The sequence below is a fragment of the Nonomuraea sp. AD125B genome (assembly GCF_041402765.1).
Classification (GTDB): Bacteria; Actinomycetota; Actinomycetes; order Streptosporangiales; family Streptosporangiaceae; genus Nonomuraea; species Nonomuraea bangladeshensis.
On record NZ_JBGLOU010000015.1, the window covers coordinates 53,819 to 261,806 of the forward strand.

217 protein-coding genes, 3 tRNA genes and 1 pseudogene (1 of these 221 only partly in view) are annotated in these 207,988 nt (G+C 70.9%); 130 read left to right on the forward strand and 91 right to left on the reverse strand.

Annotated features, from left to right (window positions below; genetic code table 11):
- A protein-coding gene (locus ACBR40_RS34220; protein ID WP_364459216.1) for an O-antigen ligase family protein crosses the window boundary here: on the forward strand, positions 1 to 1,250 show its 3' portion. Its footprint begins 118 nt before the window's first position; the window shows 1,250 of its 1,368 coding nt (coding positions 119-1,368); the start codon falls outside the window, past its left edge; the stop codon is at positions 1,248 to 1,250.
- Here ACBR40_RS34220 and ACBR40_RS34225 read toward each other — a convergent pair.
- The gene (locus ACBR40_RS34225; RefSeq protein ID WP_371251395.1) at positions 1,189 to 1,737 is read right to left on the reverse strand and encodes a dTDP-4-dehydrorhamnose 3,5-epimerase family protein; all 549 of its coding nucleotides are present in this window, start codon (positions 1,735 to 1,737) and stop codon (positions 1,189 to 1,191) included. The genes ACBR40_RS34220 and ACBR40_RS34225 overlap by 62 nt on opposite strands.
- A 177-nt stretch (positions 1,738 to 1,914) precedes the next feature.
- Between ACBR40_RS34225 and ACBR40_RS34230 the strand changes: the two genes are divergently transcribed.
- Genes ACBR40_RS34230 through ACBR40_RS34240 form a run of 3 tightly spaced genes read left to right on the forward strand, consistent with a single transcriptional unit; the run spans position 1,915 to position 6,091 of the window.
- Positions 1,915 to 2,673 (forward strand): WecB/TagA/CpsF family glycosyltransferase, encoded by a 759-nt coding sequence (locus ACBR40_RS34230; protein WP_371251396.1) that lies wholly within the window; start codon positions 1,915 to 1,917, stop codon positions 2,671 to 2,673.
- Positions 2,674 to 2,675: 2 nt separating this feature from the next.
- Positions 2,676 to 4,760, forward strand: a complete 2,085-nt coding sequence (locus tag ACBR40_RS34235; RefSeq protein WP_371251552.1) for a glycosyltransferase — start codon at positions 2,676 to 2,678, stop codon at positions 4,758 to 4,760.
- Positions 4,757 to 6,091 carry a hypothetical protein gene (locus ACBR40_RS34240; RefSeq protein ID WP_371251397.1) on the forward strand — a complete coding sequence of 445 codons (1,335 nt, stop codon included), beginning with the start codon at positions 4,757 to 4,759 and terminating at the stop codon, positions 6,089 to 6,091. Before ACBR40_RS34235 ends, ACBR40_RS34240 begins: the two co-directional genes overlap by 4 nt.
- Here ACBR40_RS34240 and ACBR40_RS34245 read toward each other — a convergent pair.
- Positions 6,088 to 6,924, reverse strand: coding sequence for a BTAD domain-containing putative transcriptional regulator (locus ACBR40_RS34245; RefSeq protein WP_371251398.1), 837 nt, complete (start codon positions 6,922 to 6,924; stop codon positions 6,088 to 6,090). The genes ACBR40_RS34240 and ACBR40_RS34245 overlap by 4 nt on opposite strands.
- Positions 6,925 to 7,309: 385 nt before the next feature.
- Between ACBR40_RS34245 and ACBR40_RS34250 the strand changes: the two genes are divergently transcribed.
- Genes ACBR40_RS34250 through ACBR40_RS34290 form a run of 9 tightly spaced genes read left to right on the forward strand, consistent with a single transcriptional unit; the run spans position 7,310 to position 17,544 of the window.
- Positions 7,310 to 9,277, forward strand: coding sequence for a hypothetical protein (locus tag ACBR40_RS34250; RefSeq protein WP_371251399.1), 1,968 nt, complete (start codon positions 7,310 to 7,312; stop codon positions 9,275 to 9,277).
- The gene (pelF, locus tag ACBR40_RS34255) at positions 9,274 to 10,683 is read left to right on the forward strand and encodes a GT4 family glycosyltransferase PelF (protein WP_371251401.1); all 1,410 of its coding nucleotides are present in this window, start codon (positions 9,274 to 9,276) and stop codon (positions 10,681 to 10,683) included. Before ACBR40_RS34250 ends, pelF begins: the two co-directional genes overlap by 4 nt.
- Complete coding sequence (locus ACBR40_RS34260; RefSeq protein ID WP_371251402.1) at positions 10,680 to 12,086, forward strand: hypothetical protein; 1,407 nt, start codon at positions 10,680 to 10,682, stop codon at positions 12,084 to 12,086. The genes pelF and ACBR40_RS34260 overlap by 4 nt, the downstream gene beginning before the upstream one ends.
- 22 nt (positions 12,087 to 12,108) lie before the next feature.
- Positions 12,109 to 12,837 (forward strand): sugar phosphate nucleotidyltransferase, encoded by a 729-nt coding sequence (locus ACBR40_RS34265; protein ID WP_344208184.1) that lies wholly within the window; start codon positions 12,109 to 12,111, stop codon positions 12,835 to 12,837.
- A complete protein-coding gene (locus tag ACBR40_RS34270; RefSeq protein WP_371251403.1) occupies positions 12,834 to 13,703 on the forward strand; it encodes an NAD-dependent epimerase/dehydratase family protein in 870 nt (289 codons plus the stop codon). Before ACBR40_RS34265 ends, ACBR40_RS34270 begins: the two co-directional genes overlap by 4 nt.
- Positions 13,700 to 14,602, forward strand: coding sequence for an endo alpha-1,4 polygalactosaminidase (locus ACBR40_RS34275; RefSeq protein ID WP_371251404.1), 903 nt, complete (start codon positions 13,700 to 13,702; stop codon positions 14,600 to 14,602). Before ACBR40_RS34270 ends, ACBR40_RS34275 begins: the two co-directional genes overlap by 4 nt.
- 1 nt (position 14,603) lies before the next feature.
- A complete protein-coding gene (locus ACBR40_RS34280; RefSeq protein ID WP_371251405.1) occupies positions 14,604 to 15,905 on the forward strand; it encodes a nucleotide sugar dehydrogenase in 1,302 nt (433 codons plus the stop codon).
- Positions 15,902 to 16,855, forward strand: coding sequence for an NAD-dependent epimerase/dehydratase family protein (locus ACBR40_RS34285; protein WP_371251406.1), 954 nt, complete (start codon positions 15,902 to 15,904; stop codon positions 16,853 to 16,855). Before ACBR40_RS34280 ends, ACBR40_RS34285 begins: the two co-directional genes overlap by 4 nt.
- Complete coding sequence (locus ACBR40_RS34290; RefSeq protein ID WP_364459258.1) at positions 16,852 to 17,544, forward strand: hypothetical protein; 693 nt, start codon at positions 16,852 to 16,854, stop codon at positions 17,542 to 17,544. Before ACBR40_RS34285 ends, ACBR40_RS34290 begins: the two co-directional genes overlap by 4 nt.
- A 25-nt stretch (positions 17,545 to 17,569) precedes the next feature.
- Here ACBR40_RS34290 and ACBR40_RS34295 read toward each other — a convergent pair whose 3' ends face one another.
- The 4 genes from ACBR40_RS34295 to ACBR40_RS34310 all read right to left on the reverse strand — a co-directional run bounded on the left by ACBR40_RS34295 (position 17,570) and on the right by ACBR40_RS34310 (position 22,361).
- A complete protein-coding gene (locus ACBR40_RS34295) occupies positions 17,570 to 18,616 on the reverse strand; it encodes a 2-oxoacid:ferredoxin oxidoreductase subunit beta (RefSeq protein WP_344208177.1) in 1,047 nt (348 codons plus the stop codon).
- On the reverse strand, positions 18,609 to 20,453 hold the full coding sequence (locus tag ACBR40_RS34300) for a 2-oxoacid:acceptor oxidoreductase subunit alpha (RefSeq protein WP_344208176.1): 1,845 nt from the start codon (positions 20,451 to 20,453) through the stop codon (positions 18,609 to 18,611). The genes ACBR40_RS34295 and ACBR40_RS34300 overlap by 8 nt, the downstream gene beginning before the upstream one ends.
- Before the next feature lie 126 nt (positions 20,454 to 20,579).
- Positions 20,580 to 20,672, reverse strand: coding sequence for a putative leader peptide (locus tag ACBR40_RS34305; RefSeq protein WP_350778063.1), 93 nt, complete (start codon positions 20,670 to 20,672; stop codon positions 20,580 to 20,582).
- Positions 20,673 to 20,705: 33 nt separating this feature from the next.
- Positions 20,706 to 22,361, reverse strand: a complete 1,656-nt coding sequence (locus tag ACBR40_RS34310; protein WP_371251407.1) for a polysaccharide deacetylase family protein — start codon at positions 22,359 to 22,361, stop codon at positions 20,706 to 20,708.
- Positions 22,362 to 22,525: 164 nt separating this feature from the next.
- Between ACBR40_RS34310 and ACBR40_RS34315 the strand changes: the two genes are divergently transcribed.
- Positions 22,526 to 22,873, forward strand: coding sequence for an NADH-quinone oxidoreductase subunit A (locus ACBR40_RS34315; protein ID WP_371251408.1), 348 nt, complete (start codon positions 22,526 to 22,528; stop codon positions 22,871 to 22,873).
- 26 nt (positions 22,874 to 22,899) lie between these two features.
- Here the strand turns inward: ACBR40_RS34315 and ACBR40_RS34320 are convergent, their stop codons facing one another.
- Positions 22,900 to 23,514, reverse strand: a complete 615-nt coding sequence (locus ACBR40_RS34320; protein ID WP_344208173.1) for an HAD family phosphatase — start codon at positions 23,512 to 23,514, stop codon at positions 22,900 to 22,902.
- Between the two features lie 327 nt (positions 23,515 to 23,841).
- Between ACBR40_RS34320 and ACBR40_RS34325 the strand changes: the two genes are divergently transcribed.
- The 4 genes from ACBR40_RS34325 (at position 23,842) to ACBR40_RS34340 (ending at position 27,057) form a co-directional block, all read left to right on the forward strand.
- Entirely contained in the window at positions 23,842 to 24,351 is a 510-nt protein-coding gene (locus ACBR40_RS34325) for an NADH-quinone oxidoreductase subunit B (RefSeq protein ID WP_218155740.1), read from the forward strand.
- On the forward strand, positions 24,348 to 24,890 hold the full coding sequence (locus tag ACBR40_RS34330) for an NADH-quinone oxidoreductase subunit C (RefSeq protein ID WP_344208172.1): 543 nt from the start codon (positions 24,348 to 24,350) through the stop codon (positions 24,888 to 24,890). The genes ACBR40_RS34325 and ACBR40_RS34330 overlap by 4 nt, the downstream gene beginning before the upstream one ends.
- Positions 24,891 to 24,910: 20 nt before the next feature.
- The gene (nuoH, locus tag ACBR40_RS34335; RefSeq protein WP_329586622.1) at positions 24,911 to 25,852 is read left to right on the forward strand and encodes an NADH-quinone oxidoreductase subunit NuoH; all 942 of its coding nucleotides are present in this window, start codon (positions 24,911 to 24,913) and stop codon (positions 25,850 to 25,852) included.
- 257 nt (positions 25,853 to 26,109) lie between these two features.
- On the forward strand, positions 26,110 to 27,057 hold the full coding sequence (locus tag ACBR40_RS34340) for a hypothetical protein (RefSeq protein WP_371251409.1): 948 nt from the start codon (positions 26,110 to 26,112) through the stop codon (positions 27,055 to 27,057).
- A 165-nt stretch (positions 27,058 to 27,222) separates the two neighbouring features.
- On the opposite strand, the gene ACBR40_RS34345 is transcribed toward ACBR40_RS34340, so the two are convergent.
- Positions 27,223 to 28,506 (reverse strand): protein kinase, encoded by a 1,284-nt coding sequence (locus tag ACBR40_RS34345; protein WP_371251410.1) that lies wholly within the window; start codon positions 28,504 to 28,506, stop codon positions 27,223 to 27,225.
- A gap of 208 nt (positions 28,507 to 28,714) precedes the next feature.
- Between ACBR40_RS34345 and ACBR40_RS34350 the strand changes: the two genes are divergently transcribed.
- From ACBR40_RS34350 to ACBR40_RS34385, 8 genes and pseudogenes are all read left to right on the forward strand, one after another.
- Entirely contained in the window at positions 28,715 to 29,986 is a 1,272-nt protein-coding gene (locus ACBR40_RS34350; RefSeq protein ID WP_371251411.1) for a 4Fe-4S binding protein, read from the forward strand.
- Entirely contained in the window at positions 29,983 to 30,636 is a 654-nt protein-coding gene (locus ACBR40_RS34355; RefSeq protein WP_371251412.1) for an NADH-quinone oxidoreductase subunit J, read from the forward strand. Before ACBR40_RS34350 ends, ACBR40_RS34355 begins: the two co-directional genes overlap by 4 nt.
- Positions 30,636 to 30,932 (forward strand): annotated as a pseudogene (gene nuoK / locus ACBR40_RS34360) (NADH-quinone oxidoreductase subunit NuoK); the annotation flags it as partial. The gene ACBR40_RS34355 and the pseudogene nuoK, both read left to right, overlap by 1 nt.
- A 185-nt stretch (positions 30,933 to 31,117) precedes the next feature.
- Positions 31,118 to 33,193, forward strand: coding sequence for an NADH-quinone oxidoreductase subunit L (locus ACBR40_RS34365; protein ID WP_371251413.1), 2,076 nt, complete (start codon positions 31,118 to 31,120; stop codon positions 33,191 to 33,193).
- 5 nt (positions 33,194 to 33,198) lie between these two features.
- Positions 33,199 to 34,713 carry a NuoM family protein gene (locus ACBR40_RS34370; RefSeq protein ID WP_371251553.1) on the forward strand — a complete coding sequence of 505 codons (1,515 nt, stop codon included), beginning with the start codon at positions 33,199 to 33,201 and terminating at the stop codon, positions 34,711 to 34,713.
- Complete coding sequence (locus ACBR40_RS34375; RefSeq protein WP_371251414.1) at positions 34,710 to 36,188, forward strand: NADH-quinone oxidoreductase subunit N; 1,479 nt, start codon at positions 34,710 to 34,712, stop codon at positions 36,186 to 36,188. The genes ACBR40_RS34370 and ACBR40_RS34375 overlap by 4 nt, the downstream gene beginning before the upstream one ends.
- 102 nt (positions 36,189 to 36,290) lie before the next feature.
- The gene (gene htpX, locus ACBR40_RS34380; protein WP_371251415.1) at positions 36,291 to 37,142 is read left to right on the forward strand and encodes a zinc metalloprotease HtpX; all 852 of its coding nucleotides are present in this window, start codon (positions 36,291 to 36,293) and stop codon (positions 37,140 to 37,142) included.
- Positions 37,139 to 38,635, forward strand: coding sequence for a hypothetical protein (locus tag ACBR40_RS34385; protein ID WP_371251416.1), 1,497 nt, complete (start codon positions 37,139 to 37,141; stop codon positions 38,633 to 38,635). Before htpX ends, ACBR40_RS34385 begins: the two co-directional genes overlap by 4 nt.
- Here ACBR40_RS34385 and ACBR40_RS34390 read toward each other — a convergent pair.
- Both ACBR40_RS34390 and ACBR40_RS34395 read right to left on the reverse strand, forming a co-directional pair.
- Positions 38,610 to 39,086 carry an NUDIX hydrolase gene (locus ACBR40_RS34390; RefSeq protein WP_371251417.1) on the reverse strand — a complete coding sequence of 159 codons (477 nt, stop codon included), beginning with the start codon at positions 39,084 to 39,086 and terminating at the stop codon, positions 38,610 to 38,612. The genes ACBR40_RS34385 and ACBR40_RS34390 overlap by 26 nt on opposite strands.
- A gap of 330 nt (positions 39,087 to 39,416) precedes the next feature.
- Positions 39,417 to 39,917: a YajQ family cyclic di-GMP-binding protein gene (locus tag ACBR40_RS34395; protein WP_371251554.1), complete on the reverse strand. Its 501-nt coding sequence runs from the start codon at positions 39,915 to 39,917 to the stop codon at positions 39,417 to 39,419.
- A gap of 278 nt (positions 39,918 to 40,195) precedes the next feature.
- On the opposite strand from ACBR40_RS34395, the gene ACBR40_RS34400 reads away from it, so the two are divergent.
- A tRNA-Tyr gene (locus ACBR40_RS34400) sits at positions 40,196 to 40,280 on the forward strand.
- Positions 40,281 to 40,516: 236 nt separating this feature from the next.
- Here ACBR40_RS34400 and ACBR40_RS34405 read toward each other — a convergent pair.
- From ACBR40_RS34405 to ACBR40_RS34455, 11 genes are all read right to left on the reverse strand, one after another.
- Entirely contained in the window at positions 40,517 to 41,896 is a 1,380-nt protein-coding gene (locus tag ACBR40_RS34405; protein ID WP_371251418.1) for a tyrosine-type recombinase/integrase, read from the reverse strand.
- Positions 41,893 to 42,084 carry a helix-turn-helix transcriptional regulator gene (locus tag ACBR40_RS34410; RefSeq protein ID WP_371251419.1) on the reverse strand — a complete coding sequence of 64 codons (192 nt, stop codon included), beginning with the start codon at positions 42,082 to 42,084 and terminating at the stop codon, positions 41,893 to 41,895. The genes ACBR40_RS34405 and ACBR40_RS34410 overlap by 4 nt, the downstream gene beginning before the upstream one ends.
- The gene (locus ACBR40_RS34415; protein ID WP_371251420.1) at positions 42,081 to 43,640 is read right to left on the reverse strand and encodes a replication initiator; all 1,560 of its coding nucleotides are present in this window, start codon (positions 43,638 to 43,640) and stop codon (positions 42,081 to 42,083) included. The genes ACBR40_RS34410 and ACBR40_RS34415 overlap by 4 nt, the downstream gene beginning before the upstream one ends.
- Positions 43,641 to 43,690: 50 nt before the next feature.
- Positions 43,691 to 43,894: a hypothetical protein gene (locus tag ACBR40_RS34420; protein WP_371251421.1), complete on the reverse strand. Its 204-nt coding sequence runs from the start codon at positions 43,892 to 43,894 to the stop codon at positions 43,691 to 43,693.
- The gene (locus ACBR40_RS34425; RefSeq protein ID WP_371251422.1) at positions 43,891 to 45,309 is read right to left on the reverse strand and encodes an FtsK/SpoIIIE domain-containing protein; all 1,419 of its coding nucleotides are present in this window, start codon (positions 45,307 to 45,309) and stop codon (positions 43,891 to 43,893) included. The genes ACBR40_RS34420 and ACBR40_RS34425 overlap by 4 nt, the downstream gene beginning before the upstream one ends.
- An 88-nt stretch (positions 45,310 to 45,397) precedes the next feature.
- Positions 45,398 to 45,730 carry a hypothetical protein gene (locus ACBR40_RS34430; RefSeq protein ID WP_371251424.1) on the reverse strand — a complete coding sequence of 111 codons (333 nt, stop codon included), beginning with the start codon at positions 45,728 to 45,730 and terminating at the stop codon, positions 45,398 to 45,400.
- Complete coding sequence (locus ACBR40_RS34435; RefSeq protein ID WP_371251425.1) at positions 45,727 to 45,993, reverse strand: hypothetical protein; 267 nt, start codon at positions 45,991 to 45,993, stop codon at positions 45,727 to 45,729. Before ACBR40_RS34435 ends, ACBR40_RS34430 begins: the two co-directional genes overlap by 4 nt.
- A complete protein-coding gene (locus ACBR40_RS34440; RefSeq protein WP_020546937.1) occupies positions 45,994 to 46,419 on the reverse strand; it encodes a hypothetical protein in 426 nt (141 codons plus the stop codon).
- A 122-nt stretch (positions 46,420 to 46,541) separates the two neighbouring features.
- A complete protein-coding gene (locus ACBR40_RS34445) occupies positions 46,542 to 47,258 on the reverse strand; it encodes a GntR family transcriptional regulator (protein ID WP_371251426.1) in 717 nt (238 codons plus the stop codon).
- 65 nt (positions 47,259 to 47,323) lie between these two features.
- Positions 47,324 to 47,803 (reverse strand): hypothetical protein, encoded by a 480-nt coding sequence (locus ACBR40_RS34450; protein WP_371251427.1) that lies wholly within the window; start codon positions 47,801 to 47,803, stop codon positions 47,324 to 47,326.
- 298 nt (positions 47,804 to 48,101) lie between these two features.
- Positions 48,102 to 48,527: a hypothetical protein gene (locus ACBR40_RS34455; RefSeq protein WP_371251428.1), complete on the reverse strand. Its 426-nt coding sequence runs from the start codon at positions 48,525 to 48,527 to the stop codon at positions 48,102 to 48,104.
- A 109-nt stretch (positions 48,528 to 48,636) separates the two neighbouring features.
- Between ACBR40_RS34455 and ACBR40_RS34460 the strand changes: the two genes are divergently transcribed.
- The gene (locus ACBR40_RS34460; RefSeq protein WP_371251429.1) at positions 48,637 to 49,854 is read left to right on the forward strand and encodes an XRE family transcriptional regulator; all 1,218 of its coding nucleotides are present in this window, start codon (positions 48,637 to 48,639) and stop codon (positions 49,852 to 49,854) included.
- Here ACBR40_RS34460 and ACBR40_RS34465 read toward each other — a convergent pair.
- The gene (locus tag ACBR40_RS34465; RefSeq protein WP_371251430.1) at positions 49,832 to 50,395 is read right to left on the reverse strand and encodes an NUDIX hydrolase; all 564 of its coding nucleotides are present in this window, start codon (positions 50,393 to 50,395) and stop codon (positions 49,832 to 49,834) included. The genes ACBR40_RS34460 and ACBR40_RS34465 overlap by 23 nt on opposite strands.
- A 223-nt stretch (positions 50,396 to 50,618) precedes the next feature.
- Here ACBR40_RS34465 and ACBR40_RS34470 point away from each other — a divergent pair, with 223 nt between their 5' ends.
- Entirely contained in the window at positions 50,619 to 51,218 is a 600-nt protein-coding gene (locus ACBR40_RS34470; protein ID WP_371251431.1) for a hypothetical protein, read from the forward strand.
- Complete coding sequence (locus ACBR40_RS34475) at positions 51,218 to 52,639, forward strand: hypothetical protein (protein WP_371251432.1); 1,422 nt, start codon at positions 51,218 to 51,220, stop codon at positions 52,637 to 52,639. The genes ACBR40_RS34470 and ACBR40_RS34475 overlap by 1 nt, the downstream gene beginning before the upstream one ends.
- A gap of 70 nt (positions 52,640 to 52,709) precedes the next feature.
- On the opposite strand, the gene mauJ is transcribed toward ACBR40_RS34475, so the two are convergent.
- On the reverse strand, positions 52,710 to 54,107 hold the full coding sequence (gene mauJ / locus ACBR40_RS34480) for a methylamine utilization protein MauJ (RefSeq protein ID WP_371251433.1): 1,398 nt from the start codon (positions 54,105 to 54,107) through the stop codon (positions 52,710 to 52,712).
- A 556-nt stretch (positions 54,108 to 54,663) separates the two neighbouring features.
- Here mauJ and ACBR40_RS34485 point away from each other — a divergent pair.
- A complete protein-coding gene (locus ACBR40_RS34485; protein ID WP_371251434.1) occupies positions 54,664 to 55,176 on the forward strand; it encodes a hypothetical protein in 513 nt (170 codons plus the stop codon).
- A gap of 452 nt (positions 55,177 to 55,628) precedes the next feature.
- On the opposite strand, the gene ACBR40_RS34490 is transcribed toward ACBR40_RS34485, so the two are convergent.
- A complete protein-coding gene (locus ACBR40_RS34490; RefSeq protein WP_344208131.1) occupies positions 55,629 to 55,781 on the reverse strand; it encodes a hypothetical protein in 153 nt (50 codons plus the stop codon).
- 547 nt (positions 55,782 to 56,328) lie between these two features.
- Positions 56,329 to 56,928, reverse strand: coding sequence for a hypothetical protein (locus tag ACBR40_RS34495; RefSeq protein WP_344208130.1), 600 nt, complete (start codon positions 56,926 to 56,928; stop codon positions 56,329 to 56,331).
- 177 nt (positions 56,929 to 57,105) lie between these two features.
- On the opposite strand from ACBR40_RS34495, the gene ACBR40_RS34500 reads away from it, so the two are divergent.
- Entirely contained in the window at positions 57,106 to 57,495 is a 390-nt protein-coding gene (locus ACBR40_RS34500; RefSeq protein WP_344208129.1) for a VOC family protein, read from the forward strand.
- Between the two features lie 1,078 nt (positions 57,496 to 58,573).
- On the opposite strand, the gene ACBR40_RS34505 is transcribed toward ACBR40_RS34500, so the two are convergent.
- Positions 58,574 to 59,176, reverse strand: coding sequence for an NPCBM/NEW2 domain-containing protein (locus ACBR40_RS34505; protein ID WP_371251555.1), 603 nt, complete (start codon positions 59,174 to 59,176; stop codon positions 58,574 to 58,576).
- 733 nt (positions 59,177 to 59,909) lie between these two features.
- Between ACBR40_RS34505 and ACBR40_RS34510 the strand changes: the two genes are divergently transcribed.
- Together ACBR40_RS34510 and ACBR40_RS34515 are read left to right on the forward strand one after the other, a co-directional pair.
- Complete coding sequence (locus tag ACBR40_RS34510) at positions 59,910 to 60,320, forward strand: hypothetical protein (protein WP_371251436.1); 411 nt, start codon at positions 59,910 to 59,912, stop codon at positions 60,318 to 60,320.
- 462 nt (positions 60,321 to 60,782) lie between these two features.
- The gene (locus tag ACBR40_RS34515) at positions 60,783 to 61,346 is read left to right on the forward strand and encodes a dihydrofolate reductase family protein (RefSeq protein WP_344208127.1); all 564 of its coding nucleotides are present in this window, start codon (positions 60,783 to 60,785) and stop codon (positions 61,344 to 61,346) included.
- Between the two features lie 377 nt (positions 61,347 to 61,723).
- On the opposite strand, the gene ACBR40_RS34520 is transcribed toward ACBR40_RS34515, so the two are convergent.
- From ACBR40_RS34520 to ACBR40_RS34540, 5 genes are all read right to left on the reverse strand, one after another.
- Entirely contained in the window at positions 61,724 to 62,782 is a 1,059-nt protein-coding gene (locus tag ACBR40_RS34520) for a hypothetical protein (RefSeq protein ID WP_371251437.1), read from the reverse strand.
- Between the two features lie 307 nt (positions 62,783 to 63,089).
- A complete protein-coding gene (locus ACBR40_RS34525) occupies positions 63,090 to 63,995 on the reverse strand; it encodes a S41 family peptidase (RefSeq protein ID WP_371251438.1) in 906 nt (301 codons plus the stop codon).
- Between the two features lie 66 nt (positions 63,996 to 64,061).
- Positions 64,062 to 64,454, reverse strand: coding sequence for a hypothetical protein (locus ACBR40_RS34530; protein ID WP_371251439.1), 393 nt, complete (start codon positions 64,452 to 64,454; stop codon positions 64,062 to 64,064).
- Between the two features lie 515 nt (positions 64,455 to 64,969).
- Positions 64,970 to 65,365: a hypothetical protein gene (locus tag ACBR40_RS34535; protein WP_371251440.1), complete on the reverse strand. Its 396-nt coding sequence runs from the start codon at positions 65,363 to 65,365 to the stop codon at positions 64,970 to 64,972.
- Entirely contained in the window at positions 65,362 to 66,132 is a 771-nt protein-coding gene (locus ACBR40_RS34540; protein WP_371251442.1) for a class I SAM-dependent methyltransferase, read from the reverse strand. The genes ACBR40_RS34535 and ACBR40_RS34540 overlap by 4 nt, the downstream gene beginning before the upstream one ends.
- 474 nt (positions 66,133 to 66,606) lie before the next feature.
- Here ACBR40_RS34540 and ACBR40_RS34545 point away from each other — a divergent pair, with 474 nt between their 5' ends.
- The 4 genes from ACBR40_RS34545 (at position 66,607) to ACBR40_RS34560 (ending at position 69,357) form a co-directional block, all read left to right on the forward strand.
- Positions 66,607 to 66,834 (forward strand): hypothetical protein, encoded by a 228-nt coding sequence (locus ACBR40_RS34545; RefSeq protein WP_371251443.1) that lies wholly within the window; start codon positions 66,607 to 66,609, stop codon positions 66,832 to 66,834.
- 207 nt (positions 66,835 to 67,041) lie between these two features.
- Positions 67,042 to 67,344: a hypothetical protein gene (locus ACBR40_RS34550; RefSeq protein WP_371251444.1), complete on the forward strand. Its 303-nt coding sequence runs from the start codon at positions 67,042 to 67,044 to the stop codon at positions 67,342 to 67,344.
- Between the two features lie 285 nt (positions 67,345 to 67,629).
- Positions 67,630 to 68,028, forward strand: a complete 399-nt coding sequence (locus ACBR40_RS34555) for a hypothetical protein (RefSeq protein WP_371251445.1) — start codon at positions 67,630 to 67,632, stop codon at positions 68,026 to 68,028.
- A 78-nt stretch (positions 68,029 to 68,106) separates the two neighbouring features.
- Positions 68,107 to 69,357, forward strand: a complete 1,251-nt coding sequence (locus ACBR40_RS34560) for a hypothetical protein (protein ID WP_344208119.1) — start codon at positions 68,107 to 68,109, stop codon at positions 69,355 to 69,357.
- A gap of 37 nt (positions 69,358 to 69,394) precedes the next feature.
- Here the strand turns inward: ACBR40_RS34560 and ACBR40_RS34565 are convergent, their stop codons facing one another.
- Entirely contained in the window at positions 69,395 to 69,907 is a 513-nt protein-coding gene (locus ACBR40_RS34565) for a DUF6461 domain-containing protein (protein ID WP_371251446.1), read from the reverse strand.
- A 96-nt stretch (positions 69,908 to 70,003) separates the two neighbouring features.
- Positions 70,004 to 70,237, reverse strand: a complete 234-nt coding sequence (locus ACBR40_RS34570) for a hypothetical protein (protein ID WP_371251447.1) — start codon at positions 70,235 to 70,237, stop codon at positions 70,004 to 70,006.
- Between the two features lie 409 nt (positions 70,238 to 70,646).
- On the opposite strand from ACBR40_RS34570, the gene ACBR40_RS34575 reads away from it, so the two are divergent.
- From ACBR40_RS34575 to ACBR40_RS34595, 5 genes are read left to right on the forward strand one after another with little or no spacing between them, the layout of a single operon-like run.
- Positions 70,647 to 72,200, forward strand: a complete 1,554-nt coding sequence (locus ACBR40_RS34575) for an ABC transporter substrate-binding protein (protein ID WP_344208116.1) — start codon at positions 70,647 to 70,649, stop codon at positions 72,198 to 72,200.
- Positions 72,201 to 72,204: 4 nt separating this feature from the next.
- Positions 72,205 to 73,194 (forward strand): ABC transporter permease, encoded by a 990-nt coding sequence (locus ACBR40_RS34580; protein ID WP_344208115.1) that lies wholly within the window; start codon positions 72,205 to 72,207, stop codon positions 73,192 to 73,194.
- Complete coding sequence (locus tag ACBR40_RS34585) at positions 73,191 to 75,095, forward strand: dipeptide/oligopeptide/nickel ABC transporter permease/ATP-binding protein (RefSeq protein ID WP_371251448.1); 1,905 nt, start codon at positions 73,191 to 73,193, stop codon at positions 75,093 to 75,095. Before ACBR40_RS34580 ends, ACBR40_RS34585 begins: the two co-directional genes overlap by 4 nt.
- A complete protein-coding gene (locus ACBR40_RS34590) occupies positions 75,095 to 75,934 on the forward strand; it encodes an ATP-binding cassette domain-containing protein (RefSeq protein ID WP_371251449.1) in 840 nt (279 codons plus the stop codon). The genes ACBR40_RS34585 and ACBR40_RS34590 overlap by 1 nt, the downstream gene beginning before the upstream one ends.
- A complete protein-coding gene (locus tag ACBR40_RS34595; protein ID WP_371251450.1) occupies positions 75,934 to 77,109 on the forward strand; it encodes a M20 family metallopeptidase in 1,176 nt (391 codons plus the stop codon). Before ACBR40_RS34590 ends, ACBR40_RS34595 begins: the two co-directional genes overlap by 1 nt.
- 28 nt (positions 77,110 to 77,137) lie before the next feature.
- Here the strand turns inward: ACBR40_RS34595 and ACBR40_RS34600 are convergent, their stop codons facing one another.
- Positions 77,138 to 78,613, reverse strand: coding sequence for a S10 family peptidase (locus ACBR40_RS34600; RefSeq protein WP_371251451.1), 1,476 nt, complete (start codon positions 78,611 to 78,613; stop codon positions 77,138 to 77,140).
- A gap of 113 nt (positions 78,614 to 78,726) precedes the next feature.
- Here ACBR40_RS34600 and ACBR40_RS34605 point away from each other — a divergent pair, with 113 nt between their 5' ends.
- Genes ACBR40_RS34605 through ACBR40_RS34615 form a run of 3 tightly spaced genes read left to right on the forward strand, consistent with a single transcriptional unit; the run spans position 78,727 to position 82,555 of the window.
- Positions 78,727 to 80,154 carry a hypothetical protein gene (locus ACBR40_RS34605; protein WP_371251452.1) on the forward strand — a complete coding sequence of 476 codons (1,428 nt, stop codon included), beginning with the start codon at positions 78,727 to 78,729 and terminating at the stop codon, positions 80,152 to 80,154.
- Positions 80,155 to 80,156: 2 nt separating this feature from the next.
- On the forward strand, positions 80,157 to 81,359 hold the full coding sequence (locus tag ACBR40_RS34610) for an amidohydrolase family protein (protein WP_371251453.1): 1,203 nt from the start codon (positions 80,157 to 80,159) through the stop codon (positions 81,357 to 81,359).
- A complete protein-coding gene (locus ACBR40_RS34615) occupies positions 81,356 to 82,555 on the forward strand; it encodes a M20 family metallopeptidase (RefSeq protein WP_371251454.1) in 1,200 nt (399 codons plus the stop codon). Before ACBR40_RS34610 ends, ACBR40_RS34615 begins: the two co-directional genes overlap by 4 nt.
- Positions 82,556 to 82,587: 32 nt before the next feature.
- Here ACBR40_RS34615 and hisC read toward each other — a convergent pair whose 3' ends face one another.
- On the reverse strand, positions 82,588 to 83,658 hold the full coding sequence (gene hisC, locus ACBR40_RS34620; protein WP_371251455.1) for a histidinol-phosphate transaminase: 1,071 nt from the start codon (positions 83,656 to 83,658) through the stop codon (positions 82,588 to 82,590).
- A gap of 114 nt (positions 83,659 to 83,772) precedes the next feature.
- Entirely contained in the window at positions 83,773 to 84,498 is a 726-nt protein-coding gene (locus ACBR40_RS34625) for a FadR/GntR family transcriptional regulator (RefSeq protein WP_371251456.1), read from the reverse strand.
- A 160-nt stretch (positions 84,499 to 84,658) separates the two neighbouring features.
- Here ACBR40_RS34625 and ACBR40_RS34630 point away from each other — a divergent pair, with 160 nt between their 5' ends.
- The 3 genes from ACBR40_RS34630 to ACBR40_RS34640 are packed head-to-tail and all read left to right on the forward strand — an operon-like array spanning position 84,659 to position 88,479.
- Positions 84,659 to 86,296, forward strand: a complete 1,638-nt coding sequence (locus tag ACBR40_RS34630) for a thiamine pyrophosphate-dependent enzyme (protein ID WP_371251457.1) — start codon at positions 84,659 to 84,661, stop codon at positions 86,294 to 86,296.
- A complete protein-coding gene (locus ACBR40_RS34635) occupies positions 86,293 to 87,717 on the forward strand; it encodes an aldehyde dehydrogenase family protein (RefSeq protein ID WP_371251458.1) in 1,425 nt (474 codons plus the stop codon). Before ACBR40_RS34630 ends, ACBR40_RS34635 begins: the two co-directional genes overlap by 4 nt.
- Positions 87,718 to 87,762: 45 nt before the next feature.
- The gene (locus ACBR40_RS34640; protein WP_344208103.1) at positions 87,763 to 88,479 is read left to right on the forward strand and encodes an FCD domain-containing protein; all 717 of its coding nucleotides are present in this window, start codon (positions 87,763 to 87,765) and stop codon (positions 88,477 to 88,479) included.
- On the opposite strand, the gene ACBR40_RS34645 is transcribed toward ACBR40_RS34640, so the two are convergent.
- Genes ACBR40_RS34645 through ACBR40_RS34655 form a run of 3 tightly spaced genes read right to left on the reverse strand, consistent with a single transcriptional unit; the run spans position 88,446 to position 91,180 of the window.
- Positions 88,446 to 88,970, reverse strand: a complete 525-nt coding sequence (locus tag ACBR40_RS34645; protein ID WP_371251459.1) for a hypothetical protein — start codon at positions 88,968 to 88,970, stop codon at positions 88,446 to 88,448. The genes ACBR40_RS34640 and ACBR40_RS34645 overlap by 34 nt on opposite strands.
- On the reverse strand, positions 88,963 to 90,204 hold the full coding sequence (locus ACBR40_RS34650) for a Rieske 2Fe-2S domain-containing protein (protein WP_371251460.1): 1,242 nt from the start codon (positions 90,202 to 90,204) through the stop codon (positions 88,963 to 88,965). Before ACBR40_RS34650 ends, ACBR40_RS34645 begins: the two co-directional genes overlap by 8 nt.
- A complete protein-coding gene (locus tag ACBR40_RS34655) occupies positions 90,197 to 91,180 on the reverse strand; it encodes a 2Fe-2S iron-sulfur cluster-binding protein (RefSeq protein WP_371251461.1) in 984 nt (327 codons plus the stop codon). Before ACBR40_RS34655 ends, ACBR40_RS34650 begins: the two co-directional genes overlap by 8 nt.
- A 128-nt stretch (positions 91,181 to 91,308) precedes the next feature.
- On the opposite strand from ACBR40_RS34655, the gene hpaH reads away from it, so the two are divergent.
- From hpaH to ACBR40_RS34695, 8 genes are all read left to right on the forward strand, one after another.
- Positions 91,309 to 92,094, forward strand: a complete 786-nt coding sequence (gene hpaH / locus ACBR40_RS34660) for a 2-oxo-hept-4-ene-1,7-dioate hydratase (protein ID WP_371251462.1) — start codon at positions 91,309 to 91,311, stop codon at positions 92,092 to 92,094.
- A complete protein-coding gene (locus tag ACBR40_RS34665) occupies positions 92,079 to 92,861 on the forward strand; it encodes an HpcH/HpaI aldolase/citrate lyase family protein (RefSeq protein WP_371251463.1) in 783 nt (260 codons plus the stop codon). Before hpaH ends, ACBR40_RS34665 begins: the two co-directional genes overlap by 16 nt.
- Positions 92,858 to 94,294 (forward strand): fumarylacetoacetate hydrolase family protein, encoded by a 1,437-nt coding sequence (locus ACBR40_RS34670; protein WP_371251464.1) that lies wholly within the window; start codon positions 92,858 to 92,860, stop codon positions 94,292 to 94,294. Before ACBR40_RS34665 ends, ACBR40_RS34670 begins: the two co-directional genes overlap by 4 nt.
- Positions 94,291 to 94,974, forward strand: coding sequence for a GntR family transcriptional regulator (locus ACBR40_RS34675; protein WP_371251465.1), 684 nt, complete (start codon positions 94,291 to 94,293; stop codon positions 94,972 to 94,974). The genes ACBR40_RS34670 and ACBR40_RS34675 overlap by 4 nt, the downstream gene beginning before the upstream one ends.
- Positions 94,971 to 96,461 carry a 5-carboxymethyl-2-hydroxymuconate semialdehyde dehydrogenase gene (gene hpaE / locus ACBR40_RS34680; protein WP_344208095.1) on the forward strand — a complete coding sequence of 497 codons (1,491 nt, stop codon included), beginning with the start codon at positions 94,971 to 94,973 and terminating at the stop codon, positions 96,459 to 96,461. The genes ACBR40_RS34675 and hpaE overlap by 4 nt, the downstream gene beginning before the upstream one ends.
- Positions 96,462 to 96,475: 14 nt before the next feature.
- Positions 96,476 to 97,549 (forward strand): 3,4-dihydroxyphenylacetate 2,3-dioxygenase, encoded by a 1,074-nt coding sequence (gene hpaD / locus ACBR40_RS34685; protein WP_371251466.1) that lies wholly within the window; start codon positions 96,476 to 96,478, stop codon positions 97,547 to 97,549.
- Between the two features lie 79 nt (positions 97,550 to 97,628).
- The gene (locus ACBR40_RS34690; protein ID WP_371251467.1) at positions 97,629 to 98,045 is read left to right on the forward strand and encodes a hypothetical protein; all 417 of its coding nucleotides are present in this window, start codon (positions 97,629 to 97,631) and stop codon (positions 98,043 to 98,045) included.
- A gap of 36 nt (positions 98,046 to 98,081) precedes the next feature.
- Positions 98,082 to 99,419: a hypothetical protein gene (locus ACBR40_RS34695; protein WP_371251468.1), complete on the forward strand. Its 1,338-nt coding sequence runs from the start codon at positions 98,082 to 98,084 to the stop codon at positions 99,417 to 99,419.
- Here ACBR40_RS34695 and ACBR40_RS34700 read toward each other — a convergent pair.
- Positions 99,403 to 100,350 carry a serine hydrolase domain-containing protein gene (locus tag ACBR40_RS34700; protein ID WP_371251469.1) on the reverse strand — a complete coding sequence of 316 codons (948 nt, stop codon included), beginning with the start codon at positions 100,348 to 100,350 and terminating at the stop codon, positions 99,403 to 99,405. The two genes, ACBR40_RS34695 and ACBR40_RS34700, sit on opposite strands and share 17 nt — an antisense overlap.
- Before the next feature lie 64 nt (positions 100,351 to 100,414).
- On the opposite strand from ACBR40_RS34700, the gene ACBR40_RS34705 reads away from it, so the two are divergent.
- The gene (locus ACBR40_RS34705) at positions 100,415 to 100,552 is read left to right on the forward strand and encodes a hypothetical protein (RefSeq protein WP_371251470.1); all 138 of its coding nucleotides are present in this window, start codon (positions 100,415 to 100,417) and stop codon (positions 100,550 to 100,552) included.
- Positions 100,553 to 100,788: 236 nt separating this feature from the next.
- The gene (locus ACBR40_RS34710; protein ID WP_371251471.1) at positions 100,789 to 100,995 is read left to right on the forward strand and encodes a hypothetical protein; all 207 of its coding nucleotides are present in this window, start codon (positions 100,789 to 100,791) and stop codon (positions 100,993 to 100,995) included.
- On the opposite strand, the gene rox is transcribed toward ACBR40_RS34710, so the two are convergent.
- The 3 genes from rox to ACBR40_RS34725 form a co-directional block, all read right to left on the reverse strand.
- Complete coding sequence (gene rox, locus ACBR40_RS34715) at positions 100,988 to 102,442, reverse strand: rifampin monooxygenase (protein WP_371251472.1); 1,455 nt, start codon at positions 102,440 to 102,442, stop codon at positions 100,988 to 100,990. The genes ACBR40_RS34710 and rox overlap by 8 nt on opposite strands.
- A gap of 166 nt (positions 102,443 to 102,608) precedes the next feature.
- On the reverse strand, positions 102,609 to 103,460 hold the full coding sequence (locus ACBR40_RS34720) for a helix-turn-helix domain-containing protein (protein WP_371251473.1): 852 nt from the start codon (positions 103,458 to 103,460) through the stop codon (positions 102,609 to 102,611).
- A 41-nt stretch (positions 103,461 to 103,501) separates the two neighbouring features.
- Positions 103,502 to 104,140 carry a nucleotidyltransferase domain-containing protein gene (locus ACBR40_RS34725; RefSeq protein WP_371251474.1) on the reverse strand — a complete coding sequence of 213 codons (639 nt, stop codon included), beginning with the start codon at positions 104,138 to 104,140 and terminating at the stop codon, positions 103,502 to 103,504.
- A 52-nt stretch (positions 104,141 to 104,192) separates the two neighbouring features.
- Here ACBR40_RS34725 and ACBR40_RS34730 point away from each other — a divergent pair, with 52 nt between their 5' ends.
- Entirely contained in the window at positions 104,193 to 104,735 is a 543-nt protein-coding gene (locus tag ACBR40_RS34730; RefSeq protein WP_371251475.1) for a 2'-5' RNA ligase family protein, read from the forward strand.
- A gap of 2 nt (positions 104,736 to 104,737) precedes the next feature.
- On the opposite strand, the gene ACBR40_RS34735 is transcribed toward ACBR40_RS34730, so the two are convergent.
- Entirely contained in the window at positions 104,738 to 105,787 is a 1,050-nt protein-coding gene (locus tag ACBR40_RS34735; protein WP_371251476.1) for an aldo/keto reductase, read from the reverse strand.
- 48 nt (positions 105,788 to 105,835) lie between these two features.
- On the opposite strand from ACBR40_RS34735, the gene ACBR40_RS34740 reads away from it, so the two are divergent.
- Together ACBR40_RS34740 and ACBR40_RS34745 are read left to right on the forward strand one after the other, a co-directional pair.
- Positions 105,836 to 106,255 (forward strand): MerR family transcriptional regulator, encoded by a 420-nt coding sequence (locus tag ACBR40_RS34740; RefSeq protein WP_344208083.1) that lies wholly within the window; start codon positions 105,836 to 105,838, stop codon positions 106,253 to 106,255.
- Between the two features lie 10 nt (positions 106,256 to 106,265).
- Complete coding sequence (locus tag ACBR40_RS34745) at positions 106,266 to 107,072, forward strand: GNAT family N-acetyltransferase (protein WP_371251477.1); 807 nt, start codon at positions 106,266 to 106,268, stop codon at positions 107,070 to 107,072.
- Between the two features lie 118 nt (positions 107,073 to 107,190).
- On the opposite strand, the gene ACBR40_RS34750 is transcribed toward ACBR40_RS34745, so the two are convergent.
- The 4 genes from ACBR40_RS34750 to ACBR40_RS34765 are packed head-to-tail and all read right to left on the reverse strand — an operon-like array spanning position 107,191 to position 109,501.
- Positions 107,191 to 107,781, reverse strand: a complete 591-nt coding sequence (locus ACBR40_RS34750) for a DUF4291 domain-containing protein (RefSeq protein ID WP_371251478.1) — start codon at positions 107,779 to 107,781, stop codon at positions 107,191 to 107,193.
- A gap of 43 nt (positions 107,782 to 107,824) precedes the next feature.
- The gene (locus ACBR40_RS34755) at positions 107,825 to 108,121 is read right to left on the reverse strand and encodes an SCO4225 family membrane protein (RefSeq protein WP_344208080.1); all 297 of its coding nucleotides are present in this window, start codon (positions 108,119 to 108,121) and stop codon (positions 107,825 to 107,827) included.
- 9 nt (positions 108,122 to 108,130) lie between these two features.
- Positions 108,131 to 108,529, reverse strand: a complete 399-nt coding sequence (locus ACBR40_RS34760; protein ID WP_344208079.1) for a PPOX class F420-dependent oxidoreductase — start codon at positions 108,527 to 108,529, stop codon at positions 108,131 to 108,133.
- An 18-nt stretch (positions 108,530 to 108,547) separates the two neighbouring features.
- The gene (locus ACBR40_RS34765) at positions 108,548 to 109,501 is read right to left on the reverse strand and encodes a helix-turn-helix domain-containing protein (protein ID WP_344208078.1); all 954 of its coding nucleotides are present in this window, start codon (positions 109,499 to 109,501) and stop codon (positions 108,548 to 108,550) included.
- A 101-nt stretch (positions 109,502 to 109,602) separates the two neighbouring features.
- On the opposite strand from ACBR40_RS34765, the gene ACBR40_RS34770 reads away from it, so the two are divergent.
- Positions 109,603 to 110,634 carry a trans-acting enoyl reductase family protein gene (locus tag ACBR40_RS34770; RefSeq protein ID WP_371251479.1) on the forward strand — a complete coding sequence of 344 codons (1,032 nt, stop codon included), beginning with the start codon at positions 109,603 to 109,605 and terminating at the stop codon, positions 110,632 to 110,634.
- Positions 110,635 to 110,638: 4 nt separating this feature from the next.
- On the opposite strand, the gene ACBR40_RS34775 is transcribed toward ACBR40_RS34770, so the two are convergent.
- From ACBR40_RS34775 to ACBR40_RS34795, 5 genes are all read right to left on the reverse strand, one after another.
- A complete protein-coding gene (locus tag ACBR40_RS34775) occupies positions 110,639 to 111,184 on the reverse strand; it encodes an ATP-binding protein (protein ID WP_371251480.1) in 546 nt (181 codons plus the stop codon).
- A gap of 209 nt (positions 111,185 to 111,393) precedes the next feature.
- Positions 111,394 to 111,669: a GlsB/YeaQ/YmgE family stress response membrane protein gene (locus tag ACBR40_RS34780; RefSeq protein WP_344208075.1), complete on the reverse strand. Its 276-nt coding sequence runs from the start codon at positions 111,667 to 111,669 to the stop codon at positions 111,394 to 111,396.
- A 110-nt stretch (positions 111,670 to 111,779) separates the two neighbouring features.
- Positions 111,780 to 111,974, reverse strand: coding sequence for a ferredoxin (locus ACBR40_RS34785; protein WP_344208074.1), 195 nt, complete (start codon positions 111,972 to 111,974; stop codon positions 111,780 to 111,782).
- Between the two features lie 32 nt (positions 111,975 to 112,006).
- Complete coding sequence (locus ACBR40_RS34790; RefSeq protein ID WP_344208073.1) at positions 112,007 to 113,218, reverse strand: cytochrome P450; 1,212 nt, start codon at positions 113,216 to 113,218, stop codon at positions 112,007 to 112,009.
- A gap of 31 nt (positions 113,219 to 113,249) precedes the next feature.
- Positions 113,250 to 114,416, reverse strand: coding sequence for an NAD(P)/FAD-dependent oxidoreductase (locus ACBR40_RS34795; protein WP_371251481.1), 1,167 nt, complete (start codon positions 114,414 to 114,416; stop codon positions 113,250 to 113,252).
- Positions 114,417 to 114,569: 153 nt separating this feature from the next.
- On the opposite strand from ACBR40_RS34795, the gene ACBR40_RS34800 reads away from it, so the two are divergent.
- From ACBR40_RS34800 to ACBR40_RS34810, 3 genes are all read left to right on the forward strand, one after another.
- Complete coding sequence (locus ACBR40_RS34800; RefSeq protein WP_371251482.1) at positions 114,570 to 115,157, forward strand: TetR/AcrR family transcriptional regulator; 588 nt, start codon at positions 114,570 to 114,572, stop codon at positions 115,155 to 115,157.
- A gap of 87 nt (positions 115,158 to 115,244) precedes the next feature.
- Complete coding sequence (locus ACBR40_RS34805) at positions 115,245 to 117,140, forward strand: trypsin-like peptidase domain-containing protein (protein ID WP_371251483.1); 1,896 nt, start codon at positions 115,245 to 115,247, stop codon at positions 117,138 to 117,140.
- Positions 117,141 to 117,255: 115 nt separating this feature from the next.
- Positions 117,256 to 117,933 (forward strand): flavin reductase family protein, encoded by a 678-nt coding sequence (locus ACBR40_RS34810; protein ID WP_371251484.1) that lies wholly within the window; start codon positions 117,256 to 117,258, stop codon positions 117,931 to 117,933.
- Positions 117,934 to 117,939: 6 nt separating this feature from the next.
- Here the strand turns inward: ACBR40_RS34810 and ACBR40_RS34815 are convergent, their stop codons facing one another.
- Positions 117,940 to 118,437 carry an NUDIX hydrolase gene (locus ACBR40_RS34815; protein WP_371251485.1) on the reverse strand — a complete coding sequence of 166 codons (498 nt, stop codon included), beginning with the start codon at positions 118,435 to 118,437 and terminating at the stop codon, positions 117,940 to 117,942.
- Between the two features lie 193 nt (positions 118,438 to 118,630).
- Between ACBR40_RS34815 and ACBR40_RS34820 the strand changes: the two genes are divergently transcribed.
- Complete coding sequence (locus ACBR40_RS34820; RefSeq protein WP_344208067.1) at positions 118,631 to 119,623, forward strand: hypothetical protein; 993 nt, start codon at positions 118,631 to 118,633, stop codon at positions 119,621 to 119,623.
- A gap of 3 nt (positions 119,624 to 119,626) precedes the next feature.
- Here the strand turns inward: ACBR40_RS34820 and ACBR40_RS34825 are convergent, their stop codons facing one another.
- Positions 119,627 to 120,379, reverse strand: coding sequence for an ABC transporter permease (locus ACBR40_RS34825; RefSeq protein WP_371251486.1), 753 nt, complete (start codon positions 120,377 to 120,379; stop codon positions 119,627 to 119,629).
- Complete coding sequence (locus tag ACBR40_RS34830; protein ID WP_344208065.1) at positions 120,360 to 121,301, reverse strand: ATP-binding cassette domain-containing protein; 942 nt, start codon at positions 121,299 to 121,301, stop codon at positions 120,360 to 120,362. Before ACBR40_RS34830 ends, ACBR40_RS34825 begins: the two co-directional genes overlap by 20 nt.
- A 315-nt stretch (positions 121,302 to 121,616) precedes the next feature.
- Between ACBR40_RS34830 and ACBR40_RS34835 the strand changes: the two genes are divergently transcribed.
- The 4 genes from ACBR40_RS34835 to ACBR40_RS34850 all read left to right on the forward strand — a co-directional run bounded on the left by ACBR40_RS34835 (position 121,617) and on the right by ACBR40_RS34850 (position 123,621).
- Positions 121,617 to 122,633, forward strand: coding sequence for a GH25 family lysozyme (locus ACBR40_RS34835; RefSeq protein WP_371251487.1), 1,017 nt, complete (start codon positions 121,617 to 121,619; stop codon positions 122,631 to 122,633).
- Positions 122,634 to 122,679: 46 nt separating this feature from the next.
- Positions 122,680 to 123,216, forward strand: coding sequence for an NlpC/P60 family protein (locus ACBR40_RS34840; protein ID WP_344208063.1), 537 nt, complete (start codon positions 122,680 to 122,682; stop codon positions 123,214 to 123,216).
- Positions 123,217 to 123,272: 56 nt separating this feature from the next.
- Positions 123,273 to 123,506 (forward strand): transposase, encoded by a 234-nt coding sequence (locus tag ACBR40_RS34845; RefSeq protein ID WP_344208062.1) that lies wholly within the window; start codon positions 123,273 to 123,275, stop codon positions 123,504 to 123,506.
- 39 nt (positions 123,507 to 123,545) lie between these two features.
- Positions 123,546 to 123,621 (forward strand) — tRNA-Thr (locus ACBR40_RS34850).
- 64 nt (positions 123,622 to 123,685) lie between these two features.
- Here ACBR40_RS34850 and ACBR40_RS34855 read toward each other — a convergent pair.
- Positions 123,686 to 124,426 carry a hypothetical protein gene (locus tag ACBR40_RS34855; RefSeq protein WP_371251488.1) on the reverse strand — a complete coding sequence of 247 codons (741 nt, stop codon included), beginning with the start codon at positions 124,424 to 124,426 and terminating at the stop codon, positions 123,686 to 123,688.
- Between the two features lie 191 nt (positions 124,427 to 124,617).
- On the opposite strand from ACBR40_RS34855, the gene ACBR40_RS34860 reads away from it, so the two are divergent.
- The 7 genes from ACBR40_RS34860 (at position 124,618) to ACBR40_RS34890 (ending at position 129,116) form a co-directional block, all read left to right on the forward strand.
- A tRNA-Met gene (locus tag ACBR40_RS34860) sits at positions 124,618 to 124,691 on the forward strand.
- Positions 124,692 to 124,762: 71 nt separating this feature from the next.
- Complete coding sequence (rpmG, locus tag ACBR40_RS34865; RefSeq protein ID WP_019632658.1) at positions 124,763 to 124,927, forward strand: 50S ribosomal protein L33; 165 nt, start codon at positions 124,763 to 124,765, stop codon at positions 124,925 to 124,927.
- Positions 124,928 to 125,139: 212 nt separating this feature from the next.
- A complete protein-coding gene (locus ACBR40_RS34870; protein ID WP_364459537.1) occupies positions 125,140 to 125,589 on the forward strand; it encodes a MaoC family dehydratase N-terminal domain-containing protein in 450 nt (149 codons plus the stop codon).
- Positions 125,589 to 126,017, forward strand: a complete 429-nt coding sequence (locus ACBR40_RS34875; RefSeq protein WP_364459540.1) for a MaoC family dehydratase — start codon at positions 125,589 to 125,591, stop codon at positions 126,015 to 126,017. Before ACBR40_RS34870 ends, ACBR40_RS34875 begins: the two co-directional genes overlap by 1 nt.
- A 100-nt stretch (positions 126,018 to 126,117) precedes the next feature.
- Positions 126,118 to 127,185, forward strand: a complete 1,068-nt coding sequence (locus ACBR40_RS34880) for a hypothetical protein (RefSeq protein ID WP_371251489.1) — start codon at positions 126,118 to 126,120, stop codon at positions 127,183 to 127,185.
- Positions 127,186 to 127,271: 86 nt separating this feature from the next.
- A complete protein-coding gene (locus ACBR40_RS34885; RefSeq protein ID WP_344208057.1) occupies positions 127,272 to 128,309 on the forward strand; it encodes a UDP-N-acetylmuramate dehydrogenase in 1,038 nt (345 codons plus the stop codon).
- A 240-nt stretch (positions 128,310 to 128,549) separates the two neighbouring features.
- Positions 128,550 to 129,116, forward strand: coding sequence for a TMEM165/GDT1 family protein (locus ACBR40_RS34890; protein WP_344208056.1), 567 nt, complete (start codon positions 128,550 to 128,552; stop codon positions 129,114 to 129,116).
- 133 nt (positions 129,117 to 129,249) lie between these two features.
- Here ACBR40_RS34890 and ACBR40_RS34895 read toward each other — a convergent pair whose 3' ends face one another.
- Positions 129,250 to 130,032, reverse strand: coding sequence for an SDR family NAD(P)-dependent oxidoreductase (locus ACBR40_RS34895; protein WP_371251490.1), 783 nt, complete (start codon positions 130,030 to 130,032; stop codon positions 129,250 to 129,252).
- 86 nt (positions 130,033 to 130,118) lie between these two features.
- Between ACBR40_RS34895 and ACBR40_RS34900 the strand changes: the two genes are divergently transcribed.
- Positions 130,119 to 130,976, forward strand: coding sequence for a helix-turn-helix transcriptional regulator (locus ACBR40_RS34900; protein WP_371251491.1), 858 nt, complete (start codon positions 130,119 to 130,121; stop codon positions 130,974 to 130,976).
- A gap of 174 nt (positions 130,977 to 131,150) precedes the next feature.
- On the opposite strand, the gene ACBR40_RS34905 is transcribed toward ACBR40_RS34900, so the two are convergent.
- Positions 131,151 to 132,014: a sigma-70 family RNA polymerase sigma factor gene (locus ACBR40_RS34905; RefSeq protein WP_344208053.1), complete on the reverse strand. Its 864-nt coding sequence runs from the start codon at positions 132,012 to 132,014 to the stop codon at positions 131,151 to 131,153.
- A 94-nt stretch (positions 132,015 to 132,108) separates the two neighbouring features.
- Here ACBR40_RS34905 and ACBR40_RS34910 point away from each other — a divergent pair, with 94 nt between their 5' ends.
- Positions 132,109 to 132,522: a VOC family protein gene (locus ACBR40_RS34910; RefSeq protein WP_344208052.1), complete on the forward strand. Its 414-nt coding sequence runs from the start codon at positions 132,109 to 132,111 to the stop codon at positions 132,520 to 132,522.
- A gap of 78 nt (positions 132,523 to 132,600) precedes the next feature.
- Here ACBR40_RS34910 and ACBR40_RS34915 read toward each other — a convergent pair whose 3' ends face one another.
- Positions 132,601 to 133,575 carry a zinc-binding dehydrogenase gene (locus ACBR40_RS34915; protein WP_344208051.1) on the reverse strand — a complete coding sequence of 325 codons (975 nt, stop codon included), beginning with the start codon at positions 133,573 to 133,575 and terminating at the stop codon, positions 132,601 to 132,603.
- 96 nt (positions 133,576 to 133,671) lie between these two features.
- Between ACBR40_RS34915 and ACBR40_RS34920 the strand changes: the two genes are divergently transcribed.
- Together ACBR40_RS34920 and ACBR40_RS34925 are read left to right on the forward strand one after the other, a co-directional pair.
- A complete protein-coding gene (locus tag ACBR40_RS34920; RefSeq protein WP_344208050.1) occupies positions 133,672 to 134,316 on the forward strand; it encodes a helix-turn-helix domain-containing protein in 645 nt (214 codons plus the stop codon).
- Between the two features lie 164 nt (positions 134,317 to 134,480).
- Positions 134,481 to 134,858, forward strand: a complete 378-nt coding sequence (locus ACBR40_RS34925) for an arsenate reductase family protein (protein ID WP_371251492.1) — start codon at positions 134,481 to 134,483, stop codon at positions 134,856 to 134,858.
- Here the strand turns inward: ACBR40_RS34925 and ACBR40_RS34930 are convergent.
- Both ACBR40_RS34930 and ACBR40_RS34935 read right to left on the reverse strand, forming a co-directional pair.
- Positions 134,847 to 137,705: an AAA family ATPase gene (locus ACBR40_RS34930; protein ID WP_371251493.1), complete on the reverse strand. Its 2,859-nt coding sequence runs from the start codon at positions 137,703 to 137,705 to the stop codon at positions 134,847 to 134,849. The two genes, ACBR40_RS34925 and ACBR40_RS34930, sit on opposite strands and share 12 nt — an antisense overlap.
- Positions 137,706 to 137,826: 121 nt before the next feature.
- Complete coding sequence (locus ACBR40_RS34935; RefSeq protein WP_344208047.1) at positions 137,827 to 137,973, reverse strand: hypothetical protein; 147 nt, start codon at positions 137,971 to 137,973, stop codon at positions 137,827 to 137,829.
- A gap of 195 nt (positions 137,974 to 138,168) precedes the next feature.
- Here ACBR40_RS34935 and deoC point away from each other — a divergent pair, with 195 nt between their 5' ends.
- From deoC to ACBR40_RS34955, 4 genes are read left to right on the forward strand one after another with little or no spacing between them, the layout of a single operon-like run.
- A complete protein-coding gene (gene deoC / locus ACBR40_RS34940) occupies positions 138,169 to 139,098 on the forward strand; it encodes a deoxyribose-phosphate aldolase (RefSeq protein WP_344208046.1) in 930 nt (309 codons plus the stop codon).
- 2 nt (positions 139,099 to 139,100) lie between these two features.
- Positions 139,101 to 140,525 carry an aldehyde dehydrogenase family protein gene (locus ACBR40_RS34945; protein WP_371251556.1) on the forward strand — a complete coding sequence of 475 codons (1,425 nt, stop codon included), beginning with the start codon at positions 139,101 to 139,103 and terminating at the stop codon, positions 140,523 to 140,525.
- Positions 140,515 to 140,712 (forward strand): hypothetical protein, encoded by a 198-nt coding sequence (locus ACBR40_RS34950; protein ID WP_344208044.1) that lies wholly within the window; start codon positions 140,515 to 140,517, stop codon positions 140,710 to 140,712. The genes ACBR40_RS34945 and ACBR40_RS34950 overlap by 11 nt, the downstream gene beginning before the upstream one ends.
- Positions 140,705 to 141,550 (forward strand): aldehyde dehydrogenase family protein, encoded by an 846-nt coding sequence (locus tag ACBR40_RS34955; RefSeq protein ID WP_344208042.1) that lies wholly within the window; start codon positions 140,705 to 140,707, stop codon positions 141,548 to 141,550. The genes ACBR40_RS34950 and ACBR40_RS34955 overlap by 8 nt, the downstream gene beginning before the upstream one ends.
- A gap of 7 nt (positions 141,551 to 141,557) precedes the next feature.
- Here the strand turns inward: ACBR40_RS34955 and ACBR40_RS34960 are convergent, their stop codons facing one another.
- Positions 141,558 to 142,997: an amidase gene (locus tag ACBR40_RS34960; RefSeq protein WP_371251494.1), complete on the reverse strand. Its 1,440-nt coding sequence runs from the start codon at positions 142,995 to 142,997 to the stop codon at positions 141,558 to 141,560.
- Positions 142,998 to 143,081: 84 nt separating this feature from the next.
- On the opposite strand from ACBR40_RS34960, the gene ACBR40_RS34965 reads away from it, so the two are divergent.
- Positions 143,082 to 144,260 carry a pyridoxal-phosphate dependent enzyme gene (locus tag ACBR40_RS34965; RefSeq protein ID WP_371251495.1) on the forward strand — a complete coding sequence of 393 codons (1,179 nt, stop codon included), beginning with the start codon at positions 143,082 to 143,084 and terminating at the stop codon, positions 144,258 to 144,260.
- On the opposite strand, the gene ACBR40_RS34970 is transcribed toward ACBR40_RS34965, so the two are convergent.
- The 3 genes from ACBR40_RS34970 to ACBR40_RS34980 are packed head-to-tail and all read right to left on the reverse strand — an operon-like array spanning position 144,257 to position 147,779.
- Entirely contained in the window at positions 144,257 to 144,919 is a 663-nt protein-coding gene (locus tag ACBR40_RS34970; protein ID WP_371251496.1) for a hypothetical protein, read from the reverse strand. The two genes, ACBR40_RS34965 and ACBR40_RS34970, sit on opposite strands and share 4 nt — an antisense overlap.
- Positions 144,916 to 147,459, reverse strand: a complete 2,544-nt coding sequence (locus ACBR40_RS34975) for an ATP-dependent RNA helicase (protein ID WP_371251497.1) — start codon at positions 147,457 to 147,459, stop codon at positions 144,916 to 144,918. The genes ACBR40_RS34970 and ACBR40_RS34975 overlap by 4 nt, the downstream gene beginning before the upstream one ends.
- A complete protein-coding gene (locus ACBR40_RS34980) occupies positions 147,456 to 147,779 on the reverse strand; it encodes a metalloregulator ArsR/SmtB family transcription factor (RefSeq protein ID WP_344208037.1) in 324 nt (107 codons plus the stop codon). Before ACBR40_RS34980 ends, ACBR40_RS34975 begins: the two co-directional genes overlap by 4 nt.
- 93 nt (positions 147,780 to 147,872) lie before the next feature.
- Here ACBR40_RS34980 and ACBR40_RS34985 point away from each other — a divergent pair, with 93 nt between their 5' ends.
- Together ACBR40_RS34985 and ACBR40_RS34990 are read left to right on the forward strand one after the other, a co-directional pair.
- Complete coding sequence (locus ACBR40_RS34985; RefSeq protein WP_344208036.1) at positions 147,873 to 149,009, forward strand: MFS transporter; 1,137 nt, start codon at positions 147,873 to 147,875, stop codon at positions 149,007 to 149,009.
- A 97-nt stretch (positions 149,010 to 149,106) separates the two neighbouring features.
- Entirely contained in the window at positions 149,107 to 149,799 is a 693-nt protein-coding gene (locus ACBR40_RS34990; RefSeq protein WP_344208035.1) for a hypothetical protein, read from the forward strand.
- Here ACBR40_RS34990 and ACBR40_RS34995 read toward each other — a convergent pair.
- The gene (locus ACBR40_RS34995; protein ID WP_371251499.1) at positions 149,751 to 150,620 is read right to left on the reverse strand and encodes an undecaprenyl-diphosphate phosphatase; all 870 of its coding nucleotides are present in this window, start codon (positions 150,618 to 150,620) and stop codon (positions 149,751 to 149,753) included. The genes ACBR40_RS34990 and ACBR40_RS34995 overlap by 49 nt on opposite strands.
- 41 nt (positions 150,621 to 150,661) lie before the next feature.
- Positions 150,662 to 151,471, reverse strand: a complete 810-nt coding sequence (locus tag ACBR40_RS35000; RefSeq protein ID WP_364459602.1) for an NAD(P)H-binding protein — start codon at positions 151,469 to 151,471, stop codon at positions 150,662 to 150,664.
- Between the two features lie 74 nt (positions 151,472 to 151,545).
- Here ACBR40_RS35000 and ACBR40_RS35005 point away from each other — a divergent pair, with 74 nt between their 5' ends.
- The 3 genes from ACBR40_RS35005 (at position 151,546) to ACBR40_RS35015 (ending at position 153,239) form a co-directional block, all read left to right on the forward strand.
- Positions 151,546 to 152,475 carry an AraC family transcriptional regulator gene (locus ACBR40_RS35005; RefSeq protein WP_371251500.1) on the forward strand — a complete coding sequence of 310 codons (930 nt, stop codon included), beginning with the start codon at positions 151,546 to 151,548 and terminating at the stop codon, positions 152,473 to 152,475.
- Positions 152,472 to 152,984, forward strand: a complete 513-nt coding sequence (locus ACBR40_RS35010; RefSeq protein ID WP_371251501.1) for an HAD domain-containing protein — start codon at positions 152,472 to 152,474, stop codon at positions 152,982 to 152,984. Before ACBR40_RS35005 ends, ACBR40_RS35010 begins: the two co-directional genes overlap by 4 nt.
- Positions 152,985 to 153,047: 63 nt before the next feature.
- Positions 153,048 to 153,239, forward strand: a complete 192-nt coding sequence (locus ACBR40_RS35015) for a PspC domain-containing protein (protein WP_091080088.1) — start codon at positions 153,048 to 153,050, stop codon at positions 153,237 to 153,239.
- On the opposite strand, the gene ACBR40_RS35020 is transcribed toward ACBR40_RS35015, so the two are convergent.
- Positions 153,224 to 154,075, reverse strand: coding sequence for an alpha/beta fold hydrolase (locus ACBR40_RS35020; protein WP_371251502.1), 852 nt, complete (start codon positions 154,073 to 154,075; stop codon positions 153,224 to 153,226). The two genes, ACBR40_RS35015 and ACBR40_RS35020, sit on opposite strands and share 16 nt — an antisense overlap.
- A 64-nt stretch (positions 154,076 to 154,139) precedes the next feature.
- On the opposite strand from ACBR40_RS35020, the gene lipB reads away from it, so the two are divergent.
- The gene (gene lipB / locus ACBR40_RS35025; RefSeq protein WP_344208028.1) at positions 154,140 to 154,778 is read left to right on the forward strand and encodes a lipoyl(octanoyl) transferase LipB; all 639 of its coding nucleotides are present in this window, start codon (positions 154,140 to 154,142) and stop codon (positions 154,776 to 154,778) included.
- 52 nt (positions 154,779 to 154,830) lie between these two features.
- Here the strand turns inward: lipB and ACBR40_RS35030 are convergent, their stop codons facing one another.
- Entirely contained in the window at positions 154,831 to 156,363 is a 1,533-nt protein-coding gene (locus tag ACBR40_RS35030) for an amino acid permease (RefSeq protein WP_371251503.1), read from the reverse strand.
- 156 nt (positions 156,364 to 156,519) lie between these two features.
- Positions 156,520 to 157,065, reverse strand: coding sequence for a type 1 glutamine amidotransferase domain-containing protein (locus ACBR40_RS35035; protein WP_344208026.1), 546 nt, complete (start codon positions 157,063 to 157,065; stop codon positions 156,520 to 156,522).
- 117 nt (positions 157,066 to 157,182) lie between these two features.
- On the opposite strand from ACBR40_RS35035, the gene ACBR40_RS35040 reads away from it, so the two are divergent.
- Entirely contained in the window at positions 157,183 to 157,452 is a 270-nt protein-coding gene (locus ACBR40_RS35040) for a heavy-metal-associated domain-containing protein (protein WP_371251504.1), read from the forward strand.
- Positions 157,453 to 157,456: 4 nt separating this feature from the next.
- Here ACBR40_RS35040 and ACBR40_RS35045 read toward each other — a convergent pair whose 3' ends face one another.
- Complete coding sequence (locus ACBR40_RS35045; RefSeq protein ID WP_371251505.1) at positions 157,457 to 157,807, reverse strand: DUF2809 domain-containing protein; 351 nt, start codon at positions 157,805 to 157,807, stop codon at positions 157,457 to 157,459.
- Positions 157,808 to 157,956: 149 nt separating this feature from the next.
- On the opposite strand from ACBR40_RS35045, the gene ACBR40_RS35050 reads away from it, so the two are divergent.
- The 5 genes from ACBR40_RS35050 to ACBR40_RS35070 are packed head-to-tail and all read left to right on the forward strand — an operon-like array spanning position 157,957 to position 163,670.
- The gene (locus tag ACBR40_RS35050) at positions 157,957 to 159,771 is read left to right on the forward strand and encodes an ABC transporter substrate-binding protein (RefSeq protein WP_371251506.1); all 1,815 of its coding nucleotides are present in this window, start codon (positions 157,957 to 157,959) and stop codon (positions 159,769 to 159,771) included.
- The gene (locus ACBR40_RS35055; protein ID WP_364459631.1) at positions 159,768 to 160,820 is read left to right on the forward strand and encodes an ABC transporter permease; all 1,053 of its coding nucleotides are present in this window, start codon (positions 159,768 to 159,770) and stop codon (positions 160,818 to 160,820) included. Before ACBR40_RS35050 ends, ACBR40_RS35055 begins: the two co-directional genes overlap by 4 nt.
- Entirely contained in the window at positions 160,817 to 161,698 is an 882-nt protein-coding gene (locus ACBR40_RS35060; protein ID WP_344208022.1) for an ABC transporter permease, read from the forward strand. The genes ACBR40_RS35055 and ACBR40_RS35060 overlap by 4 nt, the downstream gene beginning before the upstream one ends.
- Positions 161,695 to 162,666: an ABC transporter ATP-binding protein gene (locus ACBR40_RS35065; RefSeq protein WP_344208021.1), complete on the forward strand. Its 972-nt coding sequence runs from the start codon at positions 161,695 to 161,697 to the stop codon at positions 162,664 to 162,666. The genes ACBR40_RS35060 and ACBR40_RS35065 overlap by 4 nt, the downstream gene beginning before the upstream one ends.
- Positions 162,666 to 163,670: an ABC transporter ATP-binding protein gene (locus tag ACBR40_RS35070; RefSeq protein ID WP_344208020.1), complete on the forward strand. Its 1,005-nt coding sequence runs from the start codon at positions 162,666 to 162,668 to the stop codon at positions 163,668 to 163,670. Before ACBR40_RS35065 ends, ACBR40_RS35070 begins: the two co-directional genes overlap by 1 nt.
- Here ACBR40_RS35070 and ACBR40_RS35075 read toward each other — a convergent pair.
- Positions 163,649 to 164,314: a response regulator gene (locus ACBR40_RS35075; protein WP_371251507.1), complete on the reverse strand. Its 666-nt coding sequence runs from the start codon at positions 164,312 to 164,314 to the stop codon at positions 163,649 to 163,651. The two genes, ACBR40_RS35070 and ACBR40_RS35075, sit on opposite strands and share 22 nt — an antisense overlap.
- Positions 164,311 to 165,504 carry a sensor histidine kinase gene (locus ACBR40_RS35080; RefSeq protein WP_371251509.1) on the reverse strand — a complete coding sequence of 398 codons (1,194 nt, stop codon included), beginning with the start codon at positions 165,502 to 165,504 and terminating at the stop codon, positions 164,311 to 164,313. The genes ACBR40_RS35075 and ACBR40_RS35080 overlap by 4 nt, the downstream gene beginning before the upstream one ends.
- A gap of 109 nt (positions 165,505 to 165,613) precedes the next feature.
- Between ACBR40_RS35080 and ACBR40_RS35085 the strand changes: the two genes are divergently transcribed.
- Positions 165,614 to 166,681: an alpha/beta hydrolase family protein gene (locus ACBR40_RS35085; protein WP_371251510.1), complete on the forward strand. Its 1,068-nt coding sequence runs from the start codon at positions 165,614 to 165,616 to the stop codon at positions 166,679 to 166,681.
- Here ACBR40_RS35085 and ACBR40_RS35090 read toward each other — a convergent pair.
- Together ACBR40_RS35090 and ACBR40_RS35095 are read right to left on the reverse strand one after the other, a co-directional pair.
- Positions 166,642 to 167,466 carry an NmrA family NAD(P)-binding protein gene (locus tag ACBR40_RS35090; RefSeq protein WP_371251511.1) on the reverse strand — a complete coding sequence of 275 codons (825 nt, stop codon included), beginning with the start codon at positions 167,464 to 167,466 and terminating at the stop codon, positions 166,642 to 166,644. The genes ACBR40_RS35085 and ACBR40_RS35090 overlap by 40 nt on opposite strands.
- A 59-nt stretch (positions 167,467 to 167,525) precedes the next feature.
- Positions 167,526 to 168,704 (reverse strand): FAD-dependent monooxygenase, encoded by a 1,179-nt coding sequence (locus ACBR40_RS35095; protein WP_371251512.1) that lies wholly within the window; start codon positions 168,702 to 168,704, stop codon positions 167,526 to 167,528.
- A gap of 60 nt (positions 168,705 to 168,764) precedes the next feature.
- Between ACBR40_RS35095 and ACBR40_RS35100 the strand changes: the two genes are divergently transcribed.
- Positions 168,765 to 169,343: a TetR/AcrR family transcriptional regulator gene (locus tag ACBR40_RS35100; RefSeq protein WP_371251513.1), complete on the forward strand. Its 579-nt coding sequence runs from the start codon at positions 168,765 to 168,767 to the stop codon at positions 169,341 to 169,343.
- A gap of 4 nt (positions 169,344 to 169,347) precedes the next feature.
- Here ACBR40_RS35100 and ACBR40_RS35105 read toward each other — a convergent pair whose 3' ends face one another.
- From ACBR40_RS35105 to ACBR40_RS35115, 3 genes are read right to left on the reverse strand one after another with little or no spacing between them, the layout of a single operon-like run.
- Complete coding sequence (locus ACBR40_RS35105; RefSeq protein WP_371251514.1) at positions 169,348 to 169,986, reverse strand: maleylpyruvate isomerase N-terminal domain-containing protein; 639 nt, start codon at positions 169,984 to 169,986, stop codon at positions 169,348 to 169,350.
- 19 nt (positions 169,987 to 170,005) lie between these two features.
- The gene (locus ACBR40_RS35110; protein WP_344208012.1) at positions 170,006 to 170,320 is read right to left on the reverse strand and encodes a multidrug efflux SMR transporter; all 315 of its coding nucleotides are present in this window, start codon (positions 170,318 to 170,320) and stop codon (positions 170,006 to 170,008) included.
- Positions 170,317 to 170,967 (reverse strand): FMN-dependent NADH-azoreductase, encoded by a 651-nt coding sequence (locus ACBR40_RS35115; protein ID WP_371251515.1) that lies wholly within the window; start codon positions 170,965 to 170,967, stop codon positions 170,317 to 170,319. Before ACBR40_RS35115 ends, ACBR40_RS35110 begins: the two co-directional genes overlap by 4 nt.
- A gap of 76 nt (positions 170,968 to 171,043) precedes the next feature.
- Here ACBR40_RS35115 and ACBR40_RS35120 point away from each other — a divergent pair, with 76 nt between their 5' ends.
- Complete coding sequence (locus ACBR40_RS35120; RefSeq protein ID WP_371251516.1) at positions 171,044 to 171,604, forward strand: TetR/AcrR family transcriptional regulator; 561 nt, start codon at positions 171,044 to 171,046, stop codon at positions 171,602 to 171,604.
- On the opposite strand, the gene ACBR40_RS35125 is transcribed toward ACBR40_RS35120, so the two are convergent.
- The gene (locus ACBR40_RS35125) at positions 171,585 to 172,313 is read right to left on the reverse strand and encodes a nucleotidyltransferase domain-containing protein (RefSeq protein WP_371251517.1); all 729 of its coding nucleotides are present in this window, start codon (positions 172,311 to 172,313) and stop codon (positions 171,585 to 171,587) included. The genes ACBR40_RS35120 and ACBR40_RS35125 overlap by 20 nt on opposite strands.
- A 10-nt stretch (positions 172,314 to 172,323) precedes the next feature.
- On the opposite strand from ACBR40_RS35125, the gene ACBR40_RS35130 reads away from it, so the two are divergent.
- Entirely contained in the window at positions 172,324 to 173,139 is an 816-nt protein-coding gene (locus ACBR40_RS35130) for an SDR family NAD(P)-dependent oxidoreductase (protein ID WP_371251518.1), read from the forward strand.
- Positions 173,140 to 173,174: 35 nt separating this feature from the next.
- A complete protein-coding gene (locus tag ACBR40_RS35135) occupies positions 173,175 to 173,582 on the forward strand; it encodes a hypothetical protein (protein ID WP_371251519.1) in 408 nt (135 codons plus the stop codon).
- A gap of 15 nt (positions 173,583 to 173,597) precedes the next feature.
- Here ACBR40_RS35135 and ACBR40_RS35140 read toward each other — a convergent pair whose 3' ends face one another.
- Complete coding sequence (locus ACBR40_RS35140) at positions 173,598 to 174,224, reverse strand: HAD family hydrolase (RefSeq protein WP_371251520.1); 627 nt, start codon at positions 174,222 to 174,224, stop codon at positions 173,598 to 173,600.
- Positions 174,225 to 174,353: 129 nt separating this feature from the next.
- Between ACBR40_RS35140 and ACBR40_RS35145 the strand changes: the two genes are divergently transcribed.
- Positions 174,354 to 176,156: an alkyl/aryl-sulfatase gene (locus tag ACBR40_RS35145; protein WP_371251521.1), complete on the forward strand. Its 1,803-nt coding sequence runs from the start codon at positions 174,354 to 174,356 to the stop codon at positions 176,154 to 176,156.
- Here ACBR40_RS35145 and ACBR40_RS35150 read toward each other — a convergent pair.
- A complete protein-coding gene (locus ACBR40_RS35150; RefSeq protein WP_371251522.1) occupies positions 176,146 to 176,646 on the reverse strand; it encodes a hypothetical protein in 501 nt (166 codons plus the stop codon). The genes ACBR40_RS35145 and ACBR40_RS35150 overlap by 11 nt on opposite strands.
- A gap of 59 nt (positions 176,647 to 176,705) precedes the next feature.
- On the reverse strand, positions 176,706 to 178,133 hold the full coding sequence (locus ACBR40_RS35155; RefSeq protein WP_371251523.1) for a cytosine permease: 1,428 nt from the start codon (positions 178,131 to 178,133) through the stop codon (positions 176,706 to 176,708).
- Between the two features lie 123 nt (positions 178,134 to 178,256).
- Between ACBR40_RS35155 and ACBR40_RS35160 the strand changes: the two genes are divergently transcribed.
- Entirely contained in the window at positions 178,257 to 179,660 is a 1,404-nt protein-coding gene (locus ACBR40_RS35160; RefSeq protein WP_344207998.1) for an MFS transporter, read from the forward strand.
- Positions 179,661 to 179,673: 13 nt separating this feature from the next.
- Here the strand turns inward: ACBR40_RS35160 and ACBR40_RS35165 are convergent, their stop codons facing one another.
- Both ACBR40_RS35165 and ACBR40_RS35170 read right to left on the reverse strand, forming a co-directional pair.
- Positions 179,674 to 180,657 carry an NAD-dependent epimerase/dehydratase family protein gene (locus tag ACBR40_RS35165; RefSeq protein ID WP_371251524.1) on the reverse strand — a complete coding sequence of 328 codons (984 nt, stop codon included), beginning with the start codon at positions 180,655 to 180,657 and terminating at the stop codon, positions 179,674 to 179,676.
- An 87-nt stretch (positions 180,658 to 180,744) separates the two neighbouring features.
- Positions 180,745 to 180,921 carry a hypothetical protein gene (locus tag ACBR40_RS35170; RefSeq protein WP_371251525.1) on the reverse strand — a complete coding sequence of 59 codons (177 nt, stop codon included), beginning with the start codon at positions 180,919 to 180,921 and terminating at the stop codon, positions 180,745 to 180,747.
- Between the two features lie 152 nt (positions 180,922 to 181,073).
- Here ACBR40_RS35170 and ACBR40_RS35175 point away from each other — a divergent pair, with 152 nt between their 5' ends.
- The 4 genes from ACBR40_RS35175 (at position 181,074) to ACBR40_RS35190 (ending at position 183,397) form a co-directional block, all read left to right on the forward strand.
- Entirely contained in the window at positions 181,074 to 181,388 is a 315-nt protein-coding gene (locus tag ACBR40_RS35175) for a MazG nucleotide pyrophosphohydrolase domain-containing protein (protein ID WP_344207995.1), read from the forward strand.
- A 77-nt stretch (positions 181,389 to 181,465) separates the two neighbouring features.
- Positions 181,466 to 182,233 carry an NAD(P)H-binding protein gene (locus ACBR40_RS35180; RefSeq protein ID WP_371251526.1) on the forward strand — a complete coding sequence of 256 codons (768 nt, stop codon included), beginning with the start codon at positions 181,466 to 181,468 and terminating at the stop codon, positions 182,231 to 182,233.
- Positions 182,234 to 182,260: 27 nt separating this feature from the next.
- Complete coding sequence (locus tag ACBR40_RS35185) at positions 182,261 to 182,965, forward strand: class I SAM-dependent methyltransferase (protein ID WP_344207993.1); 705 nt, start codon at positions 182,261 to 182,263, stop codon at positions 182,963 to 182,965.
- A gap of 87 nt (positions 182,966 to 183,052) precedes the next feature.
- Positions 183,053 to 183,397, forward strand: a complete 345-nt coding sequence (locus ACBR40_RS35190; RefSeq protein WP_364459705.1) for a DoxX family protein — start codon at positions 183,053 to 183,055, stop codon at positions 183,395 to 183,397.
- Here the strand turns inward: ACBR40_RS35190 and ACBR40_RS35195 are convergent, their stop codons facing one another.
- Both ACBR40_RS35195 and ACBR40_RS35200 read right to left on the reverse strand, forming a co-directional pair.
- Positions 183,398 to 184,615, reverse strand: a complete 1,218-nt coding sequence (locus ACBR40_RS35195) for a hypothetical protein (RefSeq protein ID WP_371251527.1) — start codon at positions 184,613 to 184,615, stop codon at positions 183,398 to 183,400. It lies immediately after the preceding gene.
- A complete protein-coding gene (locus ACBR40_RS35200) occupies positions 184,612 to 185,712 on the reverse strand; it encodes a ThiF family adenylyltransferase (protein ID WP_371251528.1) in 1,101 nt (366 codons plus the stop codon). The genes ACBR40_RS35195 and ACBR40_RS35200 overlap by 4 nt, the downstream gene beginning before the upstream one ends.
- A gap of 309 nt (positions 185,713 to 186,021) precedes the next feature.
- On the opposite strand from ACBR40_RS35200, the gene ACBR40_RS35205 reads away from it, so the two are divergent.
- Positions 186,022 to 188,865, forward strand: coding sequence for a BTAD domain-containing putative transcriptional regulator (locus tag ACBR40_RS35205; RefSeq protein WP_371251529.1), 2,844 nt, complete (start codon positions 186,022 to 186,024; stop codon positions 188,863 to 188,865).
- Here the strand turns inward: ACBR40_RS35205 and ACBR40_RS35210 are convergent.
- Positions 188,759 to 189,214 (reverse strand): GNAT family N-acetyltransferase, encoded by a 456-nt coding sequence (locus ACBR40_RS35210; protein ID WP_371251530.1) that lies wholly within the window; start codon positions 189,212 to 189,214, stop codon positions 188,759 to 188,761. The two genes, ACBR40_RS35205 and ACBR40_RS35210, sit on opposite strands and share 107 nt — an antisense overlap.
- A 188-nt stretch (positions 189,215 to 189,402) precedes the next feature.
- Between ACBR40_RS35210 and ACBR40_RS35215 the strand changes: the two genes are divergently transcribed.
- The 10 genes from ACBR40_RS35215 to ACBR40_RS35260 all read left to right on the forward strand — a co-directional run bounded on the left by ACBR40_RS35215 (position 189,403) and on the right by ACBR40_RS35260 (position 197,777).
- On the forward strand, positions 189,403 to 190,206 hold the full coding sequence (locus tag ACBR40_RS35215) for an SDR family NAD(P)-dependent oxidoreductase (protein ID WP_344207986.1): 804 nt from the start codon (positions 189,403 to 189,405) through the stop codon (positions 190,204 to 190,206).
- A 26-nt stretch (positions 190,207 to 190,232) separates the two neighbouring features.
- Positions 190,233 to 190,973, forward strand: a complete 741-nt coding sequence (locus ACBR40_RS35220; protein WP_371251531.1) for a phosphotransferase family protein — start codon at positions 190,233 to 190,235, stop codon at positions 190,971 to 190,973.
- Positions 190,970 to 191,704 (forward strand): peptidase E, encoded by a 735-nt coding sequence (locus ACBR40_RS35225; protein ID WP_344207984.1) that lies wholly within the window; start codon positions 190,970 to 190,972, stop codon positions 191,702 to 191,704. The genes ACBR40_RS35220 and ACBR40_RS35225 overlap by 4 nt, the downstream gene beginning before the upstream one ends.
- 52 nt (positions 191,705 to 191,756) lie before the next feature.
- Complete coding sequence (locus tag ACBR40_RS35230; RefSeq protein WP_371251532.1) at positions 191,757 to 192,794, forward strand: ABC transporter substrate-binding protein; 1,038 nt, start codon at positions 191,757 to 191,759, stop codon at positions 192,792 to 192,794.
- 77 nt (positions 192,795 to 192,871) lie between these two features.
- The gene (locus ACBR40_RS35235; protein ID WP_344207982.1) at positions 192,872 to 193,207 is read left to right on the forward strand and encodes a YciI family protein; all 336 of its coding nucleotides are present in this window, start codon (positions 192,872 to 192,874) and stop codon (positions 193,205 to 193,207) included.
- Positions 193,204 to 194,439 (forward strand): RNA polymerase sigma factor, encoded by a 1,236-nt coding sequence (locus ACBR40_RS35240; RefSeq protein WP_371251533.1) that lies wholly within the window; start codon positions 193,204 to 193,206, stop codon positions 194,437 to 194,439. Before ACBR40_RS35235 ends, ACBR40_RS35240 begins: the two co-directional genes overlap by 4 nt.
- A 2-nt stretch (positions 194,440 to 194,441) precedes the next feature.
- Positions 194,442 to 195,605 carry a sensor histidine kinase gene (locus ACBR40_RS35245; RefSeq protein ID WP_371251534.1) on the forward strand — a complete coding sequence of 388 codons (1,164 nt, stop codon included), beginning with the start codon at positions 194,442 to 194,444 and terminating at the stop codon, positions 195,603 to 195,605.
- On the forward strand, positions 195,593 to 196,246 hold the full coding sequence (locus ACBR40_RS35250; protein WP_344207979.1) for a response regulator transcription factor: 654 nt from the start codon (positions 195,593 to 195,595) through the stop codon (positions 196,244 to 196,246). The genes ACBR40_RS35245 and ACBR40_RS35250 overlap by 13 nt, the downstream gene beginning before the upstream one ends.
- 72 nt (positions 196,247 to 196,318) lie before the next feature.
- Positions 196,319 to 197,020: a hypothetical protein gene (locus ACBR40_RS35255; protein ID WP_371251535.1), complete on the forward strand. Its 702-nt coding sequence runs from the start codon at positions 196,319 to 196,321 to the stop codon at positions 197,018 to 197,020.
- A 55-nt stretch (positions 197,021 to 197,075) separates the two neighbouring features.
- Positions 197,076 to 197,777: a DNA polymerase beta superfamily protein gene (locus ACBR40_RS35260; RefSeq protein WP_371251536.1), complete on the forward strand. Its 702-nt coding sequence runs from the start codon at positions 197,076 to 197,078 to the stop codon at positions 197,775 to 197,777.
- Here ACBR40_RS35260 and ACBR40_RS35265 read toward each other — a convergent pair.
- Entirely contained in the window at positions 197,743 to 198,504 is a 762-nt protein-coding gene (locus tag ACBR40_RS35265; RefSeq protein WP_371251537.1) for an MBL fold metallo-hydrolase, read from the reverse strand. The genes ACBR40_RS35260 and ACBR40_RS35265 overlap by 35 nt on opposite strands.
- 107 nt (positions 198,505 to 198,611) lie before the next feature.
- On the opposite strand from ACBR40_RS35265, the gene ACBR40_RS35270 reads away from it, so the two are divergent.
- Positions 198,612 to 199,166 carry an EF-hand domain-containing protein gene (locus ACBR40_RS35270; protein ID WP_371251538.1) on the forward strand — a complete coding sequence of 185 codons (555 nt, stop codon included), beginning with the start codon at positions 198,612 to 198,614 and terminating at the stop codon, positions 199,164 to 199,166.
- Here the strand turns inward: ACBR40_RS35270 and ACBR40_RS35275 are convergent.
- Positions 199,142 to 199,720 (reverse strand): hypothetical protein, encoded by a 579-nt coding sequence (locus ACBR40_RS35275; protein ID WP_371251539.1) that lies wholly within the window; start codon positions 199,718 to 199,720, stop codon positions 199,142 to 199,144. The genes ACBR40_RS35270 and ACBR40_RS35275 overlap by 25 nt on opposite strands.
- Before the next feature lie 88 nt (positions 199,721 to 199,808).
- Here ACBR40_RS35275 and ACBR40_RS35280 point away from each other — a divergent pair, with 88 nt between their 5' ends.
- The 7 genes from ACBR40_RS35280 (at position 199,809) to ACBR40_RS35310 (ending at position 205,711) form a co-directional block, all read left to right on the forward strand.
- Positions 199,809 to 200,465, forward strand: coding sequence for a TetR/AcrR family transcriptional regulator (locus ACBR40_RS35280; protein WP_371251540.1), 657 nt, complete (start codon positions 199,809 to 199,811; stop codon positions 200,463 to 200,465).
- A complete protein-coding gene (locus ACBR40_RS35285; protein WP_371251541.1) occupies positions 200,453 to 200,743 on the forward strand; it encodes a DUF6204 family protein in 291 nt (96 codons plus the stop codon). The genes ACBR40_RS35280 and ACBR40_RS35285 overlap by 13 nt, the downstream gene beginning before the upstream one ends.
- A 219-nt stretch (positions 200,744 to 200,962) precedes the next feature.
- Positions 200,963 to 201,199: a hypothetical protein gene (locus tag ACBR40_RS35290; protein WP_371251542.1), complete on the forward strand. Its 237-nt coding sequence runs from the start codon at positions 200,963 to 200,965 to the stop codon at positions 201,197 to 201,199.
- Positions 201,200 to 201,409: 210 nt separating this feature from the next.
- Positions 201,410 to 201,988: a hypothetical protein gene (locus ACBR40_RS35295; protein ID WP_371251543.1), complete on the forward strand. Its 579-nt coding sequence runs from the start codon at positions 201,410 to 201,412 to the stop codon at positions 201,986 to 201,988.
- Positions 201,989 to 202,318: 330 nt separating this feature from the next.
- On the forward strand, positions 202,319 to 202,804 hold the full coding sequence (locus ACBR40_RS35300; protein ID WP_371251544.1) for a hypothetical protein: 486 nt from the start codon (positions 202,319 to 202,321) through the stop codon (positions 202,802 to 202,804).
- A gap of 647 nt (positions 202,805 to 203,451) precedes the next feature.
- Entirely contained in the window at positions 203,452 to 203,931 is a 480-nt protein-coding gene (locus ACBR40_RS35305) for a GNAT family N-acetyltransferase (protein WP_371251545.1), read from the forward strand.
- A gap of 922 nt (positions 203,932 to 204,853) precedes the next feature.
- On the forward strand, positions 204,854 to 205,711 hold the full coding sequence (locus ACBR40_RS35310) for a hypothetical protein (RefSeq protein WP_371251546.1): 858 nt from the start codon (positions 204,854 to 204,856) through the stop codon (positions 205,709 to 205,711).
- A gap of 563 nt (positions 205,712 to 206,274) precedes the next feature.
- Here the strand turns inward: ACBR40_RS35310 and ACBR40_RS35315 are convergent.
- On the reverse strand, positions 206,275 to 206,742 hold the full coding sequence (locus tag ACBR40_RS35315; protein ID WP_371251547.1) for a hypothetical protein: 468 nt from the start codon (positions 206,740 to 206,742) through the stop codon (positions 206,275 to 206,277).
- Positions 206,743 to 207,179: 437 nt separating this feature from the next.
- On the opposite strand from ACBR40_RS35315, the gene ACBR40_RS35320 reads away from it, so the two are divergent.
- Positions 207,180 to 207,440: a hypothetical protein gene (locus ACBR40_RS35320; RefSeq protein WP_371251548.1), complete on the forward strand. Its 261-nt coding sequence runs from the start codon at positions 207,180 to 207,182 to the stop codon at positions 207,438 to 207,440.
- Positions 207,441 to 207,988: the final 548 nt, after the last annotated feature.

Here is a 207,988-nt window from a genome sequence, read left to right on the forward strand (position 1 = left end):
GGCTGGTGTTCCGCGGGCTCTCGTTCGCCATCACGCCGGCCGAGGCCGTGGGGCTGTTCGCGCTGGTGTGGTGGTTCTGCGCGCAGCTCACCACCACGCTCGGCGCGGCCAAGGGCCGCACCCTCGTCCGCAGCGCGGTGTTCGTCTACGCCTCCTCGCTGATCGCCACCTACGCCTACGCCGCCGCCGGCAACCTGCCGAGGGACGAGCTCGACCTCGCCGACCACATGCTGGTGAGCGCGTTCGCGATGATCGGGATCGTGCTGCTCGTCGTGGACGGCGTACGCGGCCGGGCCCGGCTCGACCTGGTGCTGAAGACCGTCGCGGCGATGGGCGCGGTGCTCGGCGTGATCGGCGCGGCGCAGTTCCTGCTGAGGTTCGACCCGACCCCGTACATGGTGCTGCCCGGCCTGCGCTTCACGCAGGAGGAGCTGTTCGTCGTGGAGCGCAACGGGCTGAGCAGGGTGGCGGCGACCACCGGGCATCCGATCGAGTTCGCGGTCGTGTGCGCGATGATCCTGCCGATCGCGCTGCACTTCGCCTTCCAGGCGCTCGAACGCCGCCAGCCGCACCTGCGCTGGTGGCTGTGCGCGGGGCTGATCGCGGCCGGGATGGTGTTCTCGGTGTCGCGCTCGGCCTTCGTCGGCGTGGCGGGGGCGGCGGCGGTGCTGCTGGTCGGCTGGCCGCGTCGGCGGCGGCTGCTCGCGCTCGGGGCGATGGTGGTCTTCCTGGGCGCGGTCAAGGTGGTCGTGCCGGGGGTGCTCGGCGCGATCCTGGACCTGTTCACGGGCCTGTCCACCGACTCCAGCCTGCGCTGGCGGACCATGGACTACGCCGCCGCGGCCACCGAGATCTCCCGCCACCCGTGGCTGGGCCGCGGCCTCGGCACCTGGTACGCCCCCAAATACCTGGTCTTCGACAACCAGTACATCCTCACCACGGTCGAGACCGGGATCATCGGCGTGCTGGCCTTCGCCGGGCTCTTCCTGGCCGGGATCTGGTCGGCGCTGCGCGCCCGCCGGCTGCTCACCGACCCCGCCGACCGCGACCTCGGGCTGACGCTGGCCGCCTGCCTGGTGGTGCCGCTCATCGGGGCCGCGACCTTCGACCTGCGCTCGTACGCGGTGATCACCGGGCTGTCGTTCCTGCTGGTCGGCTCGGCCGGCGCGCTGGCCCGCGAGGCCCGGCTCAGCCGAGCAGCCGCGCCTGCGCCTCCTGCCACGACCCCGCCGCCAGGTCCCGCGCGCTGATCGCGGTCACCGGCAGCGGCCAGGCGACGGCCAGGTCCGGGTCGTCGTAGCGGACCGAGACGTCCTCGGCCGGGTCGTGCTCCCTGTCGATGCGGTAGCAGACGTCGGCCTGCTCGGTGAGCGCCTGGAAGCCGTGCAGGAAGCCGCGCGGCACGTACAGGCAGGCGAAGTCCTCGTCGTCGAGGCGCACGCTCATGCTCCTGCCGTACGTCGGCGAGCCGGGCCGGGCGTCCACCAGCACGTCGTGGATCGCGCCGCGGGCGCACCTGACGAGCTTGGCCTCGCCGCGCCCCACCCGCCCGTGCAGCGCGCGGACCGTGCCGAGCCGCGAGCGCGACTGGCTGTCCTGGATGAAGGCGGCGGGGTCGAGACCGTGTTTCCCGGCGATCTCCGCGTCGAACGTCCGGGTGAAGAACCCCCGGTCGTCGTGGTGCGGCGTCGGGACGAAGAGAAGGACGCCGTCGAGGGCGCCGCGCTCCACTCTCATGCCCCTCATCCTGCTGGCGGGCTCGCACTTACTGCCAGACCCACACGTAACGGATTTCTCCATAATGCCGATGATTCGGGCGAAAGGTCGGGCTGGGCTGGGCCAGGGCGAAGGAGCGAGGACATTCCGGCAGACCCCTTCACGGACCCCTTCACCACGGCCGGTCCTCCCGCGCGCGTGCGCGTCGGAGCCGTGCACGTCATGGCCGTCACCGAGACCGGAGTGGCCGACCACGTCTCCCGCGAGTGGGCCGCCGGCCGGGGCGGCGCCATCGTCACCGCGAACGTGGACATCGTCCGCGCCGCCACCCGCGACCCGGCGCTCGCCGCCCTCGTCGCCCGCGCGGAGCTGGTCGTCGCCGACGGCATGCCGGTCGTGTGGGCGGGCCGGCTGGCCGGCACCCGGATCCCTGAGCGGGTGACCGGCGCCTCGCTCGTGCACACCCTCGCCGGGCGCGCCGCCCGCGACGGCCGGCCCGTCTACCTGCTCGGCGGCGACGAAGGAGTGCCGGAGGCCGCCGCGCGGGCCCTGTTGGAACGTTACCCGGCGCTGCGGATCGCGGGCACGCACTCGCCGCCGTACGGGTTCGACGCCGACCCCGCCGCCCGGCGCGCGGTCGTCGAGCGCGTCAGGGAGGCCGGGCCCGGCCTCGTGCTCGTCGGACTCGGCTTCCCCAAGCAGGAGCGGCTGATCACGGAGCTGCGGCCCGAGCTGCCCGCCGCCTGGTTCCTGGGCTGCGGCGCGGGCATCGCGATGGCCGCCGGCCAGTTCAGCCGCGCCCCCGAGGCCCTGCAGCGCGCGGGCGGCGAGTGGCTGCACCGGCTCGCGCTCGAACCGCGCCGCCTGCTCCGGCGCTACCTGCTCCACGACGCCCCCTTCGCCGTGCGCCTGCTGACCGGCGCGCTCCGCGCCCGTCTCCGTCTCCTGGGAAGGTGAGCATGCTGGCGATCGTCATCGTCACGTACTTCAGCGAGCGCGTCGTCGGCGACTGCCTGCGCTCGCTCCAGGAAGCCGGCGCGGGAGACGCCCGGGTGCTGGTCGTGGACAACGACTCGGCCGACGGCACGATCGCGGCGGCCCGCGCCGCCCTGCCCGCCGTCGAGGTGGTCCCGACCGGCCGCAACGCGGGCTTCGCCGGCGGCGTGAACGCGGGGATCGCCGCCGCGTCCGGCTGCGACGTGCTCGTGCTCAACCCGGACATCCGCCTCGCCCCCGGCGCGATCACCGCGCTGCGCGAGGCACTGACCGTGCCCGGCACCGGGATCGCGGTGCCCCGGCTCACCGCCGAGGACGGGACGGTCCACTTCTCGCTGCGCAGGAGACCCACCGTGCTGCGCGCGCTCGGCGAGGCGCTGCTCGGCGGCCACCGGGCCGGCCGGGTCCCGGCGCTCGGGGAGCTGGTCGTGGCGGCGGGCGCGTACGAGCGGCCGGGCACCGCCGACTGGGCGACCGGCGCGGCCTGGCTGGTCTCCCGCGCCTGCCTGGACGCGCTCGGGCCGCTGGAGGAGCGCTACTTCCTCTACTCCGAGGAGACCGAGTACATGCTGCGGGCCGGCGAGCACGGCTTCGCCGTCCGCTACGAGCCGCGGGCGCACGCCGTGCACCTGGGCGGCGAGCAGGGCACCTCCAGCAGTCTCTGGGCGCTCGCCACCGCCAACCGGGTCCGGCTGCACCGCGAGCGGCACGGCCAGGCCCGCGCCCTCGCCATGCGCGGCGCGGTGCTGCTCAACGAGGCGATCCGGGCGCTCACCCGGCCCGGCCAAGGCGGCGCCAAGCACCGGGCGGCCCTGCGCGCCCTCGTCCGCCTGCCGCGCTGGCCAGAGCAGCCGGGCGCGGCCGAGCAGCCGGACGCGGCCGACCCGCCGAGGACCGCCGACCCGCCCGGGTACGTCTGCTTCGCCGCCCAGGACTGGTGGTACCACAACCGGGCGCACTCCGACTTCCAGCTCATGCGCGCCCTCGCCGGCCGCCGCAAGGTGCTGGTGGTCAACAGCATCGGCATGCGCATGCCCGCGCCGGGCACCACCACCCACGTCACCCGCCGCGTCCTGCGCAAGCTGCGCAGCGTGGCGAAGTTCCTGCGGCAACCGTTCCCCGGCTTCCACGTGATGTCGCCGCTGCCGCTGCCGTTCTACGGCTCGCCGGTCCTGCGCCGGGTCAACGCCCTGCTCGTACGCGCCCAGGTGCGGGCGGTGTGCCTGGCGCTCGGCCTGCGCCGCCCCGTGATGGTGGTCACCATCCCCACGGCCTGGGACGTGGTGCGCCCGATGCCCCGGCACGCGCTGCTCTACAACCGCTCCGACCGGCACTCGGCCTTCCCCGAGGCGGACGCCGCCGTCATCGGGGCGATGGAGAACGAGCTGCTGGCCCGCGCCGACCGGGTCCTCTACGCGAGCCGCACGCTGATGGCCGAGGAGCGCGAGCTGACCGGCGAGCGGGCGTGCTTCCTCGACCACGGCGTGGACGCCGACCACTTCACCAGGGCCGCGGAACCGCCTCCCGACCTCGCCGCCGTGCCGGGGCCGCGCGTGGGGTTCTTCGGCGCTCTGGACGAGTTCGTCGTGGACGTCGGGCTGCTCGGACGCCTAGCGGCCGAGCTGCCGCAGGCCTCGCTCGTGCTCATCGGTGACGCCACCGCGCCGATGGAGCGGCTGACCGCCCATCCCAACGTGCGCTGGTTCGGCTTCGTGCCCTACGAGCGCGTCCCGGCGTACGCGTCCGGCTTCGACGTGGCGATCATGCCGTGGCAGGACAACGCGTGGATCAGGCACGCCAACCCGATCAAGCTGAAGGAGTACCTGGCCTTGGGCCTGCCGGTGGTCAGCACGGACTTCCCCGAGCTCGTCCACTACCGGGACCGCGTGCGGGTCGCGGCCACGCCCGAAGCGTTCGTGGCGGCCGTCAAGGCCGCGCTGGCGGAGGGCGGCCCGCGGCCGGCCGCCGAGCTGCGGGCGTCGGTGCTGGGGATGTCCTGGTCGTCGCGGGCCGACCGGCTGCTGGAGCTGGCCGAGGGGGAGCGTTGACGCGGGCGAGCCGGCTGGTCCTCGCCGCGGTGGCGCTGCTCGCCGCCGCGGCCCTGGTGTGGGTGGTCGTCGGCAGGTCCGAGGGCGAGCCGGCCCCGCGCCCGTCCGGCACGGCCGCCCCGCGTCCGGACGTCGCCGGGCTGCCGCGCGTCCCCTGGGAGGGCGGCCCCGCCTACTACGACCGCTTCGCGAGCACCAAGGCCGCCGGCTGGACGAACCCGGCGTTCTTCCCCATCGGCGTCTGGTACGAGTCCGTCATCACCCAGGACGACGTGAACAAGGACGTCGAAGCCGGCATCAACACCTACATCGAGTTGACCGAGACCAGCGACATGGCGCTGATCAGGAAGAACGGCCTGTTCGCCGTTCCCAGCAAGCCGCTGAAGGACTACGGGGCCGAGACCGTCGCCTGGCTGATCACCGACGAGGCCGACATGTGGGCCGGCCCCGGCGACGACGGCTGGACCGGCAACTTCCCCGGCGAGGGCCCCCTCTGCATCCCGGACGACCCGCACAAGGAACGCTGCGGCTACACCGTCATGAAGACGCTGAAGGACCGGCTGCCCAAGGACGGCCGCCCGCACTACGCCAACTACGGCAAGGGCGTCATGATCTACCAGAACGACCGCCAGGCCGGCCGGTTCGTCAACGACTACACCGACCTCGTCTCCCTCGACGTCTACTGGTACACCAGCTACTTCGCCTGCCTCGACGGGCAGAACTGGCTGCACTGGGCCGGCGAGGACCGCTGCCGCCGCGCGGCCAACTACGGCCTGCTCATCGACCGCCAGCGCAAGCTGGACGCCCTCGACGGCAAGCTCCAGCCCATCTACGCCTTCGTCGAGGTCGGCCGCCCCGCCGCCGAGGACCGTCGGCAGATCGAGCCGGACGAGGTCAAGGGGGCGGTGATGAGCTCGCTGATCCACGGGGCCAGGGGCGTCATCTACTTCAACCACAGCTTCGGCGGCCCCTGCCAGAGCCAGCACGTGCTCCGCGACGCCTGCGGCGTCACCACCCGGCCCGCGGTCATCGAGGTGAACCGGCAGATCAGGCAGCTCGCCCCGGTCCTCAACACCCAGTCCGTCGAGTACGGCTTCGGCCCCGGCGTGGACACCATGCTGAAGGCGCACCAGGGCGCGTACTACCTGTTCGCCATGCCGTCGGCGGAGGGCCGGCCGGGAGCGCACACGTTCACGCTGCCCGGCGGCCTGTCACCCGGTCAGGTCGAGGTGATGTTCGAGAACCGGCGCCTGCCCGTGGACGCCTCAGGACGTTTCACCGACACCTTCACCAGCGAGAGCTCCTATCACATCTACCGGATCACGCCCTAGTGGCGGCGGGGGCCGCAGTGCGGGCAGCCGCGCCCGTGCCGGGGGCCGGCCCGCCGGTGCACGAGCCGGCCGTGCGGCGCCGCCCGCCCCGCCGACAGCGAGGAGTCGCTGCTGAGGATGGCCGCGTGCAGCTTGCGCAGCTCGGGGCCGGGCTCCAGGCCGAGGTCCGTGGTGAGGATGCGCCGCCCGGACTGGTAGACGTCCAGCGCCTCGGCCTGCCTCCCGCTGCGGTAGAGCGCCAGCATGAGCTGCCCGCGGAAGGTCTCGCGCAGCGGGTGCTCGCGTACCAGCGTGGACAGCTCACCCACCAGGGCGGCGTGCCGGCCGAGTCGTAAGTCGGCCTCCACGCGCTCGCCGAGCGCGGCCAGCCGCAGCTCCTCCAGCCGGGTGGCCTGGCGGTGCAGCAGGTGGATGTCGTCCAGCCCGGACAGCGCCGGGCCGCGCCACAGGTCGAGGCCCGCGCGGAGCAGGGCGCTGCCCGTCGCGTCGTTCCCGGAGGCGAGCGCCGAGCGGCCCTGCCGGACCAGCAGCTCGAACCGGCGGGCGTCCACGTCCTCCGCCGGCACCCTCAGCCGGTAGCCCGTGGCCTGGTGGGCGATGGGGACGTGCTCGCCGAGCGTGCGTCTGAGCCGGTGGAGCTGGAGACGCAGGCGCTGTTGCCCGGCGTCACCGGCCTCGGCTCCCCACAGTGCGTCGATGAGGACGTCGCTGTGCGCGACGGTCCCGTCGTGGCAGAGCAGCAGGGCGAGGAGGCTGCGTTGCTTGACCGAACGCAGCGGCACGAGGCCGTCCGCGTCGGTCGCCTCCAGCGCGCCCAGGATGCGGAACTGCATGGTTCCCCCAGCTGCACGTATCCGATCTTCTTTCGCTGACGAAGGATATGCCGCTCGAATGCGCCGGAAAACGCTCGTGAGGAAACTGTGTTGAAACGTAAATGAAATTGGTCATCCGCACACTCGGGAACTGGCTGATGGTCCGTACGTCAGTCATCGGAGCATTCGTGCCATCAGTGCCGAATGGGGGGATATGGTGGGTTCTTTTCGGCATTTCCGAAAGACGGCTTTTGCGCCGTCGAGGCGTGCGCTGGCCCTGGTCAGCGCCACCGCCATCATCATCGGTCCGAGCGCCGCGCCGGCGCTCGCGGCCACGCCAGAAACCGAGACCGGCGATCATCACGCGCACGCCGCTCCTTTGCGTGCGCCCATTGATCGTCAGAAAGTGGAGAAACTCGGGCCACTTCCGGCGAAAAAAGGCACAATTCCGGTAGAACGGTCCACCACGGCCGCTCGCTCCTCCGCCGCACTCGCCGCCGCCGCCAACGACCGCGTCGCGCTGCGCGTGCTCGTGGTCGCCGTGGACGAGGACGACTGGGGCGTCGCCACCTGGCGCTCGGTGCTGGGCCGGGTCGGCGCCCAGTACGACGTGCTCTACAGCAAGACCCAGCCGCTGACCGCCGCCGACCTCGTACAGGCCGACGGGACCGGCAAGTACAACGCGGTCCTGCTGACCAACAACTCGCTGCTCTACAACGACGGCTCCGGCTACGTCAGCGGCCTCGACGCCACGGAATGGAACGCTCTCTGGGCCTACGAGCGCGACTACGGCGTCCGCCAGGTCTCCCTCTACACCGCCTACGGCACCTTCCCCGAGGACTACTGCCTGCGCGCCGGCAGCGAGGGCGGCGTCGGCACCACCCCGATCTCGACCGCGCTCACCACGACCGGCGCCGGCGTCTTCGACTACCTCAAGAACACCGCGAACGTCCCGATCTCGCAGTCCTACGTCTACCGCTCCACGCTGGCCTCGGGCTGCACCGCCGACGCCGTGCTGACCAGCGGCTCCGACGTGCTCGGCGTCCGCAGCACGTCCGCCGACGGCCGTGAGCGCATGGCGCTGACGTTCACCTCCAACCAGTACCTGCCCCAGGCGGACCTGCTCACCTACGGCCTGTTCCGCTGGGCCACCCGGGGGCTGTTCCTCGGCGAGCAGCGGCACTACCTCAACGCCGACGTGGACGACTGGTTCAACAACACCGACCACCTGTACGCCGACGGTCACCTGGAGACCAGCCCCGGCTACCGGCTGACCTGGTCGGACGCGGTCAGCACGTACAACCAGCAGAACAGCTTCAAGTCCGCCAACGCCCTGGCCAACGCCTTCAAGCTGAACATCGCCTACAACGGCGAGGGCTCCGACCAGTACGCCCTCCCGTCCTGCCTGCTCCCGATCCTGCTGCAGGACGCCCTCACCAACTACTCGCGCTGCCGGGCCTCCTCCTTCACCTGGGTCAACCACACGTTCTCGCACCCCAAGATGAACTCCACGGACTACGCGACGAGCCGCGCGGAGATCCAGAACAACCTCACCAGGGCCGCCGCGCTCGGCCTCTCCGTGGACCCGACGGTGCTGAAGACCGGTGAGTACTCCGGCCTCGGCGTCTACCACCCCGACCCCAACAACGACATCGACCCGCCCACCGACTACGGCCTGGCCGCCTCCAACCCCAACCTGCTGCAGGCCGCCAAGGACCTCGGCGTGAAGTACCTGCACGGCAACATGTCGTTCGCCAGCCACCAGCCGTCCTGCTTCAACTGCGGCATCCGGCACCCGCTGCAGCCCGCGGTGATGGTGGTGCCCGACTGGCCGACCAACATCGCCTACCACACGACCACGGCGGCCGAGGAGACGCTGTTCTACAACTCCTACTACGGTCCGAGCGGCAAGTTCCCCTACTGGCCGGTCAACCAGACCTACACCCAGGTCATCGACCACGAGAGCGACGTGGCGATGCAGCACGTCATGTCCGGGTCGGTCTACACGCACACCTTCCACCAGGGCAACCTGCGCAACTACGGCTCCAACCGCAGCCTGGTCTTCGACTGGCTGAACGGCGTCATGGCCAAGTACAACACCTGGTACAAGGTCCCGCTCCTCACGCCGAACTGGGGCTCGCTCGCCCAGTACGTCGACCAGCGGACCACGCACTTCGCCGGCCTGTCCGGCGTCAGCGCGGTCTACGACCGGGTGGCGGGCACGGTCACCTTCACCGCCACCGGCAGTGACGCCGCCGTCTTCGCGACGAACGTCAACGCCGCCGGCGCCACGGCGTACGGCACCGACAAGGTCGCCCGCCTCACCCTCACCGCCGGGGTCCCTGTCACCGTCCCCGCGAGCGTGCGCCCGTGAAGGTGACGCTGGTGTCCGAGGGCACCTACCCGTTCGCGATGGGTGGCGTCAGCGTCTGGATGGACCAGCTCATCCGGGGCATGCCGGACTACCGCTGGGACGTCGTGACGATGACCGTGGACGGCGAGGAACGGCCGGTGTGGGACCCGCCGGCCAACCTCGAACAGGTGGTCTCCGTACCACTGTGGGGCAACGTGCCCCGGCGCCCCTCGCGGGCGCCGGGGGGCGCTTTCACCGAGGCGTACGGACGCTTCCTGGAGATGGTGCTGACGCCGGCCGTCATGGGCGACGGCAGCGCGGAGTTCCTGGCGGTGCTGGAGTCGCTGCACCGCTTCGCGCACGAGGGCGGGGACCTGCTGGGCGCGCTCACCGCCAACGAGTCGCTGACCCAGCTCATGGACGCCTGGTACTGGAACAGGACCGACGGCCTCACCCTGGCCGACGCCATCACGGCCGGGGACCTGATGGGGCACATGCTGCGCCCGCTGGCCGAGCCGGCACCCCGTACGGACCTCATGCACGTGGCCATGAACGGCCTCAGCATGCTGACCGCGATGTCCGCCAAGTGGCGGCACGGCACCCCGATCGTGCTCTCCGAGCACGGCGTCTACCTGCGCGAACGCTACCTCCAGTACGTGGACGAGCCGGTCTCGCACGCCGTCAGGGTGCTGCTGCTCAGCTTCTTCCGCCGCCTGGCGGGGGCGGCGTACGTGGCGGCCGACCGCATCGCGCCGCACTCGTCGTACAACCGGCGCTGGCAGATCCGCAACGGCGCCGACCCGGACCGCATCCGGATCATGTACAACGGCGTGGACCCGGACGAGTTCCCGCCGGTCGAGTCGGCCCCCGCCGAGCCCACGCTGGTCTTCATGGGGCGCATCGACCCGCTGAAGGATCTGCACACGCTGCTGCGCGCGTTCGCCATCGTGCGGGAGAAGGTGCCCGACGCTCGGCTGCGCATCTTCGGCGGCGTGCCGGACGGCAACGAGCCCTACCACGAGAGCTGCCTGCAGCTCGCCGAGGAGCTGGGGGTCACGGACGCGGCCCGGTTCGAGGGCCGCGTCACCACCCCCGCCGTCGCCTACCACGCCGGCGACGTCGTGGCGCTGACCAGCATCTCCGAGGGGTTCCCCTACACCGTGGTCGAGGCCATGGCGTGCGGCCTGCCGGTGGTCGTCACCAACGTCGGCGGGGTGGCCGAGGCGGTCGGCGAGGCCGGGATGGTGGTGCCGCCGCGCGACCACGTGGCCGCCGCCGAGGCGATGGTGCGCCTGCTGCGCGACACCGGGTTGCGTCGCCGGCTCGGCGCGCTGGCCCGCGAGCGGGTGCTCGAACGCTTCACCCTGCGGCAGTCGCTGGACGACTACCGCTCGGTCTACGAGGAACTGCTGGGGGTCACCGCATGACCGCTGTGGAGCCGTCGACGTCGCGCTCCATGGACGACCTCATCGAGCCGATGGGGACCGGCGCCTTCCGCGCCGTCGAACCGCTGCAGGTCGCGGCGATGCTGGAGTCCCAGGGGCTGAGCGACAGGATCGCCCGCGAGCGGTACGGGCACGACGACGTGTTCTCCCTGGCCGAGGCCGCGTACACGCACATCAGGACCCTGGACAGGCCGCGCCCGCCGGTCGCCGAGGCGCCGCTCAAGCGGGCCAGGCCGTTCGCCCAGATGCTGCACGGGCTGCTCTACGGCCTGCCCGCCGCGCTGCTGCCCGCGGCCTCCGGGCTCGTGGGCGCCCAATGGCTGATGCCGGGCCTGGTGCTGACCACCGGGCTCGGCTGGGTGATCGGCAGCGGGGCGGCGCACCTCGCGTACACGCTGGTGGGGCGGGGTTATCCCCGCTCGGCCGGGCGGGTGTTACGGACCGGGCTGCTGCTCGGGGTGCTCGGGGCCACGGCGACGGCCGGCCTGCTCGCCCTCGCCATGGGCGGGCCGCTCGCGCTGGTCGCGCTCTGCGTCACGCAGGTGGCCTTCCAGATCGCCTCCGGCATGCTGCTGTTCTACCGGCGCGAGCTGTGGCTCGGCGTGATCATGCTGCCCGGGGTCATCGCCGGCCTCGCCTACGTCGGCCTCGCCGACCGGTGGGTGGGCCTGCTGGCGGTCTGCGTCGGCGTGGTGTGCGTGGCCGGCGTCGTCGGGGCCGCGCTGCTGCTCACGCTCGCGCAGGGCGAGGCGACCGGGAAAGAGCCGCCGCTGCGCCGCCTGTCGCGCTCCCACCTGCGCGGGCTGCTCCCCGCCCTGGCCTGGGCCACGCTGACCGCGCTCTTCCTGCTCCAGGCCGAGGCCCGCTACGTGCTCGACCGGAGCGACATCGCCGTCGCCGGGGCGGGGCTCGTGCTCGGCATGGGCCTCCTGGAGTACCGGGCGCACCGGTTCGACGACGACGCGCGGGCCTCCGTCCGCGACGTCTGCTACCCCGCCGACTTCACCCGCCGCGGCCGGTGGCTGGTCGCCAAGGGCCTGCTGACCTGCCTCGCGGCGCTGTCGGTGCTCTCCGCGCTGCCGCTGGTCTTCCTGCGCGTCACCGGCGGGCTCACCCCGGAGAGCGTGACCATGGCGGTCGCCCACGTGACCGTCGGGGGCGCCTACTTCGTGGCGTTCCTGATCGCCAACCAGGGCAAGGTCATCCACCTGTGCCTGGCCCAGGCGGCGGCGCTGGCCGTCCACGTCACGGGGCGGCTCCTGCTGCCGGGCGGCGGCTCCGCACAGGCCGACGTGCTGCTCTTCGCCGCCGCCTCGCTGCTGTTCCTGCTGATCCTGCTGGTCCTCATGAGCCGCGGACTCAGGGACGTCAGGAAGTACCGCTGAACCATCGACCGGGAGGCTTCCCATGCACGTCGTCATCCTCGCAGGCGGCAAAGGAGTGCGGCTGCGGCCGTACACCTCGGCGCTGCCCAAGCCCCTGGTGCCCATCGGGGAGGAGTACGCGATCCTCGACATCATCCTCCGGCAGCTCACCAGTCAGGGCTTCACCCGCGCCACGCTCGCGGTCGGCCACCTCAGCCCGCTCATCCGCGCGTTCGTGGGCGACGGCTCCCGCTGGGGGCTGGAGGTGGACTACACCGAGGAGGTCACCCCGCTGTCCACGATCGGGCCGCTCTTCCCGATCAGGGACCGGCTGCCCGAGCACTTCCTGGTGATGAACGGCGACGTCCTCACCACGCTCAACTACGCCGAGCTGCTGGCCAGGCACGTCGAGGCCGGCGCGCCGCTGACCGTGGCGACCTCCCCGCGGGTCGTGAAGATCGACTTCGGGGTGCTGGAGACGAGCGGCGGCCAGATCACCGGCTTCCGGGAGAAGCCGCTGCTCAGCTACCTCGTCAGCATGGGCGTCTACGCGCTGTCGCGCGAGACCATCGCCCACTACCCGGACGGCATGCCGTTCGGCTTCGACGAGCTGGTGCTCGACCTGCTCGCCCACGACCGGCCGCCTGGCTGCTTCGAGTTCGACGGCTACTGGCTCGACATCGGCCGCCCCGACGACTACGACGAGGCCAACGCCCGGTTCGAGGAGATCCGCTCGCTGCTGCTGCCGACGGATCGGGAAAGGGTTCGATGAGCACTGTCGTCGTCTTCGGGTCCACCGGTTTCCTGGGCCGCCCGGTGGCCGAGCTGCTGGCGGGCGATCCCCGGGTGTCCCGGCTGATCCGCCCGCGCCGGGCCGAGCTCGACCTGCTGGCCGCCGCCCCCGCGGACGTGGCCGACCTGCTGGGCGAGAGCCGCCCGGCGGTCGTGCTCAACTGCGTCGGCCGGATGTCCGGCCGCTACGACGAGCTGGTCCGCGGCAACGCCGGGGTCACCGCCGTGCTGCTGGAGGCGCTGGCCGCCGCCGCGCCGCGCGCCCGGCTGGTCCGGCTCGGCTCGGCCGCCGAGTACGGCCCCGCCCTCCCCGGCACCGCCCAGCGGGAGGACGGCCCTGCCCGCCCCACCGGCGCGTACGGCATCAGCCACCTGGCCGGCACCCTGCTGGTCGAACGGGCCCGCGAGGTGGACGCGATGTCCCTGCGCGTGTTCAACCCGGTCGGCCCCGGGGTGTCGGCCGCCAACGTGCTCGGCCGGGTCCGCGACCTGATCAGGGCCGCGACCGGCGACATCGAGCTGGGCCCGCTCGACGCCACCCGCGACTTCGTGGACGTGCGCGACGTCGCCGCGGCGGTGGTCGCCGCCGCCTTCGCCGACGACCCCGCCGAACGGGTGATCAACGTCGGCAGCGGCCGGCCCGTGCCCGTCCGGCAGGCGGTCAGGCTGCTCGCCGCGGCGAGCGGCTTCGCCGGCGAGATCCGGGAGAGCGCCCCGGAGTCCGGCCGCTCCGACACGAGCTGGAGCCAGGCCGACACCGGGCGGGCGCTGCGCGTGCTCGGCTGGCGGGCCGGCGTCCCGCTGACCGACTCCATCAAGGCCATGACGGCGGAGGAGAGCGCGTGAGGCGGCTCTGGACGGCCGTGCTGCTGGCCGGGCTGCCGGCCGCGCTCACGTCCTGCGCGCCCCGCGTCCCGCTGACCGAGGTGCGCTCCTTCACCTACGTCCTGCAGAACTACCCGGGCGGTCGGCTCGACACGGTCGCCCGCGCCCCGCACCAGCTCGCCATCGTGGACCTGTCCCGCGACGGCACCACGGCCGGCTACTTCTCCGCGAAGGAGGTCGCCAAGGTCCGGGACACCGGCAAGACCGTCCTCGCCTACTTCGAGATCGGCAGCATCGAGCGGTTCCGCACCGAGGCCCGCACCCTGCCCGCCGACCTGCGGCTCAACCGCTGGCTCGACTGGCCGGAGGAGCACTTCGTCCGCTACTGGGACTCCCGCTGGTGGGACCTCGTGCTGCGGCCGCGCGTCGACCAGGCGCTGCGGGCCGGGTTCGACGGGGTCTACCTCGACACGCCGCTCGCGTACGAGGAGATCCACCTCGACCGCGTGCCCGGCGAGACCCGCGCGAGCCTCGCCCGCCGCATGAACGAGCTGATCGTCAGGATCAGCAGGTACGCCAAGAAGGTGCGCCCCGGCTTCCTCATCGTCCCGCAGAACTCGCCCGAGCTGCGCCTCCAGCCCGGCTACGTCGAGGCGATCGACGGCATCGGCATGGAGGAGCTGTTCTTCCGCGCCACCGGCCGGCCGTGCGACACCGGCTGGTGCGCCGAGAATCTGGCGCACGCGCTCGCCCTGCGCAGGCTCGGCAAGGCCGTGCTCGCCACCGACTACGCCACCCGCCCGGCCGACGTGGCCGCGGCCTGCGCCCGCTACCGCCGCCACGGCATCGCGGGCAACGTCACCGTGGTCGAACTCGACCGCGTCAGTCCCCTCTGCACCGCTGCGAAAGAAGGAGCTTGAGATGCCGAAGACCGTCGGCGTGATCGGCATGGGCTATGTGGGCCTGACGCTGACCGCCGCCCTGGCCCGCAAGGGGTTCGTCGTGCACGGTGTGGACGCGAACCCGCGCGTCGTCGAGGCGCTGTCCAACGGCCGGATCCATGTGTACGAACCCGGCGTGCAGGAAGAGTTCGCCGAGCACCTCGGCAGCGGCATCACCGTCGCCGACCGGCTGCCCGACACGCCGCTCGACGCCGCGATCCTGTCCGTCTCCACGCCCGTGGACCTCGCGTCGGGCCGGCCCGACCTGCGCAACCTGGCCGCCGCCGCCGAGCACGTGGCCGCCACCTGCCGGCCGGGCACGCTCGTCGTGGTCCGCAGCACCGTCCCGATCGGCACCTCCCGCTCCGTCGTGCTGCCCGCGCTCACCGCCCGCTGGGGCGACGACGTCCGGCTCGTCATGGCGCCCGAGCGCACCATCCAGGGCCAGGCGCTGCGCGAGCTGGTCGAGCTGCCCCAGGTCGTCGGCGGGCTCGACGAGGAGAGCCTGGAGGCGGGCGTCGCGCTCTTCGCCGGCCTCGCCGAGCAGGTCGTGCCGGTGTCCGGCCTGGAGACCGCCGAGATGGTCAAGCTGTCCAACAACTGCCACACCGACCTGATCTACGCCTTCGGCAACGAGCTGGCGCTCATCGCCGAGCAGCACGGCCTCGACCCGCTGGAGGTCATCAGGGCGGCCAACCTCGACTATCCCCGGCCCGACCTGGCCAGGCCCGGGTACGTCGGCGGCGGCTGCCTGTCGAAGGACCCGTACCTGATGATCGCGAGCACGCGGCGGCCGCCGTACCTGGTGGACCGGGCGCGGGCGCTCAACGAGCGGCTGCCCGCGCACGTCGCCGAGCGGATGGTCGAGCTGATCCGCGAGAGCGCCGGACGCACCGAGGGCGTCAGGCTGTCGGTGCTGGGCTGGGCGTACAAGGGCTGGCCGGCCACCGACGACATGCGCGGCACGCCCATCGCCGAGATGATGCCGCTCTTCCGCGCCGTCGGCCTGACCGTGCTCGGCCACGACCCGCTCGTCCCCGACGACGTCATCCGCGAGTACGGCGGCGAGCCCGTCAGCCTGGACAAGGCGTTCGCCGACGCCCACGCCGTCCTCGTCATCAACGACCATCCCGACTACCGGGGGCTGGAGGTCGAGTCACGGCTGGCCACCTCCGGGGTGCGGGTGGTGTTCGACTCCTGGCGCATCCTGGACGAGGCGACGATCATCCGGCACGGCGTCCGCTACGCCGGCATCGGCTACCTGGCGGAGGAGCGGGCATGAGGGCGCTGCTGCTGGGCGGGGCCGGCTTCATCGGGCTGCACCTGGCCCGCCGGCTGCTCGCCGACGGGCACGAGGTGACCGTCGTGGACGACTTCTCGCGGGGGCGGCGCGACGACGCGCTCGCCGGGCTGGCCGTCGAGGTGCGCTCGGCCGACCTCACCGACCCGGCCGCGTACGACGCCCTCGAACCCGGCTGGGACCAGGTGTTCATGCTGGCCGCCGTGGTCGGCGTGCGCAACGTCGAGTCCGGCCCGGCCCGGGTGCTCCGGGTCAACACGCTGTCCCTGATGCACCTGCTGGACTGGATGGGGCCGGGGCGCGGGCGGCTGTTCTTCGCCTCCACCAGCGAGGCGTACGCCGGGGCGGTCAGCACCGGGCTGGCCGCCGTGCCGACCGCCGAGGACGTCCCCCTCGTCATCGAGGACGTGGGGTCGGCGCGGCACACGTACGCGATCAGCAAGCTGCTCGGCGAGGCCGCGGTGCTGCACACGGCGCGGGCCAAGGGGTTCGAGGCGGTCATCGGCCGCTTCCACAACGTCTACGGCCCCCGCATGGGCGCCGACCATGTCATCCCCGAGCTGTCCCTGCGGGCCGAGCGCGGCGAGGACCCCTTCACCCTCTACGGCGCCGACCAGAGCCGCGCCTTCTGCCACGTGGACGACGCCGTCGAGGCGGTCGTCCGGCTCATGGCCGAGCCGCGGGCGGCGGGCCGGATCGTGCACATCGGCAACGACGCCGAGACCAACATCGGCGACCTGGCCAAGCTCGTCCTGCGGATCGCGGGCACGAACCCGGAGATCCGGCACGTGCCCGCGCCCCCCGGCTCGGTCGCGCGCCGCTGCCCCGACCTCACGCTGCTGCGCGAGCTGACCGGGTACGAGCCGCGCGTCGCCCTGGAGGACGGCGTCCGCCGGACCTACGCCTGGTACCGGGAGTCGTGGACCGGATGACGCAGCCCATCGCGTTCTACTACGGGGCGGGGGAGCTGGAGCGGCTGTCCGGCTTCGACAAGGTCGTGCTCCAGGCGGACTTCTACCGCCCGGACGAGCTGGACCTGCTGCGCGGGCGCGGCACGCAGACCCTCGGCTACCTGTCGCTGACCGAGGACGCCGGCCCGCCCGCGCCGTGGCACCGCGCCGAGCACAATCCCGACTGGGGCGGCGCGTTCGTCCACACCGGCGACCCCCGCTGGGTGGCGCACGTGGTGGAGCAGGCCCGTACGGCGATCGGGAAGGGCTTTCGCGGGCTGTTCCTCGACACGCTCAACATCGAGCAGACCTACCCCGAGGACCTGCCGCACCTGCTCTACCTCATCGCCGCCATCCGCGAGGAGACGCAGCCGGAGTATCTGCTGGCCAACCGGGGCTTCGGGCTGCTGCCGCAGCTCGCCGACCTGGTGGACGGCGTGCTGTTCGAGTCGTTCTCGGCGCGCTGGGTGGACGCCGGCAACTACGCGCCCTGGCCGGACGACGTGCTGGAGGTCCACGCCTCCGTGGCCGAGCGGCTGCTCGGCCTCGACGTGGACCTCTACGCACTCGACTACGCCGACAACGACGAGCTGTGCGACTTCGCGCGCCGGCGGGCGCGCGAGTTCGGCATGCTCTGCTTCGTCAGCGACAGGGTGCTGTCGCGGATCTGAGCTGTCGGCCGGTCAGTTGACGCGTCTAGTTGATGCGCCAGGTGTCGCCGCCCAGCAGCAGCTCGCTCAGGTCGCCGGGGCCCTGCCGCTCGGCCGCCTCGTCGAGCTGCTCGGCCATCAGCGTCTCGTAGGAGGGCCGGTCGACGCTGCGGAAGATGCCGATCGGGACGTGCTCGAAGGCGGGCTCGTCCAGGCGGGACAGGGCGAAGGCGAGGCTGGGGTCGGGGTTGTGCACGTCGTGCACGAGGATCTGGTCCTCGGTCACGCTCGCGCGGGGCACGACCTCGATGCCGCCGTTCGCGCCGCGGACCACGGCCTTGGTGGCGCTGGCGATCGGCTGCCCGTGCTCCAGGCGCAGCGTGATGTCGTCACGCAGGCCCGGGTCCTTGAGCGGCTCGAAGGCGTTGTCGTTGAAGATGTTGCAGTTCTGGTAGATCTCGACCAGGGAGGTGCCGCGGTGGGCGGTGGCCTCCCGCAGCACCGACTGCAGGTGCTTGCGGTCGGAGTCGATGGTCCGGGCGACGAACGAGGCCTCGGCGCCGATGGCCAGCGAGATCGGGTTGAACGGCTTGTCGAGCGAGCCCATCGGCGTCGACTTCGTGATCTTGCCGACTTCGCTGGTGGGGGAGTACTGGCCCTTGGTCAGCCCGTAGATCCGGTTGTTGAACAGCAGGATGTTGAGGTTGACGTTGCGGCGCAGCGCGTGGATGAGGTGGTTGCCGCCGATGGACAGGGCGTCGCCGTCGCCGGTGACGACCCAGACGCTGAGGTCGGGGCGGGAGGCCGCCAGGCCGGTGGCGATGGCGGGGGCACGGCCGTGGATCGAGTGGAAGCCGTAGGTGTTGAGGTAGTAGGGGAAGCGGGAGGAGCAGCCGATGCCGGAGATGAAGGCGATGTTCTCCCGCTTGAGCCCGAGCTCGGGCAGGAAGGACTGGACGGCCGCGAGGATCGCGTAGTCACCGCAGCCGGGGCACCAGCGCACCTCCTGGTCGGACTTGAAGTCCTTCAGGCTCTGCTTGGCGTCGGTCTTCGGGACCAGGCTGAGGCCCCTGCCGTTGACGAGCTCAGTCACTGTCGATCACGTCCTGGATGACTCCGGCCAGCTCCTCGGCCTTGAACGGGAGCCCGCGCACACGGTTGTAGCTGATGACGTCGACGAGGTAGCGCGCGCGCAGCAGCAGCGCGAGCTGGCCCAGGTTGATCTCGGGCAGCAGCACCTTGTCGTAGCTCTTGAGCACCTCGCCGGTGTTGGCCGGCAGGGGGTTGAGGTGGCGCAGATGGACCTGGGCGACCTTGCCGCCGCCCGCCCTGATGCGGCGCACGGCCGCGGCGATCGGCCCGTAGGTCGAGCCCCACCCGACGACCAGCACCTTCGCGTCGCCGTCGGGGTCGTCCACGACCAGGTCGGGAACGTCGATGCCGGCGATCTTGGCGGCCCGGGTGCGGACCATCAGGTCGTGGTTGTCGGGGTCGTAGGAGATGTTGCCGGTGCCGTCGGCCTTCTCGATGCCGCCGATCCGGTGCTCCAGCCCGGCGGTGCCGGGGATCGCCCACGGCCGGGCCAGGGTCTCGGTGTCCCGCTTGAACGGCAGGAACGTGCCGTCCTCGCCGTTGGGGGCGGTGGTGAACTCCTGCGAGATGTCCGGCAGGTCGGACACCTCCGGCAGCCGCCACGGCTCGGAGCCGTTGGCGAGGTAGCCGTCGGAGAGCAGCATGACCGGGGTGCGGTACTTCACCGCGATCCTGGCCGCCTCGATGGCGGCGTCGAAGCAGTCGCTCGGCGACATCGGCGCCACGACCGGCACCGGGGACTCGCCGTTGCGGCCGAACAACGCCATCAGCAGGTCGGTCTGCTCGGTCTTGGTCGGCATGCCGGTGCTCGGCCCGGCCCGCTGCACGTCCACGATGATCAGCGGCAGCTCGGTGGTGACCGCGAGGCCGACCGTCTCGGCCTTCAGCGCCACACCGGGGCCGGAGGTGGTGGTCACGCCGAGCGCGCCGCCGAACGCGGCCCCGAGCGCCGCGCCGACGCCGGCGATCTCGTCCTCCGCCTGGAAGGTGCGGATGCCGAACCGCTTGTGCTTGGACAGCTCGTGCAGGATGTCGGAGGCCGGCGTGATCGGGTAGGAGCCCAGGAACAGCGGCAGCTTCGCCTGCACGCTCGCGGCGATCAGGCCGTAGGCGAGCGCCTGGTTGCCGGAGATGTTGCGGTAGACGCCGGGCGCGAGGCGGGCCGGCTTGACCTCGTAGGAGACCGAGAACGACTCGGTGGTCTCGCCGTAGTTCCAGCCCGCCTGGAAGGCCGCGATGTTGGCCTTGGCGATCTCGGGCTTCTTGGCGAACTTGTTCTCCAGGAACTTGATCGTGTGCTCGGTCGGCCGGTGGTAGAGCCAGCTCAGCAGGCCGAGGGCGAACATGTTCTTGGAGCGCTCGGCGTCCTTCTTGGACAGGTCGAAGCCTTCGAGGGCCTTGACCGTGAGCGAGGTCAGCGGGACCGCGTGCACCCGCCACTCGGCCAGCGAGTCGTCCTCCAGCGGGTTGGTGGCGTAGCCGACCTTCTGGAGGTTGCGCTTGGTGAACTCGTCGGTGTTGGCGATGATGTCGCTGCCCCTGGGCAGGTCGCCGAGGTTGGCCTTGAGCGCCGCCGGGTTCATCGCGACCAGCACGTTGGGCGCGTCGCCCGGCGTGAGGATGTCGTGGTCGGCGAAGTGGAGCTGGAAGCTCGACACGCCGGGAAGGGTGCCCTGAGGGGCGCGGATCTCGGCCGGGAAGTTGGGCAGCGTCGACAAGTCGTTGCCGAACTCCGCCGTGCCCGCCGTGAATCGGTCGCCGGTGAGCTGCATGCCGTCGCCGGAGTCGCCGGCGAACCGGATGATCACGCGGTCGAGTTGCTGGACCTGCTTTGCCACAGCCGCTCAGTCCTCCTCGACGCGCCGGGGCGCGGTTGCATTGGGCGCGTTCTCTGTTTCCATGCTAGATCCTCGGAAGGGTCACGCGTTTGCAAGCCGCCGAACGCGGGTAAACGCGGTGGGAAGTCAGGGTGAGATCGGAGAACGACGACGACACAGCCCGGACGCGAGCCTGCAGAGATCGACATGCAGGCGGGCGAACAGGACGGTACGGGTCACGAGCGCCAACTATACGTCCCTCCGACCCATGGGCTACGTCAGGGGCTGCTTGCGGGACGGCTCACTCCCTGACCTGTACAGGCGTCCGGCCTGCATGCCGGCAGGTCCGTACAACTCTGGAACGGTGACGAAGGTGTAACCCTTCCCGCGCAACCGCTTGAGGATGTCCGGGACCGCGGCCACGGACTCCCGGTGGATGTCGTGCAACAAGATGATCGCACCTGGATGCGCGTCGTGCACGCTTCTGTCCACGATGTCGCGGGTCGCGCCGCCCTGCTGGTCGGAGGCGTCCACGTCCCAGGTCACCAGCGGGAAGCCCTGGTCCCGCGCCACGTTGCGCAGCATCCCGCTCACGGCCCCGTACGGCGGCCGGACCAGCGTCGGGGCCTGGCCGATGGCCGCGGCCACCGCGTCGCGGGTGCGCTCCAGCGAGTCGGCGATCTTGGCGGTGCCCGGCTTCGACAGGTCCGTGTGCGACCAGCTGTGGTTGCCGACCAGGTGGCCCTCGTCGCTCATCCGGCGCAGCAGGTCCGGCTGGGCGGCCGCGTTGGCGCCGACGACGAAGAAGGTCGCACGGGCGTTCTCGCGCTTCAGGATGTCCAGGAGCTCGGCGGTGTGGGGGCTGGGGCCGTCGTCGAAGGTCAGGGCCACGCACTTGGTGGCGGCGCAGTTCACGGTGCCGGCGCGGTTGCTGACGGCGGCGGGGGAGCGCGGCGGCGCGGCGAACGGGCCGCCGGGTGTGTCGTTCTGCGGCGCGCCGGGGGTGTCGTCGGGCGCCCCTGGTGTGTCGTTCTGCGGTTCGCCGGGCGCCCCTGGTGTGTCGTTCTGCGGGGTGCGGTGTGTGTCGCGGTGTGTGCCTGCGGACGGGTCGGTGGGCGTGTCGGCGGATCGGGGTGCGGTGCCGGTGGCGCGGCCGCTGTGGGCGGTGCCGTCGAGGGTGGCCTGCTGGGCCCGGTGGCCGAGCTCCGACAGCAGCGGGGCCGCCTTTTCCGCGGGCACGGCCACCGCGAGCCGCCCGAGCCGGCACGGCGTGAGCTGGCAGTCGTCGAACTCGACCACCAGGTCCCCGGCGCGGTTGAAGGCCATCGAGTCGAACTGGTCGTCGTCGGCCGTGACGGCGTCCCGCTCGACCTGCGCGCCCCGGTCCTTGAGCTGCTCCTTGACCAGCGTCACCAGCCGCCGCCTGGCGTCGTCGCCGGCGAGCAGGCCGGTGGAGCCGGTGGTCGTGCCGGAGCGGGGGTCGTACCAGAGCGTGCGGGTGGAGTTCTCCCAGCGCGCGCCCGTGAACTCGCCGGTGCGCAGCCGCACCCCGACCGCGTCGGGGGAGGCGGCGGCGAGCTGCCATTCGACGTTCAGCTCGGGCCGCGGGTCGGAGATCTCGTCGCCGGTCCGCGTACGGAAGTCGCGGAGCTGCCGTCGCGCCTGCTCGCGCAGCGCCGTGACGAGCGCGGGCGCGCCGGCCAGCGAGGGGTAGGTGATGTGCACGTAGCGCGATCCGTGGGCGGCGTGGCCCTCGGTGACCGTCTCGGCGGACAGGCCGGAGACGCCCGCCGGGTCGACGAAGTCGATCATCGTCGGCTCTGCAGGGACCATGACGTTCTGCTCGGGGCCGGCGGCGGCGGCGAGGCCGCACCCGCCGGTCGAGAGGGTCAGCAGAGCGACTCCGAAGACGAATCGCTTGTTGTGCATGAATGTCACATTATGGTGCTGATCATGCCCTTCGTGCCGATTTGTAGGGATGTGGCAGGGACTTTGACGGAGCTTGGGTTTAGCTCACCTTCGGGTGCCGGGGCCCTGGGTTCCGCGGACGTGGCGGGCTACGATCGCGTCATGACGGCTATTTCGGGTCGTACGTGCTGGTCGCCGCGCTGTTCGCCATCGGCGTCGCCATCGTGGCGGGGGCCCTCACGGCCAACCGCCTGCTCCGCCCGACCCGTCCCACGCCCGACAAGCTGACCACGTACGAGTGCGGGGTCGACCCCGTCGGCGAGGGCTGGGCGCAGTCGCAGGTCCGCTACTACGTCTTCACCTACCTCTACGTCGTCTTCGCCGTGGACGCCGTCTTCCTCTTCCCCTGGGCCACGATCTTCGACGCGCCCGGCTACGGACTCACGACGCTCGCCGAGATGTTCGTCTTCCTCGGCTTCATCGCGCTCGGCATCGTCTACGCCTGGCGCAAACGCGTCCTCACCTGGACCTGAGAGGGCGGTTTGTGTGCTGGGCGGGCTCAGACGCTCGAGCCGGCCGGCCGGCGGGTGAGCGGCCGGACGTCGATGACCGCCATGTCCGCAGCGTGAGCGGCGGCGATGCCTTCGTCACTGTCCTCGTACACGGTGCAGCGATGTGGAGGGACGCCCAGCAGCTTCGCCGCGCGCAGGAAGATGTCCGGCGCGGGCTTGCCCCGTTCGACGTCGTCGCGGGTGACGAGAGTGGCGAACCGGTGGCGGATCGGCAGGTGACGGAGCGTCGTCTCGATCACCTTCCGGGCACCCCCGGAGGCGACCGCCATGGGCAGTCTGCCGTGGAAGGAGGAGACCACGGCCTCGACCTCCGGGTGGACGCGGATCTCGTGCGCCGTGCGCAGGAACCGTTCGTCGCGGTCCGCCACGATCTCCTCCACGGACCGCCGGAGCCGAAGGCCGCCCTCGCGTGCCAGCAGACGGACCATCTCGGCGGAGGACAGGCCGGTGCGCGCGTCGAACCACTCCTGGTCCAGTCGCACGCCCTCCTCCGCGAGTGCTCCGGCCATCGCAAGATAGTTCGCCCGCTGGGTGTCCACCAGCGTTCCGTCCCAGTCGAAGAGCAGGGCGCCGGCGTTTCCCGGATGGAGTTCAGGCAACACTGTCTTCCGCCTTCCCACGAGAGCGATCGGCTCTCATCCTCGCAGCGTTCGCATCTCGTCGATGAACGGCCACGGCTCAGGCCCGCCCCGCACTCGCCGCCAGGGAGTCCGCCGCCCAGTACGCCGCCGTGGCCAGGCTCATCAAGGTCCGCGTGCCCACGACGCTCCTGGGTCATCGACGATGATCAGCTCGTAGCGGCGGATCTTCTTCAGCTCGGCCTCGAGCTGGAACGCGCCGATGGTGGGTTGTCCTGAAGTCCCGGGGTCGCCTTTGCGGCGCGCCCGACAAGCGCGAGAATGGAAGACATGGCAGCGACGGATCTCCCGATGCCCACCGTGGGCCCGGTCTCGCGGCTGGCGCCCAAGCCGATGCGCTTCGTGCTCAACTGGGGCCGCCGCTACTCCCTGTGGGTGTTCAACTTCGGGCTGGCCTGCTGCGCCATCGAGTTCATCGCCACCTCCATGAGCCGGCACGACTTCATCAGGTTCGGGGTCATCCCGTTCGCCAACGGGCCGCGCCAGGCCGACCTCATGATCGTCTCGGGCACGGTCACCGACAAGATGGCGCCCGCCGTCAAGCGCCTCTACGAGCAGATGCCCGACCCCAAGTACGTCATCTCGTTCGGCGCCTGCTCCAACTCCGGCGGGCCCTACTGGGACTCCTACTGCGTGACGAACGGCGTCGACCAGATCATCCCCGTCGACGTCTACGTCCCCGGCTGCCCGCCCCGCCCCGAGGCCCTGCTCCACGGCATCATGAAGCTGCAGGAGAAGATCGCCGGCGAACGGCTGAGCGACCGCTACGTGTGGTCCAGGTCGCACGGGGAGGAGGCGTGACCGACCTGCTCGCCCGCCACTTCGGCGACCGGGCGGCCATCACCGAGTCCTACGGCGAGACCACCGTCGACGTGGCGCCCGCCGACTGGATCGAGCTGCTCACCTTCGCCCGTGACGACCTCGGCCACGTCTTCTTCGACTGGCTGACCGGCGTCGACGAGCCGCCCGACGCCTTCGTGATCGTCGCCCACGTCTACAACCCGGCCGGCCGCGAGCGTCTGCTGCTGCGCACCCGCGTTCCGCGCGCCGAGCCGCGCCTGCCGAGCGCCGTCGGCGTCTACCGGGGGGCCGACTGGCACGAGCGGGAGACGTACGAGATGTTCGGCGTCGTCTTCGAGGGCCACCCCAACCTCGTGCCGCTGCTCCTGCCGGACGGTTTCGAGGGCCATCCGCTGCGCAAGGACTTCGTCCTCGCCGCCCGCGTCGCCAAGGCGTGGCCCGGCGCGAAGGAGCCGGGGGAGTCCGGGCACGGCGCGCCGAGCCGCCGCAAGACCCTGCCGCCGGGCGTGCCCGCCGATTGGGGCACGCCGCCCACCTGACCCCCGCTGGGAGCCGCCCGATGCTGCACGTGGTGCTGAGCTTCGCCGTCATCATCGTCGTGTTCCTGGTGCTGCCGCTCATCGTCGGGCAGACCGAGCACAAGGTCATGGCCCACATGCAGTCGCGCCTCGGCCCCATGTACGCGGGCGGCTTCCACGGGTGGGCGCAGCTCATCGCCGATGGGGTGAAGTTCGCCCAGAAGGAGGACGTCATCCCGGCCGCGGCCGACCGCCGCATCTTCATGATCGCGCCCGGGGTGGCGCTGGTGCCGTACCTGGTCGTGCTCGTCGTCATCCCCTTCGACCGCGACTTCGTGGCCGTGGACCTCGATCTCGGGCTGTTCTTCGTGCTGGCGGTCATGGGCGTGGGCGTGCTGGGCGCGATCATGGCGGGCTGGGCGTCGGCGAACAAGTACTCCGTGCTCGGCGGCATGCGCGCGGCGGCCCAGCTCATGTCGTACGAGCTGCCGCTGGTCCTCGCCGCCTCCTCGGTCGCGATGGCCGCCGGCACGCTGTCGATCCCCGGCATCGTCGAGGCGTGGCAGTGGTGGTGGCTGCCGTGGCAGGCGGTCGGGGGAGTGGTGTTCTTCGTGGCGGGGCTGGCCGAGCTGCGGCGGCCGCCGTTCGACATGCCGATCGCCGAGTCCGAGATCATCATGGGGCCGATGACCGAGTACACCGGCATGCGCTTCGCGCTGTTCATGCTCGCCGAGTACGCCGGGATCGTCGTGCTGTCCTTCCTGACCGCCGTGCTGTTCCTGGGCGGCTGGCACGGGCCGTTCCTGCCGGGGTGGCTGTGGACGTTGCTGAAGGTGTTCGCGCTGGCGTTCGTGGTGATCTGGCTGCGGGTGACGTATCCGCGGCTGCGCGAGGACCAGCTGCAGAAGCTCGCGTGGGTGGTGCTGGTGCCGCTGGCACTGGGACAGCTCGCCCTGACCGGAGTGGTGAAGGTCCTGCTCTGAAACACCGCCGCGAAGCCGCCGGGAAAGAGCCATCCTGTAGGGGACACGAACGAGCGGGGACGGGGCGGTGGAGCCGCCCGGCGCACGGGGTTGGTGGCGCTTGCACGAACGCGAAGGGTCAGGAGGCGGCGGCGGGATGCGTGAACCCGACGGCTCAGCGGGTGGCGGCGGGGTGAGTGGCTCAGGACGCGACGGCTCAGGGGGGTGGCGGCGGGGTGAGTGGCTCAGGACGCGACGGCTCAGGGGGTGGCGGCGGGGTGCGTGAACTCGTCCCGGCGACGGGCGCGACGGCCAGGAGCAAGCGTCCCCAACTCGCGATGACCGCCGACGCGGGCATCCTGACGGTCACCGACCGCACGTCCGGCGAGACGGCGCAGGTCAAGCCCGCCTCCCTCTACCTCTACCGCCACGAGCGCCCCGGCTCCGAGGATCTGTACGGCGTCGCCGCCCTCGACGCCGACGGCCTCGTCCTGCTCGACCTGCCCGGCGGCTGGCACATGCCCAGCGTGAAGGACCTCGCCGCGCAGGCCGGGATCCCGGTGTCGGAGACCCGCTACCAGACCCCCGCCCGGATCGGCGCGAACCTCGCCGCCCGCGCCCCCGGCTGGCGGCGCTTATCCGGCCTGCCCCGCCGCCGCCGATTCACGAAGGTGCACAAGATCGCGGTCGCCGGCGCGGGCGTGGCCGGCCTGGCCGTGATGACGATCCTGGCCGTCAACGGGATGTGGTTCGCCTGGCGCGGCGTGGCCACCCTGGGCCGGATCCTCATCGACCTGCTGGAGGTGAAGTGGCTGTTCCTCGCCTTCTTCAGCCCGCTCCTCCTGGTGATGCGTCCCATCACCGGACGGCTGCACCGCTGGCGGGTGGGGCAGGGCTCGATCGTCGGCCCGCCGTCGGGGCCGTACCTGGTGGGCCGGCAGCCCAGCACCCTGGAGGTCGTCGGCGGCGTGCAGACCCTCGCCACCATGCGCCGGGGCCGCGCGCCCGGCCTGGCCGCCGGCCTGCTCCTCTACCGCCACGAGGACCTGACCGGCCTGTTCATCCTGGACAGCCTCGGCAAGGCCCTCCACCACCTGCCCGGCCCGTGGCCGGCGGCCGACCTCGACCGCTTTGCCAAGCGCAACGACCTGACGCTGGCGGTGCACGGGTTGACGCACGACGAGTACACAACCCTCGCCAAATCCACCAAGTCCGCCACCCCCTGACGCGGCCCCGCCCTGGCCCATCACGCCGGCCCGCTCTGGCCCGTCACGCCGGCCCGCTCTGGCCCGTCACGCCGGCCCGCCCCAGCCCCGTCTCTGGCCCGTAACGCCGGGCCGCCCCGGGCCCCGTCACCCCTGCCCCCAGCTTGGGCCGGCCCCCTGGCCGCCTCAGTGGATGATGGCCAGCATCACATCCGAGGCCGACGGCCGTTCGTCCGGCCGTTTGTTGAGGCACGACCCCACGATCCCCCGCAACCCCGGCGGCAGCGGCGACAGATCCGGGTGGACCGTGAGCACCCGGTTGAACACCGCCGGCACCGTGTCCTCCCCGAACGCCGGCCGCCCCGTCGCCGCGAACATCATCGTCACCGCCCAGCTGAAGACGTCCGAGGCCGGCCCCACGGCCTCGCCCGTGAGCTGCTCCGGTGACATGTAGGGCGGAGTGCCCACCATCTTCCCGGCCGTCAGCGTCACCTGGTCGAGCCCGCGCGCGATCCCGAAGTCGATCACCCGTGGCCCGTCCGGCCCGATGAGCACGTTGCTCGGCTTGAAGTCCCTGTGGACGACGCCCGCCTTGTGGATGGCCGCCAGCGCACCGGCTGTGGATAACGCCAGCCGCGTCAGCCCGTCCTCGTCCCGTGGCCCGTGCTTCTTGACCAGTTGCTCCAGCGACGGCCCGTCCACGAACTCGCTCACGATGTACGGGAATCGTCCGCTGATGTCGACGTCCAGGACCCGGGCTGTGGAGAACGTCGCCACCCGCCGCGCCGCCTCCACCTCACGCGCGAACCTGGCCCGCGCCGTCTCGTCCACAAGGTCGTGCAGCACCTTGACGGCGACCCGAGTCCCGTTGGGCGCCGCCGCGAGGTAGACCGATCCCTGCCCGCCGCGCCCGAGCGACCTGAGAACCCGGTAGTGCCCGATCCACTCGGGCTCGCCGGGCCGGCGCTGGTGGCTGGGCTCGGTGCTGCGCTGCTGGACGTTCATGGGCGGCGGGGCCGGGCGCTGGCCGCCCATCACCGGAACGTGCCGCTGATCCCCCATGACCGGCATGGGCCGCTGACCGCCCATGGGAGACACCTGCGTCGGACGCTGGTGCAGGGGCGGATACATCGGCGGACGCAGCCGCGCCCGGACCATCCTCGGCACCAGCACCGCCGAATGGACGACGCCGCCGAACCACGCCGCGACCAGCCCCACCGACACCAGGAAGTCGAGCGGCTGCGGGATGTCGTCGATGTTGTCGTACGAGAGCGCGCCGATCACGAAGGAGCCGATGCAGACGAGGTAAACCGAGGCGGCGACGGCCTGGAGGGCACTTCGCAGCCAGTACGCGGCGAACCCGATGGTGAACGGGGTCGCCAGCCCGCACGTGAGGAGAGGCAGACAGGCCCACACGACGGCGGCCGCCCACGCCCCTCCGCTCGGACGGACTGCTTCGCTGTGCTGCATGGCGGGAAGACTATCGCCCCGTCGTGGTTCATACCGGGCATGCGCTCAGCTTGTGGATAACCACCCCTCATTCTGTGGATGGCTGTGGAAAACCTGGGGACAACACCCCCGCTCATTCACGTGCGCGCCCACTTGCGCCATGATGTTGAACATGGGGCGAATACCGGGAGTGGGACTGGTGAAGGGACTGTCCATCACCCTTCGCCACATGCTGCGCAAATCCGTCACGCAGCAATACCCCGAGGTCAAGCCCGCCCTGCCGCCCCGCAGCCGAGGCGTTATCGCCCTGGTTGAGGAGAACTGCACCTCTTGCATGCTGTGCGCCCGAGAATGCCCGGACTGGTGCATCTACATCGACTCCCACAAAGAGACCGTCCCGGCGCCCGAAGGCGGCCGCCCGCGCCAGCGCAACGTCCTCGACCGGTTCGCCATCGACTTCGCGCTGTGCATGTACTGCGGCATCTGCATCGAGGTCTGTCCCTTCGACGCGCTCTTCTGGTCCCCGGAGTTCGAGTACGCCGAGGGCGACATCCGCAACCTCCTGCACGAGAAGGACCGGCTGAGCGGCTGGACGCAGACCGTCCCGCCACCGCCGCCCCACGACCCGGGCGCCGAACCCCCGAAGGAACTCACGGCCGCCCCCCGCCGCCCCGCCGGCCGAGCAACCCCGGCCACCCCCGCCCGCCCTGAACGCGAAACGCGCGACACGACAACGGCACAGACACCCACGCCCACCGCCACACCCGCCCCCGCAACACCACCGCCGACCGCCACCCCCGAAGCCCCCTCCGGCGGCCCCCGTACCGACGCCGCCCCGCCCCAGCAGCCGGACACGAGCGCTGGCGGCACGGGCACCGCAGGCACGGGCACAACTGGTGCTGGCGCGACCGCTGCTGACACGGGCACTGCCGGCGCGGACACCGCAGGCGTGGGAGGCCCGCAGCCGCCCACCGCTGCCCAGCCCCCCACGGCCGCTCCGGCTTCGGGCGCCGAGCCCGGCCGCCAAGACCAGGAGCCGGAGACAGGCACCCCGGGCAGGCCCCAACGCCCCCGCCGCGCCATGTCCAACGTGCGCGGCATCCGCCCGCCCGGCGCCCTCCCAGCCCGCCCCGCAGGTGACACCTCCGCGGCCCGAGGCGATGACGAGTCCGCCGCTGAGGCCGCCGTCCCACCGCCCTCAGGCCCGTCTGCCGAGGCTCCGGCCCGGCCTGCCGTCCCGCCCGCTCGCCGCACCGGGATCGAAGGCGACGACGAGGAGCCGCAGGGGGCGTCCCAGTCCACCGGCGGGTCGCCATCCACAGGCGGCCCGACCGATGAAGAGTTGTCCACAGGTTCGGGCGAGACGCGATCGAAGCCCGATCCGCAGGAGCAGACTGCTGCTCCGAGCCCTCGCCGGCGTCGGATGGCCGACCCTCGGTCCATCCGACCACCCGGCGGGCTCGGCCCTGACGAGCCGAAGGAGCCCGAGGAGGAGTCGTGACCGAGGCGGTGCCCTCCTACCTGTCACCCACAGGGCAAGAAATCGTCTTCTTGCTGCTGGGCGCGGTAGCGGTCGGATCGGCGCTGCTCGTTGTCACGACCAGGCAACTGGTCCATGCCGCCCTCTGGCTCGTGGTCTGCTTCGGCGCCCTGGCGGGCTGCTATCTCGTGTTGACGGCCGAGTTCGTGGCCTGGGTGCAGGTGCTGATCTACGTGGGCGCGATCGTGGTGCTGCTGCTGTTCGGCATCATGCTCACGCGCGCCCCGATCGGCCGCTCCGCCGACCTCGACAGCGGCAACCGCGTCGTCGCCGCCGTGGTCGCGCTCGCCACCGCGGCCATCCTGGTCACGGTCGTCATCGACGGCTTCCGTACGGCATACACCCCGCTCGATCCCGGCGCGGGCGCGGCGAAGGAGCTGGGTGCGAGCATCTTCGCCACGTGGGTGCTCCCGTTCGAGGCGCTGTCCGTCCTCCTGCTCGCCGCGCTGATCGGCGCGATCGTCCTGTCCCGTACGGACATTCCGGGCGGAGCGCCACCGGCGGGCCCGGCGCCTCCGGCAGGCCCGGTCACCGGCGGGGCCGATCCGCCTGCCAGAGGAGACCCCGCACCACCTGACCGCCCATCCGACCAGACGAGCGGGGGCCAATAGTGCACATCGTCTATCCGGCGGTCGTCTCCGCGCTGTTGTTCTCGATCGGTGTCTACGGCGTGCTGGCTCGCCGCAACACGATCCTCGTGCTCATGTCGGTCGAGCTGATGCTCAACGCCGTCAACCTCAATCTGGTCGCGTTCGACGTCTGGCTGGCGGATCGCCTGCACAGCGGTCAGGTTCTCACCCTCTTCGTCATCGTCATCGCGGCGGCCGAGGTCGGGCTGGGCCTGGCCATCGTGCTCGCGCTCTACCGCAACCGCCGTACGGTCGATCTCGACCACCTCCGCGCCCTGGCCGAGCCCGCGACCGTCGCCGGCCAGGAGCAAGAAGACCCAGAGGCGGGCGGCCTCACCGGCGCAGCCCGGGAGGCGCCGCAGCCGGTCGACGTCAGCGCTTCTCAGGGAGCGGCGGGAGGAGCAGCCCAGGTTGAAGGGGGCGGCGGGGGCGGGCAGGCGGTCAGGCGGGAGAGGGGCACGCTGTGACGACGTTCCCGCTGTGGGCCGTTCTGCTGCCCTTCGTCGCCGCCTTCGCGGGCCTGCTGCTCAGCCGCTGGCCGCATCGCCGTCCGCCGACGCGGCCGGCGCCGTCCGTGCGTTCCGCGAGCGGATCCGCCGACGAGCCGTCCGCGAGCGGGCCCGCCGACGAGCGGTTCGCGGACGAAGCCCCCGACCCGCACTCACCCGGCACCTGGGCCTCCGACGAATGGCCGGACCCCGAGGAGGCCGCACAGGAGGCCGGCGCGAGGGCGGCCGACAGGCGGGCCAACGTCCGGGCCGCCTGGATCGCGATCATCCCCACCGCCGTCTCCGCCGTCCTGGCGGCCTGGCTCGCCTGGGACCGAGGGTTCGCGTTCCTGACCGACTCGGGTGTGGGCGCGCCGACCGGTCACACCTACGGCGCGATCACCACCGGCGGCCTCCCGATCGCGCTGGCCCTCCAGGCCGACAACCTGTCCGCGCTCCTCGGCGTCCTGGTCACCCTCGTGGCCCTGGCCGTCCAGGTCTACTCGGTCGGCTACCTCGCCGACGACCCCCGCTACCCCTCCTACAGCGCGTTCATCAGCCTGTTCACCAGCGCGATGCTCCTGGTGGTCTACGCCGGCGACCTCCTGGTCCTGTACGTCGGCTGGGAGATCATGGGCCTCTGCTCCTACCTCCTCATCGGCCACTGGTGGGAGGACAGGGGCAATTCGCGGGCCGCGGTGAAGGCGTTCCTCGTGACCCGGCTCGGCGACGTCGGCTTCCTGTTCGGCATCTTCGTGCTGGGCGCGGCCGCGGGCAGTTTCCGCGTCGCCGACGTCCTGGCGAAGGCGCCGGAGATGTCCCAGGCGACGCTCGTGACCGCCACGCTGCTCCTGCTGGCCGGCGTGGCCGGCAAGAGCGCCCAGGTGCCGCTGCACACCTGGCTCCCCGACGCGATGGCAGGACCGACGCCGATCAGCGCCCTCATCCACGCCGCCACCATGGTCGCCGCCGGCATCTTCATCGTGGCGAGGCTCTTCCCCGCCTTCCTCGCCGCACCGCCGACGATGGACGTGCTGGCGGTGCTGGCCGCCCTCGGCATGCTGGGCGCGGCCCTCGCCGCCCTCGCCCAGGACGACCTGAAACGCGTCCTCGCCTACTCCACGATCAGCCAGCTCGCGTACATGGCGGGCGGTCTCGCGGCGGGCTCCGACACGGCGGCGATCTTCCATCTCCTGACGCACGGCGCGTTCAAGGCGCTGCTGTTCCTCTGCGCGGGCGTGGTGATCCACCACGTCGGCTCCAACCTCATGACCCGGATGGGCGGCCTGCGCCGCGAGCTGCCGATCACGTTCGCCACGATGACGATCGGCCTGGCCGCCCTCATGGGCATCCCGCCGGCCGGCGGCTTCTTCAGCAAGGACGCGGTACTCGCCGCCATGGACGACGCCGTGACCACCGGCACGCTCACCGACGCCGCGGCCCTGCTGCTGTACGCGTGCGCGCTCGCCACGGTCGCCGTCACCGGCGCGTACGCGACCAGGGCCTGGCTGCGCACGTTCTTCGGCGAGGCCAGGGCGGTGCCGGTGCCGTTGCCCGAGCCGCCGCCCGGCACGGCCCACGTCGTGGACGTCACCGAGGCCCCGAGGACGATGCTCGTCCCCGTCGTCCTCCTCGCCGTGCCCGCGCTCCTGCTGGGCCTGGCCGGCGGGCTGCACGTGGACGTCGGCGTGGCCGCGGCCGGCGTGCTGCTCGCGCTGCTCGGCGCGGGCGCGGTCTACGCGTTCTGGCGCATGGACCCGCTCGCCGACCCGGCCCGCCTGCTCGGCCCGCCCCGTACGCCCTGCGAGCAGGCGTTCTACGTCGACCGGGGCTACGCCGCGCTGTTCGTCCGCCCGGTCCTGGCCCTCGCCAGGCTGGTGGTGCGGACGGACGACACGGTCGTGGACGGCGCGGTGCGCGGCTCCGGCCGGACCGCGCGCGGCCTCGCGGGCGTGCTGCGCCTGGCCCAGAACGGCAACGTCCAGCTCTACGTGAGCGGCCTGCTCGCGGGTGTCCTGCTGATCGCGGTGGGGGCGGTGGTGTTCACGTGACCGAGATGGGCTGGCTGCCGGTCGCGCTGCTGGCCGTGCCGCTGCTCGGGGCGCTCGGCCTCGTCGTGCTCCCGCACGTCCTGCGGCCGGTGCTGCGCGCGTACGGGCTGGTCCTGTCGGGTGTGACGCTGGCGCTGGCCGCGCTGCTGGTGGCGGCGTTCGACTACGGGCGGCCGGCGAGCCCGCAGTTCGAGCTGGACGTGCCGTGGATCCCCGGCCTCGGTCTCCGCCTTCACCTGGGAATCGACGGGGTCTCGCTGCCGCTGGTCGCGCTGACGGCGCTGCTGACGTTCCTGTGCTTCGGCTACCTGTCCTGGGGGCGCGCCCGCGCCGGCGAGTTCCAGCGCGCCCGGCCGCGTGCGCTGGTGTTCACGCTGCTGGTGCTCGAAGTCGGCATGATCGGCACCTTCCTCGCCCTCGACCTGCTGCTCTTCTTCGTCTTCTTCGAGATCGTGCTCGTCCCGATGTACTTCCTGATCGGCATCTGGGGCGGCGAGGGCCGGCGGGCCGCGTCGATCAAGTTCATCCTCTACACCCTGCTCGGCTCGGTCGTGATGCTGCTCGGCCTGCTGCTGGTCTGGGCGCAGACCGGCACGCTCGACATCGAGGCGCTGGCCGCGGCCCACGGCAGCGGGATGGCCAGATCGGTGCAGATCATCGCGTTCGTGGCGATCGGCATCGGCCTGGCCGTCAAGACCCCCATGTGGCCGCTGCACACCTGGCTGCCGGACGCGCACACCGAGGCGCCCACGACGGGCTCGGTGCTGCTGGCCGGCGTGCTGCTCAAGATGGGCACGTACGGCTTCGCCAGGATCGCCATCCCCGTCCTGCCCGAAGGCGCGCTGGCCGTCGCGCCGTGGCTGGGCGCGTTCGCCGTGGTCGGCATCGTGTACGGCGCGCTCGCCTGCCTGGCCCAGCGCGACCTCAAACGCATGATCGCCTACTCCTCGGTCGGTCACATGGGCTTCGTCCTGCTGGGCTTCGCCACCCTCACGCCCACCGGCATCAACGGCGCACTCTTCGCGAACGTCGCCCACGGCCTGATCACCGGCCTGCTGTTCTTCCTAGCGGGCGCGATCAAGGACCGCTACCACACGGCCGACATGACGGCGCTCGGCGGCGGCCTGCTGGCCACGCTGCCGCGCCTGGGCTCGGTGCTGACGTTCGCCGCGATCGCCTCGCTCGGGCTGCCGGGCCTCGCCGGGTTCTGGGGGGAGATGCTGGCGCTGCTCGGCGCGTTCCAGCCGGCGGACGGGCTGCCGCGCGGGCTCTTCCTGACGTACATGGTGATCGGCGGGCTGGGCGCGGTGCTGACGGCCGCGTACTTCCTGGTCATGCTCTCCCGCGTCACCCACGGCCGGCCGCCGCCGCTCCTCGCCGGGCACCGTGACGTCCGGCCGTACGAGCTGCTCGCCTGGACCCCGCTCGTGGCCCTGATCCTGCTGTTCGGACTCTGGCCGGGGCTCCTGCTCTCCCTCACCACCCCGGCCGTCCACACCCTGCTGGGAGCCCTGCCATGAGCCAGCAGATCGACTACTTCGCGATCGCGCCGCCGCTCGCGCTCGCCGTGACGGCCGCCCTGGTGCTCCTGCTGGACGCGTTCCTGCCGCACCGCCCCCGCACACGGGCCGCGCTGGGCCTGGTCACGCTGGCCGGCGTCCTGGTGTCCCTGGGCTTCGTCGTCGCGCAGGCGACGGCGGGCCGGACCCTCGGCACGTTCTGCGTCCCGCCCGCCCTGGCCGGGACGGGAGGCTCGGCGCCGTGCTCGTACGTCGTGGACGGCTTCACGCTGGTCCTCGCGGGCCTCGTGCTGGCCTCCGCCGTGGTGATCGTGCTGATGTCGACGACCGAGCTGGCCGGCGGCGGCATCCCGGCAGGGGAGTGGCACTTCCTCCTGCTGTGCACCCTCGTGGGCGCGGTGACCCTGCCCGCCTCCCGCGACCTGGTCATGCTCGTGGTCGCACTCGAACTCGTCTCGCTGCCGGTCTTCGCCCTCACCGCGCTGAAACGCTACGACGGGCGTGCCTCCGAGGCCGCCGTGAAGCTGTTCGTGGTGTCCGTGGTGTCCACGGCGGTCATGCTGTTCGGCGTGTCCCTTCTGTACGGGATGACGGGCACCGTCCACCTGTCCGGCCTGGCCGCGCAGACCCAGGCCGTGGCCGGCACGCCGGTCGTCACGGTCGGGGTCGTGCTCGTCGTCGCCGGGTTCGGCTTCAAGATCGCCGCGGTGCCGTTCCACGCCTGGGCGGCCGACGTCTACCAGGGCGCGCCGGTCCCGGTGGCCGCGTTGCTGTCGGTCGTGTCGAAGGCGTCCGGGTTCGCCGGGCTCATCCTGGTCCTCGCCACGGCGCTCCCCGGGCAGGCCGGCACCTGGGGTCCCGTCGTGGCGATCCTCTCGGCGCTGACCATGACGGCGGGCAACCTGCTGGCCCTGCGCCAGCGCTCCGCCGTACGCCTGCTGGCCTGGTCCTCCGTCGCCCAGTCCGGCTACGTCCTGGCCCCGCTCGCCGTCACCGGGGCCGTCGGGCCGCGGGAGGCCGTCGGCGCGTCCGTCGCCTACCTCGTCATCTACGCGGCCATGAACCTCGGCGCGTTCGCCGTCGTCCTGCTGGTCGCCAGGACCGCCGTACGCAACGAGCTCGACGACTACCGCGGCCTCGCCTTCCGCAGCCCGGCGGCGGGCCTCGCGCTCGCGTTCTGCCTGGTCTGCCTGGCGGGGCTGCCGCCGGGCCTCGCGGGGCTGTTCGCCAAGGTGTTCGTGTTCCGGGCGATCGTGGAGGGCGGGCTCGGCTGGCTGGCGCTGGTCATGGCGGTCAACACGGTGATCGGGCTCTACTACTACGCGGTGTGGGCCGCGCGCCTGTTCACCCCGGCCCCGCGTCCCATCACCCCGGCCGCCGCTCCCGCGCTCTGGCCCGCGACGGGCCTGGCGGTGGGGGTCGCGATCGTGTTCTCGCTCGCCCCGCAGCTCGTCCTCGACCTCGCCGGGTTGTGACGCGCGCGGGATCGCGCTCCGCCCTCGGCTGAGCACGCCGGGGAACGAAGAGCCGGGTCGTCTTCGTTGGAGGGGGTGAACCCAGAGCACGAAGGGGGAGCCTTGCACCACAACGGTCTGCGCACAGCCGTCCTGCTGGGCGGCATGTCTGCGCTGATCCTGCTGGTGGGCGCGTGGTTGGGTGGTGGCGTCGGTGTCCAGATCGCGTTCGTTCTCGCCCTCGTGGGCAACGGCGTCGCCTACTTCTTCTCCGACCGGATCGCGCTGTCGGCCATGCGGGCCAGGCCCGTCAGCGAGGTCGAGCACCCCACCCTCTACCGGATCGTCCGCGAGCTGAGCACGCAGGCCCGGCAGCCGATGCCGCGGCTGTACATCTCGCCGACGGTGCAGCCCAACGCGTTCGCGACCGGCCGCAGCCCGCGGCAGGCGGCGGTCTGCGTCACGTACGGGCTGACGCAGCTCCTCGACGAGTCCGAGCTGCGCGGCGTGATCGGGCACGAGCTGTCGCACGTGTACAACCGCGACATCCTGCTCTCGTCCGTGGCCGGCGCGCTGGCCACCATGATCACTTGGCTCAGCTACCTCGCGGTCTTCTTCGGCGGGTCGGACGACGACGAGGGTCCCGGCTTCCTCGGCGCGCTGCTCATGATGGTGCTCGGCCCGGTCGCGGCCGGAATGGTGCAGATGGCGATCAGCCGCACCCGCGAGTTCCAGGCGGACGAATCGGGCGCCCGCCTCACCGGCGACCCGCTCGCCCTCGCCTCGGCCCTCCGCAAGATCGAGCTGGGCGCCCGCCGCCTGCCGCTCCCCGAGAACAGCCGCCTGACCTCCGCCTCCCACCTGATGATCGCCAACCCGTTCGCCGGCTCCGGCATCGGCCGGCTGTTCTCCACGCATCCGCCCACGTCGGAGCGGGTCGCGCGGTTGGAGCGCATGGCCGGATACCGGCGATGACGGGACGTCCGCCGCGATTAACCAGGGCCGAACGGCGCCTGTGGAACGCGTTCCCGACCGGTGAGATCGTCGACCTCGGCCCGGTGACGCCGAGCAGGTCCGGCACGCCCCCCGGCGGCAACGCGCCCAAGGACGGCGGCACCTGGGGTCCCGAGCGGACGATCCGCGCCAAGGTCATCGCGTCCCTGCTGCTCGGCGCCCGGGAGGTGGGCGCCGGCGCGGTCCCGGCGGTCCGGCTGCGCGGGGCCCGCATCACCGGCCAGCTCGCGCTGCTCGGCGGGACGATCCCGTACGAACTGGTCCTGAGCGGCTGTCACCTGGACCAGCCGCTCCAGCTCATGGGCAGCACCACCCGCACCATCCGGCTGACCGACTGCACCTTCCCCGGCCTCGGCGGGAGCGGCCTGCGCGTCGCGGGCCACCTCAGCCTGTCCGGCTCGAACATCACCGGCACCGTACGCGTGACCAGGGGCGTCTTCGAGAGCGGCCTGTGGGCCTCCGGCACCAAGATCGTCAGCGACGACGGCGAATGGGCCTTCTACGCGAACGCCGCCGTCGTCGACTCCGGCCTGTTCTTCCGCAACTCCGACTTCACGGGCGGCATCAGCCTGGTGGGCGCCCGCCTCAACGGCGGCTGCTTCATGGAGGGCTCGACCCTCCGCAACCCGGGCAAGGACGCCCTGACCGCCGACAACGTCGTGGTCGAGGACGTGATGCTCCTGACCGACGGATTCCGGGCAGAAGGCTGCGTACGCCTCCGCGGCGCCCGCATCAACGGCCGCTTCGCCCTGCGCGGCACCGTGACCAGCCCCGACACCCGCTACGCCCTCCACCTGAGCCACCTGGAGATCCGCGAGGCGTCCCTCATGCCCGCCGCGCCCGTGGACGGCGTCGTCACCCTCGCGCACAGCAAGATCGGCACCCTGCACGACGACCCCGACACCTGGCCCGCCAAGCTCCGCCTCAACGGCCTCACCTACGAACGCCTGCGCGGCTCCGGCGTCGCGCGCAGGATCGAATGGGTCACCAGGGACCCCGAGGGCTTCCGGCCCCAGCCGTACGAGCAGCTCGCCGCCTGGTACCTCAAGGACGGCAACGACGCGCTCGCCCGCCGCGCCCAACTCGCCAAGCTCCGCGCCCGCCGGCGGACCCAGGGCCCCGGCGGCCGGATCTGGGGCCGGCTGCTCGACGCCGCCGTCGGCTACGGCTACCGGCCCTGGCTGGCCGGCATGTGGTTCACGCTGCTGCTGGCGATCGGCACGGCCGTCTTCGCCGTACAGCCGCCCCGGCCACTCAAACCTGACGAGAGCCCGCATTTCAACGCGTTCGCGTACGCCTTCGACCTGCTCCTGCCGCTGCCCGCCTTCGGGCAGCGCGAGGCGTTCGACCCGATGGGGTGGACGCAGTGGCTGGCGTACACGCTGATCGTCGCCGGCTGGATCCTCGCCACCGCGCTGATCGCCGGCGCTACCCGAGTTCTCCGGCCGCAATGATTTTTCGTACGATGTCCGCCAGGTCCTCCGGGAAGTACTTCTCCCCGGTGCTCTCCAGCTCCGCCACGCTCCACCACCGGTAAGCGGTCGTGGTGTCCTTCTCGACCTGCTCCATGTGCTCGAACGACACGGCGGACGCCGCCTCGGCCACCCGGAACGCGTAGAAGGTCTGGTCCTGGGTGATGGTGTACCCGCCCCAGTCGAAGGTGATGGTGATGGTGCCGTACGGGCCGCGGAGGTCGCCGGCGTCCGCCCGCATCCCGACCTCCTCGAACAACTCCCGCGCCGCCGCCTCGGCCGCCGTCTCGCCGTCCTCCATGGCCCCGCCGACCGTGAACCAGAACGGTTGGTCGGGGCGGTCCGGGTCGAACCCGTACAGCAGGAGCACCCGGTCCTGCTCGTCGAAGGGGAGGGCACGTGCCGTGAAGCGGCGCAGGGGGATCTTCGTCACATTCTGGAGCTTACGGCGACACGGGGCGGGGCGTGGGGGCCCGTGGACCTCGGCGTCGGCGTGGGCTGGGGCTGGGGCGGAGGGCACGTAACCGCCCGCCCGCCCGCATGCCTACTCCGACCCTCTGAAAACCGCAACCGCCGGCCGAGAACCACCGGTTGCAGAGTGCCGGCCGGGGCCTGCCGGAGGATCGACTGCCGGAGGATCATGACCGATGGACTCCATGACCCACGACCCCCACGACCGCACGCCATCCCGCCCAACCGGCCACCCTCACCGCGCCGTTCAGCGTCGGAGACATCCCGCAGTCGGCACCAGTCGCACCCCGCACTACCGGTAGTTCACGAACTGCAACGCGATGTCCAGATCCTTGCCCTTGAGCAGAGAGATGACATCCTGCAGATCATCCTTCTTCTTCGAACTGACCCGCAGCTCCTCACCCTGAATCTGGGCCTTGATCCCCTTGGGCCCCTCGTCCCGGATCAGCTTGGAGATCTTCTTAGCGTTCTCCTGATCGATCCCCTCCTTGAGCGCGATCATCATCCGGTACTCCTTGCCGGACAGCTTCGGCTCCCCAGCATCGATGATCTTCAGCGAGAGCCCCCGCTTGACCACCTTCTCCTTGAAGACGTCCAGCGCCGCGTTGGCCCGCTCCTCGCTGTTCGCCTTGATCTCGATGTTGTTCTGCCCGGACCAACTGATGCTCGCCCCGGTGCCCTTGAAGTCGAACCGGTGCCCGATCTCCTTGACCGTCTGGTTCAGCGCGTTGTCGACCTCCTGCCGGTCGATCTTGCTGACGATGTCGAACGACGAATCAGCCACAACACCCACCCTCTCAGCTGCGAAGTCCTCTAAGGATCCGACCACCCGGACGTACCCCTGTGCCCGGCACACCGACGCGCATGATGCACCCGAGCCCAGACACGCCCGTACACACGGACCCAGCGAACGAGCCTAGCCAGCATCGCCGCCCCATGCAGTCCACCGCCCCCGCCCCAGCGCCCCGTCCGAGGATCCCGCCGCGAGAACCCGCCCCAGGACAAACCGGTGTCACGTGCACCTCCGAAGTCCGCTATTCTTCTGTGTGTCGCCGCGAGAGCGGAAGACAAGGCAGGTTGCCCGAGTGGCCAAAGGGAGCGGTCTGTAAAACCGTCGGCTCAGCCTACGCAAGTTCGAACCTTGCACCTGCCACCAGCAGTAACAGCAGGTCAGAGGCCCTTCGGGGCCTCTTCTGCGTTTCAGGGGTGTGCAGCCAGATGCAGCCCTGAGCGGCCGTTTGTCGGTGGTCACGGGATATACGCGGGATGGACCTGGGAGCGTTTCCCCAGGTCGAGGCCCATGATCCGGAGTATGCGCGGGATGACGTGGCCCCTGCAACGCCGAAAGGCCCCGGGGAAACCGGAGCCCTTCGAGTGGTGCCGTTCGCGATCTCATGCGGTGAGCACGTCCGCGATCCGCTGGTTGACGATGTCCTCCTGGCCGTCGATGCACTTGGCATAGACCCTGAGCAGGACGTCCACCCCGTGGCCAGCGCGGGCGGCTACCTCTGGAGCCGGTACGCCGCCGTTGAGCCAGAGCGAGACGGCTGCGTGCCGCAGGTCGTACGGCCGCCGGGCGAGTGGTGAGGCGACCTGGGCGGGGGTGAGGGCGAGAGTGCGGGCTTCCTGCCAGACCTCGGTGTAGGCCGTCGAGGCGACCACGCCGCCGCGCTCACTGCGGAACAGCCGCCCGTCAGGAGCTACGCCGAACTCTTCGATGTGTTGCCGAAGGATCTTCACCAGTTCCGGAGGGATCGGGATCCGGCGGACGTCATCCTCACCTCGATGCTTGAGGCCGCGCAGCTCGTGAGCGTCCCCGGTGTCGGTCCATCGGCGGTTCACCTCGGGTCGTGAGCTGTCGAGGGTGAGCCGTCCCCAGCCGTTCGCCGGGAGGTAGCAGTCTTGTTCGCGGAGACTGACCGCCTCGCCGGGGCGGAGGGCGGCGAAGTACATGCAGGCGAACATGGCCATCAACCGCCGGCCCCGCCCCTTCCCGTCACGCTGGCGCTTGCCCACGTAGGTGAGCGCCACGAGCAGTTCTCTGGCCTGGCAAGGGTTGACCACGACCCGCGGATCCACGGTTTCGGTCGTCTTCGGGGCCTTCCACTTGATCCGGTGCAGCGGGTTGGACGGCAGCTCTTCCAGTTCCACCGCGTACTCGAAAACGTGGTGAAGGACAGCGCGCTTGCGCCTGATCGTGTTGGCGCCGGCCTGCTTGCCGTCGAGGCGGAGCGCGAGGGCATCGAGGGCAGGGCGGACGGCTTTGGTCTCGTTGAGGTCGGCCATGTTGAGCGATGCGGCTTCCAGCCAGCGGACGGCCCGCGCGATGTCGGCAGGCATGGCCGGCCGCTTCCCCTCGGGCAGCAGCACGTAGTGGCGCAGAGCCTTGCGGAGAAGCGCGGCATCCGGGCGTCCGGCCTTCTCCGTCGTCAACGCCGGGAGAGCCGTCGCCAGGGCGTCGGACATGCTGTCTCGGCTCTTGGCAGCCGCGTACGGCCAGCGAGCCTCAACGTACGCCTTCACGAAGTCGAGGACCGTCCGTGCGTCCTTGGCCTTGGTCATCGACTCGGGGAGGCCGGTCTCCAGGTCGAACGCCTCACCGCGTCTCGCGGCCTGCCGTAGGTCGGTCAGGAAGCTCTCGCCGAGAGCCTTGGTCTTGTAGGTCTTGGACTTCTGCCGGCCGCCGACCTTCCAGCGCACCTCGTAGGAGGGTGACTTGCTGGACTTGTTCCGCCGGATCTCCCAGAACTTCACGTCGTACGAGGTCGTCATGCGGCGCTCCGGAGTGATTCGATCCAGGCGTCAAGGTCGCTGCGGTAGATGCGTAGTTCGCCGTTGGGCAGGCGGATGCCCTTGGGCGCCTTGCCGATCTCGCGCCAGCGGTAGAAGGTGCGGCGGGAGATTCCGCCGAGCTCGTCGAGGACCTGGCGGACGGTCAGGAGTTCGTCGTGCTTGGTCATGCGGCCCTCCCGATGTCCTCGGTTGCCGAAAGATCTTGTCCGGCTGCCCTGGCCTCCAGCTCACGCAGGTGAGCACGCCAGCGTTGGCGTTCGTGGACGGAGCGGAGAAGCCTGGCGGCGAGAGGTGGCACGTTGGCGTCGCCGGCCGGGACGGGCCGCCAGATGTAGCGGTGCGGGTCAGTGGGTTCGTTGGTCTGTCCCAGGGCTTCCAGGACCCATGTCCGGCGGTCCTGCTTGTGCTCGGCGAGGGTCTTGTTGCTCCACTTGCGGGAGACCAGGACGCGGCGTCCGGCGTAGCCGAGGTGGTCGGGCTTGTGGGCCTTGCCACGGCACCGGCCGGGCTGCATGCCGGGCTTGGCGCCCTTGGGCTGGACGCCGTAGCGGAGCCAGTTCGGACAGGTGGGCGAGCAGGGTTCGTAGCGGAGAGCGTCGAGCAGGCGGGCGGCGTGCTCACGCTGGGCCTGGCCGCCGTCCAGGGCGTCGCCGAGGGACTTGGTGAGGTACTTGGACAGATACCGGATGCACTGATCGGCGTCCGGGGTGCCCGCCAAGACGCCTTGGACGTCGATCTGTTCGCCGAAGCGGATGACGTGCAGTGGTTCCGCGTCCTCGTCGAGGGTGTCAAGAGCTTCGTCCCAGGTGGGGAGGACTTCCCCGGTGGCCGGGTCGAGGTAGCCAGCCTGCTCGTCCCAGACGGGCAGGTGGTCACCGTCGAAGCGCACTTGGTCAGCCTGCGGCCACCAGACTTGATGGTAGGTGGCGGAGGCTATCTGCTTGATCTCGGCGCGTGGGAGGGTGCCCCGGATGGCCATGTGCAGGTGCGGGGCGAGCCGCTTCTGAGGCTCCACAGAGGCGAAGTACTGCACGTCATAGCCCGCGACCCGGCGCAGGTTCTGCACGAACCGATCCACGAGCTTGGAGAAGTGCAGCGCGTCCCGAGCGGCACGCCGGTAGTCGTAGGTGTCCGGGTCGAGCGGTACGCCGTCGCGGACCTTGCCGTAGCTGGGCAGGGTGAGCGTCACGAACAGTGACGGTCGGTAGACCTTGCCGTCCGTGCCTTGGAAGGTACGCCCCAGCGTGCTGTGTGCCATCTTGCGCTTGGGCAGGTCGGGTGCGTCCTGCCGCCGCCGCGTGGAGCGGGAGCGCTTCGCGGTGGTACGACCGAGGACGTTGCCGCGCATCCCGGCGGCATTGATCTCCTCGTCCAGGCCGCTGATCAGCTCGTTCAACTCGGTGGTGTCGTGGCCGGCCTTCTCGGCAGCCTCGCGCTGGGCGTGGACATCGGCGCGGAACTCCACCAGCCAGCGCTGTTCCTCGTTCGGATCGTCGGGGGTGATCGCGGTTTCGGTGTCGAGGTGCCAGCCCTCGCGGCACTGCGCCTTGCGGAGCTGCTTGTTGCGCTTGGCACACGGCGGGCACTTGCTGTCGAAGGTGGCCCCGCACGGAACGTCGATGATCTCCCACTTGCCGCTGTACGTGTCGAGGCGCTTTAGCGGGATGGGCCGGATGCAGACGCCGTGCTGCTTGGCAACCTCCACGAGCACATCCCGGGCCATCGGCATGGCCTGACGTACGGCCCGGGGGAGTGAGCGGTCGTTCGGATGGGTCACGCGGTCCTCCCTTCGTCGGTGGTCTCGGTCATGAGGGCGCAGAGCCGGTAGTGCTCCCGGTGAGGGTGAGCGTGGATGCGGGAGTGGTAGAGCTCGAAGACGCGCATGCGGGGCAGGTCACGAGCTGTCAGCAGGACCATCAGCGGGCGGGCGGCGACCAGGCTGATCTCATCGGCCGTCCCGTGGAAGCAGATCTTCACGCGGCCTCCCCGAACTGAGCGGCCATGGCGCGGATGTCGGCGTCGGAGACGTAGGCGGCGCGGACTCGGACGGGTTCGGGGCTGGCTTCCAGCCGGACGTAGCCGACGCCCGCGCCCAGCTCCGGAATTGGCGAGACGTGGTCAGCGAGCGCGCCCCGATCACGTGCGCCGTCACCGAGGACCATGTCCACCTGTTCCGACTCGTCCAACCGCAGGGCGATCTTGTCGGGGAACAGGTTGCGGATGTTCATGACCTCTTTGCGCGGGTCCTGCAACGCGGCCAGGACACCGACGCCGACCGCGCGTCCTTGGGTGGTGAGCGTGGCCAGCCCCGAGGAAATCCGCTGTCTGAGCCCGCGGTCGGACTGGTAGGCGGTCAGGAACGCCACCTCGTCGACCACGACCAGGACGAACGGGTCATCGACGGTGGGGGTGTGGGAGCGCTGGAGACCGGCGAAGCGAGCCGCCCGCTTCTGCATGACGCTCACGGCATCGTCCAGCAGGTCGGCGCACTCTTCCGGAGTGGCCGCGTAGCGCGGGCCGAACAGGTCGCGCCCGTAGGACAGCTCCATCAGCTTGGGATCCAGCGCCCACAGCTCGACCAGGCCCGCACGCGCGGCGGGGAGCAGGGCGCGGATGACGGACCAGATGATCGACCCTTTGCCGGCCCCGGTCGCGCCCGCGACGAGGACATGGGTGCCGTGCACCTTGAGCCGCCACGGGCGGCCGTCCTCTTGCTTGCCGATCTCGACCGGTCCCACGGTCGGCTCCTGCGGTATGGGCAGCGCTGGCAGGGGCGAGGCGAGTGGATCGCTGCGCGGAAAGGTCAGCGTCAGCCGGCCAGCGCCAGACAGCGCCACTCGGCACGACGTCGCGCCGAAGCCGTGGGCCAGGTGGTCGAGGCGATCGGACCAGTCCTTGACCGCTTGGCCCTTGAGCATGCGCACGGTGACCAGGTCGGCCCACGAGGTGCAGGTGACCTTGCCCAGCCGGGGCAGGTAGTCACGGCCCCGGAGGTGACGGCCGAGACCGGAGACGACCATGACGGGTTGCCAGTGACGGCGGTAGACCCAGACGAGCCGCCACCAGGCCAGCAGCCGGAAGCCGACGAGACGGGCGAACGACGGCCGGTCGATGAACGCCCACGAGGCCAGAGCCAGGACGACCACGCCGAGCAGGCACGCTGCCGAGGGCCAGCCATAGAAGTACCAGGCAGCGCCGAGGGCCACCGGTACGAGGGCCGCGATGGGGTGACGCCAGATCGTACGGACGAGCCCGGCGAGCATGCGCCAGGCGAGGATGATGATGGTGAGGATGGCGGGAGTGGTGACGACGGCCGGGCGGAAGACGACGGCCGTGTCGGGCGTGGTGGAGACGAGGTTGCGCGCCTCGTCGCCAGGCAGCCGCTTGAACATAAGCTGGGAACCTCTCGTGATTGAGCAAGTCAGGGAGAACCGAGGGGCCGCCGGAAGTTGCCGCTTCCAGCGGCCCCGCCTTCTTGTGTCAGGCCGCCGGGCCGGTGGCGTCCGGGGTGGCGTCCTTGTCGTCGGCCGTCTGCTCGGCGTGCAACTGCTCGCAGTCGGCCAGGTAGCGAGCGGCAGCGGTGAAGATCTCGCGGGCGGTGGCCAGGTCGGCGTCGGTGACCGGCCCGGCCCCGGTGGTGGAGATGTGCACGTTCGCCTCGTCGGAGCTGAACTCCAGGTACGGGCGCGGGTCGTCGAGCAGCAGCCCTGCGCCGGCCCGGAGGCGCGCCGTGTGGAAGGAGACCCGGACCTGCGGCTCGAGGTCCGGCCGCAGAGACAAGGTGATGTAGGTGTAGGGCCGGTGCGCGCTCATGCCGCCACCCCGCGCCCGTCCGGGAGGCCGTAGAAGCTGCGCTCCAGCGAGCGGGCGAAGCGCGATGCCTCACGGGCGAGCTGGCGCGCGAACTCCAGGTCCTCCACCGTGACCGGCCCACTGGTGGTGACCAGGACGGAGGTGGCGCCGAAGTCGAGCGCCAGAACGGGCTCACGACGCGGGAACGGGTGGTTGAGAGTGCGGGCGGCGTGCCCGGTGGTCAGCCGGATCACGCTGTTGCGCGGGGTACGACGTCGTGTCATTTAGGCGGCGTCCTTCCCGGCCGAAGCCTTGCTCTGGGCGGGCTGATTGAGCTGGCGGGGGGCGTGCATCTCGCGAACCTTGATCGAGTACGCGAGACGGCCGGCGGCGTTGACGTACGGCGTGACGGACATGCCGTCGAACTCGACCGGCGTGAACGGCAGCCCCGGCATCGGCTGAGGGGGCACCGGCTGCACCGGGGCGAGGATCTTGACCGCCACCGTCTTCTGGGCGGGCTTGAGGGTCGGGTCACCGTCCATGACCGCGACCTGCCAGACCAACTCACCGGTCTGCTTGTCGCGGGCCTGCACGAACCGGCCGCCGGCGGAAGCGTCGAAGTCCTTGACGGGCTCGACCTCGCCGACGACGTAGCAGCCGTGCGGGAAGACCATGGGGTAGGTGACGGGGATGGGTCCCTGGATGGCCATGTTGTTCCTCTCGATAGCGGAGGACAGCTCTTCGTTCGCTCGTCCACTTGTCCGCATGAGTGGAGAGTAGGTGACCGCAACTCGTCCGCACAAGTGGTTGAGCGGTAAGTGGCGGGTAAGAGTTAGCTCACCTTGAAGACATCTTCGAGCACGTGCAGGTTCCCCGGCAGCGCCAGGCTCACCACCATCAGCACGTCGCCGGCCGCATCGTGCACGGTGGCCAGCACCCCGAGGACCGGGTTGGACGACCCGAGCAGTTCCGCTTCTTCCTTGGTCGGCCTGCGTGCGCTGACTCGTTCGGTGATGTGGTCGAAGCGCAGGTGCTTGACCGCCTGGAGATGCTGGCGGACACCCCGCCGCAGGGGCTCGGGCTTGTCCAGGTCGGTGCCGATCGCGTGTTCCAGCGGTACCCAGATCGTCTCTACCGCCGAGACCACATCGGCTTGCTGTGCCACTCTCTTCCGTGCAATCAGCGGCGTTCCCTCGGCGACGCCCAGCAGTCGCGCGATATGTCGGGGAGCCGCCACACGCCCTGCCTCCAGGACCGCATCGGCATTCTCGCCCTGCTCGGTCGTGCTCAGGCTGGGACGTACGGCCTCGGCAGCGCTCTGCGGGCGACCTTTGACGAACGACCCGCGGCCATGCTCACGTTCGATCCACCCCTGCATGGCCAAGGTCTGAAGAGCACGCACGACAGTGGTCCGGCCGACGCCGAGTTCGCGCACGAGCTGGGTCTCAGACGGCAGCATGTCACCCGGGGCGTACTCGCCCGATTCGATCCGCTCCTGAATCGTCCGCATGACCTGCGCGTACTTGGGTGGGGCGAAATCCATGCCCATCTCAACCGCCCGTTCACTCTTCCACTTGTGCGCATAAGCACAGTACCGGCTGAGGCAACCGTCTGTCAGTGGCCCTCGTCCAAAGGGCAGCAGGATGTAACCGGCTCAAGAGCCTTCACCATGGCAACGCACGTGGGGCACGCTCTGGGCGCAGTCACAGAGAAGGGCACCGACCAACCACACATAGGCAGCGGCCAGGCCGGCGACGAGCACACCGCCACCTCGGCGCCCGGCTTCACGGCGTGCAGCACGGTCGACTGCCCCGTCCTCATCAGCCCGGTCACGAACGCCGGGGGAGTAGCTACCACGATGGGCTCCTTCAGATCGAGGTCATCCCACTGGAGCGGCCAGCGCCGTATGCCGTAGGGCAGTTCACAGGCGTAGCCGTCGAGCCGAACCAACGCCGTCGTACCGTTGCTCAGGACCGCCACCACCACGCCCCGACGCCCGACCAGCGCCGAGTGAAGAGCACGCGTGCGCACATGGCTGTGGAAGGTGTTCACGATCGTCGCTGTCCAGCCGATGCGCGAACCCGGGTCGCTCACGACGACTCCGAAGTCTGCCTAGACCGGAGTTCGGCGTAACGCATCGCAACCCGGCGAGCCGCCCCGAGAGGATCATTCGCCGGATGCCACGCATAGATAACCCGGTGGCGATCGGGATTCCATCCGGTACGCCACCAGAACCGCCTACCGTCGCACCAGACGACCAGGCCCACCCAGACCGAAACCAGCGCCAGCCCATAACCATCATGGACATCGGCATTGATTCCATGGTGGCGCAATTCTTGTTGCAGGAACGCGGCCGATCGACAGGGACCGCCGCCGATCAGCATGGAGGCGGTCACTTGACGACCCGCTCAAACAGCACGGACCCCGCCGGATCGAGATATGCGCGGAAGATCTGACGGCTTGACAAAGCGTCAGAACCCGCACCGAAGTCGAAGACCCTATGCACGATGCTGCCCCGGACAGAGACGTCATCCGGCACGCTCCGCATCGCCTTGCGCAGCTCGTCCATAGCCGTGGCCTGAAACGCCGAGGACCCGCACGCCCCCAGAGCGTCGCCCTGCTTCGAGGGGATGTGGACCTCCCACTCGAACCGCTCTTGCGGCGTCTCGGCCGACCCTGGGCAGTACAGGCAGTCCTCTTGCGCGGACGCTGCCAGACCCAGCCCGGCCGCCGCTACATGGCCGCGCCGAGTGACGATCTTCCAGCCCCGCCCGTCGCACTCTGTACATCTGACTGGCGTTGTCATGCCGGACAGCATGATTGCCGATACTTTTCAGACCTATCCCACGCTGATATACGACCACGGGATATAGGCTCCGCCGCGCGTGGGAAAGCATCATCCGGGCGCGAAAAGCCGGAGGTAACCAATGCAGAATGGCGCGTTCGACCCCATCGAACTACCCGCCACCGTCTGGGAACACGAACAGACCCGGGACATTCTCAGAAAGCGCGACATCGCCGGACTTTTCAGCATCGCAGCCAAATATGGCGCCAGTCAGGTCCGCATCGGCACCGCCACCGGCCTCGGCCAACCCCGCGTCAACGCCATCCTGCGCGGCAACGGAACGATCAAAGAACTCGCCGTCATCGAGCGCATCGCCGCCGGCCTACGCCTGCCCGATCACGCTCGCATGCTCCTCGGCCTGGCCCCGCTCGACATCGCCTCACCCACCGGCGACCACGACGACGAACACGAAGAACAAACCACCGAACTCCTCGGCCGCCTGGACGCCGCCTCAGCAGTAGACGACACCACGGTCATGATCCTCCGCACCGACACCAACAACCTCCGCCTGCTGGACCGCCGCCTCGGAGGACCCGCCATCACCGACAAAATGCACGCCCAGATGGCCCAGATCGAACGAGCCCACCGCCACGCAGTACGCCCACGCATCCGCGCCCAACTCGCCCACCTACTTGCCGAAACAGCTTCCTTGGCCGGCTGGCAGGCCATCAACACCGTGGCGCTCAACGACGCCTGGAACCACTACGAACGCGCCAAGGCCGCCGCTCGCGAAGCCGAGGACGCCGCCGTCCTGGCCTACGTCTCTGGCGAACAGGCATACGTCCTCATGGACCTGGGGCGCCCCGCTGAAGCCGCCGAACTCCTCCAGCACATCCACGCCACCCATCGCGACCGCGTTCCCGCCCGCCTCAGAACATGGCTCGCCGCAGCCGAAGCTGAAGCCGCGGCCATACTCGGTGACGAAGCCGCATGCCGCCGAGCGCTCGACCAAGCCGCCTTCGTGTTGCCGGAAGGCGACGGCGACCCGGATATGCCTTACCTGTCCATCAACGCCCACCACTTCGCCCGCTGGCGCGGAAGCTGCCTACTCCGCTTCGGCGACCCCAGCACCGTCGAGGACCTACGCTCAGCACTTGCCGGGATGGACGGCACCTACAACCGTGCCGAAGCAGGCGTCCGCTGCGACCTCGGCCATGCCCTGCTCGCTGCTGGCGAGCCTGAGGCAGCACAGCCCCACATCCAGCGCGCCAAGCAGTTGGCCACCATGACCGGCTGCCGTCGCCAACGACGCCGCATCGAAGAACTCTCGCGAGCGGTCAACCGAGCTCTCGGCCGTTGAGCCGCTGCTGAGCCTGAAGCAGCCCGATCAACGTCCCAGACGTCCAGATGTCACCGCGGGCAATCATGCCGGGAATCTCGGCCATCGGAACCCACTCAATCCGATCGGCCTCCACCTCACCCTCAGGCTTACCGACCAACTCGGCGCCGCGCACCAGGAACAGGATGTGCTCGGAGTCCACCATGCCGGCCATCGGCTGATAGCTCACCAGGTGCTCAACCCGCTTCGGCCGATACCCGGTCTCCTCCTCCACCTCCCGCACAGCGGTCGCCATCGGATCCTCGCCGGCCTCCACCAGCCCGCCGGGCAGCTCCCACCCCCACCGGTCGAACACGAATCGATGCCGCCACATCAGCAACACCCGATCCTGCTCATCCACAACAACGGCAATCGCGGCCCGATCCAGATGCACTACGTGATGCTCGAACCGCTCCCCACCCGGGATCTCCACATCAGCCAGCCCCAACCGGATCCACCGGTTGTCGTAGATCAGCCGTTCACCGTGCACTATCCAGCGCGTCAGCTCAGCGTCATTAGCCACACCGCGAAGCTACCGCCTTGCTCAGTCCCGGTACACAGTTTCCAGGTGACCCAATGTGTGTGGATCTCACTGTCCGTCTGTTGAGTGCGGGCTGTCCAAAAACCACTAAAAAGTGCTTCCAAAATATAGCGGTGCGACGGTAGCTCGGTTAGGCCACAACCTATACAGGTCAGTTACCATGCGCATCTTGTAACAATCGCAATAAAGTGGCTACTCTGCGATTGTGTCTGGTGAGGAAGCGCACTTCAAGGGGCAGGATGGCGCGCAGAGAGCGAAACGATGGCTCGACGCAACGACCCGCGTGAACGTGAGATGGGTAAATCCTGAGCCGCACGCCGTACGCAAACTGACATTCTATTGGACCGACGGCGAAGACTACTCTTTCGACTTGGGTGGCATCTTCCTAGGAGACGAGCTTGACGGGCAAGAGTTCTTTGCGGAGTCCAAAAATTATAAGAATGCCTCCGACCAGGGCGGTCATTACGTGAAATATCTTGCTGGTTGTTATCGTGCATATGATACACGGCCAGAGCGCTGCGATAACTTCATGTGGATCACATGGTCGCCATTTAATACGACGACATGGGATAAGCTCATGGCTCCCGATACAGTCAAGGCAGCAGTTCTGAAATTCTCCGGCAGAGTGCTTGGAGAGCCAGATGAAGAGGCCGCCCGCGGTCTTATTTCGGAGGATATTTGCAAGGCAGTCTCTGAAAGGCTGTGGATGATCGTACTATCGGAGAGGCAAGAGCGGCATCTTACCCTCTCCCAGAAACACTTAGCGGTCATTCGTTATCATGACACGAACGGAGGTTTGTTATAATGCGACGCGACTATACGTCCAGAATAAATGCTGCGCTACTGAATGACTCTCCCGCTGAAACGGTAGCAGATGTGAAAAGTGCGGTGATTGCGGAACTTCAGGCGCTAGACTCACAGATCGAGATAACCAATACGGAATACTTCAATCATTCGTTTGTCCCAGATCTTGTGGCGAGATGGCCGCATGACCCGACTGTGGACGATCGTTATGTTTATCTTCGATTCAACTCAGATCTTCAGTATTTCATTAGCGAAGTAGATCTGATCCAGGACAATCATCCTATTGTAGTTGGTTTAGGAGAAACACCGAGGGATGACGGCGCATCCGCACAGAAATTACATGATGTATCTAATCGGACTGGAACACTGGTCACCGATCCTACTGGATTGGAACAATTCATCGAAGACCGTCCTGACAAGCTGATGCAACTCATGGGGACTGCCCTTGCTCAGGGCGGCAAAGGTCTGGTCGATGCTCCTGTAGCCTACGGAGCTGCCGGCACCATCAAAAGTGGAGTGGCAGGTGCTATTGAAAGAAACACATCGGCGACGGGACGTGCAACTGTCGCTATAGATCAACTACTTGATGAACGTCATGCAAGTAGGATGATGAGAGTATTCCAGGCTCTATGGATCGGAGCGGGTGGACACCTCGAAGAGTTTCCAGGACGCCGAGACCTAGGCACCGACGTCTCGGATGATGCTCTTCAGTTCCTTCTTGAGTTTGAGGATATCGATGATGAGGAGTTCTGGTATCGGCTCGGATACAAGCTGACAGTGGGGCAGCTATCACGCCTCTCTCTGCCCCATGGTTCGTCAAACCTCGACCGATTGATGAAGGCGATCGCTGGTTCGTTGTCAATCAGATCCTGCCGTATAGTGGAGTATCCGGAATGGCTTGACGATCAGCACTTGCCTTACTGGATGATAGCCAGATCGACTCTGGCTCTGAGAATGGCAGGGTATATTGCCTATCTTGCTGAAACTGCCGATCACCTGCAAAAGAATATTCGAGCCAAGCCATCGCCCGGCATATCGATAGAGGTTCTACAGCAAAGGTCGCACGAGGTAGTGCTCGACGAAGTCGAACTGCAGGTGGGTGACCGCAAAATTTCCTTGAGCTCGGTCAACAAGGAGGATGTAGTAAGGGACGACTTCCTGCCATCCCTGCAATCGGCATTTACGAGTGACGTAGAAGTGCAGCGAGCCGTACTTGCGCTATCAAGGACACGACATCTGACATGTGACTTCACCACTCTTACTGCTACAACTAGAGGGCCAATCAAGGTTGATTTGCCGACACTAGCTCTTGCCGCAATCCCACTACTTGTTGACGTCAGCGAAGAAGAGTTTCGGCGTCTAGCAGATATGATGCCTTCGCGTACACAAAGCTTGAGGCATCCCTCAGAAGGCATCTTCTGATCGTGGTTCCGTACTGGGCAGCTTTTGAATCAGCGATACTTAGAAAAAGAGTTCCGACGCTACTCTATTCCTAGATACGAATCGCACTCGCACCGGCGACAAGAACCCGTTGCGCAAGAAAACGCACTAGCTCGATGTCGTGGCCTAGCCGTTCCGCCTCACTAGAAAACGGAAGAAGAAGTTCGGCAAGCTTGCTTCCACCATCATCCTTAGTGTGGACGATTCGGCAGCGTAGATCATAAATTCTATCGGCAGCTTGATCTCTCAGGTCGGCTTTCTTATTCTTGGTATCTATGCGAGCAACATCGCGGATCACCTGTTGCCCGGCGTAAAAGTTTGCGCGTTCAGGATCATCAAGAAAACTCTTCAAACGATCGTCAGATACGCAGGCACGCAGCGTGGCCTTCAGCTGGTCGCGTTCTCTCCCCGTACCGCTATCGGTCTGCCCTGACATGCGTATAAGACGAGTCAGATCACTGTCATCATCTATCTTGAACGATGGGTCGCGCAGCTCATTGCGTATACGCTCGATAAGTTCTCGGTGGCTGTATTTGGGAAAATAGTACTCGAGCACTTGGTAATATGCCAGGAACTGCAGTAGAGGCATGCCCGCAGCCGATCGACCGTACCAATAAAGACTCAGGGCCTTTGGTTGATATGTCGATCGTGGCATTCGGGGAACGTCTACAGCCGACCCAGAGCTAGGATTCTTCTTAAGCCTGATCGCCCGTGTGACCTTGCGTAGCCGTAAAGGCACGTTATAACGGACGTCCATGTCAAAGAATATAGAATCTGAGACATTCTGTAGCAGCGCAAGCAGAGCGTCGTGTCGATGTTCTTTGACTCCTTGAAGACGCAACACAGTCATGTCCGAGCGCTCCCTTGTACCAGAACTCGATAGCGCAGCGAAGCGGGCGCTCGGAGTACCAAACTCGATCGCCATTCCGGTCTCGGTGGAGCCGTTCAAGGGAAGTCGCCATCCGACATCCCTTTGATTGATCGCGACATCTTCGTCGCTGAAGAGGACTTCATCATTTATAGGCGAGTTCACCGAGACATTATTTATACTTGACTCTAGAGATATGCGCTGCACCCCAGGAAGGCGATCAAGCCGCAGGCTAACCCTGGGCTTAGAGTCGTAGGCGTGCACACGTGCCTCGATTGTTTCCGAATCTGAGAAAAAGAAAGTTTCCAGATCGCCAAGGGCTGCAGTTGCGCCGATGTTGTGGCCTAGCAAACGTGCAGCTTTGGCTGCATCCGCATAATACTCCCTTTGTCGCCGGCCATTAGGAATGGATACATGCGCAATTAATCTGTAGCCGTCGCTCAGTGGCCAAACTTCCCACTCGAACGAAGTGTTGTCAGCCCGGCACTGGGCCTCAAGCAGGAGTCGGGCATCGTCTCGCGGTAGTTGCTCCTTCATCGCTTCTATCGAAGGAAGCTCGTCCGAGATCTGACCATCCGTCATGAGACGACTCTATAGCAGCGCTCCCTTCTTCTCGACGCTGCCGTAAGTCGTTGTGGACTTGTTGCAGTGGCGCGCAGGAGGGGCAGACCAGTTCGAACGTGCGTAGAGTGCTCATTGCCGAATTGTTCTTTTGAAAATCAAGCGGCGGCGCGGCGCGCCGCCGTACCCCCGGCCCTCCGCCCGCCCGCCGTCCGGGCGTGCGGCCTGGGGGCCGGTCCCGGACGGCGGCGGGACACCGGGCCGGCCACCGCACGCCAGTCCCGCCGTACCAACCGAACCCACCGACCAGGGTTGCCACGCCGCCACACAGATACAGCCCTACGATCGCCACTGCATGGCCGGCCACCGTGCATGGCTGGGGGCGATCGACGATCCAGGGTTCGTTCCTCACCCTGGCTCACCGAGTTATGTGGCTGATCGTCGTTCTTGTAGGAGGCGCTACGTCACCTGAGGCGTTCCGGGCGGCTACCTAGCATGGTCGCCACTCTTTCGCACAAACGCGCGGATCCCATAATCTGGCGTGCTCAGCGCTGATGCACGAGGCCGGAGTCTCCACATGGGCATCCTGTACGACTACTACCGAGCCGCGGACCGCGAGGCGGCGATAGCCAGGCCAGACCTCGGACGCGCCGGAGTTCGTGTCTTGCCGGGTCAGCCCGAGTTCGATGGGGTGGACGCGAAGGGCATAGACCCTGGAGTGATCCTTGCTCGGCTCATCGGGTTTATCCGAGGCGTTCCCTGGTCGGTTGATCTAGTTGAGATGGCGGAGATCTACCCGCCGTCAGAAGGCGCGCCCACGACGGACGAGGAGTGGGATGCGTTGCCGGAGGACTCCCCGTACCTGGATGGTCCGGGGATCGAGGAACTTTCGGTATCTGTACGCGACACTCTCGCTGATGTGGACGACGAACGTCTGCCCGCGCTCGCGCGACAGTGGGCAGAGATTGAGGAGTTCAGTACCTGGAGTATCGACGACGGGCATCTGCTGTCACTCATCGAAGCCTTCGTTGGCTTAGCACGTCGTGCCAAGAAAGATGATCAGTTGCTCTACTGCTGGATGTGTATGTGAGGCTGTGTGCGTGTCTTATCAAGACCGGGCTGTGCGCGGATCATCGGCTGGCGCCGACTCGCGGGATATGCGCGGGATGATCTTCTCTGGTGCGGGGGACGCGGGAGCCGTACACCGAGCTCGGAGGTCCGAAGCGGTCAGGAACGTCGACCCGCTGTAAAACCGTCGGCTCAGCCTACGCAAGTTCGAACCTTGCACCTGCCACCAGCAGTAACAGCAGATCAGAGGCCCTACGGGGCCTCTTCTGCGTTTCAGACGTCATGCAGCCGGATGCCGCCGTGAACGGCCTGTGGTCGCAGGTCCCGGATATGTCCGGAATGGATCATGGAGCGTTTTCCCTGGTCGGAGGCCGTGATCCGGAGGATTCGCGGAATGCTCGGGCGTGGGAACGCAGTGGGAACGGCGAAGGGCCCGGGTGGCGTTCCGGGACCCTTCTGGGTGGTGCTGGTTGATCACGCAGGGTGGGCGTCCTCGATCCGCTTGTTGGCGATCTCCTGTTGGCCGTCGAGGCACTTGACGTAGACCCTTAGCAGCACGTCCACACCGTGTCCGGCTCGCTCGGCCACGTCCGGAGCGGCCACGCCCACGTTCAGCCAGAGGGACACCGCAGCGTGCCTCACAGGTCTTACGGGCGGCGAGCGAGCGGTGAGGCGAACTGGGCGGGCGTCAGGGCCAGCTTCCGGGCCTCTCGCCAGACCTCGGTGTAGGCCGTCGAGGCGACGACTCCATCACGCTCGCTGCGGAACAGCCGGCCATCCTCAGCGACGCCGAACTCCTCGATGTGTTGCCGAAGAATCCGAACCAGCTTGGGCGGGATGGGCACCGGGCGGACATCGTCGCGGCCCCGGTGCCTTGAGGCCGCGTTCCTCGTGGGCGTCCCCGGTGTCGGTCCACTGGACGTTGACCTCCGGGCGGGAGACATCCACGAGGATACGGCCCCAGCGAGTTGCCGGAGGTTGGCAGTCCTGCTGTCGGAGCGCCAGCGTCTCGCCGGGGCGGAGGGCGGCGTAGTACATGCATGCGAACATGGCCTGAAGTCGGCGCTCGCGGCCCCGCCCGCCCACGGAGGCAACTGCGGCCAGCAAACGCCTCAGCCTGACGAGGATTCACCACCACCCGCGGATCCACCGTCTCCGTGGTCTTGGGCGGCTTTCACTTGACCTTGTGCACGGGGTGGGCGGGCAGCTCCTTCAGCTCCACCGCGTACTCCAGAACGGCGTGAAGGACCGCGCGCTTGCGGCGGATCGTATTCGCGCTCGCGGTCTTGCCGTCGAGGCGGAGGGCGAGGGCGTCGGGCGCCAGGCGTACCGTCTTGGTCTCGTTCAGATCGGTCAGGTTGAGCGAGGCAGCTTCCAGCCACCGAAGCGCCTGCTTGCTCTCCAACGGCACATCAAGGCGACGCCTGGCCTCAGGCAGGAGAGCGTACTTGCGCAGAGCCGCGCGCAAAATCCCGGCGTCCGGACGGCCGGGGCGCTCCTTCGTGAGAGCGGGCAGGACCGTGGCGAGAGCGTCAGAGATGCTGTCGCGCGTCTTGGCCGCCGCGTGCGGCCGCTTCATGCCGACATACGCACTGACGAAGGCGTAGACGGTACGGGCCTCCTTCGCCTTGAGCACCGACTGAGGGAGGCCCGTCTCCAGGTCGAACAGCTCACCCTTCTTGGCCGCCTGGCGCGGGTCAGAGAGCCAGTTGTTCGCCTGCGCCGAGGTGCGGAAGGTCTTGGACTTCTCCCGGCCGGCCACGGTCCAGCGCACGGTGTAGGAGATCGTCTTGCGGTCCGGCCGCCTGACCGGCCACCACACCCTCGGCGGCTATCGCCGCTTCTGTGGGATTGAAGCGCGGATGCTTTTTCCCAACGGTAAGGACCCGGAGATCACTCGGTCCCGGTGATGACACCCCGTGCAAGACCCGGCCACGGGAGGATGGGGGACATGACGCACTACAGCAGGCTCCACAAGATCGTGATTGATGTGCCGGAGGGCGATCACGACAAGGAACTGACGTTCTGGCAGGAAGCAACCGGCCAGGCGTTGACCCCCTTCCAGCGGTACCCGGAATACCACGGCGCCCTCTTATCCGGTGACGTCTTCGCCCTGCTCATCCAGCGACTCGGGACAGGCCCTGCGCGTGTCCATCTCGACATCCACACCGACGACCTGGAGGCGGAGACCGCGCGCCTGGAGGCCCTCGGCGCCCGACGTCTGCGGCTGGTGAACGACCATTGGTGGGTTATGGAGGACCCCGCCGGGCTGCCCTTCTGCGTCATCCCCCAGCCCTCGGGTTCCCTGAACGAGCACAATGCCCAACGCTGGGACGACTGACAGTGCCTGATCCGGACCGAGTGAGCGTACGACACCCGACCGGCGCCGTCGCACACATGCGGCCCTTACGATCGCCACGGCATGGCGGGTCGCCGTAGATCGCTGGGGGCGATCGACGATCCGTGCTTCGTTCCTCAGCACGGCTCACCGAAAAAGGCGGTTGCGGTCAGTGTCCAATCTGAGGCCTGCTGCAGCCGTTTCAAGGCATCTCTCATGATCCGGAACATGCACGGAATGATCTTCAGGACCAGCGTCTTGCCAGGCGGTCGTCACGCAGGTCAGAAGCTGCATCCAGCCGGAACGGGTGACGCCCTGTAAACCGTCGGCTCAGCCTACGCAAGTTCGAACCTTGACCTGCCGCCAGCAGTAACAGCAGGTCAGAGGCCCTACGGGGCCTCTTCTGCGTTTCAGGGGTGTGCAGCCAGAGCTGCTCTGAGCGGCCTGTTGTCGCTGGTCCACCAATAAACGTGCAATGACCTTGGCGGCGTTTCCGCTGGTCAGTCCATGGTTTGCGGCCAATGCGCGGCCCGGAGCCCCGCTGGTGGCCGGGGCTCTGGATGGGGTTGGGCTGTGAGTCATGCGGCGAGGGCTTCGTCGATCCGCTTGTTGGCCGTCGATGCACTTGGCGTAGACCCTCAGAGGACATCAACGCTGTGGTCGGCTCGTTCGGCGACGTTCGGAGCTGGCACCCCCGCGTTGAGCCAGAGGGACACCGCCGCGTGCCGGAGATCGTAGGGACGCTTGACGAGCGGAGAGGCCACCTGGGCGGGCATTAAGGCCAGGAGCCGAGCGGCCTGCCACACCTCTGTGTACGCCGTTGAGGCGACAACACCGCCTCGCTCGCTACGGATGATCCGGCCGTCCTTGTCCGTTCCGTACTCGGTGGGGGACGCTCGCGAGGAACGCGGCCTCAATCACCGGGGCAGACAAGACGTCTACGGCAGATCTCAACGCATGGAAACGTCGGAGAAGGACTTCTTTGCTTCGCAAGCCAGCCATCAACTGCCTAATGTGGAACCTTTTGCTTTAGGGTCCGCCATGCTTTCCCCTATCCCTGCGGTGTGGATTTGGCGAGATGTTACTCTAATCTCGCCGCTGCCCATACAAATGTCTCCAGGTCTGGATTGCAAACCTGCTCATTGCCTTCAGGGGCAAGAATTACCAGCTCCACTCGGAGGATGTTCTTAACAGATATGTCAATGGGGATCGCTTCTCCGGCCTGCCTGGCTTCTTTGGTGAATAAGCGCTTCCCGTCGCCGTATATGGCAAATGTCAAGGGAATCTCTTCAGGGGAATCATCGGCAAGGCCTGCCAGTGCGCGAAGTCGATCATACTTGCGACCTATGACATAAGCTTGCGATACGGGTCGGCCTAATTCGAAGCAGAACGGGACGAGTAGGGCTTGCTTATATGAGCGGGCGTTTAGATTGGCCGATCCGACTGTGAGGGTCTCCTGTACGGGGGTAAGTCCTAAGAGGGGCATGGTTGGTGAAGAAGGCTCGCTAGTCTCAGGGCCTGCAGAAGTAGTGCTAGCGGGTTTATTTGAATGATCCTCTGTAAGGAAATTCGACTTACTGCTCGGGGTGGCGTCGTTCAAGGCTGGTGCGGTGACTGTTATCGTGGCAGTTGGAGTTGCATCCTGGGCTCCAACTTGTATCCATCCCGTAGCCATTCCACCCATTGCCGTGACCACGGTACTCGCAAATCCAAGTCCTAGCGTCCAATACGCTAGACGAGTCTTTTGCCGTTCTGTCCCCTCTGTTGATTGATTGGAAGGGGCGGGCGGATTCTGATTCACGGCGACAGGGTAGCGCAGGTTCTTCTCCCAAATCACCGAGTCGCCCGAAGTGGCATAGATGCCCTATGTCCCAATATGTGGGTAGTTCTCCATTCCTGCTCTGGATGACCGGTTAGGGGCAGCGTCTCCGGCGCGGAGTTCGAAAAGCTCCTGACTGACTTCGAGCACGAGGCCAACCACCTGGAGACGCGCGACGCCTATGGCACCGAGGTCGAGCTGCCTTATGCGTAGCCGGGCCCGGCGACGCCCTGGAAAACCGTCGGCTCAGCCTACGCAAGTTCGAACCTTGCACCTGCCACCAGCAGTAAGTGCAGCTCAATGGCCCTATGGGGGCCTCTTGTGCGTTTCAGGGGTGTGCAGCCAGATGCAGCTCTGAGCGGCCACTCGGTGAGCCAGGGCGAGGAGCGAACTTTGGATCGTCGATCGCCCCCACCACGTATGGCGGCCGGCCACGTTGTGGCGATCGATCACGAACGACGCTGCTCGAAGGGCTCCGGTTTGCCCCGAAGTCTTTCGGCGTTGCGGGGCCGCTTCTTCCGCGCATACTCCGGATCATGGCCGTCCACCGCGTATATCCCGTGACCAGCGAGACGGCCGTGACGACCTGACGCTCTGGATGCGCCTGCGCCTGAGCCTCGGGGCGGTCCGGTTCGACCTCAGGGCCGATCCGCCCAGAACGGATTCCGCCCGGCAGCGTGTTGCGGAGGTCCAGGCCGCGTTGCCGTTCGCGGGCGCCCCCACCATCGAGCAGCAACTGCTGGCCGTGCGCGCCCGGATCGCCGTCCTCACCGGCGACCTCGACGAGGCCCGTACGGTCCTGGACCGGCTGACCGGCTTCGACGACCTGCTCACCTACCAGGAGCGGATGCGGCTCGACGTCTTGCGCAACCGCGTTTTGCTCCTGGAGGGCGAGCAGGACACCGCGCTCGCCGGGCTGCGCAAGCTCGCTAAGCAGGCCCAGCAAGGCGGCAACATGAACCTGGCCGCGGACATCTGGCGACTCGTCGCCGAATCCCTGACCAAGTAGGGCGCTGTCCCGGCCCGGGTGGCGGCGTGCTGCTCGCCGCCATGACGGTCCAGAACTCCCATTCGATCCGTTCGGTCAGTCTGCACCACCAGCAGTAACAGCAGCTCAGAGGCCCTGCGGGGCCTCTTGTGCGTTTCAGGGGTGTGCGGCCAGATGCCGCTCCGGTCGCGTCTCCGCTCTCGGCCTCGAGCCGCCCGTCGAGATGCGCGACAAGCAGGGATGGCGTGACGAATGTACGTGCGATGGGATCAGGTCGGTGCGCGCGACCTGCCCGGCTGTCCCACCTGTCTGGGCCGAGGGTCGGTTATCCACCTCGGGGACTCGAGGCCCGCGCGTACGCTTGTCCGCGCGCCCTGTCCCGCCTGCTCCGGATTTCGGCACAGATCGGCCTGGCCTGACCGGTGATTTTTCCGCGTCGTGCTGGTCTTTACGCCTAGTACCGGCTTACAGGAGGCTGACGCCATGCGGAAACTGACCTTCGGCATGAACCTGAGCCTGGACGGCTATGTCGCTGCACCCGGCGACGATCTCGGCTGGAGCGTACCGAGTGACGAGCTGTTCCAGTGGTGGTCCGACCGGGTGGGCGCGACGGACCTGGCGCTGTACGGGCGCAGGTTGTGGGAGACGATGAGCTCCCACTGGCCGACCGCCGACCAGCAGCCTGGCGCCACGCCGGCGCAGAAAGAGTACGCCCGCCGCTGGCGGGACATGCCGAAGGTGGTGTTCTCCTCGAAGACCATCAAGGTCGACTGGAACACCCGCCTGGTCACCGGCGACGCGGTCACCGAGATCACCCGGCTCAAGGCCGAGGACGGTGCCCCCATGGACATGTGCGGCGCCACACTTGCCGCAGCGGCCGCACGGGCCGGACTGATCGACGAGTACGTGCTGGTCACCGCACCGGTCTTGCTGGGCGGCGGCAAGCCGTTCTTCACAGCCCTGGACAACTGGGTGAACCTGACCCTGGTGGAGACCCGGACGTTCCCCGGCGGCGTACTCCTGACCAGATACGAGACCAGGCGCTGAGCACCCGACCTCGGATCGGCCCGTGCTCCGGGCTACCCGAGGAAGGGGCGCACGGTGCAGATGAGAAGTACAGCTTGTCAGCGAGCCCTGGCCGGCGCTCGGAGCCCTGTGGGTTGGCTGCGTGTCACGACGCCAGTGCCTCTTCGATCCGCTGTTGGCGATCTCCTGTTGGGTGTCGATGCACTTGGCGTAACCCCAGCCAGAGGGTCGCCGCCGTGCCGCCGGCCATCCGTCCGCTCGTCGTCCGAGGGATGCGGCCTGAGGGCCGCTCCCGGACGGCGGCGGGACACCGGGGCGGGCACCCCACGCCAGCCTCGCCGTACCAAGCGAACGCTCCGACCGCGAGCCGCGCCGCCGTACGAAAGCAGCCCACGTGGTCAGCGCCAGATGACGGCCTGGGTGCCGCGGCCGGTGCTCCAGTAGTAGGTGACGGAGCCGGCGATCCAGCCTGAGTTGTTGATGTCGAAGGCTTGGGTGCTGGTGACCCGCGCGTCCGTGGGCAGCGGCAGGAGGCGGGGCTGGGCGGTGGGGGAGTCCCACAGGGCGGCGAAGCTGTACCAGTCGCCAGCCTTGCTGTAGCCGCCGACGATCTGGCCGCGGTCGTTGATGGCGTCGGCACCGGCGTAGTCGGAGGCGTCGGCGGGCAGGGGAAGGGCCGTCATGGAGGAGCCGTTCCAGAAGAAGCCGCGACGGCGGCCGTCGGCCGTGTCGGAGTTGCCGACCACCTGGCCGAAGTTGTTGATCGAGTTGGGTGCGCTCATCCCGCCGAGCGTGCCGAGCTCGCGGCCGGTGCCGTTGTGCCACAGGTACGCCTGGTAGGTCGACAGCGGCAAGCCCTCGTCGTTGACGGTGTAGTTGTCGGCGCCGACCACCTGGCCGTGGTCGTTGACGGCGTTGGCGGTCAGGCCAGGGCGGCGGTCGATGGCGGTTCGTACGTCACCGGACAGCAGGAAGGCGCGATATTCGGCGAATCCGGGCGTGGGCGCGTAAGTGACGACGACGTGCCCGTTGGCGACCGCTGCGGCGCAGAAGCCGGGGGCGCCGTGCGCGCCGAGGTCTGTCATCTTGCCGTTGTGCCAGAGGAAGGGAGTCCACTGGCCCGAGGGCAGCTCGCTGCAGCCGACGACGCGCCCGTCGTCGTCGATTCCCGAGGCGAAGCTGGTCTCGCCACCGAGCGTGCCGAGGTCGGTCATCGTGCCGTTCTTCCACAGGAACGCGTGGCTGACCCCTGACTCCAGCGGGCTGTCGCCGACGACGTGGCCGCGGTTGTTGATCCCTCGGGCGATGCTCCATGTGCCGCCGAGGGTGCCGAGGTGGACGATGCGGAGGCGCTTCGGACTCGCCGCGGCGGCCGGCGGCGAGGCGAGCGGGGCTAACGACGCGGTCGTGATCAGGGCGATGGCCATGGCCATGGCACGGCGGAGGGATCGACGCATGTTGAGGATTCCCTTCGAGGGCACGCACGGGGCGATGTCATGATCAGCCTAGGCACGGCCCAGGCCGATGTTTCTCACGGAATCCTTACGTCCGGCAGGCGTCGCGATGATCTTGCAGCTTTGCCCGGGACGCTCTCCGAGGACACGAGCGGCCGGTGTCGACGACGATCATTTTCCGCGCGCCCTCAGCGCAAATCTCCTCGGTATGGGCGGCCAGGGCTGCGCGGCCAGCGTGGGCGGAGCCCGTAGAACGCCGAAGGCCCATGGTTCGCTCGGACGCGGTTCGGTACCAGGCCCGGAGTCTGCGTCAGCCTGCCAGTCGGGCGAGTGCCAGTGCGTGTGCCTGGTCGAGGGATTCCGCGGCAGCGCAAGGGATGTCCGGCTGCACACCGGTGCCCTCCCAGTTCGTGCCGGAGACGGGGTTGATGGCGCGGCCCGTGGGGACGGTGACCTCCAGGTGGGGGTGCACGGTCCAGCCCTTGCACGGGTGCGCGCCGCCGCGGGTGGGCTCGCCTACCACGACGGCGCGGCCGAGCTGCTGGAGGTCGTAGGCCAGTTCCTCGGCGGCGGAGAAGGTGCTGTCACTGGACAACACGTACAACGGTTTGCTGCCGCCGAAACGCGCGCCGGGAACGTGGGGCAGACTCCAGGACTGCTCGCTGCGTTCGCCGCTACGCCAGTACATGCTGTTGAGGTGGGTGCGCTCGTCCAGCAGGTAGCTGCAGACGAAGGCGACGGTGTTCGGGTCGCCGCCCCGGTTGTCGCGAAGGTCCACGATCAGCGCTTGGGCGCGGGAGGCCAAGGTGAGCGCGGCGCTCAGCGGTTCGGCGGCCCACTCCAGCGGGAACAGCATCGGCGCCAGCTCCACCACGGCGACTCCTCCGTCGAGCAACTCCACCCGGGGCGCACCGCCCAGCGAGGTGTCGAAGTCCCGGCGGATGGATTCCAAGGTCGCCGCGTCCTGCTCGGGGGACACCGGGTCAGCGTGGTGTTTCAGTCTCAGGTGCTTGTCGCCGTTGACGGACTGCAGGTCCGCGGTGACCAGACGGGCGAGTTCCTCGGCAGTGCCGGCGTCGTACGCGCCCTCGGCGAGGCGTCGTCGCAGCAGGTCGGCGAGCTGCTCGGCTGTCTCAGGGAAAACGTAGTGCTCAGTCAGCAGTCGGGCTGTCTCGTTGATGACAGGGGCCGGCTGAAGATTCGTCAGAGTCGTCACGGCAGGGAGTAGATCAGTGCCCTCGCGAAAACGTCAAAGGCGCTTGGACGCCTTCGGCAGGCGTGATCAGCCTTCCACCCACTGCCACTTTCTGAGGATGTTCTGGAGATCGGCGCGCCACTGGTTGCAGCTGACACCGAGACAAGCCACCACGCGTGACGCGTCGGGAGGCAGGAAGAGTTGGAAGTGGTAGGCAGGCTCGGCGCTTCTTACGATGCCGAGGATGAGATGCTGCAGTTCGCAGGCTTCGAGCTGCGTGACCGCCTCGTCGAATCCTAGGGGTTGGACGTTCTTTCGGCGGGTGAGACGTGCGCGACGCTGGTAAGTCCTGATCAGGGGGAGCGTCTCGACCAGTTCCGGCCATATTTCGAAGTACGCATCGGCCGCGAGCGCCTGACGGCATGCATGGCCGGCTTTCCCTGCGGTGGCGAGGAGTTGGACGAGCGTCTCTCTGTCCACGACGGCAGCGTACGCACAGCGCTTCACCCTGTTCGAGCCTCTTCTTGGGGCTTTTCGGGATGGTCAGGAGGGCGCTATGCGTCGGCAGGGTCGCGTAGGGCGAGTGCTTCGGTGTCGGTCAGGCCCTTGCGTGCTGCGATTCTGCGTCGTGCCCGTACCTGTGCGCTCGTGCGCGGACGGTATTCAGGCTCCCTGCCGCAGCCGCAGGGCTCGAATCCCTCGTAGCGGAGTCCTGCTCTCAGAACGGCCGCGACGGCTGCCCAGTTGCGGTTCTTGGTCTTGCGTGGGGCAGCGAAGTCATGGCCGGCGAAGAGCATCGGCCGCCGGCAGCGGGTGCAAAGGTGCTCTGCGCCATCCCAGGGCAGTTTGTGACTCTTGCGGCAGGAAACGCATACGTAGTGGACCTTGTAGGTGACCTCCGCATATGTGCACACAGGGACAGAGTATTTGACGGAGATCTACGTGCAGTGATTTCGGCGCTTGCCGCCCCGTTGGTGCCGTACCGGCTGCTCGCCTCAGCGAACGCCGGCTGACACCACATGAGAGCAGAGAAGATGACTACCCAGATCAATCACGTCGATCATGAATTGATTCGGGCTGCGGCGCATGTCGCGGCCGCGCGCTGCCGGGGCGACAACCACACCATGGCGGCCGCCGCTCGGAACCAGGATGGCCGGATCATCACGGCGGTGGACGCCTACCACTTCACCGGCGGCCCCTGCGCGGAGCTGGTCCTCATTGGTACGGCTGCCGCCCAGGGCGCTTATGACCTGGACACCCTCGTTGCCGTGGGCGACCGCGATCGAGGCGTCGTGCCCCCATGCGGCCGGGGGACACCAGACGCTGAAATGTGCTGCCGAAGGATCTTGACCAGCTCCGGAGGCACAGGCCGCGTAGCTCGTGAGCGTCACCTGGGCCGGTCCACTTCGGGGAGCTGGTCGCCCGGTGGGATGCGGTAGACGGACACGTGGGAGCGGGACTCCGCGGTGAAGTCTGCTCCGGACCAGTCGGCGTGCCGGCTCTCCAGCTCAAATCCGGCCAGCTGGGCCATGAGATCGAGCTCGGACGGCCAGATGTAGCGGTGGGGGCTACGGAACAGACGGGCCTCTTTGCTCGCATCGAACGTGAAGTGGTGTGACACGACGTGCTGCCGCACGATGTCGTAGGTGTCCAAGCCGATGTATCCGGGCTCGCTCTGGAAGACCACGGCCTGCTGACCCGTGGGGAGCTTGCGCAGCTCAGGGACCCAGAGCTCGATCACGAAGCGGCCGCCGGGCAGGAGATGACGGGCAGCGTTACGGAAGCAGGCGACCTGCTCGGCTTGGGTGAGCAGGTTGGAGATCGTGTTGAAGACGAGGTACACGAGCGCGTATTTCCCCGGAGCCGTCGCGGTTGCCATATCGCCGGCGATCACCGGGATCGTCGCCTCGTCCACCTTCGCGCGAAGTTGGTCGATCATCGGAGTTGACAGCTCGATGCCGGTGACGGGCACCCCGCGCTCGGCCAGTGGCACAGCTACCCGGCCTGTTCCGATGGCGAACTCAAGCGCACGACCCTCGCCTGCGAGTTCGGCGAGGCGGTCCACGGTCGGCTCCAAGACCTCAGGAGCGAACATGCCGACGCCCGGCGTGTCATAGCGCTCGGCGGTCTCGGCGTCCCAGATGTCCTCCTGTTGCATGTCGGCAAGGTTGCCAACGGGCGCATGGGTTGTCCACGGATTTACCGCAGTCTCCGCAGCCGCGGTCGGTCTTCGCCCCGGTCAGGCAATGGACCAAGGCCGCTGAAGGCCGGGCTCGCCCTATTCCTGATCAGAGATTGCGCGTGGGTGTTGGGTGGCATGGCGAGGTCGTTCGAGCCATTCAGGGTGGACTGAGTGTGGGCGTCGACCTGCTTCACTCAGCGGGTGCCAGGAACCGCTCGCCGGCTGGCTCGCCCTCGCGGGACATCCGCGGGACGATCTTCCTCGGTAGGGAGAAGGTGAGAGCCATGCACCAAGGTCAGAGGCCGGATGCAGTGAGGAAAGTCAACCTGCTGTGAAAACCTCAAAGGAGGTTGTGGCGTTTTTGCTGGCGGCCAAGATCACTGGCGTGGTGTTCACTCCGAGCGTCCTCGATGGGCTCCTACTCGTCGACGCTATCCGTCAGTGATACGGATGGTTGCTGCGCTCACCCTGAACCTCATGCGGGTAGTGACCGTAGTGCTGTTGACGCCGGCGTTCGAAGTAGCCGATGCCCATCATGCTCCCCCCGGCGAAGGCGGCTACGCAGAGGCAGAAGAGCAAGGTAGGCAGCGCGAAGGCGTACTCATATCCACTTGCGGCGCCGATCAACAAGAAGAGGAGGAGGAAGGCACCGGCAGCAGCGCCGGCGACCAGCCCTGAGCGCACAGGATGGGCCGCAGAGAACCGTTGACGGCGATTCGGCTTGGCATCACCACCCAACCGTGCATCCACTCGCCACAACCAGTCCGCAATCGGCCTTGACGTTCGCACAGGAAATCCCTTCCACGCCTCCCCACTGCCGAGGCTTCCGAGCCAAGAATGGACCTGAAATGATCAGGCTCGGATGAGCCTGCCCAAGGAGTACCTATGGCTACCAAGCTCCTCGTGTTCGTCGCCTTCTTGCTGATCGGCTCAGGTTTACTTGCCGGCCTGATGCCTGTTACCGCAGAAGGTGAGGCGTGTGGTTCCGCATACGTGGCTGCCTCTCTTCCTGATTACTTGATGGACGAGACTCGTAACTGGATAGCAGAAGAAATGGAGTACAGGAACAGATGTGAGGATCTTCGAAATCTTGTTCGGATTCCCGCTACCGTCCTGATCGCCGCAGGGGCGGCCACGCTGATCGCTGCTTTCTTCTCGCGGAGGACGATCTCTATAGCGAGAAAGTGACTGGCACGCTGTCGCACTACTGTCATCATCCCCAGCAGCAGCAATGCTCGGCAGTCGGGCCCGCGACAACGGCTGGCAGCGATCGCCTTCGACTGGCTTGGCCCAGCACCTCTGGCCCGAACGCTCGTGCCGGGATTGCGGCGTTGCCCCGTAGATGCAGCCCGCCTCATCGCCACCGCATGGCTGGCCGTCATGCCTGCTGGGCCGCCGAACAACATGGTTACGGTATGAAGGCAAGTTGGTTGGCGTCTGTTGGCGGCTGCCCGTATGGAGCAGAATGATCACATGAATGAGGCCATCCAGACCGAGCAGATGTCGGGCGTCGTACGGACCCTCAGGTTCATCTTGATTGTGCAGCTGGCCTTCGGGCTTTTCGGTGCAGCGATTATGACGCCGGTTTTCCTCGCGGCCTTCAGTGATCCGAGGCTTTTCGCCCTGTTGCTGCAAACCGTCGTGGTCGTGGTGCTCATGGGGTGGCTGGTGGCCCGATGGTCGTCCCGCAGGAAGTGGGTGCGGTGGTTTGCCATCGCCTTCGAGGTGGTCGTGGTGGGCAGCAACCTCATCTTGGCCGTCGTCGACAGAGAGTTCGATTGGGTGACGCTGGTCTACCCGGCCACCCTCCTGCCATTGGCAATCGTCATTGGATTGCTCACGCCCACGGCAGCCCGCTGGTTCGACCGCTGACCTGGGTCTCTCCCTGTCGGTGTGGTGGGTCATACTCCGCCGAGCCAGGATGATCATCGACAAGGCGAAGGCGTTGACATGGCACAGTTGCTGCGGAGGCTCGACGACGAGGTCTACGTCGAGTACAACACGTTCGGGCTGGAGGGCGCCGACCTGCCGGCGTGGAGTTCTCCCACCGACGAGATCTTCCACTTCATCGCGGGTGTGCGGCTGGAGGCCTGGGACGCCGAGCCGGGGGCCGCGGATGCCTCGTGGACGCCGGTCAGTTCGACGACGTTCGTCGCGGAGAGTGGCGTGGTCGCGATCGTGACGATGATGGACGGCAGTGGGCATGACTTCCTGATCGGGCCGCCGCATTTCGAGTACGGCGTGGACATGTACCTGCGTGAGCCTCAGCCGGGGGACGGGCATGCCACGGGGGAGTGCGAGGAGGCGTGGCTGCTGCGGTTCTGGCCGATCCGGGATGTCTTCGATCCGATCACGCACGCGGCGCCGTTCTCCTATATCGCGCGGGGCGTTCTGTACTACTCGATCGATCTCGCGCCCGAACAGCTCGTGCAGCCGCCAGCGCGGCGGGAGGTGCCGGTGCCGGTCTCGGCGGTGGAGGACTGGGCGTCGCTGCGTGCGGACCCGGAACTGGACACGTTCGACGGCTGGCTGCGTAGGTTGCGCGGCAAGGCGGAGGACAAGGGCGTCTCTGTTCACGAGTTGCTGCGCGCCGCGGGGGTCGACATCGAGGACGGCGTGGATCTCACCCCGGCCTCCTGCAGTCCGCCGCAGGCGCGTCCGGGGCGGTTCAAGGATCCGCTGGTCGACCGCTACTACGTCGAGCAGGCGCGGTGGAGCTTGTGGTCCGGGCAGGACCTGGACCATGATCGGCTGCGCGAGTACGCCGACAGCGAGCGCATCGCCAAGGAGTTGTGCCGTGGGGGCACGCATACGTTCTCGGTGCTGCTCGAAAGCCGTGGCGCCCTGCACGTACGCCCGGGCGTCAGCTGCCGGGTGTGGCGGTGGGAGGACGACATGCTCGGCGGCGAGCTCATGGACGAGGGGCTGACAGTGGATCGGCAGCTTCTGGCCAGGAATCCGTGGACCAGGCAGATTCTCGTCTCCGGCATCGTGACGGTGCTGCGCCGCGATCGCGACAGGCGCGGCTACGGCGACACCGTCTGGTACGTGGTGCGCGACGCCGAGCCGCACGAGGCGGCCAGGGTCTTGTGCGCGGAGGCCACTTGGGAGGAGGACCCGGAGCAGCGCCGGGCCTTGGACGAGGTGGCCAGGGACAAGCTGGTCGAGCTGCGGGCCACCTACAGGAGCCGGGAGGGGTGAGGGACGGGCCTCGGTCTGCTGCGTGTGCGAGGGGGCCTCAGTATTCGCGGACGCCATGGGCGGCCACTTTGTCGCTCGACGCGTTCGGGTGCACCTCGGTGATGCGCTCGGCCAGCAGCAGGGCAGCGGCGAGGCCGGCATCCGGCTTGTTGCCGAACAGTTCGAGCTCGGCCCGGTCGGCGAGGAAGTCCTCCGGGAGGCCGTCCTCGTCGCCGTCGAATATCGGGTCGAAGGTCAGGATCTCGCGACCGTCTGCGTAATGGTCGAAGGCCGCGACCAGGTTCACGTTGACGAAGACGCTCGCCGTGACCGTGCCGGCCGACAGGCGCTGCAGCACCTCGGGCAGGGTGCCGACGAAGCCGTTCCACTCGCTCAGGATGGTCCCGCCCTCGGCGGGCCGGGCGCAGATGAGCCCTTCGTCGAACTCGCCTTCCTCGTCGTCCCCGTCGAACACGTCGATGCCGAGGCGGGCCAGTGCTTCGCGCGGAGTGAGACCGCGGACGAAGGTCGCGCAGAACGCCTCGTCATCGAGCCAGTCGTAGTCGCTCACCAGGGGGGTCCTGTTCTCTCGGGACAGATGAGAGGAAGAGGATGGCAGGCGAGTCCGACGAAAAAGCCGGTTCGGCTGGGAGACCTCTGACCGTGGTCACATGCGTGGGTCGTTCGGGTTCACCATCAGCACCACGCGGTCGGCGTCGACGTCGAACCCCAGGTCCGGATGTCCGAGGTCTCCTTCCGCGCTCAGCAGCACCGACTTCCCGAGGCGTCGTCCGATCAGGCGGAAGACGTCCATGAGGACGTCCAGCCGTTCCTGGCCCTGCAGCTCTCTCAGATCGACATCGAAGTCGATCGACACGTCGTCCCACTTCAGGTCGGGCACGGTGTCCTCGCAGTTCAGAGATGGTTGCCATGAATCATTGTAACGAATACAGTGTTCCGCCATCGGGGGAGGGAGCCGATGGAGGGACGAGTCAGTGATGATCTCGCTGCGGGATGTGCCCGACGTCGACGGGCTCACGCGTCATCGGAACCCGGATGGCCGCCTCGATGTCGCTCGCGCGCTCGAAGATCCCCGTGATCCGGTCCGGCTTGATGGGCGCGAACGGCCGCAAGGGGGCGGCGGGCTTGAGTGGTTCGCTGGGGTGTATCGCACCCCATGGCCGAATTGTTACACCGCCGAAACATCCGTTTCTGCATAATCATAATAATTAATTAACCCCGGACGTGTCCCTACGCGTGCGTGTTGAAGGACCACCATGAAACGAAGCTTTGTTACCCTCCTCGGGGCTGTGGGAGCGACCACGCTCGCGCTCACCGGCTGCGGCGCGACGGGCGATGGCGACGGCGGCGCGGCGTCGGGCGACGGCGGCGTGACGTACGCGCTGGCCGCCGACCCGGGTCAGCTCAACCCGATCAAGAACGCGACGGTGGCGGCCCAGAGCCTCGCCGCGTTCGGCTACGAGTCTCTCGTGTCCTTCGCCGCCGGCGCCGAGCCCCAGGGGTTGCTCGCCGAGAAGTGGGAGGAGTCGGCCACCAAGGTCAGCTTCACCCTCAAGGAGGGGGTCACCTGCGTCGACGGTTCCCCGTTGACCGCGAGCGACGTCAAGGCCAGCTTCGACTACGCGGGGCTCAAGGAGACCGGGTCCCCGTTCCGTGGGGTGTACTTCCCCGCCACCGGGCTGAAGATCGACGCCGATGACGCGACCCGCACTGTCACGTTCCAGAGCGAGAACGCGCAGAGCTTCCTGTTCGCCACGATCGGCCTTATGCCGGTCGTGTGCAAGGCCGGCTCGGCCGACCCGGGGCGGCTGGACAAGGAGTGGCTCGGCACCGGCCCGTACAAGCTGGCCGAGTCGTCGCCCGGCCAGAGCTACAAGCTCACGCTCCGCCCCGAGTACGCCTGGGGCGCCGGCGGCGTGACCGGCAAGACGGAGGGCCTGCCCTCGTCCGTGACGGTCCAGGTCGTGGAGAACGAGTCGACGGTCGCCAACATGCTCCAGTCGGGCGAGGTGGACCTCGGGCTCGTCGCCGGCGACGACCGGCAGCGGCTCGACTCGGCCGGGTTGCAGAAGATCGACGTGCCGGCCCGCCCGGGTCTGGTGTTCTTCAACCAGGCCAAGGGGCGCGCGACCAACGACCTCGCCGTGCGCCAGGCGATCGCGGGCGCGATCGACCGCGACGCGGTCGGCAAGGTGACGACGGGCGGCCGTGGCACGCCGATGAAGAGCCTGACGACGTCGTACAGCAACGTCTGCAAGACGACCGACATCACCCCGGCGCTCACGGCGTTCGACAAGACGGCCGCGGCGGCCAAGCTGGACGAGGCCGGCTGGGCGAAGGGCGCGAACGGCACCAGGGAGAAGGACGGCAAGGAGCTCGCGCTCATCCTGCTTTATCCCGCTAACTCCGATAAGTCGGTGGTGTCGGGCATCGAGCTCATCCAGCAGCAGCTCGCCGAGATCGGCGTGAAGGCCACCCCGACGCCGTCGCCGTCGTACACCGACGTCATCTTCCAGGGCGGCGACTGGGACCTGGTGTGGGCGCCCATCTCGACGACCCTGCCGAGCACCTGGCAGGGCATCCTCTCGGGCGACTTCCCCCCGAAGGGCGGCAACTGGACGTACAACACCAACAAGGAGTTCTTCGACCTGGCGGCGAAGGCGCAGAGCCAGGCCGGGGAGCAGAGCTGCGAGGGCTGGCAGGCCGCGCAGAGCTCGCTGGTCAAGGACCTGGAGCTGCTGCCGCTGTACGAGGCGACCGAGACCGTCTACGGCAACGGCGTCACGTTCAGCCTGAACTCGAACACCCTCGTGGTGCCCACCAGCCTGCGCGTGTCGAAGTAGCCTGATGGCACGCTCGAAATCCGTCACCGGTGGCCGCCACGGCGGCAACCGGTGGCTCGGCTTCCTGCTCCGGCGCACCGGGCGCATGCTCGTCGCGATGTGGATGATCGTCACGGTCGCGTTCCTCGTGCTGCGGATGGCCGGGGGCGATCCCGTGCGGTCCGCGCTCGGCGCGACCGCCGCCGAGAGCGTGGTGCAGGCCCGGCGGGAGCAGCTGGGCCTCGACGATCCCCTCATCGTCCAGTATTTCGACTACCTCACGGGGCTGTTCCGCGGCGACCTCGGCGTCTCGATCATCACGGGCCGCTCCGTGACGGAGCTCGTCTCGCACCGGCTGCCGGCGACGGTCGAGCTGGCCGGCATCGCCTTCCTCGTGGTGCTGCTCGTCGCCGTGCCCGTGGGGCTGGGCGTCGCGATCATCACCCAGCACAGCGGGCGGCGCGGCGCCGAGACGGTGTTCACCGGGGTCACGGCGTTCATCGCGGCCATCCCCGAATACCTGCTGGGCGTCGTCCTCGTCATCGTCTTCGCCGTCACGCTGCACGCGTTCCCCGTCGCCGGGCGGACGGGAGCGGCGTCGTACGTGCTGCCGGTGATAGCCCTGTCCGTGTCGGCGGCGGCGTCCATCTCGCGCATCGCCCGCATCGAGGCGCTCAACACGCTCAAGGACGACTACGTGCGCACGGCCCGCTCCAAGCGGCTGCCGGCCTGGATGGTCTACTTCCGGCACGCGCTGCCGAACATGCTCACCGCGACGCTCACGATCGGCGGCACGCTGCTCGGGACGATGATGGCGGGCAGCGTGCTGGTCGAGCAGGTGTTCAACTGGCCGGGCCTCGGCACGGCGTTCGTGGGGGCCATCACCACGAAGGACTACGGCATCGTCCAGGGTCTCGCGCTCGTGTACGCCGCGATGATCCTCGTCGTCAACCTGCTCGTCGACCTCGTGCTCTCCGTGCTTGACCGGCGTACCTCGCTCCTGGAGACCTCATGACGACCCGCCGCTCCGGACTGTCCGGGCAGCCGATGGCGATCATCGCCCTGTGCATGCTCGGGGTGCTCGTCCTGCTCGCGGTGCTCGCCCCGGTCCTGTGGGGCGAGGCGGCCGTGAAGGCGAATCCCGACGCCATCGCGCTGCCCCCGTCCGCCGAGCACCTGCTCGGCACCGACAAGCTCGGCCGGGACATCCTCCTGCGCACCCTCGTGGCCTCGCGGCTCTCGCTGGTGATGGCCGTCGCGGCGACGCTCATGGGCCTGTGCGCCGGCCTGCTGCTCGGGGCCGTGCCCGCGGTGCTCGGGGCGCGCGCCCAGCGGTGGTTCGCCGGCGTGATCAACACCTGGCTCGCGTTCCCCGTGCTCCTGGTGGCCATGCTCACGGTGATCCTCCTCGGCACGGGGGCGACGACGGCGGTGATCGCCCTCGCGCTCACCATGACGCCGTCGTTCGCGCGGCTCGCGCAGACGCTCTCCTCGCGGGTCGGCGGTTCGGAGTACCTGGCCGCCGCGCGCATGCTCGGCGTCTCCCGGAGGCGCCAGTTCACGCGGTACGTGCTCCCGAACATCGCCGAGCCCGTCATCGTCAACGTGACCTCCTCGATCGGCGGCGGCCTGCTCGCGCTGTCCAGCCTGAGCTTCCTCGGCGTCGGCGTGCAGCCGCCGGACTTCGACTGGGGCCGCCTGCTCAGCGAGGGGTTCGGCCAGGTCTACAACTCGCCCGTGGCCGCCATCGGCCCCGGGGTCGCCGTGGTCTTCGCGGGGCTCGCGTTCAGCATGCTCGGCGAGTCGCTCGCCGGGCAGCTGCGCAACCGGGAGAACAGGAAGGCGCTGCCCCCTCGCCGGCTCGGCCCGGCGCCGGTCGCCGCGGGGCAGGCGGAGACGTCCCAGCAGGGGGCCGCCCCGCTCCTGGAGGTCGACGGGCTGTCGGTGTCCTTCCCCGGTCCGGACGGCTGGATCCGTCCCGTCCAGGACGTTTCTTTCAGCATTCATCCGGGCGAGATCGTGGGCGTCGTCGGGGAGTCCGGCAGCGGCAAGAGCGTCACCATGATGTCGGTCGCGCAGCTCGCCCCCGCGGGCGCCGCCGTGACTGCCCGCCGGCTCCGGTTCGACGGCGACGACCTGACCGGCCTCACCCAGGCCGAGGCCGGCAAGCTGCTCGGGACCCGGGTGGGCGTGGTGTTCCAGGACTCGCTCACGGCGCTCAACCCCGCGCTGCGCGTGGGCACGCAGCTCGCCGAGGTCCCGCGCGTCCACCTCGACGCCGGCCGCAAGCAGGCGCAGGCGCAGGCGGTGCGGGCGCTCGACGACGTACGGATCCCCGAGGCCGGGCGCCGCGCCCAGCAGTTCCCGCACGAGTTCTCCGGAGGGATGCGCCAGCGCGCGCTCATCGCGATGGCGCAGATCGGCTCGCCGTCGCTCATCATCGCCGACGAGCCCACCACGGCGCTCGACGTGACCGTGCAGCGTCGCGTGCTCGCGCTGCTGCGCAACAAGTGCGCCGAGTCCGGCGCGGCCGCCGTCGTCGTGTCGCACGACGTCGCCGTCCTGGCCGAGCTGTGCGGGCGCATTCTGGTGATGTACGCGGGCCGGGTCGTCGAGGACGTCGACATCGCGCTCCTGCCGACCCCGGAGCGGCTCGCGCACCCCTACACGAGGGCGCTCGTGGCCTCGCTTCCCGACCTCGACACCGACCGCGGCGAGCCGCTGGTGACGATCCCCGGCGAGCCGCCCGACCTGTCCCAGCCCATCACGGGGTGCGCCTTCGCGGCCCGCTGCGCGTTCGCGACCAGCCGCTGCGAGAGCGAGACGCCCGTGCTGGCGTCGCACCGCCACGGCGGCCGGGTCGCGTGCTGGCATCCCCAGGACGGCACCGCCGGGCACGAGGAGGGAGGAGCCTGATGGCCGAGCTCGTCATCGAGGACCTGGTCGTGACCTTCGGGCGCGGCCGGCAGACCTTCAACGCCGTGGACGGGGTCTCGCTGACCGTCCCGCACGGCACGATCGTGGGGCTGGTCGGGGAGTCCGGGTCTGGCAAGTCCACCGTCGCGCGTACGGTGGCCGGCCTGCAACGGGCGACCTCGGGACGCGTCACGCTCGACGGCGACGACCTGCTGCGTACGCGCGGCGTCGACCGCCGCCGGAGGGCGCGGGACGTACAGATGATCTTCCAGGACCCCTACTCGTCGCTCAACCCGCGGATGACGGTCGGCGAGACGATCGAGGAGGCCCTGACGACGCACCGCGACCTCGACGCGAAGCAGCGCGCCGCGTCCGTGCGCGAGCTGCTGGACCTCGTACGGCTGAAGCCGGCGGTCGCCGACCAGTACCCGTCGCGGATCTCGGGCGGCATGCGGCAGCGGGTGGCCATCGCCCGCTGCCTCGCGGTGCGCCCGCGGCTCATCGTCGCCGACGAGATCACCTCGGCGCTCGACGCCTCGGTCCAGGGCGCGGTGCTCAACCTCATCCGTGACCTGCAGCGCGAGCTCGAACTGTCGATGATCTTCATCACCCACAACCTCGCGGCCGTCCGCTACATCGCCGACACCACGGCAGTGATGAGCCGCGGACGCGTGGTCGAGTACGGCGACGCCGAGGAGATCGTGGCGAACCCGCGCGAGCCCTACACGCGGTCACTCGTGTCGGCGATCCCGCGCATCGAGAACGCCGGCGCCGACCGCCTGCTGCGATTCGCCGAATTCCCCGAAGCCGAATTCCCCGAAGAGGAAGGTGTGGCCTGATGCGCGAGGAAGCCCGGCGGATCCTGCCCGAGCTGGTCCGCCTGCGCCGCGAGATCCACGCCGACCCCGAGCTCGGGCTGCGGCTGCCCAGGACCCAGCAGCGGGTCGTCGCCGCGCTCCAGGGGCTCGACCTGGAGATCACGCTCGGGAAGGAGCTGGACTCGGTCGTGGCGGTGCTGCGGGGCGGCCGTCCCGGGCCGGTCGTGCTGCTGCGCGCCGACATGGACGCGCTGCCCATGCGCGAGCAGACCGACGTGCCCTACCGGGCGCGTGGCGAGGCCATGCACGCGTGCGGGCACGACCTGCACGTGGCCGGGCTCGTCGGCGCCGCGATGCTCCTGCACGGGCGGCGGGAGGAGCTCGCCGGGGACGTCGTGTTCATGTTCCAGCCCGGTGAGGAGGTCGCGGACGGGGCCGCTCGCATGATCGCCGAGGGGGTGTTCGACGCGGCAGGCGAGCGCCCGGTCGCGGCCTACGGCATCCACGTGGTGCCGGGCGAGTACGGCGTCTTCTCCACGCGCCCGGGGCCGCTCATGGCGGGATGCGCCGAGCTGGACGTCGTCGTACGGGGGAAAGGCGGCCACGCCTCCGCCCCGCACCTCACGATCGACCCCGTGCCCGCGCTCGCCGAGCTGGTCCAGGCGTTGCAGACGTTCGTGACGCGCCGGTTCGACGTCTTCGACCCCGTGGTGCTCACCACGACGCAGCTGAACGCGGGCGGCGCGGCCAGGAACATCATCTCCGACGAGGCCGGGCTGGGCGCGACGATCAGGATGTTGTCCGAGGCCGCGCTCGACCAGTTGCAGGCGGGGCTGCCCGAGCTGGTCAAGGGCGTCGCCGCCGCCCACGGGTGCGCGGCCGACGTCGACCTCCGCGTGCTGTGCCCGCCGACCGTCAACGACCCGGCGCTCGCGGCCGGCGCGCTGGCCACGCTGTCGGCGGCCTTCGGCGACGAACGGGTCCGCGTCTCGCCCGCTCCCGTCATGGGGTCGGAGGACTTCAGCCACGTTCTACGCGAGGTGCCCGGGGTCTTCGTCTTCCTGCGGGCGACGCCGCGCGACGTCGATCACGAGACGGCCGCGCCGAACCACTCGCCGCACGTCGTCTTCGACGACGCCGTGCTCGCGGACCAGGCCGTCGCGCTCGCGTCGCTGGCGGCCGGGCACCTCGGCTGAGGCTGAGGCACCCGGCCGCGGCACGGCGTCAGGAGGGATCGACCGGCTTGTGGTCGGTCGCGCGGGCGTAGAAGGCCGCGAGGTCGGCCTTCATCCGCGCCACCACGACCTCGTCCACGAACGTCATGTGACCCGACTCGTAGAACCGGAACTCGACGTTCTCCCGCAGGTGCGGGGCGAGGTAGAGCTTGGCGATGTCCACCTCGGCCCCGAAGAACGGGGTCGCGAGGTCGTAGACGCCGCCCATCACCGCGACCCGCAGGCCGGGGTTGCGGCGCAGCGCCGCCGACAGGTCGAGGCTCACGACGGGCACCGGCATCGGCTCGTCGATGCCGGGTGCCTTGTGGTGCCAGTCCCAGGCGCGCGAGATCACCATGTTGTAGAGGTGGCGGTAGTGCAGCTCGCTGGTCCAGCCGAGGTCGCCGGCGAGGTGCTCCCTGAACGCCGACAGGTGCGCGCTGTTCACGCCGGCGGTCGCCGCGTCGTTGGTGGCGGGGTCGTGCGAGCCGGTGCCGACGACGTACTGGTGGTCGGCCACGAAGCGGGTGTCGAAGCGGCCGACGACCTGTCCCTTGTCGGCGAGGAGGGCGTCGCGGAACGGCTCCATGCCGATCCGGAAGCGGCTGCGGCGCACGAGGTCGGCGTCGAGGCCGGTGAACGCGCTGAACCGCTCGGCGACCGCCTGCTCGCGGTCGGCGGGCAGCCGGTCGCCGAGCTGGAGCGCGGTGGCGTACTCGCCCTGGGCGAACTCGCGCGCCTGCTCCAGCAGGTCGTCGAGGCCGGCCGCGGCGACGCGGGAGCGGCCGTGGTACCACGCGGTCGCGGCCATCGACGGCAGCAGGTTGATGTGCTCCTGGTCGAGGCCGAGGTGGTTCTCCGCCCAGTTGAGCATCGTGGAGAGCAGGACGACGCCGTTGAAGTCGAGCCCCTGGTTCTGCAGCCGGTGCACGAGCGCGGCGGCCCGGGTCGTCCCGTACGACTCCCCGAACAGGAAGCGGGGGGCGTTCCAGTTGTTCGTGAGGGTGAGGTAGCGGGTGATCGCCCGGGCGAACATGTCCACGTCCTGGTCGACGCCCCAGACCTCGGCGGCCGGGGTGTCGCCGATCAGCCGCGAGTAGCCGGTGCCGGGGGCGTCGAGGAAGACGAGGTCGCTGAACTCGAGCAGGCTGTGCGGGTTGTCGCCCACGGTGTAAGGAGGGGGCGGGGTCGCGGACGGCGTCGCGGTCGGGGTGCGCTTCGGCCCGAACCCGCCGATGTTCAGCCACAGGCTGGCCGAGCCGGGACCGCCGTTGAACAGGAAGGTGACCGGCCGCCTCGGGCCGCCTTCCTGGTGGGGGGCGGAGTACGCGACGTAGAACATGCTCGTCTTCGGGCGCCCGTGGTCGTCACGGACCAGGACGGTTCCCGCGGCCGCGGTGTAGTCGAGCGTGCGCTCGCCGAATCGGATCTGGTGCCGGGTCTCGACGCGCTCCTCCGCGCCGATCTCGGTTCCGGGATCGCTCATCCTGCTCCCATCGGTCTATACGATTTCAATCATTGACTCCCGCAACCGGGGCCTCATATGATCCTAAATCATTATAAACATTTGTGCGATAGTTTCCTCGCGAGGATCAAGAGATGCCCCAGCGCCACACAAGCCGGCACTCCGCGCTGATCGGTGACGCGCCGATCGCGTTCACGGCGGAGGCGGAATGCCTGCCGCTGGCCGACGAGTCCGGGCGCACACTCGGTGACGCGTGGACGTTCGCGTACGTCAAGGACGCGGCCCCGGAGGATCGCCCGGTTCTCTTCCTCTTCAACGGCGGGCCGGGGTGCTCCTCCCTCTGGCTGCACCTCGGCGGCCTCGGCCCCTGGCGCGCGGCGGTGCCCCGCGAGCTCGACGCCGCGCCCGTCGCGAAGGACACGCTGGAGCCGAGCCCCGACACCCTCCTCGCCGTCGCCGACCTGGTGTTCGTCGACCCGATCGAGACCGGGTTCGGGCGGCTCGCCGACGGCGTCGAACCCGCCGCCATCTCGGGCGCGGGACGGGACGCCGCGCTCACCGCGCAGCTCGTACGGTCGTGGCTGGAGCGCCACGACCGCCTCGAATCGCCCGTCTACCTGCTGGGCGAGAGCTACGGCACGATCCGGGCCGCGCTCACCGCGACGGACCTCCTCACCGCCGACGAGCCGGTCGCGGTCGCCGGCGTCGCCATGCTCGGCCAGTGCCTGAACGCGCAGGAGACCACGCAGCGGCCCGGCAACCCCGTCGGCTTCGTCGCCGCGCTCCCGCTGCTCGCCGCCACCGCGTGGTACCACGGCAAGGGCGCCCACGCCGCGCTCGACCTGGACGAGGTGGTGCGGCAGGCGCACGCCTTCGCCGTGCGCGAGTACGCCTCGGCGCTGCTCACCGGGGAGATGCCGGACGCGCTCGTCGAGAGGCTGGCGGGCTTCACCGGCCTCGGCGTCGGGGAACTGCGGGCGCGTCGGCTGCGCGTCGACAAGGAGGAGTTCCGCACGCTGCTCCTGGCCGACCGCGGGCTCGTCCTCGGGCTGACCGACGCCCGCTACACCCTGCCGGCTCCGCCCCCCGGCGCGGTCGAGCCCCGGGTCGACGCCACGTCCGTGCGGCTCGACCCCGTCTTCTACGCGGCCGCCCGCCGGCTGTTCGCCGAGCACCTGGGCATCCCCCGCGAGTGCCGCTACCGCGTGGCCCGCCCCGCGCACGAACGCTGGAACTACCTGGAGGACGCCGCCGCCCTGCGGTTCGGCGGCAGCACGATGCCCTCGCCCTTCGCGCTGTTCGACTACCCGGCGCATCTGGCCGCGCTGCTGCGGGCCAACGCCCGCGCGCGCCTGTTCTTCGGCACCGGGCACTTCGACACCCTGACGACCGTCGGCTCGCTCGAACACCTGCTCGCGCAGTACGGCCTTCCGGCCGGGCGCGTGAGCGAGAGCCGCTATCCGGCGGGACACATGATGTACACCGACCCCGGGAGCCTGACCAAGCTCTCGGACGACCTCGGCGCCTTCGTGCGCGGGGGCGACGGCAGCGAAGGGAAGTGAGCATGGCGGAGGTCGCATTCGTCGGCGGACGGGTGGTGACCGGCACCGGCCGCATCGTCGACCGCGGCACGGTCCTGGTGCGGAACGGGGTGATCGAGCGGGTGGACGACGATCCGTACGTGCCCGAAGGCGTCCCCGTCGTCGAGGCGGACGGGCGCTGGGTGCTCCCCGGGTTCGTGGACGCGCACACCCACATCGGCGCCCACGAGGACGGCGAAGGGGCGGCGGGAGCGGACGCCAGCGAGGTCAGCGCGCCCGACATGTCCGCCGTGCGGGCCATCGACGCGATCAACATCGACGACCGCGCCTTCCGCGACGCGCTCGCCGGCGGCGTCACCACCGTGGTGGTGAAGCCCGGTTCGGGCAACCCGATCGGCGGGACGAGCGTGGCCATGAAGACCTGGGGCGGCCGGACCGTGGACGAGCAGGTCGTCAGGCACCCGGTCGGCATGAAGTCGGCGCTGGGCGAGAACCCCAAGAACTCCTACGGGGAACGCGGCCAGCTGCCGCGCACCCGGCTCGGCGTCGCGCTCGTCATCCGCCGCGCGCTCGTCGCGGCCGGCGAGTACGCCGCCCGCCGGGCCGCCGCCCAGGAGAAGGGCGAGTTCTTCGCCCGCGACCTCGGCCAGGAGGCGCTGGCCGCCGCGCTGGCGGGCGACCTCGTGTGGGACCAGCACGTCCATCGGCACGACGACATCGCGACCGCGCTGCGGATCGCCGACGAGTTCGGCCTCCGCCTCGTGCTCAACCACGGCACCGAGGCCCACCGGCTCGCCGATGTGCTGGCCGAGCGCGACGTGCCGGTCATCTTCGGCCCCGTGCTCTGCACCCGGGGCAAGGTCGAGACCCGCGAGGCGTCCGTAAACAACCTCGTCACGCTGACCCGGGCCGGCGTGCGCACCGCGATCTGCACCGACCACCCGGTGGTGCCGGTCGACGCCCTCGTCATCCAGGCGGCCGTGGCCAGGAGAGCCGGCTTGACCTGGGACGAGGCCATCGCGGCGATCAGCTCTTCGGCGGCCGGGATCGCCGGGCTCGGCGAGCGGGTCGGCGCCCTGGAGCCCGGCCGCGACGGTGACGTGGTGGTGTGGAGCGGCGACCCGCTCGAACTCGGCTCGTCCGTCGAACGCGTGCACATCTCGGGACGCGAGGTCTACCGCGCCGAGGGCGGCGTGCGGGTCGTGGCGGATCGGTGGGGCCGGTGAGCGCGCTGACGCCGGAGTCGCTGCGCGCCGACGCCGCCGAGATCGCCGCGGACCTCGTCGCGCTCCGGCGCCGGCTGCACCGCGAACCCGAGGTGGGCTTCGACCTGCCGCGCACCCAGGCGGCGATCGTCGAGGCGCTCAAGCCGCTCGACCTGGAGATCCGCCTGGGCGAGCGCCTCAGCAGCGTGACCGCCGTGCTGCGCGGCGGCCGTCCCGGCCCGTCGGTGCTGCTGCGGGCGGACATGGACGCGCTCGCGATCCACGAGGAGACCGGGCTGGAGTTCGCCTCCCGGAACGGCGCGATGCACGCCTGCGGCCACGATCTGCACGTCGCGGGTCTCGTCGGCGCGGCGCGGCTGCTCGCGGCGCGCCGGTCCGAGCTGCGCGGGTCCGTCGTCCTCATGTTCCAGCCGGGAGAGGAGGCGGGCGGGGGCGCGCCCCTGATGATCGAGGAGGGCGTCCTCGACGCCGCCGGGCAGCGCGTCGAGGCCGCGTACGGCATCCACGTCTTCCCCGGCACGCCCGGCACGTTCTCCACCCGCCCGGCCGCGCTCATGGCCGGCGCGAACGTGCTGCGCGTACGGGTGACCGGCCGCGGCGGGCACGGCTCGCGCCCGCACGAGGCGGTGGACCCGGTGCCGGTGCTCGCGGAGATCGTGCTGGCGTTCCAGACGTACGTGACCCGGCGGGTCCCCGTGTTCGACCCGGTCGTCATCTCGGTGGCCAAGCTCTCGGCCGGCGACGTGCTGAACGTGATCCCGGAACGGGCGGAGCTCGCCGGAACGGTACGCACGATGTCGAAGGCGTCGTCGGAACGGCTGGCCGTGGAGCTGCCCGCGCTCGCGTCGCGGATCGCGGAGGGCCACGGCTGCCGGGCCGAGACGGAGTTCGAGGTCGTGTACCCCGTCACGGTCAACGACGCGGAGTGCGCGGAAGGCGCACTGAGCACGCTGGCCACGGCCTTCGGGGACGAGCGCGCGCAGCGGCTCGAATCGCCCGTGATGGCGTCGGAGGACTTCTCGTTCGTGCTCGACGAGGTGCCGGGAGCCTTCGTGTTCCTGGGGGCGACCCCCGCCCACATCGACCCGGAGCGGGCCGAGATGAACCACTCGCCCCGCGCCGAGTTCGACGACGGCGTGCTCGCCGACCAGGCCGTGGCGCTCGCCGCGCTGGCACTGCGCCACGTAGGGGGCTGAGCCCGCGCCCCGGGGAGACCGGGGCGCCGGGGTCAGGACCGCCGCAGCAGCTCCGCGGCCAGGGCGAGGAAGCGGTCGTTCTCCTCGGCCGTGCCGACGGTGACGCGCAGCCCGTCCGTGCCGTACGCCCGCAGGATCACCCCGCGCTCCTCGAACGCGGTGAACATGGCGGGACCGTCCGGCATGGGCATGAACACGAAGTTGGCCTGGCTGGGCACGGCGGGGACGCCCAGGCGGGCCAGCTCGCCGGTCAGCCTGGCGCGCTCCTCGACGACGTGCGCGACGCGCTGCTTGAGCTCGACGTCGGCCTCCGGGGTCAGCGAGGCGAGGGCGCCGGCCTGGGCCAGGGTGGAGACCGAGAAGCCGACGATCGACTTCCTGATCAGGTCGGCCGTCTCCGGCCTGGTCACGCAGTAGCCCACGCGCAGCCCGGCGAGCCCGTACGCCTTGGAGAAGGTGCGCAGCACGGCGACGTTGGGCCGCTCGGCGACGAGGTCGAGGCCGCACGGCGCGTCCGGGTCGGTGACGAAGTCCCAGTAGGCCTCGTCCAGCACCACCAGCACGTCGTCGGGCAGCGCGTCCAGCAGCCGGTTCAGCTCGGCGCGGGACACCACGGTGCCGGTCGGGTTGTTCGGGTTGCAGACCACGACCATCCGGGTCCGGTCGGTCGCCGCGGCCGCCATCGCGGGCAGGTCGTGGGTGTGGCGGCCGTCGAGCGGCACGGTGACCCCGGTGGCCCCCGCGACCGTGGTGACGATCGGGTAGCTCTCGAAGGCCCGCCACGCGTAGAGGATCTCGTCGCCGGGACCGGCGATCACCGAGGCCAGCACCTGGAGCAGCGCGCCCGAGCCGTTGTCCACGACCACCTGCGAGGGATCCACGCCGTGCCGGGCCGCCAGCGCCTCGGTCAGGTCCAGGCGGTGGAAGTCGGGGTAGCGGTTCAGCGTCGTGGCGGCCCGCGCGATGGCGTCCAGCACGGACGGCAGGGGCCCGAACGGCATCTCGTTGGAAGAGAGCTTGACCTTGGGACGGCCGGCCGTGGGAGCCCTGCCCGGCTTGTAGGCGACCAACGTGTCGATGGCGGCACGGTGCTTGACGGTCATCTCACTCCTCCTGTGCGCAATAATCAGGTAAATCTATATAATGGTTTCAGCCTTCGCACAACATGCAGAGGGCCGGCGCCCTTCCGGCGCCGGCCCTCCTTCCAGGTTTCGGGGTCAGCGGTCGTCGCGCTCCAGCCCACGGTGGCGCAGCGCCGTCTCCTCGGCACTGCGCTGGTCGCCCCGGATGACCGCTTCGGCCAGGTCCACGTGCACCTGCAGCCGGTCGGCCGAGCCGACGCGGAAGTCCTCGGCGGTGATCGCGGAGGACAGGTCGCCGGTGATGTAGTCGACCAGCCGGATGTACATGGTGCGCAGCAGCACGTTGGGCGAGATCATGGCGAGCCTGCGGTGCAGGTCCCAGACGCAGCGCTGGGCCTCGGCCGGGTCCGGCCAGGACCGCCGCAGCTGCTCGACCAGCTCGGTCAGCTCGCTGATGTCCTGCTCGGTGCGATGGGCGGCCGCGTCGAGCGCCACCTCCTGGTCGAGCACGTCCAGGACGGCCAGGCAGTGCTTGGCCGACGCGCCGTCGGCGCCGAGTTGCAGCATGTCGTGGCCGAGCCGCACCAGAGGCGACTGCTCGGCGACGAAGAGGCCGCCGCCGGGCCCCGGCCGCACGTCAAGGACGCCGCGCAGCCGCAGCACGCGGATCGCCTCGGCCAGCGTGGCGGGCGCGACCCCGAACTGCTGGCGCAGCTCGTCCTTGGTGCCCAGGCGGTGGCCCGGGGCGAGGTGGTTGCGGCGGATCGCGTTCTCGAGGCGCTCCACCAGCGTCTCGGCGATCGACGATCGCGCATCGCTGCGATCGAAGGCCACCTGGGTGACCTTGTCTGCGTTGGGCATTCCGGCTTCCCTCTGGACGGCGACCTGTCAACTGTAGATCTTCCGCCGCGCCTGTGGAGTCTCGTCACGCGTCCTGGATCCATGAGAACCATACAAATGGTTGACACTATCCTCCAACTGCCATAACCATATACATGGTTTACCTGATCTAAGGAGCTTCATGGACATGACGGGCGGCGAGGCTCTCGCCCGCTCGCTGGTGGCCAATGGCGTCAGCCAGATATTCGGCATCCCCGGCGTGCAACTCGATCACGCGGCCGACGCGCTTTACCACGCGAGCGATGACATCGCCTTCACCTGTGTGCGCAACGAGCAGGCCGCCACGTACATGGCCGACGGCTACGCCCGCTCCACGGGCCGGCCCGGCGTCGCGATGGTCGTGCCGGGGCCGGGCATGCTCAACGGCCTGGCCGGCCTCGCCACCGCGTACGCCTGCTCGTCCCCGATGCTCTACCTCAGCGGCCAGATCGACTCGGCGGCGATCGGCAGAGGGCTCGGCGCGCTGCACGAGATCCCCGACCAGAGCGGCATCCTGCGCACCCTCACCAAGTGGAACGGCTTCGCCGCGCGTCCCGGGGACATCCCGGGCCTGGTCCACCGCGCCTTCGCCGAGATGCGTTCCGGGCGGCCCCGCCCGGTCGCCCTGGAGATCCCGCCGGACGTGCTCGCCGCGCGGGCCGACGTGCGGATTCCCGGCGCCGCCGAGGCCGCGCCCGTCGTGCCGGACCACAAGGCCATCGACGGCGTCGCCGAGCTGCTCCGCGGCTCCCGCCGGCCGCTCATCTACGCGGGCGGCGGCGTGATCGCCGCCGGCGCCTCGGAGGAGCTGCGCGAGCTGGCGGAGATCCTGCAGGCGCCGGTCGTGGTGAGCGAGAACGGCCGCGGCGCCATCTCCGCCCGGCATCCGCTCGCGTTCGACGCGCTCGCGTTCCGGCGGCTGCGCGAGGACGCCGACGTGGTGCTCGCGGTCGGCACCCGGTTCGTGACCGCGTTCAGCTCCCAGGTGAACACGGCGGGGGCCCGGCTGGTCCTGATCAACGCCGAGGCCGCCGACCTCGGCGAGCCCCGCACCCCCGACCTCGCCGTCCACGGCGACGCCCGGCTGGCCCTCGCGGCGCTCGCCGAGGAGCTGCGCGGGGTGGAGCGCGAGTCCCGTACGGCCGAGTTCGCGGCGGCGCGGGAGTGGCTGGAGGAGCAGTACGCCGACATCGAGCCGCAGCGGGCCTACCTGCGGGCGATCCGCGCCGCGCTGCCGGACGACGGCGTGCTGGTCAGCGAGCTGACCCAGGTCGGCTACGCGGCCAACGCCTGCTATCCGACCTATCAGCCGCGTACGTACCTGACGCCCGGCTACCAGGGCACGCTCGGGTACGGCTTCGCCACCGCGCTCGGCGTCAAGGCGGCCGACCCCGCCCGGCCGGTCGTCTCCATCACCGGCGACGGCGGCTTCTCCTGGACGCTCCAGGAGCTCTCCACCGCCAAGAAGTACGGCCTGGCCACGGTGACGGTGGTCTTCCACGACGGCTTCTTCGGCAACGTCCGGCGGATCCAGCGCAACCGCTTCGGCGCCCGCTACTTCGCCAGCGACCTGGTCAACCCCGACTACGCCAAGCTCGCCGACGCCTTCGGCGTGGCCGCCGCCCGGGCGAACGGCCCCGAGGAGCTGGAGACGGTGCTGAAGGAGGCGCTGGCCGCCGGTGAGCCGGTGCTCGTGGAGGCGCCCGTCGGCGAGTTCCCCGGACCCTGGCACCTGATCCACGAGGGCGTGCCGCGTCCCGTACCGCAGGAGCAGCCATGATCGAACGCACCGACCTGCTGATCGGCGGCGAGTGGCTGGCCGCGCGCGGCGACGCCCGGCCGATCGAGGTGACCGACCCGGCCACCGGCCAGGTGGCGGGACGGGTGCCGGTCGCCTCGGCCGAGGACGTCGACGCCGCGGTCAGGGCCGCCGCGGCGGCGTTCCCCGCCTGGTCCCAGGTCCCCTGGACGGAGCGGATCGCCCTGGTCGAGCGGATCAGGGCCGGCGTCGAGGAGCGGCGGGAGGAGCTGGCCGGGCTGCTCACGCTCCAGATGGGGACCCCGATCACGTTCGCCAGGCAGGCGCAGCTCGGCGTCGCGCTGGCCGACCTCGACGAGATCGTCAAGGCCGGCCGCGCGTACGCGGCCGAGGAGGTCGTCGGCGGCGCTCTCGTGCTGCGCGAGCCGGCCGGCGTGGTCGCCGCGATCACGCCGTGGAACTTCCCGCTGCACCAGATCGCGCTCAAGGTGGGCGCGGCCCTGGTGGCGGGCTGCACGGTGGTGCTGAAGCCGAGCGAGCTGACCCCGCTGGACGCCTACGTCTTCGCCGAGATCGTGCAGGCGGCGGGCGCGCCCGCCGGCGTGTTCAACCTGGTGCCGGGCGACGGGCCCGGCACCGGCGAGGCGCTGGTCACCCATCCCCTGGTGGACGTGGTGACCCTCACCGGGTCCGTACGGGCGGGAGCACGGGTGGCCGAGCTGGCCGCCCCCACGATCAAGAAGGTCACCCTGGAGCTCGGCGGCAAGTCGGCCGGCATCGTGCTCGACGACGCCGACCTCCAGTCCGTGATTCCGCAGGCGGTCGGCGGGTGCTTCGCGAACGCGGGGCAGATCTGCGCCGCGCTGACCCGGCTGCTCGTCCCCGCGCACCTGCTCGGCGAGGTCGAGCGGCTGGCGATCGAGGCGGCGTCCGGATGGGTGCCCGGACCGCCGTCCGACCCCGCGACCAGGCTCGGCCCGCAGGCGTCGCGGCGGCAGCAGGGGATCGTCCAGGACTACATCCGCGCCGGCCGCGCGGAAGGCGCGCGGCTCATCGCGGGCGGCGAGGAGGCGGAGGGGCCGGGCGCGTACGTCACCCCGACGATCTTCTCGGACGTGCGCCCGGAGATGACGATCGCCCGCGAGGAGATCTTCGGCCCCGTCCTGTCGATCATGAGCTACGCCACGGAGGACGAGGCGGTCGCCATCGCCAACGACTCCGACTACGGCCTGTCGGGCGGCGTGTGGTCGAGCGACCCGGCGCGGGCCCTGGCGGTGGCCCGCCGCCTGCGTACGGGGATGGTGAGCATCAACGGCGCGGGGCTCAACGTCGCGGCGCCCTTCGGCGGCTACAAGCGCTCGGGCATCGGCCGGGAAGGCGGCCGCTACGGCATCGAGGAGTTCCTGGAGACCAAGACGGTGGTCGGCCTGCCCGGAGGATGAGCTCGTGCTGCCAGGGTGCCGCCGGCCTGAGATACTGGAGGCACCATGTCTGTCGCACGAGCTGTTCCCCGCCGCCGCTCGGCCGTCGACGCCGTCGCCTCCGAGATCGAGGACGGCATCGTCGAGGGGCGGCTCCGCGTGGGCAGCCGGCTCGGCACGCGCACCGAGCTGGCCGGCAAATACGGCGTGGCGCCGGCGACCGTCGCCGAGGCGGTGCGCGTCCTTGAGGCCAAGGGCCTGATCACGACGCGCACCGGCCCCCAGGGCGGCGTCTTCGTCGCCCAGCCCACGGCGCAGGCCGTGATCGGCAACGGGTTCCTCAACCTCCAGGACGTGACGAGCACCGCGATCGACTGCGTCCGCGTGATCGACGCCCTGGAGCCCGCCGTCGCGCAGGCGGCGGCGGAGCACCGTTCGGAGGCCGACGTCGAAGACCTCGGCCGGCTGCTCGACGAGCTGCGGGCGACCTGGAGCGACCGGGTGGCCGGGCTGCGCGCCAATTGGCGGCTGCATCGCCGGATCGCGGAGATCGTCCCCAACCCGGTGCTGAAGACGGTCTATTTGAGCCTGCTGGCCTACGTCGAGTCGCACGACGACTTCTACGTCGCCGACGACGGCATCCCGCCCAACTCCCGGGTCCGGCTGGAGATCCACGAGGAGCTGGTCGGGGCCATCGTCTCGGGCGACCGGACCGCCACGGCGGAGGCCGTCCGGCGTCACCAGACCGTCTACGACGACTTCCTGGTCGTCGAGGCCCCGTGAGCTGAGACCGCCTCGTCGATCGCGGCGAGGTCGAGTCCTGCCAGGCCCCGTTCCGGGTCGACCCGGACGACGACGCCGCCCGGGTCGTCGGGCAGCGGGGTCAGGTCCACCACCGGGTCGTCGATCCACACCCAGGGCCGGTCGCCGGCGTACTGCCGGATGGCGGCCAGCTTGTCGAACTGCACCGGCAGATAGGGCCACGGCGTGGCGGGCAGCCCGAGCACGCCGGCCAGCGCGACGTGCGCGTTCGGCCCCCACTCCGAGGCCCACACGACGCTGTAGCGGCTCGCGAGGTGGGCGACGGCCTCGCGGGTGCCCTCGGGCACCCGCAGGTCGCGCGTCCACTTCCCGCGCGCGGAGAGACGCACCAGCCGGGCGGGGACGCGCGCCTCGCCTTCGAGGACGACGACGCCGTCCACGCCGAGCACGGCCAGCGGCGCGTCGGGGGCGACGGCCGCCGGCGTGTACTTCGCCAGCAGCGAGCTAGGCATCGACGAGCCCCTCCGCCACCGCTTCCTCCTCGTCGAGGAAGAAGTTGCCGCCGGTGATGGTGACCACCTCGTCGGCGGGGTCGCGGATCACGCCGATCGGGTCCTGACCGGCGGCGACGGCGCGGACCTGCTTGGCCATCAGCCGGCGCAGCATCGCCACGCCCTGGTCGGTGGTGGTGAGGTGGTCCTCGGAGTGCAGCGAGATCGGCCCCTGGCTCTTCTGCGCCTCGTAGTCGCCGGGCATGCGCCGGTGCTCCTCCTCGGTGAGCTCGGCCCACCGCTTGCCGCCGAAGGTGGAGCGGAGCTTGCCCAGGAAGTCGGGGTCCTCGTGGACCGCGAGGGTGAAGATGCGGAACGTGGTGTCGTCCTCGGGCACCACCCACCCGATGAGGTTGGTCTGGCCGGGCGTGAGCCGGGGGCTGGGCACGACGCGCAGGTTGGGGAACATGACCTCGGTCCGCCGGCGCAGCGCCCTCCTGCCGTCGAGCACCCTGATCTGGGTGGAGCTGACCCCGACCGGGGTGTACTCGAACGTGACCTCGGGGATCACGCCCATCTCCGGGGTGAACTGCTCACCGCTGAACCGGGCGTGCAGGATCGGCACGTGGAACGGGTCCATCACGTTCTCCCAGTGCTGCAGCCAGTTGAAGTCCAGCACCTCCGGCCCGCCGCCGCCCACGCCCGCGTCGTTGACGATGAGGTGCCGGCCCTCGGGGACGTCCTCGAAGACGTCGTAACGCGGCAGGACGGGCTTCTTGTCCGCGGGGCCCATGTAGGCCCACACCAGCCCGTACCGCTCCTGCACGGGGTACCAGGGCTGACGGACCTTGTCGCGGTGGCGGCCGAGGTCGGGCTCGCACGGCTGCTCCAGGCAGTGGCCCTGCGGGTCGAAGAGCCAGCCGTGGTAGCAGCAGCGGATGCCGTCCTCCTCCACGCCGCCGTAGTAGAGCGAGGCGCCGCGGTGGATGCAGCGCGGGTGCAGCAGGGAGGGCACGCCGCGGCCGGTGCGGAAGAGGATGAGCTCCTCGCCCAGCACCTTGACCCGGCGCGGGGTGGTGGTGACCTTCTCCGCCTTCGAGATCGGGTGCCAGTAGCGGCGCAGCACCTCGCCGAAGGGGGTGCCGGGGCCGACCTGGGCGAGATCGTTCAGCGGGCCGCCGAGTCTCAGCCCGTACGCGGTTCCCGTGTCGCCGGCGGGGGTCGTCAGCGCATCAGACGTCATCGCATCAGACATCGAGTTCCAGCTCCTCTGTCAGGGCCCGCGAGACGCAGACCAGCATCGTTTCGTTCGCCTGCTTCTCGGCGTCGGTGAGGATCGAGTCGCGGTGCTCGACCGCGCCGCTCAGCACGGGCAGCTCGCAGGTGCCGCAGACGCCCTCGCGGCAGGAGGACGGGACCTCGACGCCGGCGGTCGCGAGGGCGTCGAGGATCGACTGCTCGGGCTCGACCGTGACGGCCCGCTGCGAGCGCGCGCACCGCACCACGAAGGCTCCCTGGCGCTTCGGCGCGCTCAGCGTCCTGGCCTGGAAGCGCTCGACCCTGACCTCGCGCCCGAGGTCGCGGGCGTGCCGCTCCACCTCGGTCAGCATGCGTTCGGGGCCGCAGCAGTAGACCGCAGCCGACGGGTCCGCGCTCGCCACGGCGTCACGCAGGTCGAGGCGCTGTCCCTCGTCCGAGAGGCACAGCCGGACGGTCCCGGTGCCGCCGCCGAGCTCGTCGCGGAACGGGACGGACCGGCGCGAACGCGCGGCGAGGTGCAGGACCCAGGGCCTTCCCTCGGCGGTGGCCCGCCGCATCATCGGCAGCAGCGGGGTGACGCCGATGCCGCCCGCCAGGAAGACGTAGCGGGGGGCGTCGACGAAGGGGAAGGTGCTGCGCGGCGCGCTCACCTTGAGCAGCTCGCCGATCCGCAGCCGCTCGTGCACGTGCTTCGAGCCGCCGCGGCCGTCCTGCTGAAGGGCGACGGTGATCCGGTAGGCCGAGCCGTCGTCGGGGTCGCCGCTGAGCGAGTACTGCCGGACCAGGCCCGGCGCCAGCTCGACGTCGAGGTGCGCGCCCGGCGTCCAGGCGGGCAGAGCCGCGCCGTCGTCCGCGCCCAGCACGACGGAGACGATCCCGGCCGCCTCCCAGTGCAGGGTCACGACGCGAAGCGTCAGGTACGGCGCCTCGGCCCGGGTGGCTGGCGGCCGGTCGAGTTGCGTCGCGGTCATCAAAGCGGCTCCCCTCCTGCAAGTAGCGAGAGACGATACTGCATATTAAACATGTTTAATAGATTCCATAGAGGTGCGAAATCGTATATGGTCTCGTCGCGATCGACCGCGAACGGAGAGTGAAGCCGGTGCTTCAGAGAGAAGAGATCGAGCGGATCGTGGACGACCTGCTCGCCGCCGACCGCGAGCGGCGCGTCGTACCGCTCCTGACCGCCCGCCACCCCGGGATGGACATCGAGGACGCGTACGCCGTCCAGGCCCTGTGGGCCGAGCGCCGGGTCGAGGCGGGCCACCGGATCGTCGGCCACAAGATCGGACTGACCTCGAAGGCCATGCAGGCCGCCACCGGGATCACCGAGCCCGACTACGGCGTGATCTTCGACGACATGGTCCTCGAGAACGGCGCCGTCCTCGCCTACGACGACTTCTCCAACGTACGGGTCGAGGTCGAGCTGGCCTTCGTGCTGGACAAGCCGCTCACCGGCCCGTCCTGCAGCCTGTTCGACGTCCTCGACGCCACCAAGTACGTCGTCCCGGCCCTGGAGATCCTCAACTCGCACGTCGAGCTGCGGGGCCGGACCGTCGTCGACACGATCAGCGACAACGCGGCCATGGGCGTCATGGTCGTCGGGGGCCGCCCCGTCGCGGCCGACGCGGTGGACCTGCGCCGGGTGAGCGCCCTGCTCTACAGGAACGAGACCATCGAGGAGACCGGGGTCGCCGCGGGCGTGCTCAACCACCCGGCCGCGGGCGTGGCCTGGCTCGCGAACAAGCTCGCCCAGCACGGGACGTCGCTCGGAGCCGGGGAGATCATTCTGTCGGGCTCGTTCACGCGGCCGATGTGGCTGGAGCGCGGCGACACCGTCCACGCGGACTACGGCGACCTGGGAGCGATCACGTGCCGCTTCAAGTAGCGCCCACCTTCCGCGACGCCCTCGCCGCGGCCCGCCGGCCGCTGGTCGGCATGTGGGTGTGCAGCGGCAGCCCGCTGGTCGCCGAGATCTGCGCGGGCAGCGGGCTCGACTGGCTGCTCATCGACGCCGAGCACAGCCCGAACGGCCCGGAGTCCCTGCTCGCCCAGCTGCAGGCCGTCCACGGTTATCCGGTGACCCCGATGGTGCGCCCGCCGGTGGGTGATCCCGTCGTCATCAAGCAGTACCTCGACCTGGGCGCGCAGAACCTGCTGATCCCGATGGTCGACACCGCCGAGCAGGCCGCGGCGATGGCGCGGGCGGTCGCGTACCCGCCGCACGGGGTCAGGGGAGTGGGCAGCGCCCTGGCGCGCGCGTCCCGCTGGAGCCGGGTGCCCGACTACCTGCGCACCGCCCGTACGACCCTCTCGCTCTACGTCCAGATCGAGTCCGCGGCGGCGGTGGAGAACGTCGAGGCCATCGTCTCCACTCCCGGAGTGGACGGCGTCTTCGTCGGACCGGCCGACCTGGCGGCCTCGATGGGCGTGCTCGGCGAGCAGGACCACCCCGAGGTCGTCGCCGCGGTCGAGCACTGCCTGCGGGCGGCCAGGGCGGCCGGGGTCAAGGCCGGGCTCAACGCCTTCGCGCCGGCGCTCGCCCGGCGCTACCTGACCGCCGGCGCCGACTTCGTCCTCGTCGGCGCCGACGTGCAACTGCTCGCCCGCGGGAGCGAGAGGCTCGCCGCCGACTTCGTCGAGGAGGTCCGGTGAGCGCGCTCCCGAGGCCCGGCAAGATCATCGCGCTGCACCTCAACTACCCGTCCCGCATCGCGCAGCGCGGGCGCGTGCCGGAGTTCCCGTCGTTCTTCCTCAAGCCGCCCTCGTCGGTGGCCGCGAGCGGCGACGTCATCGAGCGGCCGGCCGGCACGGAGCTGCTGGCGTACGAGGGCGAGATCGCGCTGATCGTCGGCACCCGGACCCGCCGGGTCGCGCCCGAGGAGGGGTGGGCGTCGATCTCGGGGATCACCGCCGCCAACGACTGGGGCGTCTACGACCTCCGCCACGCGGACAAGGGCTCGAACCTGCGCAACAAGGGAGGAGACGGGTTCACCCCGCTGGGCCCGGAGGTGATCCCGGCGGCGTCGGTGGACCCCGCGGCGCTGCGCGTGCGCACCTGGGTCAACGGGGTGCTCAAGCAGGACGACACGACCGCGGACCTGGCCTTCCCGTTCGGCACGCTCGTGGCCGACCTCTCCCAGCTCATCACCCTTGAGCCCGGCGACGTCATCCTGACCGGCACGCCGGCCGGCTCCTCCGTCGCGGCCCCCGGCGACGTGGTCGAGGTCGAGGTGGACGCTCCGACGGCTCCCGGCGCGCCCAGCACCGGCCGCCTGGTCACCAGGGTGGTGCAGGGGACGACGCCGCTCGCCCCGTACGGCGCCCAGCCCCGGATCGACGACCGGCAGCGGATCGAGGCGTGGGGCGACGCCGAGGCGGCGGGGGTCGCGCCATCCGTTCTGAGCGAGGAGCTGCGCGCGAAGCTCGCGTCGGCCGCCGTGGCGACGATCAGCGCGCAACTGCGCAAACTGGGCCACCCGCACGCCTCCATCGACGGCGTCCACCCGCTGGTCCCCGGCACGAAGATGATCGGGACCGCCCGGACCCTGCGTTTCGTCGCGCACCGGCCCGACCTGTTCGAGTCGCACGGCGGCGGCTACAACGCCCAGAAGCGTGCCTTCGACTCGCTCGCCGAGGGCGAGGTGCTGGTGATCGAGGCGCGCGGCGACGCGAGCGCCGGCACCGTCGGCGACGTCCTCGCGCTGCGCGCGAAGGTGCTGGGCGCGGCCGGGATCGTCACGGACGGGGCCGCGCGCGACTCTTCCGCCGTGGCCGCCATCGGCATCCCGGCCTTCGCCAAGGGCGTCCACCCCTCCGTGCTCGGCCGCCGGCACGTCCCGTGGGAGACCGACACCGCCATCACCTGCGGCGGCGCGGCCGTGCTGCCCGGTGACGTGATCGTCGGCGACGACGACGGCGTGGTCGTCATCCCGCGGCAGCTCGTCGCGCAGGTCGCCGACGCGGCCGCCGCCCAGGAGGCGGAGGACGCGTGGGTCGCCGAACGGGTGGCCGAGGGTCACCCCGTCGACGGTCTCTTCCCGCTCAGCGGCGAGTGGCGCCGGCGCTACCAGGAGGAGCGCCGGTGACCCGGAGCAAGTCCCAGATCGTCTACGCCTGGATCCGCGAGCGCATCGAGAACGGCGAGTTCCCGCCCGGCCACCGCCTGGTCCTCGACGCCATCGCGCGGCGGACCGGCGTCAGCCCGGTCCCGGTGCGGGAGGCGATCCGCCTGCTCGAAGCGGAGGGCCTGGTGACCTTCGAACGCAACATCGGGGCCCAGGTCGCCTTCATGCACGAGCAGGAGTACCTGCACACCATGCAGACGCTCGCCCTCGTGGAGGGAGCCGCGACCGCGCTGTCGGCGCCCCGGATCGGCGGCGACCACCTCGCCCGGGCCCGGGCGATCAACGACCGGCTGGCCGAGTCCTTGGAGAGCCTGGACCCGCGCCGGTTCACCGAGCTCAACCGCGACTTCCACGCGGTGCTCTTCGCGGAGTGCCCCAACCCGCACCTCGTCGACCTGGTCCACCGCGGCTGGAAGCGGCTCACGGTGCTGCGCGAGTCCGTCTTCGGGTTCGTACCCGGGCGGGCGCACGAGTCCGTGGCCGAGCACGAGGCGCTGCTGCGGCTGATCGAGGCCGAGGAAACCCCGCTGACCATCGAACTCGCGGCCCGCGACCACCGGCTCGGCACCCTGAACGCGGTGCTGGCCTACCAGGCCGACCGCCGATCCACCGACCTCACCCCGACCCAGGAGAATCCATGAGACCCGCCCCCGAGGGGCTGCCGGACCGCCTCCGGCACTTCATCGACGGGACGTTCGTCGACAGCGCCGACGGCGACACCTTCGAGGTGCTCAACCCCGCCACCAACCAGGTCTACATCGAAGCGGCGGCCGGCAAGAAGGCCGACATCGACCGCGCGGTGGCCGCCGCGCGGCGGGCCTTCGACGGGCCCTGGCCGACGCTGCCGCCCCGCCGGCGCGCGCGGATCCTGCACCGGGTGGCCGACCTGGTCGAGGCCGAGGACAAGCGGCTCGCCGAGCTGGAGACGTGGGACACCGGCCTGCCGATCACGCAGGCGCTCGGCCAGGCCCAGCGCGCCGCCGAGAACTTCCGGTTCTTCGCGGACCTGATCGTCGCCCAGCGCGACGACACCTACAAGGTGCCCGGCCGCCAGGTGAACTACGTGAACCGCAAGCCCAAGGGCGTCGCGGGCCTCATCACGCCGTGGAACACCCCCTTCATGCTGGAGTCGTGGAAGCTCGCCCCGGCGCTGGCCACCGGCAACACCGTCGTGCTCAAGCCCGCCGAGTTCACCCCGCTGTCGGCCTCGCTCTGGGCCGAGATCTTCCGCGAGGCGGGCCTGCCCGACGGCGTCTTCAACCTCGTGAACGGGTTCGGCGAGGACGCCGGGGACGCGCTGGTGAAGCATCCCGACGTGCCGCTGATCTCGTTCACGGGGGAGAGCGGCACCGGGCAGATCATCTTCGGCAACGCGGCGCCGTACCTCAAAGGGCTTTCCATGGAGCTCGGCGGCAAGTCGCCGGCCGTGGTCTTCGCCGACGCGGACCTGGAGGCGGCGCTGGACGCGACCGTGTTCGGGGTGTTCTCGCTCAACGGCGAACGATGCACGGCCGGCAGCCGCGTCCTCGTGGAGCGTTCCATCTACGACGAGTTCGTGGCGCGTTATGCCGAGCGCGCCCGCAACATCGTCGTCGGCGACCCGCACGACCCCGCGACCGAGGTCGGCGCGCTCGTCCACCCCGAGCACTTCGCCAAGGTCATGAGCTACGTCGAGCTCGGCAAGGAGGAGGCCCGGCTGGTCGCGGGCGGCGGCCGCCCTGAGGGGCTGCCCGAGGGCAACTACGTCGCCCCTACCGTCTTCGCCGACGTCCGGCCGGACGCCCGGATCTTCCAGGAGGAGATCTTCGGCCCGGTCGTCGCGCTGACGCCGTTCGACAGCGAGGAGGAGGCGCTCCGGCTCGCCAACGGGGTCAGGTACGGCCTCGCGGCCTACGTCTGGACGAACGATCTCAGGCGCGCCCACACGTTCTCGCAGAGCATCGACGCCGGCATGGTCTGGCTCAACTCCAACAACGTACGCGACCTGCGCACCCCGTTCGGCGGCGTGAAGGCGTCCGGTCTCGGCCACGAGGGCGGCTACCGGTCCATCGACTTCTACACCGACCAGCAGGCGGTCCACATCACCCTGAACGACGCCCACACCCCGCGGTTCGGCCGGGCCCAATGAGAAAGGCAAGCACCGTGACCACCGACATCCCCACCCCCAAGGCTCCGGCGCCCGACATCGTGCGGTGCGCGTACCTGGAGCTGGTCGTCACCGACCTGCAGAAGTCGCGTGAGTTCTACGTCGACCTGCTCGGCCTCGTCGTCACCGAGGAGACCGAGAACGAGCTCTACCTGCGGACGTTCGAGGAGTTCATCCACCACAACCTGGTCCTGCGCCAGGGGCCGGTGCCCGCCGTGGCCGCGCTGGCGTACCGGGTGCGCTCCCCTGAGGAGCTGGACCACGCGGTCGCGTTCTACACCGAGCTCGGCTGCCGGGTCGAACGCCGCGAGGACGGCTTCGTCAGGGGCGTCGGCGACGCGGTCCGCGTCCAGGACCCGCTCGGCTTCCCGATCGAGTACTTCTACGAGGTCGAGCACGTCGAACGCCTCACCTGGCGCTACGACCTGCAGCCGTCGGGGGCGCTGGCCCGGCTCGACCACTTCAACCAGGTCGTGCCGGACGTCCCGCGCGCCGCGAAGCACATGGTGGACCTCGGCTTCCGGGTGACCGAGGACATCGAGGACGCCGAGGGCACCGTCTACGCCGCGTGGATGCGCCGCAAGCCGAGCGTCCACGACACCGCCATGACCGGCGGCGACGGCCCGCGCCTGCACCACGTCGCCTTCGCCGCCCACGAGAAGCACAACATCCTCGCCATCTGCGACAAGATGGGCGCCCTGCGGGTCTCCGACCGGATCGAGCGCGGGCCGGGCCGCCACGGCGTCTCGAACGCGTTCTACCTCTACATCCTCGACCCCGACGGTCACCGCGTGGAGATCTACACGCAGGACTACTGGACCGGCGACCCCGACAACCCGCTCGTGACGTGGGACGTCCACGACAACCAGCGCCGCGACTGGTGGGGCAACCCGGTCGTCCCGAGCTGGTACACCGACGCCTCGGCGGTGCTCGACCTGGACGGCGACCCGGTGCCGCTCGTCGAGCGCACGGACGCCAAGGAGATGGAGGTGACGGTCGGCGCGGACGGCTTCTCCTACACCCGCAAGGGCGACGTCGAGCACGGCTTCAAGCTCGGCGAGCAACTCTGAGCCGGTGTGCTCCCTCTCGCCCGCTCGTACGGTTCCCTCTACCCTGAGGGACTGTTCCTCCGGCGCGAGAGGGGTTCACATGGATCCGATCGTCCTGGCCGCGGGCACCGCCCTGGTGACGGCCATGGCCACCGACGCCTGGCAGTCGGCCCGCGACGGCGCGGTGGCGTTGTGGCGCCGCGCCCGCCCCGAGCAGGCCGAGGTGGTCGAGGCCGAGCTGACCGAGGTACGCGAGCAGGTGCTGCGGGCCCGCGGTGAGGGCGACGCCGACACCGAGCAGGCGCTGACCGGCTCCTGGCAGGTCCGGCTGCAGCAACTGCTGCGCACCGACCCGTCGTTGGCGGGCGAGCTGCGGCGGGTGCTGGACGAGGTGCTCACCCCGGCGCTGCAGCCCGCCGACCAGGACCGGATCGGCTCACTGGTGATGAAGGCGACCGCGAGCGGTCACGGCCGCGTCTACCAGTCCGGCCGCGACCAGACCATCCACGAGCGCTGACGTCGATCCTGGCCCCAGATCCGGCTGTTCACCTTCATGGAGACGCGTCAGCCCAAAGCCAGGCTCGCCGCGGCATTTCTCGCCAAAGGCACACAACTTGCAGCAGCGCTCTTTCTGAGTGGGCTGAAGGGCCTGATCTTCTTCGCCGCGATCCGCGGCTATGACCCTGATGTCGCGGCTGCCTACGGCGTGGGCATCACCGTCACCCTGGCAGTGTCGATGCTGGGTGCGGGGCTGAACGTGGTGGCCGTACAGAAACTCGCCGGTGTCGATGTCCACGAGGACACGCGGGAACGAAGGCACCGGTTATCCGCCATCGGGGCTACGGCAGTCTCCTCGGCGCTGCTGTTGACGCTCGCCCTGCTCGCGGCCGGAGCCGTGCTGGCCCTCGTCGGTGACGGGCTGACCTCGCTGTTCTTCTGGTGCCGCATGCCAGGGGTACTGGTCATTCCGCTGCAGGGGGTGGTGACCGGTGCGCTTGTCGCGTCGGGCCGGGAGGGTGCGGCGCTTCGTACGTCGATGGAGAATCTGGTCCTGAACGCGGCGGCTGCGGCGATCCTGCCCGTGCTCTCCCTGTCTCCGCCTGCGGCCCTGATAGCGATCGCCGTGTACGGAACCCTTGCCGACACTTTCACGCTGATCCGCCAACTGGTGCGCCTCGGGCGCCTGGGGTCCCACTTGCTGGGTGCCGTTCGATCGGCGACACCAGTGGTGGTCACACAGCCCCTCTCCCATCTCCGAGGCGCGTGGCAAGCCGCGGCGGGCGCCAGTGACGGCCTGATCATGATGGGCTCGTTCGCCCTCATCACGCTGGCCGCGGCACAGGTGGACAACGAGACGGCGATGACCGTCACGGCGCTCATCAGCCTGATGCGGACCATCATCATCCCGCTCAAGTCGTACGGCCTGGTCGGGGGCAGGATGGCAATGGCTCCTGGCCACGGACTCCGGCCGGACCAGCGGGTCAATCTGTACGCCGCGGTCATCGCCGGCCTCCTGCTTCCGCTGAGCCTGACGATGATCTTCGCTCCGGACGCGATGTTGCACCTCATCGGCCTGGAGGCAGCCAGCGGACCCGCGGTGCTGGCCGTCCGCCTGGCAGGGGCTCAGCTTCTGCTGGAACCGATCACGGGGTTCGGAGCGGCCGCACTCAAGATTCTCGTAGGTCCTTCTGCGGCCATGACCGCGCTGCTGATCAGCATGGCCGGAGTGGCCCTGCCCGTCGTGGCGGTTCTGCTGGTGTCCGCCGATCTCTCTGTCGCGTCGATCTGGGGCGCGCTGCTGGCGGCCAGGATCTGCTTCGCGCTCCAAGTTCTTCGCCGGTATCGGTCGTGGCGGCGCGGCGCGCTCGCGACGGTCATGGGGAAGAGGTGACCTCGTCGAGGAGGCCGTTGATGACCGGGACTCGGCGTTCGGTGTGGTCGTTGGTCGCGATGACGGCCATGGTCAGGTCCAGCTCCGGCACTCGGGCGTGCAGGTTGCGCAGGCCCGTCCAGCCTCCTCCGTGCCGATAGACGCGGTACGCGCCGTGTGCGCGGACGCCGATGCCCCAGGCGTAGTCGAGTGGTGTTCCGTCATCGAGGTGGCCTGGGGTCTGCAGGAGCTCCGAGATGCCGAGTTCGTCGGCGTTGAGCGCCTGGCCCCAGCGCAGCAGATCGTTGAGGGTCGTCCATACCCCTCCGTCGCCCAAGGACAGCGGGGCCGGGCGCGGCCGGGCAAGCGGTGCGGCACCCGGGGGCGCAGGGTCAGGCCCGACCCAGTAGCGGGTGTCCGGCATCGCCAGCGGGGCGAAAAGGTGGCGTCGCGCGAAATCGGGCAGCGGCCGGCTCGCCGCTCGTTCCACCGCTGCGGCGAGGCAGACGTATCCGGCGTTGGAATAGACGTGGGCGGTGCCCGGCGGGTGGTCCGGGGTCGGGAACTGGGTGAGTGCCTGGATGATGCCCGAGCTGGTCCGATCGGGGTCGCCGGTGGTGATGGCGTCGATCTTGTGGTCGGCGGGGAGGCCCGCCGTGTGATGGATCAGGTGGCGCAGGCTGATGGTGCCGGACCATGCCGGTAGCTGAGGCACCCAGGACGACAGAGGCGACTCCACGTCCAGCGCGCCCTGCCGGACGAGCAGGGCTGCGCAGGCCGCAGTCATCTGCTTGGACAGTGATGCCGCGTAGACGGGCGTCGTGGCGGTCAGTCCCCGGGTGAGGGAGAAGGGAGGAAGGCCGCGACGTTCCAGCCCGACCGCAAGCGGTTCGTCACCGCGGTAACCGGCTTCGGAGAGGAGGGCTGTGACGCGCTGGTGCAGCTGGGACACGGGATGATCTTTTCAGCGCCGCTCGGCCCGCACCAGCGGGTGTTCCTCCGATACCGTCACGCACGTGGACGACGATGACGCCTTCATCTCCTCGCCGTTGAGCGATGACGCCCTTCTCGTCGGGAGCGGCATCGCCGTAGTGCTGCTGCTCCTCCCCACCGTCATCTGGCTGACTGTGACATTGCTGCGCGGCCGTCAATAGGTCCGGCGACGGCTGCCGTACGGATTCGAATGACTCGGTCGGACAGGACGCGCCCGGCAAGGAGGACACCAAGAAGACCTTGGACCGGCTGCCCGAATCGATGTACGCCCTGGCGGTGGTCGAGTTCGCCGAGCCGTTGGGGGAGCGTGAGTTCTCGGCGTTCGCCCAGCGACAGGGAAGGGTCCCACCGGAGATAGCGATCTAACGGGCCGGTGGGACCCCCATCAGCTTGGCGTTTGGACACCCGTCTGCCCGACGCGCCACAAGGCGACGTCCCGAAGCTCGCCGCCGCCGAGCTCCCCAGGAACGGGCTGGCCGGCCTGGCGTACGCCTATGTCACCCAGCACGCCCGCGTCGCCGACCTCCGCGCCCTGATCGACGACCCTCGAATCCGCGCGATCAGGCTGGCCGACGTCGCGTACGATCTCACCGGCCTCAACTGATCGTGGGCGCCTGGGCGGCGGGCTTGCCGTACCAGCGGAAGAGATGGTCGTCCAGGTCCTGCTGGTCGTCGCCGAGCCAGGCGACGTGGCCGTCGGGGCGGAGCAGGACGCACGGGACGTCCAGTTCCGCAGAGGGGTCGGCGAGGTGGTCGACGCGGTCGGACCAGTCGCCGGCGGTCAGGTGTCCGGTGCGGTCCAGCAGCAGGCCGCGGCCGCGGTGCAGCAGGTCGTAGAGGTGGCCCTGTCGCACGGCGAGGTCGGGCAGGCGACGGCCGAGGAGGTCGGGGCCCGGGCCGAGGTCGTAGCGGACGGCGGTCGCGGTGATCTTCTCGATCAGATGGCGGTTCACCTCCTCGAAGTCCATCAGTTCGGTGAGCAGCCTGCGTACGGCCTGCGGGCCGGGCTCGGGGGACAGCAGTTCCGTCTGGGCGCGGGTGTTGTCCAGGACGTCCTCGGCGACCGGACGGCGTTCGGCCTCGTAGGTGTCCAGCAGCGGGTCCGGGGCCCAGCCGCGGATCTGCGCGGCCAGTTTCCAGCCGAGGTTGACGGCGTCCTGGATGCCCAGGTTGAGGCCCTGGCCGCCGATGGGCGGGTGGATGTGCGCCGCGTCGCCGGCCAGCAGCACCCGCCCGGCCCGGTAGCGTTCGGCCAGCCGGGTGGCGTCCCCGAAGCGGGACAGCCAGCGCGGGGAGTGCACGCCGAAGTCGGTGCCGGCGATGGCGCGCAACTGCTGCCGGAAATCGTTGAGGGTGGGCGGTTGCGCCCGGTCGCTGACCTCCGCGGCGGGGACCAGGACGCTGTAGACCCGTTCGCCGAAGGGCCGGAGCCAGAATCGCCGATGGGTCTCGCGGAGCTCGGCCGTCCTGGCGGCGACCTCCTCCGGCGGGACGCCCACTTCCATCTCGCCCATCAGCGTGTCGGATCGTGAGGGCTCGCCGGGGAAGCCGATGCCGAGCAGTTTGCGTACCGTGCTGCGCGCGCCGTCACAGCCGACCAGATAGCGCGTACGCAGCCGTTCGCCGCCGGCCAGCTCGACGGTCACGCCCTCGTCGTCCTGGCTGAGGCCGGTGACCGTGCAGCCGCGCCGGACCTGCGCGCCCAGCTCGGTCGCGTGCTCCTCCAGCAGGCGTTCGACGACGGGCTGCGGGATGCCCAGCAGGTAGGCGTACGCGGAATCGAGGCTCTTGGGCGCGGGTTTGGCGATGGCGGCGAAGACGCCGCCGGCCGGACGCCGTCGCCCGTGCGGGAGCAGGCGGTCCAGCAGTCCGCGCATCGCCATCAGCTCCAGGCTGCGGGCGTGCAGGCTGACGATGCGGACGAACGACTTGGGCTCGGTCTCCTTCTCCAGGACGAGGACCCGTACGTCGTGCAGCCGCAGCTCGGCGGCCAGCATCGCGCCGGTCGGACCGCACCCGGCGATGATCACGTCGAAGGGGGAAGCGTGCATAGGTGTTGCCTTTCGGGGAGTGCCTTGTTGGCTGGGCGCTCCCGGCGACACCTACGTCAATCGCCCGGCCGTGACGGGAAGAGGGAGCACCCACGGCGATACAGCGTTCATGGGTCTCACCTCCTCGGGCGGCGTCACGGTCGCCTGCACGCTACAAGCCCGGCCGTCATCCCGTCCAACCCTTTTCCGGCCACGCGGACGCGGGCCAGGCGACGTCGTCGATCGCGAGGAACGGCGAGCGCGCGACCGCCGTCGGCGTCATCCCGGCGAAGGCCATGACGTCCCTGTTCAGGTGGGACTGGTCGGCGTAGCCGCTCTCGGCCGCCACCGAGGCGGCCCGCTGCCCGGCGGCCAGGCGGTGGGCCGCGTGGTCGAAGCGGATGAGCTGGGCGACGCGTTTGGGTGTGAGGCCGATCTGGCCGCGGAAGCGGGACCACAGGCGCTTACGGCTCCAGCCGGTCTCGGCGACCAGCCGCCCGACGCGTACCCGGCCTCGACCGGCCACCATCCGCCGCCAGGAGAAGGCCACCTCCGGGTCGACCGCCCGGCGCGGGTCGGCCCTGCGGACGAGCGCGCTCTCCGCGATCGCGAAGCGTTCCTGCCAGGAGCGGGCCTCGCGCAGGCGTTCCTGGGTCAGCAGGGCCTCGCGTCCCCACAGGTCGTCGAGCGCGGCCACCGTCCCGCCCAGCTCCGCGGACGCGCCGCCCAGCACGGCGTGGGCGACGATCGGCGAGAGGCGTACCTGCAGGCACTCCGCGCTCCTGGCCGGCCCCCGCCCGCGGGCCCGGTCGGGCGCGAGGCCGGCGACGACGCGCTCCCGCTGCCGCGCGCCGCGGCCGTCCTCGACGACGAACGGCTCGTCGCCGAGGTCGAACAGCACGGTGACGGCGGAGTGCGGCACCAGCGCGATGTCGGTGAGCTCGTTGGCGCGGTCGCTGAAGCCCGCCATCGTGACCCCGGGCAGGCCGGCGGGACGCGACGGGAGCGTGATCTTCCATGGCGGCCTGGTCGATCCCACGTCGACATGGTACGAGCCGGGGTCGCACGCCGATCGCGCGCTCACCCCGTCAGCTTCGCCAGCCACGGATGCCCGGGGTGCACGAGCTGCAGCCACTCGCCGAGGGCGTCCCGCCGCGCCCGGCTCAGCAGCGGCAGCACCCCGTCGAAGTCCGCCTGGTCCTTGGGCCGCACCGCCTTCGCCTTGAACAGCAGCACCAGCTCCGGCACCAGGTACGGGACCCCGTCCGCCGTCCACTCGATGATCGCCTCGTACGGCAGCCGCAGCCGCTCGTCCCGCCGGCAGATCCACGTCCCGCCGTCGTGCGGCTCGCGGAAGACGTCCAGCAGGAACCGGCCGGTCGCCGGGTCGCGCAGCCAGGTCTGGTGCGTGGCCGCCAGCGCGTCGGCTCCCGCCTCCGGCCAGACCAGCCCCGAGCCGATCGCGTCGAACGCGAACTCGGGGAAGCGGGCACGGATCTCCGGGAACCTCGCCGCGGGCACCGCGATCTCCAGGTCGCCGTGCGGCCGTGACCGTACGCCGCGGAAGAGGTCGAGCGCCCATCCGGCGGCGACGTACCAGGGCGTGCCGATCCCGTTCAGCCGCTCCGCGACCTGGCGCGGGTGCCAGGCGTCCGCCCAGCGGGCTTCCAGTTCGCCCGCCTCGAACACAACGCCGCCGGGCGGCGGGGACGCGGTCATCGCACCAGCCTAGTGCCGCGTCAACTGCTCGATTAGCTGTCACTATTCGGTTATGTCGGACAGTGCTGCAGAACAGTACCGAGCGGGCGAGACGGCCCTGCTGGCCGTGGTGGAAGAGGCCGAACCGCTGGTGGGGCCTTGGCGGCGGCGGTTCGACGCGGTGGCGGCGGCCGGGGTGCCCGCGCACGTGACCGTGCTCGTGCCGTTCCTCGACCTCGACCGCCTCGACGCCGCGACCATGAACGACCTGAGTGCTCTGATCGGCGAGCACGGACCGTTCACCGTCCGGTTCGACAGGTGCGGGCGCTTTCCTGATGCGCTCTACCTCGCGCCGACGCCCGACCGGCCCTTTCGCGCGCTGACCGAGGCCGTCGCCGCGCGGTGGCCGGAAGCGCCGCCTTACGGGGGTCGTTTCGCGGACATCGTCCCGCACCTGACCGTCGCCCACCGCCAAGAGGAACACGTCTACGACGAGGTGGAGGCCGCGCTGACCGCGCGACTGCCGCTCACCGCGTCCGTCGCGTCGATCGCCCTCTTCGTCTGCGACGGCGACCGGTGGCACCGGCGCGCCGAGTTCCCGCTGATGGGGGCCTGACGTCAGCTCGCGGCGCGGTCGCCGAGCGGGCGGCGGCGCAGCGCGGGGTCGGTCAGGGGCGGGGGGCTCCAGAGGGCGATCGGCTGGTAGACGTTGGCGCCGGGCGGCACGAGCTCGTCGATCCGGTCGAGCACGGCGTCGTCGAGCACCAGCGAGGCGCCCTTCAGCAGGCCCTCCAGCTGCTCCATCGTACGAGGCCCGAGGATCACCGAGGTGACCGCCGGGTGCGAGGCGGCGAAGGCGACGGCCAGCTCCGGCAGGGTGCGGCCGAGCTCGTCCGCCAGCTTCACCAGCCCCTCGACGACCTCCAGCTTGGCGGCGTTGACCGGGATCGACGGGTCGAACCGCTCGGGAGCGCGGGCGGCGCGGCCCCGCGACAGGTCGATCTCCCGGCCCTTGCGGTAGCGGCCGGTCAGGAACCCCCAGCCCAGCGGGCTGTAGGTGAGCACGCCCATGCCGAGCCGCTGCGCCGTGGGAAGGACGTCGCCCTCGATGCCGCGGGCCAGGATGTTGTACGGCGGCTGCTCCGTACGGAACCGGTACAGACCGCGCTGCCGGGCCACGTGGTAGGCCTCGACCGTCTCGTGCGCGGGGAAGGCGGAGCTGCCGAAGGCCCGGATCTTGCCCTGGCGCACCAGGTCGGTCAGCGCGGCGAGGGTCTCCTCGATGTCCGTACGGTGGTCGGGGCGGTGGATCTGGTAGAGGTCGATCCAGTCCGTACGCAGCCGCCTGAGACTCGCCTCGACCGCGCGCGTGATCCAGCGCCGCGAGTTGCCGCCCCGGTTGGGCCCCTCGCCCATCGGGAAGTGCACCTTGGTCGCCAGCACCACGTCGTCCCGCCGGCCCTGCAGCGCCTTGCCCACGATCTCCTCCGACTCGCCCGCCGAGTACATGTCGGCGGTGTCGACGAAGTTGACGCCGTGGTCGAGCGCGGTGTGGATGACGCGGATGCTGTCGTCGTGGTCGGGGTTGCCGGCCGCGCCGAACATCATGGTGCCGAGGCAGTAGGTGCTGACCTCGATGCCGGTGCCGCCGAGAATGCGATATCTCATGATCCGAACCGTAGGATCTAGAGCGCACTCTAAGGCAAACTGAATGACATGTCGGGTTTGAGCATCGGCCAGGTCGCCGAACGCACCGGGCTCAGCGTGCACACCCTCCGGTTCTACGAGCGGGAGGGACTGCTGGCCCAGCCGGTACGCCGAGGCGCCGCGGGACACCGCGTCTACGACGAGGACGACGTCGACTGGCTCGGCGTGTGCATCCGGCTGCGGGCCTCCGGCATGCCCCTGACCGACATCCGGCGTTACACCGAGCTCGTCAGGGCGGGCCAGGGCAACGAGGCCGAACGGCTCGAGGTGCTGCGCGAACACCGCGAACGCGTGCTCGCCCAGAGACACGAGCTGGACGAATGCCTCAAGCTGATCACCTACAAGGTCGGCATCTACGAGAGCCGTCTGGGCCTGCGGGACCACGTGCCGGACTGCGCGCCCCTGTCTCAGGAGAGCAGGCCGGGCTAGGCTGCCGTTCATGCCCTCGCTCGTACGCCGCCGCCTGACCCCCGCGGAGACCGGCCCGGCGCTGCGGGCGCTGTGCGCGTGGACGCCCGCCGACGTGCCGGGCGGCGGCCTCCATCCCGGGGACGTGGGCTGGTACCTGCGCTTCGACGACGCGGCCGTCCTGCTCTGGCTCGATGACGGTGAGCCGGTGGCGGCCGGCTTCCTCGACGGCCCCGTGCTGCGCGTGACGGCCGCGCCCGGCGCCGACCTGGAGGCGCTCGCCGCCGACGCCGAGGAGGCGCTGGGGCCCGGCGACGACTGGTGCGACGGCCTGCCGATGCCCGGCTGGGAGCTCGACCAGGACGCGCCGTGGCTGGTCATGTCGTGGACGCCGCGCCCGGTGCCGGACCACGGGGAGCCGGTCGGCGCGGACGACGCGGCCGATCGGGTGCTGGTGCAGCGGGCCGCGTTCGAGGGCTCGACGTTCACCGTCGAGCGGTGGCACGCGATGAAGCGGTCGCCGGCGGGCGAGCTGGCCGTGGAGACGCTCGTGCGCACGCCCGAAGGGGAGCCCGCCGCCGCCGCGACCGGCTGGTTCGCGGGCGCGGGCAGGTGCGGACTGCTCGAACCGGTCGGCACCCACCCCGACCACCGCGGGCACGGCTACGGCCGCGACGCCGTGCTGGGCGCGTGCGCGGCCCTCGCCGAGCGCGGCGCGAGCGCGGTCGCCGTGGTGACGCCGGCCGCGAACGAGGCCGCCGTGGCGCTGTACCGCTCGGCCGGCTTCGCCGTCGTACGCGAGCACCACGACCGGGTCAGGACTGGCCGACCGGCCTGAACGCGAGCTCAGCCGGTCTCCCGCCGGCCCGACGCGGCTCCGACGGGGAACGGGATCCAGGCGTTCCATGGGTGGGTGTCGGCCGTGGTGCCCCGCCTGTCGTGGTCACCTGGCAGGGTCATGGGGTGCTCGCGCCGATGGTCTCGGCGAGCTCCACGGGCAGGGGATACGGATGTTCCGTGGGGAGCATTCCGGTGACGTCGTTCCCGGCGTGCAGGGCCCGCCGGATGTCCTCGACGCGATCGGTCAGGTCGGTGATCCGCAGGGTCCACCGGTCGACGTAGCCGGCGACGGCGTCGCCGGACAGTCCCACCTGAAGGGACCGGTACGGCAGGGCGTTGTGGTGGGGGTCGCGCTCGGGGTCCCACTGGATCCGGACCGGGCTTTCGCGCAGCCGCCTCTTCCACACGTCATGGTCGGTCCCGGGGTCCGGATGGCTGAGGCAGGAGTGCCGGAGCGCCCACTCGAACCCCTCCCGCGTGATGTCCACGGCGAGAACCCTGGTCTGGCCGGGCTTGGTGGCCCATCCGCAGCGGTACATCATCCACAGGAAGGACGGTTTGATCCAGGTCATCCGTTCGCGCTTGAAGGGCGGGACGAAGCGCTGCGCGGCCACGGCGGGAGCCGCGATGGCCGGGGCGTACGCCTGGTAGAAGGTGATCGCGTCATCGGTGAAGGCGGCACGGATCTGCCGGTACGGCACATTCATGCCTGTGAAGCATGACGAACCGCGCGCCCGCCGGGCAAACGGATTAACGGCCCGCTTCCAGCGCCCGGCCCCGGATGAGGCGCCAGAGCAGGTAAGCCTGCAGCAGCCCCACGGCGGTGAGGATCACGATCAGCAGGACGGGCTGCCCGGCCGCGTCCCAGGCCCACCACACGAGCGGCCCGAGGGGGAAGGTGACGACCACGAGGGCGACGCCGGTGAGCAGGATCGGGTCCTGGACGGTCAGCAGGATGACCACCGAGACGACGCCGAGGAGCGCCACCAGCGCGGCGTACCCGCCGGAGAGGACCGCCGCCAGACGGCCGTTACGGTATCGCCTCACTCCTTTACGCTAACTCAGCACGCGCTGCGGGGTGAGCCGGATGACGACGCGGACGGCCTCCGGGGGGAGCTGAAGATACTCCTCGCCGGCGCCCTCGCCCTCGTAGCGCTCGGCCAGCGACACCGCCAGCCGCCGCCCCTCGTCCACGGTGACCGTGGCCGTGCCGCGGACCTCGACGTAGCGGTCGGAGTCGGCGAGGTCGAAGACGCACAGGCTGGCGCGCGGGTCGCGTTCCAGGTTGCGGATCTTGCGCCGGCCGGCCTGGGAGGAGATGACGACGTCGTCGCCGTCGGTGCCGATCCAGACGACGGAGGTCTGCGGACTGCCGTCGGGGTTGACGGTGGCGAGGACGCCGACGTTGGGCGCGTCGAGGAGCCGCCGGACGGCGTCGCTGAGCGGAACGGTCATGATCAGCAGCGTACGCGCTCAGCCGGCGATCCGGCCGCTGCGGAAGGTACGCCGGTAGGCGTCGGGCGGGACGCCGACCGTGCGGTTGAAGTGGCGGCGCAGCGTGGCCGCGGTGCCCATGCCGGTGGCCGCCGCGATGGCGTCCACGCTGTCGTCCGTGGTCTCCAGGAGCTCCTGGGCGCGCCGGATGCGCTGGGTGTGCAGCCACTGGAGCGGCGTGGTGCCGGTCATGGACTTGAAGTGCCGGCCGAGGTGGCGCGAGCTGAGGTTGGCCCGGCGCGCGAGGTCCTCCACGGTCAGCGGCTGGTCGAGGTGCTCGACGGTCCAGCCGAGCAGCTCGCCGAGCGGGTGGCCGTCGGGCTCGGGCACGGGGGTGGCGACGAACTGGGCCTGGCCGCCGGGCCGGTGCGGCGCGACGACCAGCCGCCGGGCGATCGCGTTGGCGACCGCCGAGCCGTGGTCGCGGCGGACGAGGTGCAGGCACAGGTCGAGGGCGGCGGCCTTGCCCGCGGCGGTGAGCACGCGGCCCTCGTCCACGTAGAGGACGTCGGCGTCGACCTCGATGCCGGGGTGGCGGGCGGCCAGCGCCTCGGCGTGCGCCCAGTGCGTGGTGGCCCGCCGCCCGTCCAGCAGCCCGGCGGCGGCCAGCACGAACGCGCCGGTGCAGAGCGAGGCCACCCGCGCGCCGGCGTCGTACGCGGCCCGGACGGCGGCGACGAGGTCGGCCGGCGGGTCCACGTCGACCTCGGCCCAGCCGGGGACGATCACGGTGTCGGCGCTCGCCAGCCGGTCGAGCCCGCAGTCGGGTTCGAGCAGGAAGCGGCCGTCGGCGCGTACGGGTGCCGCGCCGCAGATCACGGGCTCGTACCAGTGGCTGACCGGCATCGGCGGCGCGCCGCTGAACAGCTCGTAGGCCAGGGCCAGCTCGAAGTGCAGTATCCCGTCGGCGACGGCTATCGCTACTGTGCTCACGTCCGGAATTGTACGCATCATGTCGTTCCGGACGCTCGTGCGGTGACCACCTGTCGCGCCACGATGTGGGGGTGAGGCTTTCCTGCGGCAAGGGAGTTGTGATGATCACGGTTTACGGCGCATACGGGCACACGGGCCGCTTCGTGGTGGCGGAGCTGCTGCGGCGCGGGTTGGTGCCCGTCCTCGCGGGGCGGAACGGCGGCAAGCTGCGTGACCTGGCCGCCGAATACCCGGAGCTGGAGGTCCGTGAGGCGTCGGTGGACGACCCGGCGGCGCTGGACCGGGCGCTGGCCGGGGCCGACGCGGTGATCAACGCTGCCGGGCCGTTCGCCGACACCGCCGGTCCCGTGATCGAGGCGGCGCTGCGCGCCGGCGTTCCGTACGTGGACGTGGCGGCCGAGATCGAGGCGAACCTGGACACGTTCCGGCTGTACGCCGAGCGGGCCAAGGAGGCGGGGGCCGTGGTCGTGCCCGCGATGGCCTTCTACGGCGGCCTCGGCGACCTGCTGGTCACGGCGGCCATGGGCGACTGGCGGGAGGCGGACTCGGCGCACGTGGCGTACGGGCTGGACAGCTGGCACCCGACGACCGGCACCCGTGACGCGGGCGCGGTCTCCCGGCGGCGGCGGGGCGGCCGGCGGGTGCGTTACGCGGGCGGGCGGCTGGAGTACCGCGACGACGCCGCGCCGACCGGCACGTGGTCGTTCCCCGAGCCGGCCGGCGAGCGGGACGTGATCGGGGAGTTCTCGATGGCCGACATCGTGACCGTGCCGAGTCACCTGGCGATCCCCGAGGTGGTCTCGTACATGACGGTCGAGGCGGCCAAGGACCTCTCGGGCGCCGACACGCCGGCCCCGGTCGCGGTGGACGAGCTCGGACGCTCGGCGCAGTCGTTCGTCGTGGACGTACGGGTGCGCGCCGGCGCGGCCGAGCGGCGGGCCGTGGCCAGTGGGCAGGACATCTACGCCGTCAGCGCCCCGCTCGCCGTGGAGGCCGTGCAGCGGATCCTCACCGGGCGGACCAGGGCCGTCGGGGTGGCCTCGGCGGGGGAGATCTTCGACGCGGCGGACTTCCTGGCGGCGCTGGCGCCCCACATCGTGGTCGAGCCGGACCACGCCGCCGCCGGTCGGTGACGGGTCAGGGCTGGCCGGCGGCGTCCTGGAAACGGGAGTGCCCCGGGCCGTCCTCGGGGGAGTCGTCCGGGCCGGGCGTCTCGCGGCGGCGGTGCAGCCGCAGCAGGTGCCGCGGCGTCGGCTGCCGGGTGTCGTGCGGGGGCGTGTCGGCGGCCGGCGCCGCGACAGGCCGATAGGCCATGAAGAGCTCCAGCCGGGAGTGGCCTTCCGGATGGTCCAGACGTACCTCGTCGCACACCTGGCGGATCACCCAGAGCCCCATGCCGTGGGTGGGCGGCCAGGGCGGCGAGCGGTCCAGGTCGGCCGGTCGGAGCCGCCCCGCCGGATCGACGATCTGCACGCGTACGCCGTGATCGGCCCGCGACAGATGGACCGAGCCGGTGCCGGCACCGTGGTCGAGGACGTTGGTGACGGCCTCGTTGACCGCGAGCACCAGGTTCTGGAGCCGCTCACCCGCCAGCCCCGCCTCCTGGGCGAAGCCGCGCACCGCCTGGCGGATCCCGGCCAGGTCGGCGTCGATCGGCAGCGTCATGGCGGCCGGTCTGTCCATCCTTCCTCCGTCCTCGACGTCGGCGGAACGGCTCTCGGACATGTCCCCGCGAGCAGCCCCCGGACGCCGTTCACACACTCAAGTGTCGCGCGTGAACGTGCCGAACGGTTGCAGATCGCTTAACACGTACAAGTTGGTCGAATCACCATAAAGGAAAAGCCCCCTCGCCGCCGTGCGGTGCGGGCGGCGAGGGGGACACGGTCGGGCTGTTACCGCAGGTGGCGGCGTCGGCCGTACATCCCGGCGGCCAGCGCCACACCGGCACCGGCGAGGACCACCTGGAGGACCAGCTCGATCCAGTCGATGCCCCTGGTGTCGGCGACCCCGAACGCGGCGGCGAGGGCGGTGCCGATCAGCGCGGCGACGATGCCGATCACGATGGTGAGCCAGATCGGGATGTTCTGGCGTCCGGGGACGACCAGACGGCCGAGAACACCGATGACGAGCCCGATGATGAGGGCGGAGATGATGCCGGTGACTGCCACGCTGCACGCTCCTGTCGCTTGGCGACCTGACCCTGGGGCAGGTCAACGCTTCATAACCTGACAGTCGAGTGCTGCCCATTTGCGCAAAGCGGAAACAAGCCGTCTTGCCGCTATTCGCTCACCTCGATGGCGAACGCGGGGCAGACCGCGGCCGCCTCGCGCACGGCGGCGTGCCGGTCGGCGCCCGGCTCGGCGTCGAGCAGGACGACGATGCCGTCCTCGTCACGCTGGTCGAAAACCTCCGGCGCGATGAGCACACACTGCCCAGCGCCACAGCACTTGTCCTCGTCGACGGTCACTTTCATGGCAGATGTCTCCTTGAGCGAGATCCGAGCGGTTACCAGCGGACCGGAACGGTACGAAGGCCGCCGACGGCCAGCCCCTCGACCCGCTCCAGCTCCGCCTCGGGGGCGGCCAGCTCCAGGGTGGGCAGCTTGCGCAGCAGCACCTCCAGCACGACCTGCAGCTCGGTACGGGCCAGCGCCTGCCCGAGGCAGGAGTGCGCGCCCGCGCCGAAGGCCAGGTGCGGGTTGGGGCTGCGGGTCAGGTCGAACTCCTCGGCGGCCTCGAAGGCGCTCTCGTCCCGGTTGGCGGCGGCCATGCTGCAGATGACCGTGGTGCCCTTGGGCAGCTCGACGCCGCTGACCTCGGTGCCCTCCTTGAGGTAGCGCGGCAGGCCGAAGCCGGAGTTGGCGTCGAGACGCAGCGACTCCTCGACCGTCGTGCGGATCAGCGACGGGTCGGCCAGCAGCGCCTCCCAGCGGCTGCGGTCGGCGAGCAGCATGGAGACCATCTTGCCGATCATGTTGGCGGTGGTCTCGTGCCCGGCCACCAGCAGCGCCATGCCGGTGACCAGGATCTGCAGGTCGTTGAGCCCGCCGTTCTCGGGACCGCCGGCCGCGATCAGCTCGCTCAGCAGGTCGTCGCCGGGTTCGGCGCGCTTCCCGGCCAGCAGGTCGGTCATGTACTGGAAGAACTCGGCCTGGGCGGCCTCGGTCTCGTCCTTGCCGTAGCGGGTGAGGTTGAGCAAGGTGTCCGACCAGTACGAGAACCGGTCGCGGTCCTCGGCCGGCACGCCCAGCATGTCGCAGATGACGTACACCGGCAGCGGGAAGCCCAGCGACGCCTTGAGGTCGCCCGGCGCGCCGCGCTCGACCATCTCGTCGATGAGGTCCTCGGCGATTCTGGCCATCGCGGGCCGCATGGCGTTCATCCGCTTGGCGGTGAACCACTTGCTGACCAGCCGCCGCCACTGCTGGTGCTCCTCCCCGCTGTCGGGGATGATCATCGCCATCTCGCTGTTGAACACGCCGCCGCCGTCGGCCGAGAGCCGGGCCGCGTCGGGCGCGTTGAGCTGGCGGGTGAAGCGCGGGTCGGCCAGCACCTGCCGGACGTCCTCGTAGCGGGTCAGCAGCCGGGCCCGGTCGCCGCTCGGCAGCTCGACGTGCGCCACCGGGCACTTCCCGCGCAGCTCGGCCCATTCCGCGGGCGGCCGCAGCGCCGCGTCGTTCGGGATGGGGTAGGGCAGGACCTGCTCGTCGATGCTCATTCGCTTCTCCTTGAGTGGTCGGACGATCTCGTCACGCGGGCGTGAGCGGCTGGAGCAGGACCTGCTGGCGCAGCAGGCGGGCCTGTTTGGGCATGTTCCAGCCGAGCACGGCGGTGACCTGGCCGCCCTCCCGGTAGAGGGCGGCGAAACGGTGCTGCTCGGGGTCGCCCTCGGCGACGGTCACCTCGGCCGCCGGCGACGGCAGGCCGTGGGCCTGGATCTTGACGTCGTACTGGTCGGTCCAGAAGTAGGGGATCGGGGTGTACGGGCGGTCCGCGCCGAGCACGTTCGCCGCGACCGTCTGGGCCTGCTCGGTGGCGTTGGTGCGGTTCTCCAGGCGCAGCCGCCTGCCGAGTACTTCGTGGTGGAAGGAGGCCAGGTCGCCGACTGCGTAGACGCCCTCGGCGGCGCGGCAGCGGGAGTCGCACTCGACGCCGTCGCCCAGGGCGAGGCCGCTGCCGTCGAGCCAGCCGGTGGCCGGGCGGGAGCCGATGGCGACCACGACGACGTCGGCGGGCAGCGTCTCGCCGGTGGCCAGCCGCACGCCGGTGACCCGGCCGCGCTCGCCCTCCAGGCTCTCCACCGCGACGCCGAGCCGCAGCCTGACGCCGTGCGCGGCATGCGTACGGGTGAGCAGGCCGCTGACGAACCCGCCGAGCTGGTCGCCGAGCACGGCCGGGCCGAGGCCCGCGAGCGTGACCTCCAGCCCGAGGCCGCGGGCGGTGGCGGCGATCTCGCCGCCCAGCACGCCCTCGCCGACGACCACGAGCCGGGTCCCGGCGGTCAGCTGGGCGCGCAGGGTGAGGGCGTCGTCGAGGCCGCGCAGCACGTGCACGCCCGCGAGGACGTCCTGACCCGGCAGCCGGCACGGGGTGAGACCGGTGGCGAGCACCACGGCGTCGGCGCGCAGGACGCGGCCCGAGGCGGTGGTGACCGCGCGCCCGGCGACGTCCAGCGCCACGGCGCGCTCGCCCCGGACGAACTCCGCCTCAAGGGCGTCGAGCTGGGCCTGGCCGCGCAGCCGGGCGCGCTCCGGCTCCCAGGCTCCGGCCAGCACCTGCTTCGACAGCGGCGGCCGGTCGTAGGGGAGGTGGGGCTCGGCGTCCAGCAGCGTCAGCCGGCCGTCGTGGCCGAGCCGGCGCAGCGCCTCCGCGGTGCTCAGCCCGGCGGCGGACGCGCCGACGATCAGAACGTCCACAGGGCCTCTCCCTGCTCGCGTACGCTGGCTTGACCTGCACAAATGCGCATATCGCGATGATCCTTCCCGGCGGTCGGACTTGACCACAGTACCTTACAACTGCAAGTTAACTGACACATGTCGGCTAAAGGTAAACTCATGGATGTGTCCGGCATGAAAGACAGCAGAGCCCCATCCGTGGACCGGCGTGTCCTCCGTACGCGGTCGGCCCTGGCCCGCGCGCTCCTGACGCTGGTCGAGGAGCGAGAGCTGTCCAGGATCGGCGTGTCCGACGTGGCCGAGCGCGCCGGCGTCAGCCGCACGGCCTTCTACGACCACTACCGCGACGTCCACGAGCTGGCCGAGGCCGCCTGCACGGCGATGATCGACGGCCTGACCAGGTCGCTGCCCAAGCCCCGCCGCGACTCGGCCGACCTCCAGGGGGAGGCGACGCGGTCACTGGAGGCGTTCTTCGCCAGCCTGGCCGAGCACGCCGGGCTCTACCGGAGCCTGCTCGGGCCGCAGGGCAGCGCGCGGGTGGCCGACCACATCCGCCGCCGGCTGACCGACGGCGTGCGCGAGCACGTCCGCGAGGCGCACGACGTGCCGGCCGCGTTCACGGCGGGGGCGATCTACGGCGTCGCGGCCGACTGGCTGCAGCGCGGATGCCCCGAGCCGCCCGCCCGGATGGCCGCGCTGACCTGGCCGCTCTTCCACGCGCTCTACGATGTGGTGAGCACGTCCCCGCCGCCCGCGCCCTGATCCGGCCGCGGCCCGATCCGCCCGCCGTCTTGGTTCCCAAGTCGGCTCCAAGCCATGGACAAGAGCGATACCGCACCATGGCCGACCGTGAGCGGATATTTCAGAAAAACCTTCGCGAAGATCGCCGCGAGTACGGCGGTCGTCATGGCGGTCGCGCTGCCCGCGGCCCCCGCGGCGGCCGACGAGTCGCCCGACCAGCGGCCCGACGTCGCCGTCGGCACCTGGCTGGCCGCGCGCACGCAGCCGGCGGTCCAGCTGACCAGCTTCTCCTATACCGGCACCGTCGCCGTCCCGACGAGCACGATCAACGAGAACGCCTTCCAGCAGCTGACCCAGCAGGCCGTCATCGCCGTGCAGAACGGCAAGATCGCCTCTGACGAGCGCAGCATCGCCAAGTGGCTCTTCCAGCGCATCGCGGCCAACGTCGACGCCTACCTCGTCGAGACGACCCCGGAGCGTACGGTCGAGGCCGAGGTCGGCGGCATGTGCACCGGCTGGTGGGTCACCCCGGACGGCTACATGGTCACCGGCGCGCACTGCGTCCAGGTCGGCGACACCGAGCTCAACCAGCTCTTCGCGCAGCAGGCGCTGGCGAAGTTCAACGAGCAGGACGCGAAGGAGATCATCAAGGGCCTCCAGGGCATCGAGGCCGACGAGGAGATGGTCAAGCTCGCCCAGCAGATCTACATCACCTTCAACAGCACCCACATGCGGCTGCGCGGGCTCAAGCAGAGCCTGTCGGTGCTGCAGAGCCTGCCCGGCGGCGGCGTGGACAAGACCGCGAAGGCCGTCCCGGCCGAGCTGGTCTCGGTGGGCGAGAGCTACCCGGGCAAGGACTTCGCGCTGCTCAAGGTGAACGGGCAGCAGAACCTGCCGACCGTGCCGCTCGGCGAGGACGCCGACGTGCGCACCGGTGACACGCTCTACATCAGCGGCTTCCCCGGCCTGGTCACGAACACGCCGTTCTTCAGCCTGGAGTCGAAGCTGGAGCCGGCGCTGACCGAGGGCCCGTACAACGCCAAGCGCTCCACGCAGACCGGCGTGCCGTACATCCAGACCCAGGCCCCGTCCTACCACGGCAACTCCGGCGGTCCGGTGTTCAGCAAGGACGGCAAGGTCATCGGCATGCTGATCGCGGGCACGGTGAGCGAGGGCGGCGAGGCGTCGGAGAGCGAGAGCTTCGTGCTGCCGGTCAGCATCATCAAGGAGAAGCTCGGCGAGAAGAACATCAAGGCCGCCCAGGCGACCACGACCACGCGCTACAACGAGGCGCTGAACGACTACTTCCGCAACTACTACGAGGACGCGCTGCCGAAGTTCCGCGAGGTGCAGGCGCTCTTCCCGAACCACCCGTACGTGGCCAAGTACATCAGCGAGTCGCAGACGGCGATCACGGCGGGCAAGGACGAGTCGCCCAAGCCCATGATGATGTGGGTGCTGCTCGGCGGCGGTGCGCTGGTCCTCCTGGTGCTGGGCCTGGTGCTGGCCCGGGTGCTGACCCGGCGCAAGCGGCCCGCCGTCTCCTACGGCCCGCCCGCGCAGCCCGCGTACAACGCGGTGCCCTCGCCCCCGTGGCAGCAGCACCAGCTCCCCGCCGGCTCCGGCCCCGGCCAGCACGTCAACGGCCACGACCACCAGTACGGCTCCGGCCCGCAGTACGGCTCCGGCCCGCAGTACGGCCCGCAGCACGACCCCCAGTACGGCTCCGGCCCGCAGTACGGCCCGCAGCACGACCCCCAGTACGGCTCCGGCCCGCAGTACGGCCCCGGCCCCCAGCAGGGCTCCGGCCCCCAGTACGGCTCGGGCCCCCAGTACGGCTCTGGTCCTCAGTACGGCCCCGGCGGCCAGTACGGCCAGCAGGGCTACTACGGCCAGCAGGGCCAGTACGACCAGTACGGCCAGCCCAGCCAGCACCCCGCCGACCCCACCCGTGACGTCCGCTACGGCCAGTTCGCGCCGCCGCCGGATGGCCACCAGCAGTGAGCGCCCGGGGCGCCTCCGGCCCGGCGCCGGACCGCCCCGAGCCCACCGGACCCTCCCGCTGAGACGTCCGATCGCCGCCAGCGAGCGGGGGTGACCGGCCGCGACAGTGGGACGCATGAGCGAAACCACCACCCTTGTCGACGAGCACGTCCGCATCGAGCCGAACATCCTCTATTTCGGCACCCCGGTCGTGCTCATCTCGACACTCAACGAGGACGGCACCCCGAACCTGGCCCCGATGTCGTCCGCCTTCTGGCTCGGCTGGCGCGGCCTGCTGGGCCTCGGCGCGCGCGCCAGGACGGCGCAGAATCTGCTGCGCGCCCGCGAGTGCGTGCTGAACCTGCCGTCCGACGCCCTGGCCCCGGCCGTGGACCGGCTGGCGCTGACGACCGGCAGCGACCCCGTCCCCGAGCGCAAGTGGGAGCGGGGCTACCGGCATGTCGCCGACAAGTTCGGCCGGGCGGGGCTGACGCCGGTGCCGTCGGAGACGGTCGGGCCGCCGCGGGCCGCCGAGTGCCCGGTCGCCATGGAGGCCGTGGTCGAGGCGGTGCACCCGATCGGCGAGGACGGCGGCACGCTCGCCTTCGAGGTGCGGGTGCAGCGCGTGTGGGCGCACGAGGGGATCAGGCTGGCCGGCACGGACGACCACATCGACCCCGACGCCTGGCGTCCGCTCATCATGAGCTTCCAGAAGCTCTACGGGCTGGGGCCGCAGGTCCACCCGTCGACCCTGGCCACCATTCCTGAGCGGATGTACCGCCCGGACGACCTGGAGCGGGCCAGGTCCCTCTAGATCCCTCTAGAGCAGGACCCGCCAGACGTGGTCGGGGCACACGCGCGCGATCTCCTCGCGCGGCAGCCAGTCGGCGCGGGTGCTCTCGGAGCCCGGGGGCGGCGCGGTGGGAGCGCCGGGGCCGGGGATGACGGCGCGGAACATGGCCATGTGGGCGAGTGACGGGTAGCCGTAGCCGGCCAGCGGCGGCTCCAGCAGCTCGATGCGCTGCCAGGCGAACGCGGTCAGCGCGGCGGGCGGCAGGCTCAGCCCGGTCTCCTCGCGCAGCTCTCGGACCGCCGCCTCCACGGCGCTCTCGCCCGGCTCCAGGTGACCGCCGGGGATGTCCCAGCCGCGGCCCTTCCTGTCGACGTACGTCATGAGGGTCCTGCCGAGCCCGTCGGTGACGAGGACGAACGCCGACGTGGTCGATGCGAGCGGCGGGATCTCGCCGGTGCGGATGACCTCCAGGCGGTGCGCCACGGGGATCCAGGGGACGACCCTCGTCGCGATCAAGTGGGCCACCAGGACACTTTCACGTCAAAGCATTGGAGATGTCAAGGCATTATTGGGGGGAAAAGTCCCGTTCCGTCCGCAATAGTGGGGGCACACCCTGTACCTGATCCGTAACATCGCGCGACTGTGGACCGTACTCATCCCCGCCCTTGCGCTGCTCTCGCTCGGGCTCTCCTGGGGCCGCGAACCGGCCGGCCCGCTCGTGATCGTCCTCGCGCTCCTCCTGGCCGGCGCGGTGCTCGCCGCCGTGCACCACGCCGAGGTCATCGCCCACCGCGTCGGCGAACCCTTCGGCTCGCTCGTGCTCGCCGTGGCCGTCACGGTGATCGAGGTGGCGCTCATCGTCAGCCTCATGATCTCCGGCGGCGACCAGACGTCCACGCTGGCCCGCGACACCGTCTTCGCCGCCGTGATGATCACCTGCAACGGCATCGTGGGGCTCTCCCTGCTCACCGTCACGCTGAAACGCCGGACCGCGGCGTTCAACGCCGAGGGCACCGGCAAGGCGCTGGCCACGGTGGCCACGCTCAGCACGCTGAGCCTGGTGCTGCCGACGTTCACGACGAGCGAAGGGGGACCGGCCTTCTCCGGCCCGCAGCTCGGCTTCGCCGCGGTGGTCTCGCTCGCGCTGTACGGGCTCTTCGTCATCACGCAGACGGTCCGCCACCGCGACTACTTCCTGCCGGTCGCGAGGGACGGCGCGCCCCTCGACCCCGAGGAGCACGCGCCGCGGCCCTCCGGCCGCACCGCCCTGGCCAGCCTCGGCCTGCTGCTGGTCGCGCTGGTGTCGGTGGTCGGGCTGGCCAAGGTCGAGTCGCCGGTGATCGAGGCCGCGGTGTCGGCGGCCGGGCTGCCGCAGGCCGTCGTCGGCGTCGCGATCGCGCTGCTGGTCCTGCTCCCCGAGACCATCGCCGCCGTCCGGGCGGCCCGCCGCGACCAGGTCCAGATCAGCCTGAACCTGGCGCACGGCTCGGCGATGGCCAGCATCGGGCTGACCATCCCGACCATCGCGGTGGCCTCGATCTGGCTCGACGGGCCGCTGTTCCTGGGGCTCGGCGGCACGCACCTGGTGCTGTTCGCGCTGACGGTCGTGGTGTCCACGCTCACCGTGGTGCCGGGGCGGGCCACGCTCATGCAGAGCGGGGTGCACCTGGTGCTGTTCGCGTCGTTCCTGTTCCTCGCGATCAGCCCCTGAGAATCAGACGCTGACCAAGCCTCGTCTCATCGCTCTGACGCCCAGGGCGAGGCCGGCCGCGGCGATCAGGCAGGCGGACGCGGTGCCGTACAGGACCGACGGGTCGGCGAGGTCGCCGGCGAACAACGCCCGCTGCGCGTCCACGATGTACGTCACCGGATTCACCTGCCCGATCGCCCGCAGCCACGCCGGGGCGCTCTCCAGCGGCAGCAGCACGCCCGACAGCAGCAGCAGGGGGAACAGGATCGACTGGCTGACCACGTAGAACAGGGTGCCGCTGGGGGCCGACCTGAGCGCCAGCACGAACGAGAACGCCCCCAGCCCCACCCCGAAGACCACGAGCTGGGCCAGCCCCGCGAGCACCCCGGCCGCGTGCAGCTCGAAGCCGAGCGGGATCGCCATCACGATGATCATCACGGCCTGGACCAGCAGCAGCACGAGCGCCTTGAGCGCCCGGCCGACCAGCATCGCCGTCCGGCTGAGCGGCGTCACCATCAGCCGCTCCATCGAGCCGCCGATCAGCTCGACCAGCAGCGTGTAGCCGGAGCCCATGGGCCCGGTCAGGCACATCATCACGAGGATCCCCGGCACGAACCACTGCCACGAGGAGCCGACCGCGCCGTCCAGCAGCGCCCCGAACAGGAACAGGAACAGCAGCGGCTGCCCCATCTCGAACACCAGCGCCACCGGGTTGCGCAGCGCGGGCCGCACCTCCCGGGAGAAGACTGTGGCGGTGTCACGCAGGAACGTCGTCATCGGCAAGGCTTCTTCCTGTCAGGGCGAGGAACACGTCGTCGAGGGTGGGGCGGGCGGTCTCGGCCGTGACGACCTCGATCAGCTTCGCGTCGAGCGTGCGCAGGCACTCGGGCAGCGCGGCGGCGGCGTTGGGCACCCGCAGGCGCACGGTCGTGCCCTCCGCGGTCCCGCCGACGGCCGCGGCGGCCCGCGCGGCGTCGTCCGCGGTGCCCGTGGTGAGCGTGATGAGGTCGCCGGCCAGGTCGTTCTTGAGCTGCTCCGAGGTGCCGTCGGCGATGACCCGGCCGTTGTCGATGATCACCACCCGTTCGGCCATGGTGTCGGCCTCCTCCAGGTAGTGGGTGGTGAGGAACAACGTCGTCCCGTACGCCTCGCGCAGCCGGAGGATGTGCTGCCAGATCTCGGCGCGGCTCTTCGGGTCGAGCCCGGTCGAGGGCTCGTCGAGGAAGAGCAGGTCGGGGCGGTGGACGAGGCCGATCGCGAGGTCGAGGCGGCGGCGCTGGCCGCCGGAGAGCGTGCCGGGCGTCCGCTTGGCCAGCGGGGCGAGGTCGAGCAGGTCGAGCAGCTCGTCGGCGCGGGCGGCGGCCTCCCTGGGGCGCAGGCCGTAGCAGCGGCCCTGGGTCACCAGCTCGTCGCGGACGCGGAACTCCTCGCCGGCGCTGCCGCGCTGGCCGACGTAGCCGATGCGGGCGCGCACGGCGGCCGGCTCGGCGGCCACGTCGTGCCCGGCCACCGTGGCGGTGCCGGAGGTCGGGGGCAGGAGGGTGGTGAGGATGCGGAGGGTGGTGGACTTCCCCGCGCCGTTCGGGCCGAGGAAGGCCGTGAGCTGTCCGGCCTCGACGTCGAGGTCGAGGCCGCGGACGGCCTCCACCCTCTCCTTCTTGACTTTGAACGTACGGGTCAACGCCCGAGCGTGGATCATGGCGGTCGGTCTCCTGCGGGCATGACGAAGAAACCCCAGGTCGGGGCTCGGTTGGTCGGGATCTGCACCAGTTTGTGCAGGAAGAAGCGGCTTTGGCAAACGCGAATGTCACGTTCATAAACGGCTCTGACCTGCGGAAACACCACGTGGCGAGGGGTGTCGCGGACGGCGATTTCAGGGCCTCTGACGTGCGGTTTCCCGGTTCGCGGGGGCCGATTTCGGCTGCCGTCCTCCGGCGGGCGCGCGCGACCTGATGCTGTTTATTGATATTTCCGGCCTTGTGGAGTTCTGTAAGATTCCGTAAGGATCACCCGCGTGAAACGTCTGGGGCTATTAGCGGTAATCGCGGTGTCGGGGATTATGGGGGGCTGCGCGACCGCGTACGCGGCCGACGGGGTGCCCGGTGTCGACGTCAGCAACTGGACCGGCGAGATCGACTGGGCGAATGTCGCCGAAGGGGGCGGGAAGTTCGCGTTCGTGCAGCTCACCGAGGGCACGAACGTCCGCAATCCCGTATTCGACGCGCAGTTCGGCGGCGCCGCGTCGGCCGGTCTGTATCGGGGGGCCTATCACTTCGCGCAACCGCATGAATCCGATGGCGCCACCCAGGCCGACTTTTTCCTGCAGAACGGCGGCGACTGGATCGCGGACGGCCGCACCCTGCCCGGAGTGCTCGATGTCGAGGACAATCCGTACCGCGACAGGAACGGAAAGAACTCCTGTTACGGCCTGTCCGCGAAGGACATGGTCGCCTGGCTGAAGGCGTTCACCAAGCGCTACAAACAGCGCACCGGCCTCCAGGCGATCATCTACACCACCACGAGCTGGTGGCGGACGTGCACCGGCGACTCGGCGGCCTTCGCCGCCAATCCGCTGTGGCTGGCCCGCTGGGGCGCCGACCCCGGCGAGCTGCCGAAGAGCTGGACGTCCCACACCTTCTGGCAGTCGGCGGAGAAGGGGCCGCTCGCCGGGGGCGGCGACGTCTTCAACGGCACCGAGGGCGAGCTCAAGGCCCTGGCCAACCCGCCGGCCGAGATCTCGGTCGCGGCGGCGGCCAAGAGCCGCAAGGCCTACACGGTGACGCTCAGGAACACCGGCCCGTACCCGGTCACGAACGTCCAGGTCGCGGCCCGGACGTTCGGCGGACAGCGGGTGACCGGCGCGCCGGACGGCTGCCGGGTGAGCGGCACGGCGGTCCGCTGCACGGTCGCCGAGGTCGCGCGGGGGTCGAAGGTGACGCTGACGTTCACCACCAAGCCGCGCAGGGCCAAGGGGACGGTGGGCATGAACGTGACCGTCGGAACGACGAAGTTCACCATCAAAGTCCGATAAGGCACCATAAGCTCCGAAACCTGGTGATTCGGGGGACGGAGACGTTATGAGCCGGCGCCGCACGGCCCTGGCCCTGCTGACGGCGCTGCTTCTCGCGCTGACCCTGGCCGCGTCCGTGCCGGTCTCGACCTGGACGCAGCCGCGCGTCGTGCGCCTGGCGTACGAGCTCGGGCGGCTCGGCATCGAGTACTCGTGGGGCGGCGGCCACGCCGAGCTTCCCGGGCCGTCCACCGGCACCTGCCAGGGCTACCAGGGCCGCATCCGGCCCTGCCCGGCCACCCGTACGCGGGGGCTGGACTGCTCGGGCTTCACCCGCTGGGTGTACGCCCTCGCGCACGGCCACGACGTGCTCGGACCGGGCAACACCGACGACCACGTACGCCGCATGCACCGCGTGCGCTCCGCCCCCCGCCCCGGCGACCTCGTCTTCTTCGGCGTCATCGCCGGCGACACCGTACGGACCCACCACGTCGGCGTCTACCTGGGCGGCGGCCTCATGATGAACGCCCCGGAGACCGGCGCGCGGGTCCGCGTCGACCGGCTCGCCGGCCGCGAGGACCTCGCCGGTTTCTACCGCTACTGAACGGGACGCCTGTGGCCGGCGGAAATTGAGAGACCCGGAGGCTACTCTGTGCGGCTATGGAAAGGCGATGGGTCGGTCTCGACGGATACGAGGTCGTGGGCGCCGTGCGGGCCGGGCGTCAGGTGCTCCGCGTGCGCCGGCACGGCCGGGTGGTCGCCGACTGCTCGTCCGTGGCCGAAGTGGCCCGCCACGTCGAGCTGGCTGACCTCTGTGAGGTTGTCGAGCTGCCCGTGCGGCGGGCCGGGCCGGAGAAGATCGCCGAGGTTCGGATCAGTTCGCGTCATCGCTGAGTGCCGTGTATGGTTACACCTGTCCGCAGCGCCGGACAGGCCCCTATAGCTCAGTCGGCAGAGCGTCTCCATGGTAAGGAGAAGGTCAACGGTTCGATTCCGTTTGGGGGCTCCATCCTGACAAGGCAAAACGCCCGGTCCGAGATCACTCGGGGCCGGGCGTTCGTGTTTTCGTACGGTCAGTCGTCGACCTTGGTGGACACTGTGTCGGGAGACGGGGCCTTGATCGACACCCGGCGGCCCCACGAGGTGAAGCGGGTGTCGATGGTCATCGTCTTGCCGTCGAAGGCCGAGATGTCGAAGACGCCGGTGGCGGCGTACGAGGTGGTCACCCTGGTGACCAGGCCCGCGCCACTCAGGGTGAGGCGGTAGGAGACCTTCGTGTCGTCGTGGAAGCGGAGCGGGATCGCGGCCGCGAACCACGGCGAGACCTTGTCCAGCTCCTTGAAGGTGATCGTGCCGGTCAGCGTGTTCCCGGCCCGCTTGCCCTTCTTCACCAGCGCGGCCAGCGTGCCCGGCTCGACCGGGTTGATCACCTGGCCGTAGTAGCCGCCGCTGCCCTGCGTGCTGGTGCGGTACCAACGCTTGCCGGAGGGCAGCTTGTCCGCCCAGATGCCGCCGGACAGGTAGGAGGTCTTCCCGATGGTGACGGCCCGCTCCGGGCCCATGCCCTGGAGGCCCCTGGCCGTGATGTCGGACGCGGCGACCCCCTTCTTGCCGAACTGGAAGGTGCCGGTACGGCGCTGCAGCACCTGCTTGTCCGAGCCGTCGACCAGGATGGAGCTCTCGGTGAAGCGGACGCCGTGACCGGCGACCAGCTTGGTTTTCAGCGCGCGTACGGGGTCCTTGGGGGCCGCGGCCTGCGCGGGCAAGGGGGCCAGCAGCAGGGCGGCGCCGGCGGACAGGGTGATGATGATCATGCGTTGCATGGCAGGCGATCGTGCCAGTCCGCGATCACGAAAGCGTGCAGAACGGGCCCCGGCGGGGAATAGGATTTCTGCTATCGGGGTTCCTGATGCATACTGGTTCCACCCTTGCCCGATCAGGTGCGTTACGACTCTGGTCGCCGCGTCGGGTATCCTCTACGGGGCCGGGTTCATACCGGCCCAAAGGCGGAGTAGCTCAGTCTGGCAGAGCAAACGGCTCATAATCGTTGTGTCGCCGGTTCAAGTCCGGCCTCCGCTACTGCCCAGCCCCAGGTCATCTGACCTGGGCATGGGTATGTCCATATCCCGAACGTAGAAAGGCACTCCCCAGTGGCTGCCACCGACGTTAGGCCGAAGATCACGCTGGCCTGCCAGGAGTGCAAGCACCGCAACTACATCACGCGGAAGAACCGGCGCAACGACCCGGATCGGCTTGAGCTGAAGAAGTACTGCCCCAACTGCCGCTGCCACCGCGCGCACCGCGAGACCCGATAGCGGCTCGCCAGGGGCACCCCAACCTCTGATCACGCACAACCGGCGTCCCGATGGTGGGCGCCGGTTTGTCGTGTGTGCACCCGTGTCTGCACACCGTGTGTACGCGCTGCTCGCGCTCGCGTAAAAACCCGTTCATCGGCGACGACAGCCGAACCTTGTTCTGTTACCGTCGGCCTCAGCAGCGCTCGGATGACGGACACGAGGGAGCACTGATGGCCTTGAACCGTGACTTCGTGGGCAGGACCTACCCGCCCAGCGCACCTTATGAGGTCAGCCGGGTGAAGATCAGGGAGTTCGCGGCGGCGATCGGTGACGGCAACCCGCTCTACCGGGACCAGGCGGCGGCCCAGGCGGCCGGCTACCGCGACGTGATCGCGCCGCCCACGTTCCCCATCGTCTTCAGTCTCCAGAGCGGCGGCGAGGCGCTGGCCGACCCCGACCTCGGGCTCAACTTCGCCATGGTGGTCCACGGCGAGCAGCGTTTCGAGTACGTACGCCCGATCTGCGCGGGCGATCAGCTCGTCACCACCGCCACCATCACCGACATCCGCACCGCCGGGCGCAACGAGCTGCTGACCGTGCGCAGCGAGGTCACGACCGTCGAGGGCGAGCCGGTCTGCGTCACCTACAACACGATCGTCGAGCGCGGAGGGGCGGGCTGATGGCCGCGACGGTGAAGTACGACGAGGTGGAGGTCGGGCAGGAGATCCCGGCCGTCGACTACAACGTGCGCCGGCTCAACCTCGTGATGTACGCCGGCGCCTCCGGCGACTTCAACCAGATCCATTGGAACGAGCGCTTCGCCAAGATGGTCGGGCTGCCCGACGTCATCGCGCACGGCATGTTCACGATGGCGCAGGCCGGGCGGTTCGTCACGGACTGGGCGGGCGATCCGGGCGCGGTGGTGGACTTCGGGGTGCGGTTCTCGTCGATGGTGGTCGTGCCGGACGACGACCAGGGGGCGACGATCTCTGTGAGCGGCGTCGTGGAGGAGAAGCTGGAGGACGGGCGGGTGGTCGTCGGGCTGACCGCGCGGTCCGGGGACGCCAAGGTGCTGTCGAAGGCGCGGGCGGTCGTCCAGCTCGCCTGACATTTCATGATAAGTCGGGCGGCGCTCGGGTACCCGTTTGCCTATGACTGAAGCTGCGCGACAGGTATGGCCCACGGTCCGGTCGATCCCCGTCTCCGCCGTGACCGACGCCAAGCCGCACGGGCGGCTGCGACCGGCACGTCCGGAGCAGGTGGCGGGCGGCGCGGGGACGGGACGTGACACAGCGGGCGGCACTGGAACGGGACGTGACACAACGGGCGGCGCCGCCGGGCACGGCGGCACGGGCGCCGGCAACGCGGGCACCGGCGGCACGGGCGCCGGCGGCTCGCCGGCGACGGGCGTGGGCACGGCGGGCGCGCACCCCCGGGGTGCGCACGCCCGCCTCAACCCGGCCGCCGAGCTGGGTTTCTCCGGCGACCCCGAGCAGCACGGCGACCACGGCGACGAGCTCCTGCACGCCCAGCGCATCTGGGACGGCACCCTGGCCACCAACCGCCTCGACGACGCCGGGCTGAACGCCGAGCGCCAGCGCGTGGAGACCAAGGACGTCACGGCCGCCGTGAGCCTGCTGGTGGACGGCTGGCCGGAGGACGTACGCGCGTGCGTCGAGTCGCTGCTGGAGCACACGCACGTCAAGGTGCTCGCCTTGGACCTCGGCGACGTGGACGGCGCCGGCGACGTGCTGGCCGGGCTGGCCGAGCGGCATCCCGACCGCGTGACGCTCTGGCGGGTGGCCGAGCAGCCGCACTGGCGCGGCGGCACCGCGACCTGGGGCGAGAGCCGGGCCAAGCTGCTGCGCCTCGACGACTCGGAGGTGCACGTGCTCATGGAGACCTCCGTCGCGCTGCGCGGCGACGCGCTGACCCCGCTGCTCGCGGCCATCGCCGAGGGCGCGACGGCGGCCGGCTGGCACGGCGCCGACCTCTACGACGACGGCCTGCGCGAGGCCGGCCCCGGCCGGGTCCAGGCGCTGACCGGCGAGATCGTCGCGGTGCGGCGGCAGGCGGCGCTGAGCGCGCTCCCCGAGGACGCGCACTACGTCCGCAACGCCGACCTGGCGCTCTCGCTCGGCCTGCGCGGCGAGCTGGTGGTGCCCGAGGGCACGCCGCCGCTGGTGCGGCTGAACGCCCACGACGTGCCCGCCGACTACGCCGACCGCGAAGCCCGGCGCAACTACGACGACGCGCTGCGGCTGACCCGGAGGTGATCGGGCGGGTGATCGGGCGGGTGATCAGGCGGGCGTTCAGGTCGGGGCGTGCCGGGCACGGCGGGGGCCTCCTAAGCTAGTGGCCCATGGAGATGCTCGCGCCGTACACCACGCTGGGCCTGGGCGGCCCCGCCCGCGACTTCGCCGAAGCGACCACGGCGGAGCAGCTCGTGTCCCTGATCGCCGAGGCCGACGCGGCCGCCGTGCCCACGCTCGTGCTCGGCGGCGGCAGCAACGTCGTGGTCGCCGACGAGGGCTTCGACGGGCTCGTGGTGAAGGTGGCCACCGAGGGCCTGTCCTTCTCCCGCGACGGCGAGCAGCTCGTCGTCACCGCCGAGGCGGGCGAGGACTGGGACACGCTGGTGCGGCGGGCCGTCGCGGAGGGCTGGTCGGGCATCGAGTGCATGTCCGGCATCCCCGGCCTGGTCGGGTCCACGCCCATCCAGAACGTCGGCGCCTACGGGCAGGAGGTCGCCCACACCGTGCGGTGCGTACGCGCCTACGACCGGCGCACCCGCCACGTCGTCGACATCGAGGCCAGGCAGTGCGGCTTCGCCTACCGCGACAGCATGTTCAAGCGCGACCCCTCCCGTTACGTCGTGCTGGCGGTGACGTACACGCTGGAGCTCTCCGACCGCTCCGGCCCCGTGCGCTACGAGGAGCTGGCCAGGCGGCTGGACGTCGAGCCCGGCGGCCGGGTGCCGCTGGAGCGGGCCAGGGAGGCGGTGCTCGCGCTGCGGCGCGGCAAGGGCATGGTCCTCGACCCTGACGATCCCGACACCCGCAGCGCCGGCTCGTTCTTCACCAACCCCGTCCTCACCCCGGAGCAGGCCGCCGAGCTGGCCGTCCGCGCGCCCGGCCACCCCGGCTGGGAGATGCCAGGCGGCGCGCGGAAGGTGCCCGCCGCCTGGCTCATCGAGCAGGCCGGCTTCCCGAAGGGCTACGCGCGCGGGCCCGTACGCATCTCCACCAAGCACACCCTCGCCCTGACCAACCCGTCCGGCGCCGCCACCGCCGCCGACCTGCTGGCGCTGGCCCGCGAGGTGCGCGACGGCGTACGCGAGAAGTTCGGCGTCACCCTGGTCAACGAGCCGGTCCTGGTCGGCTGCGCCCTGGGGGAATAGCCACCTTGGCACGGCTGTTAAGGTGTGTTGGTAATACCGAAGGGGAGTAGTCCCAATCGCGTGGTCGACACACTGGCGCCGTTCGCGGTGCCCGGTCACGCGGGCCTTTCGTGAGGCGGACGAGACCTTCGGCCTGGCAGTCAGTTCAGCTATCGAACAAGACGCTGCCGGGCCGAAGCCGTCGTGCCCGAAATCCCCTGGCTCAGTGCTTCCGGTCCGGTTCGCGCGGGAAGAGAAGCGTTGGAAGCCTTCTGGATCAGCCTCGTCGCCATCTTCGTGGCCGAGCTCGGTGACAAGAGCCAGCTCATGGCGATGACGTTCGCCACCCGTTTCAAGACCTCCACCGTCCTCCTGGGCATCACCATCGCGACGACCGTCGTCCACCTGCTGAGCGTCGCCGTGGGCGGCCTGCTCGGCAGCGCGCTCCCGACGACGGCCATCTCCATCGTGGCCGGTGTGGCGTTCCTCGGCTTCGCCGTGTGGACGCTGCGCGGCGACGAGCTGAGCGAGGAGGAGTCCAAGAAGGCCCAGCGCACCACCAGGAACGCGCTGATCGCGGTGACCGTGGCGTTCTTCCTGAGCGAGCTGGGCGACAAGACCATGCTGGCCACGATCACCCTGGCCACGCAGCACGGCTGGGTCGGCACCTGGATCGGCTCGACGGTCGGCATGGTCGCCGCCGACGCCCTCGCCATCCTGGTGGGCCGTATGCTCGGCCGCCACCTCCCCGAGAAGGCCATCCGCTACGGCGCCGCGGCCGCCTTCGCCATCTTCGGCATCGTCCTTCTGGTCGAGGCCCTGGTGTGAGCGTGAGGTCGTGCGGTGGTGCGCGACGCTCCAGGCTCCGTGAGCCAGACCGGCAAGGCGTCGACCTTGGACGACGCGCTGATCGTGACGTCCTGGGCGACGCGCCCGATCATGGCTGGTATGGCCGCCGCGCTCAGGCGCCGGCGCCGCCGTCCACCGGGACGATCGCGCCGGTCACCATCGACGCCCGGTCGCTGAGCAACCACGCCGCCACCTCGGCGACCTCGTGAGGGTCGGCCATCCGACCGAGCGGGATGGACGGCGTCAGCCGCTCGATGACGCCGGGGCTCGCCGCCTCCCACGCGTCGATCATGTCCGTGGCGGTGCCGCCGGGGGTGATGCCGTTCACCCGGATGCCGTCGCGGGCCCAGGTCACCGCGGCGGTCTCGGTGATGCTGTTGAGCGCACGCTTCATGGCTCCGTAGGCGGGGAGGGCGGGGTTCGCGCGGCGGCTGCCGATGCTGGAGGTGTTGACGATCGCTCCGCCGCCGTTGCGCCTCATGATGGCGGCCTGCGCGTTCATGGCGGTCCAGTGCGCCCGGAAGTTCACCGCGAACTGCGTCTCGACGTCCTCGTCGCTGGTGGTGTCGAGCGGGCCGGGCCGCTGGATGGTCGCGCCGTTGTTGAACGCGCCGTCGAGTCGTCCGTGCAGGTCGGTGGCGTGGTCGAGGGCCGCGCGGATGCTCGCGCGGTCGGCGAGGTCCAGGGGGACGGCGTCGGCGACGCCGCCGCCGTCGCGGATCTCGGTGACGATCCGCTCCATGGCGTCGGCGCCGCGGGAGGCGAGCACGACGGCGGCGCCCTCGCGGGCGAACAGCCGGGCCGCAGCCGCTCCGATGCCGCGGCTTGCGCCGGTGATGAACACGACCTTGCCGGTGAGCAGGCCGATGGGTGCGCGGTCGATGTCGTATGTCATGACGCCAGTGTCGAGCCGGCCACCAGGCCGGATGCAGGCACAGACGGTACCAGGATCCGCCGCCGCGACTGATGCAGACTGGGGACATGGACAAACAGGCACTCGGGACGTTCCTCCGCAGCCGTCGCGAGCGGCTCCGTCCTCAGGACGTCGAACTGCCCTCGGGCCCGCGCCGCCGGACACCCGGCCTGCGCCGCGAGGAGGTCGCGGTCCTGGCGCACATCTCCACGGAGTACTACGTCCGGCTCGAACAGGGCAGGGCGCCGCGGCCGTCGGGCGAGGTCCTGGCCGGGATCGCCGCCGCGCTGCGGCTCACCGACGCCGAGTCCGACCACCTGCACCTCCTGGCCGGCACCGCGCCCAACCGGACCGGGCTGCACCGGCGTGACGTCCGCCCGAGCATCCTCACCCTCCTCGAACGGCTTCCGCTGACGGCCGCCTTCGTGACGTCCGCCGCGTTCGAGGTGCTCGCCTGGAACGACCTCGCGGCCGCGCTCATGGAGGACTTCGGCGAACTCGCGCCACGGGACCGCAATCTCGCGCGCCGGGCCTTCCTCGGACCGGCGCGCGGAGACGCGCCGCTCTACGGCGTGTCCGACGCTTCGCAGTTCCGCCAGCACGTCGTCATGCAGCTTCGCTCCACCGTCGCCCGCTACCCGGCCGACCCCGTGGTGACCGGGCTCGTGGACGAGTTGCGCGAGGCCAGTCCCGACTTCGCGCGGCTGTGGGAACGGCACGACGTCCAGGCCGCGCCCACCCTCACCAAGACCTTCCGCCACCCGGTCATCGGGGAGGTCACGGTCGACTGCGACGCCCTCGCGCTCACCGACCGCGACCAGCACCTCGTGGTCTACAGCGCGCCGCCGGGATCCCCGGCCGCCGAGGCCCTCGCCCTGCTGAACGTCCTCGGACCCGAGTACGCCAGGACGAGCGGACCCCGCTGACCAGCGGCCGGGCCGGTTTCTTGCCGTACTCGCACCCGCGCAGGACCCAGGCGGCCACGAGCACATCCGCCGCCTGGAGGAGGTGCACGCCGTCCTCGCACCACAGCCGCATGGGTGGAGCCGAGCAGCGAGACCACGATGCGTGCATCCGCCTGCTCTGCCGGGGAGGCCGGCTCATCGCCGTTCCTTGTGGTCGGCGTGGAGGAAGACGATGTCGAGGTCGCGGAGCCGGTCCGGGTCGGTGTCGATGGCAATGTGGGTGATCTTGCCGTTGCTGACGGTGAAGGTGAAGACGGCCTTCGACTGGCCGCGGTGCGACCAGACGGCCCCGGGAACGCCGTCGATCAAGGCGAGCCTGGCGGCCTGAGCTCGGCCCGCGAAGAACGACGCCACCGCGTGGGCGCCCCGGACCTCCAGGGCCACGGCGTCCGGATCGAGCAGGTCGAGCAGGGCGGCGAAGTCGCCGGTACGGGAGGCGGCGAGAAAGGCGGCGACGATGTCCCGCTTCGCCGACCGCGCGGCCTCGGACGCGTCGGCCGCGCCCTGCACCCGGCGCCGGGCGCGGCTGGCGAGTTGCCGGGCCGCGGCCGGGGAGCGGTCGATGATCTCGCCGATCTCGCCGAACGACACGGCGAAGACGTCGTGCAGGACGAACGCGAGCCGTTCGGCGGGCGTGAGCGTGTCCAGCACCACCATCAGCGCGACCCCGACCGAATCGGCGAGCAGCGCCTCGTCCTCGGGGCCGGCCCGGCCGCCCGCACGGGTGTCCGTGGGCGGCTCGGGCGGCAGCGCCCCGGCCGCGTCCTCACGCCGGGCCCGGCGTGACTCCAGCATGTTGAGGCAGACCCGGGCCGTGATCGTGGTCAGCCAGCCGGCCAGGTTCTCCACCTGGCCGGTGTCGGCGCGGGTGACCCGCAGCCACGTCTCCTGCACGGCGTCCTCGGCCTCGCCGGGTGATCCGAGCATCCGGTGGGCCACCGCGCGCAGGCGGTCCCGGTGCTCGGCGAACCGCTCGCTCAGCCAGTCCTGCTCGACCATGTGTCACATTCCTCCGTCTCGGCCTGTCATACGAAATGACCGGCGAATCCACGCTGATGTGACATCCACCTACGCTACGAACTGGGGATACACCATGAAAGCGCACGTGAGCTCGATCCTGCTCGGCGTCCAGGACATGGAGCGGGCCAAGCGGTTCTACAGGGACGGACTCGGCTGGAAGATCAAGAACGACTACGGCATCTCGGTCTTCTTCGAGTCGGACGGTGCCTCGCCCGTCGGCTTCTACGCCCGTGAAGGCCTGGCCGAGCAGGTGGGCACGAGCCCGGAGGGCCACGGCTTCAGCGGACTGGTCCTCACCTACGTCGTCCGCAGCGAGGCCCGGGTCGACGAGATCATGGCAGAGGCCGAGAAGGCCGGCGCCACGGTGCTCAAGCCCGCCGGCGCTCTGCCGTGGGGCGGCTACGGCGGCACCTTCGCCGACCCGGACGGCTACATCTGGAGCCTCGGCTACAGCGCCCAGGGCAAGGACCAGCCGTACGCGGAGTAGGCCGCCAAGGACCCCTGCTTCGGACCATGCCGTCACCCTTCGCACGGCCCCGGGCTTGGTACGCGTCGATGATCGCGCTCAGGGCACGAGGAGGACGCGGCCGAGTTGGGAGCGACTTTCCATGATCCGATGCGCTTCGGCCGCCTGGTCGAGCGGCAGCCGGGCGTGCAGCCTGGCGCGGAGTCTCCCCTCGACCGCGTGCTGCGTGACTTGGTCCATGTCCTCGCGTGCTTGCTTCGGTGCGGCGGCGCGCCAGGCGAGCAGTGAGAACCCCGCTACCGATCTCATCGCGAAAAGGCTGGTCAGCGGGATGTCGGTGGCCCCGCCGCCGGCTGCTCCGTAGACGACGGCCCGGCCGAACGGTGCCAGGAGGTCGAGGCTGCGCACCAGGATGCGGCCACCGACGGAGTCCAGGACGACGTCGATCCCTTCTGGTGCGGCCTTGCGCACCTGGTCGGGCCAGTCCTCCGCTGAGTAGTCGACGGCCGCGTCGGCGCCGAGCGTGCGGGTGAAGTCCAGCTTGGCGGGGGAGCCTGCTGTGGCGATCACGGTGCCGGCACCGGCGATCTTGGCGAGTTGTACGGCCAGGTGGCCGATGCCTCCCGCGGCGGCGTGAACGAGCACGGTCTCGCCGGGCGACAGCCGGGCGGCGCGCAACGTGCCCAGCGCCACGGGGGCGCCCATCGGCAGCATGCTCGCGGTGGCGTCGTCGATTCCCTCCGGTACGGGCGCGAGCCATTCGGCGTCGGCGAGGACCTGGTCGGCGAAGGCGTCCTCGGCCAGCGCGGCGACCCGCCGGCCGGTGAGGCCGGGGTCGACGCCGGGCCCCACCGCGTCGACCGTGCCGACCACGTCGCCGGTGAGCACGGCGGGCAGGTCGCGCCGGTAGATCCCGCCGGTCTCCGGCCCCTGGCGGAACTTCACGTCGACGAAGTTGGCGCCGATCGCCTCGGTGCGTATGCGCACCTGGCCGGGGCCCGGGCGGGGGATCTCCGTCTCTTCCATGGTGAGCACCTCGGGGCCGCCATAGGCGTGATAACGGATTCGGCGCATGCCGTCCTCCCTCATCGGGGATAAAGTGGACCAGTGGTCAAGTTCGATGGGAGCGTACTTGACCGGCGGTCCAGTTGTCCACGAAAAGGGGAGCCGATGACCGAGGAGCGTCGCGAACGCGCTGACGCGGCACGCAACCGTCGCGCCATCCTGCGGGCGACCGAGGCCCTTCTGGCCCGACACCGGCCCGAGCAGATCTCCATGGAACAGGTCGCCGCCGCGGCCGGGGTCGGTAAGGGCACGGTGTTCCACCGTTTCGGCAGCCGGATGGGACTGATGGTCGCACTGATGCAGGAGCGGGCCTACGCGCTGGAGGAGGCCGTGGCGAGCGGACCTCCGCCGCTGGGGCCCGGCGCCCCGCCCGAGGAACGGCTGATGGCCTTCCTGGACGCGATCGTCGACGTCGTCGGTCGCAACAAGGGGCTCCTCGCGGCGCTCGGCCACGCCGCCACGGCGGCGCCCAGGCCGGAGTGGAAGGAGCAAGGCGAGCACCGGGGCGGTGACCACGTTCCGGACTCGCGGGACGACCATCCCGTCTACCGGTTCTGGCACGGCCACACCAGCGCACTGATCGCCGAGCGGCGCCCCGACCTGGACGGAGAGCTGCTGGCGCACATCCTGCTGGGCAGCCTTCAAAGCGAACCGGTCCTGCGGCTGCTGGAGTGCGGAGAGGCCCCGCGACTGGCCGCGTCGCTGCACGTCATGGCGGCAGGGATGCTCGCGGCCCCTGCCCCCTCCTGAGGCGGCGATCTACACGTCGGATGCTGAGCACATCGCCGGACTCTGGGAACTTCGCTCTGCTGATGCCGGCGGTGAGCCATCCGGCAACTTCACAGAGGGCCCGACCTCGACCTCGAGGTCTGGCTCTCTCCAGGCACGACCACATCGAAAGGGTGACAGGCGGTATGGAGATCTGGATCAATCCGGGGTGTTCGAAGTGTCGGGCGGCGTTGTCGGTGCTGGATGCCGAGGCGGCCGACTACACCGTACGGCGTTATCTCGACGATCCGCCGGGCGCGGACGAGATCAGGGACGTTCTCGGGCGGCTGGGGCTGGAGCCGTGGGACATCGCGAGGACCGGGGAGCCGGTGGCGGCGGAGCTCGGGATGGGGGAGTGGCCGAAGGACGCCGGGGCGCGGGAGCGGTGGGTCGAGGCGCTGGCCGCGCATCCGGTTCTCATCCAGCGGCCGATCATCACCGCCGATGACGGCACGGCGGTGGTGGGGCGGAGCGAGGAGGCCGTGCGGTCCGTGCTGCCCCAGGAACGCGGGTCAGGCGAGTAGCGAGAGGCGGTGGGCGGCGGCGGCCGCCTCGCCTCGGGTGGTGACGCCGAGTTTGCCCAGGATGTTCGACACGTGCACGCTGACCGTCTTGGCCGAGATGAACAGCTCGGCGGCGATGTCGCGGTTGGTGCGGCCCTGGGTGACCAGGCGCAGCACCTCCAGCTCGCGCGGCGTCAGCAGCTCGGACGGCTCCTGCGACTGCGGCGCGGCGCTCCCGCCGACCCGGCGTGCCAGCGTCTCGACGTCCTCGATGAGCGGGGTGGCGCACAGGGCACGGGCGAGGGGCAGGGCGACCTTGAGCCGGGCCGCGGCGCCCTCGCGGTCGCCGGTGCGGGCGGCGTCCGCGGCGGCCCGCAGCAGCGCCTTGGCCTGGTTGTGGGGGCGGTTGAGCCGCTCCCAGCCGGCCGCCGCGGCGTCGAAGTCCCCGCTGTACGACAGCCGGTACGCCTCCACCACCGGCCCGATGACCGACAGCTGCGCGGCGACCTCGGCGGCCCGCGCGCGTACAGCGGCGGTGCGCTCGGGCTCGGCGGCCTCGGCGGCGTCGCAGACGTTGCGCAGCAGGGAGAGCAGCCGCCAGCCGAGCTTGCCCTTGCTGGAGCGCGTGGGAAGGGCGAGCACCTGCTCGGCCGCGGCCAGCGCCTGCGTCGGCTCGCCCCTGAGCAGGTGCCAGCCGATGCGCAGCCGCGCGTTGTTGGTGATGTCCTGGACGAAGTCCTCGGGGCGGTCCTTGAACACGCCGACCTCGGACAGGATGTTCTCGACCAGCTCCACCTCGCCGCGCCCGAGCGCGATGTCGGCGCGCACGCGCAGCAGCGCGTAGCGGGTGCGGAGGGCGGGCCCGTAGGCGAGGGCGGCCTCGACGATCTCGATGGCCTCGTCCCAGCGGCCGATGACCTCCAGGACCTCGGCCCAGTTGTTCATGATGAACAGGCCGCTGCCGCGCAGCCTGCCCCATTTCCTGGCGGTCTCCCAGCCCTGCTCGGACACGGCCAGGGCCTCCTCGTGGCGGCCCATCTCGATGAGGGAGTCGATGTTGTTGGCGATCGCCCGCAGGATGATGCGGTGGGACTGCTCCTCGCGGCCGATCTCCAGCGCCTGCTCGTTGAGCGCCAACACGGACTCGGTCTCGCCGTTGAGCGAGTGGCCGAGCGCCAGGTTCATCAGCAGGTCGCTCTCCAGGCAGCGGTCGCCGTGCCGCCTGGCCAGGCGCAGGCCCTCGTTGATCAGCTCGCTCGCCTCGGCGATCCGGCCGCGCAGCATGAGGTGGCGGCCGAGGTTGGTGACGACCTCGGCACGTTCGAGGCTGTCCTGCGGGACGAGCCGGAGGGCGTCCCGCAGGTCCTCGATGACGCCCATGTGGCCCTTGGAGCTCTTGAACACGGCCCGCCGGACGATGAGCTGCGCCACGCGGGCCGGCTCCGTGGCCTCGTCGAGCTGCTTCAGCGCGGCCTTGACGAACTTCATGCCCTTGTCGACGTCGCCGCCGGCGTGCGCGGCCTCGGAGGCGCGTTCGAGCACGGCGGTGTGGTCGGCGCCGATGCGCTCGGCGGCGTCGGGCACCCGGTCCCACAGCATGAGCACGCGTTCGAGCAGCGGCACGGCCTCGGTGTAGGCGAACGCCTTGAACGACTTGCGCGCCGCCTCCCACGCCGAGATCAGCGCCCAGAGGTCGTTGCGGGCGCCGTACCAGTGGTGGGCCAGCTCGACGGCGGCGCGGCCGGGCGGGACGAGCGCGCGGTCCTTGGAGATCTCCTCGGCGTAGCGGGAGTGCAGGCGCTGGTGCTCGCCGGGCAGCAGCTCGTCGTGCACGGCCTCCTGGATGAGGGAGTGGCGGAAGACGTAGGCCCGGTTGTCGGCGACCTGGAGCACGTTGCCGGCGATGGCGGGGCGGAGCGCGGTCTCCAGCTCGACGTCGGACAGGCCGCTCACGGCGGCCAGCAGCGCGTGGCCGACCCGGATGCCGCCGGCGGCGGCGATGCGCAGCACGCGCTGGGTCTCCTCGGGCAGCCGCTCGACCGAGTTGAGTATGAGGTCCTGCATGGACTCGGGGAAGCCGCAGTCCTCGCCGCTCTCCAGCATGGCCTCGACGAACAGCGGGATGCCCTCGCTGCGTTCGTAGACCTTCTCGACTTTGGCGTACTCGGGGACGCGGCCGAGGATGGCGGTCATCTGCTGGGCTACCTCGTCGCGCGACAGGCGGGGCAGGTCGAGCCGGTGCACGCCCTGCACCCGGCCGAGCTCGGCCAGCACGGGCCGGAGCGGGTGCTGGCGGTGCAGGTCGTCGCTGCGGTACGTCATGAGGATCAGCACCTGCGGGATGTGCAGGTTACGGGCGAGGAAGGCGATGAGGTCGCGGCTGGACCGGTCGGCCCAGTGGATGTCCTCGATGACGAGCACGGTGGGCCGGGCGTCGGCCAGCCGTTCCAGGAGGGTGAGGATCTGCTCGAACAGCCGGGCGCGGCCGGTGTCGGTCTCGCCGTCGCCGACCGGCTCGCCGAACTCGGGCAGCAGCCGGGCGAGGTCGCGTTCGGCGCCCTCGGGCAGCAGCGCGACGACGGCGGCGGGGCCCTGCTCGCGGACGAGCTGGCGCAGTGCGGCGGTGAAGGGCGCGTAGGCCAGACCCTCGGTGGACAGCTCGACGCAGCCGCCGAGCAGCACCTGTGCCCCGCCGGCCGCGCAGTGCTCGGCGAAGCGCTGGACCAGCCGGGTCTTGCCGACGCCTGCCTCGCCCCCCAGCAGGACGGCTGTCACCTTGCCTTTGAGTGCGTCCTCGAAGCTCTCCGAGAGGGCCGTCAGTTCCTCTTCCCGCCCGACGAAGACGGGACTGACGCTTCGTCCCCGCATGTCATCCAGCATGTCATGCCTTATCAGTGCTTTCGACGGATTTGTGAGCGATGAGGGAGGCGTCAGGGAGGCAGCGAGGCCCGGCCACGAGGGAGGTGGTGGCCGGGCTCTCGTGGGATGGTCATGACGTGCGGCGCTTGCCGAAGACCGAGCGGCGCTCGGCCTTGTTGACGCGCTCCGCCTCGCGTACGCGGCGGTGCTGGGCGGCGGCCCGGCGCAGCTCGTTCGCGTGGCTCTTCATGAGCTCGAACTCGATTTCGGGATTCATGCCCGTGTCTCCTGACATTTCGTGTCTTGCTGACATCTTCAAGAATCGGGCTAAGGTGCACCCCCGCACATCGGGTGGATGCCTTATCTCCAGGACCCGCCCCCGCCGGGCATACCTAGGGATCCCGCCGTTCTGCCCTAGGCGATCGGTTTGGAGGTCGCGGGACCGGTCGGCGATGCTGTGATGGTGTCAACTATGACGACTTCGCTCGCGGACGTCGCCGCGTCCGGCGCGACGCTGCGGGCCTTCCTGCACGGCCTGCCCGGCGTCGACCGGGTCGGCGCCGACCAGCGGGCGGCCACGCTCGGCACCCGTTCGATCAAGACCTCAGCCAAGGCCACCGCCATCGACCTCGCCATCTCCATGGTCGACCTCACCACCCTGGAAGGCGCCGACACGGCCGGCAAGGTGCGCGCGATGTGCACCAAGGCCGTGCGCCCCGGCGGCGGCGCGCCCAAGGTGGCGGCCGTCTGCGTCTACCCCGACCTGGTCGCCGTGGCCGTCGAGGCGCTGCGCGGCTCGGGGGTCAAGGTGGCCTCGGTCGCCACCGCCTTCCCGAGCGGGCGCACCTCGCTGGAGGTCAAGGTGACCGACACGGCCCTGGCCGTCGCCGCCGGCGCCGACGAGATCGACATGGTGATCGACCGCGGCGCGTTCCTGTCCGGCGACTACCTGAAGGTGTACGACGAGATCGTGGCGGTCAAGGCCGCCTGCGGGCAGGCCCATCTCAAGGTCATCCTGGAGACCGGCGAGCTGTCCACCTACGACAACGTGCGGCGCGCGTCCTGGCTGGCGATGCTGGCGGGCGCCGACTTCATCAAGACCTCGACGGGCAAGGTCTCCCCGGCCGCGACGCTGCCGGTGACGCTGGTCATGCTGGAGGCGGTGCGCGACTTCCGCGACGCCACGGGGCGGCAGGTGGGCGTCAAGCCGGCCGGCGGCATCCGTACGACGAAGGACGCGATCAAGCACCTGGTCCTGGTCAACGAGACGGCCGGCGACGACTGGCTGACCCCCGAGTGGTTCAGGCTCGGCGCGTCCTCGCTGCTCAACGACCTGCTCATGCAGCGGCAGAAGCTGACCACCGGACGGTACGCCGGCCCCGACTACTTCACGTTGGACTGATGATGGCGATCTTCGAGTACGCCCCCGCCCCCGAGTCCCGCGCCGTCGTCGACCTTCAGCCGGCCTACGGGCTGTTCATCAACGGCGAGTTCACCGACGGCTCCGGCCCCACGTTCAAGACCGTCAACCCGGCCACCGAGGAGCCGCTGGCCGAGATCGCCACGGCGACCTCCGACGACGTCGACCGGGCGGTGCAGGCCGCGCGCAAGGCGTTCGGCGTGTGGAGCGCCCTGCCCGGCGCCGAACGGGCCAAATACCTGTTCCGCATCGCCCGCATCATCCAGGAGCGCGCCCGCGAGCTGGCCGTGCTGGAGTCGCTCGACAACGGCAAGCCCATCCGCGAGTCGCGCGACGTGGACCTGCCGCTGGTCGCCGCCCACTTCTTCTACTACGCGGGGTGGGCCGACAAGCTGGAGTACGCCGGGTTCGGCACCAAGCCGCTCGGCGTCGCCGGGCAGGTCATCCCGTGGAACTTCCCGCTGCTCATGCTGGCCTGGAAGATCGCCCCGGCGCTGGCCTGCGGCAACACCGTGGTGCTGAAGCCCGCCGAGACCACGCCGCTCAGCGCGCTCTGGTTCGCCGACATCTGCCGGCAGGCCGACCTGCCGCCCGGTGTGGTCAACATCGTCACCGGCGCGGGCGAGACCGGCGCGGCCGTCGTCGCGCACCCCGACGTCAACAAGGTAGCCTTCACCGGCTCCACCGAGGTCGGCCGGCTGATCGCCCGCACGGTGGCGGGCACCGACAAGAAGCTGACGCTGGAGCTGGGCGGCAAGGCCGCGAACATCGTCTTCGAGGACGCCGCGCTCGACCAGGCCGTCGAGGGCATCGTCAACGGCATCTTCTTCAACCAGGGCCACGTCTGCTGCGCGGGCTCGCGCCTGCTGGTGCAGGAGTCGGTCCATGACGAGCTGCTGGCCGCGCTCAAGCGCCGCATGGCGACGCTGCGGGTCGGCGACCCGCTGGACAAGAACACCGACGTCGGCGCGATCAACTCGGCCGCGCAGCTCGACAGGATCCGCGAGCTGTCGGAGCTGGGCGAGGCCGAGGGGGCCGAGCGCTGGTCGGCGCCGTGCGAGCTGCCCGAGCGCGGCTTCTGGTTCGCGCCGACCGTCTTCACGGGCGTCGCGCAGTCGCACGCGATCGCCAGGGACGAGATCTTCGGCCCGGTGCTGTCCGTGCTGACCTTCCGCACCCCGGCCGAGGCCGTGGAGAAGGCCAACAACACCCCGTACGGGCTGTCGGCCGGCATCTGGACCGAGAAGGGCTCGCGCATCCTGTGGATGGCCGACCGGCTGCGTGCCGGCGTGGTGTGGGCCAACACCTTCAACAAGTTCGACCCGGCCTCGCCGTTCGGCGGCTACAAGGAGTCCGGCTACGGCCGTGAGGGCGGTCTGCTCGGGTTGGAGGCCTACCTTGACGTGTGAGCATCGCCGCGCGGGCCGCGCCAAGCGGCGCGCGCAGGCCACGCGCGGCCACGCCTTCGCCCGCGCCGGACGGCCCGTACGCACCGGCTGGTACGCCCACCGCTGCGGCGTGAGCCGGTGCGGCCAGGTCTTCGTGCCGGTCCAGATGTCGCAGGAGTCCACGTGGAGGGGGCGGGGCGATGAGTAGGTTGTCCGTCAGAAAGACCTACAAGCTCTACATCGGAGGGGCGTTCCCGCGCTCGGAGAGTGGGAGGTCCTACCCCGTGACCTCGGCCAAGGGCGACTTCCTCGCCAACGCCTCGCTGGCCTCGCGCAAGGACGCCCGCGACGCGGTGGTGGCCGCGCGCAAGGCGTTCCCCGGCTGGTCCGGCGCGACCGCCTACAACCGGGGGCAGATCCTCTACCGGGTCGCCGAGATGCTGGAGGGGCGGCGCGCCCAGTTCGCCGAGGAGCACGGCGGCGGCAAGCGCACGGCCCTGGAGTCCGTCGACGCGGCCGTGGACCGGCTGGTCTGGTACGCGGGCTGGTCCGACAAGATCGCCTCGGTGCACGGGGCGGCCAACGCGGTCGCCGGCCCCTACTTCAACCTGTCGTCGCCCGAGCCGACCGGCGTGGTCGCGGTGGTCGCGCCCGCCGATCCGCTGCTCGGGCTGGTGTCCGTGGTCGCGCCGGTGATCGTGACCGGCAACACCTGCGTGGTGGTGGCCTCCGAGCCGTCGCCGCTGGCCGCGATCACCCTGGCGGAGGTGCTGGCCACCTCCGACCTGCCGGGCGGCGTGGTCAACCTGCTCACCGGGCGGCAGGAGGAGCTGGCGCCCTGGCTGGCGGCCCACATGGACGTCAACGGGCTCGACCTCACCGGGGTGACGGACGCCGACCTGGCGCTGCGCTGCGAGCAGGAGGCGGCGGAGAACCTCAAGCGGGTCCTGCGGCCGGTCCAGGAGGACTGGACGGCCGATCCCGGGATCGGGCGCATGACCCGGTTCCTGGAGACCAAGACGGTCTGGCACCCCAAGGGCGTCTGACCGGCTTTCAGGCGTAACCGGGCGGGCGCACCAGAGGGTGGGCGGCCTGGAGCTGGGCGGCGAGGCCGAGCAGGTGCGGCTCGCCGCCCGGCGGGGCGACGAGCTGCACCCCGATCGGCAGCCCGCCGCTGTGCGTGGCGACCGGCACGGTGAGCGCGGGCCAGCCGCACATGTTCCACGGCCCTGCGCCGGGGGCGAAGCGCACGTTCAGCAGCAGGTTGCGCAGCAGCCCGCGCTCGCCCCACCGCTCGGCCCGCGGCGGCAGGGTCGCCAGCACCGGCATGACCAGCGCGTCGGCGTCGTCGAACCACTGGTCGGCCCCGTAGGCGCGCCAGCGCTCGCGGCCCTGCCCGCCGTCCGCACGCACGGCCGCGAGCGCCCGGCCGGCGCGGGCCAGCGCCCTGGTGCGCCGCTCCAGCCCGTCCCGGTCCAGGCCCTCGGCCGTCAGCGCGGCCTGGCGCAGCCAGGTGGCCACCGTGGCGGGGCCGAGCCAGGCGGGCAGCCTGCGGGCGTGCTCGACCACCGTGTGCCCGGCCACGCGCAGCGTCTCGGCCGCCGCGCGCACCGCCGCCTGGAACTCCTTGTCCACCGGCAGGCCGACAGGCAGCGGCTGCGGGGCGTAGGCCACCCGCAGGTCGAACGGCTCAGGCCCGGAGGGCGGCGGCTGCGGCTGCCACACCTCGGCGTCGTCGGCCCACACCGAGCGCAGCATGGGCGGGCTCGGGTCCGTACGCCGCCCGGTCCGCCACGCCTCGGCCAGCGACGGGTCGGCGGCCAGCACCGACAGCGCGAGCGCCAGGTCGGCGGCGGTGGTGGCGATCGGGCCGTTCTCGGTCAGTCCGCCCCAGTCCTGCGCCGGCGGGGGCACCAGGCCGGGGCCGGGCTTGACGGCCAGCACGCCGCAGGCCGCGCCGGGGATGCGCAGGGAGCCGAGGCCGTCGTTGCCGAGCGCGAGCGGCACCATGCCGGCCGCCACGGCGGCCGCGCCGCCGGAGGACGAGCCGCCCGCGGTGCGCTCGTGGTTCCACGGGTTCCGTACGATGCCGTACGCGCTGTCGCCCACCGCCACCAGCCCCAGCTCCGGCAGGTTCGTCAGCCCGATGACGAGCGCGCCCGCCGCGCGCAGGCGGGCGACCGTCTCGTGGTCCTCGGCCGCGGGCGTGTCCGGGCTCGCCGCCGAGCCGTGCCGGGTGGGCTCGCCGGCGACCTCCAGGTTGTCCTTGACGGCCACCGGAACCCCGGCGAGCGGCAGCTCGGCCAGGTCGCGCCGTTTCTGCAGGGCCTGCGCCTCCTCGACGACCTGCTCGCGAACCAGCCGGAACGCCCCGATCCCGGGCTCACGCTCCGCGATGACGCGCAGATGTTCCTCGACGACGGTGACGGCGGTGACCTCTCCCTGCCGGACGGCCGTCGCGATCTCGATGGCGGACCTGCCTGCCCACAACATGTCTAGAGTGTGCAGGGTTTCACTCATTGTCGCGAGATGTTGCGCGAGATGGCCCCCAGATAGCAACCGATAGGATCCGAACATGTGATCCGCACCACCTCGCTCGCCACCGGCCAGCGCTCACTCGGCGACCGCGACATCGTCCACCCGCTGTTCCCGCCCCTGACCCGCGGCTGCCCCGCCACCAGCACCGGCGAGCTCGCCTACCCGCTCGAGGTCGTCTACGACTACGACCGCGTCGACCGCCGCCTGTTCGACCAGGAGCCCGGCCCCGACCTCGCGCGCTGGGCGCCGCTGCTGCCGCCGCTCGCGGCGCCCACCCTGGGCGAGGGCGGCACCCCGCTGGTGGAGCTGGACGGCGTTTTCGTCAAGGACGAGTCCCGCAACCCGACCTGGTCGCACAAGGACCGGCTCACCCGGGTCGCGGTGGGCGCCGCCGTCGCCGCGGGCGCGCCGGGCGTCGTCGTCGCCTCCTCCGGCAACCACGGGGCCTCGGCCGCCGCCTACGCCGCCCGCGCCGGGCTGCCCGCGATCGTGCTCGCCTCGGCCGCGTCGCCGCCGGCCGTGCAGGCGTTCGTCCGCGCGTACGGCGCCCGCGTCCTCTCCGTCCCGGTCGAACGGCGCTGGCCGCTGCTCCGCGAGATCGTGGACCGGCTCGGCTACCACCCGGTCAGCAACCAGACCGTCACCCACACCGGGCACCCGTTCGGTCCCGAGGGTTACAAGACCATCGCCTACGAGCTGTTCCTGCAGCTCGGCGCGGTGCCCGCGGCGGTGTTCGCGCCCACGGGCTACGCCGAGCTGCTGTTCGGCATCTGGAAGGGCTTCACGGAGCTGCGGCTGCTCGGGCTGAGCGAGGCGACGCCGCGCATGTACGCCTGCGAGAGCGCGGCCGGCGGCCCGCACGCGCACGCCCTCGACACCGGCGCCCCCGCCGCCATCGTCGAGACCGGGCCGAGCGCGGCGTACAGCATCCTGAGCGGCGTCGGCGGCCACCGGGGCGTGCTGGCCGTGCGGGAGAGCGGCGGCGAGGCGGTCAGGGTGAGCGACGACGACCTGCGGGCGGCCCAGCGCGACCTCGCCCGGCACGGGCTGTGGCAGGAGCTGTCGGGGGCGGCGGGGCTGGCCGCGTACCGGAGGCTGGGGCGCGCGTTCGACGGGCCGGTGGTGTGCGTCGCGACCTCCAGCGGGTTCAAGGACCTCGGCGTCGGCGCGCGGACCTTCCCCGTGACCGAGAACCCCACGCTGGACGACCTGCGCTAGCCCTTCAGCAGGACCCGCAGCGGGCCCGCGGTGCGGAAGCCGTGGCGCAGGGGGGTGGACGGGTCCCGCTCGTAGCCGACCACCGGGCGGCCGGGGAAGCGGGCGGCCGCCGCCGCGACGACGGCGGCCCAGACGGTGTCCTCGTCGCAGCCCGTGGCGAACACGTTGGAGACGCCGACGACCCGTTCGCGCGGCGTGAGCACGCAGCCGCAGACCGGCTCGCCGTCGATCCGGCCGTACAGGACGCTCACCTCGGCGAGCAGCGCGGCCGGGAACAGCCCGCTCATCTCGCCGTCGAAGCACGCCCGCTCCCACGCGGGCAGCGTGTCCGGCGTGGCCTCCTCCCACACGACCGGGGACGGGCGCGTCACCGGCGCGGGGTGGTGGATCCACTGGGCCTCGAACAGCACGTCGAAGCCCGGCAGGTCGAGCGTGGCGAAGCTGTCCTTGACGCTCGCGCCGGAGCCCGCGTCGATGACGCCGAGCACGTCGGCGGCGGTCGCGGCGGGGGAGAGCGTCACCGCGTCGGGATAGTACGGCGGCGTCCTGACGGCGCTGGTCCAGGCCCGTTCGGCGAACGCGCCACCGGTGCCGTGGGCGCGGCACATGGTGTCGCACCACTCGGCGTTGTCCCGGGCGGCCAGCTCGGCGATGCTCATGGGCGGTTCCTGGGGTTCGTACGGCGGGTGGGCGGCGCGGTCAGCGGGTCCTCCGGCCAGGGATGCTTCGGATAACGGCCGCGCAGCTCCGCGCGTACGGCACGATAGCCCTCCGCCCAGAACGAGGCGAGATCGGCCGTCACCGCCGCCGGGCGGCCCGCCGGGGACAGCAGGTGCACCAGCACCGGCACGCCCGAGATCCGCGGCGTCTCCCGCAGGCCGAACAGCTCCTGCAGCTTCACCGCCAGCACCGGCTGCTCGCCCGAGTAGTCGACGCGCACGTGCGACCCGCTCGGCACCTCGACGCGCTCGGGCGCGGCCACGTCCAGGCGCTCGCTCCACGGGACCAGCCGGCGCAGGGCCTGGGCCACGTCGATGCGCTCCAGGTCGGCGCGGCGGCGGGCGCGCGACAGCTCGGGCTCCAGCCACCGGTCGGCCAGGGCCACGAGGTCGTCCACGGGCGGCCAGGGGTCGCCGAGCGCCCGGTGGCAGAAGGCCAGCCGGTCGCGCAGCTCCTTGGCCTGCCTGGTCCAGGTCAGCACGTCCTCCGTACGCAGGCCGTGCAGGAGGGCGGGGCGGACGTCGGCGCCCTCGATCGGGGCGGCGGACAGCTCGATCGCGCCCAGGCGCTCGACGGTGCGGGCCACGACGTCGCCGCGCCGCCCGCCGGGCGGCACCCGCCACTCGACCTCGTCCTCGTACGTGACCGGATGGGCGAGCCTGGCGATCTCCTCGTCGATGGCCACCGCCTGGCGGACCCGCGCCGAGGCCGCGCCCGTGGGGCGGTCGGCCACCGCGACGGCCAGCCACGGCGCGCTCTGGAGGCGGGAGCCGTCGGGGAGCAGGGCCTGGGTGCCCGAGGCCATCAGGTAGCCGCCGCCGCGCCGGCGCGCCACCCGCTCGGGGAACGCCAGCGCCACGACCAGCCCGGCCACGACGTCATCGGACGCCGCGCCGGAAGCGGCGGGCGCCTCCGGGCCGAGAGCGGCGGGCGCCTCCGGGCCGAGAGCGGCGGGCGCCTCCAGGGCGGGAGCGGCGGGCGCCTTCGGGCCGGAAGCGGTGGGCGCCTTCGGGCCGGGAGCGGCGGGCGCCTCCGGGTCGGGCGCTTCCGGGCTGGGGGAGGCGGTGCGGCGGAGGCGGCGGGTCTCCTGGCGCCAGCGGGCGGCGAAGCCGGTGCCGCCGCGCCGCGCCGTACGCCAGACCTCCACGAGGTCGTCGCCGGCGTCCCTCGGCAGCTGCTCGGAGAGCAGGGCCACCACCTCGGCGGCGCGCGGCCCGCCGTCGAGCAGCGCGCGGGCCAGTCGCGGGTGGACGCCCGCGAGCGCCATCCGCCGCCCCCGCCCGGTGACCTTGCCGGCGGCGTCCAGCGCGCCGAGCGCGGCGAGCGTGCGGGCGGCGGCCGACATGGCGGCCGGGGGCGGCGGGTCGAGCAGCGCGAGGCCGCTCGCGTCCGGATCGCCCCAGCAGGCGGCCTGCAGCGCGAAGCCGGTCAGGTCGGCGAGCGCGATCTCCGGCCGCGGCTGCTCGGCCAGCCGTTCGTGCTCGGCCTCGGTCCAGCAGCGGTAGACCGCTCCGGGCGCCTCGCGGCCCGCCCGGCCGGCGCGCTGCCCGGCCGCCGCCTTCGACACGCGTACGGTGGTCAGCGAGCCGAGCCCGCGCGCGTGATCGGTGCGCGGCTCCCGCGCCAGCCCCGAGTCCACGACCACCCGCACCCCGGGCACGGTCAGACTCGACTCGGCCACGGACGTGGCGAGCACCACGCGGCGGGCCGCGCCGGCGGCGAGCACGGCGTCCTGCACGTGGGCGGGCGCCTGGCCGTGCACCTGGAGCACGTCCATGTCGAGGCCCGCGAGCAGCCCGGCCACCCTGGCGATCTCGCCGACGCCCGGCAGGAAGCACAGCACGTCGCCCTCGCGTTCGGCGAGGGCCCGCCTGACCACGGCGGCGACGTGCGCGAGCAGGGCCGGATCGACGCGCAGGCCGTGTGGCGGCGCGACCGGGCGCGGCGGCGGCGCCCAGACGGTCTCGACCGGGTGCGCCACGCCGCTCGCCGCCACCACGGGGCCGCCGAGCAGGCCGGACCAGCGCCCGGCGTCGGCGGTGGCCGAGGCCGCGACGAGCCGCAGGTCGGGGCGGAGCGTGGCGCGCACGTCGAGCAGGAACGCGAGCGCGGTGTCGGCGTCCAGGTGCCGTTCGTGGCATTCGTCCAGGATGACGGCGTCGATCCCGGCCAGCTCCTGGTCCCGCTGGAGGCGTTGGAGCAGCACGCCGGTGGTGACCACCTCGACCATCGGGTTGGCTCCGGCGTGGCGCTCGCCGCGGATGGTGTAGCTGACGCCCATGCGCCGGGCGGCGGCGCGCACCGCGAGCCGGCGCGGCTCGGCCACCAGCACCCGCATCCCGGCCTCGGCCAGGGCGAGCGGGACCACAGTGGTCTTGCCGGTGCCGGGCGGCGCGGTCAGCACGGCCGTCCCCGGCCCGTCGAGAACGCTCAGCAGATCGGGCAGGACGTGCCGGATGGGCAGCGTGCCGGCGGTCACGGGCGGGCCGCGCCCAGCACGGAGTTGAGCACCGAGTCGAGCAGACCGGGGAAGCGGCTGTCGAGGTCGTCGCGGCGCAGGCTCATGTACTTCAGCCTGCCCACCTGCTTGGTGAGCACCACGCCCGCCTCGCGCAGCATGCGGTAGTGGTGCGAGGCCGTGGACTTGTGGACGCCGAGGTCGTCGCCGGCCACGGTGCAGGTCATCTCGCCCGCCACGGCGAGCCGGGCGACGATCTCCAGCCGTACGGGGTCGGACAGCGCCCGCAGCACCTCGGTGAGCTCGATGTCCTCGGTGGCGGGGTGAGGCAGCAGGCGCATGGCTGGAACCCTACCTTCGTCCAATGGTTTGACAACAATCCAACTATAAGTCAGTTTGATGGACGTCCAATAGTTGTGTCGTTGGAGGCTTCATTGAGCGCGCGGCTCTACCCCCTGGCCGTCGGGAACTTCGCCCTCGGCACCGGCATGTTCGTCACCGCCGGGCTGCTTCCGCCCATCTCGGCCGACCTCGGCGTCTCGCGCTCGGCCGCGGGGCAGCTCATGACAGTGTTCGCGCTGGCGTACGCGGTGCTCTCACCCCTGCTGGCCGCCTTAACCGCACGCCTGCCGCGCAAACGGCTGCTGCTGCTCGCCATGGCCGTCTTCGTGGCGGGGAACGTGCTGACCGCGCTCGCGCCGACGTACGCGCTGGTGCTGGCCACGCGGGTGGTCGCGGCGGCGGGCGCGGCCATGTTCACCCCGACCGCGTCCGGCGTGGCCAACGCGCTGAGCACGCCGGAACGGCGCGGGCGGGCGCTGGCGCTGGTGATGGGCGGGCTGAGCGTGTCGTCGGCGATCGGCGTGCCGCTCGGCACCTGGCTGGGCGGCGAGGCCGGCTGGCGGGCCACGCTCTGGATGGTGACCGGGCTCGGCGTGCTGGGGTTCGCCTGGGTGGCCGCCGTGGTGCCCGAGGTCAGGATGCCCGTGTCCGGGCGGCTGCGCGAGCGCTTCGCGCCGCTGGCCGAACGGCCGGTGCTGGCGGTGCTGGCGACGCAGCTGCTGATGTTCGCGGCGGGGTTCACCGCCTACACCTACATCGGGTCGCTGTTCGACCTGCCGCTGACGGCCGTCCTCTGGGCGTGGGGGCTCGGCGGCGTCGCAGGCAACCAGCTCGGCGGCCGGCTCACCGACCTGTACGGCCCCCGCCGGATGATCATCCTCGGCCTGGCCGCGTCCACCGTCTTCCTGGCCCTCATCCCGGTCGCCAACCTGGCCCTGCCCGTCGCGCTGGTGTGGGCGTTCCTGTGGGGCGCGCTCGGCTGGCTGATTGCCCCGCCGCAACAGTTCAGGACCGTGGCGGCGGTGCCGGACAACGTGCCGATCGGGCTCGGGCTGCTGTCGTCCGCGCAATACCTCGGGCTGTTCGTGGCGGGGCTGGCGGGCGGCGCGGCGCTCGACTGGTTCGGCAGGACCGGGGTGACGGTGGTCGCCACCGCGTTCGGGGTGGCGGCGCTGGTCGTCACGGTGGCCACGTACCGGCCGGCGCGGACGCCGGTGCCGGCCGCCTGACCCCGCCCGCCGGGCGATCTTCTCACTCCGGCAGCGGACGGCGGATCGTCCGGCAGGTGGACGACCGCCCGCGGCGGCGGCGCCTACCGTTCGCGGCATGTTGAAGAACCAGGTGACCTTCCGCCGCGTCACGGCAGGCGTCCTGCTGATCGTGGCCCCGCTGCTCCAGGCGATCGCCGTCGTCGTCGACCCGGGAACCTGGGGCGACGACCGCGAGGCGGTCAGCTTCGGCGACAACCCCGCGCTCGCGCAGGTCCAGTCCGCCCTCTACCACTGGTCGTGGATGCTCATGGCCGTCGCCGTGCTCGGGCTCGTGCACTTCACCCGGCGCAGGGCCAGCGTGCTCGGGCACGTCAGCGGCGGCCTGACGATCCTCGGCTACCTCGCGCTGTCGGCGCTGCTGATGATCGACCCCGTCGAGTGGTACCTCGGGCAGCACAACTCCCCCGAGCAGGCGCAGAAGATCCTCGACGAGATGCTGAACCTGCCCGGCGTCATCTTCGGCTTCCAGATGCCGTGGATGTTCTTCGGCCTCCTCGGCCTGCCGGTGGTGCTGCTCGCGGTCTGGCGGGCCGGCGCCGTGCACTGGTGGGTGCCGCTGGTCGTCGGCGTCGGCTACGTCGGCTCGTTCGGCGTCGCCTACGGCCCGCTCACGGTGCCGTTCTGGGTCGCGCCCGCCGCGGCGCTCGGCTGGGTGGGCGTGAAGGTGCTGCGGATGGGGGACGCGGCCTGGGCGGCGTACTACCCGGCGCCGGTGCCCGCCTCCGTGACCGAGGGCGCGCCCGCCTGAGGGTCGAGCCAGCCCATGCTGACCGCGAAGAGGATGAAGAGCCCCAGGAGGATCCGGTAGACCACGAAACCGGTGAACTTGTGCGTGCTGATGTAGCGCAGGAACCAGGCCACCGCCGCGTAGCCGACGGCGAACGAGATGACGGTGGCGAGGATGGTCGGCCCCCAGTCGGGGGCCGGCCCTTCGCCGATGTCCTTCAGCTCGAACAGCCCCGACGCCAGCACTGCGGGGATGGCCAGCAGGAACGAGTATTTGGCGGCGTCCTCACGGCGGTAGTCGAGCAGCAGGCCCGCGGTGACGGTGCCGCCCGAGCGGGACACGCCGGGGATCAGCGCCAGCGCCTGGGCGAAGCCGTAGACGATGGCGTGGGTGAAGCTGAGATGGCGCTCCAGCGTCAGCTTGTTGCGGGCCGTGTGGTCGGCGAACCACAGGATGACGGCGAAGACGATCAGCGTCGTGCCGACCAGCCGCAGGTCGCGGAAGACGGTCCCGATCTGGTCCTTCAGCAGCAGGCCGAGGATGCCGATGGGCAGCGTGCCGGCGATGATGTACCAGCCCATGCGGGCCGCCCAGTGGCCGCGCAGCTCCTTGTCGAACAGGGATCTGGTCCAGGTGGAGATGATCTCCCAGATCTCCTTGCGGAAGTAGATGAGCACCGCGGTCTCGGTGCCGAGCTGGATGACCGCGGTGAACGCCGCGCCGGGATCGGGCCAGTCGAGGAGGGCGGGAACCACGCGGATGTGGGCGCTGGAGGAGATGGGCAGGAACTCCGTGAGCCCCTGGATCAACCCCAAGATCACCGCTTCCAGCCAGCCGATCACGCGGACACCCCTCCAGAACGTGCAAAGTGACGAAGGCGAGGCTAGCGGAACCGGTGGGCGTTGGCGCGGGCGAAGTCGGCGAAGTCCCGGGCCGGCCGGCCGAGGGCCCGCGGCACGCCGTCGGCGACGCTCGCGTTGCGACCGTCCAGGATGCCGGTGAACAGCGCCGACAGCCCTTCCGCCTCCTCTCGCGGCACGCCGTGGGCGACGGCCCCGGCCACGTACTCCTCGGGCGTCACCCGGGCGAAGACGACCGGCCGGCCGACGGCCGCCGCCAGCTCCTCGGCCGCCTGGGCGAACGTCAGCAGCCGCGGTCCGGTCAGCTCGTACACCTGGCCCGCGTGGCCGTCGTCCCCGGCGAGCGCGGCCGCAGCCACGTCGGCGATGTCGTCGGCGTCCACGAACGGCTCCGGCACGTCCGCGGCCGGCAGCGCGATGACGCCGGCGCGCACCGGCTCCAGGATGAAGCCCTCGCTGAAGTTCTGCATGAACCAGCTGCAACGCACGATCGTCCACTCCGCGCCGGACTCCTGAACCGTGCGCTCGCTCGCCTGCGCCTCCGGCTCGCCCCGGCCCGACAGCAGCACCAGCCGGCGCACCCCGGAGCGCACGGCCAGCTCGGTGAACGCCTTCACGTCGTCGTACGCGCCGGGGAAGGCCAGGTCGGGATAGTAGGAGACGTACGCGGCCGTCACGCCCTCCAGCGCGGCGGGCCAGGTCGAGCGGTCCTCCCAGGCGAAGGACGGCGTGGCGGAGCGGGAGCCGACGCGCACGCTCAGCCCGCGGGCGGTGAGCCGGTCGGCGACGCGGCGGCCGGTCTTGCCCGTGCCGCCCAGAACCAGAATCGTCATGCGTCCAGTAAGCCGCCTACCCGTAAGACTCTCCATGGTTGAGAAGCGCACAGGCATATGCGATCGTCTAACCCATGGATCAGCTCGCGGCGCTACTGGACGGCCCGCGGGCCCGTGGCGCCTTCCTGCTGCGCTGCGTCCTCGACCCGCCGTGGTCGATCCTGGTGCGGGACGAGGCCCCGCTGTCGGTGACCGCGCTGGTGCGCGGCGAGGCGTGGGTGCTGCCCGACGGCGGCGAGCCGGTACGCCTCGGACCGGGCGAGGTGGCGATCAACCGGGGGCCGGAGCCGTACGTGGTGGCCGACCGGCCCGGCACCCCGCCGCAGATCGTCATCCACCCCGGCCAGCGCTGCACCACGCTCGACGGCAGCACCCTCCACCAGGCCATGGACCTGGGGGTGCGGACCTGGGGCAACGCCGCCGACGGCGGGACCGTGATGCTGACGGGCACGTACACGATGGAGGGCGAGGTCAGCAGGCGGCTGCTGGAGGCGCTGCCGCCGCTCGTCGTGCGGCCGGGCGGCCCGGTCATCGGCCTGCTCGGCGCGGAGATCGACAAGGACGAGCCGGGCCAGGAGGCCGTGCTCGACCGGCTGCTCGACCTGCTGCTCATCGCCGTGCTGCGGGCGCACTTCGCCGCCCACGAGGCCCCCGCGTGGTACCGCGCGATGGGCGACCCCGTCGTGGGCAAGGCCCTGCGCATGCTGCACCACAATCCCGCCCACCCGTGGACGGTCGCCGCGCTGGCCGCCGAGGTCGGCGTCTCGCGGGCGGCGCTCGCCCGCCGCTTCACCGACCTGGTGGGGGAGCCGCCGATGGCCTTCCTCACCGGCTGGCGGCTGGCGCTCGCCGCCGACCTGCTGCGCGAGCCCGACGCCACGATCGGGGCGGTGGCCCGCAAGGTCGGCTACGGCAGCCCGTTCGCGCTGAGCGCGGCCTTCAAACGGGTACGCGGCGTGAGCCCCCAGGAATACCGGCGGCAGCCGGCCGGAGCCGTCGAGTGAGACCGCTGCTGCTGCTCGACGTGGACGGCGTGCTCAACCCGATCGGCCGCCCGCCCCCGGGCCACCGGCGTTACCGCTGCGTCGTCGACGGCGAGACGTACGTCGTGCGCCTCAACCCCCGGCACGGCCGGCAGCTGCTCGACCTCGCCGAGGCCACCGGGGCGGAGCTGGCGTGGGCGACGACCTGGGAGGAGCACGCCAACGACTGGATCGCCCCGCGCATCGGCCTGCCCTCGCTGCCCGTCGTCACGGTGAATGCCCCCGTCGCCCCGGTGAGCGAGCACGGCGAGATGTTCAAGACCCCGGCGGTGGCGGCGTACGCGGGGCGGCGGCCGTTCGTCTGGTTCGACGATCAGGTGTGGGCCGAGGACGAGGAGTATCTCAGGGTCCATCAGGGTGTCGGCGATTTCCTGCTCGTGCACGTGGATCCCGCACACGGACTGACCAGCGGTCATCTGGGCACTGCATGGGAGTGGCTGACCCTTACAGGGTTTTCTCAGGGTTCCTGACGGGAGTCCTGAGCGCGGCCCCGTCCGTTGGCCCAGTAGGTCGAGAGAAACGGAAGGAACACCATGTACCGCTCCCGAGAGCACAGAATCCTCGCCGGCGTCTGCGGCGGCATCGCCGACAAGACGGGCATGCCCCCCACGCTGGTCCGGATCCTCTGGCTGCTCCTCTCCCTCATCCCCGGACCGCTGTGGGTCGTCTACGTCGCCATGTGGATCCTCGTCCCGGAGGAGCCCAAGGGCTACCGCACCGTCTGATCCAGCCAGGCCCGCACGGCCTCCGCGAACCAGGCGGGGTCGTCGAGCCACGGGAAGTGGCCCGCCGACGGCTGCACCACGAGCCCGGCACGGGGGAACAGGCCGGCGACCTCGGACATGGCGGCAGGCGGGCCGGCCACGTCCACCTCGCCGGCCAGCACGAGCACCGGCGCGTCGAGTGCCTTGAGCGCGGCGCGCGTGGCCGCCGGGTCGAAGGCGCCCTCGGCGCCGAACCCGGCCGCCGCCTCCCGGCTCAGCCGCCGCTCCCCGTCGGCGTGGTGGGCCCGCGCGGGCGCGTCCCAGCGCCCGTAGGTGAAGGGGGCGATGAGCGAGCCGTCGCCGGGCCGGCCCTCGCCCGCCGTGATCCGCTCCAGCGCCGCGTACGCCTCGGCGAACCAGGGCTCGGCGGCGCGCGAGCGGGCGACCTCGCGCCGCGCCTCCCCGGCGATGTCGACGCCGACCGCCCGGGTGCTGGGGGTGACGAGGACGAGGCGGGCGATCCTGGCGGGGTGGCGGGCGGCGTACCGGACCGCGAGGTTCGCGCCCCCGCAGTGACCGAGGAGGTCGAGACGGTCCTCGCCGAGGTGCGCGCGCAGCGCCTCGACGTCCTCGGCCTGCCGGTCGCACCGGTACGACGCCGCGTCGGCCGGCGTCGCCGAGTCACCGGTGTCGCGCAGGTCCAGGGTGATCACCCGCCGGTGCGCGGACAGCCCGCCGAGATCGCCCAGGTACGCCGACGCCTGCGGCCCGCCCGGCAGGCAGACGAGCGGCCGGCCCCCGGAGCCGTGGACGTGGTAGGCGAGGGTGGTGCCGTCATGGGCGGCGAAAGTCGGCATGGCGGGCATTCTGGCAGGCGTCCCTGGCGTCCGCGGCGTTCCGGCGGCGGCATATCCTCGAACCATGAGGGCAAGGCCGTTGACACTCCTCCAGGACGATCTCGTCGACTACGACCCCGCGATGGAACGCATGACCGACCTCGTCGGGCAGCGCCAGCGGGACGAACGCCCCGACACGCTCTGGCTGCTCAGCCATCCGTCCGTCTACACCGTCGGCCGCCGCACCCCGGCCGCCCACCTGCCCGACCCCTCGCACGGCATCCCGGTCGCCGAGACCGGCCGCGGCGGGCAGCTCACCTACCACGGCCCCGGGCAGCTCGTCGGCTACCTCATCGTCAAGCTCGCCGAGGACGAGGGCATCGTCGACTACGTGCGCGAGGTGGAGCTGCGCCTGGTGGAGGCGCTCGGCAAGCTCGGGCTCCCGGCCGAGCGCCGCGACACCCCGCCCGGCTCCGAGTTGCTGACCGGCGTCTGGACCTCCGAGACCGGCCGCAAGATCATCTCCATCGGCATGCGGCAGAGCCGCGGCGTCACCAGCCACGGCTTCGCGCTCAACGTCGACGGCGACCTCACGCCGTGGAACTGGGCGATCGCCTGCGGCATGCCGGACGTCGACATGACCTCGCTCCAGCGCGAGCTGGGCACGGCCTCGATGGACGAGGTCCGCAAGGTCGTCGCCGAGGCGTTCGAGGCGTCCACCTGAGGGCCCGCCTGAGGGCCTGCCCGCCCCGGCCGGCAGGCCCCCCGGAGGACGGTCAGACGGTCTCGGTCTCCTCGTCGACGGTCCGGCGCGGGCCGGTGAACCAGTGGCGGGCCGACAGGGTCCACCACAGCGCGATGAGGACGAGCACGACGCCCACCGCGATCGGCGCGTAGTTCACCGACGTCCAGGTGAAGTCGTCGCCGCCCGGCACGCCGGCCGGGCTGAACGGCATGATGAAGTAGATCGAGACGATCACGATCTCGACGCAGGCGATCCAGCACAGCGCCTTGTACTTGCGTCCGAGGGTCCACGGTCCCGGCTGGAAGGCGTCGCCCATGCGCAGGCGGAGCCAGATCGGGATGAGGAAGGCCAGGTAGAGGCCGATGACCGCGATCGACACGACGGCGTAGAACGCGACCGGGGTGGTCAGGCCGGCGGGGGCGTAGAGCGCGGGCAGGGTGATCAGGGCGGCCACCACGCAGCCGGCGATGATGGCGTTGACGGGCGTGCGGTTGCGGTCCACCTTCGACCACAGCCGCCAGCCGGGGACCGCGCCGTCCCGCGAGAAGGCGTACGTCATCCGCGACATCGAGGTCACGCAGCTCATGCCGCAGAAGAACTGGCCGATGGTGGAGATGGCGAAGACGACCGTGGCGAGCGGCGAGGACAGCGCGGTCTCGAAGATGGCGCCGACGAATCCGCCCTGCTTGTTGAGCTCGTCCACGTTGGTGGCGGCGAACAGGAACGCCAGCAGCAGGATCCAGCCGCCGATCGCCGAGTAGAAGATCGACTGCCACAGGCCGCGGGCGGCGGTCCTCGCCGCGCCCTGGGTCTCCTCGGAGACGTGGGCGCAGGCGTCGAACCCGGTGATCGTGTATTGGGTGAGCAGGAAGCCGAGCGGCAGCACGTACAGCCAGAAGGGCAGGCCGTCGGAGCCGTCGCCGAAGCCGGAGTTGTTGTTGGTGCCGCCGAAGACGAAGCCGAGCGACTGGTGGTCGGAGGGCGCGAAGACCAGGATCGCGACGACGACCACGGCGCCCGCGACGTGCCACCAGACGGAGACGTTCTGCAGCAGCGAGATGAGCCGGTGGCTGAAGATGTTGATCAGGGCGTGCAGGGCGAGCACGATCACGAACAGCAGGAACGTCTGCGGGAGCGTGCCCTCCCACGCGCCGCCGGTCAGGCGGGACAGGACGATGTTGAGGAAGGTGGCGCAGCCGTAGTCGACCGACGCGGTGACGGCGATGAGCCCGATGAGGTTGAGCCAGCCGGTGAACCAGCCGTGGATCGGCTTGCCCATCTTGGCGGCCCACCAGTAGATGCCGCCCGCCGTCGGGTAGGCCGAGACCAGCTCGGCCATGCAGAACCCGATGATGAGGATGAACAGCGAGATCACCGGCCAGCCCCACGAGATGGCGATGGGGCCGCCGTTGTTCCAGGCCTGTCCGAAGGTCGTGAAGCAGCCGGCGAGGATCGAGATGATGGAGAAGGAGATGGCGAAGTTCGAGAATCCGCTCCAGGTGCGGGCCAGCTCTTGCTTGTAGCCGAGCTCGGCGAGTCGCCTGGAATCCTCGTCAACGGACATGAGGTCTCCCTGGGGGGCGCGGAGGACGCTCTGTATGGTCTACGTCTAGACCATTTCCTGCCGTGGGACAAGGCGTTACAGGCGGGTTTCGATCTCGTCAGGACCGGACGGCGACGGCCGGCGACCTTCGCGAGGTCGCCGGCCGCCTGATGCGGGTCACCCGCCGAACGCGTCGGTGGCCGCCTGGCAGAACGCCTTCAGGTCGTCCGGCTTGCGGCTGGTGACGAGGGTGTTCGGGCCCTCGGTGTCCACCACGACCTCCTGGTCCACCCAGGTGGCGCCGGCGTTGCGGAGATCGGTCTGAAGGCTGGGCCACGAGGTCATCGTGCGCCCGCGCACCACGTCGGCCTCGATCAGCGTCCAGGGCGCGTGGCAGATGGCCGCGACCGGCTTGCCGGCGTCGAAGAACGCGTGGACGAACCGTACGGCGGCCGGCTGCATGCGCAGGAAGTCCGGGTTGGCGACGCCTCCGGGCAGCACGAGGCCGTCGAAGGACGCCGGGTCGGCGGTGTCCACCGTGTCGTCCACGGCGAACTCGTCGGCCTTGTCCAGGTGGTTGAACCCCTGGATCTGCCCGGAGTCGGTGGAGATCAGCTTGGGCGTGCCGCCCGCCTGCTTGACCGCCTTCCACGGTTCGGTGAGCTCCACCTGCTCCACGCCCTCGGGCGCGACGAGAAAGGCGATGGTCTTGCCGTTCATCATGCGAACCTCCTATGAATCAGCCGCTTTCTCTCCCCTATCCGGCCGTGCCGGATGTATGCGTCTTTACCCTAGGGGGGTATAGTGCCCGGTGAACGTCACTGTGAGGAGGGAGTCGTCATGACCGTCACGACATACCAGGTCGAGGGCATGACCTGCGGCCACTGCGTGAGCTCGGTGACCGAGGAGGTCGGCAAGGTGGCCGGCGTGAGCGGGGTCGAGGTGGACCTGGCGTCCGGGGCCGTGACCGTGACGAGCGCCGCGCCGCTCGACGCGGACGCCGTGGAGGCCGCCGTCAACGAGGCGGGCTACGAGCTGGCCGGCCGGGTCGAGCTGCTGCCCCAGGCGGGCGGCGGCGGGTGCTGCGGCGGCTCCTGCGGCTGCGGCTGACCGCTCAGCGGGCCAACCGGTCGCGGGCGGCGGTGTGGACGACCCACGCCGCGCCCGCGCCGACCGCGTACCAGAGCAGGTCGGGCGGGTTGAAGGTGCTGCCCAGCAGCGGCCGCAGCACGGCAGGGATCTCCCCGAGCTGGGCGAACTCGATCGCCCAGCTCAGCCCGGCCGACACCAGCGCGGCGACCCACGGCCGCACCCGCGGGGCCACGAGCAGCGTGAACGTGTAGATCAGTACGGTGTAGAGCGCGTCACCGGCGTACTTCGGCACCGGTCCGTCCCAGAGCAGGCGCACGCCGAGCCCTGCGGCGACGGTCAGGACGGCGGCGAGGGCGGTGAGCAGACGGGGCACCAGATTTACGGTAGTGCCGGTAAAGACTGAAAATTTACACCGCAGAAGGATACGAAGCTGAAACAATTTTCCGTGTCTCGTTGACACACGGTCTCCGTATGGTGTGCCTTTCCATACACAGGAAAACCCCGCCTGAAGGTGAGGCACTCATGAGTAAATGGCTCGCGCGCCTGGTAGCGCTGGGCTTGGCGGTATTAGTGGCAGGTCAGGGCACCACGGCGGCCCTGGCGCAGGAACCGGCGGCGGGGAAGAAGATCTTCAGGGTCGGCGCGACCCAGTCCATGGACTCGATGAACCCGTTCCTCGCGGTCCGGCTGGTCTCGACCTCCATCCACCGCTGGATGTACGGCTTCCTGACGGTGCCCGACTCGAAGACCCTCGCGCCCAGCCCCGACCTCGCCGAGTCGTGGACGACGTCGGAGGACGGGCTCACCTGGACGTTCAAGATCCGCCAGGCGAAGTGGTCCGACGGCCAGCCGATCACGGCTGAGGACGCCGCCTGGACGTTCAACAAGATGATGACCGACGAGGCCGCCAAGACGGCGAACGGCCCCGCGGTGGAGAACTTCGAGACCGTCACGGCCAACGGCCAGGACCTCGTCATCAAGCTGAAGGCGCCGCAGGCGTCCATGCTGGAGAACCCGGTGCCGATCATGCCCAAGCACGCTTGGGAGTCGGTCACCGACATGGCCAACTACGACGCCGAGAAGTACCCCTCGGTGAGCAGCGGGCCGTACATCGCGGTCGAGCACAAGAAGGACCAGTACGTCAAGCTGCAGGCCAACCCCAACTACTGGCGGGGCAAGCCCAAGATCGACGAGCTCCAGGTCATCTTCTACGACAACCCGCAGGCCGCCGTCGCCGGCCTGAAGAAGGGCGACATCGACCTGCTCGGCCGGATGACCCCGCAGGAGTTCGAGGCCATCCAGAACGACCCGAACATCGAGGCCTGGAACACCCAGGGCCGGCGCGCGGCGTACCTGCAGATCAACCACGGCGCCACCACGACCGACGACAAGCCCGTCGGCGACGGTCACCCGGCGCTGAAGGACGTCAAGGTCCGCCAGGCCGTGCACTACGCCATCGACAAGCAGAAGCTGGTCGACGAGGTCCAGAACGGCCTGGCCAAGCCCGCCGACGGCTCGATCGTGCCGCCGATGTACAAGGACTGGTTCTGGGAGGCCACCGGCGAGGAGAAGGTCACCTACGACCCCGCCAAGGCCAACCAGATCCTCGACGACGCGGGCTACAAGAAGGGCTCCGACGGCGTCCGCACGATGCCCGACGGCAAGCGCAAGCTGGAGTTCCGCTTCACCATCCACACGGACACGCCCGTCGAGGACAAGCTCGCCGAGTACCTGACCGCCTTCCTCAAGGAGGTCGGCATCACGGTCACCACGGTCAAGCTGGACTCCAGCAAGTTCACCGAGGAGACCGGCACCACCGGCAACTTCGACATCGCGATCAGCGGCTGGTCCGTCAACCCCGACCCGGAGGAGGTCCTGGCCACGCACCTGTGCAGCCGGCGGCCCGCCTCGAACGGCGAGGGCGGCGGCACCGAGTCGTTCTTCTGCGACGACACCTTCGAGAAGCTCTACAAGGACCAGCTCAAGGAGCTGGACCGGCCCAAGCGCGTCGAGCTGATCAAGCAGATGCAGGAGCGGCTCTACACCCAGGCGCCGATCATCGCCATCTACTACACCAACGACCTTGAGGGCTACCGCAAGGACAAGGTCACCAGCATCACCCCGATCCCCGAGGACAAGGGCCTGCTCTACGGCGGCAGCGGCTACTGGCCGTTCTACACCGTGGACGTCAAGGCCGCGGCCGCGGCCGGCGCGAGCGGCGACAGCGGCTCGAACACCGGGCTCATCGCCGGGATCGTCGGCGTCGTGGTGGTCCTCGGCCTCGGTGCCTTCTTCCTGACCAGGCGGCGCAAGAGCACCGCAGACGAGCGCGAATGACCACACCTCTGGAGTCAGCGGAGCCCGCCGTCCAGGCGGCGGGCCCCGCGGACGACCGCCCCGCCCGCCGTGGCACGCTGCGTTACGCGGCGTCCAAGGCAGGCGGGGCGCTGTTCAGCATCGCCATGGTGATCATCGGGACGTTCTTCCTCTTCCGCATGCTTCCCGGTGATCCCGTACGCAACCTCGCGCAGGGCCGCAACATGACCCCCGCGCAGCTCGACCTGGAACGTCGCCGGCTGGGCCTGGACAAGCCGCTGATCGACCAGTTCTTCGACTTCGTCGGCAAGACCCTCCGGCTCGACCTCGGCACCTCCTACGAGTACAAGCGGCCGGTGCTCGACCTCATCGGCGAGCGCATCGGCCCGACGCTGCTGCTCGCCGGCACCGGGCTGGTCATCGCGGTCAGCCTCGGCATCTGGCAGGGCACCCGCGCCGGCTGGCGGCACGGCAGCGGCTTCGACCGCTTCTCCACCGGCGTCTCGCTGGTGCTCTGGTCGGTGCCGACCTTCTGGCTCGGGCTGCTGCTCATGATGGTGTTCGGCGTCGGCATCGGGCCGATCCCCGGGCTGTTCCCGTTCCGCGGCATCGAGAGCGTGGACGCGCCCGACGGGTTCGCGTACGTGCTGGACGTCGCCTCGCACATGGTGCTGCCCTGCCTGACGCTGGTCGCCGTGGTCTACGCCCAGTATCTCCTCGTCATGCGTTCGTCGCTGCTGGAGGAGGTCGGGCAGGACTACGTCACCGTGGCGCGGGCCAAGGGGCTGCGCGACGACGACGTACGGCGGCGGCACGCCGTGCCCAACGCGCTGCTGCCGACCGTGACGCTGGTGTTCATGCGGATCGGGTTCGTCGTGGGCGGCGCGGTCACCGTCGAGACCATCTTCACCTGGCCCGGCCTCGGGCAGTTGTTCTACGAGGCGGTGCGGGTGCCGGACTTCACGCTCATGCAGGGCACGTTCCTGCTGATCACGGTCGCCGTGATCCTCATGAACACGCTGGCCGACGTGGTCTACCACATCCTCGACCCGAGAGTGAGGTCGGCATGACGAGCCTCGCCGCCACGCGGCGCCGCCTCGCGCTGAGCCGCTTCTGGGCCGACTTCCGCACCCATCGGGCCGGGCTCGCCGGCGCGGTCGTCCTGCTGGTCGCCGTGCTGCTCGCGCTCGTCGCCCCGCTGTTCATCAGCGAGGACGTCACCAGCGTCGTCGAGGGCACCGGCCAGAAGTTCGCGCCGCCCAGCCTCGCCGAGCCGTTCGGCACCGACGAGTCGGGCCGCTCGATCCTGCTCATGGTGTGGTGGGGCTCGCGCACGTCGCTGCTCATCGGCTTCCTCGCCGCGCTGCTCAGCGTGGTCATCGGCCTGGTCGTCGGCGTCGCGGCCGGGCACTTCCGCGGCTGGATCGGCGGCGCGCTGATGCGGGTCACCGACTGGTTCCTGGTGCTGCCGTCGCTGGTCACGGCGCTGGTGCTGGCCGCGATCCTGGGCGGCAGCACGGCGACGATCGTCACCGCGATCGCGGTCACGACCTGGCCCTCGACCGCCCGGTTGATCCGCGCCCAGACGCTCGCCGTCGAGGCCCGCCCCTACATCGAACGCTCCAAGGCGCTCGGCGCGGGGCACTGGCACATCACCACCCGGCACGTGCTGCCCAACGTGGCCCCGCTGCTGCTGGCCAGCACCACGCTGGAGGTGGCCAGCGCGATCGTGACCGAGTCCACGCTCGCCTTCCTCGGCGCGAGCGCCAACAAGACGTCCTGGGGCACGATGCTGCGCGCCTCCTACGACTTCGGCGCCGCCACCAACGCGGCCTGGTGGTACATCATCATCCCCGGCCTGGCCATCCTCATCGTCGTCATGGCGTTCACCCTCATGGGGCGGGCGCTGGAGGCCGTGCTCAACCCCCAGCTCAGGAGGAAGGCGTGAGTCTCCTCGAACTCGATGACGTGTCGGTGACGTACCGCATCGCCGCGGGCGAGGTGCCCGCGGTGCGCGGCGTGTCGCTGACCCTCGACTCCGGAGCGGCGCTCGGAGTCGCCGGCGAGTCGGGATCCGGCAAGTCGACGCTGGCCATGGCGCTGCTCAGGCTCCTGCCCAGGGACGCGCGCGTCGACGGCCGGATCCTCCTCGGCGGCGAGGACATCGCCGCCATGACGTGGGGACGCCTGCGGGCCGTGCGCTGGGCGGAGGCGTCGATCGTCTTCCAGGGCGCGCAGCACGGGCTCAACCCCGTGCGCAGGATCGGCGACCAGATCGCCGAGCCGCTGCTCGTCCACGGCCTGGCCAAGCCCGAGGGCGCCCGCAAGCGGGTGACCGAACTGCTCGAACAGGTCGGCCTGCCGGCCTGGCGGGCACGCAGCTACCCGCACGAGCTGTCGGGCGGGCAGCGGCAGCGCGTGATGATCGCGATGGCGCTGGCCTGCTCGCCGCGGCTGATCATCGCCGACGAGCCGACCACCGCGCTCGACGTGATGGTCCAGGCGCAGGTCCTGACGCTGATCAAGCAGCTGGTCGCCGAGCACGGCATCTCGCTGATCATGATCTCGCACGACCTGTCGGTGCTCGCCGACGTCTGCGACCAGCTCGCGGTCATGTACGCCGGCCGCGTCGTCGAGCACGGCCCGTCCGCGCAGGTCTTCCACGACCCGCGCCACCCCTACGCCAAGGCGCTGGCGGCGGCGTTCCCGACCGTGGGCGACCCGGCCTCGCGCATGGCGCCCAAGGGACTCGGCGGCGACCCGCCCGACCCCATGCAGCTCCCGACCGGCTGCGCCTTCCATCCGCGCTGCCCGGCGGCGCTGCCGGAGTGCGCGAGCACCGACGTGGAGCTCTGGCCGGCCGGTCCCGGCCGGGTCGCGGCCTGCGTGCACGTACGGGCGAAGGAGGATGCCTGATGACCGAGACGCAGACCCCCGCCGAGGCGGTCGAGACCGCGCGGCCCACCCTGCTGGAGGCCCGCGACCTGCGCGTGGAGTTCAGCTCGCGGGGCCGCAGGGCGCGTGCCGTGGACGGCGTCAACCTGGCCATCGGCAAGGGCGAGATCGTCGCGCTGGTCGGCGAGTCGGGCTGCGGCAAGACCACGCTCGCCCGCACCCTGCTCGGCCTCGAACGGCCCACCGCCGGCGAGGTCCGCTTCGAGGGGGCCGCGCTCGACTACCGCGCGCGGGCGCTCAAGGCGTACCGCCGGCAGGTCCAGCTCGTCCTCCAGGACCCGATGGGCTCGCTCAACCCCCGCCACACCGTGTACGAGGCCGTCGCCGAGGGCCCCCGCATCCACGGCCTGGCCGACGAGCGGGAGGTCGTGGCCAAGGCCCTGTCCCACGCCGGGCTCCGGCCGCCGGACCGGTTCTTCCTGCGCCACCCGCACGAGCTGTCCGGCGGGCAGCGGCAGCGCGTGGTGATCGCGGGCGCGCTGGCCCTCGACCCGAAGGTGCTGATCGCCGACGAGCCGGTGGCCTCGCTGGACGCCTCCGTACGCGGCGAGATCCTGGCGCTGCTGCTCCGGCTGCGCGCCGAGCTGGGGCTGTCGGCGCTGGTCGTCACGCACGACCTCGGCCTCGCGTGGAACATCGCCGACCGGGTCGCCGTGATGTACCTCGGCAGGATCGTCGAGTCGGGGCCGGTCGAGCAGGTGCTGACCGCGCCGCGGCATCCGTACACGCAGGCGCTGCTGTCGGTGCTGCCGGAGTCGCCGGAACGGGTGGTGCTGACCGGCGAGCCGCCGGACCCGACCCGCATCCCGGGCGGATGCCGCTTCCACGCCCGCTGCCAGGTGCTCGCCTCGGGGCGGGCGGCCGAGGCCGGGGTGGACGGCAGGTGCCGCACCGAGTCGCCGGCCGTCCTGCCCGCCGACGCCGTGGCGCGGGCGGCCTGCCACTACGCGGACGTATCCGGCTGACCGAGCTCCGCGTCGTGCACCAGGATGGCCGCCTGGACCCGGTTGGCCAGGCCCAGCTTGGCCAGCACCCGGCTGACGTGCGCCTTCACCGTGGCCTCGGTCAGCCGCAGCTCGCGGCCGATCTCGGCGTTGGACAGGCCGCGGGCCAGGGCCCTGATGACGTCCTCCTCGCGATCGGTCAGCGCGGCGAGGCGGCGGCGGGCGGTCTCGGCCCTGGACGGGGCGCGGCCGGCGTAGGAGGCGAGCAGGCGCCTGGTGACCGACGGGGCGAGCATGGCCTGGCCGGCCGCGACCGTGCGGACGGCCGCGGCCAGCTCTCGCGGCGGGGTGTCCTTGAGCAGGAAACCGACCGCGCCGAGTCGCAGTGCCTCGTGGACGTACTCGTCGAGGTCGAACGTGGTCAGCATGATCACCTTGGGCGGGCTGGGCGCGACGAGCAGCCGGCCGGCGGCGGTCAGGCCGTCGGTGCCGGGCATGCGCACGTCCATGAGCACGACCTCGGGACGCAGCCGCGCCGCCGCCGAGACCGCCTCCGCGCCGTCGCGGGCCTCGGCGATCACGGCGATGTCGCCCGCCGCCTCCAGGATCAGCCGGAGCCCGGAGCGCACCAGCTCCTCGTCGTCGGCGACCAGGACCCGGATCACGCGGGGATCCGCGCCGCGACCAGGAAACCGCCGTCGTCCTGCGCGCTGGTGCGCAGCGTGCCGCCGAGCAGCTCGACCCGCTCGCGCAGGCCGACCAGGCCCCAGCCCGCCCCGGGCAGCCCGGCGGGTGGGGACGCGGGGGCGCGGTTGCGGACCTCCACCTCCAGCGCCTCCGGCCGGTAGCGGACCCGCACGTCGGTGCGCGCGTCGGCGGCGTGCCTGTGCACGTTGGTGAGCGCCTCCTGCACCACCCGGTACGCGGTCCGCGCCACCGCCGGCTCCACCTCTCGCGCCTCGCCCTCGTCGTGCCTGACGACCTCGACGCCGAGCGCGCGCGACTGGTCGAGCAGCCGGTCGAGGTCGGCGAACGTGGGCGGCGGCGCGACCTCCTCCGCCTGCCGCCGGTCGGGGGCCCAGCCGGTGGCACGGCCGGGGGCCCAGTCGGGGGCCCGGCTGGTGGCACGGCCGGTGGCACAGTCGGGGGCCCGGCCGGTGGCACGGTTGGTGGCCCGGAGGACGCCGAGCACGTCACGCAGGTTCGTCAGCGCCTCGCGGCCGATGCCGCCGATGAGCGCGGCGGTCCGCGCGGCCTCCTCGTCGCCCGTGCGCACCTCCAGCGCCCCGGCGTGCAGCACGATCAGCGAGACCCGGTGGGCGACCACGTCGTGCATCTCCCTGGCGATGCGGGCTCGCTCCTCGGCCCGCACCTGCTCGGCCCGCATGATCTGCTCGCGTTCGGCGCGCCGCTGCACCTCGCGGCGGGCCCGCGTCCACAGGCCCAGCGCGAACGGCAGCCCGACCACGGCCAGCGCCATGAACAGGGCGTTGCCAGGGGTGGCGGCCAGGACCTCGCGCACGCCGTCGCGCCAGGCGCCCATCAGCGCGGACGCCCCGAACACGGCCGCGCAGCCGCCCAGGTAGGCCGCGACGTCCCGGCCCCTGACCAGGTCGCGGCCCGCGTGGTAGGAGGCGGCCAGCAGCGGCGGCCACAGCAGGAGCAGGACGTGGCCGACCGCGGCCACGGCGGCGAGGGGCCACCAGGACCGCCGGGTCTGCCACGCGGCCAGCCCGGCCGCCGCGGCGACCGCGAGCTCCGCCGGCAGCGGGAGCCCGGAAGGCGCCCCCGCCTGCCCCTGGAGGACGAACAGAGAGAGCCCGAACATCGCCGCGCCGAGCAGGACGAACCGCATGGCACCAGCGTAGGGGCCCGGCCGGAAGAGGCTTTACGACGAAAGTAGGGGGCGGCGACCGACGATCGGGGCGCACACCCCGGCGGCTCCCGCCGCCAGATTGGCTCCCATGCTGAAGATCCTGACCGCCCTGTCCCTGGTCGCGGTGCCGCCGCAGGCGGACCTCGCGCTGCCGGAGCCCACCGGGCCGCTGCCCGTGGGCACGACCGACCTGCACCTGGTGGACGAGAGCCGGCCCGACCCCTGGAACCCGGAGGCGGACCGGCGCGAGCTGATGGTCACCCTCTGGTACCCGGCCCGGCGCGACAACGGCGAGCGGGCGCGCTACCTGAGCCCGCAGGAGTCCGCCGCGGTCCTCGCCCCCTACCGTGACGTCCCCCCGGACGCGCTCACCCAGGTCAGGACCCACGCCGGGCGGGAGGCTTCCGTCCGCGCGGGCCGCCATCCGCTCGTCGTCCTCTCGCCCGGTTTCACCTTCCCCCGCGCCACCCTGACCTCGCTCGGCGAGGACCTGGCGAGCCGGGGCTATCTGGTCGCGGCCGTCGAGCACACCTACGAGTCGGTCGCCACCACGTTCCCCGACGGCCGCACGACCACGTGTCTCGCCTGCGTCCCCGGCCAGGACGGCGCCGTCGTCGCGGCCGGGCGGGCGGCCGACGTGAGTTTCGTGCTGGACGAGCTGACGGCGGGGCGCTGGGGCCGGTCCGTCGACCGTGCGCGGATCGCCGTGGCCGGCCATTCGATGGGCGGCAACAGCGCCGCCGCCGTCCTGGCGAAGGACCGCCGGGTCAAGGCCGGCGCCAACCTGGACGGCACCTTCATCCCGCCGGTCGAGCGCCTGGACCGGCCGTTCCTGCTGATCGGCTCGCCGCGTACGCATGCGTGGGACGGCAGCGACGACTCGTGGAAGAAGTCCTGGGCCCACCTGAAGGGCCCGAAGAAGTGGATCACGATCGCCGGGACCGACCACTCCGCCTTCGTTGACTACGCCGTGCTCCGGCCCCCGCTCGGCATCCCCGCGCAGGAGCTCGACGGCGCGCGGGCGCTGCGGATCACCCGTGATCACCTCGCGGCCTTCCTCGACCGCCATCTGCGGGGGCGCAGCACGCCGGTCCCCGCCTGTCCCGAGGTCGTCGATCAGGGGCGGAAGACGGCGGCGTTCTCCTCGGCCCACTGACGGAAGCTCCTGGCGTCCCGGCCGGTGACCTCCTTGACGGTCGGGACGACGGTGTAGCCGATCTCCGGCGTGTGGCCGAGCGCGCCGATCAGGAACTCGACGGTCTCCTCGCCCATGCCGTCGGCGCGCCACTTGGCGCGGGCCTCGTCCACGGTGAGCTCGACGAAGCGTACGTCCCTGCCGATGGCGCCGGCCAGGATCGCGACCTTCTCCCTGAGCGTGATGGCCTCGGGGCCGGTCAGCACGTACGCCCGCCCGCCGTGCCCGCCCTCGGTGAGCACGGTCGCGGCCACGGCGGCGATGTCGCGCTCGTGCACCAGCGCGCTCAGCCGGTCGCCGAACGGCTCCTTGATGACGCCCTCGGTCCGGACCGTCTCCGCCCACCAGCGCAGCGTGTTGGACATGAACTCGACCGGGTGCAGCAGCGTCCACTCGATGCCGCTGCCCGCGAGCGCCCGCTCCAGCTCGCCGTCCTCGCGCCCGCCGAGCACGGTGACCCGCCGCACGCCGGCCGCGGCGGCCAGCTCGACCAGGGCGGCGCCGTCGGGGAGCGGGGCGTAGTCGTCGCCCGCGAAGTTGATGAGGTGCGCGGCCTCGACGCCGTCGAAGACACCTGCCAGCTCGGCGGGCCTGGCGAGGTCGCCCGCGACCACCTCGACGCCCTCGGGCAGCGCGGCCCTGGCGGGGTTCCTGGTCAGGGCGCGGACCCGCTGCCCGGCGGCGAGCAGCTCCTCGACGACGAGACGGCCGACGGTCCCGGTGGCGCCGGTGACGAGAACGATCATGGTGAGGCCCCTCTTTTGGAACGGAACGTTCTGCTCTCAGTCTAGCAGAACGGAATGATTCATTCCACGTAATCCTTGAGCGCGATGGCGTTCGCCGCCTTGTGGATCGGCCCGGCCACGCGCTCCACCATGCGGTCGCGGCCCGGCAGGCGGGGGATCAGCCGGATCATCGCGAGCTGGAACCACAGGGCGAACCGCGACGGGATCACCATGCCATTGAGGTTGGCGTCCGCCAGCGCCTGGTTGGCCGCGACGAAGTCGCGCAGCTCCCGCTCGTAGCCCTCCGGGCCGCGGCCCGCCGCCAGCTCGCCGGCCAGCACGTACGCCCCCACCACCGCCAGGCTCGTGCCCTGCCCCGACGCGGGGGAGGCGCAGTACGCCGCGTCGCCGAGCAGCACCACCCGCCCCTTCGACCAGAGGTCCATGCGGATCTGGCAGACCGCGTCGAAGTAGAGGTCGTCGGCCGCGCGCACCGCGTCGAGCAGCCGCGGCACCTCCCAGCGCATCCCGGACATGGCCGCGGCCAGCAGCTCCTTCTGCCGCTCGACGTCCCGGTGGTCGTAGACGAGCGGCGGGGACGACCAGATGAACATGGCCCTGGCCACGCCGTCGTCCTGGCGGGTGCTGTAGACGTTGGCGGTGCGACCGGGCGCCGCGTGCACCGCCTCCTCGCGGTCCAGGCCGAGCGGGTCGGGCACCGAGCAGATCGAGATGTAGTGGCCGAGGTGGCGGACGAAGCCCTCCTCCGGGCCGAACGCGAGCCGCCGGACGTTGGAGTGCGCGCCGTCGGCCCCGATCACCAGGTCGAACACGCGCGGTCCTGAGCGCTCGAAGCTGACGGTGCCGTCCTCGGCGATGGCCGTGACCGAGTCGTCGAAGACGTACTCGACCTCGTCGCGGGTCAGCTCGTACAGCAGCTCGTTGAGGTCGCCGCGCATGATCTCGACGTCGTCGCCCGAGCGCCCGCCGAACAGGTCGGCGTCCATGGTCGCGACCTTCCTGCCGTCGGCGTCGTAGTGGGTGGCGACGCGCATGTCCGTGGCGCGGGCGCGGACCGCGTCCATGAGGCCCATGCGCTCGATCACCCGCAGCGCCGCGCCCCTGAGGTCCACCTTGTAGCCGCCCGAGCGGACGGCGGGGGCCCGCTCGACCACGGTGACGGTGAAGCCGTGCCGGCGCAGCCAGTAGGCCGCGGACGTGCCGGCGATGCTCGCGCCGGAGATGAGGATGTTCGCCATGCCGCAGACAGTACATCTGTCTTAGACGATTGTCTAGGACGATTGTGCTAGTTTGTGAGCATGGGAAACAGAGAGGACCTGCTGGCGGGCGCGAAGCGGTGCCTGGTCGAGAAGGGCTACGTCCGCACCACGGCGCGCGACGTCGCGAGCGCGTCGGGCGTGAGCCTCGCGGCCATCGGCTACCACTTCAAGTCGAAGGAGGCGCTGCTCAACGAGGCGCTGTTCGAGGTCATGCGGGAGTGGGGCGAGGAGCTGGCGGCCACGCTGTCGGCCACGCTGTCGGCCGGGCCGGCGCCGGGCGCGGACCGGCTGGAGCGCTTCGCCGTCGTGTGGGACCGGGTGCTGGAGTCGTTCGCGCGGCTGCGGCCGCTCTGGGTGACGCAGCTCGAACTCCTGGGCCAGGTCGAGCACCTGCCGGAGGTGCGCGACCAGCTCGCCGCCGCGAACAGGGAGGCCCAGGAGGGGCTCGCGGAGCTCTTCGAGGGCGGCGAGCCGGGCGCCGACCCCGAGCGTGCCCGGCTGACCGGCGCGCTCTACCAGGCGCTGCTCACCGGGTTCCTGTCCCAGTGGCTGCTCGATCCCGAGCGGGCGCTGTCGGGCCGCGAGGTGGCCGCCGCCCTGCGCCTGGTGACCGCGTGAGCTCCTAGAAGGCGCTGATGGTGGCCGGGGCGCGCTCGGCCCGGCTCAGCGCGCGGATGACCGCCGTCGCACCGTGGCGGTGCACCGCCAGCCGGGCCAGCAGCTCGACCACGGGCCTGATGACCTCCGGCGGCAGCGCGGGCGTCTCGACGCCCACGCTCGCGGCCAGGTCGTCGGCGTGGACCACCAGCTCGACCAGGCGGGTGAGCAGGAAGTCGTCCAGGGTGAGCGCCCAGCCGGACGCCTTCACGTGGACCACCCGGTCGGCGGGCTCGGCGGGCAGCGCGGTGATCTGCGTGTCGAGCAGCGCCCGCGTCCGCTCGACCAGCGCGGCCGGGCCGTCGGCCGCGGCGGCCTCGCCGCCCCGCCGGATGCCGACGTTGATCTCGTGGTCGAGGCCCGCCTCCACCCACGGCGAGCGCGAGTAGTGCTCCAGGAGGTCGATCGGCTCGTGACCGGCGCCGTCGGAGTCGAGCACGTCGCGAACCCGGACGATCTGGTGCGCCAGGTGCCCCGCCAGCCCCGCCACGCTGAACTCGGTGAGCGCGCTCGGCTTGTCCCAGCCCGCCGTCACCGCCGGCTGCCCGAGCAGCGACACCGCCGACGTCGCGGCGATCACGTACGAGTTCCTGATGTCCACCATCGCTCGCCCTTCCCTCGTGTCAGGCCGTGACCCGGGCCAACACTATCCCTCCCACGATCAGCCCGAGCGCGGCCATCCGTCCCACCGAGACGGGGTCGTCGTGGAGCACCACGCCCAGCGTGATCGCGCCGACCGCGCCGATGCCGGTGAAGACCGCGTACGCGGTGCCGACCGGCAGCGTGTTCATTGCCCGCGACAGCAGCCAGACGGCGGCGGCCATGAGCAGCAGGCTGACCAGCGTGGGCAGGGGGCGGGTGAAGTTCTGGGTCGGCTTGATGCTCTGCGACCAGGCCACCTCCACCAGCCCGGCCAGCAGCAGGACGAGCCAGCTCATCGGGCCGCCGCCGTGAGAGCCTGGGCGCGGACCTGGGCGCGGGCCGCGGCCAGCGACTCCTCGTGCCGCTCGCGCAGGTGGGCGAGCGCCGGGTCGAGACGGGCGTTGACCAGCTCGGCGTGGACGAACGTCACGTCCTCGACCTGGAAGTGGCCGCGGAAGAAGTCGCGCAGGTAGCGCTCCTCGTGGTCGTACGGCTCGCGGGGGGTGCCGGGGCCGTACGCGCCGCCCCGCGCGCCGGTCACCACGAACGAGCGGCCCGCCAGCGACATCTTGGGGAAGGTGATCTGGTCGAGCCACGCCTTGAGCGACGACGGGATCGAGTAGTTGTACATCGGCGTGCCGATCAGCACGACGTCGGCCGCGAGGACCTCGGCGAGCAGCGGCTCGACGATCGCCCAGGCGTCCCGCTGGGCGGGCGTGCGGACCGCCTCCTGGTAGCGGGCGGGGTCGGTGATCTCGTGCTCCAGGACGTGGTCGCACAGCTCCGTCCACGCCTCGCCGATGTGCGGCACGGGGCGGGCCGCGAGGTCGCGGTAGGTGTAGCCGGCGCCGGGGTGGGCGGCGCGCCAGGCGTCGGCGTACTCGGCGGACAGCTGACGCGAGAACGAGTTCCGGCGCGCGCTGGCGTCCAGGTGCAGCAGCATCGTGATTCTCCTCAGATATGTGGACGCTGTGTCCACTTCACTATAAGCGGACGCTGTGTCCACATACAATGGGCGCATGGAAAGAGCCGACGCCGCCCGCAACCGCGCCAGAATCCTGGAGGCCGCCGCCGCACTCTTCGCCGAGCGCCCTCCGCAGGACGTGACGATGGACGACATCGCCAAGAGGGCCGGCGTCGGCCGGGGCACGCTCTACCGGCGCTATCCCGACCGCGCCTCGATCGCCGTCGCGCTGCTCGACGAGCACGAACGCGCGCTTCAGGAACGGCTGCTGCGCGGCGAGCCGCCGCTCGGCCCCGGCGCGCCGCCCGCCGACCGGCTCGCCGCCTTCTACGCCGCGATGGTGCGCCTGCTGGAGGACCACGCCCACCTGGTGCTGGGCACGGAGGTGGGCCGCTCGCGCTTCGAGACCGGCGCGTACGGCTTCTGGCGGGCCCACGTACGGGCCCTGCTCGTGGCGGCCGGCACACCCGACCCGGACGCGCTGGTGGAGGTGCTGCTCGCCCCCCTCGCCCCCGAGGTGTACGGCTACCAGCGCGACCGGCTCGGCCTCACCCCGGACCGCATCACCGAGGCGCTGACCCGCCTGACCGTCCTGCTCAGGCCAGCGTCTTCCTGATCGCCGACCTGATGAACGCGCGGGCCAGCTTGGCCCGGCGGAAGCGGCTGAGCCGGGGGCCCGGCGTGCCGTACCTGCGGGCGCGCACGTCGGCCACCACGAGCTCGGGCGCGCCCATCCCCGGCAGCAGGTCCAGGGCCTCCCGCTTGGTGACGAGCCGCCCGTCGGCGAGCGTGACCGCGGCCCGCGCGATCGTCACCGTGCCGAGGTCCACCCAGATGTCCCGCAGCCAGCGCCGCCGCCCGCGCGTCTTCTCCAGCCAGAAGTCCCGCAGGTCCGTACGGACGAACTCGGCCAGCTCGGCGTCCGACACAGGCGGCAGCAGGTCGGCGGGCGACGGCCCGTACAGTTCGAGCGCCTTCACGTGCAGCTCGCGCCGGGTCACGGGGGTCACCGGGCGGCGGAAGATCTCCTCGTGCGCCCACGTCACGTGCTCGGCGGACGGATCGGCCAGCTCCTGGCGGGCGATGTACGAGCAGTGCAGCCGATCCGCCAGCGGCAGGTCCAGGCCGCGGTGCACGGCCTTGATCCGCCGCCAGTGCCCCATCGTGACCGGCTCGTCCACGATCGCGATGAGATCGAGGTCGCTGCGGCCGGGCTGGTAGTCGTCGGTCGCCAGCGACCCGTGGGCCCACAGCGCGACGAGGGGGACGGCGGGCTCCACGGTCTCCAGGAAACGGCTCAGCAGCCGGTCGGTCGCGACGTGCATGATGGTCACTATGATCGATCCTCGCCTCACTGGAAAGGTCGCGTTGATCACTGGCGCCAATCAGGGCATCGGGGCGGCGGCCGCGATCGCGCTGGCGGCCCAGGGGGTGGCGGTCTTCCTGACGTACAAACGGCTCGACCCGCTGAAGCATCCGGCCTATCCCGAGGCGTACGACCGGCTGCGCGCCCGCGACGCCGGCGAGGTCGTGGCGCGGGTGCGCGAGGCGGGCGGCAGGGCGGAGTCGGCGGAGGCCGACCTCGCCGACCCGGAGACTCCCGGCCGGCTGTTCGACCTGGCGGAGGCGGCGTTCGGCCCGGTCGAGATCCTGGTCAACAACGCGAGCGGCTGGGTCAGCGACACCTTCGCGGCACAGGAGCACGACGGTTTCGGCCGCCCGACGCGGCGGGTGGACGCCGCGACGCACGACCGCCAGTTCGCGGTGGACGTGCGCGCGCCCGCGCTGCTCATCGCCGAGTTCGCCCGGCGGCACGTCGCCCGCGGCGCGAGCTGGGGCCGCATCATCGGCCTGACCTCCGCAGGGCCGCACGGCTTCCCCGGCGAGGTCAGCTACGGCGCGGCCAAGTCGGCCCAGGAGAGCTACACGATGTCGGCGGCCCACGAGCTGGGCCGCCACGGCGTCACCGCCAACATGGTCCACCCCCCGATCACCGACACCGGCTGGATCAACGAGGAGGTGGAGAGCCTGGCCCGCGAGCACGGCCCGCTCGGCAGTGTCGGCCTGCCGGAGGAGGTGGCCGAGGTGATCACCTACCTCGCCTCCCACCAGGCCCGCCGGGTGACCGCGCAGGTGATCAGAATGTACTGACCGGGGTGATTCCCGAGCGCTGAAATCCGGAAATCATGACTGAGGTTCTGCAGGTCGTCATCGGAGGGCCGGCGGCGGCGATACCGCTTTCCGATCCTTATCTGGCTGATGTCCTCGATCTCCTGCAGACCGTCGACAGCGTCATGTGGCAGATTCGGGCGGCAGAGATCATTCGCCGGGGCATGGACCTCCCCAGGGGTTACCCCCGGAGGCTGACCCAGGTGTATGTTCCTCCTCCGCCGGACGAGCCGCCCGGCCGGATTCCGAGAGAAGTGCGCAACCGCATGCAGCGCGAGATCGAGGACAAGCCGCCCGGCCTCGCGCGGATCACCCGAATATCCAAAACGTCCTGGTGGAAAGGGCGCGAGGAGGCGCTGAAAGCGAAACAGTCCTTCGAGAAGCTGCGTGACGCGGGCGTGGAGATGCGGCAGCTCGAGGATTGATCGCGATGGCGGCGCTCAGGGGAGCAGGTCGGGGGTGAGCGCGGCGAGGTCGGGCAGGACCCGCCAGGCCAGCGCCAGCGCGTCAGGGGCGGGCGGGTAGCGGGGGTGCGGCACCGCGATGACCCGCATGCCCGCCGCGTGCGCGGAGCGCAGCCCGTTGCTGGAGTCCTCGACCGCGACGCAGCCGCGCGGGTCCACCTCCATGCGCCGGGCCGCCTCCAGGTAGCCGTCGGGCGCGGGCTTGCCCCGTTCGACCTCCTCGGTCGAGACCGTGGCCGCGAAGCAGTCCGTCAGCCCGGCCGCGTCCAGCACCACGTCGATCAACCGGCGGGGGGACGAGCTGGCGAGCCCGAGCACGCGCCCGGCCGCGAGCCGCCGTACGGCCTCCACCGCGCCCGGCATCAGCGGCACCTCGTCGCGGTAGCGGGCGGCCATCTGGTCGACGACCCCGCGCGCGATCTCGTCGGGGGACAGGCGCACGCCCAGCTCGTGCAGGTACGCGGCCCACTCGCCGGTGCTCATGCCCATGAGCCGCGACTGGGTGTCCGGCTGCCACGTGCCGCCGTGCTCGGCCACGAACGCCCGCCGCACCTCCTCCCACACCGGCTCGGAGTCGACCAGCACGCCATCGAGATCGAACACGCACGCTCCCATGAACGATCACTCTAACCACCCGACCGGCCGTCCCGCTTGTCCCTATTGCCCGAGATTCATGCTCTAAGGGGGAATTGTTGAGCTACCCGGGAACCTCTCCCGGGCAGGCGGACAGACATGGCAGACCTTCCACTTCGCGACACGGGCGACTTCGAGGACGCCGATCGCGGCTTCATCGCCAAGCTCGACCCCGGAGTGATCAAAACGGCCGACGGCAGGGTCATCTGGGACATCGACGCCTACGACTTCCTCCACGACGAACGCCCCGAGACGGCCCACCCCAGCCTGTGGCGCCAGGCCAGGCTCTGCGCCCGCCAAGGTCTGTACGAGGTCACCCCGGGCGTCTATCAGGTGCGCGGCCTCGACCTGGCCAACATGACGCTGGTCGAGGGCGAGCGGGGCGTCGTCGTCATCGACCCGCTCGGCTCCGTCGAGTGCGCCGCCGCCGCGCTCAAGCTCTACCGCGCCCACCGCGGGGAGCGCCCCGTCACCGGCGTCGTCTACACCCATCCCCACACCGACCACTTCGGCGGCGGGCGCGGCGTCACCCACGGCGGCGTCCCGATCCTGGCCGCCGCCGGGTTCCTGGAGCACGCGGTCGCGGAGAGCCTGTACGCAGGACCCGCGCGGGCCCGCCGCGCCGTCTACATGTACGGCCCCGCCCTGCCCCGCTCGCCGGAGGGCCAGCTCGGCTCCGGCCTCGGCATGACCGTCGCCCCCGGCACCCGCTCGCTGCTCCCGCCCACGCTGGAGGTCGCCCGTACCGGTCAGGAGGAGACCGTCGACGGCGTGCAGCTGCTCTTCCAGCTCACCCCCGGCGGCGGCGCGCCCGCCGAGCTGAGCATCCTCCTGCCCGCGCACCGGGCGCTGTTCCTCGCCGAGAACGCCGGTCGCGGCCAGCACGCCGTCCTGTCCCTGCGCGGCTCCGCGGTCCGCGACCCCCGGGCGTGGTCCCGCCACCTCGACGAGGCGCTCGCCCTGCTCGCCCCGCACGCCGACGTCGCGCTCGCCGCGCACCACTGGCCCACCTGGGGCGGCGACGGCATCGCCGGCTACCTCGCCCGGCAGCGCGACCTGTACGCGTACCTGCACGACCAGACCCTGCGCCTGCTCAACAAGGGCCTGACCGCCGCCGAGATCGCCGAGGCCGTACGCCTGCCGCCCGAGCTGGAGCACGCCTGGCACGCCCGCGGCCACCACGGCTCGACCGCGCACAACGTCAAGGCCGTCTACCAGCGCTACCTCGGCTGGTTCGACGGCAACCCGGCCCACCTCTGGGAGCACCCGCCGAGGGAGAGCGCCATCAGGTACGTCGACTGCCTGGGCGGCGGCGCGGCCGTGGTCGCCTGCGCCCGCCGCTATCTCGGCGAGAACGACCTGCGCTTCGCCGTCCAGCTGCTCAACCACGCCATCTTCGCCGACGAGGGCAACAAGGAGGCCCGCGACCTGCTCGCCGAGGTCTACACCCGGCTCGGCCACGGCGCGGAGAACGCCGCCTGGCGCAACTTCTACCTGATGGCCGCGCTGGAGCTCACCGACGGCATCGTGCCCGCCACGCCGGAGCGGACCCCGCCGGACGTGCTCGCCGCGCTGAGCGTGGCGCAGATCTTCGACACGCTCGCCGTACGGGTGGACGGGCCGCGCGCCTGGCACGAACGCCTGGCCATCGACTGGCACCTCACCGATCTCGGCGAGCGCCACCGCACGACCCTGTCCAACGGCGCCCTCATCCACCAGCCGAACCCGCCCGCCGACGTGCCGCCCGACCTGACCCTGCGGCTGACGAAGGCGCAGCTCGTGGGGCTGATGGCGGGCAAGGGCGTGGAGGGCGTGGAGCGTGAGGGCGACACGACGGCGCTCAAGCGCCTGGTGGCCGTCCTCGACCATCCGATCCCGGACTTCGCCATCGTCACGGCGTGACCGGCGGCGCGGGCCGCTCCTGAACGGGCCCGCCGGCATGCTCGCGCATGGACCGGCAGGCGAGCGCGAGCAGCGTGACCACGACCGCCGCCAGCGCGGGCCCCACCACCAGCGGCACCGTCAGCTCGCCCGCGTGCCATGCCGCCGCGAGGACCGCCGCGGACGTCACCGCCCCCACCCCGAACATCGCCAGCCAGAGCGGCAGCACCCGTACGAAGGCGTAGAGCAGCGGGAACGCCGGCCACACGAACGGCGCGGAAACGACGGCCAGCACCAGCCAGAGCGCCGTCACCGCCCCGAGCCACACGGGCCCGGCCACCGGACGCCCCTCGGCCGACGGCCCGGCCGCGTAGAGCGCGCCGAGCAGCACGCCACCCGCGGCGATCCCCACCTGGTCCTCACGCAGCACGGTGACCACGGCCATCGCCAGCAGCCCGAAGACCGTGAGATGCACCGCCCACGCCAGCAGTCGCAACGGTATGTCCATCATCGATCACCAACAGTAACGGCGATCGGCCGCCGGCGCGACGCACCCGGCGGTGCCGGGTCTCAGGCGCCGGTCCGGTCCTCCGCGCGGCGGCGCGCGCTCACCGGCGCCGTGGCCGCGAAGTACAGCACCCCGGCCACCACCAGCGCGATCACCACGCCGATGTTCGCCGCCCCGAACGTGGACCCCTTCAGCTCCTCGCTCATCAGGAACCCGACGACCTTCGCGATGTTCTCGTCCGCCGAGGTGATCAGCCCCATCCCGACGACCGACGCGACGACCAGCGCGGCGACCCCCGTCCAGTTGACGGCGGGCCCGCCGGGACGCAGCAGCCGCTCGTCGTAGCCGCGCCCGCCGTCACGCATCCGCCACATGTCCACCAGGAAGATCGCCACCCAGGCGGCCATCACCACGCCGACGATCGCCAGGAACGCCTGGAAGGTGCCGAAGAAGCTGTCGCTGACGAACAGCAGGTAGTAGCCGCCGAGCACCATGAGCACCCCGTCGATGAGCACCGCGAGATGCCGCCGCACCGGGACCCCGAGCGCCAGCATCGACAGCCCGGACGAGTAGATGTCCATGATCGCCCCGGCCAGGAACCCGCCGATCGCGGTCAGCAGATAAGGCAGCAGGAACCACGTCGGCAACGCCCCCGCCAGCGCCGCCACCGGATCGCCCCCGGCCGCCTCGGCGAACTTCGGGTCGCCGCCCGCCAGCAGCACCCCGAACACCAGCAGCACCATCGGCGGCAGCGCGCCCCCGAGCGTCGTCCAGAACGCCACCGCCCGCCCGGACGAGCGGGAGGGCAGGTAACGCGAGTAGTCCGCGCCGCAGTTGACCCAGCCGAGGCCGAGCAGCGTCATCGCGAAGATGATCCCGCCGATCCAGCCGCCGGCTCCGGTGGTGGTCTCCAGCGACACGCCCAGCCTGGGCGTCATGAGCGCCATGTAGACGACGGTCAGCACGACGAACGCGTACGTCAGGTACCGCTGCACCACCATGATCAGCGCGTGTCCGTACACGCCGACGGCGATCACGACCAGCGCCGCGACGGCGAAGCAGACGGCGGTGGCGGTCGTGCGGGGGAGATCGGGCGCGAGCCGGGCGAGGATGGCCGCCCCGCTCTGCGCCGACAGCGTGACCAGCACGATCTCCCAGCCGACGTTCGAGATGTACGACAGCGTGGCGGGCAGCTTGTTGCCCTGGTAGCCGAAGGGCGCCCGGCCCAGCGTCATCGTCGGCACGCCGGACCGGGTGCCGCCGACCGCGACCAGGCCGACCAGCAGGAACGACAGGACGTACCCGACGGCGCCGGTGATGATCGCGGGGACGACGCCGAGCCCGAGCCCGACGATGTAGACGCCGAACGCGACCCCGAACAGCGACAGGTTGGAGCCGGCCCAGGGCCAGAAGAGGTCGCCCGGCCGGCCGTGCCGCTCCGCCTCGGGGACCGCGTTGATGCCGTTCTGCTCGACGGCCATCGTGTCCATGATCCGGACGTTACAACCGGTCTGTGACGAAACCCACCCTATGGGGATATCGGGATCGTTACGGCGACGAAATCCTGGTTAGGGAAGGACGATATCCGCAGGCCGGGGGAAGGGCAGCCGTTGATGAAGGCGTCGTCATGGCGGGCCGACCCGCGCGGGCGTGCGCTCGCCGTCTGCCTGGTGGCGGCGTTCATGACCGGGCTCGACGTCAGCATCGTGAACGTGGCGCTGCCGTCCATCCGCGAGGGCCTGCACGCGATGGAGGACGGCCTCCAGTGGACGCTGTCCGGGTACGCGCTCACGTTCGGCCTGCTGCTGGTGCCGGCCGGGCGGCTGGGGGACGCGCGGAGCCGGCGCACGCTGTTCATGTGGGGGGTGGTGCTGTTCACGCTGGCCAGCGTCGCCTGCGGGCTCGCCTGGAACATGAACGTGCTCATCGTGTCGAGACTCCTCCAGGGCATGGCGGCCGGGATGCTGAACCCGCAGGTGTCGGGGCTGATCCAGCAGATGTTCCGCGGGCACGAGCGGGGCCGCGCCTTCGGCGCCCTGGGCGCCACCATCGGCGTCTCCACGGCGGCCGGCCCCCTGATCGGCGGAGCGCTGGTGACCGGGTTCGGTACGGAGTTCGGGTGGCGCTGGGTCTTCCTGGTCAACCTCCCGATCGGCCTCGCCCTCCTCCCGCTGGCCCACCGCGTGCTCCCCACCCCGGACCCGGCGCAGCTCTCCAGGCGGCGGGAGAGCATGGACCCCGTCGGCGTCGTGCTGCTCGGCCTGGGCGTGGGCTGCCTGCTCCTGCCCTTCATCCAGCAGCACCAGTGGCACGGCCAGGCGAAGTGGCTGCTCGTCCCCGCCGCCCTGATCGTCCTGGGCGTCTTCGTGGCGTGGGAGCGCGCCTACCGCCGCGAACCCCTGATCGACCTGGCGCTCTTCCGCAAGCGCTCCTACAGCCTGGGCTCCGCCATCGCCCTGTTCTACTTCGCGGGCTTCACCGGCATCTTCTTCACCTTCACGCTCTACCTGCAGAGCGGCCTCGACTACAGCCCCCTCATGGCGGGGCTGTCGATCACGCCGTTCGCGCTGGGCTCGGCCTCCGCCTCCGTGGTCGGCGGACGGCTGGTGGGCCGGGCGGGCCGCCGGCTGGTGGCCGCCGGGCTCACGACCGTGATCGTCGGGCTGTGCGCCACGATGGCCGCCACCGCGCTCGTGCCCGGTCACAACGTCGGCCTGGCCACCGCCCTGCCGCTGCTGATCGCGGGCGTGGGCAGCGGCCTGGTCATCTCGCCGAACCAGGCGATCACCCTGTCCGAGGTGCCGCCTGCCGGCGGCGGCAGCGCGGCGGGCGTGCTGCAGACCGGTCAGCGCCTCGGCTCGTCGATCGGCATCGCCGCCGCCGGCTCGGTCTTCTTCAGCTCCCTTCCCCAGGGCTGGCCGACCGCCTTCCGCCACGGCCTCCTGGTGGTGCTCACGTGCGTCTCCATCGCCCTGCTGGCCGCCGGCTTCGACCTCGTCCGCACCTACCGCCGCTGACGACTCGGCCTGGTCATGAGCCCAGCAGGCGGGCCTCCACCTCCGAGTCGAGGCCGATGCGGGGGCGGTCGGGGCGGTGCGGCGCCTCGCCGCCGATGCCGCGCAGCCACGCCCACGTGTCGCCCACCGTCTCGGCCACCGGCCGGAAGCTCAGCCCGGCCGCCACCGCCTTCGACACGTCGCCGCCGTGCAGGAAGTCGTAGTCGGACCCGACCAGCCAGAACGGCAGCTCCGTCCACGGCTGCACCCCGGCCGCCAGGATCGTCTCCGGCTCGACCCAGCGCAGCTGCGCCGCCGCCCCCGTCACCTCGACGCAGGTCTCCAGGATCTCCCGCATCGTCACGAACCCGGGCGGGCTCACCACGTTGAACGCCCCGCCGACGCCGCGCTCGGCCGCCCGCAGGCACCACAGCGCGAGGTCGCGCGCGTCGATGTACTGGAGCCCCTGCTCGGCGGGGCCGGGCGCGAGGACCGGCCCGCCCCGCGCGATCCGGCCGAGCCACCACGGCAGCCGCCCGACGTTCTCGTGCGGCCCGATGATCAGCCCGGCCCTGGCCAGCAGCGCCCGCTCCCCGAACGCCGCCACCGCCGCCAGCTCGCCGCCCGCCTTGTTCCTGGCGTAGTCGGAGGGATCGTCGTCGTCGGCCGAGGCCGTCACCACCGGCGCGCTCTCGTCGGCGCCGAACGCCACCGGCTCGGCGTGAACGGATCTGCTGGAGACGTAGACGTAGTGGCCCGCCCGCCCGGCGAGCAGCGCGGCCGCGTCACGCACCGCCGAGGCCGCCCACGACCAGGTGTCGACCACGACGTCCCACTCGCCGCGCTCCAGCGCCGCGAGGCCGCCGGGGGCCGTGCGGTCGCCGAGCAGCGCGGTGACCCCGGCCGGTGGCGCGTGGGTGCCCCGGTTGAACACGGTGACGTCCCACCCGAGGCCGAGCGCCTCCTCGACGACCGCGCGCCCCACGAACTCCGTGCCGCCCAGCACCAGGATTCTCATGGCGCCCACTCTGGCGCAGGCGGTGGCCCGCGCGTGCCCTTGCACGCCCGCAGCGGAATCGCCATGGGCGAAACCGCGCCGGGCGCCTCAGAACTCGCAGCCGCCCGGGTCCAGCAGGTCGTCGTCGAACTCCGGGGGAGGGGGCGGCTTCGGCACGCGCCGCTCGCCGTGCTCCATCCCCGGCCGCAACCGCCCGGACACCCGGACGGTGAGCCCCTGGCTGCCGCGCGGACCGGCTTCCAGCAACACCTCGATGTCCCGCATCGCCCCGTCCTCTCGCCTCTCGCCGCCGTCGTCCGTTCCGAATGATGGACGGCACGGATGCACGGAGCGTGGCGAAACGCCCCTCATGGCACCCCGCTTACCGAATCTCGATCCCCCATAGGCCCGGCCCGTGCGGGCCGTACACTCCGGGGGTGGACCTGCGGCAGCTCTCCGACGCGATCGAGTCCGTCTCCAGCCGGTACGCCGCCTCGCTCGGCGTCGAGCGGGACGACATCTGGCACATGCTGAAGCTGCAGGAGGAGGTCGGCGAGCTCACCCAGGCGTTCCTCACCCGCACCGGCAGGGCCAGGACCAGGGGCCGCACCCCGGCCGAGATCGAGGCCGACTTCCGCGCGGAGCTGGCCGACGTCCTGTGCCAGGTGCTGCTCCTCGCCCGCCACCACGGCGTGGACGTGGAGGCGGAGGTCCGGCGCAAATGGCTGAACCGCCTGCCCGATCAGGGGTGAGCCGGGAAAATGCGTGGCGCGGCCGTGCCCGGCGGGAGTTCACTGGGGCGGTCCCCCCGCGAAGGAGCCCTTCCCGCATGATCGTGATCACGGCCGCCTCCGGCGCGCTCGGCCGCCTCGTCCTCGACCGGCTGCGAGCGACCGGAGCGGAGGTGACGGCCGCCGTCCGCGAACCCGCCCGCGCGCCCGAGGGCGTCCCGGCCCGCCACGGCGACTACGACGACCCCCGCAGCCTGCGGGCCGCCTTCGAGGGCGCCGACCGCCTCCTGCTGATCTCCTCGCCCGAGCTCGACACCGCCCGCAGGATCGAGCAGCACCTGGCCGCCGTGGCCGCCGCCAAGGAGACCGGCGTGGGCGCGATCGTCTTCACCAGCTTCCTCGGCGCCGACACCGCCGCCACCGGCCTGACCGAGGCGTACCACGTGACCGAGCGGGCGATCGTCGACAGCGGCCTGCCCTACACGCTGCTCCGCCACCCCTACTACAGCGACGCGTTCGTGCCGCGCGTCACCGCGGACGGGGAGATCGTGAGCTCCACCGGCGGCCGGGGGCTCAACACCGCCTTCCGCGCCGACCTCGCCGCCGCCGCGGCGAACGTCCTGACCGGCGGCGACGGCCATCTGGGCCGGGCCTACGACTTCACCGGGCCGCTGTGGACGTACCCGGAGGTCGCCGCGGCCCTGGGCGCCACCTACCGCGAGACCGACGCCGGCGAGGGGCCCATGGGCTGGATCTCCGCCAGGATCCGCGCGGGCGCGCTGGAGCGGCAGACCCCCGACCTCGAACGCGTGCTCGGCCGCCCCGCCGAGACCGTGATCTCCCGCCTCCGGGCGGGCACGGCGTGATCCGGACGTGCACTACGGTTGCCGCTCATGGCCGACTTCATCTCCCTCCCCTTCTACGACCTGTTCCACGAGAACGGTCACGTCCCGATCATCCGTGAGAAGCTGCCGCCGCTCCTGACCGGGGTGACGCGCAGCATCCTGGAGATCGGCGCCGGCTCCGGCCTGATCACCGTCTCGCTGGCCGAGTGGACCCCGGCGGAGATCTTCGCGCTGGAGCCCTCGGACGGCATGCGCGGCATCCTGCTGTCCCGGCTGTGCGGCCGTCCCGAGCTCCTCGACCGGGTCACCGTCCTGCCCTGCGACGCGCTCGCCGCGCGGGTGCCCGAGCCGGTCGAGGCCGTCGTGATGATCAACGTCATGTACTCGATGCCGCACGACTACCGCAAGCGGCTCTGGCCGCTGCTCGCCGAGCTCACGGAGCCCGGCGGCCTGCTCGTCTTCACCTGGCACGACGGCGGCGCGCCCGCCACGCGGCCGGTCGAGAAGCTGGAGAGCCGCCAGGTGGGCCGCCACACCTACTCCATCTGGTCCGGGCTCACCCGGCTGGACGAGGAGACCTTCGAGGGCCGCTTCATCCACCGCATCGAGGAGGGCGACACGGTGATCAGCGAGGAGGAGCTGGTCGGCGAGGCCTACCGGCCGCTCTGGCCGACCATCGAGAGCGAGCTCACCGGCGCCGGTTTCACCCGCGAGGACGCCCCCGACGGACTGCTCGCCTGGCGTCGTACCTGAGCGGTCACACTTCCGGCGGCTGAGGGGTCAACGAGATGCCGGGCCGTACGCGGCCCGGCATCCGTAACGCCGGAAGGAGAGCCACCGATGTCCACCGCCGCTGTCGTCGTCACCGTCCTCACCGCCCTCTGGGTGGGGTTCTCGGCCCTGTCGGTCTTCATCCGCGCCAAGTGGGTCGTGGAGCCGCTCGCCGAGTACGGCGTGCCGCGCGCCGCGTGGCCCTGGCTCGGCACGGCCAAGGCGCTGGGCGCGGCCGGCCTGCTCGCCGGGCTGGTCGTGCCCCCGATCGGCGTGGCCGCCGGGATCGGCCTGGTGGTTTACTTCACGGGCGCGGTCGTCACCGTGCTCCGCGCCCGTTCGTACGGGCACGTGCCGTTCCCGCTGCTCTACCTGACGCCGGTCGTGGTCGCCATGGCGCTCACGGCCGCCTGATCAGCGCCGGGCGGCGAGGCGCGCCACGTACTCCTTGACGGCCAGGGAGAGCGCCAGCGTCTCGGGGCCGAGCAGCAGCCCGGCGCAGAGCAGCCGATACCAGAACGCGGCGGTCAGGGGCCCCTCGGCCAGCCCTTCGGCCGTCCAGCGCAGCACCTCGGCGAAGACCGGCAGCAGCAGCAGGCAGAACCAGGCGACCACGCCGGCGAAGCCCGCCAGCCACACCCAGCGGAACCAGCGCCCCACCCGCAGGTCGGTGTCGGTCGCGTCGGCCAGCTCGGCGGCCTCCTCCTCGCTCAGCCGCCCGAACGCCCGCCGCAGCATCAGCGTCTTCACCCGCCACAGGTTGCGGCAGCCGAGTGCGTTCACCAGCACCGCGTAGAGGTCGGTGCGCAGGAACACGAGGCTCTGCCAGAGCATCTGCATGATCTTGATGAACGACCACGCGGCCAGCAGCGAGGCCACCAGCTCGGGAGCGTCCCACACGCCGGTGTCGATCAGCAGCCGGCCGGTGAGCAGCGCGGCCAGCAGCACGGAGTCGACGGCGAGGCCGGCCAGCAGCGGCCCGTACCGCTGCCGGCGCGGCAGCGTCCAGAGCTGGGTGAGGTCGGTCTCGAAGACGAGCATCCACAGGCGGCGGTCGACGCCGAAGCGGGTCTGGATGCCGAGGGCCCGCGCGCCGAGCCAGTGCCCGCACTCGTGGCTGGCCGCCGCGAACCACACGAACGGCAGCCAGGCGAGCGCGCTCAGCCCGGTGTCGCCGAAGGCGAAGGCGTCCTCGGCGGGGTCGGGGGCCAGGCCGGGGCGGACGACGACGACGGCCACCGAGTAGATCAGGCAGGCGGCGTAGAAGGTCCAGGCGACGGGGCCGAAGAAGGGGCGGACCGTCTCCGGGCGGATGCCGGTCATCCACCGGCGGGCCTGGATGGGCGCCGTGCGCACCGGCGCGGCCGCCTCCTCGCCCTCCTCCGCCAGGAAGCCGAGCTCCCCGAGGGTGTCGACGAACGACGGCACGTTGACCGGCTCCCCGGCGAACTCCTCCGCCTCGGCCGCCGCCTCCTCGACGCTCGCGCCCCGCTGGAGCGCGGCGATCACCACCCCGCCGACCGCCGGGATCGTCACGAACGTACCGGTCGCCGGATCGCCCACCAGCACCTCGTCCTCGCCCTCGGGGACGACGCTGAGCGGCTTGAGCCGGACCGTCGCGGGCACCGTCACCGCCGGTCACCCTCGCGCGGCGGCGCCAGCCGGCAGACCTGGCACTCCGGGTTCGCGGGGAGGGGCCGCCACTCCGGCGTCAGGCCCTCGCGCAGGTCGAGCGTGACCCGGTACCCGGCCGCCCGCGGCGGCTCGAACCCGGTGAGATAGCGCTGCGCCTCCAGCGCGAGCAGCGAGCCCACCTGCATCGCCATCGGCCCGGTGAGCGGGTTGCTCAGCTTCATGTTCTCCACGATCCGGTACGCCACCGCCTCCGGGTCGTCCCCGACCGGCCGGTCGGCGTAGTCGCAGGCCAGGCACGCCGTGCGGCCCGGGTCCACGGACAGGTACATGAGCTGGCTGCGGTTCGCGCCCCCCAGCACGTACGGGATCCCGGCCCGGACGGCGGCCTCGTTCGCCCACAGGTTGGCGTGCGGATGGCCGTCGAGGCCGCCCGCGATGAGGTCCACGCCCTGGACCAGGTCCGCCAGGTCCTCCGGCGCGGACACCCAGCGGTCGACCGGGTGGACCTTGATGGCGGGGTCGTACTCGCGGACCCAGGCCGCGGCCCGCTCGGCCTTCGACAGCCCGATGTCGGCGTGGTGGTAGAGGAACTGGCGGGCGAAGTTGCGCGACTCGACGCGGTCCTGGTCCACCAGCGTCATCTCGCCGACGCCGAGCCCGGCCAGGCACTGGACCAGCGAGGAACCGCCCCCGCCGACGCCGAGCACCAGCACGTGCGCCTCGCGCATCGAGCGCTGGAACGCGCCCCGGTGCCGGTCCAGGGCGGAGTAGGTGCCGTAGAAGCTGAGGTTCGAGAAGTGCCGCTCGTTCTCCTGCGGATCGTCGAGCGCGCGGCCGTCGGCGTCCTCGACCAGGCCCAGGGAGTCGAGCCCGGCGAGGCCCCTGCCGACGTCCTCCTCGGAGAGCCGGAAACCGCGCCCGGCGAGGGCGACGCTCAGCTCGGCGGCGGTCCGTGGGGCCTCGCGCAGCTCGCTCAGGAGCGCGGCCACCTGCCCTTCGGGATCGCCCAGGGTGATCGCCTCGCGAGCGTCGAAGATCACGAGGAGGTCCTCGCCGATCGTCTCCCACTCGCATTCCTTCAACGCCACACGCATCGTGCCTCCAGCGCCGGCCAGTACGCAAAGGGAACCCGCGGGGAGCAAGCTCCCCGCGGGACATTCGTCAGGCGACGTCAGAGCCTCACGTGGCGGGGTTCTGGGTGGCCTTGACGGACTCGACCTTCTTGACCTTGATCTCCATGACGTTCCTCCTCGTGAGGGTTGTGCGGCCGGGTGCGCCGCTCGTGACCAGAGTGCTTCCTGGTACTGAAATGGCGCTTACTTTCGGCTGAGTCGGCGGTTAGGCTGCCGAGTAATGATCATTGGCGGCACGCTCCCGCGGCCGGGAACAGGAGGCAAGGACGGGTGACGAGGGAGGGCGTCGAGTTCCGCCTGCTGGGTCCGGTGGGGGTGTGGGACGCGGGGCGGCTCCTCGGTCCGTCCACCGCGCAGCAGCGCACCGTCCTCGCCATGCTGCTGCTCGAACCGGGACGCCCGGTGCCGGTCGCGCGGCTGGAGACGGCGCTGTGGGGCGCCGAACCGCCCGAGTCCTCCCGTAACGCCATCCAGGGCCACATCTCCCGGCTGCGCCGGCTGCTGGCCCCGTTCCCCGAGGCGGCGCTGACCACCTCGGCGCGCGGCTACTGCCTGACCGTCGCGCGCGAGCGCGTCGATCTGCACCGCTTCCGCGACCTGGTGCGCGAGGCCGGCGGCGAACCGGACCCGGAGCGCGCCGCCGGCCTGCTGCGCGCCGCGCTCGCGCTCTGGCAGGGCGCGCCGCTCGCGGACGCCGCCGGCCGGTGGCTGCCCGACGCCGTCGTGCCGGGCCTGGAGGAGGAACGGCTCACGGCGCTGGAACGGCGGGCCGCGCTCGACCTGCGGCAGGGCCGCCACCAGGAGGTCGCCACCGAGCTGGCGGCGCTGCTCGGCGAGCATCCGCTGCGCGAGCGGCTGGTGTCCCTGCTGATGACGGCGTTGCTGCGCGGCGACCGGCGGACCGAGGCGCTCGCCGTCTTCCGCCGCGTACGCCGGCACTTCGCCGAGGACCTGGGCATCGAGCCGGGGGAGGAGCTGCAACGGCTGCACCAGGCGATCCTCGCCGGCCACGAGGCCCCGGCCGCCGCCGCAGCCGGCGGGTCGCCCGCGCTCGCCGTCCCCCGGCACCTGCCGCCCGACACCGAGCTGTTCACCGCCCGCGAGGAGGAGCTGGCCGCCCTCGACCGGCTGACGCTCCCGCCCGGCGGCTCCCCGGTGCTCGCGCCCTGCGTGATCACCGGCACCGGCGGCGTCGGCAAGACCACGCTGGCCGTGCACTGGGGACACCGCGTACGCGACCGCTTCCCCGACGGCCAGCTCTACGTGAACCTGCACGGCTTCGGCCCCACGCACGGCGTGCGCTCGCCCGCCGAGGCGGTGCGGCTGTTCCTGGACGCGCTCCAGGTGCCGCCGCAGCACATCCCCGCCACCCTGGAGGCCCGGGTCGGGCTCTACCGCAGCCTGCTCGCCGAGCGCCGCATGCTCATCCTGCTCGACAACGCCCTCGACTCCGACCAGGTGCGCCCGCTGCTGCCCGGCGCGCCCGGCTGCCTGGCCCTGATCACCAGCCGCGCCGAGCTGACCGGTCTGGTCGCCGCGGAGGGCGCGCGTACGCTGTCGCTCGGGCTGTTCTCGCCCGCCCAGTCGCGTGAGCTGCTGACGCGCCGGCTCGGCGTGGACAAGGTGGGCGCCGAGCCGCGGGCCGTGGACGACATCGTCTCCCGGTGCGCCGGGCTGCCGCTGGCGCTCGCCATCGTGGCGGCGCGGGCGAACGAGCGGCCGGCGTTCCCGCTCGGCACCCTCGTCTCCGACCTCGCCGACGAAGGCGATTTCTCTGAGGACCTGGACGTGTTCGACGGAGGCGACGCCGCGACGAACATGCGTACCGTCCTCTCCTGGTCCTACCGCGCGCTCAGCCCCGACGCCGCCCGCCTGTTCCGCCTGCGCGGCCTGCTGCCGGCCCCGGAGATCTCCACCGCCGCGGCCGCCAGCCTGGCCGGCATCCCCGTGCAGCGGGCCCGCCGCCTGCTGACCGAGCTGACCAGGGCCAACCTCGCCACCGAACGCACCCCGGGCCGCTACGGCTGGCACGACCTGCTGCGCGCGTACGCGGAGGAGCTGACCCGCCTGCACGACTCCGCGGCCGAGCGCCGCGAGGCCCTGCACCGGCTGCTCGACCACTACCTGCACAGCGCCCGCGTCGGCGACCGGCTGCTCGACCTGCTGCACCGCGTGCCGCTCGCGCCGCCGCCGCCCCGCCCCGGCGTGGTCCTGGCGCGCATCACCGACCGGGCGCAGAGCCAGGCGTGGTTCGCCCAGGAGCACCGGACGCTGCTCGCCGCGATCCGGCACGCCGCCCGCTCCGGGTTCGACGGCCACGCCTGGCAACTGGCCGGCGCCTGCTGGGGCTTCCTGTCCCAGGACGGGCGCTCCGACGACCAGGCGGCGATGTTCGCGATCGCGGTGGAGTCGGCGTCCCGGCTGGAGGACCGGGCCGCCGAGGCCCACGCCCGTGTCGGGCTCGCCCACGCCTTCACCCGGCTGGGCCGCGACGAGGACGGCGAGGCGCACCTGCGCCGGGCCCGCGAGCTGTTCGCGGGGCTCGCCGACCCGGCCGGCGAGGCCCGGTGCCTCATCTACCTCAGCGTCCTGAAGGACCGCCACGACCAGTACGCCGAAGGGCTGGCGCTGAGTGAGGAGGCGCTGCGGCTCTGCCGGGCGGCCGGCGACCGGGCGGGCGAGGGCCGGGTGCTCAACAACATCGGCTGGTTCCACGCCCAGCTGGGGTCGTACGAGGAGGCGCTGCGCCGCTGCGAGGAGGCGCTCGCCATCCACCGCGAGCTGACCGACCTGCCCGGCGAGTCCGCCACCCTCGACAGCATGGGCCACATCCACCACCTGCTCGGCCAGTACGAGGAGGCGATCACCTACTACCGCCGGTCCCTCGCCTGGCGGGGTGGCGGCAAACGTGCGCTCGGCGCCCGCACCCTGCGCCGCCTCGGCGAGGCCCAGCTCGCCGCGGGCCGGCTGCGGGAGGGCGGCGAGACGCTGCGTCAGGCCCTCGCCCTCATCTCCGAGCTGGCCCCTGGGGATGCCGAAGCCCTTCGCGCCCGCGTCGCCTCCCTGCCGGACGCACCAGGTACACATCCACCGCGTCCGCACGCTCGAACGTGAACCCGTGCCGCTCGTACAGCCGGCGCGCCGGACTGCCCCGCAACACGTTCAGCCGGACGACCGCGTCCTCGCGGTCGCATCGCTCCAGCAGCTCCCGCAGCACCGCGGAGCCGATTCCCCTGCCCTGCGCGCGCGGGTCCAGGTAGAAGTGCTCCAGCCAGTAGCCGCTCCGGCCGTCGTCGCCGGCCGGCCGCAGCGCGACACAGCCGGCGAAGACCCCGCCGACCTCTATCACCCAGGTGTGCGCCGGGAGGAAGGCGTCGCGCAGCCGCTGACGCACCCGATGCTCGTCGTAGCGGCCGAGCCTTTCGAGATCCGCCCGCATCACCACGGCCCGCAACTCGGCCACGGCCTCCACGTCTGCCGCCGAAGCCTGCCGAACAGCCCAATCCACCACAAATCGCGATGCTACCGCCCTTGCTGCGGATGGCAGGTCCGAAATCAGCGGCAATTGTCAGTCTGAATCGCGCCAGCCTTATTCGTACGGCGGCTCATAACGTATTGAGCGCACAGCCGATCGAAATAAGGAAAAACATTATGGACCTTCAGCTTTCCGGCCGGATCGCCATTGTCACCGGCGCTTCCAAGGGCATCGGCCTGGCCGTCACCCGCACGCTCCTCGCCGAAGGCGCCCGCGTCGTGGCCGCGTCGCGGAAAAGCACGCCCGAACTGGAGGCGCTCGCCGGCGACCTGGTCCACGTCCCTGCCGACCTGATGGACCCCGAGGTCCCCGGGCAGCTCGTGGCGAGGGCCGTGGCCGAGTTCGGCGGGCTCGACATCCTGGTCAACAACGCGGGCGGGCCGCCGCCCGGCGTGGCGCTGCCGCGCTTCGGGTTCCTGACCCCGACGGACGAGGACTGGCGGGTGATGTTCGAGTTCAACCTGTTCGCGGTCGTACGCGCGGTCCGGGCGGCCGTCCCGGCGATGCTGGCCCGTGGCGGCGGGTCGATCGTCAACGTGTCCTCGGGCAACGCCCGCATGCCCGCCCCCATGAACGTCGACTACAACGCCGCCAAGGCGGGACTCAACACCCTGACCAAGGCCCTGTCCGAGGAGTTCGCGCCCCAGGGCGTCCGGGTGAACACCGTCTCCCCCGGCCCGGTCCGTACGGCGTGGTGGACGGAGAGCGGCGGCGCGGCCGACATCATCGCCGCCCAGGCCGGCACCGACCGCGACACCGTGATCACCCAGGTCGCGCCCGAGATGATGAAGCTGTCGACCGGCCGGCTGGTCGAGCCGCAGGAGATCGCCGACGTGGTCGCCCTGCTCGCCTCACCCCGCTCGGCCAGCACGACCGGCGCGGACTTCGCCGTCGACGCAGGCTTCCTCAAGCAGGTCTGATCCCCGCGGATGCGATGATGGCGGGCGTGGAGGAGGTCGAGGTCGTCGTCGCCCACAAGGAGCGCGCCACCCTGCGCGTCGGCGACGTGTTCCTGAAGATCGACGCCGATCGGGCGCGCGCCGACGCCGAGGTCGAGGCGATGGCGGCGGCGCCCGTCCCGACCCCGGAGATCCTTTGGCGCAGGCCGCCCGTGCTCGCGCTCGCCGCCCTCCGCGGGACGGCGCTCGGCCGCCTCGGCGAGCCGTCGCCCGCGTCGCCGGCGGCGTGGGCCGCGGCGGGCGCCGCCGCGCGGAGGCTGCACGACGCGCCGCTGCCGCCGTGGCCGGGCCGGAGTCTCGACGCGATCGCCGCGGACCTCGACGCCCAGTGCGCGTGGCTGGTCGCGAACGACGTCCTCCCCGCCCGGGTGGTCACGCGCAACCGCCGGATCGCCGAGGCCGCGTTACGGCCGTGGACGCCGGTGTTCGCGCACGGCGACCTCCAGGTCACCCACGTGTTCGTGGACGGCGACGAGGTCATCGGCGTGCTCGACTGGTCCGAGGCGGGCCCGGGCGACCCCCTGTTCGACCTCGCCACCCTGACGCTCGGGCACCAGGAGCGGCTCGGCGACGTCGTCGCCGGTTACGGCGCCGACGTGGACCTCGACGTGATCCGCGCGTGGTGGTCGCTGCGCAGCCTGCGGGCGATCCGCTGGCTGAGCGAGCACGGCTTCGACCCCCGGCCCGAGATCTCCGTGCTGGAGGGCTGCGAGGACACGTGTCCATGACCAGGGAGCCGCAGATTCTGGCCTGCTCCGGGGTGCTGAACCCGCCCGAAGGGTTCCGGCACGTCGGCGTGCAGATATGGCAGGCGAGACAGCTCGCAGGGGTCCGTAGGCCACGCATGTGCCTCATCCCCACGGCGGTGGGCGACGCGCGGGAGCACGTCGACGGCTGGCTGGCGCGGGCGGCGACGTTCGGCGACGCGGAGCTGTCGCATCTCCGGCTGTTCACGCAGCCGAACGTCAAGGACGTACGGGCGCATCTGCTCGCCCAGGACGTGATCTTCGTGTCCGGCGGCAGCGTGGTGAACCTGCTGGCGGTCTGGCGCGCGCACCGGCTCGACGCGATCCTCCGCGAATGCTGGGAGAAGGGCGTCGTGCTGGCCGGCCAGAGCGCGGGCAGCCTGTGCTGGCACGCGGGCGGCGTGACCGACTCCTTCGGCGACGACCTGGACGCTCTCGCGGACGGCCTGGGATTCCTGCCGTTCAGCAACGGCGTCCACGACGACCTGGGCGACCAGCCCCGGCGGTCCCGGTTCCGCGAGGCCGTGGGAGCCGGGACGCTGCCGGCCGGGTACGCCACGGAGGACGGCGTCGCCCTCCACTACGTGGGCGACCGGCTGCACGAGGTCGTGAGCGTGCTCCCCGACAGGAACGCCTGGTTCGTCGAGGCCGACGGCGCGGGCGGGAGCGGGGAGACGGCTCTGCCCGCCCGCCGCTGGGTCCCCGCCGGCTGACGCGGGCCGGGATCGCTACGCTGGTCGTCATGGGCTCGGAAGACCTGCACGCATGAACGGCTCGTCCGTCCGGATCGGCGTCCTCGCGCCGCTGACCCCGCCCGGCTGGGACCAGGCCGGCCGCCACCTGCTCGCCGGGGCCGAGCTCGCCGTACGCGAGGTCAACGACGCGGGCGGGATCGCAGGAAAGCCGCTCGAACTGCTGGTACGCGACACCGCCGCCGATCCGCGCAGGGCGGAGGCGGCCGTGGACGAACTCGCCCGGCTGGGCGTGGCCGCGCTGGCGGGGGAGTACCACAGCGTCGTCGCCCGTGCCGCCGCCGCCCGCGCCCACGCCCTCGGCCTGCCGTTCCTCTGCTCGTCGGCGGTGCTCGACGCGCTCACCGACGAGCCGGCCGAACAGGTCGCGCGCCTCGCCCCGGCGCAGTCCCACGGCTGGCGGATCTACGCGGACTTCCTCCTCGGCGCGGGCCACACCAGGATCGCCGTGGCCGCCGACCCGAGCGTCTACTGGGCGTCCGGCACGCGCATCCTGCGGGACCACCTCGGCGAGGTCATCGAGCTCGACATGAGCGCCCCGGTGTGCGACGCGCTCGCCGGCAGCCGCGCGACCGCCCTCCTCCTCCTGGTCGGCCACCCTGAGCCGGCGGTGTCGATCGTCAGGGCGGTACGCCGCGACCCCCGCCTCGCCGGGATCACGATGGGCGCTCCGGCCGGACAGCCGGAGTTCGCCGCGTGGGAGGCGGCGCTGGGCGAGGACGGCGCCGGGATCCCGTTCCTGCGCTACCTGCCCGAGCGGCTCGGCCCCCTCGGCGCCCGGGTCGCGGCGGCCCTCCGCGAGCGGCTGCCGGAACCGCCGTCCTTCGTGGCCTTCGAGGGGTACGACACGATCGCCGTGCTCGCCGAAGCGCTGCGCACCGGCGGCGGCGGCGCGGCCTGGCCGGGCGTCGCGGTCGAAGGCACCCGGGGGACGATCGTGTTCTCCCGCGTGCCGGGCATCGGCGTCTGGCAGTGGGCGTGGCCCCCGGTCCAGGTCGTCGACCGCGACCCGGCGCGACCCGACCGCCTTCGGGTCCTGCACACCGGCTGAGGAGAAATTTTCGCGGCACCTGTCCGGAACCGGCTCGGCCGTACGTCATCAGGGTGAAGCCGACCAAGGAGAGCGCGATGAAGTACATGATGTTCGTCTGCACCGACACCGAGCCCGACACCGACACCGCCGCCTACCCCGACATCGACGTGTGGGTGGCCGAGCGGGACGCGGCCGGGCAGCGGCTGCAGGGGATGCAGCTGGCGCCGGAGACCGCGGCGACCACCGTCCGGGTCCGCAACGGTGAGCTGCTGGTGTCCGACGGGCCGTTCACCGAGACGAAGGAGATCATCGTCGGGTTCGACCTGCTGGAGTGCGCCGATCTCGACGAGGCGATCGAGGTGGCGCGGGCGCATCCGATGGCGCGCGGCGGCCGGTTGGAGCTCCGGCCGGTGGCCGACTTCGAGCAGTGACCGCACCCGACCGGAGACATCCCGCCGACGCGGCCGTCGCGGAGGCGGCCGCCGAGGCGTACACGCGGATTGTCGCGGCGCTCATCCGGATCACCGGCGACTGGACGCTCGCCGAGGACTGCGCGCAGGAGGCGCTGGCCCAGGCGTTGTCGCGGTGGCCGGAGAGCGGCGTACCCGACAATCCGGGCGGCTGGCTGATGACCGTGGCCCGCAACCGCGCGCTCGACCAGTTGCGGCGGGCGTCCGTCGAACGCCGCAAACTGCGCGAGCTGGCCGTGCTGGCGCTGACCGCGGCCACCGGCGGACCCGCGCCGGAGGAGGGGGAGGACGTCGTGGACGACCGGCTGCGCCTGATCTTCACCTGCTGCCACCCGGCGCTGGCGATGGAGGCCAGGGTGGCGCTGACGCTCCGGACGATCTGCGCGGTGCCCACACGGGACGTCGCGCGGGCGTTCCTGGTCAGCGAGTCCGCCATGACCCGCCGGCTGACCCGGGCGAAGACGAAGATCGCCGAAGCCCGCATCCCCTACCGGGTGCCGCGCGGGCCCGCGCTGGCCGAGCGGCTGCCGGGCGTGCTCGCGGTGCTCTACCTGCTGTTCACCACCGGCTACGACGCCGACGGTGAGCCCGCGTTCGCGGCCGAGGCGATCCGGCTGGCCAGGCTGCTCGCCGGCCTGGTGCCCGGCGAGGGCGAGCCGCGCGCTCTGCTGGCGCTCTTCCTGCTGCAGAACTCCCGGCGCGACGCCCGCCGCGGCGCCGACGGCGAGCTCGTCCCGCTCGACCGGCAGGACCGTACCCGCTGGGACCGCGCCGCCATCGCCGAGGCGACCGGCCTGCTGCGCGACCTGCGGCACACCGGCCCGTACGTGCTGCAGGCCAGGATCGCCGCCTGCCATGCCGACTCCCGGGCGACCGGCGACGCCGACTGGCCGGCCGTCGCCCGCCTCTACGACCGGCTCGCCGCCCTCCAGCCGAACCCGGTCGTCGAGCTCAACCGGGCGGTCGCCCACGGCTACGCGTACGGCCCGCGCGCGGGGCTGGCCGTGCTCGCCGAGGCGCGTTCGGGCGGCGCGCTGGACGGTTATCCGCTCGCCCTGGCCGCCGAGGCCGATCTCACCGCGCGGGCCGGGGACCGGGCCCGGGCCGCCGGGCTGTTCCGCGAGGCCGCCGCGCGGACGCACAGCGAGGCGGAGCGGCGGGCGCTGCTGACCCGCGCGGATGAGGTCGTCTGATCGTGCGCACCTCGACCGCTTTGGAGGCTTTCGCCCGGCGGCCGCTCTCCTTCCTCCGCTCGGTCTGGCCCTGGCGGTCGCTCGCGTACCTGCTGGCGAGCGTCGTGCCCGGGATCGCGGTCGCCGCCGCCGCGGTCACGGTGTCCCTCGTGGGGCCGGCGCCGCTGACGGCCGTCGCCGGGCTCGTCGCCGTGGCGGCGCTGACCCCGCTCGTGGCGAGGTTCGAGTGGTGGCGGCTGCGGCTCGTGGACCTCGCCCCGCCGGCCAGGAAGAGCGGCCTGTCGCGGCGGGAGGCGGTGCTGGGCGTGGTCTGCCTGCTCGCGCTCTGGTGGATCGACCTGGTGGTGGCCGGGTTCGCCGTGGCGGGTCCCGTGGTGCTGATCCTGTCGCCCGTCCTGCAACCTCTGGAGGGGGACGGGGAGCTCGCGGCGGCCGTGGCCGTCTCCGGGGCGGGGCTGCTGCTGCTTCCCGTGGCCGCGTACGTCCTGACCGCCTGGGCCGGGGCGCGCGGAGCCGTGACCAGGGCGCTGATCGCGCCGGACGAGCTGGCCGAGGTGCTGCGCTCGCGGGCCCGGCTGCTGGAGTCGTTCGAGGCCGAACGCCGCAGGATCGAACGTGACCTGCACGACGGCGCCCAGCAGCGGCTGGTCGCGTTGAGCATGCGGCTGGGCCTCGCCCGGCTCGACCTCCCGCCGGACTCCCCGGTCGCGGAAGAGCTGGCCGAGGCGCACGAGGAGGCCCAGCGCGCCCTCGCCGAGCTGCGGGAGCTGATCCGCGGCGTGCATCCGCAGGTGCTCACCGACCGGGGGCTCGCCGCCGCCGTACGGGACGTGGCCGGGCGGTCCCCCGTGCCGGTCGAGGTGGACGTCCGCCTCCCGCGACTGCCCGGCGCCGTCGAGACGACCGCCTACTACGTGGTGGCCGAGGCCCTCGCGAACGTCGCCAGGCACAGCCGGGCGACCCGGGCGCGCGTACACGGCCGCCTGACCGGAGAGGTGCTCGTCGTGGAGGTCAGGGACGACGGCGTCGGCGGCGCCGACCCGGCGCGCGGCACCGGCATGGCGGGCCTGGCCGACCGGGTCGCGGCGGCGGGCGGCAGACTGGCGCTGTCGAGCCCGGCGGGCGGGCCGACGACGATGAGCGTGGAGATTCCGTGCGCGTGGTGATCGCCGAAGACGCCGTCCTCCTCCGGGAGGGCCTGGTCAGCCTGCTCGAACGCTTCGGCCACACGGTCGTCGCCGCGGTCGCGGACGCCACCGCGCTGACCGCCGCCGTGGACGAGCACGAGCCGGACATCGCGGTCATCGACGTACGCATGCCGCCGACCTTCACCGACGAGGGGCTGCGGGCCGCGCTCACGCTGCGCGCGGCCCGGCCGGAGCTGGCCGTGCTGGTGCTCAGCCAGTACGTCGAGCAGACGTACGCGGCCGAGCTGCTGGCCTCCGGCCGCGGCGCCGGAGTCGGCTACCTGCTGAAGGAACGCATCGGGAAGGTCACCGAGTTCGCCGACGCGCTGGTCCAGGTCGCGGGCGGCGCGACCGTGGTCGACCCCGAGGTGGTGCGGCAACTGCTGAGCAGGAACCGCGACCCGCTGGACCGCCTCACGCCCAGGGAACGCGAAGTGCTCGCCCTCATCGCCGAAGGTCGGTCGAACGCGTCGATAGCGCGGGCGCTGTTCGTGACGGACGCGGCGGTCGCCAAGCACATCGCCGCCATCTTCACCAAGCTCGGCCTCCCGCCGACCGTCGACGGGCACCGCCGCGTGCTCGCGGTCCTCGCCTATCTGCAGGCCGAACCGGGATGGTAGTGCCAGGTCCACCCTGAAGGCTCGCCCGTGCGCCAATGCGTCGGCGCGGGCGCCACCGGTTGGATCGACGGCATGACCTCCCCCTCCGTTGATTTCCCCGGCCGTTGGGCCGAGGCGGCCGGGCTGCTCCTCGGGCCGGTGCTGATGCTCGCCGGCGTCCTGCTCCGCGCCGGCACGGACGGCTTCTTCCCCGCCCAGCTCGCCGCCTTCGCCGCGGACCCGGCCAGGATGAGCCTGTCGTACGGGGCCTTCGCCGCCGGGAACGTGCTGCTGTGGCCGGCGGTCATCGCCCTGGTCCGGCGCGTGTGGCCGGCGCAGCCGAGGTGGGCGCTGTGGGGCGGGACGCTCGTCCTGCTCGGCCTGTTCGCCAGGACCTTCCACGCCGGGGTCAACCATCTCGCCTTCCAGCTCGTGGACGTCCAGGGGGTGCGGACGGCGCAGCAGGCCGTCGCCGACTCCTACGGCGCGTTCCACGTGTTCCAGCCGCTGTCGTTCGCGATCTTCTTCGGGTGGATCGTGCTGGCCGTGGGCACGTGGCGAGCGGGCGTCCTCGGACCCGTCCGGTCCGTGGCCCTGGCGTCGATGAGCGCCCTGCCGCTCGGCGTGCTCAAGGGCACCGGGCCGATGTCCGTCGTCGCCACCGTCGGCCTGTGCGTGGCCCTGGTCCCGCTGGGGCTGCGGGTCCTCAGGGACGGCCCGGCCCCACGGTGGTGGGCCTACCCGCTGGCGCTCGCCCTGGGCGGCGCGGCGGTCCTCCTGGGCCTGGCCGGCTGAAAACCGCGTGCGCCGCCGGGGTGATCACATCCATGCTGATGGCTGGAGGAGCACTATGACTGCGAACGTGTTACTCGCCGGGATTGTCGGCTCGACCGCGTACGGACTGGCCGGGCCGGGCAGCGACGTGGACCGGCTCGGCGTCTACGCCGCCCCCACGCTCGACCTGGTCGGCCTGACCCGTCCCAAGGAGAGCCTGGTCTCCACCGGCCCGGACCGGACGCTGCACGAGGCGGGCAAGTGGTGCGCGCTCGCGCTGGGCGGCAACCCGACCGTGATGGAGCTGCTGTGGTTGCCGGACGACCTGTACGAGACCCGTACGCCGCTCGGCGACGAGCTCATCGCGATCAGGGACGCGTTCCTGTCGGCGCCGCGCGTCCGCGACGCCTATCTGGGCTACGCCACCCAGCAGTTCCGCCGGCTCGAACAGCGCGGCGACGGCTCGTTCTCGGCCAACACCCGTAAGCGCACCGCCAAGCACGCCCGGCACCTCGCCCGCCTCCTGCACCAGGGCCGCGAACTGTACGAGACCGGGCACCTCCCCATCCGCCTGCCCGACCCCGAGGCCGTCCGCGCTTTCGGTGAGCGGGTCGCTGACGGGGACACCGAGGCGGCGCGCGACTTGCTGGCGTCCACATCGCATGCCTTAGACACCGCGCACACCCCGCTGCCCGCGCAGCCCCGCCGCGCGGTGGTGGAGGAATGGCTGCGGCAGGTCCGCGTCATTCACTGGAGTCCGCCCGCGTACCGACCGTGACCTTGAGGTCTTCTTCGGCGGCCAGCACGTCACCGCCGAACGCGCGCCGGGCCGCGGCCACGGCGGCGTCCCGGTCGTTGCCCGGCCAGAAGTGGGTGAGCATCAGCCGCCGCGCGCCCGCCCGTGCGGCCCAGTAACCGGCCTCGGCGGAGGTCAGCAGGTTGCGCGGGGAGCGACCGGTCTCGCCGTCCCGGTCGGTGGCCTCGACGATGAACAGGTCGGCGCCGCGGCCCAGCTCGGCGAGCACCGGAGTGGGGCCGGTGTCCCCGGAGTAGGCCAAGGCGACCCCGCCGGCCTCCAGGCGGATCCCCGCATTGGGCACGTAGTGGGGGAGCGACAGCCCTGTCAGCTCGAAGGGGCCCACCCTGTGGCTTCCTGGCAGCGGACGCACGTCGAAGACCGCGCGCAGGTCGACGTCGGGCTCCAGGCCGCCGAGCCGGTCGAGCACGCCGGGCGGGCAGTACAACGGCAGCCTCGGTGCACCGGCGCCGCCGTAGAACCGCATCCGGAACAGCCCGTGCAGGTCGATGCAGTGATCAGGGTGCTCGTGGGTGACGACGACGGCGTCCACCGCGCCGTCCGGCCAGTGCGCGAGCAGCCGGGGCAGCGTGCCGTAACCGAGGTCGAGCACCAGGCGGTAGCCGTCCCAGTCCACCGCGAAACCGCTGCAGGCACGGCCTGGCTCGGGGAAGGCGCCACAACTGCCGAGCACAGTGACTTGTCGCATCCGCCCAGATTGTCATGACGGACGCGACAGATCCGTCACTCACCTGGCTATGGTCACGGTCGGTGTCGGCTCGACAGCATGGAGTCTCCCGATGAGCGGAGGCGGAAGTGGCCAGTGAGTTCCAGCGGAGAAAAGTCGGCGGAGTCTTCCGGGCGATGGACGTGGACGGCGACGGCCGGCTGACCCAGGCCGACTTCCAGGCGCTGGCGCGCCGCTGGACGGCCGTCGCGGGCTCCGCCGACCCGGAGCGGCTGGCCTCCGTCATGACCGGTTGGTGGCCGGTGCTCAAGGCCGCCTCCGCCGGTGACGACGGGGTCTCCCTGGACGAGGTGCTCCGCGTCGTGGACGGGCTCGGCGACATGACCGACGCCGTCTCCGGCACCGCCGACGCGATGTTCGAGGCCATCGACCTCGACGGCGACGGCCTCATCTCCCGTTCGGAGTACGGCGCGCTCATCGCGACGTGGAGCGGGGCGCCCTCGGCGACCGACGAGATCTTCCCGCGCCTCGACCTGGACGGCGACGGCCACCTCACCCGTAACGAGTTCCGCGTCCACTGGACCGAGTTCTGGGCCGGCGACGACCCGGACGCCCCCGGAACCTACGTGTTCGGCGCCCTGACGGAACAGCCCCCGGCTCACCAGGAGGGGTCATACCTGTAGCTGTACCAATGGCCTGTCAGGTGGGTGTAGTGGGCGTCGCCGTCCGTGTACTCACCGGGCTCGCCGGAGGGCAGCCAGAGGAAGCCCCTGCCGTCGGGCAGGAACGGGTCTCGCACGGCGAACTCCACGCCGCCTTCTCCTGTGGAGTCGTTCTCGTGCCGGGTCCCGTCGCACGCCCGGTACAGGCCGGCCCATTGGCACGGGTGTTCATGGCCGGGGTTCTCGTACACGGCTTTGACGTAGGCTGCCATGCCCGGCTCGGAGATCGTGAAGCGGACCCAGGACGGCGCCCCGGTGGCGAGGGCGAGCAGGACGACGGCGGAGATGTAGCACGGCATGAGCGAGCGGGTGAAGACGCCGTCCGGCACTGTTCCCTTGTGGTCGGCCCAGGCCATCCGCATCGCCCAGTAGGTGAGCAGGAGAAAGCCGGCGGGGAGCCCGTACAGGAACGCGTCGAGGTTCGACCAGGAGGGGTGACTGGCCCCGGCCAGGAGCGCGGCCGCCGCGGCCGAGAAGACGACCAGGAAGGGTAATCCGGGCGGCTTGTTGATCACGGCCTCACCCTAGCGCCGCGGTCGGCCGGCGATCACGGGGAGCGAATTGCAGTCGACTCCAACTATGGAGTCTGGTTAAAGTTTCCCCATGTCTTCCGAGGGACTACGGGAACGCAAGAAACGCGAGACCCGGCGGCACATCAGGGAGACGGCCCTCGCGCTGTTCGTCGAGCGGGGCTTCGAGCAGGTGACAATCGCCGAGGTCGCCGCCGCCGCCGGGGTGTCGGCCAACACGATCTACAACTACTTCGAGACGAAGGAGAACCTCGTCCTGCCGCCCGACGAGGCGTCCCCTCAGAGGCTCGCCGACATGGTGCGCGGCCGCCGGCCCGGCGAGGCCGCCGCACCGGCCGTGCTGCGCACCCTGCGCGACGAGGTGCGGCGCCGAGACCCCAGCCTGGGCCTGACCGACGGTTTCGGCCGCGTCTTCGAGATGATGCGGGCCGCGCCCACGCTGACGGCCCGGCTTGAGGACCTCGGCCGGCAGATGACCGACGCGCTCGCCGCCGTACTCGCCGAGGAGACCGGCGCCGCACCCACGGCCCCGCTGCCCCGCGTGGTGGCCTGGCAGCTCGGCGCCCTGCACGCACTCGTGTACACGGAGATCGGCAGGCGCACGACCCTCGGGGAGGGGCCCGACGCCATCGCCGCCGCCGTCCTCGACATCCTCGACACCGCCGAGGAGCTGCTCGGCGGCCACATCCTCACGTACGCCGCCAGAAAGGACCCCCAGTGTTCAGAGTGATCATCTCCGGCAGGTTCGGCGACCTCGACGAGGCCGGCCGCGCCGCCGTGCTCGCCGCGTCCGAGGTGGCCTTCACCGAGCGCGGCGCCTTCACCCACGACGGCACCCTGTCGGCGTTCACTTTCCGCTGCCAGGTGCCGGCCGGCCCGGACGACGACGAGCAGGCCGCCACCGGGCGCGCTCTCGCGGCACTCGACGCGTACGGGCAGGCGTACGACGTCCTGCGGGTGGCGGTGACCGACATGCGCGACATCAAGGTCCGCCGACGTCCCGCCTAGCCTTTGCGTACGCGATGGCAAGCAGCCCGGCTGCGACGCCGGCAGGGCGCGCATGAGAGGCGGCAGTGTGGGCACAACGGTTGGTCGCGGCCACCCGCACGGACCCCCAGGCGGTAGCGGCGCTACTGACAGCCGGGGCGAGGGGGCGCTGCAGGAAGCCGCGGCGCGCAGCGGCGGGCGGGTGCAGTTGATGGGATTGGAGCGGTTGTGCGGAGGTTCGTGACCGCGATCGAACCGGGAGAACTCCGCGGCCCGCGGAGTGTCCAGGTCGGGGCGATCGACATCAACATGCCGCCACGGATCACAAGTGACCAGGTCAACGGTCTCAATCTGCTGCGGCCGTCACGGACAGGCGTCATACTGTTGCTTGCGGTCATCGCCGTTCTCCTTCTTGGAATCGTTGCTACGAAGGATCACGCGATGACCGCTCTCATTTCACAGCGCCAAACCCGCTGACCAAGCAAAGGCCCCGCTCTGCGGGGCTGGGCTGCTCGCCTCACCCGGCTCGACCAGCACTACCGGCGGCGGCTGGACGGTCCCAAGCATTCGATCCCGGCGTATGACATGAGCCGTGCCGGGTCTGGCACGCTGACCGTCATGGGAACTGGTGCGGCAGCTCTGGGGCTCGTGGAGGTCACGTCGGCGTTGGAGGCAACTCTCACCGCCTTGACCACGGCAGGGGCCGACCCGGCGTACCGCGTGGGCGGCACCGGCGCGGCCCTGCTGCAAGGCGTACGGCTGCCTGTCGGGGATCTCGACCTCCTGGTGGCCCGGCGCAAGGACGTGGACGCGTTCGCCGCCGCTCTCTCGTCCTTCCCGTGCCTCTACACGCCATCCTGGCTGCCCGAGAGCGCGCAGTATTTCACCCGCTACGAGGTGAACGGCGTCCACGTGGAGATCAGCACGGTCGAGAGGGAAACTGACTCCGGCGCCATGGAGTGCATCGGCCGCGGCCCCTGGCAGCACTACGTCCTGATCGCATGCGGCCCCTACCAGGTTCCTGCCGTACGCCTTGAATTGCGGCTGGCCACTGAGCTCCTGCGCGACCGCCCCGACCGGTACGAACCGCTCCTCGACCACCTGGCCACGCACGGGTACGACGCGGATCTGCTGGACAGGGCCATGACCGCGTACGCTCTGCCGACGGAACGCCGGCGCTTGGCCCACAACCGCCTCGACGGACGCCCGCCCCTCGGCTCGACCGATCTCGGCGCCAATCGCCCGTCGGGAGACCTCAGCGTCTGAACACCCCACCATCACTTCCCGAAGTCCGAAGCGGAGAGGGCAGGCGGCTCGTCCGCCCGGCTGGGCCCACTGACTGCCACCACCACGGTCTTGGCGGCGGGTCAGCAGCCGCGGCCAGATCGCCATCGCCGGACAGCACGTCGGTGTCGGCATCAGCCACGCCGGAGCGACCGTGACCGTCGAAGCAGCCGACGGCACCTTCCGCATCACCCGCGCCGCCCGGGTCATCGCCGAGGTCGCTCGCCACCACCACCAAGCCCATCGCCCGGTTCAAAGTCCGCAAGCCTCAGCGCTGACCGAAAGATCACACTGTCGGGTAGAACTGCGTGCATGGATCCGGTGAAGCTGCAGCAGGCCCTGGACGACGTCTTCGACCAGGCCCTGCTGCGCCATGGCTTCACGAACTACATGCGCGACTACCAGCTCGTGATCCACACGACCGCCGACCCCAGGAGCGGGATCGCGCCGGCGACGCTGCGCTACCTGTTCCGTCACTGCGTGCAGGTCACCTGCACCACCACCGTCTCGGCCGACACCTGGCGCACGTCCCTCGACGACCGGCTCATCACCTACGAAACCGGCGTCGACCTCGACGGATACGTCTGGGGCGTCAACTGGCAGGATCTCTGCCCGGGGGCCACGCTCATCACCGACTCACCGACCGCCCGCAACTGGGCCGCAGCCGTCGGCATCGACTTCCACGAAGTCCGGATCCAGGCCAACGCCCACGACCTGACCCTGATCTTCTCCGACCTGCAGATCGACGAACTCCCGCCCGAATGGCAGGGCCCGGACCACAAGTTTCCGATTCAATAGGCATCGGAGAACAACAGATCATCTAGCCGGAGTGTCACCCACCTCCCGAGCCGGATCTGTCGCACGGGTCCTGACCTCTGAGTCGTTGTCACCATGACGATCGGCGCCTGGGCCGCCTCTCCCACCGCGCACACCACCCTCGTACTGGACGTCGGCTCACCACGCACCTGCCGGCGACCGGGATCGACGCGTCCATCGGCACGCTCGACAACGCCCTGACGGATCGCGGACCGCCTTGTACAAGACCGAGCTGATCAAGCTCCGCGGCCCGTGGCGCCGACCGTCAGCCCCACTCGCCGGACGATCGCAGGGATCACATGAACGTTCTGCCCTTCTTGGTCGGTGCAGGACTCGAAGCCTGGTTCGGGTTGGAAGCATCCCCGCTCGTCGAGCGGGACGTTCAAGGCGATCTTCCTCGGATGTCCGGGGCATCTGGCGATGATGTCGAGCAACACGTCCGTGCCTCCGCCGAAGGCATGTGCTTTTCGGGGCGGACCGAGGCTGCCTTTGCGACACTCGGGGCCAGGGATCCCCAAGAGACGCGCAGTGCGACCTTCGGAGTTGCTTGTCCCGAGAGTTTGTACCCCGCCCGGTCATGGGATCTCCGAGACACGCAGACATGACAATCTCCGCCCTATGGTTCTCTCATGAACAAGTCACTACGGCTGGCGCCTATCACCCCTGCCAACGTTGAGATGGCCATCGCGGTGAAAGTCCGTCCCGACCAGGAGCATTTCGTCTCACCGGTGGCGAAGTCTCTCGCAGAGGCCTACGTGCAGCCGCATGTGGCCTGGCCGCGCCTCATTCTGGACGGCGATCGTCCCGTCGGGTTCCTTATGGCCTTTCTCGAGATTGACTGGAACGGTAAGGGAGTCGACTTCCGGTCAGGCTTGTGGCGCCTCAACGTGATACCCGAGGCGCAGGGGCAGGGCGTCGGCAGATTCGCTGTCAGGGCCGTGGCCGCCGAAGTCAAGCGTCGCGGTGGTAGGCACATGTATGTCACGTGGGAGCCGGGAGAAGGCGGACCCGAAGATTTCTACCGGAAGCTCGGGTTTCAGCTCACGGGCGAGGAAAGCGATGGCCAGAGGGTTGGGGTGCTGGACCTGACTGAACTGGACCTGCACTGAGAGAGCCAGGTACATGCCGCACGTGAACGTCCCGGCGGCATCCCCTAGAGCATCGTCCCCGTCCTCCAGGAGCACATCGACACGTACGTGCAGGATGACTCAGGCGCCCTCTTATCCCCAGCGGCCGAGAGTAGCCCCATCCGCCGCAGCGGGTTTAACACTCGCATCCGGTGGGTGGACGTCGTCACGGAGATGGGCTTTCCAGGCTTCACTTCCACGACCTGCGGCACATAGGGACACGTTGACCCGCCGGTCCGGTGTGGGTCTCAAGGACCTCATGGCGCGCACGGGACACGACAACGTACGGGCGGCCATGATCTACCAGCACGCGGTCAGAGGACGCCATCGATCGGCGACTCGAAGCTCGTGACGATAACGACGGCGAGGCCCAGGGCGGGCGTACTGGTCCCGGCAAGCTGATCAAGAGCTAGTCACCCGCGAAGATCGAAGCGGTCGGAAACAGGCAAGGCCCAGGTCGAGACTCATGTCCCTACCTGGGCCGTTCACGATGAGAGCGGGTGACGGGGCCCGTGAAGATCGACCAATCTCGTATAAGGCCAAGGTCCGGACACCGAAGCGACCGGCCTGCCTGCCCGGGCTTTCGTACGTGGAGCGGGTGACGGGAATCGAAGCCGCGCTGTCGGCTTGAGAACTGCATCGATCACGGCTTGATGAGGCGCCGAGACTCCTCGAACAAAGACCACGACCACAACCCGGCCGTGGCACGATCACTGTCGGTGGCACAGCGGCTATGGGGGCTCGGTGCGCGACGCTGTCGCTCCGTTCTGGATTTCGGCAGACGTGACTCTCACCAGTCGGCTAAAAATAGCTAATGATCTTTACGGCAGTGCGTGGAAGTCTCAGGAATGCCCTGGTTGTGCTGTGTGGAGCCACGCTTGCGGGGTGCGGTCTGGTCGGTGGCATGTTCGGAGAGGGCGTTGCTACGTCCAAGACAGCAGCTGACCTGGTGCTGCCGTTGGATGTCTACGAACTCGGCCCGGTCGATGACGCACAGGTTTTGCGCGCCCGGTTCGGATTGATAACAGAATGCCTGCGGCAGTACCAGATCGATTTTCAGGCACCTTTCGTCGAACCGGCGATCTATCCCCGGAACGCCGATTACCTGGGATGGATCGAAGGACGGCAGGTCGGCCGATACGGCTATGCCGGGCCACCCGGGTACACGTCGGTGAAGGCGATGGACGGTTTCGAGCCGTACTCGGTGACGGATGAACAGTTCCGCGTGCTCGTTGGAAAGATCAAACGATTCCGTGGCACGGCGGTGCCTCCCGGTGGATGCGAGGCCAAGGCCGACAGAGTGCTCAACCAGGGAGCGAAGGGCGTCCCCGCCACCGAGATCGTGAAGAGGTTCAATCAGGACGAGGTTCCTGGGCTGGCGTCCGACGCGGCCGGGGCGGCCTTTCGGGACGAGCGGATCGCGGCAGCCGAGCGGTCCTGGAGTGACTGCATGGAACGGGCGGGCTTTCACTATCGGACCACGTCCGATGCGACAGGCGACCCGCGATGGGCGACGACCGCCGCGAATGACCACATAGATCTGCGACGTGGCACACCGGAGGAGATCCGTACCGCGCTCGCGGACTCCACATGCCGCCGGGACGTCAACTACTACGGCGTCCGCCAGGCGGTGTACACGGAGTACCAGAACAAGATCATCAAAAGTCATCGTGGCCGGTTGGACACGATCAAGGCGCTTAACGAGGCTCGTCTCGCCAACGCTACGAAGGTGCTGAACGGTGAGATCACGGTTACCTGGTAGCGCACAGGTCTGGTGACGGTATACGGGAAACCGTGCTGGGTCGACGGCTTTCGATGACAATGAGGCGGCGGCATTGATTCAGCGGGCGCTGCAACTCTTGGAAAGGGCGAATGACGGGGAAGAGGTCCGTGACCAGAGGAAACGCGGAGCCACGCTCCCTCAAGCACGTACCGCGTCCAGCTATGCAAGGGCAATCGTAGGGCTGCATCTGTGCGGCGGCGTGGCAACCCTGGTCGGGGAGTTCGGTTGGTACGGCGGGGCCGGCGGGCGGAGGGTCGGGGTACGGCGGCGCGCTGCGCAGGCACAGATGTACGTGTCGACCACCGCGGACCAGCCGTCCGGCCACTATTAGCAGTCACTGGCGAAGGCTAGGTGATCCTTCAGAATGTGGATCAATTCGTGTCGCGACATCGCCCGCCCACCACCTACCTGAGCAACGTCGGGGGCAGGAAACGCTGACCTGGGCATATGCCGGTCGAGTACCCGTGAATCCCGTGATGCCCCGCTGATCGCCGTGCGAACGGGCACGCAGCGGGCACGCCAGCGACATCCCTACCCAGGCCCTATTCGGTGAGTGCCCACCCCTGGCTCTGAGCGCGGAGCAGCTCTCGGGCGAGGCCACGGGCGTTGGAGTCCTGCTCCGCGATCGTCTTCAGGGTGCCAACGGCCTGCTCGACTCGCGCGACGATCGCCGTGATGACATCGATCGTCTCACCCTCGTGATCGGTGAACGACTCATAGCCTGGTTCAGGCTGGAAACATCCCCACCAATCGAGCAAGACACAAAGAGCAGTCTGCCTCGGCAGCCCAGGGTGCTCGGTGATGATCTCCAGCAACACGTCGGTGCCTGCGACGGCTGCTGGGTAGAGCGTCCCAGCGTGATCGTTTCCCACGGCCGATCGAATGCCGCCCCCTTGATCCAGGTCATCACGAGTACTTCTGAGCAAGGCCGTAAAGGCATCCGCGACAGTTTCCGGCCGGTACCACCTCGGTCCTGGGATCGCCGCCCAATCCACTGCCTGAGGCTCCATAGGGGCAGCGTACGTCACGCCCTAATTGTCGGCTCCTTGAGCGATAGAGGTCGAATTGTCACGGTCAGCTCGGGAATTGCAGGCATCTTGCCTTGGTGGGGCGACGACCTGAGGCTAGGGCCGGTCGTGCGTGCCGTGGTTGCCCCCTCGCCACCGCCCTTAATGGCACGCTAATGGCACGGCGATCAGCCCTCGGCCTGGTGTTTCTCGAGCGACGCACACGCCGCCGTTTGACCACCCCGTCGCCGTGGACCCTGGTGTGCTCGGCTTGTCCCGGGTCGATGGTGGGCGGGATGATCAGGCTCCCACCTCAGCGACCTACGGACTACAGGCCCAAGCGATGATCATCCCCGCAGCTGGAGGGCCCCGCCGGAGGCGTTAGGTTGAAGCCGTACAAATCGAATGCTCGACTTGGCCGCGGCGAAGGGGCGACGGGTATGGAGATTCGTCCGAAGGTCTGGAGTAAAGAGTTACGCAGTGTCCTGCTCAAGTGGACTGCCGGTATCGTGCTCTTCTTCTTGGTGGAGCTGGTCGTCGACTACATCACTGAAGGGCCTGAAAGGATCACGGCGGCGTACCTTTCAGCGCGCTCTCTCGTGCTCGCCTTTCTCTGGCTGATCGGAGCGATGTTCATATGGCGCTGGGGCTATGCCCGCGCTCTAAGACGGCAGAACGAGTCGAACGGAGTCGAGAAGTAAGGCGCCTCGGCGGAAGGACGGCGGGTAAGCTCAGCTTGGACATAAGTCACTGGCTTGCCGTAGATTCACGATGAAGATCCATAGTTTTACTCCTGAGCCCACCTCCGCTGGGTGCCTCCTATTCCCCACCCTGTCGAGCTTCGGATAGGAGCTCGACAAAGTCGGCCACAAGTTTCGGACTGGCGGCGATGGTCGCGCGGGCAGTCATCGTGCGTGGGCTGCCATCGAGGTCAACGACCATAGCTCCTGCCTCTCGGGCGATGATGACGCCCGCGCGGTGTCCCAGGCATTGTTGCTGAGCATGACGTTGGCATCAATCCTCCCGCCCGCCACCCAGGCGACGTCCCTTGACCCGTGGCCCTGGTCTGCTCGGCTTGTCCCGGGTCGACGGTGGGCGGGATGATCAGGCTTTCCCCTTCACGGGACTGTAAAACTAACGGCGGATCTGATGATCAAGGAAGAGACGCTTGATGTCCGAGACCGCCGTGGAGTCGCTGTCCATGAACGAACTGCCTGTCGAGCCGGACCGCTCGATGACGGACGAGCAA

Bases quoted from the DNA above. Each gene is read 5' to 3' on its own strand.
- ACBR40_RS34750 (WP_371251478.1), bottom strand. From the start codon at position 107,781: ATGAATGTGCCGTACCGGCAGATCCGTGCCGCCTTCACCGATGACGCG.
- ACBR40_RS34290 (WP_364459258.1), top strand. From the start codon at position 16,852: ATGACGCAGCCCATCGCGTTCTACTACGGGGCGGGGGAGCTGGAGCGG.
- ACBR40_RS34345 (WP_371251410.1), bottom strand. From the start codon at position 28,506: ATGCAGCACAGCGAAGCAGTCCGTCCGAGCGGAGGGGCGTGGGCGGCC.
- ACBR40_RS35280 (WP_371251540.1), top strand. From the start codon at position 199,809: ATGTCTTCCGAGGGACTACGGGAACGCAAGAAACGCGAGACCCGGCGG.
- ACBR40_RS34960 (WP_371251494.1), bottom strand. From the start codon at position 142,997: ATGTTGTGGGCAGGCAGGTCCGCCATCGAGATCGCGACGGCCGTCCGG.
- ACBR40_RS34690 (WP_371251467.1), top strand. From the start codon at position 97,629: ATGGATCCGATCGTCCTGGCCGCGGGCACCGCCCTGGTGACGGCCATG.
- ACBR40_RS34825 (WP_371251486.1), bottom strand. From the start codon at position 120,379: ATGACGACGTTCCTGCGTGACACCGCCACAGTCTTCTCCCGGGAGGTG.
- ACBR40_RS34385 (WP_371251416.1), top strand. From the start codon at position 37,139: ATGACGGGACGTCCGCCGCGATTAACCAGGGCCGAACGGCGCCTGTGG.
- ACBR40_RS35030 (WP_371251503.1), bottom strand. From the start codon at position 156,363: ATGTCCGTTGACGAGGATTCCAGGCGACTCGCCGAGCTCGGCTACAAG.
- ACBR40_RS34590 (WP_371251449.1), top strand. From the start codon at position 75,095: ATGGCCGAGCTCGTCATCGAGGACCTGGTCGTGACCTTCGGGCGCGGC.
- ACBR40_RS35005 (WP_371251500.1), top strand. From the start codon at position 151,546: ATGGATCAGCTCGCGGCGCTACTGGACGGCCCGCGGGCCCGTGGCGCC.
- rox (WP_371251472.1), bottom strand. From the start codon at position 102,442: ATGCACGCTTCCCCCTTCGACGTGATCATCGCCGGGTGCGGTCCGACC.
- ACBR40_RS34260 (WP_371251402.1), top strand. From the start codon at position 10,680: ATGACCGCTGTGGAGCCGTCGACGTCGCGCTCCATGGACGACCTCATC.
- ACBR40_RS34585 (WP_371251448.1), top strand. From the start codon at position 73,191: ATGACGACCCGCCGCTCCGGACTGTCCGGGCAGCCGATGGCGATCATC.
- ACBR40_RS35115 (WP_371251515.1), bottom strand. From the start codon at position 170,967: ATGCTGCTGCACCTGGACGCCAGCGCGCGCCGGAACTCGTTCTCGCGT.
- ACBR40_RS34325 (WP_218155740.1), top strand. From the start codon at position 23,842: ATGCCCACCGTGGGCCCGGTCTCGCGGCTGGCGCCCAAGCCGATGCGC.
- ACBR40_RS35090 (WP_371251511.1), bottom strand. From the start codon at position 167,466: ATGATCGTTCTCGTCACCGGCGCCACCGGGACCGTCGGCCGTCTCGTC.
- ACBR40_RS34285 (WP_371251406.1), top strand. From the start codon at position 15,902: ATGAGGGCGCTGCTGCTGGGCGGGGCCGGCTTCATCGGGCTGCACCTG.
- ACBR40_RS34945 (WP_371251556.1), top strand. From the start codon at position 139,101: ATGGCGATCTTCGAGTACGCCCCCGCCCCCGAGTCCCGCGCCGTCGTC.
- ACBR40_RS34225 (WP_371251395.1), bottom strand. From the start codon at position 1,737: ATGAGAGTGGAGCGCGGCGCCCTCGACGGCGTCCTTCTCTTCGTCCCG.
- ACBR40_RS35170 (WP_371251525.1), bottom strand. From the start codon at position 180,921: ATGCGGGACATCGAGGTGTTGCTGGAAGCCGGTCCGCGCGGCAGCCAG.
- ACBR40_RS34475 (WP_371251432.1), top strand. From the start codon at position 51,218: ATGCGACGCGACTATACGTCCAGAATAAATGCTGCGCTACTGAATGAC.
- ACBR40_RS34770 (WP_371251479.1), top strand. From the start codon at position 109,603: ATGATCACGGTTTACGGCGCATACGGGCACACGGGCCGCTTCGTGGTG.
- ACBR40_RS35135 (WP_371251519.1), top strand. From the start codon at position 173,175: ATGACTGAGGTTCTGCAGGTCGTCATCGGAGGGCCGGCGGCGGCGATA.
- ACBR40_RS35185 (WP_344207993.1), top strand. From the start codon at position 182,261: ATGGCCGACTTCATCTCCCTCCCCTTCTACGACCTGTTCCACGAGAAC.
- ACBR40_RS34955 (WP_344208042.1), top strand. From the start codon at position 140,705: ATGAGTAGGTTGTCCGTCAGAAAGACCTACAAGCTCTACATCGGAGGG.
- ACBR40_RS35310 (WP_371251546.1), top strand. From the start codon at position 204,854: ATGTTCGGAGAGGGCGTTGCTACGTCCAAGACAGCAGCTGACCTGGTG.
- ACBR40_RS35230 (WP_371251532.1), top strand. From the start codon at position 191,757: ATGAACGGCTCGTCCGTCCGGATCGGCGTCCTCGCGCCGCTGACCCCG.
- ACBR40_RS34415 (WP_371251420.1), bottom strand. From the start codon at position 43,640: ATGGCCCGGGATGTGCTCGTGGAGGTTGCCAAGCAGCACGGCGTCTGC.
- ACBR40_RS34810 (WP_371251484.1), top strand. From the start codon at position 117,256: ATGAGCGAAACCACCACCCTTGTCGACGAGCACGTCCGCATCGAGCCG.
- ACBR40_RS34500 (WP_344208129.1), top strand. From the start codon at position 57,106: ATGACGCACTACAGCAGGCTCCACAAGATCGTGATTGATGTGCCGGAG.
- ACBR40_RS35040 (WP_371251504.1), top strand. From the start codon at position 157,183: ATGACCGTCACGACATACCAGGTCGAGGGCATGACCTGCGGCCACTGC.
- ACBR40_RS34870 (WP_364459537.1), top strand. From the start codon at position 125,140: ATGGCCTTGAACCGTGACTTCGTGGGCAGGACCTACCCGCCCAGCGCA.
- ACBR40_RS35105 (WP_371251514.1), bottom strand. From the start codon at position 169,986: ATGGTGGACATCAGGAACTCGTACGTGATCGCCGCGACGTCGGCGGTG.
- ACBR40_RS34830 (WP_344208065.1), bottom strand. From the start codon at position 121,301: ATGATCCACGCTCGGGCGTTGACCCGTACGTTCAAAGTCAAGAAGGAG.
- ACBR40_RS34505 (WP_371251555.1), bottom strand. From the start codon at position 59,176: ATGGGTGGAATGGCTACGGGATGGATACAAGTTGGAGCCCAGGATGCA.
- ACBR40_RS34785 (WP_344208074.1), bottom strand. From the start codon at position 111,974: ATGAAAGTGACCGTCGACGAGGACAAGTGCTGTGGCGCTGGGCAGTGT.
- ACBR40_RS34930 (WP_371251493.1), bottom strand. From the start codon at position 137,705: ATGCGGGGACGAAGCGTCAGTCCCGTCTTCGTCGGGCGGGAAGAGGAA.
- ACBR40_RS34440 (WP_020546937.1), bottom strand. From the start codon at position 46,419: ATGGCCATCCAGGGACCCATCCCCGTCACCTACCCCATGGTCTTCCCG.
- ACBR40_RS34265 (WP_344208184.1), top strand. From the start codon at position 12,109: ATGCACGTCGTCATCCTCGCAGGCGGCAAAGGAGTGCGGCTGCGGCCG.
- ACBR40_RS34375 (WP_371251414.1), top strand. From the start codon at position 34,710: ATGAGCCAGCAGATCGACTACTTCGCGATCGCGCCGCCGCTCGCGCTC.
- ACBR40_RS34610 (WP_371251453.1), top strand. From the start codon at position 80,157: ATGGCGGAGGTCGCATTCGTCGGCGGACGGGTGGTGACCGGCACCGGC.
- ACBR40_RS35235 (WP_344207982.1), top strand. From the start codon at position 192,872: ATGAAGTACATGATGTTCGTCTGCACCGACACCGAGCCCGACACCGAC.
- ACBR40_RS34855 (WP_371251488.1), bottom strand. From the start codon at position 124,426: ATGATCATCATCACCCTGTCCGCCGGCGCCGCCCTGCTGCTGGCCCCC.
- ACBR40_RS34920 (WP_344208050.1), top strand. From the start codon at position 133,672: ATGACCGAGGAGCGTCGCGAACGCGCTGACGCGGCACGCAACCGTCGC.
- ACBR40_RS35260 (WP_371251536.1), top strand. From the start codon at position 197,076: ATGACTGCGAACGTGTTACTCGCCGGGATTGTCGGCTCGACCGCGTAC.
- ACBR40_RS35165 (WP_371251524.1), bottom strand. From the start codon at position 180,657: ATGAGAATCCTGGTGCTGGGCGGCACGGAGTTCGTGGGGCGCGCGGTC.
- ACBR40_RS34910 (WP_344208052.1), top strand. From the start codon at position 132,109: ATGAAAGCGCACGTGAGCTCGATCCTGCTCGGCGTCCAGGACATGGAG.
- ACBR40_RS35215 (WP_344207986.1), top strand. From the start codon at position 189,403: ATGGACCTTCAGCTTTCCGGCCGGATCGCCATTGTCACCGGCGCTTCC.
- ACBR40_RS34510 (WP_371251436.1), top strand. From the start codon at position 59,910: ATGCGCCTGCGCCTGAGCCTCGGGGCGGTCCGGTTCGACCTCAGGGCC.
- ACBR40_RS34645 (WP_371251459.1), bottom strand. From the start codon at position 88,970: ATGCCTAGCTCGCTGCTGGCGAAGTACACGCCGGCGGCCGTCGCCCCC.
- ACBR40_RS35155 (WP_371251523.1), bottom strand. From the start codon at position 178,133: ATGGACACGATGGCCGTCGAGCAGAACGGCATCAACGCGGTCCCCGAG.
- mauJ (WP_371251433.1), bottom strand. From the start codon at position 54,107: ATGACGGATGGTCAGATCTCGGACGAGCTTCCTTCGATAGAAGCGATG.
- ACBR40_RS34775 (WP_371251480.1), bottom strand. From the start codon at position 111,184: ATGGACAGACCGGCCGCCATGACGCTGCCGATCGACGCCGACCTGGCC.
- ACBR40_RS34905 (WP_344208053.1), bottom strand. From the start codon at position 132,014: ATGGTCGAGCAGGACTGGCTGAGCGAGCGGTTCGCCGAGCACCGGGAC.
- ACBR40_RS34550 (WP_371251444.1), top strand. From the start codon at position 67,042: ATGGCTACCAAGCTCCTCGTGTTCGTCGCCTTCTTGCTGATCGGCTCA.
- lipB (WP_344208028.1), top strand. From the start codon at position 154,140: ATGAGGGCAAGGCCGTTGACACTCCTCCAGGACGATCTCGTCGACTAC.
- ACBR40_RS34760 (WP_344208079.1), bottom strand. From the start codon at position 108,529: ATGACCGTTCCGCTCAGCGACGCCGTCCGGCGGCTCCTCGACGCGCCC.
- hpaE (WP_344208095.1), top strand. From the start codon at position 94,971: ATGAGACCCGCCCCCGAGGGGCTGCCGGACCGCCTCCGGCACTTCATC.
- ACBR40_RS34625 (WP_371251456.1), bottom strand. From the start codon at position 84,498: ATGCCCAACGCAGACAAGGTCACCCAGGTGGCCTTCGATCGCAGCGAT.
- ACBR40_RS34900 (WP_371251491.1), top strand. From the start codon at position 130,119: ATGGACAAACAGGCACTCGGGACGTTCCTCCGCAGCCGTCGCGAGCGG.
- ACBR40_RS34430 (WP_371251424.1), bottom strand. From the start codon at position 45,730: ATGAGCGCGCACCGGCCCTACACCTACATCACCTTGTCTCTGCGGCCG.
- ACBR40_RS34515 (WP_344208127.1), top strand. From the start codon at position 60,783: ATGCGGAAACTGACCTTCGGCATGAACCTGAGCCTGGACGGCTATGTC.
- ACBR40_RS34245 (WP_371251398.1), bottom strand. From the start codon at position 6,924: ATGCAGTTCCGCATCCTGGGCGCGCTGGAGGCGACCGACGCGGACGGC.
- ACBR40_RS35315 (WP_371251547.1), bottom strand. From the start codon at position 206,742: ATGGAGCCTCAGGCAGTGGATTGGGCGGCGATCCCAGGACCGAGGTGG.
- ACBR40_RS35225 (WP_344207984.1), top strand. From the start codon at position 190,970: ATGACCAGGGAGCCGCAGATTCTGGCCTGCTCCGGGGTGCTGAACCCG.
- ACBR40_RS35305 (WP_371251545.1), top strand. From the start codon at position 203,452: ATGAACAAGTCACTACGGCTGGCGCCTATCACCCCTGCCAACGTTGAG.
- ACBR40_RS34520 (WP_371251437.1), bottom strand. From the start codon at position 62,782: ATGCGTCGATCCCTCCGCCGTGCCATGGCCATGGCCATCGCCCTGATC.
- ACBR40_RS34405 (WP_371251418.1), bottom strand. From the start codon at position 41,896: ATGACGACCTCGTACGACGTGAAGTTCTGGGAGATCCGGCGGAACAAG.
- ACBR40_RS35060 (WP_344208022.1), top strand. From the start codon at position 160,817: ATGACGAGCCTCGCCGCCACGCGGCGCCGCCTCGCGCTGAGCCGCTTC.
- ACBR40_RS35200 (WP_371251528.1), bottom strand. From the start codon at position 185,712: ATGCGTGTGGCGTTGAAGGAATGCGAGTGGGAGACGATCGGCGAGGAC.
- ACBR40_RS34410 (WP_371251419.1), bottom strand. From the start codon at position 42,084: ATGACCAAGCACGACGAACTCCTGACCGTCCGCCAGGTCCTCGACGAG.
- ACBR40_RS34310 (WP_371251407.1), bottom strand. From the start codon at position 22,361: ATGCACAACAAGCGATTCGTCTTCGGAGTCGCTCTGCTGACCCTCTCG.
- ACBR40_RS35255 (WP_371251535.1), top strand. From the start codon at position 196,319: ATGACCTCCCCCTCCGTTGATTTCCCCGGCCGTTGGGCCGAGGCGGCC.
- ACBR40_RS34605 (WP_371251452.1), top strand. From the start codon at position 78,727: ATGCCCCAGCGCCACACAAGCCGGCACTCCGCGCTGATCGGTGACGCG.
- ACBR40_RS35125 (WP_371251517.1), bottom strand. From the start codon at position 172,313: ATGCACGTCGCGACCGACCGGCTGCTGAGCCGTTTCCTGGAGACCGTG.
- deoC (WP_344208046.1), top strand. From the start codon at position 138,169: ATGACGACTTCGCTCGCGGACGTCGCCGCGTCCGGCGCGACGCTGCGG.
- ACBR40_RS34840 (WP_344208063.1), top strand. From the start codon at position 122,680: ATGAGCCGGCGCCGCACGGCCCTGGCCCTGCTGACGGCGCTGCTTCTC.
- ACBR40_RS35180 (WP_371251526.1), top strand. From the start codon at position 181,466: ATGATCGTGATCACGGCCGCCTCCGGCGCGCTCGGCCGCCTCGTCCTC.
- ACBR40_RS34455 (WP_371251428.1), bottom strand. From the start codon at position 48,527: ATGCTGTCCGGCATGACAACGCCAGTCAGATGTACAGAGTGCGACGGG.
- ACBR40_RS34695 (WP_371251468.1), top strand. From the start codon at position 98,082: ATGGAGACGCGTCAGCCCAAAGCCAGGCTCGCCGCGGCATTTCTCGCC.
- ACBR40_RS34595 (WP_371251450.1), top strand. From the start codon at position 75,934: ATGCGCGAGGAAGCCCGGCGGATCCTGCCCGAGCTGGTCCGCCTGCGC.
- ACBR40_RS35150 (WP_371251522.1), bottom strand. From the start codon at position 176,646: ATGATGGACATACCGTTGCGACTGCTGGCGTGGGCGGTGCATCTCACG.
- nuoH (WP_329586622.1), top strand. From the start codon at position 24,911: ATGCTGCACGTGGTGCTGAGCTTCGCCGTCATCATCGTCGTGTTCCTG.
- ACBR40_RS34640 (WP_344208103.1), top strand. From the start codon at position 87,763: ATGTCTGTCGCACGAGCTGTTCCCCGCCGCCGCTCGGCCGTCGACGCC.
- ACBR40_RS35100 (WP_371251513.1), top strand. From the start codon at position 168,765: ATGGGAAACAGAGAGGACCTGCTGGCGGGCGCGAAGCGGTGCCTGGTC.
- ACBR40_RS34885 (WP_344208057.1), top strand. From the start codon at position 127,272: ATGGAGATGCTCGCGCCGTACACCACGCTGGGCCTGGGCGGCCCCGCC.
- ACBR40_RS34725 (WP_371251474.1), bottom strand. From the start codon at position 104,140: ATGACCGCGTCCCCGCCGCCCGGCGGCGTTGTGTTCGAGGCGGGCGAA.
- ACBR40_RS34735 (WP_371251476.1), bottom strand. From the start codon at position 105,787: ATGAGATATCGCATTCTCGGCGGCACCGGCATCGAGGTCAGCACCTAC.
- ACBR40_RS34730 (WP_371251475.1), top strand. From the start codon at position 104,193: ATGTCGGACAGTGCTGCAGAACAGTACCGAGCGGGCGAGACGGCCCTG.
- ACBR40_RS34970 (WP_371251496.1), bottom strand. From the start codon at position 144,919: ATGAGCATCGCCGAGCTGGCCGCCCGGGACAACGCCGAGTGGTGCGAC.
- ACBR40_RS34545 (WP_371251443.1), top strand. From the start codon at position 66,607: ATGGTTGCTGCGCTCACCCTGAACCTCATGCGGGTAGTGACCGTAGTG.
- ACBR40_RS34790 (WP_344208073.1), bottom strand. From the start codon at position 113,218: ATGAGCATCGACGAGCAGGTCCTGCCCTACCCCATCCCGAACGACGCG.
- ACBR40_RS34485 (WP_371251434.1), top strand. From the start codon at position 54,664: ATGGGCATCCTGTACGACTACTACCGAGCCGCGGACCGCGAGGCGGCG.
- ACBR40_RS35055 (WP_364459631.1), top strand. From the start codon at position 159,768: ATGACCACACCTCTGGAGTCAGCGGAGCCCGCCGTCCAGGCGGCGGGC.
- ACBR40_RS34800 (WP_371251482.1), top strand. From the start codon at position 114,570: ATGAAAGACAGCAGAGCCCCATCCGTGGACCGGCGTGTCCTCCGTACG.
- ACBR40_RS34600 (WP_371251451.1), bottom strand. From the start codon at position 78,613: ATGAGCGATCCCGGAACCGAGATCGGCGCGGAGGAGCGCGTCGAGACC.
- ACBR40_RS35035 (WP_344208026.1), bottom strand. From the start codon at position 157,065: ATGATGAACGGCAAGACCATCGCCTTTCTCGTCGCGCCCGAGGGCGTG.
- ACBR40_RS35070 (WP_344208020.1), top strand. From the start codon at position 162,666: ATGACCGAGACGCAGACCCCCGCCGAGGCGGTCGAGACCGCGCGGCCC.
- ACBR40_RS35160 (WP_344207998.1), top strand. From the start codon at position 178,257: ATGAAGGCGTCGTCATGGCGGGCCGACCCGCGCGGGCGTGCGCTCGCC.
- ACBR40_RS34925 (WP_371251492.1), top strand. From the start codon at position 134,481: ATGGAGATCTGGATCAATCCGGGGTGTTCGAAGTGTCGGGCGGCGTTG.
- ACBR40_RS34270 (WP_371251403.1), top strand. From the start codon at position 12,834: ATGAGCACTGTCGTCGTCTTCGGGTCCACCGGTTTCCTGGGCCGCCCG.
- ACBR40_RS34630 (WP_371251457.1), top strand. From the start codon at position 84,659: ATGGACATGACGGGCGGCGAGGCTCTCGCCCGCTCGCTGGTGGCCAAT.
- ACBR40_RS34915 (WP_344208051.1), bottom strand. From the start codon at position 133,575: ATGCGCCGAATCCGTTATCACGCCTATGGCGGCCCCGAGGTGCTCACC.
- ACBR40_RS34555 (WP_371251445.1), top strand. From the start codon at position 67,630: ATGAATGAGGCCATCCAGACCGAGCAGATGTCGGGCGTCGTACGGACC.
- ACBR40_RS34435 (WP_371251425.1), bottom strand. From the start codon at position 45,993: ATGACACGACGTCGTACCCCGCGCAACAGCGTGATCCGGCTGACCACC.
- ACBR40_RS35110 (WP_344208012.1), bottom strand. From the start codon at position 170,320: ATGAGCTGGCTCGTCCTGCTGCTGGCCGGGCTGGTGGAGGTGGCCTGG.
- ACBR40_RS34980 (WP_344208037.1), bottom strand. From the start codon at position 147,779: ATGCGCCTGCTGCCTCACCCCGCCACCGAGGACATCGAGCTCACCGAG.
- ACBR40_RS34235 (WP_371251552.1), top strand. From the start codon at position 2,676: ATGCTGGCGATCGTCATCGTCACGTACTTCAGCGAGCGCGTCGTCGGC.
- ACBR40_RS35015 (WP_091080088.1), top strand. From the start codon at position 153,048: ATGTACCGCTCCCGAGAGCACAGAATCCTCGCCGGCGTCTGCGGCGGC.
- ACBR40_RS35130 (WP_371251518.1), top strand. From the start codon at position 172,324: ATGATCGATCCTCGCCTCACTGGAAAGGTCGCGTTGATCACTGGCGCC.
- ACBR40_RS34580 (WP_344208115.1), top strand. From the start codon at position 72,205: ATGGCACGCTCGAAATCCGTCACCGGTGGCCGCCACGGCGGCAACCGG.
- ACBR40_RS34460 (WP_371251429.1), top strand. From the start codon at position 48,637: ATGCAGAATGGCGCGTTCGACCCCATCGAACTACCCGCCACCGTCTGG.
- ACBR40_RS34560 (WP_344208119.1), top strand. From the start codon at position 68,107: ATGGCACAGTTGCTGCGGAGGCTCGACGACGAGGTCTACGTCGAGTAC.
- ACBR40_RS34740 (WP_344208083.1), top strand. From the start codon at position 105,836: ATGTCGGGTTTGAGCATCGGCCAGGTCGCCGAACGCACCGGGCTCAGC.
- ACBR40_RS34935 (WP_344208047.1), bottom strand. From the start codon at position 137,973: ATGAATCCCGAAATCGAGTTCGAGCTCATGAAGAGCCACGCGAACGAG.
- ACBR40_RS35120 (WP_371251516.1), top strand. From the start codon at position 171,044: ATGGAAAGAGCCGACGCCGCCCGCAACCGCGCCAGAATCCTGGAGGCC.
- hisC (WP_371251455.1), bottom strand. From the start codon at position 83,658: ATGACCGTCAAGCACCGTGCCGCCATCGACACGTTGGTCGCCTACAAG.
- ACBR40_RS34990 (WP_344208035.1), top strand. From the start codon at position 149,107: ATGTTGAAGAACCAGGTGACCTTCCGCCGCGTCACGGCAGGCGTCCTG.
- ACBR40_RS34425 (WP_371251422.1), bottom strand. From the start codon at position 45,309: ATGTTCAAGCGGCTGCCTGGCGACGAGGCGCGCAACCTCGTCTCCACC.
- ACBR40_RS34370 (WP_371251553.1), top strand. From the start codon at position 33,199: ATGGGCTGGCTGCCGGTCGCGCTGCTGGCCGTGCCGCTGCTCGGGGCG.
- ACBR40_RS35145 (WP_371251521.1), top strand. From the start codon at position 174,354: ATGGCAGACCTTCCACTTCGCGACACGGGCGACTTCGAGGACGCCGAT.
- ACBR40_RS34655 (WP_371251461.1), bottom strand. From the start codon at position 91,180: ATGACCGCGACGCAACTCGACCGGCCGCCAGCCACCCGGGCCGAGGCG.
- ACBR40_RS35080 (WP_371251509.1), bottom strand. From the start codon at position 165,504: ATGCGGTTCGTCCTGCTCGGCGCGGCGATGTTCGGGCTCTCTCTGTTC.
- ACBR40_RS35000 (WP_364459602.1), bottom strand. From the start codon at position 151,471: ATGACGATTCTGGTTCTGGGCGGCACGGGCAAGACCGGCCGCCGCGTC.
- ACBR40_RS35050 (WP_371251506.1), top strand. From the start codon at position 157,957: ATGAGTAAATGGCTCGCGCGCCTGGTAGCGCTGGGCTTGGCGGTATTA.
- ACBR40_RS34745 (WP_371251477.1), top strand. From the start codon at position 106,266: ATGCCCTCGCTCGTACGCCGCCGCCTGACCCCCGCGGAGACCGGCCCG.
- ACBR40_RS35265 (WP_371251537.1), bottom strand. From the start codon at position 198,504: ATGCGACAAGTCACTGTGCTCGGCAGTTGTGGCGCCTTCCCCGAGCCA.
- ACBR40_RS35300 (WP_371251544.1), top strand. From the start codon at position 202,319: ATGGATCCGGTGAAGCTGCAGCAGGCCCTGGACGACGTCTTCGACCAG.
- ACBR40_RS34445 (WP_371251426.1), bottom strand. From the start codon at position 47,258: ATGGGCATGGATTTCGCCCCACCCAAGTACGCGCAGGTCATGCGGACG.
- ACBR40_RS34895 (WP_371251490.1), bottom strand. From the start codon at position 130,032: ATGACATACGACATCGACCGCGCACCCATCGGCCTGCTCACCGGCAAG.
- ACBR40_RS34540 (WP_371251442.1), bottom strand. From the start codon at position 66,132: ATGCAACAGGAGGACATCTGGGACGCCGAGACCGCCGAGCGCTATGAC.
- ACBR40_RS34875 (WP_364459540.1), top strand. From the start codon at position 125,589: ATGGCCGCGACGGTGAAGTACGACGAGGTGGAGGTCGGGCAGGAGATC.
- ACBR40_RS35095 (WP_371251512.1), bottom strand. From the start codon at position 168,704: ATGGCGAACATCCTCATCTCCGGCGCGAGCATCGCCGGCACGTCCGCG.
- ACBR40_RS34350 (WP_371251411.1), top strand. From the start codon at position 28,715: ATGCTGCGCAAATCCGTCACGCAGCAATACCCCGAGGTCAAGCCCGCC.
- ACBR40_RS35320 (WP_371251548.1), top strand. From the start codon at position 207,180: ATGGAGATTCGTCCGAAGGTCTGGAGTAAAGAGTTACGCAGTGTCCTG.
- ACBR40_RS34635 (WP_371251458.1), top strand. From the start codon at position 86,293: ATGATCGAACGCACCGACCTGCTGATCGGCGGCGAGTGGCTGGCCGCG.
- ACBR40_RS35020 (WP_371251502.1), bottom strand. From the start codon at position 154,075: ATGCCGACTTTCGCCGCCCATGACGGCACCACCCTCGCCTACCACGTC.
- ACBR40_RS35190 (WP_364459705.1), top strand. From the start codon at position 183,053: ATGTCCACCGCCGCTGTCGTCGTCACCGTCCTCACCGCCCTCTGGGTG.
- ACBR40_RS35085 (WP_371251510.1), top strand. From the start codon at position 165,614: ATGCTGAAGATCCTGACCGCCCTGTCCCTGGTCGCGGTGCCGCCGCAG.
- ACBR40_RS34280 (WP_371251405.1), top strand. From the start codon at position 14,604: ATGCCGAAGACCGTCGGCGTGATCGGCATGGGCTATGTGGGCCTGACG.
- ACBR40_RS34650 (WP_371251460.1), bottom strand. From the start codon at position 90,204: ATGTCTGATGCGATGACGTCTGATGCGCTGACGACCCCCGCCGGCGAC.
- ACBR40_RS34845 (WP_344208062.1), top strand. From the start codon at position 123,273: ATGGAAAGGCGATGGGTCGGTCTCGACGGATACGAGGTCGTGGGCGCC.